The sequence below is a fragment of the Nocardioides marmotae genome (assembly GCF_013177455.1).
Taxonomy (GTDB): domain Bacteria; phylum Actinomycetota; class Actinomycetes; order Propionibacteriales; family Nocardioidaceae; genus Nocardioides; species Nocardioides marmotae.
The window spans coordinates 3964790-4190242 of record NZ_CP053660.1 but is presented as its reverse complement, the minus strand read 5'-3'; the positions used below and the strand labels follow the sequence as shown (position 1 = coordinate 4190242).

At 73.5% G+C, this 225453-nt stretch carries 209 protein-coding genes, 1 tRNA gene and 3 rRNA genes (2 of these 213 only partly in view); 116 read left to right on the top strand and 97 right to left on the bottom strand.

All coding sequences use genetic code 11. The features are described 5' to 3' along the window. Window positions 1-270, bottom strand: the 5' portion of a protein-coding gene (locus HPC71_RS19890; protein ID WP_154616574.1) for a DUF7674 family protein. Its footprint begins 129 nt before the window's first position; 270 of the gene's 399 nt are visible here — the first part of the coding sequence; the start codon lies at window positions 268-270; its stop codon lies off the left edge, out of view. A gap of 226 nt (window positions 271-496) precedes the next feature. Here HPC71_RS19890 and hisC point away from each other — a divergent pair, with 226 nt between their 5' ends. The 5 genes from hisC to HPC71_RS19865 all read left to right on the top strand — a co-directional run bounded on the left by hisC (window position 497) and on the right by HPC71_RS19865 (window position 6021). Then, on the top strand, window positions 497-1567 hold the full coding sequence (gene hisC, locus HPC71_RS19885; RefSeq protein WP_171897098.1) for a histidinol-phosphate transaminase: 1071 nt from the start codon (window positions 497-499) through the stop codon (window positions 1565-1567). 115 nt (window positions 1568-1682) lie between these two features. Next, the gene (locus HPC71_RS19880) at window positions 1683-3368 is read left to right on the top strand and encodes a ribonuclease J (protein WP_171897097.1); all 1686 of its coding nucleotides are present in this window, start codon (window positions 1683-1685) and stop codon (window positions 3366-3368) included. Window positions 3369-3443: 75 nt separating this feature from the next. Further along, window positions 3444-4460 carry a glutathione S-transferase family protein gene (locus HPC71_RS19875; RefSeq protein ID WP_154616575.1) on the top strand — a complete coding sequence of 339 codons (1017 nt, stop codon included), beginning with the start codon at window positions 3444-3446 and terminating at the stop codon, window positions 4458-4460. Between the two features lie 28 nt (window positions 4461-4488). Continuing rightward, window positions 4489-5427 carry a cation diffusion facilitator family transporter gene (locus HPC71_RS19870; protein ID WP_253943812.1) on the top strand — a complete coding sequence of 313 codons (939 nt, stop codon included), beginning with the start codon at window positions 4489-4491 and terminating at the stop codon, window positions 5425-5427. A 75-nt stretch (window positions 5428-5502) separates the two neighbouring features. Then, window positions 5503-6021: a DUF1360 domain-containing protein gene (locus tag HPC71_RS19865; protein ID WP_154612501.1), complete on the top strand. Its 519-nt coding sequence runs from the start codon at window positions 5503-5505 to the stop codon at window positions 6019-6021. Window positions 6022-6051: 30 nt separating this feature from the next. Here HPC71_RS19865 and HPC71_RS19860 read toward each other — a convergent pair whose 3' ends face one another. Then, window positions 6052-6522: an SRPBCC family protein gene (locus tag HPC71_RS19860; RefSeq protein ID WP_230084543.1), complete on the bottom strand. Its 471-nt coding sequence runs from the start codon at window positions 6520-6522 to the stop codon at window positions 6052-6054. Window positions 6523-6709: 187 nt separating this feature from the next. On the opposite strand from HPC71_RS19860, the gene pdhA reads away from it, so the two are divergent. The 4 genes from pdhA (at window position 6710) to HPC71_RS19840 (ending at window position 11800) form a co-directional block, all read left to right on the top strand. Continuing rightward, window positions 6710-7915 carry a pyruvate dehydrogenase (acetyl-transferring) E1 component subunit alpha gene (pdhA, locus tag HPC71_RS19855; RefSeq protein WP_171897096.1) on the top strand — a complete coding sequence of 402 codons (1206 nt, stop codon included), beginning with the start codon at window positions 6710-6712 and terminating at the stop codon, window positions 7913-7915. A gap of 1 nt (window position 7916) precedes the next feature. Further along, on the top strand, window positions 7917-8921 hold the full coding sequence (locus HPC71_RS19850; protein WP_154616577.1) for an alpha-ketoacid dehydrogenase subunit beta: 1005 nt from the start codon (window positions 7917-7919) through the stop codon (window positions 8919-8921). Window positions 8922-8930: 9 nt separating this feature from the next. Further along, window positions 8931-10397: a dihydrolipoamide acetyltransferase family protein gene (locus HPC71_RS19845; RefSeq protein ID WP_154616578.1), complete on the top strand. Its 1467-nt coding sequence runs from the start codon at window positions 8931-8933 to the stop codon at window positions 10395-10397. 95 nt (window positions 10398-10492) lie between these two features. Then, window positions 10493-11800, top strand: coding sequence for a serine/threonine-protein kinase (locus HPC71_RS19840; protein WP_154616579.1), 1308 nt, complete (start codon window positions 10493-10495; stop codon window positions 11798-11800). Here HPC71_RS19840 and HPC71_RS19835 read toward each other — a convergent pair. The 3 genes from HPC71_RS19835 to HPC71_RS19825 all read right to left on the bottom strand — a co-directional run bounded on the left by HPC71_RS19835 (window position 11797) and on the right by HPC71_RS19825 (window position 15477). Continuing rightward, window positions 11797-13299, bottom strand: a complete 1503-nt coding sequence (locus tag HPC71_RS19835) for a carboxyl transferase domain-containing protein (RefSeq protein ID WP_154612505.1) — start codon at window positions 13297-13299, stop codon at window positions 11797-11799. The genes HPC71_RS19840 and HPC71_RS19835 overlap by 4 nt on opposite strands. 88 nt (window positions 13300-13387) lie before the next feature. After that, on the bottom strand, window positions 13388-14902 hold the full coding sequence (locus tag HPC71_RS19830) for a M1 family metallopeptidase (protein WP_154616580.1): 1515 nt from the start codon (window positions 14900-14902) through the stop codon (window positions 13388-13390). Further along, window positions 14899-15477, bottom strand: coding sequence for an RNA polymerase sigma factor (locus tag HPC71_RS19825; protein WP_154612507.1), 579 nt, complete (start codon window positions 15475-15477; stop codon window positions 14899-14901). Before HPC71_RS19825 ends, HPC71_RS19830 begins: the two co-directional genes overlap by 4 nt. A 40-nt stretch (window positions 15478-15517) precedes the next feature. Between HPC71_RS19825 and HPC71_RS19820 the strand changes: the two genes are divergently transcribed. Continuing rightward, window positions 15518-17035 (top strand): serine/threonine-protein kinase, encoded by a 1518-nt coding sequence (locus HPC71_RS19820; RefSeq protein ID WP_216656484.1) that lies wholly within the window; start codon window positions 15518-15520, stop codon window positions 17033-17035. Window positions 17036-17141: 106 nt separating this feature from the next. On the opposite strand, the gene HPC71_RS19815 is transcribed toward HPC71_RS19820, so the two are convergent. Continuing rightward, a complete protein-coding gene (locus tag HPC71_RS19815; protein WP_154612509.1) occupies window positions 17142-17795 on the bottom strand; it encodes a hypothetical protein in 654 nt (217 codons plus the stop codon). Window positions 17796-17841: 46 nt separating this feature from the next. Between HPC71_RS19815 and HPC71_RS19810 the strand changes: the two genes are divergently transcribed. Further along, on the top strand, window positions 17842-19368 hold the full coding sequence (locus HPC71_RS19810; RefSeq protein WP_154612510.1) for an amidohydrolase: 1527 nt from the start codon (window positions 17842-17844) through the stop codon (window positions 19366-19368). Window positions 19369-19436: 68 nt separating this feature from the next. Here the strand turns inward: HPC71_RS19810 and HPC71_RS19805 are convergent, their stop codons facing one another. From HPC71_RS19805 to HPC71_RS19795, 3 genes are all read right to left on the bottom strand, one after another. Further along, window positions 19437-20429, bottom strand: coding sequence for an SGNH/GDSL hydrolase family protein (locus tag HPC71_RS19805; protein WP_171897095.1), 993 nt, complete (start codon window positions 20427-20429; stop codon window positions 19437-19439). A 280-nt stretch (window positions 20430-20709) separates the two neighbouring features. Further along, entirely contained in the window at window positions 20710-21351 is a 642-nt protein-coding gene (locus HPC71_RS19800) for a fasciclin domain-containing protein (protein ID WP_154612512.1), read from the bottom strand. Between the two features lie 95 nt (window positions 21352-21446). Next, window positions 21447-22643, bottom strand: coding sequence for a PucR family transcriptional regulator (locus tag HPC71_RS19795; RefSeq protein WP_253943811.1), 1197 nt, complete (start codon window positions 22641-22643; stop codon window positions 21447-21449). Window positions 22644-22744: 101 nt separating this feature from the next. On the opposite strand from HPC71_RS19795, the gene HPC71_RS19790 reads away from it, so the two are divergent. Both HPC71_RS19790 and HPC71_RS19785 read left to right on the top strand, forming a co-directional pair. Beyond that, window positions 22745-23875, top strand: coding sequence for a ferredoxin reductase (locus HPC71_RS19790; RefSeq protein ID WP_154612513.1), 1131 nt, complete (start codon window positions 22745-22747; stop codon window positions 23873-23875). Window positions 23876-23916: 41 nt separating this feature from the next. Beyond that, on the top strand, window positions 23917-25173 hold the full coding sequence (locus HPC71_RS19785) for a fatty acid desaturase family protein (protein ID WP_154612514.1): 1257 nt from the start codon (window positions 23917-23919) through the stop codon (window positions 25171-25173). Here HPC71_RS19785 and HPC71_RS19780 read toward each other — a convergent pair. The 4 genes from HPC71_RS19780 to HPC71_RS19765 form a co-directional block, all read right to left on the bottom strand. Then, complete coding sequence (locus tag HPC71_RS19780) at window positions 25134-26402, bottom strand: MFS transporter (RefSeq protein WP_171897094.1); 1269 nt, start codon at window positions 26400-26402, stop codon at window positions 25134-25136. The genes HPC71_RS19785 and HPC71_RS19780 overlap by 40 nt on opposite strands. A gap of 115 nt (window positions 26403-26517) precedes the next feature. Beyond that, window positions 26518-27534, bottom strand: a complete 1017-nt coding sequence (locus HPC71_RS19775; RefSeq protein WP_253943810.1) for a LacI family DNA-binding transcriptional regulator — start codon at window positions 27532-27534, stop codon at window positions 26518-26520. Window positions 27535-27544: 10 nt separating this feature from the next. Further along, window positions 27545-28702: an MFS transporter gene (locus tag HPC71_RS19770; protein ID WP_171897093.1), complete on the bottom strand. Its 1158-nt coding sequence runs from the start codon at window positions 28700-28702 to the stop codon at window positions 27545-27547. Further along, window positions 28699-29601: an ABC transporter substrate-binding protein gene (locus tag HPC71_RS19765; RefSeq protein WP_154612516.1), complete on the bottom strand. Its 903-nt coding sequence runs from the start codon at window positions 29599-29601 to the stop codon at window positions 28699-28701. Before HPC71_RS19765 ends, HPC71_RS19770 begins: the two co-directional genes overlap by 4 nt. A 141-nt stretch (window positions 29602-29742) precedes the next feature. Between HPC71_RS19765 and HPC71_RS19760 the strand changes: the two genes are divergently transcribed. The 4 genes from HPC71_RS19760 (at window position 29743) to HPC71_RS19745 (ending at window position 34603) form a co-directional block, all read left to right on the top strand. Next, a complete protein-coding gene (locus HPC71_RS19760) occupies window positions 29743-30891 on the top strand; it encodes an alpha/beta hydrolase family protein (RefSeq protein ID WP_154612517.1) in 1149 nt (382 codons plus the stop codon). Next, a complete protein-coding gene (locus HPC71_RS19755; RefSeq protein WP_154612518.1) occupies window positions 30888-31838 on the top strand; it encodes an NAD(P)-dependent oxidoreductase in 951 nt (316 codons plus the stop codon). The genes HPC71_RS19760 and HPC71_RS19755 overlap by 4 nt, the downstream gene beginning before the upstream one ends. Next, window positions 31835-33073 (top strand): M24 family metallopeptidase, encoded by a 1239-nt coding sequence (locus HPC71_RS19750; protein WP_154612519.1) that lies wholly within the window; start codon window positions 31835-31837, stop codon window positions 33071-33073. Before HPC71_RS19755 ends, HPC71_RS19750 begins: the two co-directional genes overlap by 4 nt. A gap of 69 nt (window positions 33074-33142) precedes the next feature. Further along, window positions 33143-34603: an NAD-dependent succinate-semialdehyde dehydrogenase gene (locus HPC71_RS19745; RefSeq protein ID WP_154612520.1), complete on the top strand. Its 1461-nt coding sequence runs from the start codon at window positions 33143-33145 to the stop codon at window positions 34601-34603. Between the two features lie 12 nt (window positions 34604-34615). Here HPC71_RS19745 and HPC71_RS19740 read toward each other — a convergent pair whose 3' ends face one another. From HPC71_RS19740 to HPC71_RS19705, 8 genes are read right to left on the bottom strand one after another with little or no spacing between them, the layout of a single operon-like run. After that, a complete protein-coding gene (locus tag HPC71_RS19740) occupies window positions 34616-35296 on the bottom strand; it encodes a fumarylacetoacetate hydrolase family protein (protein ID WP_154612521.1) in 681 nt (226 codons plus the stop codon). Next, a complete protein-coding gene (locus HPC71_RS19735) occupies window positions 35293-35778 on the bottom strand; it encodes a cupin domain-containing protein (RefSeq protein ID WP_154612522.1) in 486 nt (161 codons plus the stop codon). Before HPC71_RS19735 ends, HPC71_RS19740 begins: the two co-directional genes overlap by 4 nt. Beyond that, the gene (locus HPC71_RS19730) at window positions 35775-36674 is read right to left on the bottom strand and encodes an NAD(P)-dependent oxidoreductase (RefSeq protein ID WP_154612523.1); all 900 of its coding nucleotides are present in this window, start codon (window positions 36672-36674) and stop codon (window positions 35775-35777) included. The genes HPC71_RS19735 and HPC71_RS19730 overlap by 4 nt, the downstream gene beginning before the upstream one ends. Then, window positions 36671-36838 (bottom strand): hypothetical protein, encoded by a 168-nt coding sequence (locus tag HPC71_RS19725; protein ID WP_187810973.1) that lies wholly within the window; start codon window positions 36836-36838, stop codon window positions 36671-36673. Before HPC71_RS19725 ends, HPC71_RS19730 begins: the two co-directional genes overlap by 4 nt. Window positions 36839-36851: 13 nt before the next feature. Further along, window positions 36852-38888 carry a xanthine dehydrogenase family protein molybdopterin-binding subunit gene (locus HPC71_RS19720; RefSeq protein WP_171897092.1) on the bottom strand — a complete coding sequence of 679 codons (2037 nt, stop codon included), beginning with the start codon at window positions 38886-38888 and terminating at the stop codon, window positions 36852-36854. Then, window positions 38885-39337, bottom strand: coding sequence for a (2Fe-2S)-binding protein (locus HPC71_RS19715; protein WP_154612524.1), 453 nt, complete (start codon window positions 39335-39337; stop codon window positions 38885-38887). Before HPC71_RS19715 ends, HPC71_RS19720 begins: the two co-directional genes overlap by 4 nt. Continuing rightward, window positions 39337-39978 (bottom strand): GntR family transcriptional regulator, encoded by a 642-nt coding sequence (locus HPC71_RS19710; RefSeq protein ID WP_154612525.1) that lies wholly within the window; start codon window positions 39976-39978, stop codon window positions 39337-39339. Before HPC71_RS19710 ends, HPC71_RS19715 begins: the two co-directional genes overlap by 1 nt. Next, on the bottom strand, window positions 39975-40493 hold the full coding sequence (locus HPC71_RS19705) for a VOC family protein (RefSeq protein WP_154612526.1): 519 nt from the start codon (window positions 40491-40493) through the stop codon (window positions 39975-39977). The genes HPC71_RS19710 and HPC71_RS19705 overlap by 4 nt, the downstream gene beginning before the upstream one ends. Before the next feature lie 143 nt (window positions 40494-40636). Here HPC71_RS19705 and HPC71_RS19700 point away from each other — a divergent pair, with 143 nt between their 5' ends. The 3 genes from HPC71_RS19700 to HPC71_RS19690 all read left to right on the top strand — a co-directional run bounded on the left by HPC71_RS19700 (window position 40637) and on the right by HPC71_RS19690 (window position 45559). Next, window positions 40637-42817 (top strand): alpha-ketoacid dehydrogenase subunit alpha/beta, encoded by a 2181-nt coding sequence (locus tag HPC71_RS19700; RefSeq protein WP_154612527.1) that lies wholly within the window; start codon window positions 40637-40639, stop codon window positions 42815-42817. A 1-nt stretch (window position 42818) separates the two neighbouring features. After that, a complete protein-coding gene (locus HPC71_RS19695) occupies window positions 42819-44132 on the top strand; it encodes a dihydrolipoamide acetyltransferase family protein (RefSeq protein ID WP_171897091.1) in 1314 nt (437 codons plus the stop codon). Between the two features lie 62 nt (window positions 44133-44194). Then, entirely contained in the window at window positions 44195-45559 is a 1365-nt protein-coding gene (locus tag HPC71_RS19690; protein WP_171897090.1) for an amidohydrolase family protein, read from the top strand. 32 nt (window positions 45560-45591) lie between these two features. On the opposite strand, the gene HPC71_RS19685 is transcribed toward HPC71_RS19690, so the two are convergent. After that, complete coding sequence (locus HPC71_RS19685) at window positions 45592-47145, bottom strand: phytoene desaturase family protein (protein WP_154612529.1); 1554 nt, start codon at window positions 47143-47145, stop codon at window positions 45592-45594. Window positions 47146-47342: 197 nt separating this feature from the next. Between HPC71_RS19685 and HPC71_RS19680 the strand changes: the two genes are divergently transcribed. Genes HPC71_RS19680 through HPC71_RS19665 form a run of 4 tightly spaced genes read left to right on the top strand, consistent with a single transcriptional unit; the run spans window position 47343 to window position 52130 of the window. After that, a complete protein-coding gene (locus tag HPC71_RS19680) occupies window positions 47343-48575 on the top strand; it encodes an amino acid ABC transporter substrate-binding protein (RefSeq protein WP_154612530.1) in 1233 nt (410 codons plus the stop codon). After that, complete coding sequence (locus HPC71_RS19675) at window positions 48575-49459, top strand: branched-chain amino acid ABC transporter permease (protein WP_154612531.1); 885 nt, start codon at window positions 48575-48577, stop codon at window positions 49457-49459. Before HPC71_RS19680 ends, HPC71_RS19675 begins: the two co-directional genes overlap by 1 nt. Next, window positions 49456-51318, top strand: coding sequence for a branched-chain amino acid ABC transporter ATP-binding protein/permease (locus HPC71_RS19670; protein WP_154616581.1), 1863 nt, complete (start codon window positions 49456-49458; stop codon window positions 51316-51318). The genes HPC71_RS19675 and HPC71_RS19670 overlap by 4 nt, the downstream gene beginning before the upstream one ends. Beyond that, on the top strand, window positions 51315-52130 hold the full coding sequence (locus tag HPC71_RS19665; RefSeq protein WP_216656482.1) for an ABC transporter ATP-binding protein: 816 nt from the start codon (window positions 51315-51317) through the stop codon (window positions 52128-52130). The genes HPC71_RS19670 and HPC71_RS19665 overlap by 4 nt, the downstream gene beginning before the upstream one ends. Here HPC71_RS19665 and HPC71_RS19660 read toward each other — a convergent pair. Next, window positions 52118-52879, bottom strand: a complete 762-nt coding sequence (locus HPC71_RS19660; protein WP_154612533.1) for a Type 1 glutamine amidotransferase-like domain-containing protein — start codon at window positions 52877-52879, stop codon at window positions 52118-52120. The two genes, HPC71_RS19665 and HPC71_RS19660, sit on opposite strands and share 13 nt — an antisense overlap. A 12-nt stretch (window positions 52880-52891) precedes the next feature. Further along, entirely contained in the window at window positions 52892-54172 is a 1281-nt protein-coding gene (locus HPC71_RS19655; protein ID WP_154616582.1) for an endo-1,4-beta-xylanase, read from the bottom strand. A gap of 118 nt (window positions 54173-54290) precedes the next feature. Here HPC71_RS19655 and HPC71_RS19650 point away from each other — a divergent pair, with 118 nt between their 5' ends. The 7 genes from HPC71_RS19650 to HPC71_RS19620 are packed head-to-tail and all read left to right on the top strand — an operon-like array spanning window position 54291 to window position 62284. Further along, complete coding sequence (locus HPC71_RS19650; protein ID WP_154616583.1) at window positions 54291-55586, top strand: ABC transporter substrate-binding protein; 1296 nt, start codon at window positions 54291-54293, stop codon at window positions 55584-55586. Between the two features lie 7 nt (window positions 55587-55593). Then, window positions 55594-56580, top strand: coding sequence for a carbohydrate ABC transporter permease (locus HPC71_RS19645; RefSeq protein WP_253943809.1), 987 nt, complete (start codon window positions 55594-55596; stop codon window positions 56578-56580). Between the two features lie 10 nt (window positions 56581-56590). Next, window positions 56591-57502: a carbohydrate ABC transporter permease gene (locus tag HPC71_RS19640; protein WP_154616584.1), complete on the top strand. Its 912-nt coding sequence runs from the start codon at window positions 56591-56593 to the stop codon at window positions 57500-57502. 11 nt (window positions 57503-57513) lie between these two features. Further along, entirely contained in the window at window positions 57514-58557 is a 1044-nt protein-coding gene (locus HPC71_RS19635; RefSeq protein WP_253943808.1) for a LacI family DNA-binding transcriptional regulator, read from the top strand. Between the two features lie 21 nt (window positions 58558-58578). After that, window positions 58579-60882, top strand: a complete 2304-nt coding sequence (locus tag HPC71_RS19630) for a beta-glucosidase (RefSeq protein WP_253943807.1) — start codon at window positions 58579-58581, stop codon at window positions 60880-60882. Between the two features lie 14 nt (window positions 60883-60896). Continuing rightward, window positions 60897-61886 carry an acetylxylan esterase gene (locus HPC71_RS19625; RefSeq protein ID WP_171897089.1) on the top strand — a complete coding sequence of 330 codons (990 nt, stop codon included), beginning with the start codon at window positions 60897-60899 and terminating at the stop codon, window positions 61884-61886. Continuing rightward, on the top strand, window positions 61883-62284 hold the full coding sequence (locus tag HPC71_RS19620; protein ID WP_171897088.1) for a hypothetical protein: 402 nt from the start codon (window positions 61883-61885) through the stop codon (window positions 62282-62284). Before HPC71_RS19625 ends, HPC71_RS19620 begins: the two co-directional genes overlap by 4 nt. On the opposite strand, the gene HPC71_RS19615 is transcribed toward HPC71_RS19620, so the two are convergent. The 4 genes from HPC71_RS19615 to pgm form a co-directional block, all read right to left on the bottom strand. Further along, on the bottom strand, window positions 62245-62985 hold the full coding sequence (locus HPC71_RS19615) for an alpha/beta fold hydrolase (protein WP_154616586.1): 741 nt from the start codon (window positions 62983-62985) through the stop codon (window positions 62245-62247). The two genes, HPC71_RS19620 and HPC71_RS19615, sit on opposite strands and share 40 nt — an antisense overlap. Window positions 62986-63039: 54 nt before the next feature. After that, on the bottom strand, window positions 63040-64377 hold the full coding sequence (locus tag HPC71_RS19610) for an HNH endonuclease signature motif containing protein (protein WP_154616587.1): 1338 nt from the start codon (window positions 64375-64377) through the stop codon (window positions 63040-63042). Between the two features lie 280 nt (window positions 64378-64657). Continuing rightward, entirely contained in the window at window positions 64658-65059 is a 402-nt protein-coding gene (locus HPC71_RS19605; protein WP_154612541.1) for a VOC family protein, read from the bottom strand. A 70-nt stretch (window positions 65060-65129) separates the two neighbouring features. Beyond that, a complete protein-coding gene (gene pgm, locus HPC71_RS19600; protein ID WP_171897087.1) occupies window positions 65130-66782 on the bottom strand; it encodes a phosphoglucomutase (alpha-D-glucose-1,6-bisphosphate-dependent) in 1653 nt (550 codons plus the stop codon). Window positions 66783-66988: 206 nt separating this feature from the next. Between pgm and HPC71_RS19595 the strand changes: the two genes are divergently transcribed. Both HPC71_RS19595 and HPC71_RS19590 read left to right on the top strand, forming a co-directional pair. Then, window positions 66989-67783, top strand: a complete 795-nt coding sequence (locus HPC71_RS19595; RefSeq protein WP_154616588.1) for a crotonase/enoyl-CoA hydratase family protein — start codon at window positions 66989-66991, stop codon at window positions 67781-67783. A gap of 32 nt (window positions 67784-67815) precedes the next feature. Further along, a complete protein-coding gene (locus tag HPC71_RS19590) occupies window positions 67816-69450 on the top strand; it encodes a hypothetical protein (RefSeq protein WP_154616589.1) in 1635 nt (544 codons plus the stop codon). Here the strand turns inward: HPC71_RS19590 and HPC71_RS19585 are convergent. The 8 genes from HPC71_RS19585 to HPC71_RS19550 form a co-directional block, all read right to left on the bottom strand. Beyond that, complete coding sequence (locus HPC71_RS19585; protein ID WP_154616590.1) at window positions 69447-70205, bottom strand: hypothetical protein; 759 nt, start codon at window positions 70203-70205, stop codon at window positions 69447-69449. The two genes, HPC71_RS19590 and HPC71_RS19585, sit on opposite strands and share 4 nt — an antisense overlap. A gap of 69 nt (window positions 70206-70274) precedes the next feature. Continuing rightward, window positions 70275-71207, bottom strand: a complete 933-nt coding sequence (locus HPC71_RS19580) for an oxidoreductase (protein WP_171897086.1) — start codon at window positions 71205-71207, stop codon at window positions 70275-70277. After that, window positions 71204-72025 (bottom strand): maleylpyruvate isomerase family mycothiol-dependent enzyme, encoded by an 822-nt coding sequence (locus tag HPC71_RS19575; RefSeq protein WP_171897085.1) that lies wholly within the window; start codon window positions 72023-72025, stop codon window positions 71204-71206. Before HPC71_RS19575 ends, HPC71_RS19580 begins: the two co-directional genes overlap by 4 nt. A 61-nt stretch (window positions 72026-72086) precedes the next feature. Then, entirely contained in the window at window positions 72087-73847 is a 1761-nt protein-coding gene (locus HPC71_RS19570) for a GAF domain-containing SpoIIE family protein phosphatase (RefSeq protein ID WP_154612546.1), read from the bottom strand. Window positions 73848-73922: 75 nt separating this feature from the next. Continuing rightward, window positions 73923-74651 carry an ABC transporter permease gene (locus tag HPC71_RS19565; RefSeq protein WP_154616592.1) on the bottom strand — a complete coding sequence of 243 codons (729 nt, stop codon included), beginning with the start codon at window positions 74649-74651 and terminating at the stop codon, window positions 73923-73925. Then, entirely contained in the window at window positions 74648-75562 is a 915-nt protein-coding gene (locus tag HPC71_RS19560) for an ABC transporter ATP-binding protein (protein ID WP_154616593.1), read from the bottom strand. Before HPC71_RS19560 ends, HPC71_RS19565 begins: the two co-directional genes overlap by 4 nt. A gap of 1 nt (window position 75563) precedes the next feature. Further along, window positions 75564-76481 carry an ABC transporter permease gene (locus HPC71_RS19555; protein ID WP_171897084.1) on the bottom strand — a complete coding sequence of 306 codons (918 nt, stop codon included), beginning with the start codon at window positions 76479-76481 and terminating at the stop codon, window positions 75564-75566. Continuing rightward, the gene (locus tag HPC71_RS19550; protein ID WP_253943806.1) at window positions 76465-77397 is read right to left on the bottom strand and encodes an ABC transporter ATP-binding protein; all 933 of its coding nucleotides are present in this window, start codon (window positions 77395-77397) and stop codon (window positions 76465-76467) included. Before HPC71_RS19550 ends, HPC71_RS19555 begins: the two co-directional genes overlap by 17 nt. Before the next feature lie 117 nt (window positions 77398-77514). On the opposite strand from HPC71_RS19550, the gene HPC71_RS19545 reads away from it, so the two are divergent. Beyond that, window positions 77515-79275 carry an NHL domain-containing thioredoxin family protein gene (locus HPC71_RS19545; RefSeq protein ID WP_154616595.1) on the top strand — a complete coding sequence of 587 codons (1761 nt, stop codon included), beginning with the start codon at window positions 77515-77517 and terminating at the stop codon, window positions 79273-79275. A 22-nt stretch (window positions 79276-79297) separates the two neighbouring features. On the opposite strand, the gene HPC71_RS19540 is transcribed toward HPC71_RS19545, so the two are convergent. Continuing rightward, on the bottom strand, window positions 79298-79903 hold the full coding sequence (locus HPC71_RS19540) for a LysE/ArgO family amino acid transporter (RefSeq protein WP_171897083.1): 606 nt from the start codon (window positions 79901-79903) through the stop codon (window positions 79298-79300). Between the two features lie 80 nt (window positions 79904-79983). On the opposite strand from HPC71_RS19540, the gene HPC71_RS19535 reads away from it, so the two are divergent. After that, on the top strand, window positions 79984-80859 hold the full coding sequence (locus HPC71_RS19535; RefSeq protein ID WP_154616596.1) for a LysR family transcriptional regulator ArgP: 876 nt from the start codon (window positions 79984-79986) through the stop codon (window positions 80857-80859). 91 nt (window positions 80860-80950) lie between these two features. Here HPC71_RS19535 and HPC71_RS19530 read toward each other — a convergent pair whose 3' ends face one another. Next, complete coding sequence (locus tag HPC71_RS19530) at window positions 80951-82822, bottom strand: acyl-CoA dehydrogenase (protein WP_171897082.1); 1872 nt, start codon at window positions 82820-82822, stop codon at window positions 80951-80953. A gap of 243 nt (window positions 82823-83065) precedes the next feature. Here HPC71_RS19530 and HPC71_RS19525 point away from each other — a divergent pair, with 243 nt between their 5' ends. The 3 genes from HPC71_RS19525 to HPC71_RS19515 all read left to right on the top strand — a co-directional run bounded on the left by HPC71_RS19525 (window position 83066) and on the right by HPC71_RS19515 (window position 85021). Further along, window positions 83066-83974, top strand: a complete 909-nt coding sequence (locus HPC71_RS19525) for a sulfite exporter TauE/SafE family protein (protein WP_154612551.1) — start codon at window positions 83066-83068, stop codon at window positions 83972-83974. 80 nt (window positions 83975-84054) lie between these two features. Beyond that, complete coding sequence (locus HPC71_RS19520; protein WP_154612552.1) at window positions 84055-84513, top strand: RrF2 family transcriptional regulator; 459 nt, start codon at window positions 84055-84057, stop codon at window positions 84511-84513. Between the two features lie 58 nt (window positions 84514-84571). Beyond that, a complete protein-coding gene (locus tag HPC71_RS19515; protein ID WP_171897081.1) occupies window positions 84572-85021 on the top strand; it encodes a nuclear transport factor 2 family protein in 450 nt (149 codons plus the stop codon). Between the two features lie 31 nt (window positions 85022-85052). Here the strand turns inward: HPC71_RS19515 and HPC71_RS19510 are convergent, their stop codons facing one another. From HPC71_RS19510 to HPC71_RS19490, 5 genes are all read right to left on the bottom strand, one after another. Beyond that, window positions 85053-85697, bottom strand: a complete 645-nt coding sequence (locus HPC71_RS19510; RefSeq protein WP_171897080.1) for a DUF2461 domain-containing protein — start codon at window positions 85695-85697, stop codon at window positions 85053-85055. Window positions 85698-85726: 29 nt separating this feature from the next. Further along, the gene (locus HPC71_RS19505) at window positions 85727-86773 is read right to left on the bottom strand and encodes a hypothetical protein (RefSeq protein WP_154616597.1); all 1047 of its coding nucleotides are present in this window, start codon (window positions 86771-86773) and stop codon (window positions 85727-85729) included. Between the two features lies 1 nt (window position 86774). Further along, window positions 86775-87785 carry a C39 family peptidase gene (locus HPC71_RS19500; protein WP_154616598.1) on the bottom strand — a complete coding sequence of 337 codons (1011 nt, stop codon included), beginning with the start codon at window positions 87783-87785 and terminating at the stop codon, window positions 86775-86777. Between the two features lie 541 nt (window positions 87786-88326). Further along, window positions 88327-88402, bottom strand: a tRNA-Gly gene (locus HPC71_RS19495). A 34-nt stretch (window positions 88403-88436) separates the two neighbouring features. Next, on the bottom strand, window positions 88437-89234 hold the full coding sequence (locus tag HPC71_RS19490) for an SGNH/GDSL hydrolase family protein (RefSeq protein WP_154616599.1): 798 nt from the start codon (window positions 89232-89234) through the stop codon (window positions 88437-88439). A gap of 71 nt (window positions 89235-89305) precedes the next feature. On the opposite strand from HPC71_RS19490, the gene dcd reads away from it, so the two are divergent. Both dcd and HPC71_RS19480 read left to right on the top strand, forming a co-directional pair. After that, window positions 89306-89881, top strand: coding sequence for a dCTP deaminase (gene dcd / locus HPC71_RS19485; RefSeq protein WP_171897079.1), 576 nt, complete (start codon window positions 89306-89308; stop codon window positions 89879-89881). Window positions 89882-89945: 64 nt separating this feature from the next. Continuing rightward, on the top strand, window positions 89946-90887 hold the full coding sequence (locus HPC71_RS19480; protein ID WP_154616600.1) for a siderophore-interacting protein: 942 nt from the start codon (window positions 89946-89948) through the stop codon (window positions 90885-90887). A 27-nt stretch (window positions 90888-90914) separates the two neighbouring features. On the opposite strand, the gene HPC71_RS19475 is transcribed toward HPC71_RS19480, so the two are convergent. Genes HPC71_RS19475 through HPC71_RS19465 form a run of 3 tightly spaced genes read right to left on the bottom strand, consistent with a single transcriptional unit; the run spans window position 90915 to window position 92499 of the window. Beyond that, entirely contained in the window at window positions 90915-91064 is a 150-nt protein-coding gene (locus HPC71_RS19475; protein ID WP_154612558.1) for a hypothetical protein, read from the bottom strand. 39 nt (window positions 91065-91103) lie between these two features. After that, window positions 91104-91943, bottom strand: coding sequence for a DUF4097 family beta strand repeat-containing protein (locus HPC71_RS19470; protein ID WP_154616601.1), 840 nt, complete (start codon window positions 91941-91943; stop codon window positions 91104-91106). Window positions 91944-91947: 4 nt separating this feature from the next. Further along, window positions 91948-92499 carry a toxin-antitoxin system HicB family antitoxin gene (locus HPC71_RS19465; protein WP_154616602.1) on the bottom strand — a complete coding sequence of 184 codons (552 nt, stop codon included), beginning with the start codon at window positions 92497-92499 and terminating at the stop codon, window positions 91948-91950. 161 nt (window positions 92500-92660) lie between these two features. Here HPC71_RS19465 and HPC71_RS19460 point away from each other — a divergent pair, with 161 nt between their 5' ends. Together HPC71_RS19460 and HPC71_RS19455 are read left to right on the top strand one after the other, a co-directional pair. Continuing rightward, a complete protein-coding gene (locus HPC71_RS19460; protein ID WP_154612561.1) occupies window positions 92661-94409 on the top strand; it encodes a sodium:solute symporter family protein in 1749 nt (582 codons plus the stop codon). 20 nt (window positions 94410-94429) lie between these two features. Next, complete coding sequence (locus tag HPC71_RS19455; RefSeq protein WP_171897078.1) at window positions 94430-94705, top strand: hypothetical protein; 276 nt, start codon at window positions 94430-94432, stop codon at window positions 94703-94705. A 22-nt stretch (window positions 94706-94727) separates the two neighbouring features. Here the strand turns inward: HPC71_RS19455 and HPC71_RS19450 are convergent, their stop codons facing one another. The 7 genes from HPC71_RS19450 to HPC71_RS19420 all read right to left on the bottom strand — a co-directional run bounded on the left by HPC71_RS19450 (window position 94728) and on the right by HPC71_RS19420 (window position 106857). Continuing rightward, window positions 94728-96200, bottom strand: a complete 1473-nt coding sequence (locus HPC71_RS19450) for an MFS transporter (RefSeq protein WP_230084571.1) — start codon at window positions 96198-96200, stop codon at window positions 94728-94730. Window positions 96201-96438: 238 nt separating this feature from the next. Further along, on the bottom strand, window positions 96439-99975 hold the full coding sequence (locus tag HPC71_RS19445; protein ID WP_154616603.1) for a heterodisulfide reductase-related iron-sulfur binding cluster: 3537 nt from the start codon (window positions 99973-99975) through the stop codon (window positions 96439-96441). Window positions 99976-100163: 188 nt separating this feature from the next. Beyond that, a complete protein-coding gene (locus tag HPC71_RS19440) occupies window positions 100164-102596 on the bottom strand; it encodes a hypothetical protein (protein WP_154612563.1) in 2433 nt (810 codons plus the stop codon). A gap of 25 nt (window positions 102597-102621) precedes the next feature. Next, window positions 102622-103608 (bottom strand): DMT family transporter, encoded by a 987-nt coding sequence (locus tag HPC71_RS19435; protein WP_154612564.1) that lies wholly within the window; start codon window positions 103606-103608, stop codon window positions 102622-102624. 50 nt (window positions 103609-103658) lie between these two features. Next, window positions 103659-104156 (bottom strand): hypothetical protein, encoded by a 498-nt coding sequence (locus HPC71_RS19430; RefSeq protein ID WP_154616604.1) that lies wholly within the window; start codon window positions 104154-104156, stop codon window positions 103659-103661. A gap of 96 nt (window positions 104157-104252) precedes the next feature. Then, the gene (locus tag HPC71_RS19425; RefSeq protein ID WP_253943805.1) at window positions 104253-105443 is read right to left on the bottom strand and encodes an MFS transporter; all 1191 of its coding nucleotides are present in this window, start codon (window positions 105441-105443) and stop codon (window positions 104253-104255) included. 160 nt (window positions 105444-105603) lie between these two features. After that, the gene (locus HPC71_RS19420) at window positions 105604-106857 is read right to left on the bottom strand and encodes a choice-of-anchor P family protein (protein WP_154612566.1); all 1254 of its coding nucleotides are present in this window, start codon (window positions 106855-106857) and stop codon (window positions 105604-105606) included. Window positions 106858-107059: 202 nt separating this feature from the next. On the opposite strand from HPC71_RS19420, the gene malQ reads away from it, so the two are divergent. The 3 genes from malQ to HPC71_RS19405 are packed head-to-tail and all read left to right on the top strand — an operon-like array spanning window position 107060 to window position 110188. Continuing rightward, window positions 107060-108910: a 4-alpha-glucanotransferase gene (gene malQ, locus HPC71_RS19415; RefSeq protein WP_171897076.1), complete on the top strand. Its 1851-nt coding sequence runs from the start codon at window positions 107060-107062 to the stop codon at window positions 108908-108910. Window positions 108911-108914: 4 nt separating this feature from the next. Next, window positions 108915-109937 carry a M48 family metallopeptidase gene (locus HPC71_RS19410; RefSeq protein WP_171897075.1) on the top strand — a complete coding sequence of 341 codons (1023 nt, stop codon included), beginning with the start codon at window positions 108915-108917 and terminating at the stop codon, window positions 109935-109937. Next, entirely contained in the window at window positions 109934-110188 is a 255-nt protein-coding gene (locus HPC71_RS19405; RefSeq protein WP_171897074.1) for a peptide methionine sulfoxide reductase, read from the top strand. The genes HPC71_RS19410 and HPC71_RS19405 overlap by 4 nt, the downstream gene beginning before the upstream one ends. Window positions 110189-110288: 100 nt before the next feature. Here HPC71_RS19405 and HPC71_RS19400 read toward each other — a convergent pair whose 3' ends face one another. The 7 genes from HPC71_RS19400 to HPC71_RS19370 form a co-directional block, all read right to left on the bottom strand. After that, a complete protein-coding gene (locus tag HPC71_RS19400; RefSeq protein WP_154616605.1) occupies window positions 110289-111158 on the bottom strand; it encodes an HpcH/HpaI aldolase/citrate lyase family protein in 870 nt (289 codons plus the stop codon). 1 nt (window position 111159) lies between these two features. Beyond that, complete coding sequence (locus HPC71_RS19395; RefSeq protein WP_154616606.1) at window positions 111160-112278, bottom strand: HpcH/HpaI aldolase/citrate lyase family protein; 1119 nt, start codon at window positions 112276-112278, stop codon at window positions 111160-111162. 200 nt (window positions 112279-112478) lie between these two features. Then, on the bottom strand, window positions 112479-113051 hold the full coding sequence (locus tag HPC71_RS19390; protein ID WP_154616607.1) for a DnaJ family domain-containing protein: 573 nt from the start codon (window positions 113049-113051) through the stop codon (window positions 112479-112481). A 50-nt stretch (window positions 113052-113101) separates the two neighbouring features. After that, complete coding sequence (locus HPC71_RS19385; RefSeq protein ID WP_154616608.1) at window positions 113102-113455, bottom strand: hypothetical protein; 354 nt, start codon at window positions 113453-113455, stop codon at window positions 113102-113104. 47 nt (window positions 113456-113502) lie between these two features. Continuing rightward, window positions 113503-114957: an MFS transporter gene (locus tag HPC71_RS19380; protein ID WP_154616609.1), complete on the bottom strand. Its 1455-nt coding sequence runs from the start codon at window positions 114955-114957 to the stop codon at window positions 113503-113505. 10 nt (window positions 114958-114967) lie between these two features. Next, window positions 114968-116308, bottom strand: a complete 1341-nt coding sequence (locus HPC71_RS19375) for a M20/M25/M40 family metallo-hydrolase (RefSeq protein ID WP_171897073.1) — start codon at window positions 116306-116308, stop codon at window positions 114968-114970. A 69-nt stretch (window positions 116309-116377) separates the two neighbouring features. Further along, window positions 116378-117010 (bottom strand): nitroreductase family protein, encoded by a 633-nt coding sequence (locus HPC71_RS19370; protein WP_154616610.1) that lies wholly within the window; start codon window positions 117008-117010, stop codon window positions 116378-116380. 128 nt (window positions 117011-117138) lie between these two features. On the opposite strand from HPC71_RS19370, the gene HPC71_RS19365 reads away from it, so the two are divergent. The 10 genes from HPC71_RS19365 (at window position 117139) to HPC71_RS19320 (ending at window position 127454) form a co-directional block, all read left to right on the top strand. Continuing rightward, window positions 117139-117333: a hypothetical protein gene (locus HPC71_RS19365; protein ID WP_154616611.1), complete on the top strand. Its 195-nt coding sequence runs from the start codon at window positions 117139-117141 to the stop codon at window positions 117331-117333. Between the two features lie 2 nt (window positions 117334-117335). Beyond that, window positions 117336-118493, top strand: a complete 1158-nt coding sequence (locus tag HPC71_RS19360; RefSeq protein WP_230084545.1) for a cupin domain-containing protein — start codon at window positions 117336-117338, stop codon at window positions 118491-118493. Continuing rightward, the gene (locus tag HPC71_RS21200) at window positions 118490-119416 is read left to right on the top strand and encodes a ferredoxin family protein (protein ID WP_171897072.1); all 927 of its coding nucleotides are present in this window, start codon (window positions 118490-118492) and stop codon (window positions 119414-119416) included. The genes HPC71_RS19360 and HPC71_RS21200 overlap by 4 nt, the downstream gene beginning before the upstream one ends. Then, entirely contained in the window at window positions 119413-120471 is a 1059-nt protein-coding gene (locus HPC71_RS19350) for a glycosyltransferase family protein (RefSeq protein ID WP_154616613.1), read from the top strand. Before HPC71_RS21200 ends, HPC71_RS19350 begins: the two co-directional genes overlap by 4 nt. After that, on the top strand, window positions 120468-121769 hold the full coding sequence (locus HPC71_RS19345; protein ID WP_171897071.1) for a glycosyltransferase: 1302 nt from the start codon (window positions 120468-120470) through the stop codon (window positions 121767-121769). Before HPC71_RS19350 ends, HPC71_RS19345 begins: the two co-directional genes overlap by 4 nt. Before the next feature lie 50 nt (window positions 121770-121819). Continuing rightward, window positions 121820-123007, top strand: a complete 1188-nt coding sequence (locus HPC71_RS19340) for an oxygenase MpaB family protein (RefSeq protein WP_216656479.1) — start codon at window positions 121820-121822, stop codon at window positions 123005-123007. A 90-nt stretch (window positions 123008-123097) separates the two neighbouring features. Then, entirely contained in the window at window positions 123098-124486 is a 1389-nt protein-coding gene (locus tag HPC71_RS19335; protein ID WP_154616615.1) for a flavin-containing monooxygenase, read from the top strand. Next, the gene (locus HPC71_RS19330) at window positions 124483-125091 is read left to right on the top strand and encodes a TetR/AcrR family transcriptional regulator (RefSeq protein WP_154616616.1); all 609 of its coding nucleotides are present in this window, start codon (window positions 124483-124485) and stop codon (window positions 125089-125091) included. The genes HPC71_RS19335 and HPC71_RS19330 overlap by 4 nt, the downstream gene beginning before the upstream one ends. Continuing rightward, the gene (locus HPC71_RS19325) at window positions 125088-126023 is read left to right on the top strand and encodes an alpha/beta hydrolase (RefSeq protein WP_154612578.1); all 936 of its coding nucleotides are present in this window, start codon (window positions 125088-125090) and stop codon (window positions 126021-126023) included. Before HPC71_RS19330 ends, HPC71_RS19325 begins: the two co-directional genes overlap by 4 nt. Window positions 126024-126152: 129 nt before the next feature. Beyond that, window positions 126153-127454 (top strand): MFS transporter, encoded by a 1302-nt coding sequence (locus tag HPC71_RS19320; protein WP_154612579.1) that lies wholly within the window; start codon window positions 126153-126155, stop codon window positions 127452-127454. 182 nt (window positions 127455-127636) lie between these two features. On the opposite strand, the gene HPC71_RS19315 is transcribed toward HPC71_RS19320, so the two are convergent. The 7 genes from HPC71_RS19315 to HPC71_RS19285 all read right to left on the bottom strand — a co-directional run bounded on the left by HPC71_RS19315 (window position 127637) and on the right by HPC71_RS19285 (window position 133900). Beyond that, entirely contained in the window at window positions 127637-128758 is a 1122-nt protein-coding gene (locus HPC71_RS19315) for a hypothetical protein (protein WP_154616617.1), read from the bottom strand. Window positions 128759-128769: 11 nt separating this feature from the next. Next, window positions 128770-129222, bottom strand: a complete 453-nt coding sequence (locus HPC71_RS19310) for a hypothetical protein (RefSeq protein ID WP_154616618.1) — start codon at window positions 129220-129222, stop codon at window positions 128770-128772. A 31-nt stretch (window positions 129223-129253) separates the two neighbouring features. Next, entirely contained in the window at window positions 129254-129709 is a 456-nt protein-coding gene (locus HPC71_RS19305; protein WP_154612582.1) for a hypothetical protein, read from the bottom strand. 97 nt (window positions 129710-129806) lie between these two features. Continuing rightward, on the bottom strand, window positions 129807-130991 hold the full coding sequence (locus HPC71_RS19300) for a sulfotransferase family protein (RefSeq protein WP_230084546.1): 1185 nt from the start codon (window positions 130989-130991) through the stop codon (window positions 129807-129809). After that, window positions 130988-131833: an SDR family oxidoreductase gene (locus tag HPC71_RS19295; protein ID WP_216656476.1), complete on the bottom strand. Its 846-nt coding sequence runs from the start codon at window positions 131831-131833 to the stop codon at window positions 130988-130990. The genes HPC71_RS19300 and HPC71_RS19295 overlap by 4 nt, the downstream gene beginning before the upstream one ends. A 2-nt stretch (window positions 131834-131835) precedes the next feature. Continuing rightward, on the bottom strand, window positions 131836-132996 hold the full coding sequence (locus HPC71_RS19290; protein WP_171897070.1) for a hypothetical protein: 1161 nt from the start codon (window positions 132994-132996) through the stop codon (window positions 131836-131838). A gap of 4 nt (window positions 132997-133000) precedes the next feature. After that, window positions 133001-133900 carry a TIGR03619 family F420-dependent LLM class oxidoreductase gene (locus tag HPC71_RS19285; protein ID WP_154616619.1) on the bottom strand — a complete coding sequence of 300 codons (900 nt, stop codon included), beginning with the start codon at window positions 133898-133900 and terminating at the stop codon, window positions 133001-133003. 46 nt (window positions 133901-133946) lie between these two features. On the opposite strand from HPC71_RS19285, the gene HPC71_RS19280 reads away from it, so the two are divergent. From HPC71_RS19280 to HPC71_RS19270, 3 genes are read left to right on the top strand one after another with little or no spacing between them, the layout of a single operon-like run. Further along, window positions 133947-134369, top strand: a complete 423-nt coding sequence (locus HPC71_RS19280) for a nuclear transport factor 2 family protein (protein WP_171897069.1) — start codon at window positions 133947-133949, stop codon at window positions 134367-134369. Between the two features lie 31 nt (window positions 134370-134400). Further along, a complete protein-coding gene (locus tag HPC71_RS19275; protein ID WP_154616621.1) occupies window positions 134401-134892 on the top strand; it encodes a nitroreductase family deazaflavin-dependent oxidoreductase in 492 nt (163 codons plus the stop codon). Window positions 134893-134950: 58 nt separating this feature from the next. Then, window positions 134951-135556 (top strand): hypothetical protein, encoded by a 606-nt coding sequence (locus HPC71_RS19270; RefSeq protein WP_154612586.1) that lies wholly within the window; start codon window positions 134951-134953, stop codon window positions 135554-135556. Here HPC71_RS19270 and HPC71_RS19265 read toward each other — a convergent pair. Beyond that, window positions 135543-136529, bottom strand: coding sequence for a DMT family transporter (locus HPC71_RS19265; RefSeq protein WP_216656474.1), 987 nt, complete (start codon window positions 136527-136529; stop codon window positions 135543-135545). The genes HPC71_RS19270 and HPC71_RS19265 overlap by 14 nt on opposite strands. A 39-nt stretch (window positions 136530-136568) precedes the next feature. Here HPC71_RS19265 and HPC71_RS19260 point away from each other — a divergent pair, with 39 nt between their 5' ends. Next, complete coding sequence (locus tag HPC71_RS19260) at window positions 136569-137069, top strand: MarR family winged helix-turn-helix transcriptional regulator (RefSeq protein WP_257866245.1); 501 nt, start codon at window positions 136569-136571, stop codon at window positions 137067-137069. A 10-nt stretch (window positions 137070-137079) separates the two neighbouring features. Next, window positions 137080-137631: a universal stress protein gene (locus tag HPC71_RS19255; protein WP_154616623.1), complete on the top strand. Its 552-nt coding sequence runs from the start codon at window positions 137080-137082 to the stop codon at window positions 137629-137631. A 40-nt stretch (window positions 137632-137671) separates the two neighbouring features. On the opposite strand, the gene HPC71_RS19250 is transcribed toward HPC71_RS19255, so the two are convergent. Then, entirely contained in the window at window positions 137672-138517 is an 846-nt protein-coding gene (locus HPC71_RS19250; RefSeq protein ID WP_154616624.1) for an aldo/keto reductase, read from the bottom strand. A 65-nt stretch (window positions 138518-138582) separates the two neighbouring features. Between HPC71_RS19250 and HPC71_RS19245 the strand changes: the two genes are divergently transcribed. Next, window positions 138583-139032, top strand: a complete 450-nt coding sequence (locus tag HPC71_RS19245) for an NUDIX hydrolase (RefSeq protein WP_216656472.1) — start codon at window positions 138583-138585, stop codon at window positions 139030-139032. Window positions 139033-139227: 195 nt separating this feature from the next. Here the strand turns inward: HPC71_RS19245 and HPC71_RS19240 are convergent, their stop codons facing one another. Further along, window positions 139228-140193, bottom strand: coding sequence for a type IV toxin-antitoxin system AbiEi family antitoxin domain-containing protein (locus HPC71_RS19240; RefSeq protein ID WP_154616625.1), 966 nt, complete (start codon window positions 140191-140193; stop codon window positions 139228-139230). Window positions 140194-140379: 186 nt separating this feature from the next. On the opposite strand from HPC71_RS19240, the gene HPC71_RS19235 reads away from it, so the two are divergent. Continuing rightward, window positions 140380-141741: a CapA family protein gene (locus HPC71_RS19235; RefSeq protein WP_154616626.1), complete on the top strand. Its 1362-nt coding sequence runs from the start codon at window positions 140380-140382 to the stop codon at window positions 141739-141741. On the opposite strand, the gene HPC71_RS19230 is transcribed toward HPC71_RS19235, so the two are convergent. Then, complete coding sequence (locus HPC71_RS19230; protein WP_154616627.1) at window positions 141725-142708, bottom strand: M28 family metallopeptidase; 984 nt, start codon at window positions 142706-142708, stop codon at window positions 141725-141727. The two genes, HPC71_RS19235 and HPC71_RS19230, sit on opposite strands and share 17 nt — an antisense overlap. 295 nt (window positions 142709-143003) lie before the next feature. Between HPC71_RS19230 and dnaK the strand changes: the two genes are divergently transcribed. The 4 genes from dnaK to HPC71_RS19210 are packed head-to-tail and all read left to right on the top strand — an operon-like array spanning window position 143004 to window position 147172. Next, complete coding sequence (gene dnaK / locus HPC71_RS19225; RefSeq protein ID WP_154616628.1) at window positions 143004-144854, top strand: molecular chaperone DnaK; 1851 nt, start codon at window positions 143004-143006, stop codon at window positions 144852-144854. After that, window positions 144851-145504 (top strand): nucleotide exchange factor GrpE, encoded by a 654-nt coding sequence (gene grpE / locus HPC71_RS19220; protein WP_253943803.1) that lies wholly within the window; start codon window positions 144851-144853, stop codon window positions 145502-145504. Before dnaK ends, grpE begins: the two co-directional genes overlap by 4 nt. A 43-nt stretch (window positions 145505-145547) precedes the next feature. Then, window positions 145548-146732, top strand: a complete 1185-nt coding sequence (gene dnaJ, locus HPC71_RS19215) for a molecular chaperone DnaJ (protein ID WP_171897068.1) — start codon at window positions 145548-145550, stop codon at window positions 146730-146732. A gap of 2 nt (window positions 146733-146734) precedes the next feature. After that, window positions 146735-147172, top strand: coding sequence for a heat shock protein transcriptional repressor HspR (locus HPC71_RS19210; protein ID WP_154612594.1), 438 nt, complete (start codon window positions 146735-146737; stop codon window positions 147170-147172). Between the two features lie 24 nt (window positions 147173-147196). Here the strand turns inward: HPC71_RS19210 and HPC71_RS19205 are convergent, their stop codons facing one another. From HPC71_RS19205 to HPC71_RS19195, 3 genes are read right to left on the bottom strand one after another with little or no spacing between them, the layout of a single operon-like run. Further along, window positions 147197-148705 (bottom strand): ATP-binding response regulator, encoded by a 1509-nt coding sequence (locus HPC71_RS19205; RefSeq protein WP_154616629.1) that lies wholly within the window; start codon window positions 148703-148705, stop codon window positions 147197-147199. After that, window positions 148702-149343: a hypothetical protein gene (locus tag HPC71_RS19200; protein WP_154612596.1), complete on the bottom strand. Its 642-nt coding sequence runs from the start codon at window positions 149341-149343 to the stop codon at window positions 148702-148704. Before HPC71_RS19200 ends, HPC71_RS19205 begins: the two co-directional genes overlap by 4 nt. Further along, window positions 149340-150125: a hypothetical protein gene (locus HPC71_RS19195; protein WP_154616630.1), complete on the bottom strand. Its 786-nt coding sequence runs from the start codon at window positions 150123-150125 to the stop codon at window positions 149340-149342. Before HPC71_RS19195 ends, HPC71_RS19200 begins: the two co-directional genes overlap by 4 nt. Before the next feature lie 290 nt (window positions 150126-150415). Here HPC71_RS19195 and clpB point away from each other — a divergent pair, with 290 nt between their 5' ends. From clpB to HPC71_RS19180, 3 genes are read left to right on the top strand one after another with little or no spacing between them, the layout of a single operon-like run. Then, a complete protein-coding gene (clpB, locus tag HPC71_RS19190) occupies window positions 150416-153004 on the top strand; it encodes an ATP-dependent chaperone ClpB (RefSeq protein ID WP_154612598.1) in 2589 nt (862 codons plus the stop codon). 17 nt (window positions 153005-153021) lie between these two features. Then, window positions 153022-154152: a hypothetical protein gene (locus HPC71_RS19185; protein ID WP_154616631.1), complete on the top strand. Its 1131-nt coding sequence runs from the start codon at window positions 153022-153024 to the stop codon at window positions 154150-154152. Window positions 154153-154192: 40 nt separating this feature from the next. After that, on the top strand, window positions 154193-154984 hold the full coding sequence (locus tag HPC71_RS19180) for a DUF4064 domain-containing protein (protein WP_154616632.1): 792 nt from the start codon (window positions 154193-154195) through the stop codon (window positions 154982-154984). Window positions 154985-155004: 20 nt separating this feature from the next. Here HPC71_RS19180 and HPC71_RS19175 read toward each other — a convergent pair whose 3' ends face one another. Beyond that, complete coding sequence (locus HPC71_RS19175; RefSeq protein ID WP_284438245.1) at window positions 155005-156207, bottom strand: pyridoxal phosphate-dependent aminotransferase; 1203 nt, start codon at window positions 156205-156207, stop codon at window positions 155005-155007. A gap of 45 nt (window positions 156208-156252) precedes the next feature. Here HPC71_RS19175 and pyrE point away from each other — a divergent pair, with 45 nt between their 5' ends. After that, on the top strand, window positions 156253-156834 hold the full coding sequence (gene pyrE, locus HPC71_RS19170) for an orotate phosphoribosyltransferase (protein WP_154616633.1): 582 nt from the start codon (window positions 156253-156255) through the stop codon (window positions 156832-156834). Then, window positions 156831-157517, top strand: coding sequence for a DedA family protein (locus HPC71_RS19165; protein WP_253943801.1), 687 nt, complete (start codon window positions 156831-156833; stop codon window positions 157515-157517). The genes pyrE and HPC71_RS19165 overlap by 4 nt, the downstream gene beginning before the upstream one ends. A gap of 163 nt (window positions 157518-157680) precedes the next feature. Here the strand turns inward: HPC71_RS19165 and HPC71_RS19160 are convergent, their stop codons facing one another. Continuing rightward, window positions 157681-158442, bottom strand: a complete 762-nt coding sequence (locus tag HPC71_RS19160) for a DedA family protein (protein WP_253943800.1) — start codon at window positions 158440-158442, stop codon at window positions 157681-157683. A gap of 93 nt (window positions 158443-158535) precedes the next feature. Here HPC71_RS19160 and HPC71_RS19155 point away from each other — a divergent pair, with 93 nt between their 5' ends. Next, on the top strand, window positions 158536-159183 hold the full coding sequence (locus HPC71_RS19155) for a TrmH family RNA methyltransferase (protein ID WP_154612740.1): 648 nt from the start codon (window positions 158536-158538) through the stop codon (window positions 159181-159183). Window positions 159184-159252: 69 nt separating this feature from the next. Continuing rightward, the gene (locus HPC71_RS19150) at window positions 159253-159831 is read left to right on the top strand and encodes a dienelactone hydrolase family protein (RefSeq protein WP_154612602.1); all 579 of its coding nucleotides are present in this window, start codon (window positions 159253-159255) and stop codon (window positions 159829-159831) included. Between the two features lie 23 nt (window positions 159832-159854). On the opposite strand, the gene HPC71_RS19145 is transcribed toward HPC71_RS19150, so the two are convergent. Then, complete coding sequence (locus HPC71_RS19145; RefSeq protein ID WP_253943799.1) at window positions 159855-160346, bottom strand: SLOG cluster 4 domain-containing protein; 492 nt, start codon at window positions 160344-160346, stop codon at window positions 159855-159857. Window positions 160347-160354: 8 nt separating this feature from the next. After that, complete coding sequence (locus HPC71_RS19140; protein ID WP_154612603.1) at window positions 160355-160849, bottom strand: DUF2867 domain-containing protein; 495 nt, start codon at window positions 160847-160849, stop codon at window positions 160355-160357. Between the two features lie 83 nt (window positions 160850-160932). Here HPC71_RS19140 and fbaA point away from each other — a divergent pair, with 83 nt between their 5' ends. Then, the gene (fbaA, locus tag HPC71_RS19135; protein ID WP_171897067.1) at window positions 160933-161964 is read left to right on the top strand and encodes a class II fructose-bisphosphate aldolase; all 1032 of its coding nucleotides are present in this window, start codon (window positions 160933-160935) and stop codon (window positions 161962-161964) included. 258 nt (window positions 161965-162222) lie between these two features. Here the strand turns inward: fbaA and HPC71_RS19130 are convergent, their stop codons facing one another. Next, window positions 162223-163737 carry a DHA2 family efflux MFS transporter permease subunit gene (locus tag HPC71_RS19130; protein WP_257866246.1) on the bottom strand — a complete coding sequence of 505 codons (1515 nt, stop codon included), beginning with the start codon at window positions 163735-163737 and terminating at the stop codon, window positions 162223-162225. A gap of 37 nt (window positions 163738-163774) precedes the next feature. Here HPC71_RS19130 and HPC71_RS19125 point away from each other — a divergent pair, with 37 nt between their 5' ends. Then, window positions 163775-164197: a DUF3151 domain-containing protein gene (locus HPC71_RS19125; RefSeq protein WP_154612606.1), complete on the top strand. Its 423-nt coding sequence runs from the start codon at window positions 163775-163777 to the stop codon at window positions 164195-164197. Here the strand turns inward: HPC71_RS19125 and HPC71_RS19120 are convergent. Next, window positions 164170-165090: a LysR substrate-binding domain-containing protein gene (locus tag HPC71_RS19120; RefSeq protein WP_154612607.1), complete on the bottom strand. Its 921-nt coding sequence runs from the start codon at window positions 165088-165090 to the stop codon at window positions 164170-164172. The genes HPC71_RS19125 and HPC71_RS19120 overlap by 28 nt on opposite strands. Before the next feature lie 101 nt (window positions 165091-165191). On the opposite strand from HPC71_RS19120, the gene HPC71_RS19115 reads away from it, so the two are divergent. Next, window positions 165192-166184 carry a YeiH family protein gene (locus tag HPC71_RS19115; protein ID WP_154616635.1) on the top strand — a complete coding sequence of 331 codons (993 nt, stop codon included), beginning with the start codon at window positions 165192-165194 and terminating at the stop codon, window positions 166182-166184. A 74-nt stretch (window positions 166185-166258) separates the two neighbouring features. On the opposite strand, the gene lysS is transcribed toward HPC71_RS19115, so the two are convergent. Further along, the gene (lysS, locus tag HPC71_RS19110; RefSeq protein WP_216656471.1) at window positions 166259-167983 is read right to left on the bottom strand and encodes a lysine--tRNA ligase; all 1725 of its coding nucleotides are present in this window, start codon (window positions 167981-167983) and stop codon (window positions 166259-166261) included. 298 nt (window positions 167984-168281) lie between these two features. Here lysS and HPC71_RS19105 point away from each other — a divergent pair, with 298 nt between their 5' ends. Next, on the top strand, window positions 168282-169274 hold the full coding sequence (locus HPC71_RS19105; RefSeq protein ID WP_154612610.1) for a helix-turn-helix domain-containing protein: 993 nt from the start codon (window positions 168282-168284) through the stop codon (window positions 169272-169274). A gap of 45 nt (window positions 169275-169319) precedes the next feature. Here HPC71_RS19105 and HPC71_RS19100 read toward each other — a convergent pair whose 3' ends face one another. Beyond that, on the bottom strand, window positions 169320-170231 hold the full coding sequence (locus tag HPC71_RS19100) for a diacylglycerol/lipid kinase family protein (RefSeq protein WP_154612611.1): 912 nt from the start codon (window positions 170229-170231) through the stop codon (window positions 169320-169322). A gap of 195 nt (window positions 170232-170426) precedes the next feature. On the opposite strand from HPC71_RS19100, the gene HPC71_RS19095 reads away from it, so the two are divergent. The 5 genes from HPC71_RS19095 (at window position 170427) to HPC71_RS19075 (ending at window position 176228) form a co-directional block, all read left to right on the top strand. Then, window positions 170427-171710 carry an adenylosuccinate synthase gene (locus tag HPC71_RS19095; protein ID WP_154612612.1) on the top strand — a complete coding sequence of 428 codons (1284 nt, stop codon included), beginning with the start codon at window positions 170427-170429 and terminating at the stop codon, window positions 171708-171710. After that, window positions 171707-173002: a phosphoribosylamine--glycine ligase gene (gene purD / locus HPC71_RS19090; RefSeq protein WP_216656469.1), complete on the top strand. Its 1296-nt coding sequence runs from the start codon at window positions 171707-171709 to the stop codon at window positions 173000-173002. Before HPC71_RS19095 ends, purD begins: the two co-directional genes overlap by 4 nt. A gap of 38 nt (window positions 173003-173040) precedes the next feature. Further along, window positions 173041-174459 (top strand): adenylosuccinate lyase, encoded by a 1419-nt coding sequence (purB, locus tag HPC71_RS19085; protein WP_171897066.1) that lies wholly within the window; start codon window positions 173041-173043, stop codon window positions 174457-174459. 95 nt (window positions 174460-174554) lie between these two features. Then, window positions 174555-175172, top strand: coding sequence for an RNA polymerase sigma factor (locus tag HPC71_RS19080; RefSeq protein WP_154616637.1), 618 nt, complete (start codon window positions 174555-174557; stop codon window positions 175170-175172). After that, window positions 175173-176228: a hypothetical protein gene (locus HPC71_RS19075; RefSeq protein ID WP_154616638.1), complete on the top strand. Its 1056-nt coding sequence runs from the start codon at window positions 175173-175175 to the stop codon at window positions 176226-176228. 87 nt (window positions 176229-176315) lie between these two features. Here HPC71_RS19075 and HPC71_RS19070 read toward each other — a convergent pair whose 3' ends face one another. Then, the gene (locus HPC71_RS19070; RefSeq protein WP_154612615.1) at window positions 176316-176753 is read right to left on the bottom strand and encodes an Hsp20/alpha crystallin family protein; all 438 of its coding nucleotides are present in this window, start codon (window positions 176751-176753) and stop codon (window positions 176316-176318) included. A gap of 124 nt (window positions 176754-176877) precedes the next feature. Here HPC71_RS19070 and HPC71_RS19065 point away from each other — a divergent pair, with 124 nt between their 5' ends. Next, window positions 176878-177198 carry a MerR family transcriptional regulator gene (locus HPC71_RS19065; protein WP_253943798.1) on the top strand — a complete coding sequence of 107 codons (321 nt, stop codon included), beginning with the start codon at window positions 176878-176880 and terminating at the stop codon, window positions 177196-177198. 7 nt (window positions 177199-177205) lie between these two features. Continuing rightward, window positions 177206-177685, top strand: a complete 480-nt coding sequence (locus HPC71_RS19060) for a thioredoxin family protein (protein WP_154616639.1) — start codon at window positions 177206-177208, stop codon at window positions 177683-177685. Between the two features lie 8 nt (window positions 177686-177693). Here HPC71_RS19060 and HPC71_RS19055 read toward each other — a convergent pair whose 3' ends face one another. Both HPC71_RS19055 and HPC71_RS19050 read right to left on the bottom strand, forming a co-directional pair. Next, window positions 177694-178305: a carboxymuconolactone decarboxylase family protein gene (locus tag HPC71_RS19055; protein WP_216656468.1), complete on the bottom strand. Its 612-nt coding sequence runs from the start codon at window positions 178303-178305 to the stop codon at window positions 177694-177696. Window positions 178306-178318: 13 nt separating this feature from the next. Further along, window positions 178319-179761, bottom strand: coding sequence for an MFS transporter (locus tag HPC71_RS19050; protein ID WP_253943797.1), 1443 nt, complete (start codon window positions 179759-179761; stop codon window positions 178319-178321). An 87-nt stretch (window positions 179762-179848) separates the two neighbouring features. Between HPC71_RS19050 and HPC71_RS19045 the strand changes: the two genes are divergently transcribed. Then, on the top strand, window positions 179849-180445 hold the full coding sequence (locus tag HPC71_RS19045) for an antibiotic biosynthesis monooxygenase (protein WP_154612617.1): 597 nt from the start codon (window positions 179849-179851) through the stop codon (window positions 180443-180445). A gap of 12 nt (window positions 180446-180457) precedes the next feature. On the opposite strand, the gene HPC71_RS19040 is transcribed toward HPC71_RS19045, so the two are convergent. Further along, window positions 180458-181072, bottom strand: a complete 615-nt coding sequence (locus tag HPC71_RS19040) for a hypothetical protein (RefSeq protein WP_154616640.1) — start codon at window positions 181070-181072, stop codon at window positions 180458-180460. A gap of 33 nt (window positions 181073-181105) precedes the next feature. Between HPC71_RS19040 and HPC71_RS19035 the strand changes: the two genes are divergently transcribed. The 4 genes from HPC71_RS19035 to HPC71_RS19020 are packed head-to-tail and all read left to right on the top strand — an operon-like array spanning window position 181106 to window position 184229. Beyond that, window positions 181106-182002: a phosphoribosylaminoimidazolesuccinocarboxamide synthase gene (locus HPC71_RS19035; RefSeq protein ID WP_171897064.1), complete on the top strand. Its 897-nt coding sequence runs from the start codon at window positions 181106-181108 to the stop codon at window positions 182000-182002. A gap of 22 nt (window positions 182003-182024) precedes the next feature. Then, on the top strand, window positions 182025-182480 hold the full coding sequence (locus HPC71_RS19030) for an SRPBCC family protein (RefSeq protein WP_154616641.1): 456 nt from the start codon (window positions 182025-182027) through the stop codon (window positions 182478-182480). A gap of 19 nt (window positions 182481-182499) precedes the next feature. Continuing rightward, window positions 182500-184080, top strand: coding sequence for a long-chain-fatty-acid--CoA ligase (locus tag HPC71_RS19025; RefSeq protein WP_154616642.1), 1581 nt, complete (start codon window positions 182500-182502; stop codon window positions 184078-184080). After that, on the top strand, window positions 184080-184229 hold the full coding sequence (locus HPC71_RS19020; protein ID WP_154612621.1) for a hypothetical protein: 150 nt from the start codon (window positions 184080-184082) through the stop codon (window positions 184227-184229). Before HPC71_RS19025 ends, HPC71_RS19020 begins: the two co-directional genes overlap by 1 nt. 51 nt (window positions 184230-184280) lie before the next feature. On the opposite strand, the gene HPC71_RS19015 is transcribed toward HPC71_RS19020, so the two are convergent. Further along, window positions 184281-184805 (bottom strand): YflT domain-containing protein, encoded by a 525-nt coding sequence (locus HPC71_RS19015; RefSeq protein ID WP_154612622.1) that lies wholly within the window; start codon window positions 184803-184805, stop codon window positions 184281-184283. 36 nt (window positions 184806-184841) lie between these two features. Between HPC71_RS19015 and purS the strand changes: the two genes are divergently transcribed. From purS to HPC71_RS19000, 3 genes are read left to right on the top strand one after another with little or no spacing between them, the layout of a single operon-like run. Further along, window positions 184842-185093: a phosphoribosylformylglycinamidine synthase subunit PurS gene (gene purS / locus HPC71_RS19010; RefSeq protein ID WP_154612623.1), complete on the top strand. Its 252-nt coding sequence runs from the start codon at window positions 184842-184844 to the stop codon at window positions 185091-185093. Then, the gene (gene purQ, locus HPC71_RS19005) at window positions 185090-185764 is read left to right on the top strand and encodes a phosphoribosylformylglycinamidine synthase subunit PurQ (RefSeq protein ID WP_154616643.1); all 675 of its coding nucleotides are present in this window, start codon (window positions 185090-185092) and stop codon (window positions 185762-185764) included. Before purS ends, purQ begins: the two co-directional genes overlap by 4 nt. Continuing rightward, window positions 185761-186231 carry a DUF3817 domain-containing protein gene (locus tag HPC71_RS19000; RefSeq protein WP_253943795.1) on the top strand — a complete coding sequence of 157 codons (471 nt, stop codon included), beginning with the start codon at window positions 185761-185763 and terminating at the stop codon, window positions 186229-186231. The genes purQ and HPC71_RS19000 overlap by 4 nt, the downstream gene beginning before the upstream one ends. Before the next feature lie 122 nt (window positions 186232-186353). Here HPC71_RS19000 and HPC71_RS18995 read toward each other — a convergent pair whose 3' ends face one another. Then, window positions 186354-187772: a glycoside hydrolase domain-containing protein gene (locus tag HPC71_RS18995; protein ID WP_154616644.1), complete on the bottom strand. Its 1419-nt coding sequence runs from the start codon at window positions 187770-187772 to the stop codon at window positions 186354-186356. A gap of 150 nt (window positions 187773-187922) precedes the next feature. On the opposite strand from HPC71_RS18995, the gene purL reads away from it, so the two are divergent. The 6 genes from purL to HPC71_RS18965 all read left to right on the top strand — a co-directional run bounded on the left by purL (window position 187923) and on the right by HPC71_RS18965 (window position 194119). Continuing rightward, entirely contained in the window at window positions 187923-190163 is a 2241-nt protein-coding gene (purL, locus tag HPC71_RS18990; protein ID WP_171897063.1) for a phosphoribosylformylglycinamidine synthase subunit PurL, read from the top strand. Next, complete coding sequence (arfB, locus tag HPC71_RS18985) at window positions 190156-190581, top strand: alternative ribosome rescue aminoacyl-tRNA hydrolase ArfB (RefSeq protein ID WP_171897062.1); 426 nt, start codon at window positions 190156-190158, stop codon at window positions 190579-190581. The genes purL and arfB overlap by 8 nt, the downstream gene beginning before the upstream one ends. A gap of 104 nt (window positions 190582-190685) precedes the next feature. Next, window positions 190686-191426 carry an alpha/beta hydrolase family protein gene (locus HPC71_RS18980; protein WP_253943794.1) on the top strand — a complete coding sequence of 247 codons (741 nt, stop codon included), beginning with the start codon at window positions 190686-190688 and terminating at the stop codon, window positions 191424-191426. Between the two features lie 213 nt (window positions 191427-191639). Beyond that, window positions 191640-192062 carry an SDR family NAD(P)-dependent oxidoreductase gene (locus tag HPC71_RS18975; protein ID WP_171897060.1) on the top strand — a complete coding sequence of 141 codons (423 nt, stop codon included), beginning with the start codon at window positions 191640-191642 and terminating at the stop codon, window positions 192060-192062. Window positions 192063-192361: 299 nt separating this feature from the next. Continuing rightward, a complete protein-coding gene (locus tag HPC71_RS18970) occupies window positions 192362-192742 on the top strand; it encodes a sterol carrier family protein (protein ID WP_171897059.1) in 381 nt (126 codons plus the stop codon). A 15-nt stretch (window positions 192743-192757) separates the two neighbouring features. Continuing rightward, the gene (locus tag HPC71_RS18965) at window positions 192758-194119 is read left to right on the top strand and encodes a dipeptidase (RefSeq protein WP_154616645.1); all 1362 of its coding nucleotides are present in this window, start codon (window positions 192758-192760) and stop codon (window positions 194117-194119) included. A gap of 269 nt (window positions 194120-194388) precedes the next feature. Here HPC71_RS18965 and HPC71_RS18960 read toward each other — a convergent pair whose 3' ends face one another. Together HPC71_RS18960 and HPC71_RS18955 are read right to left on the bottom strand one after the other, a co-directional pair. After that, complete coding sequence (locus HPC71_RS18960) at window positions 194389-195396, bottom strand: alpha/beta hydrolase family protein (protein ID WP_154616646.1); 1008 nt, start codon at window positions 195394-195396, stop codon at window positions 194389-194391. 7 nt (window positions 195397-195403) lie between these two features. Next, complete coding sequence (locus HPC71_RS18955; RefSeq protein WP_154616647.1) at window positions 195404-197191, bottom strand: sensor histidine kinase; 1788 nt, start codon at window positions 197189-197191, stop codon at window positions 195404-195406. Between the two features lie 135 nt (window positions 197192-197326). On the opposite strand from HPC71_RS18955, the gene purF reads away from it, so the two are divergent. The 3 genes from purF (at window position 197327) to HPC71_RS18940 (ending at window position 200353) form a co-directional block, all read left to right on the top strand. Then, on the top strand, window positions 197327-198880 hold the full coding sequence (gene purF, locus HPC71_RS18950) for an amidophosphoribosyltransferase (RefSeq protein WP_171897058.1): 1554 nt from the start codon (window positions 197327-197329) through the stop codon (window positions 198878-198880). 11 nt (window positions 198881-198891) lie between these two features. Further along, the gene (gene purM, locus HPC71_RS18945; protein ID WP_171897057.1) at window positions 198892-199977 is read left to right on the top strand and encodes a phosphoribosylformylglycinamidine cyclo-ligase; all 1086 of its coding nucleotides are present in this window, start codon (window positions 198892-198894) and stop codon (window positions 199975-199977) included. Window positions 199978-200167: 190 nt separating this feature from the next. Next, the gene (locus HPC71_RS18940) at window positions 200168-200353 is read left to right on the top strand and encodes a DUF3073 domain-containing protein (protein ID WP_154612630.1); all 186 of its coding nucleotides are present in this window, start codon (window positions 200168-200170) and stop codon (window positions 200351-200353) included. 49 nt (window positions 200354-200402) lie between these two features. Here HPC71_RS18940 and HPC71_RS18935 read toward each other — a convergent pair whose 3' ends face one another. Together HPC71_RS18935 and HPC71_RS18930 are read right to left on the bottom strand one after the other, a co-directional pair. Then, window positions 200403-201533: a Glu/Leu/Phe/Val family dehydrogenase gene (locus HPC71_RS18935; RefSeq protein WP_154616648.1), complete on the bottom strand. Its 1131-nt coding sequence runs from the start codon at window positions 201531-201533 to the stop codon at window positions 200403-200405. Window positions 201534-201626: 93 nt separating this feature from the next. Then, window positions 201627-202625 (bottom strand): serine/threonine-protein kinase, encoded by a 999-nt coding sequence (locus HPC71_RS18930; RefSeq protein ID WP_154616649.1) that lies wholly within the window; start codon window positions 202623-202625, stop codon window positions 201627-201629. A 19-nt stretch (window positions 202626-202644) separates the two neighbouring features. On the opposite strand from HPC71_RS18930, the gene HPC71_RS18925 reads away from it, so the two are divergent. After that, window positions 202645-203199 (top strand): RNA polymerase sigma factor, encoded by a 555-nt coding sequence (locus tag HPC71_RS18925; RefSeq protein ID WP_253943793.1) that lies wholly within the window; start codon window positions 202645-202647, stop codon window positions 203197-203199. Here HPC71_RS18925 and HPC71_RS18920 read toward each other — a convergent pair. The 3 genes from HPC71_RS18920 to HPC71_RS18910 all read right to left on the bottom strand — a co-directional run bounded on the left by HPC71_RS18920 (window position 203189) and on the right by HPC71_RS18910 (window position 208103). After that, complete coding sequence (locus tag HPC71_RS18920; RefSeq protein ID WP_253943791.1) at window positions 203189-204535, bottom strand: hypothetical protein; 1347 nt, start codon at window positions 204533-204535, stop codon at window positions 203189-203191. The two genes, HPC71_RS18925 and HPC71_RS18920, sit on opposite strands and share 11 nt — an antisense overlap. After that, window positions 204535-207798, bottom strand: coding sequence for a response regulator (locus HPC71_RS18915; protein WP_154616650.1), 3264 nt, complete (start codon window positions 207796-207798; stop codon window positions 204535-204537). The genes HPC71_RS18920 and HPC71_RS18915 overlap by 1 nt, the downstream gene beginning before the upstream one ends. Before the next feature lie 101 nt (window positions 207799-207899). Then, window positions 207900-208103 carry a hypothetical protein gene (locus HPC71_RS18910; RefSeq protein WP_171897056.1) on the bottom strand — a complete coding sequence of 68 codons (204 nt, stop codon included), beginning with the start codon at window positions 208101-208103 and terminating at the stop codon, window positions 207900-207902. A gap of 180 nt (window positions 208104-208283) precedes the next feature. Here HPC71_RS18910 and HPC71_RS18905 point away from each other — a divergent pair, with 180 nt between their 5' ends. Together HPC71_RS18905 and HPC71_RS18900 are read left to right on the top strand one after the other, a co-directional pair. Continuing rightward, complete coding sequence (locus HPC71_RS18905; protein WP_154616651.1) at window positions 208284-210185, top strand: PAS domain S-box protein; 1902 nt, start codon at window positions 208284-208286, stop codon at window positions 210183-210185. 92 nt (window positions 210186-210277) lie between these two features. Continuing rightward, window positions 210278-210430 carry a hypothetical protein gene (locus HPC71_RS18900; protein ID WP_154616652.1) on the top strand — a complete coding sequence of 51 codons (153 nt, stop codon included), beginning with the start codon at window positions 210278-210280 and terminating at the stop codon, window positions 210428-210430. Window positions 210431-210501: 71 nt separating this feature from the next. On the opposite strand, the gene HPC71_RS18895 is transcribed toward HPC71_RS18900, so the two are convergent. After that, window positions 210502-211404: a DUF2382 domain-containing protein gene (locus tag HPC71_RS18895; protein ID WP_154616653.1), complete on the bottom strand. Its 903-nt coding sequence runs from the start codon at window positions 211402-211404 to the stop codon at window positions 210502-210504. Between the two features lie 170 nt (window positions 211405-211574). Here HPC71_RS18895 and HPC71_RS18890 point away from each other — a divergent pair, with 170 nt between their 5' ends. From HPC71_RS18890 to HPC71_RS18860, 7 genes are all read left to right on the top strand, one after another. After that, window positions 211575-213284 carry a DUF885 domain-containing protein gene (locus tag HPC71_RS18890; protein ID WP_171897055.1) on the top strand — a complete coding sequence of 570 codons (1710 nt, stop codon included), beginning with the start codon at window positions 211575-211577 and terminating at the stop codon, window positions 213282-213284. Window positions 213285-213347: 63 nt separating this feature from the next. Next, window positions 213348-213746: a hypothetical protein gene (locus HPC71_RS18885; RefSeq protein WP_154616655.1), complete on the top strand. Its 399-nt coding sequence runs from the start codon at window positions 213348-213350 to the stop codon at window positions 213744-213746. 69 nt (window positions 213747-213815) lie between these two features. Beyond that, a complete protein-coding gene (locus HPC71_RS18880; RefSeq protein WP_171897054.1) occupies window positions 213816-214139 on the top strand; it encodes an STAS domain-containing protein in 324 nt (107 codons plus the stop codon). Window positions 214140-214610: 471 nt separating this feature from the next. Next, window positions 214611-216125 (top strand): 16S ribosomal RNA (locus tag HPC71_RS18875). Window positions 216126-216498: 373 nt separating this feature from the next. Then, window positions 216499-219626, top strand: a 23S ribosomal RNA gene (locus tag HPC71_RS18870). Window positions 219627-219770: 144 nt separating this feature from the next. Then, window positions 219771-219887: ribosomal RNA gene (gene rrf, locus HPC71_RS18865) — 5S ribosomal RNA — on the top strand. Together the 16S, 23S and 5S rRNA genes form the textbook arrangement of a ribosomal RNA operon. A gap of 145 nt (window positions 219888-220032) precedes the next feature. Further along, window positions 220033-220587, top strand: a complete 555-nt coding sequence (locus HPC71_RS18860) for a glycosyl-4,4'-diaponeurosporenoate acyltransferase CrtO family protein (RefSeq protein WP_171897053.1) — start codon at window positions 220033-220035, stop codon at window positions 220585-220587. Window positions 220588-220660: 73 nt separating this feature from the next. Here the strand turns inward: HPC71_RS18860 and HPC71_RS18855 are convergent, their stop codons facing one another. Then, window positions 220661-221452: a MerR family transcriptional regulator gene (locus HPC71_RS18855; protein WP_171897052.1), complete on the bottom strand. Its 792-nt coding sequence runs from the start codon at window positions 221450-221452 to the stop codon at window positions 220661-220663. A gap of 52 nt (window positions 221453-221504) precedes the next feature. On the opposite strand from HPC71_RS18855, the gene HPC71_RS18850 reads away from it, so the two are divergent. From HPC71_RS18850 to HPC71_RS18830, 5 genes are all read left to right on the top strand, one after another. Then, window positions 221505-223349, top strand: coding sequence for a hypothetical protein (locus HPC71_RS18850; protein ID WP_154615214.1), 1845 nt, complete (start codon window positions 221505-221507; stop codon window positions 223347-223349). Beyond that, entirely contained in the window at window positions 223346-223501 is a 156-nt protein-coding gene (locus HPC71_RS18845) for a hypothetical protein (protein ID WP_154615215.1), read from the top strand. The genes HPC71_RS18850 and HPC71_RS18845 overlap by 4 nt, the downstream gene beginning before the upstream one ends. Before the next feature lie 55 nt (window positions 223502-223556). After that, complete coding sequence (locus tag HPC71_RS18840) at window positions 223557-223988, top strand: ATP-binding protein (RefSeq protein ID WP_154615216.1); 432 nt, start codon at window positions 223557-223559, stop codon at window positions 223986-223988. Between the two features lie 73 nt (window positions 223989-224061). Then, window positions 224062-224583, top strand: coding sequence for a DUF5709 domain-containing protein (locus HPC71_RS18835; RefSeq protein ID WP_223124244.1), 522 nt, complete (start codon window positions 224062-224064; stop codon window positions 224581-224583). Between the two features lie 166 nt (window positions 224584-224749). After that, window positions 224750-225453 carry the 5' portion of a GMC family oxidoreductase gene (locus HPC71_RS18830; RefSeq protein ID WP_171897051.1) on the top strand. Its footprint extends 895 nt past the window's final position, so 704 of the gene's 1599 nt are visible here — the first part of the coding sequence; it begins with the start codon at window positions 224750-224752; its stop codon lies off the right edge, out of view.

The window sequence follows — 225453 nt, the reverse complement described above, 5'->3', positions numbered from 1 at the left end:
GACGGACTCGAGGAAACCGGTGGCCACGGCGGTGCTCATCGACTCCGACCCGTGGGCCAGGTGGTGCTCGACCGTTCCGAAGACGCGGCTCGCGACGTCGGGAGACATGCGGGGCAGGCACGTCGCCACCGCGCGGCCGACAAGGCCCAGCCACAGCACCGGGATCTCCAGGTCTGGTGCGGTGTCCTCGCCCTGCGCCCGCAGCGCGTCCCCGACCTCGGGTGCCGCTTCCAGGACGGCGTCGATGAAGGCCTGGTACTCGTCGCTCATGTCGTCACCGTCCTGCGAGCGCGTCGCGCATGTCGCGGATGACGTTCTCCGCGGCGGCCCGGTCACCGGTCGACGTCCCTGATCGCGTCCCGCATTGCCGCGTGGGCCATGGTGATCGACATCGGCCGCTCCTCGGATCCGGTCTGATCGTTGTCCCGATGACGGGCGTGGGGATCCTCGCCGCGTCCGGCCGCGCGCGCTCAAACCTGCGCCTAGCCTGTGCGGCGTGAGCAGCCCGCAGCCCCGCCCGAACGTCGCCGACATCCCGCCGTACGTCGCCGGGAAGCCGCCGGCGGTCCGGCCGGGGATGGTCTCCTACAAGCTCTCCAGCAACGAGAACCCCTACCCGCCGCTGCCCGGCGTCGTCGAGGCCGTGCAGCAGGCCGTGGGGCAGATGAACCGCTACCCCGACATGGGGTCGACCGCGCTCTACGCCAAGCTCGCCGAGACCTTCGAGGTGCCGGCCGACCACCTCTCGGTGGCGACCGGGTCGGTGGGGCTGATCTACCAGCTCGTCCAGGCCTTCTGCGACCCCGGGGACGAGGTCGTCTTCGCGTGGCGCTCCTTCGAGGCCTACCCGATCGCGGTCACCGCGGCGGCCGCGACCTCGGTGCGGGTCCCGCTGCTCCCCGACGGCCGGCACGACCTCGACGCCATGGCCGCGGCGGTCACCGACCGCACCAAGGTGGTGCTGGTCTGCACGCCGAACAACCCGACCGGGCCGGCGATCACGCAGGCCGAGCTGGACGCGTTCCTCGCCCAGGTGCCCGGCCACGTGCTGGTCGTCGTCGACGAGGCCTACCTGGAGTTCGTGCGCACCGACGACCCGGTCGACGGGATCGCGACGTACCGCCGCCACGACAACGTCGTCCTCACCCGCACCTTCTCCAAGGCCTACGGCCTCGCGGGCTTCCGCGTGGGGTACGCCGTCGCGCCGGCCCCGATCGCGGCGGCGCTGCGGGCGGTCTCCCTGCCGTTCGGCGTCTCGACGGTCGCCCAGGTCGCGGCGATCGCGAGCCTGGAGCGACGCGCCGAGCTGCTCGAGCGGGTCGAGGCGCTCGTCGCGGAGCGGACCCGCGTCGTCGAGGGCCTGCGCGAGCGCGGCTGGGACGTGCCCGACGCGCAGGGCAACTTCGTCTGGTTCGGGCTGGGGGAGCGCACGGCCGACTTCGCGCTGGCCGCCGACGAGCTCGGCATCGTGGTCCGGCCCTTCGCCGGGGAGGGCGCGCGGGTCTCGATCGGCGAGCCGGAGGCCAACGACCGGCTGCTCGACCTGGCCACGAGGTTCCCGCGGTGAGCCGGTCCGGCCGGTCCCGGAGAGGCGTGCGACACGCCGAGGCCCGATCCGGGGCACCTGGTGAGACCATGGGGCCCGCTGCCCGCACGACCCGCGACCCGAACGGAACCACCACGTGAGCCACCCGCACCCCGAGCTCCAGAAGCCGCCCCGCCTCCCCCGCAACGGCCTCCGCGTCGTCGGACTCGGTGGACTCGGCGAGATCGGCCGCAACATGACCGTCTTCGAGCACCGCGGGAAGCTGCTGGTCGTCGACTGCGGCGTGTTGTTCCCCGAGGAGCACCAGCCGGGCATCGACGTCATCCTCCCGGACTTCAGCTGGATCCGGGACCGCCTCGACTCCGTGGTCGGCCTGGTGCTCACCCACGGCCACGAGGACCACATCGGCGGCGTGCCGTACCTCCTGCGCGAGCGGGCCGACATCCCGGTCATCGGGTCGCGGCTGACGCTGGCGCTGATCCGGGAGAAGCTCAAGGAGCACCGGATCACCCCGGTCCTGCACGAGGTCGCCGAGGGCGACCGCAAGGAGTACGACGGCTTCGACCTGGAGTTCCTCGCGGTCAACCACTCCATCCCTGACGGGCTCGCGGTCGCCATCCGCACCGCGGCCGGCACGGTGCTGCACACCGGCGACTTCAAGATGGACCAGTTCCCGCTGGACCGCCGGATCACCGACCTGCGCGGCTTCGCCCGGCTCGGCGAGGAGGGGGTCGACCTCTTCCTCACCGACTCCACCAACGCCGAGGTCCCGGGCTTCACGATGTCCGAGCGCGACCTCGCGCCGGCGATCGAGCAGGTCTTCCGCACCGCCCCGCGCCGGATCATCGTCTCCAGCTTCGCCAGCCACGTGCACCGCATCCAGCAGGTCCTCGACACCGCCCACGCGCACGGCCGCAAGGTGGCCTTCGTGGGCCGCTCGATGGTCCGCAACATGGGTGTCGCGCAGGACCTGGGCTACCTCAAGGTCCCGCAGGGCCTGATCGTGCCGCTGGACCAGCTCGAGCGGCTCCCGGCCAACAAGGCGACGCTGGTGTGCACCGGCTCCCAGGGCGAGCCGATGGCCGCGCTGGCCCGGATGGCCAACCGCGACCACAAGATCCGCGTCGGCGAGGGCGACACGATCCTCATGGCCAGCTCCGCGGTCCCCGGCAACGAGAACGCCATCTCCGGGCTGATCAACAACCTCAGCCGCTGGGGCGCGCAGGTCGTGCACAAGGGCAACGCCAAGGTGCACGTCTCGGGCCACGCCAGCGCCGGCGAGCTCGTCTACTGCTACAACATCGTCAAGCCGCGCAACGTGATGCCGGTGCACGGCGAGTGGCGCCACCTCAAGGCCAACGCCGACCTCGCGATCGCCACCGGCGTGCCCGCGGACCACGTGGTCATCGCCGAGGACGGCGTCGTCGTCGACCTCGTCGAGGGCCAGGCCAGCATCGTCGGCAAGGTCCGCTCCGGCAACGTGTACGTCGACGCCCAGACCGTCGGCGGCGCCACCGAGGCCACCCTCAAGGACCGCCGCACGCTGGCCGAGGAGGGCGTGGTCACCGTCCTGGCGATCGTCGACGCCGACACCGGCAAGCTGGCCGACCCGCCGGACTTCCTCGTCCGCGGCTTCGTGCACGAGCCGAACGCCTTCGACCCGGCCGTCCAGGTCATCGAGAAGACGCTCGCCCGCGCGGCCTCCGAGGGGATCGGCGACCCCCAGCAGCTCGAGCAGCTGCTGAGCCGCGAGATCGGGCGCTGGGCGCACCGCGCGTTCCGCCGCAGCCCGCTGATCATCCCGCTGGTCATCGACGCCTGAGCGCGCGCGGGCCGGGGCAGGTCGCCCCGGCCCCGCGCGGCGCCGGGTGGTTGAGTCTTCACCTACGCTGGGGGGATGGCTCCCCAGGCGACGGACAGCGACAAGCCGACGTACACCGAGAAGGGCAAGGCCTTCGACCGGGACATGTCCTACATCCCGGACCGGATCACCCGGGTCGTCGACGGCGCCCCGCGCCGCCCCGAGCACGGGCCGGTCGAGGGTGAGCTGTGGCCGGTCGAGCCGGGCCGCTACCGCCTGGTCGCGGCCAAGGCCTGCCCGTGGGCGAACCGCGCGATCATCGTGCGCCGGCTGCTCGGCCTCGAGGACGTCATCTCCCTCGGGATGCCCGGGCCCACCCACGACAAGCGCAGCTGGACCTTCGACCTCGACCCCGACGGCAAGGACCCGGTGCTCGGGATCGAGCGGCTGCAGGACGCCTACGTCGCGCGCTACCCGGACTACCCCAAGGGGATCACCGTGCCGGCGATCGTCGAGGTCGCCTCCGGCAAGGTCGTCACGAACGACTTCCCGTGGATCACCCACGACCTGTCCTTCGAGTGGCGCGACCACCACCGTCCCGGCGCCCCGGACCTGTGGCCCGACGAGGTCCGCGAAGAGATGGAGGCGGTGATGAAGCGGATCTTCACCGAGGTCAACAACGGCGTCTACCGCTGCGGCTTCGCCGGCTCCCAGGAGGCCTACGACGACGCCTACGACCGGCTCGGGACCGCGATGGACTGGCTCGAGGAGCGCCTCGCCGACCGCCGCTTCCTCATGGGCGAGGTCGTCACCGAGGCCGACATCCGGCTGTTCACCACCCTGGTGCGCTTCGACGCGGTCTACCACGGCCACTTCAAGTGCAACCGGAACAAGCTGAGCGAGATGCCGGTGCTGTGGGCCTACGCCCGCGACCTGTTCCAGATGCCCGGCTTCGGCGAGACCATCGACTTCGACCAGATCAAGGCGCACTACTACGTCGTCCACACCGACATCAACCCCACCGGCATCGTGCCGAAGGGGCCCGACCCGGACGTCTGGCTGACCCCGCACGGTCGCGAGGCGCTCGGCGGGGAGCCGATCCGCCCCTGGTGACGGGCCGCCCCCAGGCAGGATGGGGGGCGTGGGACACGGACACGGGCACGGCCACGGGCACGGGCACGCCGCCGGCCGCGCGGAGGACCGGCGGCGGCTGAAGGTCGTCCTCGCGATCACCGCGACCGTGCTGGTCGTCGAGCTGGTCGGCGCCTGGCTGACCGGGTCCCTGGCGCTGCTGGCCGACGCCGGGCACATGGCCACCGACGCGGCGGCGGTGGTGCTCGCGCTCGCGGCGTCGTACGTCGCCTCCCGCGGCGGCGGCCCGCGCTCGACGTTCGGCCTGCACCGCGCGGAGATCCTCGCGGCCCTGGTCAACGCGCTGGTGCTGCTCGGCGTGTGCGTCTACCTGGCCTACGCCGGCGTCGCCCGGCTGCTCGACGGCGGCGACTCCCACCTCGAGGCCGGCCCGATGATCGGCTTCGCCGCCGTCGGCCTGGTCGCGAACCTCGTCGCCGTGGTGGTCCTGCGCGGCTCGACGAGCGGCTCGCTCAACATGCGCGGGGCGACCAACGAGGTGCTCGCCGACACCCTCGGGTCGGTGCTGGCGCTCGCCGCGGGCGTGGTCGCGTGGACGACCGGCTTCGACCGGGCCGACCCGATCGCCTCGCTGCTCATCGCCGTGCTCATCGCGCCGCGGTCGTGGGTGCTGCTGCGCGACAGCGTGGCGGTGCTCCTGGAGCTCGCCCCGGCCGGGCTCGACCTCGACGACGTGCGCCACCACCTCTCCCACGTGTCCGGGGTCGTCGACGTGCACGACCTGCACGCCTGGACGATCACCAGCGGCATCGCCAGCCTCTCGGCCCACGTGACCGTCACCGACGAGGCGCTGGCCGCCCGCGGCGTCGGGCCGGTGCTCGACGACCTCGGGGCCTGCCTGGCCGAGCACTTCGGGGTGCGGCACGCGACGTTCCAGGTCGAGCCGGTCTCCCACGGCGCGCACGAGGACCTCGGCGAGGTCCACTGACCACGGCCGGCGCAGCAGCCGGCCTCACCCGGACGGGCGCGTCTGGGACGCGGCCCGCCGGGTCATCGGGTGGCCATGACCTCCGCGCACACCCATGCCCACCCGGTCGGCCGCCTCGTCGACGGCTACGACCCGGACGGCGAGGTCGAGCTCGAGGGGTACGCCGGCAGCCTGACGACGTACGGCCTGGTCCTCGCCGGCATCGCCGCGGCGGGCTCGGCGTCGGGCCACCACCTCGCCGAGCGCTACGACCTCGCCGACATCGCGCTCGGCGGCCTGGCGGTGCACAAGTTCACCCGGCTGGTGTCGCGGTCCTCGGTGGCGGCGCCGGTGCGGGCGCCGTTCACCCGGTTCGAGGGGGCCGCCGGCTCCGGGGAGCACGTGGAGAGCGCGCGGGAGGACGACGGCCGGCTGCGCGCCACGATCGGGAAGCTGATCACCTGCCCGTTCTGCCTCGGCGTGTGGGTCGGCACCGCCTACATCGCGGGCCTCAACCTCGCGCCGCGGCCCACCCGGGCCTGGGCGGCGCTGTTCGCGGTCACCGCGCTCTCCGACACCCTCCAGCACGCCTACTCGCGGCTGCGCGGCGACTGACCCGGCCCCTGACCGGCCGGGGGAGCCTGCTCAGCGGCCGGCGTCGTCCTCGGCGGCGGCCTTGAGCTTGGGCAGCGTGCCCTCGATGCCGCGGCGGTTCTTCTCCGGGATCCCGAGGCGGCGCAGCGCGGCCCGCCCGAGGCCGGGGTAGTACGTCGCGTCCCAGGTCTCGGTGACCCGGGTGCCCGGGGTGCCGGCCAGGTCGACCGGCTCGAGCTCGTAGCGCCAGCGGTGCGGGCCGAGGTGCTTCCAGGCGATGAGCCGGCCCTCCTCGAACTCCACGACCTTGTTGCGGATGCGGTAGGGCGCGCCCATCTTCATGCTCATCCCGAACGTCGAGCCCAGGCTGAGCCGCTCGGGCCCGGAGATCGACCCGCGCACGGTGCCGGAGCCGTCGATCCGGGGGTGCTGGCGCGGGTCGGCGAGGATCGCGAAGACCGCCTCGGGCGGTGCGGCGATCAGCTCGGTGGCGGAGACGCGCATGTCGGTGTCGTCGCTCATGGCCCGAACCTAGCGGGGCCGCCCCAGCCGGGTGGTTGGCGTGCGCGCGGGAGGCGCCGGTACGTTGTGCCCACCACGACTGTGGTCCCGGTCACAAGGCGCACCACCCCCGCGCCCGCCGGCCGGGGACCCTCGCCACCCGGCGACCGGGGATCCCGGGTGCCGGTGACCACGAAGGAGCGCGCCCGTGAGCCACACGTCCGGATTCGGCCCCGACCTCGCGGAGGTCTTCGGCCCCTCGCAACGAGACGGCGGGCCCGAGCTCGTCCAGCTGCTGACCCCCGAGGGCGAGCGGGTCCACGACCTCCCTCCCGAGTTCGAGCAGTTCGACCTGGACTTCTCCGCCGAGCAGCTGCGCGGGTTCTACCGCGACATGGTGCTGACCCGGCGGATCGACACCGAGGCCACCGCCCTCCAGCGCCACGGCGAGCTCGGCATCTGGGCCCAGCTGCTCGGCCAGGAGGCCGCGCAGATCGGCGCCGGCCGGGCGCTGCGCGACCAGGACCACGTCTTCCCGACCTACCGCGAGCACGGCGTCGCCTGGTGCCGCGGCCTGGACCCGCTGCGCCTGCTCGGCCTCTTCCGCGGTGTCGACCAGGGCTCGTGGGACCCCGAGGAGTTCCACTTCGGGCTCTACACGATCGTCATCGGCGCCCAGACCCTGCACGCCACCGGCTACGCGATGGGCATGCAGCGCGACGGCGTCGTCGGCACCGGCGACCCCGACCGGGACGCCGCGGTCCTCGCGCACTTCGGCGACGGCGCCTCCAGCCAGGGCGACGTGAACGAGGCGTTCATCTTCGCGGCGTCGTACAACGCCCCGGTCGTCTTCTTCTGCCAGAACAACCAGTGGGCCATCTCCGAGCCGATCGAGCGCCAGACGCGGATCCCGCTCTACCAGCGCGCGCTCGGGTTCGGCTTCCCCGGCGTGCGGGTCGACGGCAACGACGTGCTGGCGACGTACGCCGTGACCCAGGCGGCGCTGCAGCGGGCCCGGGAGGGCCAGGGCCCGACGCTGGTGGAGGCCTACACCTACCGGATGGGTGCCCACACGACCACCGACGACCCGACCCGCTACCGGCTCTCCGACGACCTGGAGCACTGGAAGCTCAAGGACCCGATCGCGCGGCTGGAGGTCTACCTCAAGCGCAACGGCCTGGCCGAGGGGTCTTTCTTCGGCGACCTCGCCGAGGAGGCCGACCAGCTCGGCGCGACGCTGCGCGAGGGCTGCAAGGCGATGCCCGACCCGCGGGCGCTGAGCATCTTCGACCACGTCTACGCCGAGATGACCGAGGAGCTCGCCGCCCAGCGCGACGGCTTCGCGGCCTACGCCGCCCAGTTCGACCACAACCAGTTCGACAACCAGTTCGACGCAGCGCACGGGGAGGCCTGAGATGACCGACACCCACACCGGCACCGGCACCCAGAAGGTCACCCTGGCGAAGGCCCTGAACATGGGCCTGCGCGCCGCGATGGAGGACGACGAGAAGGTCCTGGTCATGGGCGAGGACGTCGGCAAGCTCGGCGGCGTCTTCCGGATCACCGACGGCCTGCAGAAGGACTTCGGCGAGGACCGGGTCATCGACTCCCCGCTGGCGGAGTCCGGCATCGTCGGCACCGCGGTCGGCCTCGCGCTGCGCGGCTACCGGCCCGTGGTCGAGATCCAGTTCGACGGGTTCGTCTACCCCGCCTACGACCAGATCGTCTGCCAGGTCGCGAAGATGCACTTCCGCAGCCAGGGCCGCTCGCGGATGCCGATGGTCATCCGGATCCCGTTCGGCGGCGGCATCGGTGCGGTCGAGCACCACAGCGAGTCGCCCGAGGCGCAGTTCGCGCACACGCCGGGCCTCAAGGTGGTCGCCTGCTCCAACCCCGTCGACGGCTACTGGATGCTCCAGCAGGCCATCGCCTGCGACGACCCGGTGGTCTTCCTCGAGCCCAAGCGGCAGTACCACGCCGACAAGGCCGACCTCGACGTCGCGCTCACGCCCGACCCGCTGTTCTCCTCGCGGCTGGTGCGCCGCGGCACCGACGTCACGGTGCTCGCCTACGGCCCGACGGTGAAGACCGCGCTCAAGGCCGCCGAGGCCGCCTCGAACGAGGGCCGCTCGCTGGAGGTCATCGACCTGCGCACGCTCTCCCCGCTCGACATGGGCCCGGTGTACGAGTCGGTGCGCCGCACCGGCCGCGCGGTGGTGTGCCACGAGGCGCACGTCAACCTCGGCATGGGCGCGGAGCTCGCCGCCCGGATCACCGAGGAGTGCTTCTACTCCCTCGAGGCGCCGGTGCTGCGGGTGGGCGGGTTCGACACGCCGTACCCGCCCTCGCGCATCGAGGAGGACTTCCTGCCCGACCTCGACCGCGTCCTCGACGCCGTCGACCGCTCGCTCGCGATCTGAGGAGGACGCATGCCCGAGTACCTCCTGCCCGACGTCGGCGAGGGCCTGATCGAGGCCGAGATCGTCTCCTGGAAGGTCAAGGTCGGCGACACCGTCGACATCAACGACGTGGTGGTCGAGATCGAGACCGCCAAGTCCCTGGTCGAGCTGCCCTCGCCGTACGCCGGCACGGTCAGCGCCCTGCTCGTGGCCGAGGGGGAGACCGTCGCGGTCGGCACGCCGATCATCGCGATCGGCGCCCCCGGCGAGGCGCCCGCGCCCGCCCCCGCCGCGCCGATGGGCGGGGACATGGTCATCGACCTGTCCAACCCCGCGGCCAGCGGCGGCGGGGAGGGCGAGTCGCTGGTCGGCCGGAACAAGGCCGAGCGCGGCCCGATGCGCCGGCCCCGCAAGGGCTCGGCCTCGCCGTCGACCGAGGCGGCCGCGGCGACCCAGATGCAGGTGCAGGGCGCGTTCGCGCCCGGGGGCGCCCGGTCCGAGCCGGTCGTGGAGGCCGACGAGCCGGCCGTGCCGGCCACGACGGCCCCGCCGCTGCCGGTGCGCGAGCAGGTGCTGGCCAAGCCGCCGGTGCGCCGGCTCGCCAAGGACCTCGGGGTCGACCTGGCCTCGGTGACCCCCACCGGGCCGCACGGCACGGTCACCCGGGCCGACGTGGAGCAGGCCGCGAGCGGCGCCGCCGTGATCAAGCCCGTGGTCGAGCCGGAGCCCGCGGTCGCGATGCCGGCGGCGTACGCCGACCTCGGCCGGCCGGGCGTGCACCCGATGGCCGGCGCCCGCGAGACCCGCGAGCCGGTCAAGGGCGTGCGCCGGGCGATGGCGCAGGCGATGACGCAGTCGGCGTTCACCAGCCCGCACGTCACCGAGTGGGTGACCGTCGACGTGACCGCGACGATGCGCCTCGTCGAGCGCCTCCGGTCCTCCCGCGACCTGCGGGGGGTCAAGGTCAGCCCGCTGCTCGTGCTCGCCCGCGCCGCGATGCTGGCCATGCGGCGTACGCCGGAGATCAACTCCTGGTGGGACGAGGCCGCCCAGGAGGTCGTGCTCAAGGGCTACGTCAACCTCGGCATCGCCGCGGCCACCCCGCGCGGGCTGGTCGTGCCGAACATCAAGGACGCCGACGCGATGTCGCTGGTCGAGCTCGCCGGCGCGCTCGAGGAGCTCACCGACACCGCCCGCCAGGGCCGGACGCAGCCGGCGGAGATGAGCGGGGGGACGTTCACGATCACCAACGTGGGCGTCTTCGGCATCGACGCGGGCACGCCGATCATCAACCCCGGCGAGTCGGCGATCCTCTGCTTCGGCGCGATCGCGAAGCGGCCCTGGGTCGATGAGGAGACCGGCGAGATCGTCGCGCGCGACGTGACGACGCTGGCGCTCTCCTTCGACCACCGCCACATCGACGGGGAGAAGGGCTCGCGGTTCCTCGCCGACGTGGCCTCGATCCTGCGCGACCCGGCGAACGCGCTGCTGTTCTGACCCGCCCACCCGCCTCGTGATGCCCAGCGTGCGCCGGAGCGCACGCTGGGCATCACGCTGGCATCACGAGGGGGGCTACGGGGTAAGCGGAACCCGTGACCAAGGACGCGGAGGACGGGGGCTACCCCGAGGTCGGCGAGCGGCTCGGGCCGTACATGCTCGGCGCCCGGATCGGCTCGGGCGGGATGGGCTGGGTCTACGAGGCGCTCGACACCCGGCTGCACCGGCAGGTCGCGGTCAAGGTGATCGCGCCGCAGCTCGCGGGGGACGCGGGCTTCCGCGACCGGTTCGTGCGCGAGGCGCAGGCCCAGGCGTCCCTGGACTCCCCGCACGTGGTCCACGTCTACGACCACGGCGAGGTCGACGGCCGGCTCTACCTGGTCACCCAGCACATCCCCGACGGCGACCTGGCCGACGCGCTGCGCACCCACGGCGCGCCACCGCTGGAGGCGGCCGTCGACATCGTCGCCCAGGTCGCGGCGGGGCTCGCCGACGTCCACGCGGCCGGCTTCGTGCACCGCGACGTCAAGCCCTCCAACGTGCTGCTGCGCCGGCGCGAGGACGGCGTCACCGCCTACCTCGGCGACTTCGGCATCGTCCGCGAGGCCGACGCCGACCACACCGCGACCGCCGCCGGCACGGCCGGCACCCCGGACTTCATGGCCCCCGAGCTGCACACCGGCGCCAAGGCGAGCGCGCGCACCGACGTCTACTCCCTCGGCTGCCTGCTGTGGACCACGCTCACCGGGTCCCCGCCGTACTCCGGCGCCTCGGAGTGGGAGCTGGTGACCGCCCACCGCGAGCAGCCCGTGCCGCGGCTGCCCGGCGAGGGTCCCCTGGTCGAGGGGGTGAACCGGGTGCTGGCCACGGCGATGGCCAAGGACCCGGCCCAGCGGTACGCCGACGCGAGGCCGCTGCGCGAGGACCTGCGCGACCTGCTGCGGCTGCCGGCCGGCGGCCCGGTCGTGCCGGTCGACGCCGTCGACCCGCCCGCGGCCGCACCGCTGCCGCCCCCGCCGCACGCCCGGCGCCGGCTGGTCGCGCTGGTGGCCGCGATCCTCGTGCTCGCCGTGGTCGGCGTCGTGGCCTGGGCCCTGACCTGGGGCGAGGAGGACGACGAGGCGACCGGCGGTGCCCCGTCGCTGGACCGCGGACGGGCCGTCGCGAGCGTCGCCGCGGCGTTCGAGGAGCAGCTCGGGGAGGCCGCCGCCCGGTCGGGGATCGCGGTCTGCATGGCCGAGCACTGGGTCGACGGGACCGGCCTGTCCCAGCTGCGCGCCGACGGGTTCCTCACCGAGGACTCGACCTTCGTCGACCGGCCCTCCGCGGAGATGACCGACCAGATGCGCGCCGCCGTCGCCGCCGCGCTCACCGCCTGCGTCGGCGCCGCGGGCGACGGCTAGACGTAGCGGCGGGCGCGGTCCTCGGGGCTCCCGGGGCCGGACTCGAGCAGCGCCGCGAGCTCCTGCTCGAGCACGGCGCCGACCCGCCGGCAGAACGCCTCGGCCTCGTCGGCGGCGTCGGGCCGCTCCGCGACCACCCGGTCGACGATGCCGAGCCGGTGCAGGTCGAGGGCGCGCACCTGCTGCTTGCGGGCCATCTCCGGCGCGTGGTCGAGGTCGCGGTGCACGATCGCGCTCGCCCCCTCCGGCGGCAGCGGGGAGAGCCAGGCGTGCTGGGCGGCCAGCACCCGGTCGGCCGGCAGCAGCGCGAGCGCGCCGCCGCCGTTGCCCTCGCCGAGCATCAGGCACAGGGTCGGGGCGTCGAGGGTGACCAGGTCGGCCAGGCAGCGGGCGATCTCGCCGGCCAGGCCGCCGTTCTCGGCGTCGGCGGACAGCGCGGCGCCGCGGGTGTCGATCGCGGTCACCAGCGGCAGGCCGAGCTCGGAGGCGAGCCGCATGCCGCGGCGGGCCTCCCGCAGCGCCCCGGGCCCCAGCGGCTGCTCGGCGGTCTGCCCGCGGCGGTCCTGGCCGAGGAAGACGCACGGCGCCTCGCCGAACCGGACCAGCCCGATGAACATCCCCGGGTCCTGCTCGCCCTGGCCGGTGCCGTTGAGCGGGACGACGTCGCTGGCGGCGTACCGCAGCAGGCGGCGCACGCCGGGGCGGTCCGGGCGCCGGGAGCGGGTGACCGCGTCCCACGTCTCGACCTCGGGCGCGGAGCCCGGCTCGTCGTACGTCGCGTCCGCGTCGAGCGGGGTCGTCGTGAAGCCGTGGCGCGGGGAGAGGATGACGGTCAGCGCGCGGTCGAGGATCTCGGCGATGTCCTCGGGGGCGACGACGGCGTCGATGATGCCGTGGGCGTGGAGGTTCTCCGCGGTCTGCACGCCCTCGGGGAACGGCTTGCCGTAGAGCGCCTCGTAGACCCGCGGGCCGAGGAAGCCGAGCAGCGCGCCCGGCTCGCCGACCGTCACGTGCCCGAGCGAGCCCCACGAGGCCATGACCCCGCCGGTGGTGGGGTGGCGCAGGTAGACCAGGTAGGGCAGCTCGGCGGCCTTGTGCGCGGCGACCGCCTGGCTGATCCGCACCATCTGCACGAACGCCGGCGTGCCCTCCTGCATGCGGGTGCCGCCGCTGACCGGCGCCGCGAGCAGCGGCAGCCCCTCGGCCGTGGCGCGCTCGATGCCGGCGACGATGCGGTCCGCGCTGGCCCGCCCGATCGAGCCGGCGAGGAACCCGAACTCACCGACGATGACCGCGACGCGTCGCCCGCGCATCAGCCCCTCGCCGGTCAGCACCGACTCATCGACGCCGCTCTTCTCCTCGGCTCGCGCCAGCTCGGCGGCGTACTCCTCGGTGATCCCGGCCCGCTCGGGGCGGGTGTCCCAGGAGACCCACGAGCCCTCGTCGAGCACCAGGTCGATCAGCGTGGCAGCGTTCGGTCGAGCGTTCGGTCGGCCCATGCTGCGAACCTAACGGCTCGCGCCCGGCCTGCCGCCAGCGACCGTTGACGAAGCGGCCGGGGCGCGTGGGCAACCCCTGCCGAAGCCGCTAGGAGCGGGCCGGGGTGGTGGCGCCCATCAGCCACCGGTCGAAGAACGCCGAGAGCTCCAGCCCGGTCTCCGCCTCGACCCAGGCGAGGTACTCCTCGCGGTCGGCGGTGCCGTTGTCCCGCGAGGCCGGCCACGCGCGCACGAGCGCCCAGAAGTCCGCGTCGCTCCCCGACCGGGCCGCGAGCCGTCGGCGCAGCTCGTGCCACATGAGCATGGGGCCGTAGTAGATGTTCGACTCCCCGAAGGTCGCCGGGTCGTAGTCGCCCGGCGGGCCCGCCGTCGCCCGCTCCTCCGCCTCGCGCACGGCGTACTCCTCGAGCACCGTCTCGAGGTCGCCGCCGTCCTGCTCGACCTGCCAGAGGATCTGGAGGTACATCGCCATGCCCTCGTTCATCCACACGTCGCGCCAGTCCTCCGGCGTGACCTGGTTGCCGTACCAGTGGTGGGCCAGCTCGTGGACGATCACCGCGGCCGAGAGCGTGTAGTCGCTGATCCCGAGGGTGATCATGGTCTGGGTCTCCATGCCGCTGAGCGACTCCACGAGCACCGCGCCGGCGGTGTCGTAGGGGTAGGGGCCCAGCCGCTCCTCGAGCCACGCCAGCTCGCGGGCCATCGTCGTCGCGCCGGAGCCGAGCCGCGGCTGGTCGCGCGGCACCCACCACGTCACCGGCACGCCGCTCGCCGAGGTCGCCTCGGCGCTGGTGTAGTCGCCGGTGGCCAGGGTGACCAGGTAGGAGGCGGCCGGCTCGGCCAGGTGCCACCGGGTGACCGTGCGGCCCTCGCGCTCCTCGCGGGAGACCAGCTCCCCGTTGCTGATGCCGGTCCACGGGCTCGGCACGCTGACCGTGACGTCGTAGAGCGCCTTGTCGGAGGGGTGGTCGTTGACGGCGTACCAGGTGTAGGCGCCGTAGGGCTCCTGCATCGTCCAGGTCCAGCCGTCGGCGGTGGTCGTCCACCCGGTCGTGCTGAAGTCGCCGCGGGTGGTCGGTGCCGCGGCCGGCCGCGGGGTGCCGGAGTAGGAGACGACCACCTCGTAGCGCTCGTCGGCCACGACGTCCTGGCGCAGGTAGAGGTCCTTGCCGGCGTGGCGGAAGTCGACCTTCTCGCCGTCGACGCTCACCGAGCGCACGGTCAGCGCGGGGGAGAGGTCGAGCTGGACGGTGTCGTCGTCCGCGGTGGCGCGCAGCAGGACCCGCTCGAGCCCGTCGAGGACGCGGGTCTCGGGGTCCCAGTCGAGGGAGAGGTCGTAGTGCAGCGCGTCGACGCCGGGGTCGCCGACGTCGGGGTAGACCGAGTCCTCCCGCGGCTCGTTGACGGCCTCCTCGAGCGCGTCGGGCGCGGGCTGCTCGGTGGGGGCGGGGTGGGCGACCGGCGCGCGGGTCGCCGCCGCGGCCGAGGGGGCCGGGTCCGGCGGAGGCGGCTCGGTGTCGGTGTCGGTGCAGCCGGCGAGCGGCAGCAGCGCGAGGGCGAGCAGGGCCGGGACCAGCCGGGCGGGACGCCTGGTGCGGGTCACGCGTCACCGCGCAGCAGCGGCCGGACCAGCTTGCGGCCGTGGTGGATCTGCGCCTTGACGGTGCCGGTCGGCGCGCCGAGCAGCGCGGCGATCTCCTCGTAGGGCAGCCCGTAGACGTCGCGCAGCAGCAGCGGCTCGACCATCTGCGGGTGCTCGCGCTCGAGGGTCTCCATCGCCTCGAGCAGGTCGAGCCGGGTGCCGGCGATGACCGAGGTGGTGCGCGGGTCGGGCCGCTCGGCGGGCAGCACGTCGCTGGCGAAGGCCTGGTTCTTCAGCCGGCGGTACGTCGACCGGGCGCTGTTGAGCGCCACGACGTGCAGCCACGTGGTGAACCGGCCGCGGCCGCCCCACGACCCGATCTTGCCGGCGACGTTCAGCAGGGCCTCCTGGCAGGCGTCCTCGGCGTCGGCGGAGTGCGGCAGCACCCCGCGGCAGACGCTGAGCGCCCGTGGGCGGACCGCCGCGAGCAGGTCCTCCAACGCGTCGCGGTCGCCGGCCTGCGCGCGCCGCGCGAGGTCGTCGATCTCGTCGGCGGTCGGTGCCTGCGCGTCCTCGCTGCCCGGGCTCGTCGTCATGTCGGATGTCCTCCCCTGTGGGCTGCAACATAATGCCGGGGTGTCTTCCCCCACGCGTCTCGGTCGCTACGTCGTGCGCCGGCGTCTCGGCTCGGGCGGGTTCGCGACGGTGTGGCTGGCCTACGACGAGCAGCTCGACAGCCCGGTCGCGATCAAGGTGCTGGCCGACAACTGGACCGAGGACGCGCACGTCCGCGGCCGGTTCGTCGAGGAGGGCCGCTACCTGCGGCGGGTGGAGTCGCCCCACGTCGTCGGTGTCTACGACGCCGGCGAGCTCGACGACGGCCGGCCCTACCTGGTCATGGCCTACGCCGACCAGGGCACGCTCGCCGACCGGCTCGAGGCAGACGCGGCTGCCGGTGCCGAGGTCGGCCCCGAGGTCGGCCCCGAGGTCGGCCCCGCCGGGCTCACGCTGCCCCAGGCGGTGGAGGTGCTGCGCCAGGTGGGCGCCGGGCTGACCGCGCTGCACGGCCGCGGCATCCTGCACCGCGACGTCAAGCCCGCGAACGTGCTCTTCCGCACCGTCGAGGGCACGGTCCGCGCGATGCTCGGCGACCTCGGGCTCGGCAAGGCGCTCGACATGTCCTCGCGGCTGACGATGGTCGCGGGCACGCCGACCTTCGTGGCGCCCGAGCAGGCGCAGGCCGAGCCGCTGGACGCGCGCGCGGACCAGTACTCCCTCGGGGCGCTGGCCTACCTGCTGCTGTCCGGCCGGGCGCCGTACACCCACACCACGCTGGGCGCGGCCGCCGCCCCGGCCCCGCCGCCGCCGCTCTCGACCCCCGAGCGGCCCTTCCCGGACGCCACCGACGCGGTCGTCCGGCGCGCGCTGGCCGTGGACCGCGAGGACCGGTTCCCCGACGTGGCGTCCTTCGTCGAGGCGCTGGAGGCGACGCTCGACTGCGACGCGACCGCGCCGGCGCCGTGGCTGCCGGTCGACCCCGGCCCGACCCGGCCGGAGCCGCGGCCGACCCCCGCGTCCGCGCCCGCGCCCGCGTCCGCGCCCGCGCCGCTCCCCGCCCCGGCGGTGCGGGGCCGGTGGCTCCTCGCCTGCGGGCTCGCGGTGGCCGCGCTCGTGGCGGGCGGCATGGGCGGCTACCTGTGGCAGCAGGAGCGCGACGCGGAGGTCCGGCTCAGCGACGAGCAGGGCAGCCTGAGCGTGGCCGTGCCGCGCGACTGGGAGCGGGCCGTGGCGGTCGCCGGCTGGACGCCGCCGAACGGTGACGACGCGACGTACCCCGCCCTCTCGGCCGGCACCGTCGAGGGCTGGACCGAGCCGGGCACGAGCGCCGAGGGCGTCTTCCTCGGGCTGCTGCCGGGCACCGAGCTGCCCACGACGCTGCCGCGGCACCCGGAGTGTGCGGAGGCGCAGGAGCCGGTCACCCAGACCGCGGGCGACCCCTCGCGGACCGTCGTGCACACCGGCTGCCCCGGCGGCGTCGTGGTCGAGCGGGTGGTGCAGGTCGCGGGCAACCGGCTGCTGTGGGTGCAGGTGCGCAGCCTCGCCCGCGCCACCGCCAACCGGGTGCTCGACAGCGTGGAGACCCACGGCATCTGAGATCCGCCGAAGTGGCACTCCTGCAGGGTCGAGGTGGCACTCCTGCACGGTCGAAGTGGCACTCCTGCAGGGTCGAGGTGGCACTCCTGCAGGGTCGAGGTGGCAGTCAGGACGTGGCGGCGCGCCGGACGATCCGCTCGACGAGGTCGGCCATGCCGAGCAGGTCGCGCTCGCGGCCCACGACCGCGACGGTGGCGTAGGCCGTGCGGCCGTCGAAGGAGAGGAACCGCTCCATCGCCACCCGCCGGTGGTCGTCGGTCACGTACGTCGCGGTGAACCCGTCCTCGTCCTGGGTCTCGATGACGAGCTCCTGGACGTCGGAGGCGCCGGAGAGGGCGGAGAGGCGCTCGCGCAGGGCGGCCTCGCGGGTCTGGAAGCCGGTGACGAGCCGGACGCGCAGGAAGTAGGCGTTCTTGTCCGGCTGCCCGGGCGGGAACCACTTCCACTCGCCGAGCAGCGAGTCGCTGCGCCGCCACCCGGCGGGCACCGGCAGCCGCAGCCCGAACGGCGGGATCCCGACCTGCGCCCGCTGGAGCCGGACCCCCGTCTTCAGCCCGGGGGTGTCCGGGTCGGCCTTGACCGGTAGCGGCGGGTCGACGGGGTACGACGGCGAGACGGCCGGCAGCGGCACCGCGCTCGCGACCGTCCGCGGCTCCTCCTCGAGCGCGCCGGCCAGCACCGCGCCGCCGGCGACCCCGAGCACCGCGGCGCACGCGACCACGGCCGCGAGGACCGTGCCCCCGGGTCGTCGCCTGCTCATGGCGCCCGAGGGTAGACGGCATCGGGCCCGGGGTTACGTTCTGCGCATGACGAGCCTGCTGCTCCGCAACGCCCGCCGGGTGCCCCTGCGCGCCGGTGACCTCGCCGATCAAGGGGCTGATCGAGCGGCCGACCCGGTCGACGTGCTCGTCGAGGACGGCACCGTCACCGCGGTCGGCCCCGGGCTCCACCGCCCCGAGGGGGTCGAGGAGATCGACGCCGCCGGGCGCTGGCTGACGCCGGGCCTGTGGGACCAGCACGTGCACATGGGCCAGTGGACGCTGAGCTCCCAGCGGCTCGACCTGAGCGGCGCCCGCACGCCCGAGGACGTCACCAGCTTGGTCGCCGCGCGGGTCGCCGAGCAGCCCGGTGCGCCGGTCATCGGCTGGGGCCACCGCTCCGGCACGTGGGACCGGGAGGTCACCGTCTCCGAGCTCGACGCGGTCTCCGGCCAGACCCCCGTGGTGCTCATCAGCGGCGACGGCCACCACGCCTGGCTCAACACGACCGCGCTGCTGCGGCTCGCGATGCCGGTGCGCGACTCGGTGGTCCGCGAGACCGAGTGGTTCGCGGCCTACCCCCGCCTCGTCACCCTCGTCGGCAACGACGGCACCTCGCCGGCCGCCTACCGCCGCTCGCTGGAGACCGCGGCCGCGCTCGGCGTGGTCGGCATCGTCGACTACGAGTTCGGTCGCGGGCCGCTGGACTGGGTCGAGCGGTGGAACGAGGGCGCCGGCCTGCTCCACGTGCGGGCCGCGTCGTACGTCGAGACCTTCGACGAGGTCCTCGACGCCGGCCTGCGCACCGGCGACCCGCTGCCCGGCGGCGGCCCGCGGCTGACGATGGGCTCGCTGAAGATCATCAGCGACGGGTCGCTCAACACCCGCACCGCGTGGTGCTGCGAGCCGTACGGCGACGCCCACCGCCTGGAGTACCCCGCCGGCCAGCCCAACCTCTCCGGCGCCGAGCTGCGCGAGCACCTCGCCCGCGCCCGGGCGGCCGGCGTCGAGGTCGCCACCCACGCGATCGGCGACGCCGCGGTGGCCGAGGCGCTGGCGTCGTACGCCGACACCAGCGCGCGGGGCTCGATCGAGCACGCGCAGATGGTCGGCCGCGACGACGTACGCCGGATGGCCGAGCTCGGGATCCGCGCCAGTGTGCAGCCGGCGCACCTCCTCGACGACCGCGACCTCACCGAGAAGATCTGGGGCGATCGGTCGGCCCGGTGCTTCGCGTTCCGCTGGATGCTCGACGACGGCGTGGAGCTCGCCCTCGGCTCCGACGCCCCGGTCTCGCCGCTCGACCCGTGGCTGGCGATCGCCGCGGCGGTCCACCGCAGCGCCGACGACCGCGACCCGTGGCACGCCGAGCAGGCGCTCACCGCCCAGGAGGCGCTCGCCGCCTCCGTCGACGGCCAGCCCACCGTCGGCGTCGGCTCCCGCGGCGACCTCGTCCTCCTCGACGCCGACCCGCTGGCCGAGCACCCCACCACCGCCGAGGCCGGCGCCGCGCTGCGCTCGATGCCGGTCGCCCTCACCGTCGTCGACGGCGCCGTCGTCCACTGGGGGCTCTGACGCCTCGGCTCGGCCCTGTAGGAGTGCCACCTCGACCCTGCAGGAGTGCCACCTCGACGGGGTGGGGGTCAGCGGTCGGCGAGCTGCTCGAGGACGAGCCCGGCGACGGCCTCCTGCCCGACCTTGAGCGGGTGGTAGGCCAGTGCGGTGGCGGCGCTGGTGACGCGGCCGTTGATCCAGGGGTCCTCGGAGCAGACGTCGTGGCCGTCGCTGGCGGCGTAGGTGTCGACGTAGGCCACGTCGGCGCGCTTCGCGGCGCGCTCCTGGACGTCGGCGAGCAGCTCGGCCATCGTCGCCGCGAACGGGACGTCGCCGGTGGCGAGTGGCAGCAGGTCCGGGCAGGTCGCGTCGCCGGGCACGATCTCGGGGTAGCCGACGACCACCACCTCGGCGCGCGGCGCCCGCTGGCGCACCCCCTCGACGACGGCGACGAGCCGCTCGCCGACGGTGCGGATGTTCTTCCGCAGCTCGGCGACGCCCTCGGCCCCGAGCTCGGAGCGGCACGGCGCGCCGTCGGGGTCGCGCTGGGCGGCCTGCACGCAGGAGCCGGTGAGGAGGCTGTAGATGTCGAAGTCGTTGCCGCCGATCCCGATGGTCACCAGCCGGGTGTCCGGGCCGAGCGCGTCGAACTGCGGCGGCACGACGCCGCCCTGGAGCACCCGCTGGGCGCCGACGAGGGCGCTGGTGTCGGCGCCGGTGCAGCTGACGTCGGTGAGCTCGGCGCCGAGGGCCTCGGCGACCTGGGCGGGGTAGTTCTGCGCCGAGCGCAGGCACTGCTGGTCGGCGGTCGGCCCGGCGAGCGGGGCGGCGGTGAAGGAGTCGCCGATCGCGACGTACGTCGGGTAGCGGCCGGGCTCGGGGGTGGACGCCGGGTCGGGGCCGTCGGACCCCGGCAGGGTCGCGGACGGGCTGACCGCCCGGGCGTCGGGCTCGTCGCGGGTGCCGGGGTCATCGGCGGAGCAGCCGGTGAGCAGGGAGCCGGCCAGGACGCCCGCCAGCAGGGACGTCAGCAGGATGGTCGGGGCGGTCCGCCTGCGGCGGGCCGTCGTCGGGAGGTTCACAGCATCTCCTGCAACGCGTCGGCCACCGCCTGCTCGCAGCCGGCGGAGGGGTGGAGCTCGAGCGCTGCTTGGTCGTCGGTGTGCTGCCCGGTGACCCAGGGGCCCTCCGAGCAGATGTCGTGTCCCTCGCTCAGTGCCCGGTCGCCGGGGGAAGTCCACGCCCGCGTGCGGACAAGCTACGGGCGGGACGGACGCTCGCGTCCGCCCCGCCCGCGGGAGGTGACCCGGTCAGGCCCGGTCGGGCCGGGTCAGGCCGAGTCAGGCCGGATCCGGCCGGCCCTCAGAGGTCGACCGGCCGCAGGACGCGGTCGATGGCGTGGGCGACCTGCTTGTTGCCCTTGTTGATGTCGAGCACGACGACGCGCGGGTTGCGGTCGTCCTTGTCGGCGTCGAGGAGCGTGACCTTGCCCTTGATGACGTGGACCTTGATCGAGCCGCCCTGGGCGGTCGCGACCTTCTGGCCCTCGGCGGCGAGGACCTTGTCGGAGGTCAGCGTCTTGCCCGCCACGACGTGGTAGAGCAGCACGGTCTCGATGGTGTCGACGCCGAGCTTGGCGACCTGCTTGAGCGTCTTGGCCTCGGTCTTCGGGGCGAAGCCCTTGAGGTCCTGGACCAGCAGCTGGAAGGCGCGGTCGGTCGGGACGAAGGCGGTGGCCCGCTTGTTGCCCTGGGTCAGCAGGCCGACCGGGCTGTCCGGCTTGGCGCCGAGAACGGCGAGCACGGCGGCCTCGGTGAGGTCGAAGTCGCTCCAGTTCTTGTCCAGCTTCGTGCCGTCGGCGCCGAGGACGGCGGCCAGGCTCTTGTTGCCGGCCTTCGCGGCGGGCTCGGCGGGCTCGGCGGCCTGGGCGGGCGCGACGGCGCCGGCGAGGACGGTCGAGGCGGCCAGGGCGGTGACGGCGGCGGTGGCGATGCGGTGCTTCATGGTTCTCCCTCTCCTGGTGGTCAGATCCTGGTGATCGAACGGAACTGCGAGAGGCGTTCGATCCCGGATGGCCGCCGGATTGGATGAATCTTGGATCAGTGATCGGGTACCTCATGGGGTTCCGCGACCCCGAGCGCGAGGGTGAGGCCGAGCACCGTGCGCGGGTCCTCGAGCCGGTCGCCGTACAGCTCGCGCAGCTGGCCGAGGCGGTAGCGCACGGTCTGGGGGTGGACGAACAGGTCGGCGGCGACGTCCTCGCGGCGCCCCTGGTGCAGCAGCCAGGAGCGCAGCGTCTCGGTGAGCTTCTCCGCGGCCGCGGGGCGCAGGTCCGCCAGCGGCGCCAGCGCCTGGGAGCGCAGGTCGGCGAGGGCCTCGGGGTCGGCGGTGAGCACGAGCGCGGGCAGGTGCTCCTCGGTGTCGCCCTCGAGACCGAGCGCGTGCGCGCGGCGGGCCCGGGCGTACGACGTCCGCGCCTCCAGCCACGGACGGGCCGGCCCGGCCACCGCCCCGCGGCCGCGCAGCGAGTGCAGCAGCGCCGACCGGCTGCGCCCATGGGCGTCGGGCACGAGCAGCACGCCGAGCTCGTCCATCCCGGCGAGGTCGCCGGCCTCGAGGGTCGCCGCCGGCACCACGCCGAGCACCGGGCGGGCCTGGGAGCGCGGCACCAGCACGGCGGTCAGCGTGGTCGGCGGCGTCCAGTCCGCGCGCTCGGCGGCCTCGAGCACGACCTCCTCGGCCGAGCCGTCCAGCAGGGCCCGCGCGAGCCGCTCCAGCTGCCGGGCGCGCACGCGGCCGGTGCTGGCCAGCTCGTCCTCGTGCCCGGCGACGCTCGCGGCGGAGAGCTCGTCGATGTAGGCGAAGACCAGCTCGGCGAAGGCCGCCAGGGTGCTCCCGTCGACGCCGGCGTCGACCGCGCGGCCGGCCATCTCGCGCCAGGAGACGCGGGCGCCGATCCGGTACGCCGCGAGCAGGGCGTCGGTGGTCCGCTGGCTGCGCGCCTCGCCGCGGCCGAGCTGGTAGGCCCCCTCCATCGCCGGCGCGGGGGTCCGCAGGGCGACGCCGCGGCGGCCGGACGCGAGGGTGAGGAAGCCGCCGAGGGCGAGCTGCACGGCGTTGCGGATGGTCTCGCCCATCGAGCCCTCGAAGGCGGCGACGTAGCTGGGTACCTCCTCGACGATCGCCCGCACGACGTTCTCGGCGACGGCCGGCAGGTCCTCGCGCATGGCGGCGACGACCTCCGGCAGGAGGTGCAGGGCGGGGGTGGGGAGCTGGCGGGGTTCGCGGCGTACCACCGGGCCTCCTCCTAGATAGTTGTCACCTGCGAACAACGAAGTACATGCGGTTCACGTCACTCGGACAGGACTTTAGCCCTCGTATCTAGGAGAGTGGGTGCATGAGCATCACTGCCGACCCGACCGTCCCCGTCCGTGGGCGATCGCTCCGTGGTGTCCTGCGCCGGGTCGCGGAGTCCGCGGTCACCCCGCTGGAGCTCGACGACGTCCTCGACGTCTTCCACCCGCTGCGCGCGGGCGCCGAGCTGCGCGGCCGGATCGTCCAGGTCCTGCCCGAGACGCCCGAGTCCGCCACGATCGTGCTCAAGCCCGGTCGCGACTGGGCCGGTCACGTGCCGGGCCAGTACGTCCGCGTCGGGGTCGACGTGGAGGGCGTGCGCCTGTGGCGCACCTACTCCCTGACCCACGGCCCGCGCCCCGACGGCTGCATCAGCATCACCGTCAAGGCGATCCCGGGCGGCGTGGTGAGCAACCACCTCGTCCACCGCGCGCGCAAGGGGCAGATGCTCCAGCTGGCCCAGGCCGAGGGCGAGTTCGTCCTGCCGCAGCCGCTCCCGGCCAAGCTGCTGCTCGTCACCGGCGGCTCCGGCATCACCCCGGTCATCGGCATGCTGCGCAACCTGCACTCCAAGGCCACCGCGCCCGCCACCGACATCGTCCTGGTGCACGTCAACGCCAGCGAGGGCTCGGCGATCTTCCGCGCCGAGCTCCGGGCGCTCGCCGCCGCCGAGCGGATCCGGCTCGTCGAGCGCTTCGACGACCAGCACGGCCTGCTCGACGTCGCCGTGCTCGCCGACCTCGTGCCCGACCTGGACGAGCGGCTCACCTACGCCTGCGGCCCGGCCGGCCTCCTCGACGCGCTCGAGGAGCACCACACCGCCCGCGGCCTGGAGCTGACCACCGAGCGGTTCCGGCCGGTGCTGGTCGAGGCCGGCGACGGCGAGGGCGGCGGCACCGTCACCCTGACCGGCGCGGCCGGCTCCGGCGCGACCCTCGAGGTCGACGGCGCCACCCCGATCCTCGACGCCGCCGAGCAGGCCGGCGTCCTCATGCCGAGCGGGTGCCGGATGGGCATCTGCATGGCCTGCGTCCTGCCGATGCGCGAGGGCGCCGTGCGCGACCTGCGCAACGGCGCGATCACCGTCGCCGTCCCCGGCGAGACCGGCCCCCAGGGCGTGCCCATCCAGACCTGTGTCAGCACCGCCGCCGGCGCGTGCTCGATCGACCACTGACCAGCGCTCCGACGACCGCACCGACCGAAGGAGATCTCCTCATGACCGCGATCACCCGCAAGCCCGAGAACCCCACGGCCCACCTCACGCCGGAGGACATCGAGCAGCTCGGCGCCGAGCTCGACGCGATCCGCCAGGAGGTCATCGACAGCCGCGGCGACCGCGACGCGGCGTACATCCGTCGGATCGTCGACGTCCAGCGCAAGCTCGAGCTCGGCTCCCGCGCCGTCCTGCTCGTCAGCGTGCTGCCCCCGGCGTGGATCGCCGGCACGATCGGCCTCTCGGTCGCCAAGATCCTCGAGAACATGGAGATCGGGCACAACGTCATGCACGGCCAGTGGGACTGGATGCGTGACCCGAAGATCCACTCCACCACCTGGGAGTGGGACAACGCCTCGACCGCGGAGGGCTGGAAGCACTCGCACAACGAGGTCCACCACACCTACACGAACATCGTGGGCAAGGACAACGACCTCGGCTGGGGCATCATGCGCATGGACGAGGACCAGCGCTGGCACCCGATGTACCTCGCGCAGCCGCTGCTGAACTTCGTCAACGCCTGCTTCTTCGAGTACGGCATCGCGGCCTACGACCTCGAGCTCGGCAAGAACCTGCGCATCCCCAAGGAGAAGCGCAGCGAGACGTTCAAGAAGAACGCCAAGAACACGTTGCGCAAGATCCGCAAGCAGGCCACCAAGGACTACGTGGTCAACCCGGCGCTGGCGATCCCCACCGGCTCCTTCGTGCCGACCCTCGCGGCCAACTTCGTCGCCAACCTGGTGCGCAACCTGTGGTCGCACTCGGTGATCATGTGCGGTCACTTCCCCGAGGGCGTGGAGACCTTCGAGAAGGCCGCGCTGCCGGAGAAGGAGACGCGCGGTGAGTGGTACCTGCGCCAGATGCTCGGCTCGGCCAACATCTCCGGCTCCAAGGCCATGCACCTGATGACCGGCAACCTCTCCCACCAGATCGAGCACCACCTCTTCCCCGACCTGCCCTCGAACCGCTACGCCGAGGTCGCGCCGAAGGTCAAGGCGCTGTTCGACAAGTACGAGCTCAACTACCACGAGGCGCCCTTCCCGCAGCAGGTCGCCAGCGCCTGGCACAAGGTCGTCCGGCTCTCGCTGCCGAACGGCTGGCTGGCCACCACCACGCCGACCAACGCCCCGCAGCAGCTCGCACTGCTGTGGAAGATGGCGACCGGCGACCGCCGGACCCGCCGCGCCGCGCAGGCCCGGCTCGACCAGCTCGCCCGTCGTCAGAGCGGCGAGCGCACCGAGGTCGCCGCCGCGGCCTGATCCCGCTCCTGCTCGGTCACCAGGGCCGTCTGCACCGCACGGTGCAGGCGGCCCTGCTGCGTGGTCATCAGCACGACGGCGAGCACGCTCGCGCCGACCGTGACGCCGAAGGCCGCGGTCGCCCCGTCGGCGTCGGCGAGCCGGCCCGCGAGGCTGGAGCCGAGCGCGTAGCCCAGCCCGGTCGCGCTGGCCAGCGTCGTCATCGCCGCGCCGACGCGGGCGGGCGGGACGACCCGCTCGGCGAGGGAGAAGATCCCGATCATGTAGGGCGCCACCGCGCAGCCGAGCACCAGCACGGTCGCGGTCGCCCCGAGCAGGGAGTCGACGAGCAGCAGCGGCAGGGAGAGCACGAGCAGCGCCGAGGCGGCGACCAGCGAGCGGCGCTCGTGCCCGATGCGCGCGGGGAGGTACGCCGTCGCGATGCCCGCCACCGCGCTGCCGACGCCCAGCGTGGCGTGGACCAGGCCGGCCGCGCCGGGTCGCCCGGCGTCGTTCGCGAGCACGGTCGCGCCGGTCTGGGTGGCGCCGAAGAGCATGCCGATCGAGACCTGCGCCAGCGCGAGCACGACGAAGACCGCGGTGACCAGCCGCCCGGTCGGCAGCGGCACCGAGCCGCGGCGGGTGAGTGCGGCGGAGGGGTCGAGGGCGAAGGCCGTGCCGAAGACCGCCAGCAGCCCGGCCGCGACCAGCAGCGCGCCGCCGGGGGAGACCAGGGCGACGGTGAGGCCGACGAGGGCCGGGCCGATGGCGAAGGACGCCTCGTCGGCCGCGCCCTCGTAGGAGAACGCCGCGTCGACGAGTCGCCGCTGCAGCGGCCCCGTCCCGCGGGTGAGCGGGCGCCAGCGGACCCGCGCGAGCGGGCCGACCTGCGGCAGCACCAGCCCGGTCAGCGCCGCGGTGAGCACGACCAGCGCGTCGGCCGCCCCGGCCTGCACGACGGCGACGAGCGCGGCCAGGCCGACGGCGCCGGCGAGGGACTGGGCCAGGACGACCGGCCGTTGGCCGGTGCGGTCGGCCACTGCGCCGGCGACCGGGGCCCCGGCGGCGTTGGCGACCGCGAGCGCGCCGGCGCTCAGGCCGCCGAGGCCGTAGCTGCCGGTGGCGGTGGAGACGAGCAGGAGGGTGCCGAGCTGGCTCATGGCCAGGGGGAGTCGGCCGAGGAACGCCACGACGACGTAGGCGGGGCCGGCGATCTCGAGGAGTCGACGGTAGGAGGCGAGGGGGGTCACGCTGCAGGGGCCTTTCGGGTACGGCGGATCGGCGCGCGCCGTACCCACCTCCGAGAACGCGCAGAACCCTGTGCGGCGCAGATTCTACGACCGCTCCGCGGCGCTCCCGGAATCCTCAGGAGGGCGCTGCGGTGGACCCTCGGACCACCAGGGTCAGCGGGAGCTGGACCGAGCGGGCCGGCCGAGCCGGCTCGGCGATGGCGTCGAGGAGCAGCCGCGCCGCCTCCGCGCCGATCAGCTGGTGGGGGACCGCCACCGTGGTGAGCGGTGGACGGAGCTTGTCCAGGAACGGCATGTCGTTGAAGCCGACGACGCTGAGATCGGTCGGGCAGTCGAACCCGCGCTCGGTGGACACGTCGTAGCACCCGAGGGCGATCAGGTCGTTGCCCGCGACCACGGCCGTGAAGTCCGCGCCGCGGTCGAGCAGGGTGCGCAGGGCGCCGGCACCGGCGTCCTCGGTCCAGGAGTCGCAGCCGATGACCAGAGCGGGGTCGTCGTCGAGGCCGCGGTCGCGGATCGCGCTGCGGAACGCCCGGGCCCGCACCAGTCCGGTCGAGGTGCTCAGGGGACCGGCGAGGTGGGCGATGCGCCGGTGTCCGAGGGCCGCGAGGTGGTCGACGGCGAGCTCGATGCCCGTGGCGTCGTCCGGGGTGATCGAGGGGACGTCGACCCCGTCGGGCCGCCGATTGACCATCACCATCGGCACCCCCTCGCGGTGCAGCTGGGCGAGCAGTGGGTGGTCGAGCCGCGCGGTCGCCACGATCAGGCCCTCGACCTGCCGCGAGCGCAGGGACTCGATCTGCTGGCGCTCGCGGTTCGGGTCGTTGTCGGTGTTGACGATCAGGCCGCTGTAGCCCGCCGGCTCCAGCACGTCCTCGATGCCCCGCACGATGGGAGGGAAGAGGGGGTTCGTCAGGTCGGGGATGACCAGCCCGACCGTGCCGGACTTGGCGGTCTTCAGGCTCCGGGCGATCGGGTTGGGCCGGTAGCCCAGCGACTCCGCGACCTTGATCACCCGCCGCGCCGTGTCGGCGTTGACCAGCCCGCGGGTCCCGGGGTTCAACGCGCGGGAGGCCGTGGCCGGATGAACGCCCGCCGCCTCGGCCACGTCCCGGAGCGTCGGGGTCTGCACAGGGGGCATCCTAGGCCGCTGCGACGGGGGTCCGGTGCCAGCGGTGTCGTTGCCACCCGGCCGCCAGCCCCAGGGGGATGGCGAGGGTGGCGTAGGCCGCGTAGATCAGCGAGTAGCGCCCGGCGTCCGCGAGGCCCCCGACCACGACGGCGGCGAGGGCGTTGCCGACGAACAGCGACCCGGCGAAGAACGAGATGACCGTTGCGCGCGCTGCGGGGAGCAGCTCGGTAGCCCAGGTCTGCAAGGAGGAGTGCATCGAGGTCCACGCCAAGCCCAGCAGGAGGGCCACCGCGATGGCCATCGGCGGCTCCTGGGAGACCGCCAGCAGGCCACACCCCAGGACCGCTGCGCTGGCGCCCAGCGCGATCAGGCGCGAAGGGTGCCAGGTGGCGGCCAGCCGGCCCACGAGGCGCGCTCCGAGGAAGACCGCGATGCCGTAGACCGCGGTGACCGCGCCGGCGACGGCTGCGGTGGCGCCGGCGTTCTCGACCGCGGGCGGGAGCAGAGTGAGCCCGCCGAGCAGCACGGCACCCTCCACGAAGGCGAAGAGCAGGACCAGGAGGGCCACGGGCGAGCGCGCCAGCGTCCCGACCGCCTCGCGGGCCGAGCCCGGGCGCATGGTCGCGTCGGGCTCGGGCAGCCGGTGCAGCGTCCAGGCGAGCGCGACGGAGGCGGTGCCGGTGATCAGGAACGCCACCCGCCACGAGGCCAGGTCGGCGAGCAGGCCTGCCCCCAGCGATGCCAGGGCGGTGCCGGTGGCCACGCCGACCATCAGCCCGGCGATGGCCCGCTGCCGCTCCGCGATCGCGACCGTGTCGCCGACATAGATCAGCGTCGAGGGGTACGCCGCCCCGAAGAAGCCGCCCGCCAGCCCGCGGGCGACGGCGAGCGAGAGCGGCGACCACGCGCCCGCGGACATCAGGGCGAGCAGCCCCGCGACCAGGAGGGTCAGCCGCATCGTGCGCACGCGGCCGAGACGGTCGGAGACCATCCCCCAGAACGGCTGGCACAGCCCGTAGACGAGGAAGTAGGCCCCGGCTGCCTGGACCACCTCGCTCAGGGGGGCGTCCAGGTCGTGCGCGATCGCCACCAGCATCGGCGGCATGGCGAACCGGTCCAGCGTGCTCACGAAGGTCGTGGCCTGCAGTCGTCGGAGCTGGTTGCTCACCCGTGCACCAGGCCGGAGTCCGGGTCGAGGGCGCGATCCAGCACGTCGCCACCCTCCGGGGCGGGGCTGGGCAGGTAGGTGGTGCGCAGCCGCACCAGCGTCTCGAGCGCCCCGCGGTCGACGACCCCCTCCCGCACCAGGCCGCCGCGGGGGTCGCGCAGGCCGTCGACGTACCGCTGGGCTAGCTCGTCGTCGAGGGCGAGGCGACGGGCGGCCGACGCCGCTGCCTGCGGCCCGAGGCCGCCGTCGAGGATCTCCCCGGCCGTCGCGACCAGGGCGGTAGCCAGGTCCTCCGCGACGTCGATGCGCTCGGTCCCAGCCACCGCGAGCACCGTCCCGAGGTACGGCGAGAGATGGTCGGCCACCGCGGCCAGGCGCACGCAGCCCTGCTGCTCGGCGACCAGCTCGTTGCCCGCGTTCAGCATCGTGGCGGTGCACTCCCCGGCCAGCAGGGCCTCCAGGCGTCGGGGCGTGGATCCGAGCGTGACCAGGTCGTACTGCTCACGGGTCAGGCCGAGCGACTCCGCGAGAGCGTAGAGCGCCAGCGCGAACCCGGAGGTGGCGACGTCGACGCCGACCGGTGCGCGAACAAGGTCGGCCGGGGTGGTGCCGGGGAGTGCGTAGAGGCCGAGCCCCAGTCCGCGGTCGATCGCGGCGAGGATCCGCACGTCGGCGAGCTCGCCGAGCGGGTTGCCGGGGTCGAACCGGTAGGCCAGGACGTTGTCGGGGCTGGTCAGCGCGGCGTCGAGGTCGCCGGCCAGGAGCGAGCGGAACTGGGCGGGAGAGGAGGTGACGGCCACCTCCGAGACGTCGAGGTCGCGCTCGGCGAGGGCGCCGGTGGCGCGGGCGACCTCGAGCAGGACTGACGGCGTGAAGGAGCCGACCACGATGCGTCTCACGGGCCGCACGGTAGCCGATTGTGCAGTCGATTGCAGCACGCTTCGCTCGAAGATCGGCGCCGCTTGACACCGGTAGGTGGAACAACAATGCTGCAGTCGTTTGCAGTAGTTGTCGCGTGATGGGACGAGGCCGGAGGAATCATGGACGAGCTGGTCGCCTCTGCGGTGTCCCACTGGGGTCCCAGGTTCACGGTCAACGGGGTCACCGTCGCCGACTTCGAGCGGGTCACGGCCGAGCTCGAGCACTGGGCTGACTGGTGTGCGGCGTGGGTAGGTGCGGGGGCCGAGCACGAGGCGTTGGGTCGCGCCGCCCTGGCCGAGGGGCGGTCGCGCTCGGCCGGCGAGCACCTGGCTCAGGCCGCGGTCTACCACCACTTCGCCAAGTTCGTCTTCGTCGAGGACCTCGACCAGATGCGGGCCGCACATGCTCGCGCGGTGGCGTGCCTCGACGCCGCGCTGCCACACCTGGACCCGCCGGGGCGCCGCGTCGAGGTGCCGTTCGAGGGGAGCCGGCTGGTGGCGATCCTCCGAGTGCCGGCGGGGGCCGGCCCGCATGCCGTGGTCGTGCTGGTGCCGGGGCTGGACTCGACCAAGGAGGAGCTGCGCTCCACGGAGGAGACGTTCCTGGTCCGTGGCCTGGCGACGTTCACCCTCGACGGCCCAGGCCAGGGGGAGGCGGAGTACGACCTGCCGATCCGGGGGGACTGGGCGCCGGTCGCCGAGGCCCTGTGGGACGTGCTCGGTGGTCTCCCCGAGGTCGATCGCTCCCGACTCGGGCTCTGGGGGGTGAGCCTGGGGGGGTACTACGCGCCGCGGGTCGCCGCCGCCCTCGGCGATCGGGCCTCGGCGTGCGTCTCGCTGGCCGGCCCGTTCAACTTCGGGGAGTGCTGGGAGCGGCTGCCGCGACTGACGCGCGACACGTTCCGGGTGCGCTCGGCGTCGGGAACCGACGAGGAGGCGCGCCGGGTGGCGCTCACGCTGACCATGGCCGACGCCGCCGCCGACCTGGTCGCCCCCCTGTTGATCGTCTTCGGCCGCCAGGACCGGCTGATCCCGTGGCAGGACGCCCTGCGCCTGCGCGACGCCGTATCCGGCCCGGTCGAGCTGCTGATGCTCGAGGACGGCAACCACGGCTGCGCGAACGTCGCGCCCTGGCACCGTCCGCGCACCGCCGACTGGCTGGCCGCCCGGCTCGCCGCCCCCTCCGCAGAGACCTCAGCCGGCAGCGTCGCTGTCAGCTCCCCAGACAGTGCCCTCCTCACCTCCCCGAACCAGAAGGCAGGCTCATGACCGACACTTCCGTCCCGCAGCCCGGCACCCTCACCATCGGCTGGATCGGCGCCGGCCGGATGGGGGCTGCGATGGCCAGCCGCCTGGCCACGGCGGGCGAGGACGTCACCGTCTGGAACCGGACGCGGGCGAAGGCCGAGGCGCTGACCGAGGTGGGTTGCCGGGTCGCCGACACGATCGCGGACCTGCGTGGTCGCGATGTCGTCTTCACGATGGTCTCGACCCCGGCCGACCTCGAGCAGGTGCTGGTCGGTGAGGGCGGACTGCTGGCCGACGCGAGCGACGTGCCGAAGGTCGTCGTCGACTGCTCGACCGTCTCGAGTGAGTCCTCGGCCGCGATGCGCGCCGCCTGCGCCGAGCGAGGGGTCGACTTCCTCGCAGCGCCGGTCAGCGGCAACGGCAAGGTCGTGCGGTCGGGTGGCCTCAGCCTCGTCGTCTCGGGGCCGGAGGAGACCTGGGAGCGGATCGAGCCGCTGCTCGCCCACCTCGGCAAGGGCGCGACGTACGTCGGCGAGGGCGAGCTCGCCCGGCTGGCCAAGATCTGCCACAACGTGATGCTCGGCGTGGTGACCCAGAACCTGGCCGAGATCACGGTGCTGGCGGAGAAGGGCGGCATCCCGCGCGCGGCGTTCCTGGCGTTCCTCAACGACTCGGTGATGGGCTCGGTCTTCACCCGGTACAAGTCCCCGGCCTTCGTCAACCTCGACTTCACCCCGACCTTCACCCCCGTGCTGCTCCGCAAGGACTTCGACCTCGGGTTCGCCGCCGCCCACGACCTCGACGTGCCCATGCCGGTCGCTGCGGCCGCCGCCGCCGCGGTCCAGGCCAGCGTGAGCAGCGGCCGGGTCGAGGAGGACTTCGCGATCCTGCTCGAGATGCAGGCGCAGAGCTCGGGCATCACGTTGAAGCCCGAGGACGTGGCGGTCGACGACGGGCTCGGTGGATGAGCGCGCCTCTGCCCGCACCGGGACACATGGGGGTCGACTACGAGGAGAGGGTCGACTTCGACCGACTGCGCCGCTACCGGCTCGGCCGCGCGCAGGCCGCGCTGGAGGGCAGCGAGTGCGGTGCGTTCCTGCTCTTCGACTTCTACAACATCCGCTACACGACCCAGACCTGGATCGGCGGCGCCCTCGGCGACAAGATGATCCGCTACGCCCTGCTGGCCCGCGGCAAGGAGCCGGTGCTGTGGGACTTCGGGTCCGCGGTGAAGCACCACAAGAGGTACAGCCGGTGGGTCCCGGAGAAGAACTACCGCGCGGGCTTCCTCGGCTTCCGCGGCGCCGTCGCGCCCTCCGTTGGGCTGATGAGCGACGCGGTCGCCGAGATCAAGTCGCTGCTGGTCGAGGCGGGAGTGGCGGACCTGCCGGTCGGCATGGACATCGTCGAGCCGCCGTTCCTCTTCGAGATGCAGCGCCAGGGCCTGCGGGTCGTCGACGCCCAGCAGCTGATGCTCGATGCCCGCTGCATCAAGAGCCAGGACGAGATCATCCTGCTCAACCAGGCAGCGGCGATGGTCGACGGCGTCTACCAGGACATCGTCGAGGTCCTCAAGCCCGGCATCCGGGAGAACCAGATCGTCGCGCTGGCCAACCAGCGTCTCTACGAGATGGGCTCGGACCAGGTCGAGGCCGTCAACGCGATCTCCGGGGAGCGGTGCAACCCCCACCCCCACAACTTCACCGACCGGCTGATCCGCCCGGGTGACCAGGCGTTCTTCGACATCATCCACTCCTTCAACGGCTACCGGACCTGCTACTACCGCACCTTCGCGGTCGGCAGCTCGACCCCGGCCCAGCGCGACGCCTACGCGCGGGCGCGGGAGTGGATGGACCGCGGCATCGACGGCATCAAGGCCGGGGTCGGTACCGACGAGGTCGCGGCGCTGCTGCCGGCCGCCGAGGACTTCGGGTTCGACAGCGAGATGGAGGCGTTCGGGCTCCAGTTCGCCCATGGCCTGGGCCTGGGCCTCCACGAGCGACCGATCATCTCCCGGCTGAACTCGATGAAGGAGCCGGTCGAGCTCCAGGTCGGGATGGTCTTCGCCCTGGAGACCTACTGCCCGGCCTCCGACGGCGTCTCCGCGGCGCGGATCGAGGAGGAGATCGTCATCACCGAGGACGGACCGAAGGTCCTCACCCTCTTCCCTGCCCAGGAGCTCGTCGTCGCCAATCCGTACTAGCCGTCCGGCCGGGCGGCGCGGCTGCGCCCGCAGCCCACCGGCCCGGCTCGGTCCCAGAAAGGCACTCCCATGGCTGACTTCTCCCTCGACCAGATCTCCGACCTGCCCCTCGACCTCTACATCGGCGGCAAGGTCGTGCCCGCCTCCGACGGCGGTCGCTTCGACGTGCTCGACCCGGCGACCGGCGCGGTGCTCACCTCCGTCGCCGACGGCACCGTCGAGGACGCGATGGCGGCGGTCGACGCGGCCGACGCGGCGGCTGCCGACTGGGCGGCGACGGCGCCGCGCGAGCGGGCAGAGATCCTGCGGCGGGCCTTCGACCTGATGACTGAACGGCGCGAGGAGGTCGCTCACCTGATCTCACTGGAGAACGGCAAGGCGCTGCCCGACGCACGTGGGGAGACCGCCTACGCGGCGGAGTTCTTCCGCTGGTACGCCGAGGAGGCGGTCCGCGGGTCCGGCTCGGTGATGACCGCACCGTCGGGGGCCAACAAGATCGTGGTGCTGCGGCAGCCGGTCGGCATCTGCGTGCTGGTCACCCCCTGGAACTTCCCGGCCGCGATGGCGACCCGCAAGATCGGCCCGGCGCTCGCCGCCGGCTGCACGGTCATCCTCAAGCCGGCCTCGGACACCCCGCTCACGGCGCTGCTGATGGCCAGGATCCTCGAGGACGCCGGCGTCCCGGCCGGCGTCGTCAACGTGCTCCCCGCGCGCCGGTCCGGCGCGGTCGTCTCGGCCATGCTGCACGACCCGCGGGTGCGCAAGCTGTCGTTCACCGGCTCCACCGAGGTCGGCCGGGTGCTGCTGCGCGAGGCCGCCGACCAGGTCGTGAACTGTTCCATGGAGCTCGGCGGCAACGCCCCGTTCCTCGTCCTGGACGACGCCGACCTCGACGCCGCGGTCGAGGGCGCGATGATCGCCAAGATGCGCAACGCGGGCGAGGCCTGCACCGCCGCGAACCGCTTCTACGTCCACGAGGCGGTCGCTGGGGAGTTCGGCCGCCGCCTGGCAGAGCAGATGTCCTCGATGCGCGTCGGTCCCGGCACCCGCGACGACACCGAGGTCGGCCCGCTCGTCAACGAGGAGTCGGCCGCGAAGGTCGACCAGCTCGTCCAGGGCGCGGTCGCCGCCGGCGCCCGCGTGGTCGTGGGCGGCCGGCGCCCGGACCGGGAGGGCTTCTACTACGAGCCGACCGTGCTGCTCGACGTACCGCTCGGCGCTGAGATCCTCGGCGAGGAGATCTTCGGCCCCGTCGCCCCGGTCATCACCTTCACCGACGAGGACGAGGCGGTCCGGATGGCCAACGACACCGAGTACGGCCTGGTCTCCTACATCTACACCCGCGACCTGGCCCGCGGCCTGCGCCTCAGCGAGCGCCTCGACTCCGGCATGGTCGGCCTCAACCGGGGCCTGGTCTCCGATCCCGCCGCCCCCTTCGGCGGCACCAAGCAGTCCGGCATCGGGCGCGAGGGCGGGCACGAGGGGATGCTCGACTACCTGGAGTCCAAGTACGTCGCCGTCAGCTGGTGAGGCGCTGAGGCATCAGCGGAGCGTGACCTGGACCGCGCCGAGGGCGCCCGCGTCGGCGACCCACCGGCCGGCCGCGGCGGGGAGCGGCGCCACGACAGATCCGGTGATGACGACGTCGCCGGCCACCAGCGCGGCCCCACAGGCGCCGAGGGTGCCGGCCATCGAGGCCAGCACGGCGCCGAGCTCGCCGGTGAGGGCCTCGGGGTCGGCGGTGGCCGACACCTCCTCGCCGTCGCGCCGGACGGAGAACGACAGCGGCGAGGGTCGCTCGGGGAGCACCGGACCGAGCAGCACGTGCCGGTGGAAGATGTTGTCGGCCAGGACCTGCCCGAGGTCGTGGGGAGGGAACGAGACGTCGGCGAGCTCGATCGCGACCGACCAGCCGCCGACGGAGGCCAGCGCCTCCTCGGGCGAGGCGCCGGGGCCGAGGTCGGCAGCGAGGTGAGCGGCGACCTCGGCCTCGAGCACCGGCTTCGCCCACCTCGAGACCTCGACCAGGGCACCGGAGGCCACCTGGCGGTCGCGGGTCAGGAAGCCGACGAGGGGACGATCGGTGCCCCAGGACGCGAGTGCCGCAGGGGCGCCGAAGCCCGCCTTCCAGCCGAGCGCCCCGGCACCCCGGGCGAGCGCCCGGTCCCGGGCCGCCAGCATCCGCGCCGTGCCCTGGGCGATGCGCGGGTCCAGCGCGCTCATTCCGGGTCGGCGAACGACTCGTCCGGACCGGGCAGGCCGTAGCCGGCCGCCTCGAGCGAGCCGGCACCGCTCCAGCCCCAGATCAGCAGCACGTCCTCCTCGCCGGTGTTGACGAACCCGTGGTAGTTGCCGCGGGGGGTGAAGATGACGTCCCCGGCCTGGGAGGGCTCGCGTCCGTGGTTGGTGTGGATCTCGCCCCGGCCCGACATGACCACGAGGAACTCGTCGGCGTCGGGGTGCAGGTGCCGGTCGTGCCGGGCGCCCGGCGGGAGCACCGTGCGGCCGACGGTCAGGCCGTCGGAACCGCCGCGCTCGGAGTTGATGAGGTACTGCACCTGCATGTCGACCCACCCCTCGTCCTCGCGCAGGTCCTGCTCGAGCGGGACGTCGTCGATCGTGGTGCGGAACACCGGCCTCGCGGGCTGCTGGGACTGCTGGGACTGCTGGGACTGTTCGGGCTGCTGGGGCACGGTGTCGCTCATCGGATCACTCCTGCTGCTCGGCGGTAGACGTCAGCGACGCTGACGAGGAAGTCACGATCGGCGAGGTCGCTGCTGCGTGCCGCGCTGAGCATCTCGCTCGCCGCCGAGCAGGTCGGCACCATCGCGCCGAGCCTGCGGGCGAGCTCCTGGGCGAGGACGAGGTCCTTCTGCTGGAGCTCCACATCGGCGTACACCTCGTCGTCGTCGACCAGCAGCGGAGCCCGGTAGCCGATCACCGGCGAGGCGATCACGCTCTTCAACGCGGCGTCGACGACGGCGGCCCGGTCGACACCGGCCTTCTCCACGAGCGTCACGGCCTCCGCGAACGCGGTCACCGAGACCACCAGCGAGAGGTTGATGGCGACCTTGGTGAGGATCGCGTGCCCGTTGGGGCCGATGTAGGTGACCTTGGGGCCGATCGCGTGCAGCAGCTGCTCGACGTGGTCGTACGCCGCCCGGTCGCCGCCGACCATCACCGACATCTGGCCGGCGGCGAGCGTGGCGGGGCTGCCGGACACCGGGGTGTCGAGGTAGAACGCGCCGGTCGAGGCGACGGCCTCGCCGAGGGCCACGCTGGTGTCGGGGGCGATCGTGCTCAGGTCGGCCCACACCGACCCCGGTCGCAGACCGGCGATCAGGCCGTCCTCGCCGTGGGCGTTGGCCTCGATCGCGGCGGTGTTGGTCAGCATCGTGAAGACCACGTCGCACTGCTCGGCCACCTCGCGCGGGGTGTCGGCCCATCCCATGCCGGCGGCCAGCAGGTCCTCGGCCTTGGCCTTGGTCCGGTTCCAACCGGTGAGGCAGTGGCCGGCGTCCATGATCCGTCGGGCGATCCCGCTGCCCATCGCGCCGAGCCCCACGAAGCCGACCCGCTCGATCCTCCGCATCGCGCTCATCGCCCGCCCCCGCCCCCGCGGGTGAAGGTCGTGAAGACCTCGGGGCAGTGCGCGCGGACCGTCGAGGACTCCGGGCGCGGGGTGCCCTCCCGCGCGCCGCGCTCCATCTCGGCGCGCATCTCGGCGTCCATCGCCTCCATCGGCACGTAGCTGATGCGTGGCATCGGGTTCTCTCCTCTACTCCGGGGTCTGCTCCTGGCGTTCCGAGGCCTCGATGGCCCGGATGATCGAGTCGGCGTCGAGCGGCAGGTCCCGCACGCGTACGCCGATGGCCCGGTGGACCGCGTTGGCGATCGCCGCCGCAGTCGGTCCCTGGGCGGCCTCCCCCGCGCCGAGCGAGGGCTCGTCGGAGTCGACGAGGTGGACGTCGACGGGCGGTGCCTCGCTGAAGGTGAGGATCGGGTAGCGCTCCCAGTCCGTCGTGGTGATCCGGCGCCGGTCGAAGCGGACCCGCTCCTTGGTGGTCCAGCTGACCGACTGCGTCGCGCCGCCCTCGAGCTGGTTGCGGGCGCCGTCGGGGTTGACGACCAGCCCGATGTCGGCGACGACCGTGAGGCGCCGTACCTCCACCGCGGAGATGGCGGTGACCTCGGCGACCACGGCGCAGTAGGCGCCCGTGTCCTTGTAGCGCGCGAAGCCGAGGCCGCGCCCGGCGGCCTCGGGGAGCGGCTCGGTCCAGCCCGCGAGCCGGGCGGCCTCGGCGACGACGTGGCGGGCCCGCTCGTCGGAGAGATGTTCGAGCCGGAAGTCGACCGGGTCGGCGCCGGCCGCGAGCGCCAGCTCGTCCATGAAGCTCTCGATGGCGAAGACGTTGAGGTAGGCGCCGAGCGCGCGCATCGCCGAGGTCCGGAACGGACTGTCCATGCGCCGGTGACCGGTCACCCGGCGCGGGCCGACGTCGTAGAGGGGCACCGCGTTGCGGGTGGTGCCGCCGCCGGAAGCCAGGGGCGGATCGGTGGGCTGGGGCAGGTCGATGGGCGTCGCGAGGTGGGCCGCGGCCAGCAGCCCGGGAGCGCCGCGGTAGCCGGGGCGCGAGGAGTGGCCGAGGCCGACCACGTCGTAGGACCAGCCGGTGATCCGCCCCTCGACCAGTCCGGCGGACACCGTCGCGGCCATCGCCGGGGACAGGGGCGCCCAGCAGAGCTCGTCGGGCCGCGTCCACCGCGCCTGGACGGGACGCCCCGGCACCGCCCGCGCCAGCAGGACCGCGTCGAAGGCCGCGTCGTCGGCGGCGTTGTGGCCGTAGCAGCCGGCGTTCTCGGCGTGCTCGACCTCGATCGCCGCCGGGTCGAGCGCCAGTGCTCCGGCGATGGCGAGGCGCAGCAGGTGGATGCCCTGGCTGTGGCTCCACACGCGCACCCGCGCGGAGTCCCAGAGCGCCATCCCCACGCTCGGGGCGATGGAGGCGTGCGCCAGCAGCGGCTTGGAGTACGACGCCGTCACGGTGCCCGGGGCCGGGGACTCCTCGAGCACCTCGATCGCCTCGTGCGGACCGGCGCGCAGCCACTCGACCATCCCGGACTCCTCGGGCAGCGAGTCGACCTCCGCCCAGCTGCAGTCGCGGGCCAGCTGCTCGAGTGCCCGGTCCACATCGGCCTCACGCTCGCCGACGACGCCGACGAACGACCCGTCGCGGACCAGCGCGACGCCGGGTGCCTGCCAGTCGGGGGCGAGCGACACCAGCCGGGCCCCGGGCGACGGCGGCCGCAGCACCCGCCCGTGCAGCAGGCCCTCGGGGCGCAGGTCGGCCAGGAAGCGCGGCCGGCCGAGCACCTTGTCCGGCAGGTCGAGCCGAGGCACGTCCAGCCCCACCGCCGTGGGCCGCACCGGCCCGGCGGTCGGCGCGGTGCAGAGATCGGTGTCGGGGTCCAGGGCGGCGATCCGGCCGACGTACCCCTCCTCGGCCGGGTCGGCCATCGCCCGGACCACGGCCCCGACGTGGCGCAGCGCCGCGCCGGCCTGCAGCACCGACAGGCTCCCCGCGGTCAGGCCCTCGTCGGGGCCGTGGGCGGTGTCAGCGGGGACCATCCGGATGCCGGCGACCGGCAGCGCGAGCGCATCGGCCGCGACCTGCGCGAGCGCGGTGAGGATCCCCTGGCCCAGCTCGACCTTCCCGACGTGCACCTCGACGCCCGGCCCGTCGGCGGTGTCGGCGACGCTCAGCCAGGTCCCGAGCCGGGGGTTGTCCACGACGTGCGGTGGCAGCGCGCTCACGCCGGCTCCCGCGCGGCGAGCACGGCCTCGATGATGCGCCGCTGCGCCCCGCACCGGCACAGGTTGCGGTCGAGCGCCTCGGCGACCCGGTCGGCATCGGCCGCGGGCTCGTCGCGCAGCAGCACGGCCGCGCGCACCACGATGCCGGAGATGCAGAATCCGCACTGCGCGGCCTGCCGGTCGAGGATCGCCTGCTGTACCGGGTGCGGCCGGCCGTCGCGGGAGAGGCCCTCCACGGTGGTGATCGAGCGGTCGGCCACCTGCCACATCGGCGTCTGGCAGGACGGCACCACGGTGCCGTCGACCTCCACGAAGCACGCCCCGCACAGCCCTTGCCCGCAGCCGAAGCGGGTGCCGACCAGCCCGAGCTCGTCGCGGAGCGCGGTGAGCAGCGAGGTCTCGTGGTCGCCGGCGAGCGTGGCGGGGGCCCCGTTGAGGGTGAGATCCATCAGTCGAAGACCTCCGGGTGGCGCGCGAGCGCGTTGCGGGTGCGGCGGATGTGCCCCTCGAGGTACCGCTCGGCGTCGGAGGGGTCGCGGCGTACCACCGCGTCGAGGATCAGCCGGTGCTCGGCGTTGACGACCCACATCCGGCCGTGCCCGCCGAGCGCGACGTAGGCGCGGCGGTAGTGCTGGGTGGAGTTCCAGAGCCGGGTGACGTTCTGGTTCAGCGGCTCGATCGAGCACCCGCTGTAGGTGAGCATGTGGAACTCGCGGTCCAGGTCGAGGAACTTCTCCAGGTCGTCGTTGTCCTCGATCCGTTGCTGCACCTCCTCGAGCCGCTCGTGGTCGAGCGCGGTGAGCTGCGGAAGGCTCTCGACGAGGGCCAGCGGCTCCAGCCGCTCCCGCATCCGGTAGATCACGTCGACCTCGTGCTGGGTCAGCCGCGGCACGCGCGCACCTTTGTGCGGCTCGTGCTCGGTCAGGCCTTCGGCCTCCAGCATGCGCAGCGCCTCGCGCACCGGCAGCCGGCTCGCCCCGAGCCGCGCCGCCACCTCCTCCTGGCGGAGACGGTCACCCGGCAAGAGGTCGCCGCCGAGGATCGCCTCGCGGAGGTAGGCCGCCACCCGGCTGCTGCTCACGTCAGTCATGCCGACCATCCTGACGGCCCAGGACGCTCGCGGTCCCAGCGCTTGCCCTCGGGATAGGAGACCAGCTCGAACTGCATCCCCCACGGGCTCAGGAAGTAGATCCACCGGTTGCCCTCCGCCGGCCCCGTGCTGGCCGTGGGGCCGGCCAGCACGTGCACGCCGCTCGCCCGGAGATGGTCGATCGCGGCGTCGAGGTCCTCGACGTAGAGGGCGACGTGGTGACCACCGATGTCGCTGTTGCGCGGAACCCCCTCGCGCTGGTCCGGTGCGGCGTAGTGGAAGACCTCGAAGACCGCCTGGTCCCCGCAGCGGAACCACCGGTTCTCCACCATCTCGGCGCGCGGGTGCACGTTGAGGTGGGTCAGCATCCAGTCGTCGTCCTCCTCGCGCCGGAAGGGGCCGAGCGAGTAGAGGTACTCGCAGCCGAGCACGTCGACGAGGAAGTCCTGGGCCTCGTCGAGATCGGGCACGGTGAAGCCGACGTGGTCCATCCGGCGGAGGCCGGGCATCGGCATGGAGAGCCCCTTTCGGATCCGATCACCTGTGGGGCGCAGCAAAGCACGACGGAATGTGTGGCGTCCACCACACCGTACTCTAGATTTCGGATCCAATCCTGTGTCAAGGTCGGCTGACCGAAGGACCTCGCCGAGGAGCACCCATGCCCGAGCACCGCCCTCTCGCCCCCGCGTCGCCCTGGGTCGAGGTCGTCGCCACCGAGTCCGACTGGGACGCGGCCGACCCGGACCTGCTGCGGTCGATCTACGCCCAGCTGGTCTGGATCCGCACCTTCGAGCAGTACGTCCTCGACCTGGCCAGCGGGGGCCTCATCCACGGCCCGGCGCACTCGAGCATCGGCCAGGAGGGTGGCGCGGTGGGCTCCGTGCTCGCCCTCTCCAGCGAGGACTCCGTCAACGGTTCGCACCGCGGCCACCACCAGTTCCTGGCCAAGGCGCTGCACCATGTCGAGCCGAAGGGCCTCGACCCGCTGGAGCCGCCGGCCGACGCGGTCCGCGAGGTGCTGCTGAAGACCCTCGCGGAGATCTGCGGCCTGGACCGCGGGTGGAGCCACGGCAGGGGCGGCTCGATGCACCTGCAGTGGAAGGACGCCGGAGCGATGGGCACCAACGCCATCGTCGGTGGTGGCGTCCCGCAGGCGGCCGGCTTCGCCTGGTCCCACCGGTACTCCGGCAGCGACGCCGTCGCGGTCACCTACTTCGGGGACGGCGCGATCAACATCGGCTCGACGCTGGAGACGATGAACATCGCGGCCGCCTGGTCGCTGCCGGTCTGCTTCTTCATCGAGAACAACCAGTACGCCGTCTCCACCTCCGTCCACGAGTCGACAGCCGAACCGCGGCTCTCGGCGCGCGGCCTCGGATTCAACATCGCCAGCTGGAAGGTCGACGGCATGGACCCCCTCGCGGTCCACCTCGCCATGACCGAGGCCGTCGAGCACATGCGCCGCGGCCGGGGGCCGAGCGTCGTCGAGGTCGACACCTACCGCTTCTTCCACCAGAACGGCGCCTTCGCCGGCAGCGCATTCGGCTACCGGAGCAAGGAGGAGGAGCGCTCCTGGCGCGCCCGCGACCCGCTCCTGCAGACCGCTGCACAGCTGCAGCGGCGCGGCATCATGTCCGCCGAGGAGACCGCGCAGGCGGTCGCCACCGCCAAGGCCGTCATGGAGGAGATCGGGAGCGTGCTCGTCGAGCCGCTCCCCGGCGGCAAGCCCGGCGAGCGCCGGATCAAGCCGGCCGAGTGGCCCGACCCGGACTGGGTCGACGTCGGCGTACGCGGCGACCTCTCCGAGCTCTCCTCCGTCCGGGTCGTCCAGCCGGACGGCCACGCCGTCCCCGTGCAGGAGACCACGTTCATCGAGTCGGTCGCCGCCGTCATGGGGCGCCGCATGGAGACCGACCCCGGTGTCGTCGTGATGGGCGAGGACGTCCACCGGCTCAACGGCGGCACCAACGGCGCGACCCGCGGCCTCTCCGACCGCTTCCCCGGCCGCATCCTCGGCACCCCGATCAGCGAGAACGCCTTCGCAGGCCTGGCCGGCGGCATCGCGCTCGACGGTCGCTGCACGCCCGTGGTCGAGTTCATGTACGCCGACTTCATGTGGGTCGCCGCCGACCAGCTGTTCAACCAGATCGGCAAGGCCCGGCACATGTACGGCGGGGAGTCCGGTGTGCCGTTGGTCCTGCGCAGCAAGGTGGCCATGGGCACCGGCTACGGCTCGCAGCACTCCATGGACCCCGCCGGTGTCTTCGCGACCAACCCGGGCTGGCGCATCGTCGCGCCGTCCACCCCCTACGACTACGTCGGGCTGATGAATGCCGCGCTCGCCTGCCAGGACCCCGTGGTCGTGCTCGAGCACGTCGACCTCTACCGCTCCTCGGGCCCCGGTCCGATCGACGACCTCGACTACGTGCTGCCCGTGGGCAAGGCGGTCGTGCGCCGCCCCGGGAACGACGTCACGGTGCTCACCTACCTCGGGATGGTGGCGTTCGTGCTCGAGGCGGTCGAGGAGTTCGGCCAGGTCGATGCCGAGGTGATCGACCTGCGCTGGCTGGACCGCGCGAGCATCGACTGGGACCTCATCGAGGAGTCGCTGACCAGGACCAACCAGGTCCTGATCGCGGAGCAGGGCGCGGTCGGCACGTCGTACGGCGGATGGCTCGCCGATGAGATCCACCGCCGGTTCTTCGACCTGCTCGACGCACCGGTCCGCAGGGTCACCGGCGCCGAGGCGTCGCCCAGCATCAGCAGGGTGCTCGAGCGCGCGGCCATCGCCCAGAAGGACGAGGTCATCGCCGAGCTCGCCGAGATCGCGAGGTACTGACGTGCCCACCCTGCTGCGCATGCCCGAGGTCGCCGCCAATGCGACCGAGGCGGTCCTCGCCGACTGGCTCGTGGCTGAGAACGCCGAGTTCGCCGCTTCCGACGCGATCGCCACGGTCGAGACCGAGAAGGCGATCGTCGACGTCGAGGCCGACGACGCAGGCGTCGTGCTCAGGCGGCTGGTCGAGCCCGGCTCCCAGGTGGAGGTGGGCGCCCCGATCGCGGTCCTCGGGACGCCGGGGGAGTCGGTCGACGACCTCGACGCAGCGCTCGTCGCGCTCGGCGTCGCGGTGACCGCTCCGGTCGGTCCTGAGCGCGGGGACCTGGCCGACGCCTCGCCCGACCCTGCGGCCGACACGGCTGCTCAGGACCCCCTCGACGCCCCCGTCGACGCCCCGGTCGACCCTGAGTCGGGGGCGCCGCTCCAGGAGGAGGCACCGGCCCCCGTGCGGTCGAACGGCCGGGTCTTCACCAGCCCGCTCGCCCGCAAGATCGCGAAGGAAGGCGGCCTCCTCGTCGAGGACATCACCGGAACCGGGCCACGCGGACGCATCCTGCGCCGCGACGTCGAAGCGGCGCTGGCAGCGGCCCCGTCCCAGTCCGCCGCCCCCGCGCCGACCCCCGCGCCGACCCCCGCGCCGACCCCCGCCGAGATCCCCCACACCCGGCTGCGCCGCGCCGTTGCCGCCCGGCTCACCGAGAGCAAGCAGACCGCGCCCCACTTCTACCTCCGCACGACGGTGCGCGCCGATGCGCTCGTCGCGCTACGCGCCGAGATCAACGACGGCGACGTGCGGGTCTCGCTCAACGACATGGTCGTCAAGGGGGTCGCCGCGGCGCACCGCGCCGTCCCCGAGATGAACGTCGTGTGGACCCCGGACGCGGTCCGCACCTTCGACACCGTCGACATCGCGGTGGCGGTCGCCACCGACCGCGGACTGATGACGCCGGTGGTCCGCGACGTCACCTCGCTGACGGTCGGTGCGGTGGCCGAGAGGGTCCGCGACCTGGCCGGTCGCGCTCGGGACGGCAGCCTCAAGCAGGACGAGCTCGAGGGCGGAACGATCAGCGTCACCAACCTCGGCATGTACGGCGTCGAGGAGTTCGCCGCCATCATCAACCCGCCGCACGCCGCGATCCTGGCGGTCGGTGCGGTCCGCGACGAACCCGTCGTGGAGGACGGGTTGGTCGTCCCCGGCAAGCTGATGACGCTCACGCTCTCGGTCGACCACCGCCCCGTCGACGGCGTCGTCGCCGCCCGCTGGCTGGCCGCGCTGACGCAGCTGCTCGAGCGCCCGTTCCGCTTGCTCACCTGACTCCGGCGCCGCCGGCGCCGCGAAGTGTCTGGAGAGAACAGATGGAGCTGAGCAGAAGAACGGTGCTGGGCGGTGCGGCCGCGAGCGGCGCCCTGGGTGCGGCGGCCTCGCCCGCCGCCTCGAAGCCGGGGGCGTCGCGCCACCGGGAGTTCGTCGTCACCGGCGCCCACGTGGTGTCGATGGATCCCAGGGTCGGTGACCTCCCGGACGGGGACATCCACGTCCGCAACGGCCGGATCGTGAAGGTCGGCCACCGGCTCCGCGTCCGGGCGCCCCAGATGGACGGGCGCGGCATGATCGCGATGCCCGGCCTCGTCGACACCCACTGGCACCTGTGGACCACGCTCTTCCGCGCGATGTCCAGCAGCTCGCCGGAGACGGCGTACTTCGCGCTCAACATCGCCAACGGCGTGCGCGCCCTGCCCGAAGACCTCTACCACGGTGCCCGGCTCGCGCTGGTCGAGGCGCTCAACACCGGCATCACCACCGTCCACGACTGGTCGCACAACCTGCGCTCGCCGGCGCACGCCGACGCCAACCTGCGCGCACACCGGGAGATCGGCCTGCGGGGTCGCTTCTCCTACGGGACCCCCCAGGGTCACCCCGCGACCTCGCTCGTCGACCTCGACGACATCGCCCGGGTCAAGCGGGAGTGGTTCGACGGCGGCAAGGTCCCGCTCCTCCACCTGGGTCTGGCCGGGCGGCCGCCGGGGCTGGTCGGCGAGGCGGTCTTCCGTCCGGAGTACGACGCCGCGCGAGGTCTCGGCATCCCGGTCAGCTACCACGCGAACTCCACGCGTGCCCACGGCCAGATCGGCATGATCAGGCAGCTGGCCGAGCAGGACATGCTGACGCCGGACACCCAGCTGATCCACGCGCTCTACACGACCGAGGCCGAGCGCGCCGCGGTCCGGGAGAGCGGGGCGTCGGTGAGCATCAGCCCGTGGTCGGAGCTGCTGATCGGGTACGGCGTGACGCCGGTCGGCGAGATGGAGGCCAGCGGCATGCTGATGTCGCTGTCGGTCGACACCCTCTCGCTGGTCGGGTCCGGCGACCTGTGGTCGGTGCTCCGACTCGCGACCGGGCTCTACCGCGGCCTCGCCGAGCAGGAGCTCGCCGTCGGCACCCGGCGGATCCTGCAGATGGCGACGATCGACGCCGCCACGAGCCTCGGTCTCGGCGACGTCGTCGGTTCGCTCACGCCCGGCAAGCGAGCCGACCTCGTGCTCGTCCGCAAGCACGACGTGGGGACGGCGCCGGTCACCGATGTCTCCAACACCCTCGCGCTGGCCACCGGCGCGGAGAACGTCGACACCGTGATCGTCGACGGCCGCCTCCGCAAGCGCCGCGGCGTCCTCGTCGACATCGACGAGGACCGCGTGGTCCGGGGCGCCGAGCGCGCGCTCGCCGCCCTGCTCGCCCGCTGACCGGTCGGCGGGCGGACGGTGATGGGTCCGGATCAGGTCGGGCCCATCACCGTCCCGGGGTCCAGGGCCAGTGCCGTGAGCACCGCGCGGGCCGCGTTGCGGCCCGGTCGCCCGGAGACCGATCCGCCGGGGTGCACGCAGGCGCCGGTCAGGAAGAGCCCGGGCACGTCGGTGTCGTAGCGGGGCCAGCCGGAGACCACCTCGCCGTCGAGGACGAACTCACCGCCGTGGCAGGAGCCGCCGACGTTCTGGGGGTTGTGCGCGGCGACGTCGGGCGGTGACTCGGTGCGGACCGAGAGGATGTCCGCCGGCGCAAGCCCGGTGCAGTGCCGCCGCACCAGGTCGACCAGGCGCGCGCCGTACTCGTCCTTCTCCTGCGACCACGAGCGACCGCCGGCGAGGGAGTACGGCGCGATGGTGAGGATCTTGAAGGTGCCGCCGCCGCTGGCGGGACGGCGGGAGGGGTCCACCGTGGTCTGGTTCACCGCCAGGAGCCAGGGGTCTTCGGCGTCCCACTCGCCCGCGGCGAACCGGTCCAGGTGGGCGACGATCCCCCCGGTCGTGCCCAGCCCGGCCGCCGCGCTCGTGATGCCGGAGGGCCCGAACCGCAGGTCGTCGCGGAGGGCCGCGTGCACGGCGAGCACGCTCAGCCCCGGTCGCCAGCTGTCCCGGGCCCGGTCCAGGTCGCCGGTCGGTGCCCGGCCCTCGAGCATCCCCGAGAGTCCCCGGAGGTGCCCGCCGGTCACCACTGCCCGGCTCGCCCGGACCGTGGCGCCGCTCGCGAGGCGGACACCCGTCGCGCGGTCCCCGTCGGTGAGGACGCCGACCACGGGCGTCCCGCAGACGACGCGGCCACCGCGCCCGGTGATGACGCGGACCAGGGCGTCGGGCAGTGCCTGGCTCCCCCCGACCGGGGTGGTCCAGCCGGCATCGAGCCGCCCGGCCGCCAGCGACGAGGGCAGGAACCCGGTGCCCGGGCGTCGGGGGTCCTGGATCGTGGCCATGGCCAGCCAGAGCATGAAGGAGCGGGTCACCGGGTGGGAGAAGGTCTCGTGGACCACCTCCCACCCGCTACGCCGCCGCAGGGCCCGGTAGCTCCGGGTCGTCTCGTCGTCGGGCTGGGGCAGGCCCGAGCTCCAGCGCCCGTGCGCGGCGGCGAGCCCGCCCCGCCAGGCGCCGATCATCTGCTCGAAGGCGCGGGCGTCCGCGGATGACCATCGCGCCAGCTCGGCCGCCGTCGCGGACAGGTCCCGGTGCATCACCAGCAGCTCGCCGTCGGCCTGCGGGAGGACGACGGCCGGGTCGGTCGCGACGTACTCCAGTCCGTGGTCGGAGAGGAGGCCGAGCTCGTCGTCGCGGATCAGGGGGTTGTTCTGGATGAGCACGTGGGCGCTGCTGCACGAGTCGTGGGCGAAGCCGGGGAGCGTGAGCTCCTCGGTGCGGGTGTTGCCGCCGACCGCCTCTTCTGCCTCCAGCACGAGGACGTCCAGGCCCGCCCGGGCCAGGTAAGCCGCGGCGACGAGCGAGTTGTGGCCCGCGCCGACGACCACGACCTCGGCGGGCTCCGGGCGGGGGTCGGATGACATGGGGGGAGCGTGGCACCAGGCACAACCGATTGCAACGGCTGGACCCTTTCGGCGGGGTCCTGCGATCCGCCCCCCGCCCGGTCGCGGCAGGGATCGGGGACCGTTCCCGCCAAGTCCTTGACAGAGTGTGGCGTGGTTCACAACACTGCAATGGCCGCAATCGATTGCGGCAACCGTGGCAGCACCGAGGAGGAAATATGTCCCACGCTCTGCACCGCCGGGGCCTGACGGCCCTGGTCCTGGCAGGTGTCCTGGCGTCCGGGCTGGCCGCCTGCGGCGGCGACGACTCCGCCAGTGGCGGGTCCGACGACCCGATCTCCATCGGTACCTCGCTCCCGCTCACCGGCGAGTTCTCCCAGCCGGGCCAGGCGGCCGAGCAGGGATACCGGATCTGGGCGCAGACGGTCAACGACAACGGGGGCCTGCTGGGACGCGACGTCGAGCTCGTCGTCAAGGACGACGCGTCGAACCAGAACACGATCGTCGCCGACTACAACGCGCTGATCGGGCAGGACAAGGTGGACCTCCTCCTCGGCACCTTCTCCTCGCTGCTCAACCTGCCGGCCTCCGCCGTCGCGGAGAAGAACCAGATGATCTACATCGAGCCGGCGGGCGGGTCGCCGGAGATCTTCAGCCGAGGGTTCGAGTACCTCTTCTTCGCCCAGCAGGCGACCGCCGACCGTCAAGGCCTGGTCTTCGCCGAGTGGGTGGCGAACCTGCCTGAGGACCAACGTCCGAAGACCGCGGCGTACCCGACCCTCGACGACCCCTTCGCCGCACCTGTCGTCGAGGGTGCCCGCTCGGCGCTGGAGGAGGCCGGCGTCGAGACGGTCTACGAGGAGACCTACGCGATCGACACACGGAACTTCGACACCATCGTCAGCGCCATGAAGAACGCCGATCCCGACCTGGTCTTCCACGGTGCGCAGTTCGAGGACGGCGTCGGGATGACCCGCTCCATGCTCAAGGCGGGGTTCGCACCCGAGATGTTCTTCCAGACCAACGCCCCGTCGTTCGGCGAGCAGTACGCCGACGGAGTCGGGCCGGACAACACCGAGGGCGTGTTCTACGCGGTGAGCCACCACCCCGACGCCGACACCCCCGGCAACGCCGACTTCGTCAAGGCCTACGAGGCCGAGTACGGAGGCCTCCCGCCCGAGGACGCCGCCGACGCCTATGCCGCAGGCCAGGTGCTCCAGACTGCGGTCGAGGCGGTCGGCAGCATCGACGACCAGGGCGCGATCGCCGATTGGCTGCGCGAGAACGAGGTCGACACCATCCTCGGCCCACTGTCGTGGGACGAGACCGGTGCGCCCCAGGGTGAGTTCCTGATCGGGCAGTGGCAGGACGGCGAGGCACAGATCGTGCTGCCGGAGGAGGCCTCCACCGCGAAGATCACCGCCACCTGGACCCCGGGCGGCGCCGGCTGATGACCGAGCTGCTCCAGACCCTCCTCCTCGGGTTGCTGCTGGGCGGCGTCTACGCCCTGGCGGCGAGCGGGCTGACTCTGATCTTCGGTGTCATGCGGGTGATCAACATCGCCCACGGTGCCTTCCTCATCCTGGGTGCCTTCGTCGCCTACTGGCTGTGGGACTCCTTCGGCATCGATCCCCTCCTGGCCACCCTGCTCACCACCCCGATCGTGTTCGTGATCGGCTGGCTGACCTACAAGGTGGCGGTCTCGCCGGTCCGTACTGCTCCGATGGCCTCCACCGTCCTGCTGACCTTCGGCCTCGCGCTGGTGGTGGAGGGGGCGATGGGGGAGATCTGGGGCAACAGCTCGACCGCGATCCGCCCGTCGTACGGCGACGAGTCGTTCCGGTTCGCCGGACTGTTCCTGCCGAAGGCCCAGGTGTACGGCGGCGTCATCGCCGTCGTGGTCCTCGTCCTGCTGTGGATCGTGCTGACCAAGACCTGGCTCGGGCGCGCGATCCGCGCTGCCGCGAGCAACCCGGCCTCCGCCGAGCTGGTCGGCATCAAGGTCGCCTCGGTGGCGGCCCTGGTCTTCGCCCTCGGGATCGCGGCCGCGGGTGCCGGCGGGGCGATCACCGGTGTGCTCTACCCCTTCGTGCCCGGCTCGCACTACCAGTGGATCGCCCGCCTGCTGGCGATCGTGGTCCTGGGTGGCCTGGGCAGCCTCAACGGCGCCGTGCTCGGCGCCTTGATGTTCGGGATCGCCGAGACCATGACGGCGGCGTACGTGTCGCCCGCCTGGGCGACCGCAGTCCCCTACGCCATCGTTTTCGCCGTGCTGCTGATCCGGCCCCAGGGCCTCCTCGGCGCCAAGCTCCGAGAGGATGCGGTCGCCGCATGAGCTCCCCCACCGCCCCCGTGGACGTCCCGCGGAGCCCGTGGTCCCGGATCCAGCCGATCTGGGTCGGCCGGGTCGTCGCGTTGGCCGCGGGCGTGCTGCTGGTGGTCTTCCCGCTGGTCAGCGACGACCTCTACTACGAGAACATGATCATCCTGTCCCTGGTCTTCGCGATCGGTGCCAGCGGGCTCAGCATCATCTCCGGTTTCGCCGGCTACATCTCTCTGGGCCAGGGCGCGTTCATCGGTCTGGGTGGCTACACGATCGGCGTCCTGGCGACCAAGCTCCCCGACACCAACGTGTGGCTGTGGGTTCCGGTCGCCGGCGGGGTCGCTGCGCTCGTCGCCCTGGTGCTGGGCCTGGTCTCGCTGCGCTCGCGGGGGCCGTCGTTCGTGATCATCACGGTCGCGTTCCTCTTCCTCGTGCAGGTGATCGCGGTCAACTGGGTCTCCCTGACCAACGGCACGGCGGGGCTGACCTTGCCGCTGCCGACCTGGGACCGCGACATCGCCAACCTGCCCTTCCACTACACGCTCCTCGGCCTGTTGGGCCTCCAGCTGCTGATGACGTGGTGGATCCGGCGGACCAAGCTCGGGATGGGCCTGATCGCCATCCGCGAGGACGAGACCAAGGCCGCGACGATCGGCATCAACCTGCCGACCCAGAAGATCATCGCGTTCATGGCCAGCGCCCTGGTCGTGGGGATGGCCGGTGCCGTCTACGGCTACTACCTGACCTTCATCGACCCGCGGGGCATGTTCAGCATCCTGCTCAGCGTGCAGCTGGTGCTCTCGATGCTGATCGGCGGCAAGGCCACCCTCTGGGGCCCGGTGCTCGGCGCGTTCCTCATCGAGTGGCTCAACGAGACCGCCAACAACGACTGGGGCGGCGGCAACATCCGGCTGTTCCTCTTCGGGGGACTGCTGGTCGTGGTGGTGATCTTCCTGCCCAAGGGCATCCTGCCCGCCATCGAGTCCGGCCTGGCCTGGGCCCGGACCCGGGGCAGGGCCGGCCTCGTCGGCGCCCGCATCGGCTCCGGCGGCAGCCTCGCCTCGATCACCGACCGGGTGCAGGTCGTCGACCGTGCCGAGATCCCTGATCGGCCGGTCCTGGAGGTCAAGAACCTGGTCAAGCACTTCGGTGGCGTCAAGGCGGTCGACGGTGCCTCGTTCGTCGTACCGGAGGGGTCGATCACGGGACTGATCGGACCGAACGGGTCGGGCAAGACGACGATCTTCAACCTCATCGACGACACCGTGCACGCCGACTCCGGAGAGATCTGGCTCGACGGCCAGCGCATCGACGGCCGGCCGTCCTGGGACCGGGCGCACCGCGGGCTCGGCCGGACCTTCCAGATCACCCGCCTGTTCCGCGAGATGACGGTGCTCGAGAACGTCGTCGCCGTGCAGCGCACCTTCTCCGTCGCCCAGCTCGGCCGGGTCGCGGTGAGCGGCGCCGAGGCGCGAGCCGCCGACGAGCTGCTGGAGTACGTCGGGATGCGAGCGTTCCGGGACCAGAAGGCCCACGCTCTCTCCTACGGCCAGCAGAAGCTGGTCGAGCTCGCCCAGATCCTGATGCTCGACCCCAAGGTGGTCCTGCTCGACGAGCCCGCCGGTGGCATCAACCCGGCGCTCATCGAGCGGATGGGCGAGATGATCCGCGAGCTCAACTCCTACGGCAAGACGTTCTTGCTGGTCGAGCACAACATGCCGTTCGTGCTCGGCCTGTGCGACCCGATCCACGTGCTGGCCCGCGGGAGGACGATGACGTCCGGCACGCCGGACGAGATCCAGCGCGACCCGGCCGTCATCGACGCATACCTGGGCGACGACTTCGTCCTCGAGGGGAAGGTGGAGGCATGAGCGAGCCCATGCTCACGATGCGGGGGGTCGTGGCCGGCTACGGCGGCGGCGACGTTCTCCAGGGGGTCGACATCACCGTCCCGACCGGCTCGGTGGCGTGCATCGTGGGCCCGAACGGCGCCGGCAAGTCGACGGTGCTCAAGACGGTCAGCGGCCTGCTGAGCCCTCGCCTGGGTGAGGTGCACCTGCAGGGCCGGCCCATCCAGCGGGCTTCGGCGTCCCAGATCCTCGAGCTCGGCATCTCCCAGGTGCCTCAGTCGAACGCGCTCTTCCCCACCATGACGGTGCGGGAGAACGTCCTCCTGGGCGCTTACATCATCCGGCGCAGGAGTGCGCTGGTGAAGGAGCGCTACGACCAGGTGGCCGCGTTGTTCCCGCTGGTGGCAGACCGCTGCAACGACAGCGCGGGCAACCTCTCCGGAGGTCAGCGACGGATGGTGGAGTTCGCCCGCTCGCTGATGCTCGACCCCCAGCTGCTGCTCCTGGACGAGCCGTCCCTCGGGCTGGACCCCAAGGCGTTGCAGGCGCTGTACGCCTCGGTCATGGTCCTGCGCGACAGCGGGAAGACGATCCTGATCGTCGAGCAGAACGTGCGGTTCGGGATGAAGATGGCGACCGACGGGATCGTGATGGAGTCCGGCAAGGTCATCACCCAGCGCGAGGCCGGCGCGATCCTCTCCGACCCGCACCTGGCCCAGATGTACTTCGGCGGCACGGTCGCGCCCGTCGCGGGCGAGGTGGTGCCGGACGTGCCGGTGGTCAGCGGTCCGAACGGGAGGCCGCCGGGGCCCAGCGACCCTCAGCCGAGGTAGCGCACCTCGACCGGCGACTCGGCGACGTCGGGGGCCTCCAGGGCGTCCTCGACGTCCAGCGCGTCGCCGGAGAGGTGGACCCGGTAGGCCCGCGCCTCGGGGCGGGAGGAGACCGCCTCGGCCAGCGCGCCGTCGCGGAAGACCAGCGCGCAGCCGTCGTCGGCGGCGTACCCGGACGGCAGCCGGCGGGTGCCGACGAGGTCGAGGTAGGTGGGGCGCCGGTCGGTCTCGCCGTCGTAGTGGGGGCACGACGAGCCGGGCAGCAGCCCGAGCCCGTCGGGGAGCGGGGCGAGCGGGCCGAAGGAGTCGGTGACCGACGCCTCGAACCAGCAGTTCATCCCGGCGCTGATGCCCGCGAGCACCACGCCGTCCTCGGCCGCCTCGCGCAGGATCGTGTCGAGGCCGTGCAGCCGCCACAGGGCCAGCAGGTTCGCGGTCGAGCCGCCGCCGACGTACACGACGTCCTGGGAGAGCACGAAGGAGCGCAGGTCCCCCGCGGGCAGCCCGGGGATCTCGTCGTAGCGGAACAGCTGGAGCGTGCTGGTCTCCGCCCGGCCGGCGAACGCCTCGCGGAACCGGTCCTGGTAGTCGACGGAGTCCCCGCTGGCCGTCGGCACGAAGCACACCCGCGGCAGGCCGCCCGCCCCGCGCCGCCGGGTCGCCAGCGAGAGCAGGTGGTCGTCGAGCAGCGGGTTGTCGGGCTCCATCGAGAAGCCGCCGCCGCCCATGGCCATGATCGTGGTCGTCATGCCGCGATGGTGTCAGCCGAGGACGACCTCCGCCGTCGACGCACCGGCCGGGAGGGTGAGGTCGGCTGTGGCGCCGCCGGCCGAGACGGCGTACGTCCCCGCCCAGCCGGACACCTCGACCCGCCCCGCCTCGTCGGTGCGCAGCGTGGTCGGCGCGAGCCACCACTCCTCGCGCAGCAGCGAGTGCAGCGCGTCGTACGCCGGCTTGGGGCTGCCGTCGGCGCGGACCAGGCCGGCGGGGGCGCCGAGCCAGGCGCCCCGGTCGGTGATCCCCCAGTACGTCACCGACGCGACCGCGGGGTGGGCCAGCAGCGTCCGGTAGTGCGCGACGACCTCCTCGGCCTGGCGCTCCTCGCCGGCGGGCGTCGAGGGCCAGGAGTCGACCACGTGGTCGTTGAGGTCCTCGACGTCGGGCGGCATCAGGTCGCCGGAGAGCAGCGTGGTCTCGGTCAGGTGCAGCGGCAGCCCGTGCCGGGCGAACCGGTCGAGCACCTCGAGCGTCCGCTCCTCGCCCCACCAGCCCTGGTGCATGTGGCTCTGCAGGCCGATCGCGTCGACCGGCACCCCCGCGGCGAGGACCTCCTCGACGAGCCGGTCGTAGGCGGGGGACATGTCGAAGTCGTTGAGCACGTACGTCGCCGTCGGGTCGCCGGCCCGGGCCTCCTCGAAGGCCAGCCGCACGGTCTCCACCCGGCCGAGCCGGCGGCACAGCCGGGTGATCGCGTTCTCCTGCTCCTCGTTGGCGAAGACCGGCATGATCACCGCCTCGTTGATCGCGTCCCAGGTGCCGACCAGGCCGGCGAGGTCGGTGGTCTCGCGGCGCACCCGCGCGCGGACCGTCGCCTCGAGCTCGTCGTCGGGGAGCCCGCGCAGCCAGTCGGGGGCCAGGGTGTGCCACACGAGCGGGTGGCCCTTGACCGCGACGTCGCGGTCGCCGAACCAGCGGGCCGCGGCGCGCAGCCGCTCGGTGTCGGTCCGCCCGGGCTCGGGCTCGAAGCCGGCCCAGTAGAAGGGCAGGGTCGCGACCTCGAAGAGGTCGAGCCAGAGCCCGGCCAGGTCCTCGGCGCCCGCGAGCCCGGCGCCGCCGAAGACGTCCGCGCCGCCGCCGGGCGCCTCGGTCGGGAGCCCCGCCTCGGCCGCCGCGAGGGGGACGAGGTCGAAGCCGATGCAGCCCAGGGCGACGGCGTGCCGCCGCTGCTCGACGACGACCTCGGCGAGGTCCAGCGGGGTCCCGTCGGCGCGACGGACCGTCACCGACGCGGTGCCGCGACGGTGCTCGTAGGCATCGGTCATGGCCGCTGACCGTAGTCGTGGAAAACGTTATCGACAACGATTGACAAGCCGGTCGGACCGGTGTCAGTGTCCTGTGACCCACATCACTGAGGGGTGGGGCCTGACAAGAGGGGTTTCCATGGCGAAGAGGACACGGAGCGCGGCGCTGGCCGTGCTGTGCGTGGGCGTGCTAGCGGCCGCCGGCGCGTGCGGGAGCGACGACGAGTCGTCGTCCGGCGGGGACGCCAACACCATCACCTGGTGGCACAACTCGAACAACGAGCCCGGCAAGGGCTTCTACGAGCAGGTCGCGAAGGACTTCGAGGCGGACAACCCGGGCGTCGACGTCCAGGTGACCGCCATGGCGCACCAGGACATGGTCGACAAGCTCGCCGCGGGCTTCCAGAGCGGTGACATCCCCGACGTCTACATGGAGCGCGGCGGCGGCGAGCTCGCCGACCACGTGGAGGCCGGGCTGACCCGCGACCTCTCCTCGGACGCCTCCGAGGAGATCGCCGAGATCGCCGAGGGCACGCTGGCCGGCTGGCAGGTCGACGGCAAGACCTACGCGATCCCGTTCTCCGTCGGCGTCGACGGGTTCTGGTACAACAAGGAGCTCTTCGAGCAGGCCGGGGTGGAGGCAGTGCCGGAGACGATGGCGGAGCTGATGGACGTCATCGACCAGCTCAAGGCCGCCGACATCACCCCGATCTCCGTGGGCGCCGGGGACAAGTGGCCGGCCGCCCACTACTGGTACTTCGCCGGCGTCCGCACCTGCTCCCAGGACACGCTCAACTCCTCGATGGAGAGCATGGACTTCTCCGACCCGTGCTTCGTCCAGGCCGGTGAGGTCGTCGAGGACGTCGTCGCGGCCGAGCCGTTCAACCCCGGCTTCCTCACCACGCCCGGCCAGGAGGGCGCGAGCTCGGCCTCCGGCCTGCTCGCGACCGGCAAGGTCGCCATGGAGCTCCAGGGCCACTGGGAGCCCGGCGTCATGCAGGGCCTCACCGACGACGGCAAGGGGCTCGGCGAGAAGACCGGCTGGTTCCCCTTCCCGCAGGTCGAGGGCGGGGCCGGCGACCCGGCCGGACAGCTCGGCGGCGGCGACGCGTGGGCGGTCGCGGAGACCGCGCCCGATGTCGCCGTCGACTTCGTGAAGTACCTCTTCTCCGACGAGGTGCAGCAGGGCTTCGCCGAGAACGACATGGGCCTGCCGACCAACCCGGACGCGATCGACTCGCTCTCGGACCCGGCGCTCAAGGACCTGATCCAGGTCCGCGACGAGGCGGCGTACGTCCAGCTGTTCTTCGACACGCTGTTCGGCGCGTCGGTGGGCGGCGCGATGAACGACGCGATCGCGTTGCAGTTCGCCGGCCAGGCCGACGCCCAGGACGTCGTCGACGCCACCCAGCAGGCCGCCGACCAGGAGAAGTGAGCAGCTCGTGACCTCGACCGGTGCCGCCGTCGCGGCCACCCCGGCAGCGGCGCCGACCGAGGGCGACGGCGCCCGGCACCCCTCGGTGCCGGGCGCCCCTCCGGGCAGCTCGCGGTGGCGGCAACGGCTCGAGATCGCCCTGTTCGTCACACCCGCGCTGGTCCTGATGGCGACGTTCGTCGTCTGGCCGGTGATCTCGGCGGTGCGGATGTCGTTCTTCCGCTGGAAGGGCTTCGGCCCGATGGACGACTTCGTGGGCCTGCGCAACTACGAGCAGGTGCTCACCGACAGCGTCTTCAAGGACGCCGTCGTGCACAACCTGACGATCGTCGGGCTCTCCATCGCGGTGCAGCTGCCGCTCGGCCTGCTCCTCGCGGTGCTGCTCAACCGCCGCATCCGCGGGCGCGGGCTGCTCCGCACCATCGTCTTCGTGCCCTACGTGCTGGCCGAGGTGATCGCCGGCGTCGTGTGGTTCCAGCTCCTCCAGCCGCGCAGCGGCCTGGTGGAGTCGATCCTCACGACGATCGGCATCACCCCGCCCGAGCAGGGGTTCCTCGGCACCCCGGACCTGGCGCTGTGGACCGTCTTCGTGGTGCTGACCTGGAAGTACCTCGGCCTGGCCGTGCTGCTCTTCCTCGCCGGCCTCCAGGGCGTGCCCGACGAGCTCTACGAGGCCGCCCAGCTCGACGGCGCCAGCTGGTGGCAGACCCAGGTCCGGGTCGCGCTGCCCCTGCTCGGCCCGACCATCCGCACCTGGGCGTTCTTGTCGATGATCGGCTCGCTCCAGCTCTTCGACATGGTGTGGATCCTGACCGGCGGCGGCCCCGCCAACGCCACGACCACGATGGCGACCTACCTGGTCAGCCAGGGCACCCAGCGCGGCAACTACGGCATCGCCGGCGCCGCCTCGGTCGTGCTCTTCGTCGTGGCGTTCGTGATGGCGCTGCTCTACCAGGTGCTCGTGCTGCGGCGCGACACCGCCGACCAGCGATGAGAGGCCGACGATGACGACGCTCCAGGAGCTGCCCCCCGTCGCCGACGAGCCCGAGCCGCGCTCCTCGCACGGCCCGGGCGGCGCCCGGGGCCGGCGCGGCCGGTCCTTCGGCGGCGGCGGTCCGCTGGTCTACCTGCTCGCCCTCGCCGTGGTGGCGCTGACGCTGGGCCCGGTGCTCTACGGCGCGCTCGGCGGCTTCCGCAGCAACGAGCAGCTCATCCGCGACCCCGCCGGCCTGCCCGACCCGTGGGTGACCGACAACTACGAGCGGGTCGTGTCGAACCCCGACTTCTGGGGCTACGCGCTGAACTCGACGGTGATCGCCCTGATCACCACCGTGCTCGCCGTGATCGCCGGGGTGATGGCGGCCTACCCGCTGGCGCGCTACCAGTTCAAGCTCCGCGAGCCGCTGTTCATGGTCTTCGTGCTCGGCCTGCTCTTCCCGGTGGCCGTCGCGATCATCCCGCTGTTCATCCTCATCACCCGCGACCTCGAGCTCGGCAACACCTGGTGGGGCGTGGCGCTGCCGCAGGCGGCGTTCGCGCTGCCCACGACCGTGGTGATCCTGCGGCCCTTCCTCATGGCGCTGCCGCGGGAGCTGGAGGAGGCGGCGTTCATCGACGGCGCCTCCCGGATCGGGGTGTTCCGCCACATCGCGCTGCCCCTGGTCGTGCCCGGCCTCGTGACCGTCGGCGTGCTGGCGTTCGTGACGTCGTGGAACGCCTACCTGCTTCCGCTCCTGCTGCTCCAGGACGACATGCGTACGCTGCCCCTCGGCGTGGCGGACTACTCCACGCAGTACTCCGCCGACACCGCCGGCGTCCTGGCGTTCACGACGATCGCCATGATCCCCGCTCTGGTGCTCTTCCTGGCGATGCAGCGGCGGATCGTCAGCGGCCTGCAGGGCGCGGTGAAGGGATGAGGGGCACCGAGGTGGACGTGGAGCAGCAGCCCGGGACGACGAGCGCGTCCGGCGGCCGCGTGACGATGCAGCAGGTCGCGGCCGAGGCGGGGGTGTCGGTCTCGACGGTCTCGAAGGTGCTCAACGGCCGGTACGGCGTCTCCCCGGCGACCTCCCAGCACGTCATGGGGGTGATCACCCGCCTGGGCTACGAGGCGAGCCTGGTCGCGCGGAGCCTGCGCAACCGGCGTACCAACGTCATCGGCGTCCTCGTCGCGGACTTCGAGCCGTTCAGCACCGAGGTGCTCAAGGGCGCCGCCGACGCGATCCGCGACTCGGGCTTCGAGCTGGTCGCCTACTCCGCCGGCGGCCGTGTCGACGAGCACGTCGGCTGGGAGCGGCGCTACCTCTCCCGGGTGATGGGCACCCTCGTCGACGGCGCGGTGCTGGTCACCCCGACCGTGACCGACGTGCAGTACGACGGGCCCGTGGTCGCCGTCGACCCGCACACCGGCCGCTCGAGCCTGCCCACCGTGGCCGGGGACAACCTCCAGGGCGCGCGCCTCGGCGTCGACCACCTCATCGGCCTGGGCCACACCCGGATCGGGATGGTCACCGGCCGCCCCGACCTGGTCTCGGCCCAGTTGCGCGAGCGCGGCTTCCGCGAGGCGCACGCCGCCGCAGGGCTGGACGTCGACGAGTCGCTCCTGGCGCTCGGCGCGTTCGAGACCGAGCAGGCCCGCGTCGCCGCCCACCGGCTGCTCGCGCTGCCCGAGCCGCCGACCGCGGTCTTCGCCGCCAACGACCTCTCCGCGCTGGCCGTCCTCGAGGTCGCCCGGGAGCGCGGCCTCGACGTGCCCGGCGACCTGTCGGTGATCGGCTTCGACAACGTGCCCGAGTCCGCGCTGTCCGACCCGCCGCTCACGACCGTCGAGCAGCCGATCCGCCGGATGGGCCACGACGCGGTCGCGCTGCTGCTCGGGCTGCTGGACGGCGCCCCGGTCGCCGACACCCAGCTCACCCTCCCCACCACGCTGGTCACCCGCCGCTCCACCGCGGCGCCCCGACCCGCCTGATCCCCCGAACGGAGCGGTCGCGTGACCGACCCCTGGCAGGACACCACCCTCCCCGTCGACGTCCGCGTGGGCGACCTCGTCGCCCGGATGACGCTGGCCGAGAAGGTCGCTCAGCTCTCCAGCATCTGGGGCGTCGACCCCGACGTCGGCGACATGGCGCCGATGCTGCGCGAGGCGCTGGCGGCCGGGCAACGCTTCGAGGACCTCGTCCGCGACGGCCTCGGGCAGCTGACCCGCCCCTTCGGCACCGACCCGGTCGAGCCCGCCGCCGGGCTGCGCGCGCTCGCCGAGCGCCAGCGCCAGGTCGTGGCGGCCAACCGGTTCGGCATCCCCGCCCAGGTGCACGAGGAGTGCCTCACCGGGCTCGCCGCCTGGCAGGCCACCGCCTACCCCAACCCGCTGTGCTGGGCCGCGACCTTCGACCCCGACCTCGTGGAGCGGATGGCGGCGCGGATCGGCACCACCATGCGCGGCCTCGGCGTCCACCAGGGCCTCGCGCCCGTGCTCGACGTCGTCCGCGACCTGCGCTGGGGGCGGGTCGAGGAGACGATGGGCGAGGACCCCTTCCTCGTCGGGCTCCTCGGCAGCGCCTACGTCCGCGGCCTGGAGAGCACCGGCGTGGTCGCCACCCTCAAGCACTTCGCCGGCTACTCCGCCTCCCGCGCCGCGCGCAACCACGCGCCCGTCGCGCTCGGGCCGCGCGAGCTCGCCGACGTGATCCTGCCGCCGTTCGAGATGGCGCTGCGCGCCGGCGCCCGCTCGGTGATGAACTCCTACACCGACACCGACGGCGTCCCCGCCGCCGCCGACCGCGCGCTGCTCACCACCCTGCTGCGCGACACCTACGGCTTCGAGGGCACCGTCGTCGCCGACTACTTCTCCATCGCCTTCCTCGAGTCGCTGCACCACGTCGCCGAGGACCTCGAGGAGGCCGCCCGGCTCGCGCTCGAGGCCGGCATCGACGTCGAGCTGCCCTCGATCAACGCGTACGGCGGGCCGCTGCTCGCCGCGGTCGCCGCCGGGCTGGTCGACGAGAAGCTCGTCGACCGGGCCCTGCTCCGCGTGCTGCGCCAGAAGTGCGAGCTCGGCCTGCTCGACCCGGGCTGGGCCCCGGCGGAGGCCGGCACCGGCTCCGACCCGATCCTCGACCTCGACCCGCCGGAGGCCCGGGCGCTCGCGCTCGAGGTGGCCCGCCGCTCGGTCGTGCTGCTGGCGAACGAGGGCGGCGCGCTGCCCCTCGCGCCCGGCGCCCGGCTCGCGGTCGTCGGCCCCCGCGCCGACACCCCCGAGGCGATGCTCGGCTGCTACTCCTTCCCGATGCACGTGCTGGTCCACCACCCCGGCACCGAGCCCGGGCTGGAGATCCGCACCGTCCGCGAGGCGCTCGCCGAGACCTTCGAGGTCACCTCCGCGCTCGGCTGCCCGGTGCTCGGCGGGTCCGACGCCGACATCACCGAGGCCGTCGCGGTCGCCACCGACGCCGACGTGTGCGTCGTCGTGCTCGGCGACCGGGCCGGCCTGTTCGGCAACGGCACCTCCGGCGAGGGCTGCGACGTCGCCGACCTGCGGCTGCCCGGCCGCCAGGAGGAGCTGCTCGAGGCGCTGCTGGCCACCGGCACCCCGGTCGTCGCGGTGCTCCTCGTCGGTCGCCCCTACGACCTCACCCGCCAGGTCGACCGGCTCGCCGCGCTGGTGTGCGGGTTCTTCCCGGGTGAGGAGGGCGCGACCGCCGTCGCCGACGTGCTCGCGGGCCGGGTCGCCCCGACCGGCCGGCTCCCGGTCTCCTTCCCCGGCCCCGGCTCGACCCAGCCGTCGACGTACCTCGCCTCGACGCTGGGGCAGCGCAGCGAGGTCAGCTCGGTCGACCCGACCCCCCTGTTCGCCTTCGGGCACGGACTGTCCTACGCCGCCGCGACCTGGGGGGACGCGGCGGCGTCGGGCTCGACGTGGGCCACCGACGGGACCTGCGAGCTGGTGGTGCCGCTGGTCGGCCACCCCGAGCAGGCGACGTCGGAGGTCGTGCAGGTCTACCTCCACGACCGCGCCTCCTCGGTGGTGCGGCCCGTGCAGCAGCTGATCGCCGCGGCGCGGGTCGACCTGGCGGCCGGGGAGCGGACGGAGGTGCGCTTCGAGCTGCACGCCGACCTGACCTCGTTCACCGGCCGGGACCTGGTGCGGCTGGTCGAGCCGGGGGCCGTCGAGCTGCGGGTGGGTGCCTCGAGCGCCGACATCCGCTCGGTCGTGGAGCTGCGGCTCACCGGCTCGGTGCGCGAGGTCGGCCACGACCGGGTGCTCGAGCCGGCCGTCACCGTCGTCCGCGGCTGAGCGGCGCTGCTGCGGTGGAGACCGACTGGCCGCTCGAGCAGCTGCGGGCCTACCGGCCCCACCTGCTCGAGCCGGCCGGGCTCGACGGCTTCTGGGCCGAGACCCTCGCCCCGCAGCGGGCGCGCGGTCCGCACGCGACGTACGAGCTCGTCGATGCGGGGCTGGTGGCCGTGGAGACCCACGCGGTCGAGCTGGCGGGCCACGACGACCACCCGGTGCACGCCTGGCTGCACCTGCCGCCCGCGCCGCTGCGCGGGCCCGGTCCGCTGCCGGGGGTGGTGCAGTACCAGGGCTACAACGGCGGCCGCGGCCTCCCGCACGAGCACGTGCTGTGGGCGCTCGCCGGCTACGCCCACCTCGTCGTCGACACCCGCGGGCAGGGCAGCGGCTGGAGCGTCGGCGCGACGGGCGACCCGGCCGGGGCGGGCGCGGCGCAGCCGGGGTTCCTGACGCGCGGCATCGAGGACCCCCGCGGCTACTACTACCGCCGGGCGTACGCCGACGCCGTCGCCGCCCTCGACGTGCTGCGCGCGCATCCGCTCGTCGACCCCGACCGGGTCGTCGTCGCCGGCGCCAGCCAGGGCGGCGCGCTCGCGACCGCCGTCGCCGCGCTGGCGCCCGGCTCGGTCGCGGCGGCGCTCGTCGACGTGCCGTTCCTCGCCGACGTACGACGGGCGGTGGCGGTCGCGCAGACCGACCCCTACCTCGAGCTGGTCCGCTACCTCGGCGCCCACCGCGACCGCGTGGAGACCGCCTTCGCCACGCTCGCGCACGTCGACGGCGCGGTGCTCGCGCGGCGGGCGACCGCGCCCGCCCTGTTCTCGGTGGCGCTGCGCGACCGCACCTGCCCGCCGTCGACGGTGTTCGCCGCCTTCCACGCCTGGGCGGGCCCGGCCGAGATCGAGGTCTACCCGTTCAACGACCACGAGGGCGGCGGCCCGCACCACGTCCGGAGGCAGGTGGCGTGGCTGCGGTCGACGCTGGGGGCCAGACTGGAGCAGTGAGGTTCACCGAGCACGAGCTGACCGCTGCCCTGACCGGAGCCGCGAAGATGGTCTTCGCCGCCCAGGACAAGGACGTACGCCGCGGCCGCCGCGACGTCGACGAGGCGTGGCAGGCGCTGACCACCCTGCAGCGCTTCCGCCTGCTCGACGCGCTCGGCGACCAGGTGCTCCCCGTGCTCGTCGGGTTGCCCGACGTCGACGTGGAGCCCGGCACCCGCCCGACCTACACCGACGAGGAGGTCACCCGCGTCGTGGAGGAGAAGCTCGGCGGGGGCGTGGCCGGCCGGGTCCGTCGGGCGCTCGTCGTCAAGGGGCGCGTCGCCCTCGTCCAGGCCGCCCTCGCCGCCCTCCCGCCCCGTCAGGACCCCGACGCGTTGATCGTGCCCGACCACCTCTGAGCAAGGTCGACGCACGCGGCCGAGCACGTCGCTCGCCACAGCCCGGGATCGGTCGCCCAGAAGTCGTGTACGACGTCCGGGACGGTCTCGAAGGTTGCCTGGGGGACCAGCTCGGCCAGCTGCTGGAGTGGCCACCTGGGGCGGATGTCCCGTCCCGCCGCGATGAACCGCATCGGCACCGGGCTGTCGGCCAGCTCCCGCCACAGGCGAGGCTGGTGGATCCACCCCTTGAAGGAGTCCATCAGCGAGTCATTGATGTCAGGCACGTGGTCGATCTCGATCGGGGTCTCCGCCGCGGCGCCGGCCTCGTACGCGGCCGACCACTCCCGATCGCGGTGCAGTCCGTGACCCGCGATGCCGACGACTCCTGCCACCCGGTCAGGGTGCTCAAGTGCGTAGCGCACGGCGAGGTCGGATCCCCAGGAGTGCCCCAGCACGATCCACGACTCGGCACCGATGGAGCGACGCACGACCTCCAGGTCCTCGATGGCCCGCGCCATGTCGTGCGGTCCGCCACCGGAGCGACCGACGCCGCGCGGATCCGGGAACCAGGATCGACACCCGTCCGGCGCGAGAGCGGCGTCCGCGAGGTAGTGCACGCACCCCGGACCGCCTGAGAGCACGACGACGTCGGGGCCCTGGCCACAACCGGCCACGTGGAGGTCGACACCGTCATCAGTCGTGGCGAGGAGCTGGTCCATGGCGTCATCCTCGTCGCACCACGCGCTCGACACGAGGGGTCGGCGGCCTGGGCCTCACGGTGCGGTGATCTCGACGGTGCCGGTGGGGCCGCGGAGGTACTGCCGGCCGTGGGGGTCGGTCCAGAGGTGGACGCCGGGGTCGGTGACGGGGTCGAGGGGTCGGTATCGCCATCGTGCGTGGGTCTTGAGCCGGTGGTGCCGCCGACACAGGGGAGCCAGGTTGTGGGTGCAGGTCGCGCCGCCGGCGCCGTGGGGGGTGATGTGGTCGCAGTCGCAGGCTGCTGCGGGGCGGGTGCACCAGGGGAAGACGCAGTGGGGTTCGCGGTGGGCGACCTGGTCGCGGAGCCGGTCGGGGATCTCGTACTGCTCGACGTGGGTGTGGTCGTTGAGGTCGAGGACGGGCTGGACGACGAGGTGGGTGTCGGTGCGGCCGCACCAGGAGCGGATGACCTGTTCGAGCTCGGGTCGGGCGGCGGTCTGGTTGCGGCCGACGGGGTCCAGGCCCCAGAGGGCGGCGTCGGTGAGGTGGAGGTGGAGCACGGTCCGGGTGCCCGGCCGCGCCGGTCGCTCGCCGTTGAGGAGGGCGTCGGCGGCGGCGGGGTCGGCGAGGACGCCGACGGCCATGGAGCGGCGGACGTCGAGGGACTCCCCGTGTCTGGGTTGTCCTGCGGTGCCGAGGATGGCGGCGATGCGGCTGATGGTGGCGTCGACGTCGTGGAGGTCCTTCCAGTCCCCGCGGACGACGAGCTCGGCGATGCCGGTGTGGTTGAGGGTGCGTTCGTCGAGCCGGACGTAGCGTGCGTCGAGGGCGGCGAGCTGGGCGAGCTCGCGTTCCTCGGCGTGGAGGCGCAGCATCGCCTCGTCGACGACGCGGTCGAGGCGGACGATGCCGATGGAGCCGGCCACGGGCGCGACGTGGTCGTCGACGTAGGTGGCGACGTCGTTGTCGTGGCCGAGGACGGCTTGGGCGATGCGACGTGCTCGCCAGGCGGTGACGTGGCCGGCGAGGGTGCGGGCCCAGGTCTTGGGCATCCGGTGGCGCAGCACGAGCGCGTCCCTGATGAGCGCCTGCCCGGCTTCGGTGGACATCCGGTTCGCGGCGGCGAACGCCGCGGGTGCGTCCCAGCGCACCGGGGGGATCCCGGCGAGCTCCGCGCACTCGACCTCGGACTCGGGAGCCGGGTCCGCGGTCGTCCCCGGCACGCTCCAGGCCTCCTGGCCCGGGAGGACCGGGTGCGCGTGCGCCCACTCCACCGCCAGCGAGAGCAGCTCGACCTCGGCGGCGTCCGCAGCCGTCCGTGCCGCACGCACCCGGTCCAGCAACGCGGCAGGTGTCACCGCGTCGTCGGCCGCGGGGAGCGCGGCCGGTGCGAGGACGGCGGGTCGAGTCATGTCCAAAGTATATTCGAACAACTATGCGAACGGAAGGGTCTTCGCGCAGGTTGTGGATCGCGCCGAAGCCTCTAGTCGGACCAGGGTGCGCCGACCGCAGCGGAGGACGCTGCGTGGGCAGCCAGCGGCCACCAGTGGCGATCACCTAGCTCCGCTTCGGCCTCAGTCGCGTCGAGCCACCTCCCGGGCGCGCCCAGGTGCGCGGGCAGGGGGCAGTGCCAGACCATGAAGTACGCGTGCGGTGCCGGCCACGGCCGCCGAGGCGGGCGTCCAGCGAGCCTCAGGCGGTCGGCTCGCCCGGGGGGTGCTCGCCGAGGCAGAACAGGTTGCCCTCAGGGTCGGCGAGGGTCGTCCACCGGACCCACGGCACCTCGTCGAGCACGTCCCACCGGTGCTCTGCACCCGCGGCCAGGAGCCGCTCCACCTCCGCTGCGCGGCTGCCCCACGGCACGGTGAGGTCGAGGTGGAGGGTGCTGCCGGACTCGTCGGTGCGCGGCATGAACATCATCCCGAAGCCGCCGGGCGTCGCGGGCAGGATCACCAGCCCGGGCATCGGCGACGTGGACGGCGCGCCGAGCACCGTGGACCAGAAGGCGGCCAGGCCCTCGGGGTCGTGGGCGGCGACATTCACGGCGCCGAGGCTGACGGTTGCGGGTGCGTTGGTCCCAGCTGTGGTCTCCATGTCCGCACGCTAGGCGCCACCGCCGACGGCCGACAGGTCCGATGGCAGCATTCCCGGCGATGCGAGCCGCTCAGCCCAGCGCGGCGGTGACGAGCGCCTGCGCCTCCTGCTGGACCTGGGCGAGGTGGTCGGGGCCGCGGAAGGACTCGGCGTACACCTTGTAGACGTCCTCGGTGCCGGAGGGCCGCGCGGCGAACCACGCCGAGGAGGTGGTCACCTTCAGCCCGCCGATCGGCGCACCGTTGCCGGGGGCCTCGGTGAGGGTGGCGGTGATCGGCTCGCCGGCGAGCTCGGTGGCGGTGACGTCCGCGGCCGAGAGCCGGGCGAGCGCCGCCTTCTGCTCGCGGGTGGCCGGGGCGTCGATGCGGGCGTACGCCGGCTCGCCGTGCTCGGCGACGAGGTCGGCGTAGTGCTCGGAGGGCGAGCGGCCGGTGCGGGCGAGGATCTCGGACGCGAGCAGCGCGAGGATGATGCCGTCCTTGTCGGTGGTCCAGGTGGTGCCGTCCATCCGCAGGAACGACGCGCCGGCCGACTCCTCGCCGCCGAAGCCGAACGAGCCGTCGACCAGCCCCGGCACGAACCACTTGAACCCGACCGGCACCTCCACCATCGGCCGGCCCAGCGACGCCGCGACCCGGTCGATCATCGAGGAGGAGACCAGCGTCTTGCCGATCCGCGCGCCCTCGGGCCAGCCGGGCCGGGCGCCGCCGAAGAGGTGGCCGATGGCGACGGCGAGGAAGTGGTTGGGGTTCATCAGGCCCGCGTCGGGGGTGACGATCCCGTGCCGGTCGGCGTCGGCGTCGTTGCCGGTGGCGATGTCGTAGTCCGCGCGCCGCTCGATCAGCGAGGCCATCGCGTGCGGGGAGGAGCAGTCCATCCGGATCTTGCCGTCCCAGTCGAGCGTCATGAACCGCCACGTGGGGTCGACGAGCGGGTTCACGACCGTGAGGTCGAGGCCGTGCCGGTCGGCGATCTCCGACCAGTACGCCACGGACGCCCCGCCCAGCGGGTCGGCGCCGATCCGCACGCCGGCCCGACGGATCGCCTCGATGTCGACCACCGAGGGCAGGTCGTCGACGTAGGTGCCGAGGAAGTCGTAGGAGCCGGCCGCGGCGCGCGCCCGCGCGAACGGCACGCGGCGTACGTCGCCGAGCCCGCCGGCGATCAGCTCGTTGGCCCGCGCGGCGATCGCGGAGGTCGCCTCGCTCCCGGCGGGGCCGCCGTGGGGCGGGTTGTACTTGAACCCGCCGTCGCTGGGCGGGTTGTGCGAGGGGGTGACCACGATGCCGTCGGCGAGCCCGGCGCCGGCCCCACCGGTCGACCCGCGGCCGCCGTTGGCGCGCAGGATCGCGTGGGAGACCGCGGGCGTGGGGGTGTACCCGTCGCGGGAGTCGACGAGCACTGTCACGTCGTTGGCGACGAGCACCTCCAGCGCCGAGGCCCACGCCGGCTCGGAGAGCGCGTGGGTGTCGCGGCCGAGGAACAGCGGCCCGTCGTACCCCTGCTCGCGCCGGTGGTCGCAGATCGCCTGGGTGGTGGCGAGGATGTGGGTCTCGTTGAACGACGTGGACAGCGACGTGCCGCGGTGCCCGCTGGTGCCGAAGGCGACCTGCTGGGCGACGTCGTCGGGGTCGGGCACGCCGGTGTAGTAGGCGGTGACGAGGTGCGCCACGTCGACGAGGTCACGAGGGTCCGCGGGCTGTCCCGCGCGCTGGTCGGCCACGCCGACATCATTGCCCACCCGGCCGCTGCGGCAACCCGACCGGCGGATCCGGTGGACGGGCCCCGGAAAAGCGTCACGGCCGCCGGAGCTCCTCGCACGTGGGGGGACGACGAGGGGGACCAGCGACCGTGACACGCACAATCTAGCCGTACGTCGCCCGGTCGGCCACCTCCGGGTTCGGCGAGCCTCCTCCCTAGGATCAGCCCATGACCGTGACGTGCACCGTCGAGGACGGCATCGCCCAGGTGCGGCTGGCCCGTCCGGAGAAGCTCAACGCGCTGACCCTCCCGATCCTGGCCGAGCTGGCGGCGACCGCCCACCGGCTGCGGCGCGACCGCTCGGTGCGTGCGGTGGTGATCGCCGGCGAGGGCGACGCCTTCTGCGCGGGCCTGGACTTCGCGCACGTGCTGCGCCAGCCGGCCCGGATCGTGCCGGCGTTCCTGCCGGTGCCCTGGCGCGGCACGAACACCTTCCAGGAGGCCTGCTGGGCCTGGCGCCGGCTGCCGGTCCCGGTGGTCGCGGCCGTGCATGGGCACTGCCTCGGCGGGGGCCTGCAGATCGCGCTCGCGGCGGACTTCCGCATCGCCGCACCCGACTCGCGCTGGTCGGTGCTCGAGGGCAAGTGGGGGATCATCCCGGACATGAGCGGCATCCGGTCGCTGAGCGAGCTGGTCGGCCCGGACACCGCCAAGCTGCTGACGATGACCGCCGACGTGATCGACGGCGAGGAGGCCCACGACCTCGGGCTGGTCACCGAGCTCGCGGCGGACCCGGTGGCGGAGGCGACCGCGCTCGCGCGCCGGCTGGCCACCCGCTCGCCGGACCAGCTGGCCGCGGCCAAGCGGCTGCTGGAGGGCGCGACGACCCGCAGCGCGCGTCGTACCTTCGCCCTCGAGCGGCTCGAGCAGGCCCAGCTGCTGTTCTTCCGCAACACAGCCAAGGCGCGCGCGGCGGCGTTCAAGGGCGCGAGCGCGACCTTCGGCCCGCGCGTCCGGCCCTGAGGCGCCGCCGCCGGCCCCTAGGGTCGGCGTCCGTGAAGGGCGTGGGGTCCGGCCTGAGGTTCCAGCGCACGCTGGCCCTCCTCGCCGTCGCGCTGCTCGCCTGGGCGCTCGGCCCGCTCGTCGTGCTGCTCGCGTCGGCCGCCCTCGCGGTGCCGCGCGTGCGCCGTTGGCTGCGCCCGACCTGGCGGGTCGTGGCCGGCTGGGCGGCCGCCGCGGTCGCGGTCGTCGGCATCGTGGTCGTCGTGCCCGACGGGTGGTTGCCGGTCCCTCCCGGCACGGGCGCGCTGGTGACGCCGGGCTACACCGGCCGGCCGTTCGCCGCCCAGCCCGTCGACCTCGAGGTCCCGCAGAACCCCTTCCTCGCCCCCAACGGCGTCAGCTCGATGCACCACGACGCCTGGGCCACCGACGCCACCGTCCACCCCGGCCCGCTCGGGGAGTCCCCGAGCGTGACGACCGCCTGGTACGGCCTCGAGGAGTGCGCCACGCTGGCCTTCGACAGCCACGAGCGGCTGGTCGCGCTCTGCGGGGACCTCCGCGGACCGCGGCTGCACGTCATCGACCCCGAGTCGATGCGCCCGCTGGTCAGCAAGGACCTGCCGGACCGCCCCGACGTCGAGGGCAAGCAGCCGTGGGAGAACCTCTGCGCGGGCGCCTACTTCTACCTCGACGCCGAGGACCGCGCGGTGCTGGCCACCACCGACCGCCGGGTGCTCGTCGTCGGCACCTCCGACGCCGACGGTGACCCCGACCTGACCACCGAGGCGACCTACGACCTGTCCGAGCAGCTGCCCGCCGACGACTGCCTGATCGCGGTGCTGCCGGACTGGCAGGGCCGGATCTGGTACGTCAGCCAGGACGGCCGCACCGGCTTCGTCGCGCCCGGCAGCGGCGAGGTGACCGTGCTCGAGCTCGGCGAGGAGGTCGCCAACTCCTTCGCGACCGACCGCGACGGAGCGGTGTACGTCGTCACCACCCACGCGCTCTACCGCCTCGAGGTCTCCCCGGCCGGCCTGCCGCGGGTGCGGTGGCGCACGCCGTACGACCGGGGCTCGCGGCTCAAGGTCGGCCAGGTCTCCCAGGGCAGCGGCACCACGCCGACCCTGCTCCCCGGCGGCGTCGTCGCGATCACCGACAACGCCGGCCCGCGGATGCACGTCCAGCTCTACGGCACCCGCCGCGGCGAGCTGATCTGCCAGGAGCCGGTCTTCGGCGACGACGCCAGCGCGACCGACAACTCCCTGGTCTCGGTGGGCACCGGCGTCGTGGTGGAGAACAACGCCGGCTACTCCGGCCCCTGGCGGACCCTGCTCGGGCGGTCCACCCCCGGCGGCTTCGCCCGCGTCGACCTGGTCACCGGCGAGGACGGCGAGCGCGACTGCGAGACCGTGTGGACCTCCGAGGTCTCCGCCCCGACGTCGGTCGCGAAGCTCTCCCTGGCCACCGGGCTGCTCTACGCCTACGAGAAGCGCAGCAGCCGGTGGGGCGCCGCCGCGTGGTACCTCGTCGCGATCGACGTCCGCACCGGGCGCACCGCCTACCGCGTCCGCACCGGCCTGGGCCTGCTGCTCAACAACCACTACGCCGCGGTCACCCTCGCCCCCGACGGCTCCGCGTACGTCGCCACGCTGGCCGGCATGGTCCGCGTCCGCGACCGCCGGGACTAGTCCCGCGGCTCGGCCTGCGGCTCGGCCTGCGGCTCGGCCTGCTCCCGGCCGGCCTGCTCCTGCTCGGCCTGCTGGGCGCGCTCCTGGTCGGCCCGCTCCTGCTCCTCGCGGGCCTGCTGGTCGCGCTTGCGGCGGCGGTTGACCTCGCCGCGGGCCAGCACGAAGGCCAGCGCGACCGGCCAGACGTAGCCGAGGACGTCGGCCACCCGCCGGACCCAGGCGGGCACCTCGAGGTCGACGTGCGGGATCGGGAGGTCGATGTCGGGCCAGGGGATCGAGGGCAGGTCGATGTCGGGCCAGGGGATCGACGGCAGGTCGATGTCGGGCCACGGGATGTCGATGTCGGGCAGGAACCGGGAGAGCAGCCCCAGCAGGATCGGCACCGCGATGATCGCGACGGCGATGCCGGCCTGCCGGGCGGCGTACCGGTTCGGGTGGGCGAGCATGCGCGCCTCGTGCAGCGCCGCGGGCGAGCCCTCCGCGGGCACCAGGTCGGTGCCGCCGACGCCGATGATCGCCGCGGCGACGTCGCCGTGCAGGGTGGCGCGGCGCGGGGTCCCGAGCGTGCTGAACTTCAGCTTGACGGCGCCGAGGTCGGGATGGTCGTCGCCGGAGTCGAGCTCCGGGCCGTCCTCCACGGTCTGCTTCTCGGCCACGAGCTCGCCGTCGACGTACCAGCGCAGCCGCCGGCGGACCGAGCCCTCGGCCTCCACCCGGTGGTGGCGGCCCTCGACGGTGCGCTCCCAGACCTGCATGGCTCCCACGCTAGGGCGGGCGCGGACCCGGGCGCATCGGACGCCGGTCGCGGACCCCCAGACCTTGGTCTAGGGGTAGCGGACCCCGGTCACGTCCTCGCTGATCTCCCACAGCCGCCGCTGGGCGACCTCGTCGTGGGAGAGCCGGTTGCTGGAGACGACGCGGGGCGGGCCGGAGACCTCCTGCGGCCCGCCGGGCCCGCAGTACGTCGCGCCGGGCAGGTCGGCGGTCGCCGCCATCAGCGTCGGCTGGGCGCCGGCGGCGGCCGACTGGGAGACCGCCCGGATCGCGGCGTCGAGGATGGAGGCGATGCCGCCGGAGGAGCGGCCGTACTGGCCGTTGGCGGCCAGGTGGGTGCCGGCGAAGCCCGGGTGCGCAGCGAGCGCCTTGACCGGCAGCTCGGCGCGGCGCAGCCGCCGGTCGAGCTCGTAGGTGAACAGCAGGTTCGCCAGCTTGGTCTGCCCGTAGGTGGGCCAGCGGGCGTAGCGGCCCTGCTGGACCCGCGGGTCCCCGAGCGGGGCGCTGCGGGCGACCCGGTGGAATTGCGAGCTGACCGCGACCACGCGGCCGTCCCGGCTCGCGACCAGCTGCGGCAGCAGCAGGCCGGTCAGCAGGAACGGCCCGAAGTGGTTGGTCGCCATCTGGAGCTCGAGGCCGTCGGCGGTGCGGGAGTACGGCGTGCCCATCACCCCGGCGTTGTTGACCAGCAGGTCGATCGGGCCGAGGCCGGCCGCCTCGGCCGCGCCGCGGCGCACCGACCCGAGGTCGGCGAGGTCGATGACGAGGGTCTCCAGCTGCGCGTGCGGGACCTCGCGGCGGATCTCCTGCTCGGTGGCGTCGAGCTTGGCCTGCGTCCGCCCGGCGAGGACCACGCGCGCCCCGCGGCGGGCCAGCTCGAGGGAGGTGTGGTGGCCCAGGCCGCCGACGCTGGTGCCGGTGACGAGCGCGGTGCGGCCGGCCTGGTCGGGGATGTCGGCCAGGACCCAGCGGTCGGCGCTCACGGGGTCGTCGCCATCTGCGCGAGCACCTGCTGGGCCAGGGCCCGGTCGCCCTCGACCACGACCGACGCGGCGGCCTCGGGGCGCCGCCCGCCGGCGAGCACCACGAAGGTCTCGCGGTCCATCCGCAGGGTCGCCGTCGGCTCGGCGGGGGCCGCGGGGAGCCGCTCGCCGCGGCCCTGCTCGGTGACGGTGAACGCGATCGGCGCGCTGCCGTCGACCGCGACCAGCAGGGTCGTGCCGGCGGGCGCGCCGACCCGCTTGGCGAGCACGAAGCCCATGGCCTCCAGCAGGTAGTCGGCCACGTGCTGCGCCGCCGGGCTGTCCATGCCGCCGGGGCGGCCGACCGCTCGGCGTACGTCCTGCTCGTGCATCCACACGTCCAGCGGCCGGTTGCGCAGCAGCGTCTCCCAGCTCCACGGCACGCCGGCGAAGATCCGCTCGGGCTTCGCCGCGGCATCGGTCGGCGGGTCGGCCAGCAGGGCGGTGTGCCGCGCGGTGGCCGCCGCGCGGATCTCGATGATCAGCTCGTCGGGGGTGGCGGTACGCCGGTTGGCCGGGCCGATCTCGGTGTAGTGGCCGAGCATCGACCGCACGTGGGCGGGCGCCGGGTCGCCGATCTCGGCGTGCTCCTCCTCGCCGGTGGCCAGCACCCGCTCCAGGTGGGCCACGTGGGCGACGACCGCCCGGACGTCCCAGCCCTCGAGGTCGGTCGGCCGCGACCAGTCCTCCTCGGGCAGCTGCTCCAGCAGCGCGGTGAGGTCGTCGACCGCCCGCCACCAGACCTCGACGTAGCCCGCCAGCCGTTCCTGATCGCTCACGGTGCGGAAGCCTACTGACCGGTCAACATGCCGGCCGGGGACGACCAGAGTGCGGGTGCGGCTACTCCTCGCCGAAGCGGACGGCGAGCACGGCGACGTCGTCGGAGGCGTGGGCGGCGTCGAGGTCGTGGAGGACCCGGTCGAGGAAGTCGCCGGCCGGGCGGTGCACGTGCCGGGCGGCGGAGGCGGCCAGCCGGTCCATCCCCTCGCGGAGGTCCTCGCCGCGGCGCTCGATGAGCCCGTCGGTGTAGAGCAGCAGCGTGGAGCCGGGGTCGACGGGGGAGCGGTGGTCGCCGCGCGGGGCGCCGGGGGAGACGCCGAGCAGCAGGTCGGGGGTGCCCTCCAGCCAGCGGGTCGAGCCGTCGGCCTCGACGACCAGCGGCGGCGGGTGGCCCGCGTTGGTCCAGCGCACGACCCGGCGGCCCTCGGCGTCCTGCTCGAGGCGGGCGTAGACGAGGGTGGCCATCGCGTCGACGTCGAGCTCGCGCAGGGCGCGGTCGAGCCGGGCGACGTTGCCCGAGGGGGCGTCGTCGACGGCCCAGGCGAGGGCGCGCAGCATGGTCCGCAGCTGCCCCATGACGGCGGCCGCGGCGATGTCGTGGCCCACGACGTCGCCGATCATCAGCGCGGTCACCCCGTCGGGCATGACGACCGCGTCGTACCAGTCGCCGCCCACCTGGTGCCGCTGCGCCGAGGGGCGGTAGCGCGCCGCGAGCTGGAGGTCGTCGGGCTGGGGCAGCCGCGGCAGCATCGCGCTCTGCAGCGTCATCAGCGCCTCGATCCGGTCCTGGTGCAGCCGGCCACGGACCACCGCCTGCGCGGCGTACGCCGCCATCGCGCGGTACGTCGCCAGGTCGGCGTCGCCGAGCTCGCGCGGCTCGTCCCAGACCAGCACGAGCGTGCCGATCCGCCGCCGCTGCACGACCAGCGGCAGGAACAACCGGCCCTCGCCGACCTGGGCGTCGTTCGCGAGCTCGGGCCAGCGCTCGTTCTGCGCGCGGACCGAGGGGAAGAACAGCGGCTCGCCCAGGCTCAGCGCCAGGCCGACCGGGTTGCTGTCGTCGACCCGCAGCGCGGCGTGGCGCGCGGCGGACTCCCACGTCGAGCGGGCCGAGGCCGGCTCGACGTAGCGCAGCACCTCCGGCGAGGACGCCGGCCCGGCCGTGGGGAGGTCGGCGGTGGCCGCGTCGCGGTCGTGGTGCAGCCACAGCCCGGCGCGCAGGCAGTCCAGCTGCTCCAGCGAGACCTGCTCGACGGCGGCGGCGACCTCCGCGAGGGTCTGGGTGCGGGAGAGGCCCTCGCTGAGGGCGAGGAGCACCCGGCTGCGGCGGGCGAGGTCCTGGGCGTCGCGCTGCCCGGCGACCGCCTGTGCGCGGAGGCCGCGCTCGGCGAGCTCGCTGGAGCAGGCGGCGGCGAGGTCGGCGAGGCTGTCGAGCTCGTCCTGCCGCCACGGGTGCGGCTTGTCGTCGATGGCGCACAGCGAGCCCACCACCGTGCCGGTGTGGTCGGTGATCGGCCACCCGGCGTACGCGACGACGCCGAGGTCGGGGATGGCGAGGTTGTCGCGGACCCGGTCGTAGAGCCGGGCGTCGGCCACGACCAGCGGGGCCTGGTCGGCGACGACGTACTGGCAGAAGGAGTGCGACAGCGGCGTCTCGCGGGTGGACTGGTAGGGCGGGGGGAGCCCGACGGCCCCGGGGAAGACCTGCCGGTCCTGCTCGACCAGCGACACGAGCGCGACCGGCACCCGGAGGGCGCGCCGCACCATCCGTGCGTAGCGGTCGAAGGACGTGTCGGCGTCCGTCGAGCTCGTCGTCGTCATCCGTCCCCTCCCCCGCGCGAACCCGACGACCGTGAGCCTACTGACCGTCGGGGAGGATGACGGCCATGCGCGCGGCTACTCGTCGCCGGTCAGGTTGAAGGCGCGCAGCCGGCGCCCGGTCAGCCAGGCGCCGAGCGCGATGACCACCACCGAGGCGACCACGGCGTACCAGATCGACAGGTCGTCGACCAGGTGCACGCCGGCGATCGTGTCGACGATCTCGCCGGCCCAGCGGGTGATGCTGAGCCAGCGCACACCGTCGAGCAGGCCGCCCAGCAGCCCCTCCCAGCCGAGCAGGTAGATCAGCCCGATGACGATGGCGTGCCGGGTCATCACCGACAGCAGGGCGAACAGCGAGCAGTACGCGAGGCCGGCGACCAGGCCGGCGACGAGGAAGCCCAGCGCCAGCGACGGCTCGGAGCCGAGCAGCACCAGTCCCGCCACCAGCAGCGGGACGGCGGCGAAGACCACGACGCAGGCTGCCGCGACCGCGAGCTTGCTGGCCACGATCGTGTAGCGCGAGATCGGCTTGGCCAGCAAGTAGGAGATCGAGCCGTCGTCGATCTCGGGGGCGAGCAGCCCGCTGGTCGCCAGCAGTGCGACCAGCGGCACGGTCACGGCCAGGCCGAAGGCGTAGAGGGTGTTCTCGGCGGCGCCCGGGTCGGCGCCGACCAGGGCCCGCACCAGCACGGCGAGGCCGATCAGGCTCAGCGGCAGCACGAACAGCAGGGCCCCGCGCCAGCGCCCGAACACGCTGCGCACGCCGAGCCGCACGATCGTCGGGGACAGGACCTGGCCGCTCATGAGGACACCAGGTAGCCGAACACGCTCTCGAGCGACTCGTCGGTCGGGGTCACCTCGAAGAGCCGGATGCCGTGCTCGCGCGCCAGGCGCGGCAGCACCTCGCTGAACCGCCCGAAGTCCGCGGCCTCCAGCTCGATCCCGCCCTCCGTGCGCAGCCGGGCGCCACGCACCGACGGGTCCTGCAGCAGCGCCGCCGCCAGGGCCCGGTCGTCGCCGGTGCGCAGCACGAACCGGTTGGGCCGGTCGGTCATCAGCCGGCGGATCGCGCCGAAGTCGCCGGAGGCGGCGTGCCGCCCGGCCACCACCACCTCGATCTGGCGGGCCACCTGCTCGACCTCCTCCAGGATGTGAGAGCTGAACAGCACCGTGCGCCCCTCGGCGCCCATCGTGCGCAGCAGCTCCATCAGGTGGATGCGCTGGCGCGGGTCCATGCCGTTGAACGGCTCGTCGAGCAGCAGCACCGCCGGGTCGTGGACCAGCGCGGACGCCATCTTGATCCGCTGCCGCATGCCCTTGGAGTACGTCGAGATCGAGCGGTCCTGGGCGTCGGTGAGCTCGATCATCGCGATCGCCCGCTGGGCGGCCGCACCGGGGTCGGGCAGGCCGTGCAGCTCGGCGTTCGCGACCACGAACTGGCGCCCGGTCAGGTAGTCGAACAGCGCCTCGCGCTCGGGGACCAGCCCGATCTTGCGGTAGACCTGCTCGTTGCGCCACAACGGCTCTCCGTCGAGGGTGACCGTGCCCGCGGAGGGAGCCAGGAACCCCGACATCAGCGCGATCAGCGTGGACTTGCCGGCGCCGTTGGGGCCGAGCAGGCCGGTGACGCCGGGGCCGATGCTCATCGAGACGTCGTTGACCGCGACGACGTTGCGGTACCACCGGGAGACGTGGTCGATCACGATCGTGCTCATCTCAGTCGACCCTCCGGTAGCGGACCAGCAGCGCGACGATCGAGCCCAGCACGACGGCGAGGACGCCGAGCAGGTAGAGGAGCCCCATCGCGGTGCCCTCGGGCGGCGTCGCGGTGGCGGCGGGGGAGTCGAAGAGGAACACCTGCACCCCGTTGACGAGCGTGTACGGCGAGAACAGCCCGGCGATCCGCCCGACCGTGTCGTGGTCGGTCGAGGCGGCGACGCCCTGCACGGTCGAGACCAGCGTGAAGCTCACCAGCAGCACCACGATCACCGCGGTCACCGCGAGTCCGCGGCGTACCGTCAGGGCGGCCACGACGGCGGCGAGGCCGGCCAGGCAGGCGGCGAGCAGCGCGGCGCCCACCAGCCCGCCCAGGAACCGGCCGGTCTCCCGGGTCAGCGGCAGGTCGGCGAGGACCCCGCCGACGTACATCAGCAGCAGCGGCGCGCCGATCAGCACGAAGGTCGCCACGGTCAGGGAGGCCAGCCGCACCAGCACGTAGGTGCGTCGCCGCATCGGCCGGGCCAGGTAGAGGGTGATCGTGCGGAAGCGCAGGTCGCGCGAGATCAGCGCGGGCGCCTGGGAGGCCACGAACACCGAGATCAGCAGCTGGGTGGTGATCGGGTAGGTGGAGTAGGCGACGAGCTGCTCGTCGAGGCCGAGCAGGTCGCGGGCCTGCACCAGCACGCCGACCAGGATCAGCGCCGGCAGCAGCATCAGCCCGAGCAGCAGCATCGGCAGCACCTTCGAGCGCCCGGAGCGGCCCAGGCCGTAGGTGTGCCGCAGGCCGCTGAGGAAGAACGCCCGGGCCACCGCCGGCTCGCCGAGCCGGGGGCCGGTGTAGCGCCGGTAGCCGAGGTCGTGGATGACACCGGTGCCGGCGGGCGGCCTGGCGGGGCGCTCAGACGGGCTGGACACTGCCGGCACCCCCGTCGCGGAAGACGTCCTCGATGCGGTGGTGGCGCTCCTGCATCCGCACCAGGCCGAGGCCGAGGTCGACGGTCAGGTCGCGGACCACGTCGCGGGTGTGCTCGTCGCGCACGTCCACCTCGACCAAGCGCCCCTCGGCCGGCCGCGCCACCAGGCCGGCGTCGAGCAGGGCCTGCCCGAGCAGCCGGTCGGCGTCGTGGCGGCCCTGCACCTCGACGAGCAGGCTGCCGGTGGCGTGCAGGAACTCGGAGGTCGCCGAGGAGCGCAGCAGTCGACCGGCGTCGAGGACGACGATGTGGTCGCTGACCCGCTCCAGCTCGCCGAGCAGGTGGGATGTCACCAGGACCGAGATGCCGAACTCGGCGCCGATCCGGCGTACCAGCGCGAGCATGTCGTCGCGCGCCGAGGGGTCCAGGCCGTTGGTCGGCTCGTCGAGCAGCACCAGCCGGGGGTCGTGCACGAGAGCCTGGGCGAGCTTGGCGCGCTGCTTCATGCCGGTGGAGTAGCCGCCGATCGGGCGGTAGCGCTCCTCGGCGAGACCCACGTGGCGCAGCACGTCGGAGGCACGCTCGCGAGCCGCCGGGTAGGGCAGCCCGGACATCTGGCCCAGGTGCACCACCAGGTCGCTGGCGGAGACGTCGGCGGGCAGGCAGTCGTGCTCGGGCATGTAGCCGACCAGGGACCGGATCGCCGCGCCCTCGGTGGCCACGTCGTGGCCGAGCACCCGGGCGCTGCCGTCGGTCGCCGGCAGCAGGCCCAGCAGGATCTTGATCAGCGTGGACTTCCCGGCGCCGTTCGCCCCCACCAGCCCGGTGACCCCCTCCCCGACGCGCACGTCGAGGTGGTCGAGGGCCGTGACGCGCGGGTAGCGCTTGGTGAGCCCCGCGGTCTCGATGACTGCCACGTGCGCCACGGTAGCCCCCGGGCGTCCGACCTGATCCGCCGATCGGGCGGCGCTCATGCGCGGTGAGGGAGCGACGGTGTTTTTCAACAGGGCCGGGGGCGCGGGGACACTGGACACATGAACAGGACCGCCCGCGTGCGTGCTCCCGAGCTGGTCGGTCGCGGTTGGCTCAACACCGACGGGCCGCTGCGGCTCGCGGACCTCCGCGGCCGGTTCGTGCTCCTCGATTTCTGGACGTTCTGCTGCATCAACTGCCTCCACGTCCTCGACGAGCTCAAGCCGGTGGAGGCCGAGCACGCCGAGGAGCTCGTCGTGATCGGCGTGCACTCCCCGAAGTTCGTGCACGAGGCCGACCCGGACGCCCTGCGCGCCGCCGTCGAGCGCTACTCGGTGACCCACCCGGTCCTCGACGACCCCGAGCTGGTGACCTGGCAGGCCTACACCGCCCGCGCCTGGCCGACGCTGGTCCTGGTCGACCCCGAGGGCTACGTCGTGGGGCAGTACGCCGGCGAGGGCCACGCCCACGCGATCGACGCGCTCCTGGACCAGCTGGTCGCCGAGCACCGCGCGAAGGGCACCCTCCAGCCCGGCGACTCGCCGTACGTCCCGCCCGTCGTCGAGCCCACCGACCTGCGCTTCCCGGCCTCGGCCGTGCCGCTGCCCGACGGCCGGGTGCTCGTCGCCGACGCCGGCCACGACGAGGTGGTCGAGCTGGCCGCGGACGGCGCGGTGCTGCGCCGGTTCGGCGGCTTCCGCGAGCCCAACGGCCTGTGCCTGCTGCCCGCCGACGTCGCCGCCGAGGTCGGGTACGACGCCGTCGTGGCCGACACGGTCGGCCACCGGCTCCACGGGCTCGACACGACCTCCGGCGAGGTCCGCGTGCTCGCGGGCGACGGCCGCCAGTGGATGCAGGGCGACGGCACCGACCGCCTCTCCAGCCCCTGGGACGTCGCCTGGTGGCGCGACCGGGTCTGGGTGGCGATGGCGGGCATCCACCAGCTGTGGACCCTCGACCCGCGCACCGGCGCGGTGGAGGTCGCGGGCGGCACCGCCAACGAGGGGCTGCTCGACGGCCCGCTCGCCGAGGCGTGGTTCGCCCAGACCTCCCGGCTCGCGCCCGCGGGCGAGCGCCTCTGGCTGGCCGACAGCGAGACCTCCGCGGTGCGGTGGGTCGAGGAGGGGCCGGCCGGCCTCGAGGTGCGCACCGCCGTCGGCACCGGCCTGTTCGACTTCGGCTTCCGCGACGGTCCGGCCGACCAGGCGCTGCTCCAGCACCCGCTCGGCGTGACGGTCCTCCCCGACGGCTCGGTCGCGGTCTGCGACACCTACAACGGCGCGGTCCGCCGCCTGGACCCCGTCGCCGGCGAGGTCACCACGCTGGCCGGCGGGCTGGCCGAGCCCAGCGCCGCCCACGTCGACGGGAGCGACCTGGTCGTCGTCGAGTCCGGCGCGCACCGGCTCACCCGGGTGCCGCTCGGCGGCGCCGGCACGCGCACCGACGGCTTCGCGCACTCCACCCAGCGGCCGGTCACCGAGGTGCCGGCCACCCTCGAGCTGGTCGTCTCCTTCACCCCGCCGCCGGGGCAGAAGGTCGACGACCGGTTCGGCCCGCCCGCCCAGCTGCTCGTCGAGGCGACCCCGCCGCAGCTGGTCCGCGAGGGCGGCGGCCGCGGCACCGAGCTGACCCGCACGATCGTGCTCGACCCCCACGTCGGCGAGGGCGTGCTGCACGTCGCCGCCCGGGCGGCGTCCTGCGACGCGGGCGGCGGGGAGGGCGCCGCGTGCCACATGCACCAGCAGGACTGGGGCGTGCCGGTGCGCCTCGCCGAGGGCGCCGACGCCCGGCTCGTCCTCCCGCTCGGCGGCGTCGAGGGGTAGCCCCGCTCGGGTCCTCGGGAGCTCAGCCGCCCAGGGCCAGCCGCGCCGCGATCGCGAGCATCGTGACGCCGATGAGCACGTCGAGCACCTGCCAGGCGCGGGCGCTGGCGAGGAACCGCGCGAGCAGCCGGGCGCCGTACCCCAGGCCGGAGAACCACACCACGCTGGCCAGGCACGCGCCCGCCGCGAACCACCACCGCCCGCCGGACCCGTGGGTGGCCGCGACCGAGCCCAGCAGGAGCACGGTGTCGAGGTAGACGTGCGGGTTGAGCCAGGTCAGCGCGAGCGCCCGCAGCGCCGCCGACCGGCGGGAGAGGCGCGGGCCGCCGGTGGCCGCCAGCGCGTCCGGCCGGCGCGCGCGGAGCAGCGAGGAGACGCCGTACCAGCACAGGAAGGCCACGCCCAGCCACCGCACCACCTCGATCGCCCACGGCGCGCGCTCGACGAGGGTGCCGATGCCCGCGACCCCGGCGAGGATCAGCACGAGGTCGGAGACCGCGCAGATCGCGACGACCAGGGCGACGTGATCACGGGCCAGGCCCTGCCGCAGGACGAAGGCGTTCTGCGCGCCGATGGCGACGATGAGGGCGAGGCCGGTCGCGGTCCCGGTCAGCAGGTGGTCGAGCACGGGCCCGACGCTAGGCGCGCAGCGCCCATCAGGCCAGCGAATGTTCCTCACGAACCTGTAGCAGTGCTTAAGTGGGTGGCATGCACCTCGATCCCGGCTGGCTCGCCGCCCTGACCGCGATCGCCGACCACGGCACGTTCGACGCGGCGGCCCGTCACCTGCACCTCACGCCCAGCGCGGTCAGCCAGCGGATCCGGGCGCTGGAGTCCGAGGTCGGGCAGGTCGTCGTACGACGCACGGTGCCGGCCGAGCCGACGGCCGCCGGCGAGGCGCTGCTCCGGCTCGCCCGCCAGACCACCCACCTGCACGAGGAGGCGCTGCGCGAGCTCGGCGGCGACGAGGCCGGCGTGCCGCAGCTGCCGGTCGCGGTCAACGCCGACTCGCTGGCCACCTGGTTCCACGACGTCCTGGCCGCCGTCGCCGAGCGCGGGGGCGCCGCCCTCCGGCTGCACGTGCTCGACCAGGCCTGGTCGGCGGACCTGCTGCGCGCCGGCACCGTCCTGGCCGCGGTCACCAGCGACCCGGTGGCGGTCCAGGGCTGCTCGGTCGAGCCGCTCGGCACCCTGCGGTACGCCGCCGCCGCGGCGCCGGCGCTGGTCGAGCGGCACCGGCGGGGCCGGGGCGTGGACTGGGCCCGGATGCCGGTCGTGGTCTTCGACGACAAGGACGCCCTCCAGCACGAGCTGCTCGCCGGGCGCGGGCTCGGCCTCCCGCCGGTGGTGCACCGGGTCCCGACCTCGGCGGACTTCCTCGAGGCGGTCCGCCTCGGGCTGGGCTGGGGCGCGCTGCCCGAGCCGCAGCTGGGCCCCGAGGAGCGGGCGGGCCACCTGGTCCGGCTCGACCGGCGCCACCACCTCGACGTGCCCCTGCACTGGCAGCGCTGGCGGCTCCGCTCGGCGCTGCTGGACACGCTCTCCGACGACGTGCGCCGGGCCGCGCGGCGCGCCCTGCGCTGAGGGGCCGTGCGCTGAGAGCCCGGGGACGACGACGCCCCCGGACCCGAGCGGGTCCGGGGGCGTCGTACGTCGTACGAGCCTCAGGCGGTGATCAGAACGCCGACTCGTCGAGGTCCATCAGCGAGAGGTCGGTCGCCTCGGCGATCGCCCGCTCCGCGCTGATGCGGGGGAGGTTGGTGGCCGCGAAGAACTGCGCCGCGGCGACCTTGCCCTCGTAGAACGCCTGGTCCTTGCCCGGGTCGCCGCCGAGCTTCTCCAGCGCCACCTCGGCCTGGCGCAGCAGCAGCCACGCGCAGACGACGTCGCCGAGCGCCATCAGCAGGCGGGTGGTGTTCAGCCCGACCTTGTAGATGTTGCGCAGCTCCTCCTGCGCCGACATCAGGTCGTTGATCAGGTGGCCGACCATCGCGTTGGCGTCGTCGAGCGCCGTGGCGAGCAGCTGGCGCTCGTTCTTCAGGCGGCCGTTGCCGGCCTCGCTCTCGATGAACGCCGTGATCTCGCCGGCGATGTGGCCCAGCGCGCGGCCCTGGTCCTTGACGATCTTGCGGAAGAAGAAGTCCTGGCCCTGGATCGCGGTGGTGCCCTCGTAGAGGGTGTCGATCTTCGCGTCGCGGACGTACTGCTCGATCGGGTACTCCTGGAGGAAGCCCGAGCCGCCGAAGGTCTGCAGCGACTCGGTGCCCAGCAGGACCCACGACCGCTCCGAGCCGTAGCCCTTGACGATCGGGAGCAGCAGGTCGTTGACCGCCTCGGCGAGCTTGGTCTCCTCGCTGTCCATCTGCCCGTTGTGCTGGGCGAGCTGGACCTTGTCCTGCCAGCTGGCGGTGTAGAGCACCAGCGAGCGCATCGCCTCGGCGAAGGACTTCTGCACCATCAGCGAGCGGCGGACGTCGGGGTGGTGGGTGATCGTCACCCGCGGCGCGGTCTTGTCCGACGCCTGGGTGAGGTCGGCGCCCTGGACGCGGGTCTTGGCGTAGTCCAGCGCGTTCAGGTAGCCGGTCGACAGGGTGGCGATCGCCTTGGTGCCGACGAGCATGCGGGCGTTCTCGATGACCTGGAACATCTGCGCGATGCCGTCGTGGACCTCGCCGAGCAGCCAGCCGCGGGCCGGCTCGCCGCCACCGACGGAGGCGTCACCGAAGGTGACCTCGCAGGTGTTGGAGACCTTGATGCCCATCTTGTGCTCGACGTTGGTGACGTAGACGCCGTTGCGCTCACCGGTCAGCTCGCCGGTCTCCACGTCGAAGTGGTACTTCGGCACGAGGAAGAGCGAGAGGCCCTTGGTGCCGGGGCCGCCGGCGCCCTCGACGCCGACCGGGCGGGCCAGCGTGAGGTGCATGATGTTCTCGCTCATGTCGTGCTCGCCCGAGGTGATGAAGCGCTTGACGCCCTCGATGTTCCAGGTGCCGTCCTCGTTCGCGGTGGCCTTGGCCCGGCCGGCGCCGACGTCGGAGCCCGCGTCGGGCTCGGTCAGCACCATGGTCGCGCCCCACTGGCGGTCGATCATGTGGGAGGCGATCTTCTTGTCGCGGTCGTTGCCGTTGCGGTGGACGATCTCGGCGAACGCCGGCCCGGCGGCGTACATCCACACCGGGGCGTTCGCGCCGAGCACCATCTCGCCGATCGCCCAGACCAGGCTGGAGGGGGCGGGGGTGCCGCCGAGGTCCTCGCTGATCTGGAGACGCCAGTACTCGGAGTCCATCCAGGCCTGGTAGCTCTTCTGGAAGGACTCCGGCACCGGGGCGGTGTGCGTGGCCGGGTCGAAGACCGGCGGGTTGCGGTCGCTGTCCTCGAAGGACGCGGCCAGGTCCTCGCGGGCGAGGCGGTCGACCTCGGCGAGGATCGAGCGGGCCGTCTCGGAGTCAACCTCGGCGAACGGGCCGGTGCCGAGGACCTCGTCGCGGCCCAGCACCTCGAAGAGGTTGAACTCGATGTCGCGGAGGTTGCTCTTGTAGTGGCTCACTGCTCCACCTTCGTCTCGTGATGTGTCCGGGGGCTGCCAGCACGCAGGTACTACTGGTCAGTAACTTCCATGGTAGGGGTGCCCCCTCCGGCCAGGCAAGCGGCCGCCCGGGCGGCCGGTCGGATCTTCGCCACACCCGTACGTCGGTAAAGTCGACAGAAACACCCGAGATACGTGTTACGGTACTTCTAGTCATGTCCGCTCGGTGGTGGTGCAACCACCGAGAGAACACCAGGGGAAACCATGCGCAAGCTCATCGTCCTGGGGGTCGTCGGCCTCCTCGCTCAGCTCATCGACGGATCGTTGGGCATGGCGTACGGCGTCACGTCGTCCACGCTCCTGCTGGCCGCCGGCATCGCGCCGGCCGCGGCCTCGGCGGCCGTCCACTTCTCCGAGATCGGCACCTCGCTGGTCTCGGGCGTCTCCCACCACAAGATGGGCAACGTCGACTGGCGCACCGTCTCGATCCTGGCGGTGCCCGGCTTCGTGGGCGCCTTCGCCGGCGCGACGTTCCTCTCCAACCTCAACGGTGACACCGCCAAGCCCTGGGTCGCGGCGATCCTGCTCGGCCTCGGCGTCTACGTCATCTGGCGCTTCCTGGTGCTCGGCGGCCGCCGGCCCACGTTCAAGTCCCGCCCCTCGGCGAAGATGCTCGCCCCCATGGGCCTCGCCGGCGGCGCGCTCGACGCGATCGGCGGCGGCGGCTGGGGCCCGGTCGGCACGACGACGCTGCTCTCCTCGGGCCGCCTGGAGCCGCGCAAGGTCGTCGGCTCGATCGACACCTCGGAGTTCGTGGTCGCCGTCGGCGGCTCGCTCGGCTTCATCCTGGCCCTCGGGTCGCAGGGCATCCTCTGGTCCTACGCCCTCGCGCTGCTCGCCGGCGGCGTGATCGCCGCCCCGATCGCCGCCTGGCTGGTCCGCAAGCTCGCCGCCCGCGTCCTCGGCGTCGCGGCCGGTGGCCTGATCGTCCTCACCAACTCCCGGACCATCGCCGACGCCCTCGGCGCCTCGGGCACGACCGTCGCGGTCATCGCCGGCGTCCTCTTCGTCGCCTGGGTCAGCGGCATCGTCTGGGCGGTCAAGCAGGAGCGCCGCGCGCGTGCCCTCGAGGCCGCGGGCGAGGTCGAGCCGGAGCTCTCCCCGGCCTCCTGAGGCGGCCGATCGGGTCGCGCGGGGGTCGGTGGGCCGGACGAGTCGAGTGACTGGATCGACTTCTCTGCCAGACTGACCCCATGCGCGTCTCCGCCAAGTCCGACTACGCCCTGCGTGCGCTGATCGAGATGGCCTCCCGCGCGGACGGCAAGGCGGTGAGCGCCGAGGAGCTGGGCCGGCTGCAGGAGATCCCGCACGGCTTCCTCCAGGCGATCCTCGCCGACCTCCGCCGCGCCGGCGTCGTCATCTCCCAGCGCGGCCAGTCCGGCGGCTGGCGGATGGGCCGCCCGGCCAGCGAGGTCTCGGTCGCCGACGTGATCCGCGCCGTCGACGGCCCGCTCGTCTCGGTCTACGGGCTGCGCCCGGAGGCGGTGACGTACAACGAGTCGGCCGAGGTCCTCCAGCACGTCTGGATCGCCGCGCGCCGGTCGCTGCGCGACGTCTTCGAGCAGACCTCGATCCAGGCGCTCGCGGACGGCAAGCTGCCCAAGGCGGTCACCTCCCGCACCGCCGACGAGGACGCCTGGCAGCCGCACTAGCCAGGAAGACAGGCACAGGCAGCTAGAACGTGTTCTCGTTCCGGCCTACGATGCGCGGGTGATCACCTCCGACGCCGTCGTCTGGAACGCCCCGGACGACCCGCACCCGGCCCGCGCCGCCTCGCAGCGCTCCTACTCCGCGGTCGCCAAGGGCGACCTCGCCGAGTGGCTGACCGTGTACGCCGAGGACGCCGTCCTCGAGGACCCGGTCGGGCCCTCGATGTTCGACCCCGAGGGGCGCGGCCACCACGGGCACGCGGGGATCGCGGCGTTCTGGGAGAAGGCGATCGCCCCGATCGACACCTTCGAGTTCACCATCGAGCAGTCGATGGCCAACGGCGACACCTGCGCGAACGTCGGGCGGATCCGGACGTCCTTCGCCGACGGCAGCCACACCACGACCGAGCTGGTCATGGTCTACGTCGTGGACGAGGACGGGCGGGTCGCCTCGATGAAGGCCTACTGGGAGCCGGAGCGGACGATGGCGAGCTTCACGCCCGCCGGCTGAGGGCGGTCGGCCGAGGGGGGTCGGCCCCCGGTCACACCGTGGTGTGCCGGGCGACCCACTCCACGAGCGGGCGCAGCGCGCGCCAGTCCTCCCGGACGACGTCGACCAGCTCCGGGGTGTGGATGACCGGCTCGAAGCCGATCACGTGCCCCAGGCTCAGCGACCGGTGGCGCAGCAGGTCGATGCGCGGGTGGTCGACGTCGAACCCCCGCGGCGAGGTCTTGAGCCGGTCGCCGCCGCGCTCCCAGCCGGCCGCCTCCAGGCCGCGGACGATCTCCTCGAGCTCGGGGCCGAGCTGGTCGTGGTCGACGGCACCGCGGTACGCCGCGAGGCGGCCCGGGCTCGCCTCGTAGAAGCCGCCGCCGGTGCGCACCCCGCGCGGGGAGACCTCGACGTACCACCCGGTCGACTCCGCGGCCCGGACGAACGCGCCCTGGTGGGTCTTGAACGGCGTCTTGTCCTTGGCGAAGCGCACGTCGCGGTAGGGCCGGAACACCTTCGCCGCGCCGAACTCCGGCTCGAGGGCCGCGCAGAGCGCCTCGACCGGCGCACGCACCTGGGTGAGGTAGGTGTCCTTGTGCTTCTCCCAGAACGACCGCGTGTTGTCGACCTCGAGGTCGTCGTAGAAGTCGAGCGCGGCGACGGGGATGCCCGCGAACGGCGGAGTCTCGGTCACCGCTCCACCCTAGGCAGCCCGGCCCCGGGTCACCCGACGGGGGCGGAGACCTGCTCGTCGCCGCCCTCGGTCAGGGCGGTCACGGTGATCCGCGAGCCGCCGCAGCGGGGAGCGGCGAGGAACGCCGGTCCGCCGTCGGTCTCGTACGCCGTCGACGCGCCCTCCTCCGGCGTCCAGCGGACCAGCGTGGCCGGGTCGCCGTCGCGGAGCGGGTCGCGCGCGAACCAGGCCGCGCCGCCGCACGCGACGAGCGTCCCCGAGGTGCCCGTCCCGAGGTCGACGACCTCCCCGCCCGGGGCGCGGGCGGCGAAGCGGGCGGTCTCGACCTGGTTCTCCCTCGGCACCACCGACCAGACCTGCGAGCCGTCGTCGAGGACCAGGGCGTCCCAGCCCCGGCAGTCGGTGACGTCCTCGAACGGGAGGAGGTCCGAGCCGTCCGCCGTCCCGACCGTGCGGCACGAGGGCCGGCCGTCGTCGAAGGTCATCAGCGCGGTCCCGGAGGCCGTGACCCGCGCGCCGTTGAAGCCGTGCCGGTCCGGCGCGCACCAGCCGAGGGAGGAGGAACGGGTGGCCAGGTCGACCTCGGCCAGGCAGTAGCCGCCGTCGTCGGAGACGGTCGCGTGGGCCAGCCGGCCGGCCCCCATCGCCCAGGTGCCGCCGGAGGTCGTCGGGACCTCGCTGCGCCCGTCGATGGTCCAGGTCTCCCCGGTGGCCAGCTCGGTCACCTCCGCCCGGGCCGGTCGGGTCTCCTGGCGGTCCGCGACGACCACGACGGCCCAGTCGTCGTCGAGCAGCCCGTCGCTCACCCGCTCGCGGGCGGAGACCCCGGTGCCGGTCGTGCCGTCCGGGCCGGACAGGGTCGCGCCGTCGCCGTCCGCGCCGACGGTCAGCGTCCACCGGCCGTTGGTGGTCACCGTGTCGTCCACGCCGCCGGCCACGGGCTCCCAGGCCAGCGGCGCCGGTGCGGTGGTCAGGTCGCTCGGCTCGGTGCCGTCGGAGGAGTCGGAGCAGCCGGCGAGGAGCAGGCAGGCGGCGAGGCCGGCCACGGCGGCGTACCGCCGGGCGCTGGGGCGCACCTCAGACCCCGATGTTGTGCTGGTGGTGGGCCTTGTTGGCGCGGAAGCTCTTGTAGGCGTTGCGCCACTGGACCCGCTGGACGAACGGCTCGGAGGGGTCGAACCGCTGCTGGTTCCACGGCTCGAAGAAGCTGATCGCGCTCGGGCGGTCGCCGCGCTTGCTGTAGCCGCGACCGACCTGGAAGTGCCCGGAGGCGTCGTCGTCGAGGTAGGGGAAGTACTTCGTGTGCAGCACCGGGTGGAGCACGACAGGCGCGCGGTAGTCGGCGAGGTGGCGCATCTGCAGCAGCATCCACTTGTTGAAGGAGTAGCCGGAGATGTCGAGCACGATGTAGGGCCCGGCGTGTGCCTTGCGGTCCCAGCCCGTGTGGTCGTTGACCACGCGGACCATGTCCCAGATCGAGGTGCCGGCGGTGGTGGTCCGCAGCTTGCGCGCCCAGTGCGCCTGGCCCCGGTCCTTGCCCTTCCAGCCCCAGGTGATCATCTGCATCGCGCCGGGGCCGCACCAGTAGGTCCGGGTCTGCTCGGCGACCTGCTCGGTGTCGAGGACCACCCGTCGCTCGGGGTAGTCGCGCTGGCGCTTCCGGGCGGCGACGGCGGTGGTGGTCCGCGCCTCGGGGTGGTCGTCGAGGAACCCCGCCGGGAGGGGGACGCCCTCGACCTGGTGGCGCAGCAGCCAGACCTTCGCGACGGAGCGCGCGGCCATCGTGAGCTCCTCCCGCTCCCGACGTGCCCGCTCGGCGGGGGAGAGACGCGCGGCACGCACCAGCGCTGCGGCCGGATCGAGGTCACCGGTCGACTCGACCGACTGGCGGCGGGCCGTCGCGGCCCGTGCCGTGGCCGCGACCCGGGCCCGGACCTCCGCCTCGGTCGCGGTGGTCCAGCCGGCGCCCAGGCAGTAGCGCTGCCCGTCCAGGTCTGCGCACCGCACCAGGTCGGCGGCGAGCGCGCCCGGCGCCCGGCGGGCCGCCAGGGGATCCGGCCGGCCGAGCTCCCGGCCGGCGGCGACCACGCGGTCGATCTCGGCCGCGAGCTCGGGGGTGACCGGCCCGTGCCCGCAGTCGCGGACACCGCGACCGGTGTCCGGTCGCCGGTCGGGGCCAGCGCGCCGTCGGGCCCGTCGCCGTCCCGCGGGACGAACGGTGCCGCGGCGAGCAGGAGGGCGAGGGCGCCGAGCCCGGCCGTGCGGGCGCGGGGCACGCGGCGGCGTGGTGATCGGGCGGGCCGGCGGAAGGGCTGGGGGGCAGGTGCGGGGGAGGGCATGCGGGTGCTCCGTCATCGCGGCGGGGAAGGACCGGACGGCTCACTGTTCCCACGCGTCACTGGTCTAGTCAAGTGCCCCATGGGCCCCATGAGTCACATGGGCCCCATAAGTCACAGGATGACGAGACTCGAGCTCGCGACATCGACGTCGGGGGGAGCGTCGCGCTCGTGAGCGCGGCCGAGAGGGCCTCGGGAAGGACTGGAGCGGATGACGAGACTCGAGCTCGCGACATCGACGTCGGGGGGAGCGTCGCGCTCGTGAGCGCGGCCGAGAGGGCCTCGGGAGGAAGTGGAGCGGATGACGAGACTCGAACTCGCGACATCGACCTTGGGAAGGTCGCGCTCTACCAACTGAGCTACATCCGCATGCCGGTGACCCGACGCCGTGGAGTCTAGGGGATCACTCGCCGCCGGGGGACACGACCCGGCCGATGGCCGGGAATCGCGGCTCGATGCTGTCGCCCGACGAGCGGCCGGTGAGGCGCCGCTGGATCCAGGGGGCGAGGTACCCCCGGGTCCACGCGGCGTCCGCGCGGAGCCTCTCGCGGCGGCTGAGGACCGGCAGGTCGGGGAGCGGGAGCGGCTGGAGGTCGTGCGGCACGCCGAGGGTGTCGAGGACCATGATCGCGGTGAGCTGGTGGCCGGCGGGGCCCAGGTGCATCCGGTCGACGTCCCACAGGCGCGGGTCGTTGGCCGTCACGCCCTCGGGCAGGCGGGAGGCCACGCGCCAGGAGTCGGCGATGGTGGCGCCGTGCCGGTCGGCGATGGCGCGGACGTGCTCGTTGTAGAGCGCGAACCGCCCGCGGATGGGGGCGTAGATCCCGCCGCTGCCGGGGTCGAAGGCGGTGAAGAGCACGATCCTGGCGCCGGACGCGGCAAGCCGGGCGACGCCGGCGTCGTACTCGGTGGCGAGGGCGTCGAGGTCGACCTTGGGGCGCACGATGTCGTTGGCGCCGGCGTAGACGGTGACCAGGTCCGGCTCGAGGGCGAGCGCGGGCTCGACCTGCTCGGCGAGGATCGCGCGGAGCTTGCGGCCGCGGATGGCGAGGTTGGCGTACCCGAAGTCGGGGTCCTTCGTCGCGAGCACCTCCGCGACCCGGTCGGCCCACCCCCGCAGGCCGTTGGGACGGGTGGGGTCGGGGTCGCCGACCCCCTCGGTGAAGGAGTCGCCGATCGCGACGTACCGCGAGAACGCCATGGGCGCCATTGTCCGCCCCGGGACGTCCCGAGGGGCGGGCGGGGCCGCCGCGGGCCGGTAGGTTGGCGCCCGTGCTGCTCTCCGATCGCGACATCCGTGCCGAGCTCGACGCCGGTCGGATCGCGCTGGACCCCTGGGACCCCGCCATGCTCCAGCCGTCGTCGGTCGACGTGCGGCTGGACCGGTTCTTCCGGGTCTTCGAGAACCACCGCTACCCGCACATCGACCCGGCCGCGGACCAGTCGGACCTGACCCGGATGGTCGAGCCGGACGGCGACGAGGCGTTCATCCTGCACCCGGGGGAGTTCGTGCTCGGCTCGACCTACGAGGTCGTCACGCTGCCCGACGACATCGCCGCGCGGGTCGAGGGCAAGTCCAGCCTGGGCCGGCTGGGCCTGCTGACCCACGCGACCGCCGGCTTCGTCGACCCGGGCTTCTCCGGGCACGTCACGCTGGAGCTGGCCAACGTCGCGACCCTGCCGATCAAGCTCTACCCGGGCATGAAGATCGGGCAGTTCTGCTTCTTCCGGCTGACCTCGCCCTCCGAGCACCCCTACGGCTCGGAGAAGTACGGCTCGCGCTACCAGGGCCAGCGCGGTCCGACGCCGTCGCGCTCCTTCCAGTCCTTCCACCGCACGCCGATCTGAGGCCAGGGCGCGGGGCCGCGTGTAAGGTGAGCCTAAGTTAGGTCACCCTCACGATCGGACCCCGATGACCACGCTCAGCTCCCCCGCCCTCCCGCTCCTGCTGGAGGAGGTCGAGGTCGTCTCGGTGCGGCGGCTCTCGCCGAGCTTCGTGCGCGTGGAGCTCGGGTCGCCCGCGCTGGCGGAGTTCGGCGTCGACCAGCCGCTCTACGACCAGCGGATCAAGCTGATCTTCCCGCCGGCCGGCGCTGCGCCGGAGTCGGTCGCCGGGGCCGACGAGGGGTGGATGCAGGCCTGGTTCGCGCGCCCCGCCGAGGAGCGCGGCCACATGCGGACCTACACGATCCGCGACGTCCGCGGGGAGGGCGCCGACACCCGCCTGGTCGTCGACATGGTCCTGCACGAGGCCGACGGGCACTCCGGCCCGGGCTCGTCGTGGGCGGCGTCCGCGGCCGTCGGTGACCGGATCGTGCTGATGTGCCCGCGGCGGGGGATGTCCTTCGGCGGCATCGAGTTCGTGCCCGGCTCGGCGAGCCGGGTCGTCATCGCCGGCGACGAGACCGCCGTGCCGGCGGCCTGCGCGACGCTCGCGCTGCTGCCGAACGACGCGCAGGGGGCGGTGTTCCTCGAGGTCCCGTACGCCGCCGACGTGCAGACCGTGCAGCACCCCGAGGGCGTCACGATCACCTGGCTGCCCCGCGAGGGCGCCGAGCTCGGCTCGCTGCTCCAGCCCGCGGTCCTCGAGCACCTCGGCGCGCCGGTCGCGGTCGAGGAGGTCACCGACGAGGAGGTCGACCCGGACCTCTGGGAGACCCCGATGTACTCCTCCTCCGGCGAGATCGAGGCGCCGCTCGAGGCGACCACCACCGACGGCGTCTACGCCTGGATCGCCGGCGAGTCCAAGGTGGTCACCACCCTGCGGCGGGCGCTGGTCAACGAGCTTGGCATGGACCGCCGCCAGGTGTCGTTCATGGGGTACTGGCGCCGCGGCGTCGCCATGAAGGGCTGACCCCCCGCCGAGGGACCCGGGAACCGGTCAGCCGTCGAGGCGGTCGGCGAACCGCCGCAGGCCCTGGGCGACCTGGTGCCGGCGCGAGGCCCGCACCCGCGGGGTGGAGGCGCGCGCGACGCGCTCGGTGATCTGGTGGTGCGCCTCGCGCTCGATGAGGGCGTGCTGGTCGTTCATGGCTGCTCCTGAGGTCTGGGGGGCTGGGGGGTGGTCGGGTCAGGCCGGGGTGAGGACGACGTCCCCGCTGACCGTGCGGGCGCGCAGCTCGACGTGGTCCTGGCCCTCGGCGGGGGCGCCGGTGCTCGGCAGCTCGGAGCGGACCGTGCCCGAGACGGTGCTGATGTCGGTCCACACCGGGGTGCCCGGGCGGATGCCGACGCGGACGTCGCCGGAGGCGCCCTTGGCGGTCACCCGCCCGCGGGTCGCTGCGCCGATCCGCAGGTCGCCGCTGCCGGTGGCCAGAGTGACGTCGGTGCGGGCCTCGGTGACGTCGAGGTCGCCGGAGCCGGTCTTCACCGCGACCGGGCCGTCGTTGCTGGCGACGGTGACCGTGCCGGACCCGGTGGAGACGGCGACGGCGGCGCCAACGTGCCCGAGGCGTACGTCGCCGGACCCGCTCTTGACCCGCAGCTCGCCGGCCGCCTCCGCCACCTCGATCCGGCCCGAGCCGGTCTCGACGGTGGCGGGTGCGCCGAGCTCCTCGACGCGTACGTCGCCGGAGCCGGTGCGCAGCTGGCAGCGACCGGCCCGGCCGTCGAGGACGACGTCGGCGCTGCCGGTCCGGGCGACGACCCGGGTCCCGAGCGGGACCTCGACCTCGACGACCAGCGACCGGTCCCCGGTCAGGAAGCCGGCCCGGCGGCGGGGCGCGACGACCGAGACCTGCTCGGGGCCCAGCTCGAGCGCCACGTCCTGGGCGTCGTGGCCGGTGATCCGCACGGCCGTGTGGTCGGTGTCGGTCGCGGTGACGTGCACCCGGCCGTCGCCGACCTCGACGTAGAGGTCGACCGGCCCGGGGGCGGGGTGGCGGTGCTCGATGACGGGTCGTTCGCTCATGGGACTAGAGCCACCCGTTCATCCGGCGGTTGCCGCGGCGGCCGAGCGGGTCGCCGCCGCCGAGGAAGGGGATGCTGGAGAGGTCGATGTCGACGCTGATCGCGCCCTCGCGGGTCGCGGCGCGGACGACGCCGACCAGCCAGGTGTTGAGGGACTGCCCCGAGCGGGCCGCGAGCTCCTCGGCGCGCGCCTTGACCGATTCGGGCAGCCGCAGCGTGATCCGCGCGACCGAGTCGTCCTCGGCCTCGCCCTCCGCGCCCGGCGGCGGGGGAGCGGCCGGGGGCGCGGGGGCCGCGGGCGGGGCGGGCGGGGTCGGGGCGGCGTCGACGACGAAGTCCAGGTCGCGGCCGTTGAGCCGCACGTCGACGCTCCCGGCCGGCATCTCCGCGGTGATCTCGGCGGCCGCCTGGGAGACGGCCTCCATCAGCGCGAGCCGGGCGGCGGGGTCGATGGCGAACGTCAGCCGCTCGGCGGCCTGGCGGGCCTCCGGGCCGGCCGCCTCGGCGGCCGCGAGCAGGTCGCGGCGCAAGGCTTCGACGTACGGCGTGATGTCCATGCGCACCACCGTGACATCACCGTGACGTCATGTCAAGAGGGGTCTGGCGTCACACGTGGCAGCAGTTTGTCGTCGCCGGCTTCCGGGCATCGGGCGACGCGGCCCTGCTCCGGAACCCGGGGTGCGACCGCTCCCCGCACCGCCGTCACGAAAGGCCCACCATGGCCACCTGGGCTCCGACCGTCCTCGCGAGCGACACCCTCATCGATGCAGGTCCCGTGGACTACCTGATCGTCGGTCTCTACTTCGCCGTCGTGCTCGGTATCGGCGTGATGGCCCGCCGGCAGGTGTCGGACTCCGTCGACTTCTTTCTGTCCGGGCGCTCGCTGCCCGCCTGGGTCACCGGCCTGGCGTTCATCGCCGCCAACCTCGGCGCCGTCGAGATCATGGGCATGTCCGCCTCCGGTGCGGAGTTCGGGCTGCCGACCGTGCACTACTTCTGGGTCGGCGCGATCCCGGCGATGCTCTTCCTCGGCGTCGTGATGATGCCCTTCTACTACGGCTCCAAGGTCCGCTCGGTGCCGGAGTTCATGTTCCGCCGGTTCGGCACCGGCGCGCACCTGGTCAACTCGATCTCCTTCGCGATCGCCCAGCTGCTGATCGCCGGCATCAACCTCTACCTGCTCGGCACAATCATCCAGGCGCTCCTGGGCTGGCCGCTGTTCGTCGCGCTGATCGTCGCCGCGGTCGTCGTGCTCTCCTACATCACCCTCGGCGGGCTGAGCGCCGCGATCTACAACGAGGTGCTGCAGTTCTTCGTCATCGTCGCGGCGCTGCTCCCGCTGACCCTGATCGGCCTGGACCGGGTCGGGGGCTGGGGCGGGCTGAAGGACCAGATCACCGACGCCGCCGCCGACAACCCCGACACCGTGCCCGCCGCCCAGCAGCTCAACTCCTGGCCCGGCAACGCGCTGACCGGCTTCGACTCCGACCTGCTCTCGGTCATCGGCATCGTCTTCGGCCTCGGCTTCGTGCTGTCCTTCGGCTACTGGACGACCAACTTCGTCGAGGTCCAGCGCGCGATGGCCACCGACTCGATCTCCTCGGCGCGCAAGACGCCGATCATCGGCGCGTTCCCGAAGATGTTCATCCCGTTCATCACGATCCTGCCCGGCATGATCGCCGCCGTCCTCGTCTCGGAGATCGCGCAGACCAAGGCCGGCGAGGAGGTCTCCGGCGGCACCGGCGGCACGGTGACGTACAACGACTCCTTGCTCTACCTGATGCGCGACCTGTTGCCCAACGGCCTGCTCGGCGTCGCGATCGCCGGTCTGCTCGCGGCGTTCATGGCCGGCATGGCGGCCAACATCTCGGCGTTCAACACCGTCTTCAGCTACGACCTCTGGCAGCGGTACGCCGTCAAGGACCGCGACGACGACTACTACCTGACCGTCGGCCGGCTGGCGACGCTCGGCGCGACCATCGTTGCCGTCGGCACGGCCTACCTCGCCACGAACTTCTCGAACATCATGGACTACCTCCAGACGCTGTTCGGGTTCTTCAACGCCCCGCTGTTCGCGACGTTCATCCTCGGCATGTTCTGGAAGCGGATGACCGCGACCGCCGGCTGGGTGGGCCTGGTCTCCGGCACGCTCTCCGCGGTGCTGGTGGCGTTCCTGAGCGAGGACGCGTTCGGCTCGCTGAGCCTCGGCGTGATCCCCGTGGGCGGGCAGGGCGCGGCGTTCCTCGCGGCCGGCGCGGCCTTCGTCGTCGACATCGTGCTGAGCGTCCTCGTCTCGCTGGTGACCAAGCCCAAGCCGGTCGAGGAGCTCAGGGGCCTGGTCTACTCCGAGACCCCCCGCGAGGACCTCGTGGACGCCGACGAGGCGTCGTACCCGTGGTACCGCCGCACCCTCCCCCTCGCCGGCGTCGCGCTCGCGATGGTCGTCGTCCTCAACCTCCTCTTCTAGAGCCTCCCGAAGGAGTCCCCGTGTCCACACCCGCCACGGCCTCGCGCCGTCGCCACCGCGCCGGCGCGTTCGACATCCGCAACATCATCGGCGGCCTGCTGACCGTCTACGGCGTGATCCTCACGCTGATGGGTCTCTTCGGTGACGCCGAGACCGAGAAGACCGGCGGCACGAACGCCAACCTCTGGGCCGGCCTCGGGATGCTGGTCGTCGGCATCGCCTTCGTGGTCTGGGCCCTGCTCCGGCCGACCTACGTTCCCGACGCGGGGGCCGAGGAGTCCGCGCGGGAGGAGTGAGACGCCCCTGGGGCCCCGGGGCTCAGTGCTGCTGCTGGGTGATGTCCAGCCCGCGGGGGGCCGTGGCCCACACGACGACGGCCATGACCACCATGGCCACGCCGCCGGCCAAGCAGGTCTCGACCAGGGCATCGGTGAACGCCGCCCCCGCCCGCTCGGCCAGCCCTGGGACACCCAGCGTGGTCGCGGCGCCCAGCGAGTCCGCCGCGGCGCGTGCGGCGTCGGCGGGCAGGCCCTCGGCGAGGAGCGCCTCGACCCGCAGGCGGTCGCGGTAGACGACCGAGGCGAGGCTGCCCAGGGCGGCGACGCCGAGCACGCTGCCGAGGTCGTACGCCGTCTCCTCGATCGCCGCGGCGCTGCCCGCCTTGTCCGCGGGGGTGCCGGCCATGATCATCGCTGAGCCGATCGCCAGGGACCCGGCGCCCGCGCCCACCAGCGTCATCGCCGCCGCGACCGTCCCGTAGCCGAGGTCCCCGGGCGCCAGCGGCACGAGCAGCGCGCCCAGGCCCGCCGCGGCGAGGCCGCCCGCGAGGACCGTCCGGGCGCCCACGAGCCGGGCCAGCGGTGAGGCGAGCAGGGAGGCGGCCAGCCCGCCGCCGGCGAGCGGCAGCAGCCGGACCCCCGCCGCGAGCGGGGAGTGCCCCTCGACCAGCTGGAGCCACTGGGCGAGCAGCAGCAGGATCGCCGCCATCGCGAACATCGCGCTCAGCGCCGCGACCACCCCCGCCGCGAACGGCCGCCGCCGGAAGAGCCGCACGTCGAGCAGCGGGTCGGGCCGGCGCAGGCAGCGCCGGACGAAGACCGCCAGCGCCGCGACCGCGGCGACCAGCACACCCAGGCCGAGCGGGTCGGTGAGCGACTCCTCCTCCGCGACCCGCTTGATCGCCCACACCAGGCCGACCATCCCCGCGATCGACAGCGCGATCGCCGGGACGTCCCAGGGCGAGGCGTGGGTGGCGCGCGCCTCGGGGAGGATCGTCGCGCCGGCCACGACGGCGATGGCCATGAGCGGCACGTTGACGAGGAACGCCGCGTGCCAGCTGAAGTGCTCGAGCAGCGCGCCGCCGGCGATCGGCCCGATGGCGGCGCCGAGCGCGGAGACGCCCGCCCACACGCCCAGGGCGGTGGCCCGCTCGGCGGGGTCGGTGAAGACCGACCGGAGCAGCGAGAGCGTCGTCGGCATGATCATCGCGCCGCCGGCGCCGAGCAGCGAGCGCGCGGCGACGACCTCCCAGGGGGAGTCGGTCACCACGACCAGCGCCGAGGCAGCGCCGAACACCACGAACCCGAGCAGCAGCAGCCGCTTGCGCCCCCACCTGTCCGCGAGCGCCGACATCGAGATCAGCAGGCCCGCCAGGACGAGGGAGTAGCTGTCGACGATCCACAGCTGCTCGGTCGCCGAGGGGCGTACGTCGGCGGCCAGCTCGGGCAGCGCGACGTTGAGGATGGTCAGGTCCATCGTGACCACGAGCAGGCTGGCCGACAGCACAGCCAGCGAGGCCCAGCGGCGGGCCGTCGAGACCTCGACGGTCGCGTCGGCGGGGGTCGTGCCGGTGGTCCCGGCGGTCCCGGCGGCGTTGCCGGTCGTGGGGGCGTTCACCCGTGGGCCTCCTCGGCGATCGGCAGGTGAGCCTAGCGGTGGGTGGTACGACGACGGGGTCGTGTGCCCCGGTCCGCGCCGCAGCGCTTCCTGGAGCACACGACCCCGTCATCGGATCGTGCGGTGCCTCGGCTCAGAGGTCGAAGAGCGACCCGCCCTCGGAGATCTCCACGTCGGTCCGCGGCTGGTTCGCCGCGCCGTTCGAGGACGCCTTCGGCTTCTCCGGCTCCGCGGCCGGCTCCTCGGGCTCGGGCTCGGGCTCGGGCGCCGGCGTCGGGTCGTCGCTCGCGATCGCCGTGGCGGCCGCGCTGACCTGCTCGCCGCTCGGCGCGTCGGCCGGGGTGGCCCCGGTGGTCGACTCCGTGCTCGACTCCGTGGCGGCCGTCTCGGTGGTCGCCTCGGCCGCCGGGGCGGCGGGGCGCTCGGGACGCTTCTCCGGCTGGGCGACGGCCTCGGGGGCGGCGATGTCGAACAGCGAGCCACCCTCCGGGATCGACGCGGCCGGGGTCGCGGCCGTGCGGGCGGGTGCCTCCGCGGCCGGGGCGGCGGTCTCGGTCTCGACGACCTCCTCGGCCTCGGTGTCCGCCGACTCCGGGGTGGCCGAGGCCTCGACGACCTCGTCCTCGGGCTCGGGCTGGGCCGGGGCGGCCTTCGGTGCCGGCGCGGCCGGGGCCTCGATGTCGAACAGCGAGCCACCCGAGGACAGGTCCACCTCGGCGGCCGGCTCCGCCGCCGGGGCGGGCTCGGCCTTGGTCTCGGCCTTCGGCTCCTCGGCCTGGGGCTTCTCGGCCTGGGGCTCCTCGGCCTGGGGCTCCTCGGTCTTCGGCTCCTCCGCCTTCGGAGCGGCCGGGGCCGGCTCCTCGGCAGCGATGTCGAAGAGCGAGCCGCCGGAGCCGAGGTCGGCCACCGGTGCGGCCGGCTTCGCCTCGGCCTTCGGCTCGGTCTTCGGCTCCGCCGGGGCCTCGGTCTTCGCCTCGGGCTCCGCCTTCGGCTCGGTCTTGGCCTCGGCCGGGGCGGGCTCGTCGCCGCCACCGAGGTCGAAGAGCGACCCGCCGGAGCCGAGGTCGGTCTCCTGGGCGGCCGGCTTCGACTCGGTCTTCGCAGCAGCCGGAGCCTCGGTCTTCGGCTCGGTCTTCGCGGGCTCCTCCTCGGCGGCGCTGTCGCCACCGAGGTCGAACAGCGAGGACCCGGCGCCGGCGGAGGAGGCCGCCTTCGCCTCCTGGGCGGGGGTGGCCTCGGTCGAGGCGGAGTCGGCCTGGTCGCCGTCGGCGGCGTCGTCGGCGGGGGTGTCGAACAGCGAGGAGCCGCCCGACGCCTTCGCCAGCGGGCCGGCGTCGGCGGTCTCGGTCACGACGTCGTCGGAGGCCTGGGTGTCGTCACCCTGCTCCGGCTCGGCCTTGACGTCCTCCGACGGGGCGGCCTTGGCCGACGGCGTACCGCCGCCGGGCTTGACCTTCGTGGCGACCTCGCCCTTGACCGAGGCGAGCAGCATCTGCGCGACGTCGAGGACCTCGACCTCCTCGCGGGCCTCGCCCTTGGACTGCTGGGCGGTCAGGCCGTCGGAGAGCATCACGCGGCAGAACGGGCAGCCGACCGCGATCTGGTCGGCGCCGGTGCCGACGGCCTCCTTGGTGCGGTTGACGTTGATCCGCTCGCCGGTGTTCTCCTCCATCCACATGCGCGCGCCGCCGGCGCCGCAGCAGAAGGCGCGCTCGGAGTTGCGCTCCATCTCGACGTACTCGGCGCCGGGCAGGACCTGGAGCAGCTCGCGCGGCGGGCTGTAGACGCCGTTGTGGCGACCGATGTAGCAGGGGTCGTGGTAGGTGATCGAGCGCTTGTGGGCGCCCTCGCCGTTCGCGACCGGCGTCAGCTTGCCCTCGCGGACCAGGCGGTTCAGCAGCTGGGTGTGGTGGACCACCTCCAGCTCGATGCCGAACTCCTTGTACTCGTTCTTGAGGGTGTTGAAGCAGTGGGCGCAGGTGGTGACGGCCTTCTTGACCTTGTACTCCTGGAACGTCTCCACGTTCTGCTGGGCCAGGCCCTGGAAGACGAACTCGTTGCCGGCGCGGCGGGCCGGGTCGCCGGTGCAGGTCTCGCCGTTGCCCAGGACGCCGAAGGAGACGCCGGCCATGTCGAGCAGCTCGGCGACGGCGCGGGTGGTCTTCTTCTGGCGGTCCTCGTAGGCGCCGGCGCAGCCGACCCAGAACAGCCAGTCGACCTCGTCGAGGGACTCGATGTCCTCACCGACGACCTTGACCTCGAAGTCGAGGCCCTTGGCCCAGTCCAGTCGCGCGTTCGGCGACATGTTCCAGGGGTTGCCCTTGTTCTCCAGGCCCTTGAACAGGCCGTTGAGCTCGGCGGGGAAGTTCGACTCGACGAGCACCTGGTAGCGGCGCATGTCGACGATGTGGTCGACGTGCTCGATGTCGACCGGGCACTGCTGGACGCAGGCGCCGCAGCTCGTGCAGTTCCACAGCACCTCGGAGTCGATGACCGCGGCGCCGCTGTCGGGCATGTAGAACCAGTCGTCGCCGGTGTCGCCGACCAGCGGGCGGGCGGCCTCGCGGGCGAGGACCTCGTCCTTCTCCAGCAGGGCGGTGGCGGCCTCGCTGCCCTCGCCGCCGGCCTGGGAGTACGGCGCCTTGGCGTAGGTGTGGTCGCGCAGGGCGGTGATCAGCAGCTTGGGCGACAGCGGCTTCTCGGTGTTCCACGCGGGGCACTGCGACTGGCAGCGGCCGCACTCGGTGCACGTGGTGAAGTCGAGGATGTTCTTCCAGCTGAAGTCCTCGACCTTGCCGACGCCGAGGGTCGCGTCCTCGTCGAGGTCGTCGATGTCGTCGAGGCTGACCCGCTCGCCGTTGTTGGTGAGCGGCTTGACCGCGCCGAGCGCGGTGCGGCCCGAGGCCTCGCGCTTGAAGAAGATGTTGAAGAAGACCGTGAACCGGTGCCACGCGACGCCCATGTCGATGTTCAGCGAGATCGTGATCATCCAGGTGAAGGAGATCAGGATCTTCAGCATCGCGACGAGGTAGATGAGGTTCTCGATCGTGCCGACCGACAGGCCGGAGAAGGCCTGGCCGAGCCACGCCGTGAACGGGAAGTGCATCAGCGAGGCGTGGCTGGAGCCCTCCTGGTCGAGCAGGGCGTACTCCAGGCCGCGCAGCACCGTGATGCAGAGGCCGACGCCCAGGATGACGCTCTCCACGAAGTAGCCCTGCCACATCCGCGAGCCCCAGAACCGGCCCTTGACGCCGCGGGTGCGCTCCTTGGGGCGGGTCGCGCGGTAGGCGATGAAGCCGATGATCGCCACCAGCATGACGACGGTGAAGAACTCCGAGACCCACTCGTAGAGGAAGAACGTGCCGATCAGAGGCAGCGTGAAGTGGGCGTCGAAGAGCTGGCCGAAGGCGGTGAGCAGGGTGAAGAAGAGCAGTCCGAAGCCCACGAAGATGAACCAGTGGGCAACGCCCACCACCTTCCACTGGAGCATCCGGGTGTGGCCCAGCGTCTCCTTGATGACCGCCCATGCCCGCTGGACCGGCTGGTCGGTGCGGTTCATCGCGGGTTGCCCGACACGGATGACGCGGAGCATGTTCCTGACCGCGCGGGCGAACAGGGCTATGCCGACCGCCGCGATGGCGAGTGACACGACGATGGCGAAGATCTGCATGCTGCTCCTCGTAGTGGTGCCAGCCCGCTGGGCGCGGACGCGTCCGCGAGCCTAGGTGCCTCGCCCGGGGACGTCACCGCCGCCGAGCAGTGACATCCATCCTACCTGCCGGTAACTTGACGAACCGTCCCGGCGCGGTGCCGGGACGGTTCGTCGGAGGTGCCTGCCCAGGTCGGGTCGAGGCCAGGTCAGAGGCGGCGGATGCCGGTGACCTTGCCGCCGCGGGTGAAGTCCACCCGGACCATGACCTTGCCCGTGCCGGGGGCCTTGGCGCAGAAGCGGTAGGTCCGGCCCAGGCGCTGGTAGGGCTGGCCGACCTTGCCGATCACCGACCGGGTGGTCATGCCGGGGCGGATCATCTGGCGCACCAGCGACCAGCGCTGGCGCAGCCCGGGGTTGCGGCAGGAGTCGGGCCGGGCGCCGTACGCCCGCTCCCACGTCTGCAGGTAGGCCTCCGCGCCGCGCGCCATGTCGTCGACGATGGCCGCGCCGTCCTTGCCGGCGACCTTGCGCAGGTCCTCGATCCAGTCGGGGTAGAGGCCGTACTGCGCGACGCCGTCGACGTTGATGTCGTAGACCCGCTGGCCGGCGCGCTGCTTCTTGACCGTCACCCCGCCCAGGCCGCGGAAGGGGTAGGTCACCTTGTTGCGCACGTCCGCGCCCCGGGGAGCGCCCTGGGCGCCGAGGCCGTTGATGTCGGCGCCGAAGCCCAGACCCCAGTAGTAGCGCTGGTCGGCCCAGCCGACGTGGCGGCGCCACTTCTCCACGAAGCCGGTGGAGTCACCGGCGTACGGCGCGACGAAGCCGCCCGCCCGGTAGATCCGCGGGTAGGTGTCGGGGGTCGACCAGGAGTGGCTGGAGAGCACGCCGGGGTAGCGCATCTCCTCGATCTGGTCCATCGCCTGGCGGCGGGCCTTGACGCTCATGTGGTCGGGGTCGAAGAGGATCTTGCGCTTGGCCAGCTCGCCGATCGTGTGCTCGCCCAGCGTGGTCAGGCCGCGGTTGTTGCAGTGGTCCGGCGGCGGGTAGAGCGGCAGCGGCATGGTCGGCAGCCCGAGCGAGGCGATCGCCCCGAACAGCGCGTCCTGGACCCCGGCGGTGATGTCGGGGACCGCCACCTGGTTGTTGTCGTGCGACTCCCCGTCGGCCGGCTCGCAGTGCCGCATGTCCCAGAACGTGCCGGTCTCCAGGAAGTTGGCCAGGTTGACGACCGGGCCGACCGCGCCGGAGTCACCGGCGACGCCGGACAGGGCGTTGTCGAACTTGTTGACCAGCTCCATCTGGCGCACGCCCATCCGGTGCACCTCGGCGATCTGCCGGTCGATGTCCGCGGCGTTGCAGGCGGGGATGCCGAGCTTCATCGTGCAGCCGAACGGCACCGAGGTCTCGATGCCCATGACCACCGCCATCTTCCCGGCGTTGATCACCTTCCGGGCCTGCCACGGGTTCTTCACGATCCGGTAGAAGCCCTTGCCGGGCCCGCCGAACTGGGCGTCGATGTAGTCCTGGAAGGCATACATCTGCTTGGCCTGGAGGCGCACGGAGTCCATGTCGTCACAGGAGTTCCGCTTGAGCGGGTAGAGCTGGCAGAGCTGGTTGTTCTCGACCAGCAGGTTGACGAAGAGCCGCTGGCCGCCGCGCCAGGCGCGCTCCATCCAGCGGTAGTAGGTGCCCTCGTGGGTCAGCGAGTTCGGCGCCGGCCAGTCCTTGAAGGTCGGCCAGCCCACCGGGTCGTGGCTGGGCGTGCCGCTGAGCACGGACTCCAGCACGCCGCCGTACCCGCCGGTGACGGTGTGGTCGGTGCAGTCGACGAGCGCGTACGGCGCGCCGTACTCGTGCCAGGGCCGGCCGCAGTGCGCCTGGCCGCCGAGGAACTCGAAGGCCATCCCGTGGGTGTGGGCGTCGACGTAGCCCCGCACCTCCTGGAACGGCGTCACGCCCGCGTGCGGGCCGCCGGCGATGTCGATCTGGGACTCCGGGTAGGCGGTGCAGCCGGTGGTGCGGGTGAGCGCGAAGCTCGAGGCCGAGCCGATGCGCAGCGTGCCGGTGTCGTTGCGGAAGGTGAACCGCTTGCCGTTCTTGGACGCGGTCCACACGGTCCTCGCCGAGGGGCTCGCGGCGCTCTCGCCGCCGGCGACCACGAAGGTGCGGTCGGCGGCGTAGAGGAGGTACTTCCCGAGTGCGGTGGGCTTGAAGAAGATCGGCCGGCCGGCCAGCGCGTAGCAGCCGTTGGCCATCGCGTAGCGGTCCTGGGGCCGCTGGCGGCGCGGCTGGACCGCGGCGACGCTCCGCAGCTCGGGGTCGGGCAGCGCCCGCTCGGCGGCGACGTACGACGCCGCGGACCGCGCCTGCTCGGCGGTGGTCGGGTCGGCGGTGTCGGCGCCGGAGCCGACCGCGCGCGAGATCGCGTTCTTCGCCTCGTCCATCGCGACCTTGGTGGCCGTCGCGTCGGAGAACTGCTGCTCCAGCGAGCCGCCGCGCAGGCCGGCCGCGCCCGGCAGGACGAACGCCCCGGCGAGGAGCCCGGCGGCGGTCAGGCCGGCGACGGCGAGCCGGCCGGTGGCTCCGAGCCGCCGACGTCGTGGTGCGGTGCCGTCCGGCGGCGTCTCGCGTGCGGGCATGCGTGCTCCCCTGTGGTTCGGCCCTCTACGGGCGGTGCAGACCCGGAACCCTGTCGGGTTCCGCTCGCGGGGTCAACGGTCCGCCGGCGTCGGGGCTACGGCGTCCCAGGCCACCGACCGCCGCGAGGATGAGCACGGTGCCGACGATCCCGGGGGTGCCGACGCGCTCGTCGAGGACGACGGCGGCGACCAGGGCCGCCGTCACCGGCTCGAGCAGCGTCGCCACGACCGCCGCGCTGCCGTCGGTGGTGCGCAGGCCGGCGTAGAGCAGTCCGTAGGCCAGCGCCATCGTCAGCACGCCGAGGTAGAGCAGCACCGCCACGGGGACCGGCTCCGCGGTCGTCACCACCCCGCCGGTCGCCGCGTCCAGCGCGAGGAACGGCAGCAGGGCCAGCGCGCCGACCGTCGTGGTCGCGGTCGTCAGCGCCAGCGGCCCGGTCGACCGGGCGAGCGGCTCGCCCAGCGCGGTCGCCAGGGCGTACGCCGCGCCCGAGGCGACGGCCAGCGCGACGCCGAGGGCCGGCTGCGGGCCCGTCGAGCTCGCGCCGTGGCCGGCGCCGAGGCTCACCAGGACCAGGCCGGTCAGGGCCGCGAGGAGGACCAGCACGCGGCCCGCGCCCGGCGGGCGCCGGTGGCGCACCGCGTCGGCGAGGGTCAGCAGGACCGGCGCGAGCCCAAGGCTCACCACCGTCGCGACGGTCACCCCGGCCGAGACGACCGCCCCGAAGTACAGCCCCTGGTAGGCGGCCGTCCCGCAGCCGACCACCACGACGCGGCCGGGCCGCTCGCGCAGCAGCCGCCCGAGCGCCGGGCCGGCGCGGAGCACCACCAGGGCCCCCAGCAGCACCACCGCGGCGATCGCCATCCGCCAGGCGCTGATCGTCGGCACCGACATCGGCACGTGCTCGCGCACGACCTGGACGCCGAGCCCGCCGGTGCCCCACAGGACGCCGGCCAGCGAGATCTGGACCAGCCCGAGCCGCGCGCCGTGGACCCGCGGCACCTGACCCATGGCGCGAGCCTAGGGGCGGTGCCGGCTACCGGCGCGCGCGTCCCGGCAGGTCAGGCGTCGCGACGGTGCGAGCCCGCGGGGGGCTCGGTGCCGGGCTCGGTGCCGGGCTCGGCGGCGTGGGTCGGCTGGTGCGTCGGCTCCTGGGCCGCCTGGTGCGTCGGGGCCTCGGGGCCGGCGGTCGTCGGCGCCTGCGGGGTGTAGTCGGCGGAGCGGTGGTCGACGTCGGGGTCGAGCCGGTCGGCCTGGCGCAGCACGTCCTCCTGGCGGGCCTGCTCCTGGGCGAGCCCGGTGTGCGCCTCCTGGGCGCGCAGCTGGGCGCGCTCGGCCTCGGCGCGGGCCAGCTCGGCGCGGGCCTCGGCCTCGCGGGCGTCGACCTCGGCCTGGGAGAGCCCGGAGGTCTGGGTGACGGCCTGCTGGCGCAGCTGCTGGGCCTCGAGGCGCTGCTGGGCCTCGCGCTTGTGCTTCTTCTTGCGAGCCGCGGTGAGGAGGGCGGCGGCGATCAGCACCACCACGACCACGGCGACGACGATCCAGATCCAGGTGTCCATGGCGGGACTGGTACCCGGCGGGGGCATCGGTCACCCGCGCCGGCCGTGGGTGGGGCTGTGGGTAGAGCTGTGGGTAGAGCTGCGGGTGGGGCCGGCTCAGGCCAGCTCGCGCTCCTCGGCGACCGGCACGAGCGGGGCGGCGAGGAGGGGGAGGAGCGCGGCGGCGCCGAACGCCACGGCGTACCCCCAGGTCGCGACGACGGCGCCGGCGACGGGCGGGACGGCGGAGGCGGTGAGGTACTGCGCGGTGTTCTGCACGCCGAGGGCGCGGCCGCTCCACGACGGGCCGGAGCGCTCCGCGACGGCGGTGAAGGCCAGACCGTTGTCGGCGACGGTGATGACGGTGGCGATGACGGCCAGCGGCACGGCGACCGCGGCGTCGAGGCCGGCGGCGACCCCGAGCAGGCCCATCGAGACCCCGGCCGCGACCGCGACCCAGCGCAGCGGGCGCATCCGGGCGCCGACGACGTCGGAGAGCCAGCCGGCCGCGATCCGGCCGAGCGCGCCGAGGACCTGCGCGCCGGCGACGAGCCCGCCGGCGGCGGCCGCGGACCAGTCGCGCTCCTGGACCAGCCAGGCGAAGGCGAAGGTCCACACGAGGAACTGCGGCACCACGAGCAGGACCGAGACGCCGTGGATCCGCGCGAGGTAGGAGTCGGTGCGGTACGGGTTCGCCGCGCGCTCGGCGCGCGGGTCGGGTCGCGGCGGGTCGACGACGACCGCGGCGACGACGAGGGCGGCGAGGGCCGCGGCGACCGCCGGGACCCACAGGGCCGCGGCGATCCCTTGCCGCTCGGCGACGACGGCGATGGAGACCGCGGCGATCCCGACGCCGACCGGCTGGGCCATCTGCCGGACGCCCATCGCCAGCCCGCGCCGCTCGGGCGGGAACCACCCGACCACGACGCGGCCGCTGGCCGAGCCGGTGCTCGCCGCCGCGGCGCCGGCCAGCAGCAGGGCGAGCGTGAGCAGGACGGTGCTGTCGGCGAGGGTGGCCAGGGCACCGACCAGCGCGGTGGCGCCGAGGCCGGTGAGCAGCACGAAGCGCTCGCCGCGGCGGTCGACCACCAGGCCCCACAGCACGAGGGTGAGCATCACGCCCACGGTCGGCGCGGCCGCGACCACGCCGGCCTCGGGCAGCGAGAGCCCGACCTGGTCGTGCAGCGCGGGGATGAGGAAGGCCGGGCCGTGGATCATCACCGAGGCCGCGCCCTGGGCCAGGGTGCTCGCGGCGAGCATCGCCCAGCGGCGCGCCGTGCCGATCGTCGTACCTCCCGAGAATGCCACGGCGCCCAGTCAACGCCCGCGGCGGCGGCGCAGGAGCGGCGGTCCCGCGATGTGGCCTGTGAGGAACCAGCCACCCGGAGACGACGCCGGAGACGACGCCGGAGACGACGACGGGGCCGTGCGCCCGCAGGCGCACGACCCCGTCGGGGTGGAGCGGGTGCTACTTCTTCTTGGCGCCCGAGGGCCGGATCTCCATCCGGGCGTTGCCGAGGTCCACCGTGGCGCCGGTGCCGTCGAGCAGGGTGAGCCGCAGGGCGGTCACCTTGATGCCGAGCCGGGTCTTCTCCACGATCCCGGCCTCCAGGCGCAGCAGGCCCGGGATCTCCAGCGCCTGGCCGATCGGCGGGATCGCCTGGGCCTGGCCGTTGACCACGATCTCGCCGATCGTCGTGCCGTTGGCGTTGCGCTTGATCCGGCCGTCGCGGAAGCGGGTGACGTTGGCGCGGGCCTTGACCGCGTTGATCTCGAGCGGGCCGAGCTTGATGCCGGCGACGGTCGACTCGGTCCAGCCGGTCGCCTTCTTCTGGTCCTGCTTGCCCATCTGGCGGTTGCGGACCGCGCCGACGACGATCTGGCCGGCCAGGTCGAGACCGGCGACGGCCTTCTCGCGGACCTTGCCGTTGGTGCCCTGGCAGGGCATGTAGGACAGCGGCAGCGGGCCGGAGCGGATGTTCTCGTCCAGCGCGTCGATCTGGGTGCCGTGGGCCTGGCCGCGGAAGCGACCGGACTTCACGCCGCGGTTCATCTTCGCCGCGGAGTGGGCGATGCGGACGACGGTGTCGGTGGGGTGGAGGACGACCTTGATCGCGTTGCCCGCGGCGTACGCGCCCTGCTTGTTGGCATAGCCGTTCTGGTCGCCGAGGTGGACCGTGGCCACGCCGGGGATGGTGATCGGGACGTTGGGCGCCGGGATCGGGAAGGTCTGGTTGCCGGCCCGGATGCCGAGCAGCGTGGTCTCGACCGACTGGTGGAAGCCGTCCTTGTCGTGCCAGACGGTCGCCTTGGAGCTGACGCCGCGCAGGACGAGCGGGCCGAGCTTGACCCGGGCCACGTCGTGCTGGGAGACGACGCTCGTGCGGCCCAGCTTCTTGTTGGTGAAGGTGTTGACGCGGGTGCGGACCCCCTCCACCTCGCCGAGGCCGGGCAGGGAGACGGCGGCGAGGTCGTTCTTCCGCGAGAGTCCCGCCTTGTTGGTGCAGCCGATGGTCTGGTACGCCGTCGTGCCGGACTGGAGCGGGACCGCCCCGCCCTGCACGCGGGTGCCGTAGCCGGTCGCCTTCATGGCGAACTCGGTCTTGACCTTGGCGGCCGGGGCTCGGTCGACGGGCTCGGCCTGGGCCGAGCCCGGGACCGTGAGGACCGCCGAGGCGACCATCAGGGCGGTTGCCGCCCCGATGGGAAGGATCCGACGCATAACTAGGACTCCTGGGTAGGTGGACACACCCCCCGTGCGTCCACTGCGTGCTCTCTGGTTGTTGCTCCGTCCCCGACATCATGTCGGACCAAACGCTGAGCGGCATGCGTATCCGCAGGTCGGACGCCTGGTGGGACGAGCCGGGCCGAGGGTCGGGTCGAGGCGGGGGTGGAGGGCCGCGGTCCGGGGCACCGTGCCCGTCGTGAGCACGAGCACCGATGCCTGGGGCATCCAGCAGGACTGGGTGGACGCCGACGACCAGCCGCAGCGCGCGAGCGACGCGACCGTCGCGACGCTGCGGGAGGTGATCGGCGAGCCGCCGCCCGACCTCGAGGAGCGGGCGCCCGTGGTGACCCGGCCCGGACGGTCGACCGGGATCCGGTCGACGGTCACCTGCGAGGACGGCTCGACCCGCGAGCTCGACGACGTCGTGCCCGAGGACTTCCCGCTCGGCTACCACCGGCTCGCCGACGGCCGCCGCCTGATCGTCTCCCCGGGCCGCTGCCACGTGCCGCAGGAGCAGGCGTGGGGCTGGACGGTCCAGCTGTACGCCGCGCGGTCGCGCCGCAGCTGGGGCATCGGCGACCTGCGCGACCTGCGGACGCTGCGGGAATGGACCGAGCAGCTCGGCGGCGGGTTCCTGCTGGTCAACCCGCTGCACGCGGTCGCGCCGACCGTGCCGCAGGAGACCAGCCCCTACCTGCCGGCGACCCGGCGGTTCCGCAACCCGCTCTACCTCGCCGTCGAGGATGTCCCGGGCGTCGAGGACGCCGACCTCGAGCGGCACGACGCGGAGCTGGCCACGCTGCGCGCCGCCGGGCTGGTCGAGCGCGACGGGGCCTGGACGCTCAAGCGGTCGGTGCTCCGCGCGGTCTTCGACCGCTCGCCCGAGGACCCCTCCTTCGCCGCGTGGCGGGCCGCGGCCGGGCCGGCCGTCGAGGGCTGGGCGACCTGGTGCGCGCTGGCCGAGGAGCACGGGCCCGACCGGCTCGCCTGGCCCGAGGCGGTGCGCCGGCAGGACGCCGGCGGTGTGGCGGCGTACGTCCGCGAGCACGCCGAGGACATCGGGTTCCACGTCTGGCTGCAGTGGCTGCTCGACGGCCAGCTGCGGGCTGCGACCGGCTCCACGACGGTCCTGCAGGACCTGCCGATCGGCGTCTCGGGCAGCGGCGCGGACGCCTGGGCGTGGGACGACGTGCTCGCCACCGGCGTCACGGTCGGCGCGCCGCCGGACATGCTGAACTCCGTCGGCCAGGACTGGGGCTCCCCGCCGCTCGTCCCGTGGCGGCTGCGCGCGGCCGACTACGAGCCGTTCGTCGAGTCGATCCGCGGCACCATCGCCGGCGCCGGCGGGCTGCGCATCGACCACGTCATGGGCCTCTTCCGCCTGTGGTGGATCCCCGCGGACGCCGGCCCGCAGGAGGGCGCCTACGTCCGCTACCCGGCCGATGACCTGCTCGACATCGTCGCCCTGGAGTCGCACCGCGCCGGCGCGGTCGTCGTCGGGGAGGACCTCGGCACCGTCGAGCCCGGGGTGCGCGAGGCGCTGGCCGAGCGCGGGATCCTCTCCTACAAGGTGCTGTGGTTCGAGGACGAGCCGCCGGCCCGGTGGCCGGAGGGTGCGCTCGCGGCGGTCACCACCCACGACCTGCCGACCGTCGCCGGGCTGTGGACCGGCTCGGACGTCGTGGACCAGCTCGCCGCCACCGACATGGCCGAGGACGACGTCCGCTCCGGGCGCGAGGACCTCCTCGAGCGGCTGCGCCGCGACGGGCTGGCCGCGGACGCCCCGGTCGAGGACGCGGTCGTCGAGGCCTACCGCCAGCTCGGCACCGCCCCGTCGCTGCTGCTCTCGGTCGCCCTCGAGGACGCCGTCGCCGAGGAGCGCCGGCCCAACGTGCCGGGCACCACCGAGCGCGACAACTGGCGGCTGCCCCTCGGCGTACCCCTCGAGGACCTGGGCGACCACCCCGGCGTCGCGCGGCTGCTCGCCGCGATGCGGGGCGAGGCGCCCGAAGCCGCCTCGGACCGGGGGAGGTCCGTGGGAGGGTGACGCGGTGACGACGCAGCCCGCGCGCCAGCGCACCATCCTCCGCGACATCTCCTCCCGCGCCTGGGAGCACCCCGCCGACCGCGGGGCGCTGGTCGCGCTGCGCAAGCTCAAGGGGTTCGACGCCGTGCTCAAGGCGGTCTCCGGGCTGTTCAACGAGCGCGCGGTCCGGCTGGTCTACCTCGGTTCGGCCGTGCGCGCCGACGAGCGCCAGTTCGCCACCCTGCACCGGCTGCTCGGGGAGGTCGCGGAGACCCTCGACGCGCCCGACCTGCCGCAGCTGCCCGAGCTGTACGTCGTCGCCGACCCGGTCCCGGGAGCCCAGACCCTCGGCATCAACGAGCCGTTCATCGTGCTCACCTCCGGGCTGGTCGACCTGCTCGACACCGAGGAGCTGCGCTTCGTCATCGGCCACGAGCTCGGCCACGCGATCAGCGGGCACGCGGTCTACCAGACCCTGCTCCAGCGGCTGATCCAGCTGGCCGGGGCCACCGCGTTCATCCCGATCGGCGGGCTCGGCGTGCGGGCGATCGTCGCTGCGCTGCACGAGTGGTCGCGCAAGTCCGAGCTGTCGGCCGACCGCGCCGGGCTGCTCGCCACGCAGGACCCCGCCACGGCGTCCCGCGTGCACATGAAGCTCGCCAGCGGCGGCCGGGTCGAGGACCTCGACCCGACCGCGTTCCACGCCCAGGGGCGGGAGTACCTCGAGGCCGGCGACCTGCGCGACTCGGTCCTCAAGCTGCTGCTCATCGAGAACCAGACCCACCCCTTCGCCGTGGTCCGCGCAGCCGAGCTGCGCCGCTGGGTCGACTCGGGGGCCTACACCCGCGTCCTCGCCGGCGACCGACCCTCCCGCTCCGAGGACGCCGCTGCGACCGTCTCCGACGCCGCCCGCGACGCCGCCCGCAGCTACTCCGAGACGTTCGCGCAGAGCCAGGACGCCGTCGGCCGGCTCGCCCACGACCTCGCCGGCTTCCTCGGCACCGCCAAGGGCTGGTTCGACGACACCTTCCGCAGCCGGGGCGCGTGAGCGCACCCGACCTCCCGGCGCTCTTCGACCGGCTCCCCGAGGGCTGGTCGGAGGTCACCTGGGCCGGCCGGTCCTACGGCGTGACCCGGGTGGTCCGGCTCGGCGGCCGCCAGCAGAGCGTGTACGCCGAGGAGCTCGGCGGCCCCCACGTCGTCAGCGCGAACCTCTACCTCACCACCGCCGGCCCGCTCCTCAAGCCCTGCGAGATGCCCGCCGACGTGGTGCTGGCGTTCCTGGTGGGGTGGGAGTGACGCGGTGCGTCCCACCTTTTGGTGGTACGCAACCGCTTCCGGGTCAAAATATTGGCCCAGAAGCGGTCGCATCCCACCTATAGGTGGGACGCGTCCGCCTTCACCCCAGCGCGCGGATCGCCTCGTGGATGGCGAGCGTGCGGCGGGCGGAGTCGACGTGCAGGTTCTCCACCATCCGGCCCTTGTAGGTGACGACGCCGGAGCCGGCGCCGTCCTCCCAGGCCTGGATCAGGCCGCGGGCGTCGTCGACGGCCTGCTCGGAGGGGGCGAAGGCGGTGTTGGCGCCGTCGACCTGGCCGGGGTGGATGAGGGTCTTGCCGTCGAAGCCCATCTCGCGGCCCTGGCGGCACTCGGCGAGGAAGCCGTCGGTGTCCTTGACGTCGTTGTAGACGCCGTCGAGCACCGCGATGCCGGCGGCGCGGGCGGCGAGCAGGGCGGTGTGCAGCGACGGGAGGATCGGGGCTCGGCCGGGGACGTGCTCGGCGTACAGCTCCTTGACCAGGTCGTTGGTGCCGATGACGAAGGCGGTCAGCCGCTCGCTCGCGCGGGCGATGCTCAGCGCGTCGAGGACGGCGACGGGGGTCTCGATCATCGCCCAGAGCTTGGTGTGGTCCGGCGCGCCGGCCTTCTCGAGCGCGTCGACGAGCTGGTGGACCTCCGCGGCGCTGTTGACCTTGGGGACGACGACCGCGTCCGGGCCGGCCTGGGCGATCGCGGCCAGGTCGGCGTCGTGCCACCGGGTGCCGATGCCGTTGGCGCGGATGGTGACGGTGCGCCGGCCGTACTCGCCGCTGGCCGCCGCGGCGCACGCGGACTCGCGGGCGGCCTCCTTGGCGTCGGGGGCGACGGCGTCCTCGAGGTCGAGGATCAGCGCGTCGCAGGCGATCGACTTGGCCTTCTCCAGCGCCCGCTCGTTGGAGCTGGGCATGTAGAGGACGCTGCGCAGCGGGGTGAAGGTGGGCTCGGTCATCTCAGGCCTCGCTCTCGTCGGCGTCGGCGCCGATCGCGTCGTACTGCTTCTTCAGCTCCGGGTCGACGGCCGCGAGCTGCTCGGCGAGCTCGACCATCACCAGGCACTGCTTGAGGGAGGCGTCGTCCTCCATCTTCCCGTCGAGCATCACCGCGCCGGTGCCGTCGCCCATCGCGGCGACGACGCGGCGGGCGTGCGCGACGTCCTCGACGCTGGGGCTGAAGACCCGGTTGGCGATCGCGACCTGCTTGGGGTGCAGGCTCCACGTGCCGACGCAGCCGAGGAGGAAGGCGTTGCGGAACTGGTCCTCGCACGCCGTGGTGTCGGCGATGTCGCCGAACGGGCCGTAGTAGGGGTAGATCCCGTGCATCGCGCACGCGTCGACCATGCGGGCGATCGTGTAGTGCCACAGGTCCTGCTGGTACGTCGCCCGGCTGGCCTCGAGGTTGGCCACGCCGCCGAGGCGCGGCGGGTCCTCGCGGACGAGGTAGCCGGGGTGGCCGCCGCCGACGCGGGTGGTCTTCATCCGGCGGTCCGCCGCGAGGTCGGCCGGGCCGAGGGAGAGGCCCTGCATGCGGGGGCTCGCGCCGCAGATCTCCTCGACGTTGGCCACGCCGCGGGCGGTCTCGAGGATCGCGTGGACGAGGATCGGCTTGTCGAGTCCGGCCTTCGCCTCGAGCTGGGCGAGCAGCCGGTCGACGTAGTGGATGTCCTCGGCGCCCTGCACCTTCGGCACCATGATCACGTCGAGCTTGTCGCCGATCGCCGGCACCAGCGTGGTCAGGTCGTCGAGCGCCCACGGGCTGTCGAGAGAATTGATCCGCGTCCACAGCTGGGTCGGACCGCTGCGTCCACCGAGGTTGGCGGTGCTCGTCGCGATCTCGACCAGGCCCTCGCGGGCGGCGACCTTGTTGTCGGCCTTGATCGCGTCCTCGAGGTTGCCGAGCAGCACGTCAACGGTGCCGATCATGTCGGGCACCTTCGCGGCCATCTTCGGGTTGCTCGGGTCGAAGAAGTGGATCGCCCGGCTCGGGCGGGCCGGGATCTCCCGCAACGGCGTCGGCGCTCCGACGGCGAGGGGACGGAAGAAGTCCTTGGGGCTGCGGCTCGCGGCGGTCATGGGGCGGAACGTAGCAGCGGGCGGTTACCCGTCGGTATGACGGATCTGACAGGTTTGCTCCGCGGTCACGACCAACGATCGGGAGCCGCTGCGGACGTTTCATCGGCCGGCCGTGAGAACTCCCGGTGGGACGCTGAAACTTCATCGGCCACCCGACAGTTTCATCGGCCGGCCGATGAACCTGACGGCGCCGCGACAGATCAGCCCCGGCGCCGCTGCCACCAGCGCCGCCTCGGCGCGGGGCGAGCGGCGGCGAGGGCGGCGCGCTGGGCGTCGAGCCGGGCGGTACGCCGCTCGCGCCAGGCATCGAGGGCGGCGTCGACGTCGCGGGGCATGGTGACCAGCGGCGGGCCGGGGCTCAGCGAGTACCGGGCGCGGATGACGCGCTCGTTGAAGTCCTCGAGCTCGCGGCGCACGTCGCCCTCGAAGGCGAGGGTGTCGAGCCGGTCGTCGAGCTCGGCGTCCTCCTTGCGCAGCGCCACGCTCGGCGGGAGGACGGCGATCTGCTCGCGCTCGACCAGCCGCTTGATCCACCAGTCGGGGTAGTGCTCGGTGCCGAGGTCGGCGATCGGCTTGCCGGCGCCGGGGAGGTCGTCGAACTCGCCCTTGGCCATCGCCACGCGGACCTGCTGGTCGACCCAGGAGGCCTGGTTCGCGATCCGGGCGTGCGCCGCGGACTCGCCGCTGCGCTTGCGGCGCTCGGCCTCGTCCTCGGCCTGCGAGTGCTCGCTGGACCGGGCGGTGTCGCGGGGCTGCTCGGGGCTGTCGCTCATCGGGTCCTCCGCCTCCGAGTCTAGGAAGCGCCCGAAAGGCCCGCCGGCCCTCACCAGGGCACGAGGAACGACGCGGCGCCGGCCGCGACGGCGGCGAGCACGCCCGCGCCCGCGCCGGCCAGGGCCAGCGCGGCGGCGGGCCGCCGGCGAACGAGCAGCGCCAGCAGGGCGAGCGCGAGGGCCAGGCCCATCGGCACGGCGAGGAGGAACGCGAAGAAGACGCCGATCCCCGCGGTCGAGCTCTCGGAGCGCCCCGCGTCCTGGGCCCAGACCCAGGCGAGGGTCAGCCCGGCGGCGGAGAGCAGGAGGTCGGTGGTGACGAGGACCCGGAGCACCCAGCTCGCGGGCCGGGCCGCCGGGGACGGGGAGGTGGAGGGGGAGGTGGAGGTGCGCGAGGAGGTCATCCCCCCAGGCTCGCGACGTACGCCGCCGGGGGCATGAGCCCGCGGGCTCAGCCGACGACCACCGGCTGCTCGGCGTCGGCCGCGCGGGCCGGCATCCGCAGCAGCACGAGCGCGGCGAGCACGGCGGCGACCGCGCAGATCGACCACACGGTGAGGTAGCCGCTGAGCGGAGCGGCGCCCTCGGCGGGCCCGTCGAGGGAGCCGGTGGAGGCCAGCGCGATCGCGAAGACCGAGGAGGCGAGCGCGCCGCCGACGGTCTTGGTCGCGTTGGTCATGCCGGTGGCGAACCCGGTCCGCTCGGGTGGCGCGGCCGCCGCGGCGGCGGCCGGCAGCGCGGCGACGAGGGCGCCGGAGCCGAGCCCGATGACGGCCATGTTGGTCAGCGCCTGGCCGGTGGTGTCGTGCAGCGGCAGCCACAGCGCGTAGCCCAGGCCGACCAGCAGCGCGGAGCAGACCAGCGCGTTGCGGGCGCCGAGCAGCCGGGAGGTGAGCGGCAGGGTGAACGCGCCGATCGCCATGAAGACGACGTACACGCCGATCAGGGTGGAGACGAACGACGCGCTCGCGCCGAGGCCGTAGCCGGCGACGTCGGGGTCGGTCCGGGCGAAGGTGGAGAGCGGGATCTGCGCGCCGAGCACCGACATGCCGAAGAGGAACGCGGTCAGCTGCACCGGCCACTGGCCCGGCGAGCGGAGCAGGCGGACGTCGACGATCGGGTCGGGGCGGGCGTCCTCGTGCCGGACGAACGGCACGAGCGTCGCGACCCCGGCGAGCACGAGGACCCAGGCGAGCAGGCTCGTCGGCCCCTCGAGCCGGATGACGACGAGGCCGGCCATCACGAGCCCGAGGGCGGTGGTGACGAGCGCGAGACCGCCCCAGTCGAAGCCGCCGGTCGCCTCGCCCGGCACGTCCTCGACGCCGAACCACACCACGACCAGGCACAGGGTCACCGCGATCGCCGGCAGCACGAGCAGGACCCTCATCGAGGTGGCCTCGACCAGCGCGCCGGAGGTCAGCGCGCCGACGATGACGGCCAGCTCGAGCGCGCCGACGAGGACGGCGGCGGCCCGGCGGGTCAGCAGCCCCTGGCGGCCGGTGCCGGCGGTGCGCCGGTGGATGATCGCGACCTCGAGCGGCAGCCACACGACGTACGCGCCCTGGAGGGCCCACCCGATGAGGAACGTCGTGAAGCCCGGCGCGAAGGCCAGCACCCACGAGCCGAGCGCGGTGACCGCGGTCGAGACGAGCAGCACCTTCTTGTGGCCGACCAGGTCCCCGAGGCGGGCGAGCGGCGGCACCACGAGCGCGGAGACGACCAGCTGCGCGGCCTCGAACCAGTTGACGTCGGCGTCGCTGATCCCGAGGTGGTCGGCGATGTCGCTGAAGATCGGCGTGTAGTAGCCCTGGAGGATCCCGCTGGCCAGCTCCACGACGACGAGGAAGCCGACGATCGTGGCCAGGCCGCGGACCCGCGGGTCGGAGGCGAGGGTGGGTGCGCTCATGCGGGGCCTCTCATGCGGGGAGCCTCTCGATCAGGCGGCGGTACCAGCGCACGCCGTCCAGGAACGCCTCGACGCCGAGGTGCTCGTCGTAGGAGTGGATCGACTCGCGCTGGGCCTTGGTCATCCGGAACGGCGCGAAGCGGTAGACCCGGTCGCAGATGCGGGTGAAGAAGCGCGAGTCGGTGGCGGCCATCATCACGTACGGCGCCGGGACGGCGTCGGGGAACAGCTCGGCGATCGTGGTCTCGACCAGCCCGAACGCCTCGTCGCGCGGGGAGATCGGGCTCGGCTCGTTCTGCTCCACGACGTCGATGTGGACCTCGTCGTCGGCGACGACCTTGCGCACGTGCTCGAGCACCCCGGCGACGGTGTCGCCGACCATGATCCGGATGTTCACCCCGGCCTTCGCGGTCGCGGCGACCACGTTGAGCGCGGGGCTGCCCGACAGCGTGGTGACCGCGAACGTCGTGCGGGTCATCGCCGCGGGCTCCGGCCCCGCCGCGACGAGCGCGCGGCTGAGCACCGGCCCGAGCCGGCCGGCGTTGGCCATCAGCGCGCGCAGCGGGAGCGGAGCGTGCGGGGCCAGCCGGCGGAACAGCTCGATCGTCGGCTCCGGCGTGCTCGCCGGCATCGGGGAGCGGTCGATCCGGGTGATCGCGCGGGCGATCCGCGCGGTCGGGCCCATCCGCGCCGGGGTCGAGGCGTGCCCGCCGCGGCCCTCGACGCGCAGCTCCAGCGAGGTCACGCCCTTCTCGGTCACCCCGACCACCCCGACGGGGGCGGCCACGCCCGGGAACGCCTCGCTCGCGACCGCGCCGCCCTCGTCCAGGACGAACCACGGCCGTACGCCGCGGCGTACCAGCTCCTCGACCGCGAGCGGCGCCGCGTCGCCGGAGACCTCCTCGTCGCAGCCGAAGGAGAGCCAGACGTCCTGCGCGGGCACGAAGCCGTCCTCGAGCAGCGTCTCGACCGCCTCGCAGATGCCGGCGACGCAGCCCTTGTCGTCGAGCGTGCCGCGGCCCCAGATGCTCCCGTCGACGACGTCGCCGGAGAACGGCGGGTGCTGCCAGGTGCCCTCGACCGGGACCACGTCGAGGTGGGCCATCAGCACGACCGGCCGCTCGGCGCTGCGGCCCGGCCAGCGGAACAGCAGGGCGTGCGTGGGGATCCGGGTCAGCTCGAGCCGCTCGTGCAGCAGCGGGAACTGGCGCTCCAGCTCGGCCAGCAGCCGGTCGAAGGCCGCGGTGTCGACCAGCGAGGCGTCCCGGTGGCTCACCGTCGGGATCCGCACCAGCGCCTGCAGCTTCTCCACCGCGCGGCGCTCGTCGCGCGCGCCCTCCCCTGGCGTCACCGGCGGGACGCTACTCCTCGGCGGCCGTCCCGGGGGCTGGATCGGGGGCGGGATCGACGGCTGGGTCCCTCAGCGCTCGCCCTGCCACCGTCCGCGGTGCACGACCTCGTCCGCGGGCCGCCGCGGCCGGCGCGCCGGCGAGCCCTGGTTGCCGGTGTCGGGGAGGCGGTGGCCGACGGTGATCGCGCCGATCGGGTCGAACTGCGGCGGGATGCCGAAGGCCTCCTTCAGGCCGGGGTACGCCGCCGGCGGGACGCCGAAGAAGCAGGCGCCGAGCCCCTCGTCGACAGCCGTCTGGAGCACGAGCAGCGCGGCCATCGCGGTGTCCATGTGCCAGTACGGCACCGCCCACCGCGACTCCTCCTCCTGCGTCGCGGGGTCGGCCCAGCCCTTGTCGGGCTCGGCGTAGCGCCCCAGGTAGGCCGCCTTGCTGCTGCACGGGACGATCACCACCGGGGCGGTCGTCATCCCCGCCAGCCACCGGTCCGGGGCGGCCAGCCGCTCCGGCCCCGCGGTCGCCTCCCAGTAGCGGCGCACGTCCGCGGGCTCCTCGAGCACCAGGAATCCCCAGCCCTGGGTGAAGCCCGCGCTCGGCGCGCGGGTGGCGTTGTCGAGCAGGCGGGCCACCACCGCCGGGTCGACCGGCCGGTCGTCGTACCGGCGGACCATGCGGCGGCGGCGGACGACCTCCTGGAACTCCATGGCCCGCAGTATGGGCGTCGTGTGCGGGGCCTGCGGGCGGGGTATCGGCCAGACGTCCGGACCCGCCACTGCCGCCCCTGGAGGCCGCCATGACCAGCACCCCCGAAGAGCCCCTGTCCGATGAGGACATGACCACCGTCCCCGCCGGCGACCCCACGATGGGCCTCGCGGAGTCCGGTGACGCCGACGGCGACGCGACCGACAGCACCGACGGGGACGCCGGCGACGCCGACGGCACGGACTCCGACGGCACCGACTCGGACGGCACCGACTCGGACGGCACCGACTCGGACGGCACCGACTCCGACGGCACCGACGCCTGACCTTGGACGATCGCACCCCCGTCGGGGGCCCGCACCCGGCGCTCGACCTGCTCAGCGGTGACGCCCGGACCTTCCTCGAGAAGGTCTGGGCGTCCCGGGTGCACCTGCACCGCACCGCGCCGGCCGACCTCGTCGGCCTGCTCTCCCTCGACGACGCCGACCACCTGCTGACCTCGACCGCGATCCGCACCCCCTCGGTGCGGCTGGCGCAGGACGGCGCGGTGCTCGCGGAGTCGTCGTACACCCGCTCCGCCACCCTGGCCGGCAAGCAGCTGACCGGCCTGGTCGACGGGCGCCGGGCGCTGGCGGCCTTCGCCGACGGCGCGACCGTCGTCCTCCAGGGCCTGCACCGCTACCACCCGCCGCTGACCCGGCTGGTCGCCGAGCTCGAGCTCGAGCTGGGCCACCCGTGCCAGGCCAACGCCTACCTCACCCCGCCCGGCTCGCAGGGCTTCGCGGTCCACGCCGACCGCCACGACGTCTTCGTCTTCCAGACCGCCGGCACCAAGCAGTGGGAGGTCCACGGCCCGGACGGGCCCGAGGAGGTCCTGCTCGAGCCAGGCCTCTCGATGTACCTGCCCACCGGCACGCCCCACGCGGCTCGCGCGCAGGACACCGTCTCCCTGCACGTCACCATCGGCATCAACCAGCTCACCTGGCGCGGCCTGGTCCGCCGCACCCTCGAGCCGCTGCTCGCCGAGGTCCCCGACGACCACCTGCCGGCCGGCTGGCTCGACGACCGGGGGCCGGTGGCGACCGGCCTCGCCGACCGGCTCGAGGCGCTCGCCGCCCGGGTGCGGGAGGCCGACGCCGAGGCCGCCGCGGAGCGGGAGGTACGCCGCTTCCTCTCTACCCGCCCACCGCGCCTGCCCGGCGGCCTGCACGACGTGCTCCGCGTCGGCTCGCTCACCGACGAGACCCCGCTCCGGCGCCGTGCCGGCCACCCCTGCGTGCTCGTCCCGGGCGCGGAGGGCCGCGTCGAGGTGCTGCTCGGCGACCGGGTGCTCGACGTCCCGGCCCGGGTGGCCCCCGCGATCGAGGAGGTCCGCGCCCGGGGCGAGCTCCGCCCGGCCGACCTCGCCGAGCACCTCGACCCGCAGTCGCGCCTGGTCCTGTGCCGGCGCCTGGTCCGGGAAGGGTTGCTCGAGGTCCTTCCGTGACCACCGCGCCGTTCCGCTGCAGCGCGGCGAGCGTCGAGCGCGGCGAGGCACCAGCGGGGACGGCCTCGACCGTCCGCGCCTTCCTGCTCATCGAGCACCCCGGGCCGTGGGGCGTCGAGGCGCTGCGCGACGCCCGGCTCCCCGACGGGCTCGGCCCGCGGATCGCCGCGGCGGCGGCCGCCGCCCGGGTCCGGCCGCTGCTCGTGCGCCGCCCGGCCCGCACCCGTGGCGAGGGCTCCGCCGCCGGGCTGCGCGTGATCGCCGCCTCCTGCCTGCCCGGCGGCACGCGCCTGGAGTCGGGCGTGCTCGACGACCCGCACCAGGTGCTCGACCTCGACCTCGTCTCGCTGCGGGCCGGCGGCAGCAGCGGCCTGGACCCCCACGACGGCACCGTGCTCGCGGTCTGCACCCACGGCCGCCACGACGCCTGCTGCGCCGAGCTCGGCCGCCCGGTCGCGGCCGCGCTCGCCGCCGCCCACCCCGAGGAGACCTGGGAGGTCTCCCACATCGGCGGCGACCGGTACGCCGGCAACCTGCTCCTCCTGCCCGACGGCCTCTACTACGGCCGGCTCGACCCCGACGCCGCGATCGCCGTCGCCGCCGCGACCGCCCGCGGCCACGTCGAGCTCGACCACCTGCGCGGCCGCACGGCGTACCCCATGGCGGTGCAGGCCGCCGAGGTCGCGCTGCGCCGCGCGCTGGGGGAGACCCGGCGCGACGCCGTCCGCTGGACCGGCCGATCCGTCGAGGGTCCGGCGACGAACCCGGTGACGACAGCCGTCTTCGCGGTCGCCGGGGAGTCCTGGTCGGTGCGGGTGCGCACCCTCGCGGGGCCGCCGGCCCGCCTCACCTGCCGGGCGTCGCGGGACGATCCGACGCCCCGGCACGAGGTCGAGGCGGTGGCCCGGGAGGACGCCGGATGAGCACGCTGCAGGAGCCGCCGCTGCAGGTGGTGGCCGGGCCCCGCACCCACGGCGTCGTGGAGTACGCCGCGCAGCTGGCGCGGGCGCTCGGTGCGCCGTCGCTGGTGGGGCCCGCGGAGGTGCTCGACGGCCCGGTGCCCGACGGTCCCGCCCACCTGCACTTCACCGAGCGGCTCCTCGGCCCGACCCCGGCGGTCGCGGTGCGGCGGGCCGTCGGCCTGTGCACCCGGGTGCCGACGACGGTGACCCTCCACGACGTGCCCCAGCCGTGGGCCGGCGAGGAGCGGGCGCGCGCCTACGCCGAGGTCGTCCGCGCCTGCGCCGGCTGGGCGGTCAGCAGCCACCACGAGGCCGACCTCGTGCTGCGCGCCCTGGCCCGGGTCGGCGCCGACCGCGACGTCCCGCCCGGGGTCGTCGTGCACCTGCCGGTCGTGCCCGTGCAGCCGCGCCCGACCCGGGGGGAGGGGCCGGACCGGGACGGCCCGGCGACGCTCGCCGCGCTCGGCTTCGTCTACCCCGACAAGGGCCACCGCGAGCTGCTCCAGGCGGCGACCGAGCTGCGCGCCCGGGGCCACGAGGTCGACGTGGCCTGCCTCGGCTCCCCGGTCGAGGGGCACGCCGACCTGCTCGCCGAGCTGCACCGGCGGGCCCGGGCCGGCGGGGTCGGGCTGACCGTCACCGGCTGGCTGCCCGACGACGAGCTGGTCGCCGCGATGGCCCGCGCCGACGTACCCGTCAGCGGGCACCGTCACCTCTCCGCCTCCGCCTCGGTCAACCGGTGGCTCGCCGTGGGCCGGCGCCCGCTGCTGCTCGACGGGCCGTACGCCCGGGAGGTCGACGCGCTGCGCCCCGGCGCCCACGTGCTCCACGACGACGCCGGGCTGGTCCCCGCGATCGAGCGCGCCCTCGCCGACCCCGCCTCGACGTGGCTGCCCGAGGGCGCGGTGCCCGGCCCCGACCTTGACGCCAGCGCCCGCCAGTACGCCGCGTGGTGGGCCTCGGTCCACCGCGCCGTCCCGGACCCGGTCCCGCCGGTGTTCGTCCCGTTCCCGTGAGCCGGCCGCCCTCCGGCGCCACCGTGCCGGGCAACCGCTGGGACCTCGCCGGGCCCCGCACCGGGCCGCCGCCCACGGTGACGGTGGTCGTCACCCACTACGAGCAGCCGCGCGAGCTGGCCCGGACCCTGCACGCCCTGGGCCGGCAGACCCACCCGGCCGACCGGCTCGAGGTGGTCGTCGCCGACGACGGCTCGGCGACGGCGCCGACCGTGCCGGACGGCGTGCGGCTGGTCCGCCAGGCCGACGAGGGGTTCCGCGCCGCCGCCGCGCGCAACCTCGGCGCCGCGGCCGGCACCGGGGAGGTGCTGGTCTTCCTCGACGCCGACACCACGCCCGAGCCGGGGTACGTCGCCGCGATCAGCCGGCTGCCGCACCTGCTGCCCGAGGCGCTCGTCGTCGGTCGGCGGCGCCACGCCGACCTCGTCGCCGTGCCGGTCGACGCCCCGGTCGAGGACGCCGGCCCGGCCCACGAGCTGTCGTCGCCGGCGTGGCTGGTCGAGGGCTACCGGCGCACCCGCGACCTGGTCGAGGCCGACGACACCTCCTACCGCTTCGTGCTCTCCGCGGTCGCCGCCTGCAGCCGCTGGCTGCACACGCACATCGGCGGCTTCGACGAGACCTTCGCGGCCTACGGCGGGGAGGACTGGGAGTGGGCCGCCCGGGCCTGGCGGCACGGCGCGCTCCTCGCGCACGAGCCCGCCGCCGTCGCCTGGCACGACGGCCCCGACTTCGCCGCCCGGGACTCCGCGGCCGACCGGGCGCGCGCGCTCGCCGAGACCCTCGCCATCGCCCGCCGGGTGCCCGCGCCGGGCGCCGCCCCCCGCGGGCTGCTGGTCGGGCCGCGCGACCCGCTCGTCACGATCGCCGACGGCCTCGACCCGACCGGGCTGCTCGTCGCGCTCGACAGCCTCCTCGCCGCCCTCCCCACCGCCCACGTCCAGGCCCCCGCGTACGTCGCCGGGCTGCTCGCCGGTGACCCGCGGGTCGCCGCCGGGCCGCCACCGGGCACCCCCGCCTGGCACCTCCACCTCGAGCGGCCGGTCCGCGGCTCCGCCGAGGCGTGGCGGGCCGTCGTCGCCCGGCTCGCCGGCCCGGACGCGCCGGGCCTCCTGCGGCTGACCGGGGCCGACGGGGCGCCGCTGGTGACGGCGCGCACGCTGCGCGGCGTACGGCGCCAGGAGCGGTGGGGGCGCACCGACCTCTTCGCGGAACGCGCCGAGCCCGCGGCCGGGCTCGGCCTGGCGGCGGTGCGGCCGGGGACCACGCTCGAGGCCCATCTCGGCGGCTGGGGCTGAGCCGACCCTGGCCGCGCGACCCCTCGCGCCCCTAGGGTCGGGGAATGGTCGTGAGCGCCGCTCCCTCCCGTTTCGCCGCCGACCGCGCCTGGTCCGCGCGCGCCGCCGCCCCGCTGCGGTGGACCGCCGGCCCGGGCGCGCGACCCGGCCCGGCAGAGGTCGACGCGCTGCGTCGCGGCCTCCTGCGCCGCGACGAGGTCGCCGCCGCGCTGGTGCGGGCGGTCCGGGAGGACCGGACGGTCTCCATGCGCGAGGTGCACGCCGCGCTGGCCGCCGGCGGGGCCGGCCCGGACGCACCCGCACCCCTGCGGGACTTCTTCGCCGCCGTCGCGCAGCGCCCGGACTGGGTCGACGACGACCTGCTGGCCCGGGGCGCCGAGGCGTGCCGCACCTTCGGCCACGACGCGGGCCTGGTGCTCACCCACGGGTCGCTGCTCGGTGGCTACCGCACCGCCGCCGCGCTCGAGCCGCTCGCGCGCACCGGCCGGCTGACCGGCGAGGAGACCCTGCGCCGGATCGGGGAGACGACCGCCTGGTGGCGCGCGGTCACCGCCCCCGCCGGCCTCGAGCCGGGCGCGGAGGGCCACCGGCTCGCGCTGCACGTGCGGGTGATGCACGGCTTCGTCAACCACCACCTCGAGCAGGACCCCACCTGGGAGTGGGACCTGCGCGGCGTGCCGATCAACCAGTACGACCAGGCCAGCACGCTCGGCGTCTTCTCCACCAGCTTCCTGCTGCACCTGCGCCTGCTCGGCGTCCGCGTCCCGCGCCGCGACGCCGCCGCGGTCATGCACCTGTGGTCCTACGTGGGCTGGCTGATGGGCGTGGACGAGGAGTGGCTGCCCCGCACCGAGCGCCGCGGGCGCCGGCTGCTCTACCACTTCCTCTCCCACGACCCGCCGCCCGACGAGAACAGCCGCACCCTCGCGGCCGCGCTCATCGACATGGTCGACCTGGCGCCGTACGGCCCGCTGCGCCGCCGCTGGGAGCGCGAGCGCGCCCTCTCGGTCAGCACCTGGCTCCTCGGCCCGGCGGCCATGCGCGACCTCGGCCTGCCCGTCCGGGCGCCTTGGTACGGCGTGTGGCGGGTCGCTGCCAACCTCGGCTGGACCCAGGTGGTCGGCCGGCTCCCCGGCGGGCGCCTGCGGCTGCTCGTCCGCGCCGACCGGCACCACCGGCGCCAGGAGCGCGCCTGGCACGGCGAGGCCGCCCCGGGGATCGGCGCGATCCCCGCCTGAGCCCCGCCCGAGCCCCTGCCCGAGCGCCGCCCGAGCGCCGCCACAGCCTGGCTGTTGACGCGCGTCAAGAACAGGTTCTAGTTTCGCGGCATGCGAGCACCCACCACCGCCGTCATCGGCGCGGGCATCAGCGGACTGACCGTGACCAAGATGCTCGCCGACTACGGCGTGCCGGGCACGACGTTCGAGAGCTCGGACCGGGTCGGGGGCAACTGGGCCTTCGGCAACCCCAACGGCCACAGCAGCGCCTACCGCTCGCTGCACATCGACACCTCGAAGTACCAGCTGTCCTTCAAGGACTTCCCGATGCCGGAGCACTACCCGGACTTCCCGCACCACACCGACATCAAGGCCTACCTCGACTCCTACGCCGACGCCTTCGGGCTGCGCGAGCGCATCGAGTTCGAGAACGGCGTGGTCCACGCCGACCGGCTGCCCGACGGCGGCTGGGAGCTGCAGACCCAGCGCGGGGAGACCCGGCGCTTCGACCTCCTCGTCGTCGCCAACGGCCACCACTGGGACCCGCGGACCGCGGACTTCCCCGGCGAGTTCACCGGGGAGTCGATCCACTCCCACCACTACGTCGACCCGTGGACGCCGCTGCACCTGATGGACAAGCGGATCCTCGTCGTCGGGCTCGGCAACAGCGCCGCGGACATCACCGTGGAGCTCTCCCAGCGGGTGCTGCGCAACCAGGTCACGCTCTCCACCCGCAGCAGCGCGTGGATCGTCCCGAAGCTGATGTACGGCAAGCCGGCGGACATGAACTACCGGACCTACCCCCAGCTGCCGCTGTCCTGGCAGCGCAAGGTCGCCCAGTGGGGCCAGCGGTTCACCGGCTCCGACCCGCGCAACTACGGCCTGCCCGCGCCCAACCACAAGTTCTTCGAGGCCCACCCCACGCAGTCCACCGAGCTGCCGCTGCGGCTGAAGTCCGGCGACGTCACCGCCCGCGGCAACGTCGCCCGGCTCGACGGCAGCACGGTCCACTTCGAGGACGGCGCGTCCGCGGAGTTCGACGTGATCGTCTACGCCACCGGCTACAACCTCACCTTCCCCTTCTTCGACCCCGCCTTCATCAGTGCACCGGGCAACCGGATCGACCTGTACAAGCGGATCCTCAAGCCGGGCCTCGACGACCTGCTCTTCGCCGGCTTCGCCCAGGCCACCCCCACGCTGTTCCCGTTCGTGGAGAGCCAGGCCCGGCTGATCGCGGCGTACGCCGTCGGGGAGTACGCCCCGCCGCCGGTCGAGCAGATGCAGGAGGTCATCCGCGCCGACGACGCGCTCTACATGGGCCACATGCTCGACCGGCCCCGCCACACCCACCAGCTCGACTACTTCGTCTACGAGCACCAGATGCGGACCAAGGAGCTGCCCGAGGGCCGCGAGCGGGCCCGCCGCGCCGGCGCGCCCGCCCTCGCCGGCCGCAGCGCGGCCGTGCCCGAGCCGACCGCACCCGAGCCGACCGTCCTGTGAGCCCGGCCGCCACCCGGGGCGACCAGCGCCGGGCCGCGCTGCTCGAGGCCCTCGACCAGGCGCTGCGCAAGGCCGGGCCGCACGCCCGGCTCGAGGACATCAACGTCGCGGACCTCTCGCGGCGCGCCGGGGTCACCCGCTCGGCGTTCTACTTCTACTTCGACAACAAGGCCGCCGCCGTCGCCGCCCTCATGGACGAGATGGAGGACGACGCCTGGGACGCCGCCGGCCTGCTCGGCGGCGACGGCGCGATGAGCGAGCGGATCGCCACCGCGATCCGCAGCGTCGTCGAGGGCTGGCGGCGGCGTACCCACGTCCACCGCGCCATGCTCGAGGCCCGCGCCACCAGCCCCGCGGTGCGCGAGAGGTGGGAGCAGCGGATCGCCGCCTTCGTCGAGGTCGTCGCCGCGCTGGTGGAGTCCGAGCGGGCCGCCGGTCGCGCCCCCGCCGGACCCCCGGCCACGGCGCTGGCCACCGCCCTGCTCGACCTCAACGACCGCACCCTCGAGCGGCTCGTCCGCGCCGCCGACACGACCGGCGAGGACCACATCGACGCCGTCGTGCACCTCTGGACCAGCGCCATCTACGGGAGGACCACCCCATGACCAGCCAGCAGCCGCCCGCCACCGCCCCGGAGGCCACCCCGGGCACCCGGCGCGACGTCGCCTTCGCCTCCGCCGGCGTCGAGCTCTCCGCCTGGCACTTCCCGGCCGCGACCGACGACCTGGCCGGCCCCGCGGGGCGCCCGGTCGTGGTGATGGCCCACGGCCTGGCCGGCACCAAGGACTCCGGCCTCGAGCCGTACGCCCGCGGGCTGGCCGCCGCCGGCCTCGACGTGCTCGCCTTCGACTACCGCGGCTTCGGCACCTCCGGGGGCGCTCCGCGTCAGACGGTCTCGATGGCCGGGCAGGTCGCGGACTACCGCGCCGCGGCGATGGCGGCCAAGCGCCTCGACGGGGTCGACCCGGACCGGCTCGTGCTGTGGGGGGTCTCCCTGGCCGGTGGGCACGTGCTCAGCGTCGGCGCCGGCCGCGAGGACGTCGCCGCGGTGGTCGCGCTGGCCCCGCTCGTCGACGGGCTGGCCGCCGGCCGGCTCGCGATGCGCCACCACAAGCCCTCGGCGATGCTCCGCTCGACCGTCGAGGGCGTGCGCAGCCGGGTCGCCGGCCCCCGGACGATGCCGGTCGTGGCGCGGCCCGGCGAGCTCGGCGCGCTCACGCTCGACGGCTGCTACGAGGACTACCTGGCCATCGCCGGACCGAGCTGGCGCAACGAGATCGACGCCGCCGTCGGCCTCGAGCTCGGCGGGCACCGCCCGGCCAAGCACGCCGCCGACCTGCGCTGCCCGCTGCTGGTGCAGATCGCCGACCACGACCGCAGTGCCCCGCCGCACGCCGCGCTGAAGGCGGCCTTCGCCGGCCGCGGCGAGGTGCGGCACTACCCGTGCGACCACTTCGACGTCTACGCCGGCCGGGACTGGTTCGAGCCGGCGCTGGCCCACCAGGTGCACTTCCTGCGCCGGCACCTCGCGCCCTAGCCGGACACCCCTGGGCGGACACCCCAGCCGGACCCCCGGCCGGACCCCCAGCCGGACCCCCAGCCGGACCCCCAGCCGGTTGGCGCCCGCGCCGGGCGGGGTGCGACCATCCCACCTCGTGATCGACGCATGACCTGGACCGCCCGGCTCCGCGCCACCCTGCTCGGCCTGCGGATGGACACCACCCCGTTGCGGGAGTCCCGCGACTTCCGGCTGCTCTTCTGGGCCGGCTCGGTCTTCTACCTCGGCGGGATGATCACCTACGTCGCGGTGCCCTTCCAGGTCTACTCGCTGACCGGGTCGAACTTCGCCGTCGGCGCGATCGGCCTGGTCGAGCTGGCGCCGCTCGTGGTCTTCGGGCTGTACGGCGGCGCGCTGGCCGACCACGTCGACCGGCGCAAGCTGCTCATCTGGACCGGCGTCGCCCAGGCGTTCTTCACCGGCGTGCTCGCGGTCAACGCGTTCCGCGACGAGCCCGACGTGTGGGTCGTCTTCGTGGTGGCCGTCTTCCTCGTCTCCTGCTCCGCGCTCCAGCGGCCCTCCCGCGAGGCGCTGCTCCCGCGGACCGTGCGCCACGACCAGCTGATGGCCGCCAACGCGCTGGGCAGCTTCGGCATCCAGATCGGCGTGCTGCTCGGCCCGGCCATCGGCGGCGTGCTCATCGCGACCGTCGGTATCGGTTGGTGCTTCCTCATCGACGTGGTCGGCCTGGCCATCGCGACGCTGCTCTACGTGCGGATGCGGTCCTACGCCCACCGCGCCGAGACCACCCCGCCGAGCCTGGAGGGCATCCGCCAGGGCGTGCGCTACGCCCTCTCCCGGCGCGACCTGCTCGGCACGTACCTCGTCGACATCGCCGCGATGTTGCTCGCGCTGCCGGTCGTGCTGTTCCCGGCCCTGGTCGAGGAGGTCTTCGAGAACCCCGAGCTGCTCGGCGGGCTCTACATCGCCCAGACGCTCGGCGCGATGCTCGCCACCGCCACCAGCGGCTGGACGAGCCGGGTGCACCACCACGGCCGGGCGATCGTCGTGGCCGCCGCGGCGTACGGCGCCTGCGTGGCGCTCGCCGGCCTGATGCCGTCCTTCTGGCTGGTCCTGCTCTTCCTCGGCCTGTCCGGCTGCGCGGACATGATCTCCGGGATCTTCCGCGCGACCGTGTGGAGCCAGACCATCCCCGAGGCGATGCGCGGGCGGCTGGCCGGCATCGAGATGCTGTCCTACTCCCTCGGCCCGCTCGGCGGGCAGGTGCGCGCCGGCGTGACCGCCGACCTGTGGTCGGTGCGCGGCGCGATCACCAGCGGCGGCGTCGCCTGCGTCGCCGGCGTGGCGCTGACCGCCACCTGGCTGCGGGACTTCTGGTCCTACGACGACCGCACCGACGAGTACGCCGTCGCCGAGCGCGCGGCCCGAGCCGCCACCGGCGACGCCTGAGCCCTCGGCGGCCGTCAGCGGAGCTGGTCGGTGGGCGGGCCGGGGCGTCGGTTCATCAAGGTATGCAGGGAAACCATCGGCCGGTTCGGCGTCGGTTCGGCTGCATACCTTGATGGAGCCACACTCCCCACGGTGAGCTCACACGGGGGAGTGGCGGTTCGGCTGCATACCTTGATGAACCGTCAGCGCGGACCCGGGATCGGCCAGGCGTAGGCGTCCGGGACCGGCTCGAACTCGGGGCCGGCGGACAATGGGGCGGCCTCGAACGTCGGCCCCAGCTGCCCGACCAGCTGGGCCCCGTGCTGACCGTGCTGCCCGTGCTGGGCCGCTGACTGGGCGGCCTGGTTGGCGGCCTCGATCTCGTCGTTGCGCTGCTGCAGCTGCGCCAGCTGCTCGCGCGTCTCGACCAGCTGCTGCTCGCCGGCGGCGAGCTCGGCCGCGAGGGCTTCCTGGGCGGCCGGGTCGGTGGCCTGGGACAGCTGCGCCTGCAGCTGCTCGAGGCGGGCCTCGGCGTCGCGGACCTGCTGGCCCAGCAGCAGCTCGCCCCGGACGTCCGGCGTCTCGTGGAGGGTGGCCTGCGGGGTGCCGACGAGCTCGGCGTGGGCGCTGCCGACCCCGGCGCCGGCCGGCTCCCAGGACTTCCCGCCGCCCGAGCCGGGTCCGGACGGCCCCGCACCCGCCGGCTCCCAGGACTTCCCGCCCCCGCCGTGAGCGCTGCCGCCACCACCGGACGCACCACCACCGGATCCCGATCCCGATCCACCCCCGGAACCGCCGGTGCCGGGCACCGGCAGGGGCTGGGCCGGGTCGAGGCCGGGTGGTCGCCGGAGCTGCTCGGGAGTGATCGTGGAGAGGGCGTCGATGAGCGCCTGGGAGAGGGTGAGCTCGCGCTCGCGGAGCCGGTTGACGGTGCCGACGGCGTCGTTCCAGGCGAGGACCTGCCCCTCGGTGGGGTCGGCGGGCAGGACGATGTCGCGGTAGAGGCTGCTCTGCAGGCCGCGGGCGAGGGCTGTCTGCCAGGCCTGCTCCATCGCCTGCTCCACCTCCTCGATGCCGTCGGCGAACCGGCGGAGGGCGGTCTCGGCGGTGTCGGCGTCGTCGGAGAGCCGCCGACCCGCACCGGAGACGACCTCGCAGGCGCTGGACAGGGCGAGGGCGATCTCGCCGGACGCCGCGGCGGAGGCGAAGTGGCGGGACCGCTCGCGGCCGTGGTCCTCGGCGCGGTCGGCGCGCCGGCGCACCTTGCGCAGGTCGTCCGCGGTGTCGCGGCAGGAGGCCGGGTCGGCGGCGACCACGGTGCTCATCGACATGGTCATCAGCGGTCCTTCTGTCCGGGCCCGCTGCCGCCGGCGCCTGCGTCGTGGCCGGCGGCGTCGTGGTCGGGGGTGAGGTTCTCGGGGAGATTGAGGACGTCGTGGAAGGGGAGGTTGAGCACATGGCTCGGCGCGTCGTCGCTGCGAGGAGGCAAGGTGGGCAGCTGCGGCGCGTCCGCGGCACCACCCGGTTGCGCATTCTCGAGGTGGTAGCGGGTGACCTGGAACCTGTCGACGGTGTCCACCTCGTCGCGCACCTCGACGACGACGTCGGCGAGGGTGGTGAGCTGTTCGCCGAGGTCTCTGGCGCGCGTCTCGAGCAGCTGCAGGGCCGCGCCGGAGTCGACGCCGGTCGTGGGAAGCGCGACGGTGGTCGACGACAGCCGCTCGCCGCGCTCGTAGAGGGTGGCGGCCGTCCTGGTGAGGTCGTTGGCTTCGAGTCTCATCTCGCCCATGGGCGGCACTCTTCCCGGGTGAGAGACCTGCTTAAACCGCGGACATCAGCGCCCCCGGCTCGACGCTCGCCGCGGCGTCCTCGAGCACCTCGCAGAGGTCGGCGTAGTCCTCCAGGGCGACCGTGCCGGTCAGGGTCAGCCCCCAGGCGCCGACCTGCCAGGACCACTGCTCGGTGAGCAGCTCGACGCCCACGCCGCGGTGGGCGAAGCGCTGGTAGAGCACCTCGCGGCCCTCGAGGTCCAGCTGCTCGGTGTCCTCCAGGGCGAAGGAGTCGAGCAGCCGCGCGAGGTCGGCGACGGCCGCGGCGCGCCAGCCGGCGAGGTCGCCCCGCAGGCGGTCGGGCAGCTCGGCGCGCCGCAGCACCAGCTCGGGGGCGACGCCCGAGCCGAGGGCCGGGCCGCCCCGCGCCGCGACGAGCACGTCGGGCGCCGGGTCGGGGTGGTGGTGCCAGCCGGGCGGGAGGGTGAGGAGCGGGGTCGAGGTCATGGGCGCCACGCTGCCCGCGGTCGGTCCGGCGACGTACGGCGTCGAGGCCCGGCTGTGGGCGACGGCGCGCGAGCGGTCCCGGTGGACGGGGAGCGGGCTACCGGTCGAAGGCGGCGCGCACGTCGGCCTCGGTGAGCCCGTAGTCCTCGATGGCGTAGCGGTGGGAGGGCTTGGCCGCGCCCTGCTTGGACTCGCGGTCGATCTCCGCCATCGCCGCCTGCGCCTCGGGGGTGAAGTCCAGGCCGAAGCGCTCATAGACCGACCGGGCCGTGCCGAGCGGGTCGGCGAGCAGGCCGGCGAAGGCGACGTCGACGAACTGCGCCTGGTCATAGCGCGGCCGGGCGTCGTGGAAGGCGTGGAAGGCGCGCGCCCACAGGTCGAGCTGGGTGCGGCCGATGGTCTCCCCGACGTACGTCGTGGAGTGCCCGGCCGTGGTCTCGGCCGACAGCGAGCACGACGAGGCGATGCACACGACCGGGTCGCGGTGGGTGTAGACGACCAGTGCGTCGGGATAGACCGCCATCAGCGCGTCGAGCGCGGTCAGGTGCGAGGGGTTCTTGAGCACCCAGCGCTTGTCGGGGTCGTTGAGCCCGACGAGCTGGAGGTTCTGCCGGTGCCGGGCGTAGGCGTCGGTCCAGTCCTGCTCGGCCAGCCACGCGGAGTAGCGCGGCAGGTTGGCGAGGGACTCATACGAGCTGGACTTGCCGGTCTGGCGCAGCAGCCGCCAGCACTCCTCGACGGTGGTGGCGTCCATGTAGTGGATCCCCCTGTACTCCGGGCTCTCCACGTGGTGGGCGGCGAAGGCCTGCTGCATCGCGCCGAAGATCGGGTCGGCCTCCCAGGTCTCGCGGGGCGGGCGCGGCTGGGGGTACTGCGTCAGCCACATCTCCAGGCCCTGCGCGGCCGGGTCGGCGTGCAGCAGGCGGTGCAGCGCGGTGGTGCCGGTGCGCGGCAGGCCCAGCACGAAGACCGGCCGCTCGATCGGCACGGCGGCGTGCTCGGGGCGGGCGGTGAACTGGGCCTGGGTGAGCAGCCGGCCGACCAGCGCGCTCTTGACCTCCGAGCGCTGGAAGTAGTTGCCGCGCGGGGTCAGCCCGGCCTCGGGGGAGGCGAGGTCGTCGACGAGCACCCGCAGCCCCTCCTCGTGGGCGGTGCCGCCGAGGTCGGAGAGGCCGGTCGTGCGGACGGCGGCCGCGAGGATGTCGTCGTAGGAGCCCACGTCGGGCCGCTCGCGGGTCATCACGTTGTGCCCGCCGGTCCCGGGATCGGGGGCGCTGCTCATCGGTGGAACTCCCCGCAGTCGACGTTGAGCACCTGGCCGGTGACCGCGGAGCAGAGGTCGGTGGCCAGCACCAGCGCGGCCCGGGCGACCTCGGCGGGGCTCGCGAGCCGCTTGAGGTCCGTGGGTGCGGCCTTCTCGGCGTACACCTCGTCGTGGGTGCGGCCGGACTCCGACGCGATCCAGTCGAAGTAGCCCTTGTTGACGTCCTCGTAGATGTAGGACGGCGCGACGCTGTTGAGCCGGATCCCGCGCGGGCCGAGCTCGGTGGCCAGGGAGGAGGAGAGGTGCTCCAGCGCGCCCTTGGACAGCTTGTAGCCGGCGAACTCCTCCTGGGACTGGTAGAGCACGCAGGAGTTGACCATCAGCACCGAGCCGCGGGTCGCGGCGAGCGCGTCGGCGAAGAGCGCGGTCAGCCGCAGCGGGGCGAAGACGTTGGTCTCGTTCGCGGCGCGCAGCCCGTCGAGGTCGAGGGTGGTGAGCGGGTCCATCGGCGGGATGGCGAAGGCGTTGTTGACCAGGCAGTCGACGCGCCCGAACTCCGCCAGCGCCTGCTCGACCAGCGCGACGCGGGAGGCCTCGTCGGTGATGTCGGTGGGTACGACGAGGGCCCGGCGCCCGTGCGCGCGGACCGTCTCGGCCATCTTCTCCAGCCGGCGCTCGGTGCGGCTCGCGAGCACCAGGTCGGCGCCCATCCGCGCCGCCTCCGCGCCGAGGGCGCGGCCGAGCCCGGGGCCGACGCCGGAGAGGACGAGCACCTTGCCCTCCAGCAGCGGGAGCGGGCGGTAGCGGGCCTCGACCTCGGCGTCGGTCTCGAGGTGGGCGGTGGCGGTCTGGGGCGGCACGGTCAGCTCAGCATCCTTCGGGCGACGGAGCGCTGCCGGGCGGCGATCCGCGCGGCGTACTCCTCGGGGGTGACGGGGGAGTGGTGCGGGAGGAGGTCGCGCACGGAGTCGAACGGCACCACCTCGACGCTCGGGCCGTCCTCGGGGCCGAGGTCGCGCTCGAGGCGCTGCCAGCGCAGCATCATCGAGCCGGTGCGGTGGCCGGTGGTCTCCAGCCAGTTGGCGATGCTCCCCCCAGGTACAGACGGAGGCCGCTCGGAGACCACGAAGCGCATCATCCCGTCGGGGTCGGTGACCGCCTGGGCCTTGGTGAGCGAGGTCTGGTGGGTCTCGTAGTCGGTCGAGACGTACCAGTCCGAGCCGATCTGGACCGCCTGGTAGGCGCAGTCGGTGCACTCGGGCACGGTGATGACCAGCGCCTGGTCCTCGCCGAGCTCGTAGTGGCCGATCGAGGAGCGCTGCGAGGCGAGCCCGCCGGGCGTGGTCTGCGGCGGGGTGAGGGTGTTGACCGGCTGCTGGTACTGGAAGAAGTGCGGGAAGGCGAACCAGGTCTGGATCGAGCCGACGAGCGAGCGGGCGGCGACCTCGTAGCGCTTGGCGAGCCGGGCCTCGGTCAGCGGCGCCGCCGGGCGCCCCATCGTGTCGGGCCGCTCGATCCACAGCACCCCGCGCTCCTCGGTGTCCCAGTCGTTGAAGACCTCGCGGACGATGAGGGTCGTGGCGCCGGGCTCGGCGGTGTAGCGGAACTCGAAGGTGCCGTCGTCGGCGATGTCGAGCTCGCGGTCGTCGAAGGCTGCGCAACTACGGGGCGCCTGCCCGGGACCGTAGGTCCCCGCCATGACCTGGAAGGACAGGTCGGCGGTCGTCCCGCGGCGCCCGCGCACGACGTACTCCACGCCCTCGCGGAGGAAGGCGTTGAAGTAGAGGGCGTCGGGGTTGTCCAGGCCCTGCCGGGAGAACTGGTGGGTCGGGTTGACGAACAGCGGGCGCTCGAGGTCGTAGTCGAACGCGGTCTGCATCGCCATCCGGATCCGCCCGGCGAGGTACTCGTAGCCCTCGAGCCGGTCCTGCTCGGTGCGGATGAACGGCGCGTTCGCGATCAGCTCCTCGGCCTCGGCGATGGCGTCCCGGAGCGGCTTGGTCAGGTCCAGCGAGCTGCTCACCGGGTCACCCCTCGACCTTCGCGATGACGTTCTCGGCGTACTGCTCGAGGTGGGCGATCTTCTTCTCCAGCGGCTCGGTGTCGGGCCCGACGACGTAGGGGACGCGGAAGCCGACGATGCAGTCGGTGACGCCCTTGTCGGCCAGGCGCTTGATCCCGTCGGGGTCGTAGGCGTCGTAGGAGATGACGTGGACCTCGAAGTCCTCGCGGGTGTCGCCCTCCTCGCGGCGGATCTCCGCGAGCCGGGCGAGCAGGCGGTCGAGCTCCTCGCCGTCGCCGCCGGCGTGCATCCAGCCGTCGCCCTTGCGCACCGCGCGGCGCAGCGCGGCGTCGGCGTGGCCGCCGACGAGCAGCGGCAGCCGGGCGGTGGGAGCGGGGGTCTGCTTGAGGGAGGCGACCTCGTAGAACTCACCGGAGTAGGAGAAGTACTCCTGCCCGCCGTCGGGGTCCTGGGGGCGGGTGAGGCCGCGGACGATGTCGATGCACTCGTCCATCCGCTTGCCGCGCCGCTCCCACGGCACGCCGAGCGCGGCGAAGTCCTCGGGCCACGGCGAGATGCCGACGCCGAGGCCGAGCCGGTTGCCGGACAGGGCGGCCAGCGAGGAGGCCTGCTTGGCCACGAGCACCGGCGGGCGCACCGGCAGCTTGAGCACGAACGGCGTCAGCCGCAGCGTGCTGGTCACCGCGAACAGGTGCGCGCAGAGCACCATCGCCTCGATGAACTCCTTGCCGTCGAGGAACTCCCGGTCGCCGGTGTCGGTGTAGGGGTACGTCGAGTCCGACTCCTCGGGGTAGATGAGGCTGTCGGCGACGGTCATGCTCGTGTAGCCCGCCGCCTCGGCGGCCTGCGCGAGCGGCGCGTAGTAGTCCGCCCGGGTCATCGCCTCGGCGTAGGTGAATCGCATGCGCCGAACAGTAGAACGTGTTCCAGTTCTGTGCCAGGGTTCCGGCGTGGACCTTCAGGAGCTCAGCGACCGCACGGAGATCGCCGCCGTGCTCACCCGCTACACCCGCGCCATCGACACCGGCGAGTTCGACCGGCTCGAGACGGTCTTCACCCCGGACGCGCAGATCGACTACACCGAGTCCGGCGGCATCGCGGGCGGCTACGCCGAGGTCGCGCCCTGGCTGGCCGAGGTGCTGCCGGCGTTCTTCCCCCGGCGCATGCACACGCTCGGTCAGGTGGCGATCGAGCTGGCCGGCGACGAGGCCGAGGTGGCGGCGTACTTCCACAACCCGATGCCGGTGACCGGCGAGGACGGCGCCGAGCGGGTCGTGGAGTTCGGCGGGATCTACCACCACCGGATGGTCCGCACCCCCGACGGGTGGCGCAGCCGGGAGCTGCGCGAGGAGATCGTCTGGAAGCGGACCTGAGGGCGGCCCGGTGACCACTAGGGTCCGGGCCATGGGTCTCCCCGACGAGAAGCCGGCCGGTCTCGACTCCCCCGTGGTCCCGAAGGTGCTCAAGCGCGTCGCGAAGGTCCAGGTGGCGGCGTTCCGCGCCACCAACGGCCGCGTCGGCAGCACGTGGCGCATCGGCGCCGGGTGGCGCAAGCCGGTGCCGACGCTGCTGCTCGACCACGTCGGGCGGAAGTCCGGCACCCGGTTCACCACGCCGCTGCTCTACCTCGAGGACGGCGCGGACCTGGTGATCGTCGCCTCCCAGGGCGGGCTGCCGAAGCACCCGCAGTGGTACCGCAACCTGCTCGCCCACCCCGACACCCAGGTGGCGCTCAAGGGCGAGCGGGTGCGCCCGGTGCGGGCGCGCGTCGCGGACCCCGAGGAGCGGGCGGCGCTGTGGCCGCGGCTCGTCGAGCTGTACGCCGACTTCGACCGCTACCAGCGCTGGACCGACCGGGAGATCCCGGTCGTGGTGCTCGAGCCGCGCCGGGGCTGAGGGCCGCCCGCCGGGGCTGGCGCTTGGCTGCGTTGGGTCCGTCCCTGACAATGGGCGCGTGCCCCCCGACCAGCCCTCCGGCCCGCCCACCGACAAGCTCGGTGACCAGCGCCCCGACCGCCCCGTGCTCTCGGGCCTGATCGCGCTGGTCGGCGTCGGGCTGGTGGTCGGCCTCGTTCTCGGCGGCGTCGCGCTCGGCGCGGTGAGCGTGCTCGGCCTCGGCGGCGACGACGGCGGCTCCGGTCGCTCCTCGGACCAGCAGGCGTTCTACCTGCCCAAGCCCCAGCCGACCGACGAGCCCGACGGGCCGCTCATCACCCTGGCGCCCGAGCCGGGCGGTGACGGGTCCGCGTCGGCTGAGCCCTCGGAGTCCGCCACCACGGAGGCGGCCGAGGACGAGATCTCGCTCTCGGCCGGCCAGGCCAGCGTCACGCCGATGCAGCAGATCGACCTCACCGGCGTCTACACCGGCGGCGAGGGCGCGATCCTCCAGGTCCAGCGCTTCGCCGACGGCACGTGGGTCGACTTCCCGGTCACCGCCTCGGTCAGCAACGAGATGTTCTCCACCTACATCCAGACCGGCCAGCTCGGTGAGAACAAGTTCCGCGTCGTCGACACCAGCACCGGCCTGGAGTCCAACGAGGTCACCGTCACGATCGGCTGAGCGCCGGCTCCCGGAGGCGCTCCGGCTGCGCGGTGCGGTCCGGCTGCGCGGTGCGGTCCGGCTGCGCGTGGTGGGCGGGCCGGCCGGCCACGGGGACGGGGCGCGCCCGCCGGGTCGAGCGCTGCTGGCTCGCGGTCACGCCGCCCAGCACGCCGCCGAGCACGAGCGCGACGGCGAGGCCCTGGAGCGGCCCGAACGCCTCGCCGGCGACCAGCGCGCCGAGCGCGGTCCCGACGACGGGATTGAGCAGGCCGACGAGCGCGGTGGCGCCGGCCGACATCCGGGTCAGGCCGCGGAACCAGCACACGTAGGCCAGGGCCGTCCCGACGCCGCCCAGCCAGAGGTACCCGAGGGCCGCCGGGGCGTCGATCGCCGGCGGCGCGCCCTCGACGAGCAGTGCCACGGGGACCAGCAGCAGCCCGCCCGCGACCAGCTGCCAGGAGACCAGGGTCAGCATGTCGACCGGGGCACGCCAGCGCTTGGTCAGGACCAGGCCGGTCGCGGCGACGGCCACCGAGGCGACCCCGGCCGCGAGCCCGAGCGCGTCCAACCCGCCCGGGGAGCCGAGCACCAGCAGCCCGACGCCGCCCAGCCCGACCAGGGCCGCCACGACGGCGCGCCCGGGGGCGCGCTCGCCGAGCGCGACGTACGCCAGGGCCATCACGGCGAGGGGGAGCGTGGCCTGGAGGGTCGCGGCGAGGCCGCCGGGGAGCCGGTAGGCGGCGAGGAAGAGCAGCGGGAAGAACAGCCCGATGTTGCACAGGCCGAGCACGCCGGCCTTCCACCACCACGCGCCGCGGGGCAGCCGGCGGGCGAACGCCAGGAGCAGCAGGCCTGCGGGCAGGGCGCGGACCACCGCGCTGAACAGTGGTCGGTCCGGCGGGAGCAGCGCCTCGGTCGTCAGGTAGGTGGTGCCCCACGCGATGGGTGCGACGGCGGTGAGGGCGACGGTGCGAGCCGAGATACTTTCCACGGAAGACAAAGTATCTTCCAAGTGAGATATCGTCGAATCGTGACTGCCCCGGACTTCGTCGGCCACGTCCTCGACCAGTGGCACGACGAGCGGCCCGACCTCGACGTCAGCCCCGTCGGGGTCATCGCTCGGCTGCACCGCCTCGCCGCCCGGCTGACCGAGGAGCTGGTCGCGGTCTACGCCGAGCACGGCCTGGGGGAGGGGGAGTTCGACGTGCTCGCGGCGCTGCGCCGCGCCGGCACGCCGTACGAGCTGACGCCCGGCGTGCTCGCCGCCTCGACGATGGTCAGCTCCGGTGCGGTCACCAAGCGCGTCGACCGCTGCGTGCAGCAGGGCTGGGTCACCCGCCGCGTCGACGAGCGCGACGGTCGCGGCCGCGTCGTGGCGCTGACCGCGGAGGGTCGGGCGCTGATCGACCGGGCGTTCGGCGACCACATCGCCAACGAGCACCGCCTGCTCGCCGGGCTCTCCGCGGGGCAGCGCGAGGAGCTCGCCGCGCTGTTGGAGCACTGGGGTCGGGCGCTGGAAGCCGCCGACTAGGGTTCTGGTCATGAGCGAGACCGCGCAGACCCCCGTCACCGGCACCCGCATCGTCGTCGGCAACGACGGCTCGCAGCCCGCGCTGCACGCGCTGGAGTGGGCGCTGGACCACGCCCGCAAGGTCGGCGGATCGGTCACCGTGCTGCGGGCCTGGACGCTGGCGACCGCGCCGCGGCCCAAGACCCAGACCTTCGGCTACGTCCCGCCGCGCGCGGACTTCGAGGAAGCCGTGCTCGAGGACCTGCGCGCCGACACCGCGGCCGCCGTCGCCTCCCACGGCCAGGGCGTCGACGTCCGCTACGAGGCGTACGCCGGCCCCGCCGGCAGCGCCCTGCTCGACGCCTCCGAGCACGCCGACCTCGTCGTGGTCTCCTCGCGCGGCCGGGGCGGCTTCCGCGGCCTGGCGCTCGGCTCGACCTCCGACCAGCTCGTGCGGCACGCCTCCTGCCCGGTCGTCGTCGTGCGCGGCGCGCGGACCAACGAGACCGATCGCACCCGCACCCTCGACGTCGCCGTGCCGACCGCGGAGGACCGGCCCGCCGAGGACCGACCCGCCGAGTGAGCGGGCCGGCCCTGGCGGCCGTGCTTGCGTCGGGGACAGGTCAGGACGGCACGTAGTCGAACGTGTCCGGGTCCGGGCCGGTGCGGCCGGCCGCACCGCGGTCCAGCGCGCTGATCTCGGCGACCTCCTCGACGGTGAGGGAGAAGTCGAAGATGTCGAAGTTCTCCCGGATCCGCTGCTCGGTGACCGACTTGGGGAAGACGATGTCGCCGCGCTCGACGTGCCAGCGCAGGGTCACCTGGGCGGGCGTCTTGCCGTACGTCGCCGCGATCCGGCCGATCACCTCGTCGTCGAGCACCGCACCCTGCGCGATCGGCGACCAGGCCTCGACCTCGACGCCGTGACGGATCGAGGCGGCGCGGGCGTCCTCGTTGCAGAAGTAGGGGTGGACCTCGATCTGGTTCACCGCCGGGACCACGCCGGTCTCCTCGACGATCCGGTCGAGGTGGGCGGGCTGGAAGTTCGAGACGCCGACGGCGCGGGCGCGGCCCTGCTCGACGAACTCGGTCAACGTGCGCCAGGTCGAGACGTAGTCGCCGTCGTACAGCGTCGGCAGCGGCCAGTGGATGAGGAACAGGTCGATGGTGTCCACGCCGAGCTTGGCCAGCGTCTCGTCGAAGGCGCGCCGGGCGTCGTCGGGTCGGTGGAACCCGTTGTTGAGCTTGCTGGTGATCCACAGCTCCTCGCGCGGGATGCCGGAGGCCTTGACCGCCTCGCCGACGCCCGCCTCGTTGCGGTACATCTGAGCGGTGTCGACGTGCCGGTAGCCGATCTCCAGCGCCGTGCCGACCGCGCGGGCGGTCTCCTCCGGCGGGACCTGGTAGGTGCCGAACCCGAGCTGCGGGATCGTGGTCTGGTTGTTGAGGGTGATCGTCGGGACGCTCATGCCTCCCGACAAGACCAGCCGCCTCCAAATCCTTCCCCGACGCGCCGACGGGAGAGGATGGTCACGTGAACGCTCCCGAGCCGGTCCCGTACACCGCCTACGACACCCGCCTGGCGTCGTACGCCGTGATCACCGACGACGAGGGCCGGATCCTGCTCGCGCTGTGGAACGAGTCGCCCGACGGCGGCCGGTGGACGCTTCCCGGCGGCGGTGTCGACCTCGAGGAGACGGCCGAGCAGGGCGCGGTCCGCGAGGTGCGCGAGGAGACCGGGTACGACGTCCGGCTCGACCGGCTGCTCACCGTCGACAGCTACGTCATCCCCGCCTCCCGCCGCCACATCGAGACCGACCGGCCGATGAAGGCGGTGCGGGTGCTCTTCGCCGCCACGATCACCGGCGGCGAGCTCACCGCCGAGATCGGCGGCAGCACCGACGAGGCCCGCTGGTTCACCCCCGCCGAGGCCGCCCGCCTCCCGCACGTCTCCCTCGTCGACCTCGCCCTCGACCTCCTCTGACCCTCCCCCGCCCGCCGAGGTGGGACTCCTGCAGGGTCGAGGTGGGACTCGTGCGGGGTCGAGGTGGGAGTCCTGCAGGGTCGAGGTGGGACTCGTGCAGGGTCGAGGTGGCGCTCGTGCAGGGTCGAGGTGGGAGTCCTGCAGGGTCGAGGTGGGAGTCCTGCAGGGTCGAGGTGGCAGTCGTGCAGGGCCGGGTCAGGCCGGACGTCGCCGGCGGTACGCCGGGTGCTGCTCGCCGCGGGCGTGCCGACGCCGGTGCGGGCGCTGCCGCTCGGCGATCGCGTCGCGCAGCTCGGTGAGCCACCGCTCGGACGCCGGGTGGGCCAGGTCGGCCCGGCGCACCACGATGACGATCCAGCCGTCGGCCCGGAGCGCGGCCCGGCGGCGCTCGTCGGCGGCCCGGTCGGCGGCCGAGGAGTGGTGCTCCTCGCCGTCGTACTCCACCGCGACCTTGAGCCCGCGGTAGCCGAGGTCCAGGCGCACCAGCCCGTAGCCGTCCACCCAGACCTCGACCTGGGGCGTCGGGGCGGGCAGGCCCTCGTCGAGGATCACGCAGCGGGTCCACGACTCGGGCATCGACTCCGCGAGGTCGGTGGAGAGCGGGATGAGCTGGCGCAGCTGGGTGACGCCGCGGCGGCGGGCATAGCGCGGCAGCATCCGGACGAGGTCGGCCTCGCTGAGGTCGAAGCGTCGGCGGAAGGCGTCGAGCACGGCCAGTGCCGTGCGGCGACCGCGCAGGGTCGCCAGGTCGCACGCGGTGCGAGCCGGGCTCGTGACGAGCACCCCGCCCTCGAGCACGGAGATGTCCGCGTCGCAGAGGGCCCGCTTGCCGGCGTACGTCCCCTCCCGGCGGGTCCGGTCGTGGCCGCCGTACGAGACGACCTCGAGCGGCGGCACCGTGCCGACCTCGTCGGGGTCGAACGCGTCGATGCCGTGCAGCCACGCGGCGGACCGGTCGCACACCACCACGTGCGCCGGCAGCACGAGGGCGGCCGCCGCCGCCCGCAGCCGGACGGAGTCGGGGACGTCCGCGCGGCAGTAGACGTGGTGCAGCACCTTGCGCACCTCGCCGGTGGCGACGAGCCGGTCGAGCACGCCGCGGCCGACGCCGCAGCGCGCGAGCTCGTCGCGGGTGAAGGGTCCATCGGGCAGTCGGCTCATGGGTGAGGTCTGCCCGTACTCGGCCCGGCCGGACCCACCGCGTCCGCAGCCTGTGGATGACGCTGCAGGAGTGCCACCTCGATGCTGCAGGAGTGCCACTTCGACCCTGCACGGGTCCCACTTCGACCCTGCACGGGTGCCACTTCGACCCTGCACGGGTCCCACTTCGGCGGCTAGCGTGGCGGGATGAGGCGGTGGGGGGCGGGGCTCGTGGTGTTGGGGCTGCTGCTGGCCGGGTGCACCGACGAGACCTCCGAGCCGCGGCCGGCCGCCGACCCGGGCCCGCGGGCGAGCACGAGCCCGAGCGATGGTCTCAGCCCCAGCCCCAGCCCCAGCCCGAGCGCCGGGCCGGACGCGGAGCTGGTCGTGGTCGGCCACGCGACTGAGCCGCAGCCGCGCCTGTCGAGCCGTACGACGGCGCGGCTGGTGTCCGGCGAGGTGACCCGGTGGCGCGGCCGGCGGGTGGTGGCGACCGGCCCCGTCGAGCGCCGGCTGCGGGCGGTCGAGCGCGGCCCCGGCACGCTGGCGGTCGTGCCGGTGGACGACGTCGGCCCGACGGTCACCGTGGCGCGGGTGGGCGGCCGCGACCCGGTCCGCGACGACCCGCGGGCGATCGACCTGACGGTGGTCGGCGACGTGATGCTGGTCCGCGGGGTGCCGGACCCGTGGGGTGCGCTCGCCCCGACGGCCGGCCGGCTCCGCGCCGCCGACGTCACGGTCGGCAACCTGGAGAGCACGCTGAGCCTCGACGGCGCGCCGACCCAGGGCGGTGACTCGTTCGGGTCGACGCCGGCCCTGCTGGGGCCGCTCCGGCGCGCCGGGTTCGACGCGTTGTCGCTGGCCAACAACCACGCCGGCGACTTCGGGGTGGGCGCGCTGCTCGACACGGTCCGCACGCTGCGGGCCAGCCCGATCGAGGCGTTCGGGGCCGGGCGGGACCGCAGGGCGGCCAGCCGGCCGGCGTACCTCGGGCGGGGCGGGGTGCGTTTCGCCTTCGTCGGCTTCAACGCCATCGGCGAGACGCCGCAGGCCACGCCGACGCAGCCCGGCGCGCTCAGCGTGCGGATGCCGCCGCGGACCGGCCCGCTCGTGGAGGCCGACCTGCGCCACGTCGAGCGCACGATCGCCCGCGCGGCGGCCGAGGCCGACGTGGTGGTCGCGCTGCCGCACTGGGGCACGCAGTACACCCACCGCCCCGAGCCGGTCCAGCGCGCCGTCGCCCGCCGGCTCGTCTCCGCCGGCGCCGACCTCGTCGTCGGCGGCCACCCGCACTGGGTGCAGGGCGTGGACGTGGTCGACGGCGTGCCGGTGCTGCACTCGCTGGGCAACTTCGTCTTCGACATGGACTTCATGGAGCAGACGCTGGAGGGGGTCGTGCTCGAGGCGACCTTCTGGGGCGGCGACCTCAAGGCCGTCCGCTTGGTGCCCTACGCGATGGACCCGACCACGTTCGCCCCGCGGTTCGTCCGCGGCGAGCGCGCGGCCGGCATCCTGGCCGACGTGTGGTCCACGAGCACCGGTCCGTACGCCGTCAGCGGAGCCAGCTGACCACGGTCCGCGCCGTGCGGCCCAGCTGGTCGCGGGAGACGACGGCCGGCACATCGGTGGCGCGGTGGTACGCCGCGTAGGACGTGCTGCCCAGGCGCGCCCCGGGCAGGCCCGCCCGCACGAAGGACCAGTGGTCGCTGGAGCGCTGCTCGAGGTCGCTCACCGCCGGCACGCCGGCCCGCTCGGCCGCCGCGAGCAGCTGCCGCTGCACCTGGTCGCCGTCCCCCGCGCTCCCCACCGGCAGCACCGACCCGACGCCGACCCGGTCGAGGGAGACCATGCCGTTCAAGCTGCCCCGCTCGGCGGTCGACAACCCGGCGACGTACGCGCGTGAGCCGTAGTGGTGGTCGTCGTCGCTCGGACCCCGCGGCTCCTCGGAGCCGAACGCGACCAGCACCACCGGCAGGCGGGAGCGCCGCCCCGCCAGCGCCTCGGCGACCGCGAGCAGGACGCCGACGCCCGAGGCGTTGTCCTCCGCGCCCGGCGCCTGCGGGACGGTGTCGAGGTGGGCGCCGACGAGCAGCCACGGCCGCCCGGGCCGGACGTCGCCCCGGGTCGCGATGACGTTGGTCGAGGGGCCGCCGCGGACCGGGATCCCCCACGAGATGCCCGCCGGCGTCGGGAACCGCTGCTGCTCCACCGACCAGCCGAGCTCGCGGAAGCGGCCCGCCACCCACCGGGCGGCACGCCGGTACGCCGCCGACGTCCCCGGCCGCGGGCCGACCGTGCCCGCGAGGTGCTCCACCGCGGCGACCGCCGTCGCGACGCGCACGTCGTCGGGGGAGACCCGACGCACCGGCTCGGCCGGCGGGGCAGGCGGGGTCGGCGCGTCCGAGGTGGGGGAGGGCGCGGCCGAGGTGCGGGACCGCTCGGCGCCCGGGGCCGGGTCGGGGGTCGGCGCGGACTCGCTGCACGCACCGGTGAGGCAGGCGAGGGCCGCGACCGAGGCGATCGTGATCCGGCGCACGTCCCCGATGGTGCCCTACCCAGGCCCCGAAGCAGAGGAGGGACGAGTGGTGCGCACCACATCCGGCGGCCGGGAACAACCCCGCCCCACCCTCCGTTGTGCCCAGTGAGCAAAGTTGAGTTTGACGGACTCAAGGGGTCTGTCACACTCGGACTCGCACCGCGGGCGCCCCGGCGCTCCCGGTCCCCGACATCCCCGCCGGCAATCCCGGCGGGCACCCAGCAAGACCCAGCAAGATCCCCAGCACCACCACAGGCACCACACCCAGCACCACACTCAAGCGGAGGTTGCACCCATGGCACGTGCGGTCGGCATCGACCTCGGCACGACGAACAGCGTCGTGTCGGTCCTGGAGGGCGGCGAGCCCACCGTCATCACGAACGCGGAAGGCGCCCGCACCACCCCCTCGGTCGTCGCGTTCTCCAAGTCCGGCGAGGTCCTCGTCGGTGAGGTCGCCAAGCGGCAGGCCGTCACCAACGTCGACCGGACCATCCGCTCGGTCAAGCGCCACATGGGCACCGACTGGAAGGTCAAGATCGACGACAAGGAGTTCACGCCGCAGCAGATCAGCGCGTTCGTGCTCCAGAAGCTCAAGCGCGACGCGGAGGCCTACCTCGGCGAGCCGGTGACCGACGCGGTCATCACCGTGCCGGCGTACTTCTCCGACGCCCAGCGCCAGGCCACCAAGGAGGCCGGCGAGATCGCGGGCCTCAACGTCCAGCGCATCGTCAACGAGCCGACCGCGGCCGCGCTGGCCTACGGCCTGGACAAGGGCGACGACCAGCTGATCCTCGTCTTCGACCTCGGTGGCGGCACCTTCGACGTCTCGCTGCTGGAGATCGGCGAGGGCGTCGTGGAGGTCAAGGCGACCTCCGGTGACAACCACCTCGGTGGTGACGACTGGGACTCCCGCGTCGTCGAGTGGATGGTCACCAAGTTCAAGAACGCCAACGGTGTCGACCTCGCCGCCGACAAGATCGCCAAGCAGCGCCTCCAGGAGGCCGCGGAGAAGGCGAAGATCGAGCTGTCCTCCTCCTCGGAGACCACGATCCACCTGCCCTACATCACCCACGGCGAGTCCGGCCCGCTGCACTTCGAGGAGAAGCTGACGCGCAGCGAGTTCCAGAAGCTCACCGCCGACCTGCTCGAGCGCACCAAGAAGCCCTTCCAGCAGGTCCTCAAGGACGGCGGCGTCAGCGTCTCCGCGATCGACCACGTGGTCCTCGTCGGCGGCTCGACCCGCATGCCGGCCGTGACCGACGTCGTCAAGGACCTGCTCGGCGGCAAGGAGCCCAACAAGGGCGTCAACCCCGACGAGGTCGTGGCGCTCGGCGCCGCGCTCCAGGCCGGCGTCCTCAAGGGCGAGGTCAAGGACGTCCTGCTGCTCGACGTCACCCCGCTCTCCCTCGGCATCGAGACCAAGGGCGGCGTGATGACCACGCTGATCGAGCGCAACACCACGATCCCGACCAAGCGCTCGGAGATCTTCACGACCGCCGACGACAACCAGCCCTCGGTCGAGATCAAGGTCGCCCAGGGCGAGCGCCAGATGTGGTCGCAGAACCAGCCGCTCGGCAACTTCGAGCTGACCGGCCTCCCGCCGGCCCCCCGCGGCGTGCCGAAGATCGAGGTCACCTTCGACATCGACGCCAACGGCATCGTCCACGTCACCGCGAAGGACCAGGCCTCCGGCAAGGAGCAGTCGATGACGATCTCCGGCGGCTCGGCGCTGTCGAAGGACGACATCGACCGGATGGTCCGCGAGGCCGAGCAGTACGCCGAGGAGGACGCCAAGCGTCGCGCCGCGGTCGAGGCCCGCAACCAGGCCGACCAGCTCGTCTACACGACCGAGAAGTTCCTCGCCGACAACGGCGAGAAGATCCCGGACGAGGTCAAGACCGAGGTCCAGGCCGACGTCGACGCGCTCAAGGCGACGCTGGAGAACACCGAGGCCTCCTCGGAGGAGATCCAGGCCGGCGTCACCAAGCTCGGTGAGTCGAGCCAGAAGATGGGTGCGGCGATGTACGCCGCGGCCGAGGCCGACGCCTCCGCCGCGGGCGGCAACGCCGGTGCGACCGGCGAGGCCGACGACGACATCGTCGACGCCGAGGTGGTCGACGAGGGCACCGAGGGCGAGGCCAAGTGAGCGGCGCCCAGCAGCCCGAGGACATCAATGGCCCGCCGATGACCGACGACCCGGTCGACCCGGTCACCGGCGACGCGGCCGGCCACGTGGACGAGGCGGGGGTCGCCGAGACCCCCGCCGCGCCCGGGCCCGACCTCGCCCCCGAGGACGTCGCGGGCGAGCCGGGCGCCGAGGGCTCGGCCCCCGACCCGGCGCAGGACGAGCTCACCCTCACCCGGATGGAGCTCGCCGAGCGGACCTCCGACCTGCAGCGACTGCAGGCCGAGTTCGTCAACTACAAGCGCCGCGTCGAGCGGGACCGCGACCTGATCCGGGAGAACGCGACGTACGCCGCGCTCACGCCGATCATCGAGGTCCTCGACACCATCGACCGGGCGCGGGAGTCGGCGCAGCACCAGGGCCAGGAGCTCGAGGCCGGGTTCAAGGCCGTCGCCGAGCAGCTCGAGCGGACCGTCGAGCGGCTGGGGCTGACCAAGTTCGGCACCGCGGGCGACGCGTTCGACCCGAGCCTGCACGAGGCGCTCAGCCACCTCGGCGAGGACCCGGAGGTCGAGGTGACCACCTGCAAGGTGATCGCCAAGGCGGGCTACCGGATCGGCGACCGCGTGGTGCGCGCGGCGCAGGTCCTGGTCGCGGACCCGCCCCAGTAGACGAACGCAGCAGGAGACACGTGACGAAGGGAGGGAGGTGCGCGTGAGCACCGACGACGGTTTCCGGGCCGACTGGGCCCAGAAGGACTTCTACGCCGAGCTCGGCCTGAAGAAGGACGCCACGGCCGACGAGATCAAGAAGGCCTACCGGCGGCTCGCGCGCGCCAACCACCCCGACTCCAACCCCGGCGACACCGCCAAGCACGAGAAGTTCAAGGCGGTGGCCGAGGCGTACGACGTCGTCGGAGACCCCGAGAAGCGCAAGAAGTACGACGAGATGCGCTCCCTCTACGCCTCCGGCGGCTTCCGTGGCGGCGGGGGCGGCTTCGGCGGTGGTGGCGCGGGCGGCATCAACCTCGAGGACCTGCTCCGCGACCGCGCCGGCGGTGGCGGCGGCTTCGGGGACATGTTCGGGGACATCTTCGGGGGTGGCGGCGGCTTCGGGCGGCGCACCCAGCAGGCCCGCCGGCCCACCAAGGGCGCCGACGTCGAGACGACGGCGACGATCGGCTTCACCGACGCGATCGAGGGCGTGACCGTCTCCCTGCGGCTCTCCTCCGACGCGCCCTGCCCCACCTGCTCGGGCACCGGCGGCAAGCCCGGCACCAAGCCCCACGTGTGCCCCGAGTGCGAGGGCGCGGGGTACGTCGTGTCCTCGGCCGGCGGCGCGTTCGCCATCAACGAGACCTGCCCGCGCTGCGGCGGCCGGCAGCTCATCTACGACGAGCCGTGCCCCACCTGCCACGGCAGCGGCCGCGGCACCTCGGCGCGCACCATCCAGGCCCGGATCCCCGCGGGGGTCAAGGACGGCCAGCGGATCCGCCTGCGCGGCAAGGGCGCGGCAGGGGAGAACGGCGGCCCGGCCGGCGACCTCTACGTCACCGTCAAGGTCTCCCCGCACCGGATCTTCGGCCGCAAGGACGCCAACCTCACCCTCGAGGTGCCGATCTCCTTCGACGAGGCCGCGCTCGGGGCCGAGGTGAAGATCCCGACGCTCGGGGGCGCCCCGGTCACCCTCCGGATCCCCGCCGGCACGCCCACCGGCCGCACGTTCCGCGTGCGCGGCAAGGGCGCGCCCAAGGCCGACGGGTCCAAGGGCGACCTGCTCGCCACCGTCGAGGTCCAGGTCCCGGCGGTGCTGGACGCGCGGACCCGAGAGGCGGTCGAGGCCTACCGCGAGGCGATGGCGGGCAAGCCGCTGCGGGCCGGGCTGTTCGAGGGGAGCTGAGGATGACGGCGTCGACGACCCCGCCGTTCGTCCCGGGCCCGGACGCCGCCGTCTACGTCATCAGCGTCGCCGCCGAGCTCACCGGGCTGCACCCCCAGACGCTGCGCACCTACGAGCGCCTCGGCCTGATCACGCCGGGGCGCACCGTCGGCGGCGGCCGGCGCTACTCCCACCGCGACATCGAGCGGCTGCGCGAGATCGCCGACCTGACCTCGGCCGGCATCGGCATCGAGGGCGTGCGCCGGATCATGGAGCTGCAGAACCAGGTCGACGCGCTGCGCGCCCGCAACGAGGAGCTCCGAGACGAGCTCGACGCCACCCGCGAGGCGCTGCGCCAGGCGGTCACCACGCGACGTACCGAGGTCGTGGCGAACAAGCTGCCCGTGCTCCGCTCGCCCGACCCCACCGCCGCGATCGTCGTCTGGCGCCGCAGCCGCTGACCCGCCGCTGACCCGTGCCCGGCCTCAGCAGGCGCGCAGGCTGATGGTGAAGACCGACCCGCCGTAGGGTCCCGGCGCGTACGACGCCCGCCCGCTCTGCGCCTCGGCGAGGGTCCGCACGACGTAGAGGCCCAGGCCGGTGCCGGTCGCGACGGTGCCGTGGGCGCGGCTGAACTCGCCGAACAGCGAGGCGCGGAACTCCTCGGGCACCCCCTCGCCGGCGTCCACGACGTCGATGGAGACCAGGTCGCCGTCGGGGCGCACGTGCACGGTGTACGGCGCGGCGCCGTACTTCTGGGCGTTGCCCAGCAGGTTGGTGAGCATCTGCTCGAACCGCAGCGGGTCGGCGCGCACGAGCCGCTCGTCCTCGACGCGGAGCGTGACGTCGTAGCGGTCGGCCACGACCGACTCGATGGCGGAGCGCGGGTCGACGGTCTGCAGGTCGATGCGGAGCGTGCCGCGCTGGATCTGCGCGGCGGTCAGCAGGTCGGCGGTGATGCTGTCGAGCATCCGCGCCTGGCGGGCCACGGAGGTCATCAGCCGGTCGCGCTGCTCGGCGTCGAGGTCGGCGCCGGCCCAGCCGATGGTCTCGGCGATGCCGCAGATGACGGCGACCGGGCCGCGGATCTCGTGCGCGGTCGTGGCGATCGCCCGGCGCAGCAGCCCGACGTCGTCGGAGGCCGAGTCGAGGTAGACCAGCACCGACCAGCCGGTGCGGCGCAGGGTGGCGCGGGCCGCGCCGCCGGGCAGGACGATCTCGAAGGAGGCGTCGCCGTCGAGCCGGTGGAAGGCGACCGGGCCGGCCAGCTGCGGGGCCACGAGCGAGAGCGGGGTGCCGGGCGCGCACCGCTCGACGAGCAGGCGCTGCGCGACGGTGTTGGCGTAGACGACGCGGAACAGCGGCTCGTCGGCCAGCTCGAGCACGCCGTACGGCGCCATGCCGAGCGCCTCCCAGGACGAGACGTGCGCGCCGATCGGCGGCTGGGTCGGCTCGCTGGTGTCCGGGGCGTGCACGGTGGGCCGGGGGGAGGTCTCCTCCTCGACGGTGAGCGTGTCGCCCGCGTCGTCGGTCATCTGGTCGGGCTCCTCCGGGGCGGTGCTCGGCGGCTCGGGGACCACCGAGAGGGGGCGGGGCGCGCGGACCGGTCCTCCGGCCGTGACGGCACGGACGTAGTCGAGGATCGAGGTGAGCGAGGCGCCCTTCTGCACGTAGCCGTCCGCGCCGGCGGCCATCGCGCGGGCCGACATCTGGGTCGCGCCGAAGCCGGAGAGCACCACGATCCTGGCCTGCGGGGCGAGGCGCCGGATCGAGGGCAGCGCCTCGAGGCCGTCCATGACGGGCATGGACAGGTCGAGCAGGACCACGTCGGGCCGGGTCTCGCGGACCGCCTCGATGCCGGCGCGGCCGTCGCCGGCCTCGGCGACCACCTCGAAGCCGCCCCGGTCCAGGGCCATGCGCAGCAGCTCGCGCAGGTCAGCGGTGTCGTCGATGATGACGACGCGGCTGGGCTCGATGCGGGGTGCGGTGCTCATGTGGGCGGCCTCTCGGTGGGGGTGCCTTCCGTGGTGGCCGCGGTCGCGGCGGTCGCGGCGGCCGGGGCGATGACGTCGGCCGGCGCGCTGCGGGTCATGCCCACGGTGAAGTGCTCGCTGCCGAGCAGGTCGGTGATGATCCGGCTGGCGGATTCGATGGAGGTCTCCAGCGCCCGGTTCGCCTTGGCGGGGTCGTCGAGGTCGAGCGCCATCTTCGCCACGACCATGCCCTGCAGGACGGTGTCGTTGAGCTCGAGTGCCTGCTGCTCGCGGCGGCGGAGGTCCTCGAAGAGCTGGGCGCCCTGCATGAGGGAGGAGTAGGTGCGGCGCAGCGACCAGTACCAGACGCCGACCAGGGCGCCGAAGATGTCGGAGATCGCCAGCGGCCATCCCCACGCGGTGCGCATCGCGTAGCCCGCGGCCAGGTCGTAGCCGAGCTCGGGCATCAGCATGTGCACCGAGTGGGCGCCGTGGTGGACCGCGCAGGAGAGGAAGATCGCCGCGGTGGCCGCCCCGAGCGGGTTGGACCGCAGCTGGTGGCTGCGCCACAGCGGCACGATGATCGCGACGCTGATCAGCAGGTAGGCGACCATGATCACGGTGTTGCACACCAGGCCGACGACCCAGGACTCGATCATGCCGCCACTCCGCTCGTCGACGTCAGGGCCAGGACCAGGGCGGACCCGAGGAGGAACCATCGGGCCGCGGGCTGCCACTCCCGCCACGCGGCCGCCGCGGCCGGGCGGGTCGCGGTGGCTCCGCGGGCGAGCAGTCGGGCGCACGCCGCGACGAGGACCAGCTGCCACCCGACGGCGAGCAGGTCCCAGGCGCCGACCGGCTCGGGCTCCCCGAGGCCGGGGACGCCCGGCAGGCCGGTGGTGCGCGAGGCCAGCCACACCGCCACCAGCCCGGCGTTGCCGAGCAGCGCGGCGCGGACCGACCCGACCGACGGACCCTGGAGGGCGTGCGCGGCCCAGGCCAGCTGGGCCAGCCCGCACGCGAGGAAGAACGCGCCCAGCAGCGGCTGGGCCGCGAGGTGGGCCGCGCCGACGGCCGCGTGCACGCCCGCGGCGGCCAGCGCGGCGACCAGCGCGAGCGGGGCGGTGAGGCGGGCGTCGTACGACGGAGCCGGGCGGGGGCGCCGGGCCGCGGCGCCGGCGAGGAAGAACGGCGTGGCGGTGGGTACGCCGCTGGGCGCGCCGGCCGCCAGCCGCTGCCGGACCTCGTGGACCCGTCGCTCGTGCTCGTCCCGCGGCGTCGCGGGCGCCGGGTTGAGCCGCGGTGCGAGCCCCGGCGCGAGCCGGTCGAGCGCCGAGGGCAGCACGAGCGCCACCATCCCGGCGGTCCCGCCGAGGACGATGGTCCAGTGCACGCCGTGCGCGAGCAGGCTCGCGCCGCTCGCGGCCGTCCAGGCCGTCATGTGTCCCTCCCCCGCCCCCGCCGCGGCGAGGACTCCCGCGGCGAGGCTAGGTCGACGGACCGGGGACGTCGGGTCGTTCGTGGGAAATCGGGCGGCAACTGCCCGGCCGGACTAGGCAGGAGGCGGGGACCCCGGCCGATCGGCCACCCCCGGTCGCGACCTTCGACCCTGGACGGGCCCCCGGCGCCACCTGCGGGAACTGAAGGAAGTTGAGCGGAACAGACTCAACTTCTGGCGCGTTGGTACCGATGACGACCACACTGGTCCCCCGCACGCAACAGGAGACGCCCATGAGCCAGTTCGGCGCCGAGAAGTTCACCACCCGCAGTCGCGAGGCCATCGAGGCTGCCCAGCTCTCCGCCACGACCGCCGGCAACAGCCACACCGAGCCGATCCACCTCCTGGTGGCCCTGCTCCTCCAGGAGGGCGGCACGGCCGCCAACCTGGTCGCCAAGGCCGGGGTCGACGTGGCCGGCCTGGTCCGTGTCGCCGCCGCCGAGCGCGACCGGTTGCCGAAGGCGTCGGGCGCGACGGTGCAGCAGCCCACCGCCTCGGCCGCGCTGACCCGCGTGCTCGCCAGCGCGCTCGACCTCGCGTCCTCGATGAAGGACGACTACGTCGCCAGCGAGCACCTGCTGATCGCGCTGGCCACCGTCGAGAGCAGCGCCCGCACCGTGCTGACCGACGCCGGACTGACCGCCGAGGGGATGCGCGAGTCGCTGACCGCCGTCCGCGGCAACCGCCGGGTGACCAGCGAGGACGCCGAGTCGACCTACGAGGCGCTCGAGAAGTACTCCGTCGACCTGACCTTGGCCGCCGAGGAGGGCCGGCTCGACCCGGTCATCGGCCGCGACGCCGAGATCCGCCGGGTGGTCCAGGTGCTCTCCCGGCGCACCAAGAACAACCCGGTCCTCATCGGCGAGCCCGGCGTCGGCAAGACCGCCGTCGTCGAGGGGCTCGCCCAGCGGGTCGTCGCCGGGGACGTGCCCGACTCCCTCAAGGGCCGGCGCGTGCTGAGCCTGGACCTCGCCGCGATGGTGGCCGGCGCGAAGTACCGCGGTGAGTTCGAGGAGCGGCTCAAGGCGGTCCTGGAGGAGATCAAGGACGCCGGCGGCCAGATCATCACCTTCATCGACGAGCTGCACACCGTCGTCGGGGCCGGCGCCGGCGGCGACTCCGCGATGGACGCGGGCAACATGCTCAAGCCGATGCTCGCGCGCGGTGAGCTGCACATGATCGGCGCGACCACGCTCGATGAGTACCGCGAGCGGATCGAGAAGGACCCCGCGCTGGAGCGCCGCTTCCAGCAGGTCTTCGTCGGCGAGCCGAGCGTCGAGGACACCGTCCAGATCCTGCGCGGCATCCAGGAGAAGTACGAGGCCCACCACGGCGTGCGGATCACCGACGCCGCCCTGGTCGCCGCCGCGACCCTGAGCGACCGCTACATCCCGGGCCGCCAGCTGCCCGACAAGGCCATCGACCTGATCGATGAGGCCGCGAGCCGGCTGCGGATGGAGATCGAGTCCTCCCCGGAGGAGATCGACGAGCTGCGCCGCCGCGTCGAGCGGCTGAAGATGGAGGAGTTCGCGCTGGAGAAGGAGAGCGACGAGGCCTCCGTCGACCGGCTCGAGCGGCTGCGCGCCGACCTCGCCGACCGCGAGGAGGAGCTGCGCGCGCTCGAGGCCCGCTGGGAGACCGAGAAGCAGTCCCTCGAGGGCGAGGGCGAGCTGCGCCGCCGGCTCGACCAGCTGCGGATCGAGGCCGAACGGCTCCAGCGCGAGGGCGACCTCGGCAAGGCCAGCGAGATCCTCTACGGCCGCATCCCCGAGCTCGAGGCGCAGATCGAGACCGCCTCCACGACGTCCACGTCCACCCTCGAGCCGCTGGTGGGCGAGGAGGTCGGCGCCGAGCAGGTGGCCGAGGTCGTCGAGGCCTGGACCGGCATCCCGACCGGCCGGATGCTCGAGGGCGAGACCGCCAAGCTGCTGCGGATGGAGGAGGTCATCGGCGAGCGGCTGATCGGGCAGCGCGAGGCCGTGACCGCGGTCAGCGACGCCGTACGCCGCTCGCGGGCCGGCATCGCCGACCCCAACCGGCCGACCGGATCCTTCCTCTTCCTCGGCCCCACCGGCACCGGCAAGACCGAGCTGGCCAAGGCGCTGGCCGACTTCCTCTTCGACGACGAGCGGGCGATCGTCCGCATCGACATGAGCGAGTACTCCGAGAAGCACTCGGTCTCCCGGCTGGTCGGTGCGCCTCCGGGCTACGTCGGCTACGACGAGGGCGGCCAGCTCACCGAGGCGGTCCGCCGCCGGCCGTACTCCGTCGTCCTGCTCGACGAGGTGGAGAAGGCGCACCCGGAGGTCTTCGACATCCTGCTCCAGGTCCTCGACGACGGCCGGCTGACCGACGGCCAGGGCCGCACGGTCGACTTCCGCAACACCATCCTCATCCTGACCAGCAACCTCGGCTCGACCTACCTGGTCGACCCGACGCTGGAGCCGGAGAAGAAGAAGGAGTCGGTGATGGCGGTGGTCCGGTCCTCCTTCAAGCCCGAGTTCCTCAACCGGCTCGACGAGATCGTCACCTTCGACGCGCTCTCGCTGGCCGACCTGACCAAGATCGTCGACCTCCAGCTCGCGCTGCTCGAGCAGCGGCTGGCGGTGCGGCGCATCACGATCCACGTCAGCGACGCCGCCAGGACCTGGCTCGCCGAGAAGGGCTGGGACCCGGCGTACGGCGCCCGGCCGCTGCGCCGGCTCATCCAGTCGGCCATCGGCGATCCGCTCGCCCGGATGCTCATCGCGGGCGAGGTCACCGACGGCGGCTCGGTCTCGGTCGACCTCGGCGAGGAGGGTCTGGCGCTGCGGGCCGACTGACCTGGGAGACTGGCGCCATGAGTGATCAGCCCGTCCGTCCCCGCCAGGCGACCATGTCGGCCTGGATGATCATGGGCGGCTCGCTGTTCGTGGTGCTCTCGGTCTTCGAGCGGGTCTCGGGGCTCACCAGCCTCGAGACCCGCGAGGGCGTCGAGGAGTTCCTCGCGGTCCCGCCCGGCGACGGCCTGGGGCTGGAGACCGGCGAGGTCCTCGACGTCCTCCGGGTGCTGTCGATGACCGCCGGCGCCTGCGCCGCAGCGATGGCCGTGCTCGGCTTCTACGTCCTCCAGCGCTCCCGCAGCTCCCGGGTGGCGCTCTCGCTGCTGGCCGTGCCGCTCTTCGTGACCGGCATGGCCGTCGGCGGGTTCGTCTCCTCGGTCGTGGCCGCGGCGGTGGTCGTGCTGTGGATGCAGCCGACCCGCTCCTGGTTCGACGGGACCGAGCCGCCCGCCCGCCCCGAGCGCCCCGAGCGGGGCGGCCGTCCCGAGCGGGCCGACCGGGCCGAGCCGGCCGAGCGGGTCGACCGCAATCTCGACCGCGCCGCGGACGCCCCGGCCCAGCGGCCCGCGGCCGAGCCGCGCGCCTGGCAGGGGTTCGGCACCTCCGCCGCCGGGCAGCCGGCCCAGCAGCCCGGCCAGCAGCCCGGCCAGCACTACCAGCATCAGGGCCAGCCGTGGCCGCCGGCCGGGCCGCCCGCCGCGCAGGACCGCGCCCGTCCCCCAGGCGTGGTCTGGGCCTGCGTGCTCACCTGGGTGGGCACCGGTCTGGCCGCGCTCGGGATGGGCATGGCGGTCCTGGCGGTGCTCGCCGCGCCGGAGTTCGTGACCGAGCAGGTGCGCCGCAGCGGAGACCTCCAGCAGGGCGACCTGTCGAGCTCGGCGATCCGCGACGCGGTCCTGGTGACCGGGATCCTGGTGATCGTCTGGTCGGTGCTGGCCGCCGTCGCGGCGGCCTTCGCGTGGCGCGGCGCCCCCTGGGCCCGGATCGTCCTCGTGGTCTCCGCCTCCCTCGCCTCGGTGCTGTGCCTGGCCAGCGTGCTGCTGGGCGACCCGCTCGCGCTCGCGCCGCTCGCCATCTGCGTGGCCGCGCTCCTCCTGCTCGCGCGCCCCGAGGCGCGCCGGTGGTTCGCCACCGCGCCCCGACGCTGACGCCGCGGGTTCTGCGGGGAGTTCTGGGAGACTGGTGGGCATGAGCAGCCCCTACGGATCGCCCCCGCCGGACGAGGACCCCTACGGTCAGCGACCCGCGGACCAGTCGGACCCCGCGCAGCAGCCCTCCGCCCCGGACCAGGCCCCGAACCCCTACGGCCCGAACTCCTCCGGCCAGAACCCCTACGGCCAGGACTCCTACGGCCAGTCGCCCGCCGGGCAGCAGCCGGCCCCGGGCCAGGCGCCGTACGGCCAGGCCCCCTACGGCCAGCCGCCCGCCGGCCAGCAGCCGTACGGCCAGCCCTACGGCGCGGCGTACGGCACCGCCCCCCGCGACCCCGACGAGCGCCCCGGCACCGTGACCGCGGCCGCGGTCATCACCTTGATCACGGCCGGCCTCTCGGCCCTGCTCTACGGGCTGGTCGCGGTGGCGCTGATCGTCGCGCGCGACTCCCTCGCCGATGACCTGCGACGCACGATCGAGGACGACCCGGCCTTCGACGGCACCAACATGCCGACCGGCGACGAGCTCACCGGGTTCCTCATCGTCATCATGATCGTGCTGTGCCTCTGGTCGGTGATCGCGTGCGTGCTCGCGGTGCTCGCGATGCGCCGCTCGAACGTCGCCCGCATCCTGCTCGTCATCAGCGCTGCCATCACCGCGCTGTTCAGCCTGGTCGGCATCGTCTCGGTCGTCTCGGCGGTGCCGCTGATCGCCTCGATCGCGGTGATCGTGCTGCTCTTCGTCGGCGGCGCCGGCGACTGGTTCGCCCGCCGCGGGCAGCAGCAGCAGGAGCAGCTGCCCCCCGGCACCTCCCAGCCCTGGGGCTGATCTCCCGAGATCAGGCCGGATCAGGCCCCGAGGTCGGCCTCGCGCAACCGCGCGAGGCCGTCCTCGATCACCGAGGCGTCCTTGCAGAACGCCCACCGCACCAGGTGCCGGCCCGCCTCGACGTCGTCGTGGAAGGCCACCGCCGGGATCGCCACCACCCCGGCCCGCTCGGGGAGCGCGAGGCAGAAGGCCCGCCCGTCCTCCCAGCCGTACGCCGCCACGTCGGCGATCGCGAAGTAGGTGCCCTCCGGCACCCGCACGTCCATCCCCACCTCGGCCAGCCCCGCGCAGAGCAGGTCCCGCCGCTCGCGCAGGTCGCGGGCCAGCTCCAGCGGCCACTCCGCCTCCTCGTCGAGCGCCCGGGCGACCGCCGGCTGCAGCGGCGCGCCGGAGGTGAACGTCAGCCACTGCTTGGCGCCCAGCAGCGCGCCCACGAGCTCGCGCGGGCCGGTGGCCCAGCCGACCTTCCAGCCGGTCAGCGACCAGGACTTGCCGACGCTGGAGAGGGTCAGGGTGCGCTCGCGCATGCCGGGCAGGGTGGCCAGCGGCACGTGCTCGTGGCCGAAGGTGAGGTGCTCGTAGACCTCGTCGGTGACGACGACCAGGTCGTGCTCGACGGCCACCTCCGCGACCGCGGCGAGCTCCGCGCGGGTCAGCACCGTCCCGGTCGGGTTGTGCGGGGAGTTCAGCAGGATCAGCTTCGTGCGCGGGCCGACCGCGGCGCGGAGCTCGTCGGGGTCGAGGCGGAAGTCCGGCGCGCGGAGCGTGACCGGGCGGCGTACCCCTCCGGCCATCTGGATCATCGCGGTGTAGGAGTCGTAGTAGGGCTCGAGCACCACCACCTCATCGCCCGGGTCGACCAGGCCGAGGAGCGCCGCGGCGATCCCCTCGGTGGCGCCGGTGGTGACCACGACCTCGGTGTCGGGGTCGAGCTCGAGGCCGTAGTGGCGCTGCTGGTGGCGGGCGACGGCCTGCCGCAGTGCGGGGACGCCGGGGCCCGGGGCGTACTGGTTGTGCCCCTCGCGCAGCGCGGCCACCGCCGCCTCGCGCACCGAGGCGGGGCCGTCGGCGTCGGGGAAGCCCTGGCCGAGGTTGACCGACCCGGTCCGCAGCGCGAGCGCCGACATCTCGGTGAAGATCGTCGGCGGGATGCCGTGCAGGCGGGCGGCCGTGCGGGCGGCCGTGCGGGCGGCCGTGCGGGCGGCCGTGCGGGGAGTCACCACGCCGGCCAGGGTACGCAGCCCGAGCCTGTGGGGGCGTGCGCGACAATGGCGGCCGTGACCACGACCGACGACTCGCTCGCCGCCGACATCGACGCCTGCTGCCGCCTGACCGGGACCTTCACGCTCCGGTCCGGGCAGGTGGCCCCGGAGTACTTCGACAAGTACCTCTTCGAGGCCGACCCGATCCTGCTCCAGCGGGTGGCCCGGGAGATGGTGCAGCTGCTCCCGCACGACACCGAGCTGGTGGGCGGGCTCGAGCTCGGCGGGGTGCCGCTGGCGACGTCGGTGAGCGGGATGACCGGCACGCCGGCGCTGTTCGTGCGCAAGAAGGCCAAGGAGTACGGCACCTGCAAGCTCGCCGAGGGGCCCGCCGTCGCGGGCCGCCGGGTGACGCTGATCGAGGACGTCATCACCACCGGCGGGGCCGTCCGCGACGCCACGCTCGCGCTGCGCGAGGCCGGCGCCCTGGTCGAGGTCGTCGTCTGCGCGATCGACCGCAGCCCGGCGGGGGAGCAGCCGCTCGCCGACCTCGGGCTGGAGATCCGCGCGGTGCTGACCAAGGCCGACCTCGACGCCGCCCGCGCCGCGGCCACCGCCACCGCCACCGACGCCGCCGGTACCGCGTGACCGCCGCCGCCGTCCTGACCAGCGCGGTCCTGGCCGCGTCCTCCTCCGGGGACTCCCAGGACCTCGACGGGGTCGCCGGCTGGGCCGTGGACCTGATGGAGCGGCTCGGCGCGCCCGGCGCCGGGCTGGCCATCGCGCTGGAGAACCTCTTCCCGCCGCTGCCCAGCGAGCTGATCCTGCCCCTGGCCGGCTTCACCGCCAGCCGGGGCAGCTTCACCCTCGCCGAGGCGATCGGCTGGACCACCGCCGGCTCGGTGGTCGGCGCGATGCTGCTCTACGTGCTCGGCGTGCTCATCGGCCGCCGGCGGATCTACTGGGTCTGGGAGCGTCTCCCGCTGGTCAAGGTCGAGGACCTGGAGAAGACCGAGGCGTGGTTCGGCCGGCACGGTCGCAAGGCGGTGTTCTTCGGCCGGATGATCCCGATCTTCCGCAGCCTGATCTCGGTGCCCGCCGGGCTGGAGCGGATGCCGTTCGGCCAGTTCCTGCTGCTCACCCTCGCCGGCTCGGCGATCTGGAACACCGTCTTCGTGCTGGCCGGCTACTGGCTCGGCGAGCAGTGGCACCGCGTCGAGGAGTACGTCGGCGTCTTCCAATGGATCGTCATCGGCACCGTCCTCGCCGCCGTCTGCTGGTGGCTGGTCGTCCGCGTCCGCGCCATCCGCCACGAGCGCCGCTCCACCTGACCCCGCCGGCGTCCCGGCGCCTCCCGTTCCGCGCCGTCCTCGGGGTCGGCGCCGGCCATGTAACGCACAGTTCGCCGCTCTTGATGCACGCTGCAGCGTGCAGGAAGAGCGGCGAACGTTGCGTTACAGCGGCGAACGTTGCGTTACAACGCCGCCCCGAGGCTCAGGAGCCGTGCCGCGGCGGGACGGAGGCGCCGGTGATGTCGCGGTCGGGGCGGCCGTCGTGGTCGTTGTCGTCGGCGAGCGGGCTGTCGGTGCGGCGGTGGCGCCACCACTCGTAGGCGATCGGCACGGCGGTGAAGGCGAGGATGACCAGGAAGATCAGGTCGATGTTGCTCTCCAGCCACGGGACGGTGTGGCCGAGGAAGTAGCCCAGGCAGGTGACCCCGATGACCCAGCAGATCCCGCCGACCAGGCTCCAGGTGTAGAAGCGCCGCCGCGGCATGCCGGTGATGCCGGCGACGACGGTGATGTAGGTCCGCACGAAGGCGACGAAGCGGCCGATGACCAGCGCCTTGTTGCCGTGCCGGTCGAAGAACACCTCGGTCTGGTCGAAGTACTTCTGCTTGAGCACCCGCCCGTCGCGATCGCGCAGCGATGGACCGATCCGTCGGCCGATCTCGTAGCCGGTGACGTTCCCCAGCCACGCGGCGAGCACCATCAGCACCATCGCGATGCCCAGCTCGACCAGCCGGGTGCCCGGGAACAGGTCGATCTGGCCGGTGGCGATGAAGATCCCCAGCGCGAAGAGCAGGCTGTCGCCGGGCAGGAACGGGAAGAACAGGCCGCACTCGACGAAGACGATGATCAGGCTGATCCAGAACAGCTCCGCCCCGAACTGGGAGAGGAGCCACTGCGGGTCCAGGAAGTCGAGGCCGAGCATCATCGGCGAGGGGAGGACGAGGCCTCCCACGAGCGCGCTCACCGTGCCAGCGTATCGGCCGGGTCACGGGCGCGGCCGGTCGCCCGCCTAGTCTTACGGCCCGTGGACGAGGACCGCCGGGCGCCGTACGACCCCATGCCGCACGGCCCGGTCGAGGTGGGCGTCGGCCCCTGGGAGGGTCCCTGGCCGACGGGGGAGCAGTACGACGCCGCGCTGCTGGCCGAGGGCGACCGCCGCAACGTCGTGGACCGGTACCGTTACTGGACGGTCGAGGCGATCGTGGCCGACCTCGACACCCGCCGCCACGACTTCCACGTGGCGATCGAGAACTGGCAGCACGACTTCAACATCGGCACCATCGTGCGCTCGGCGAACGCCTTCCTCGCCGCGGAGGTCCACATCGTCGGCAACCGGCGGTGGAACCGGCGCGGGGCGATGGTCACCGACCGCTACCAGCACGTGCGGCACCACCCGACGGTCGCCGACCTGGCGGCGTACCTCCGCGACCTGCCGGGCGGGCCGGTGCCGCTGCTGGGCATCGACAACCTGCCGGGCTCGGCGCACCTGGAGACGATGGAGGTGCCGCGGCGGGTCTGCTTCCTCTTCGGGCAGGAGGGGCCCGGGCTGAGCGAGGGCGCGCGGGCGGCGTGCGACGGGACCTTCTCGATCGCGCAGTTCGGCTCGACCCGCTCGATCAACGCCAGCGCCGCCGCCGCGATCGCGATGCACTCCTGGGTGCGCGCCCACGCCGACCTCTCCGACGAGAGCGCCTGGCGCGGCTGAGCGCTCGGCTCTCGACCTGCCCCCGCCCGACCCTCGACCGATGTCGGTGGTCGGGTCCACCATGGGTGGATGGCCGACCTCGTCCTCTTCCACCACGCCCTGGGTCTCACCGACGGCGTCCGCGCGTTCGCGGACCGGATCCGGGCCGCGGGGCACACCGTGGAGACCCCCGACCTCTTCGACGGCGCGCGCTTCGAGACCATCGAGGCGGGCGTCGCCCACGCGCAGGAGGTCGGCTTCGCCACCGTCCTCGACCGCGCCCGCGCGGCCGTCGACGGGCTGCCCGAGGGCCTGGTCTACGCCGGGTTCTCCCTCGGCGTGCTGCCGGCCCAGCAGCTCGCGCAGACCCGTCCCGGCGCGCGCGGGGCGGTGCTGATGGAGTCGTTCGTGCCGCCGTCGGAGTTCGGCAGCTGGCCCGCGGGCGTCCCCGCCCAGGTGCACGGGATGGACGCCGACCCGTTCTTCGCCCAGGAGGGCGACCTCGACGCCGCGCGGGAGTTCGCCGGCTCCGGGGTGGCCGAGGTGGAGCTGTTCACCTACCCCGGCGACGTGCACCTCTTCGCCGACAGCGGGCTGCCGGGCTACGACCAGGACGCCGCCGGCCTGGTGGCCGACCGGGTCCTGGAGTTCCTCGACCGGCTGCACTGACCAGCTGCACTGACCAGCGAGCTTCACGCCCCGAGGGCACGCCCCAGTGCGGTCAGGGCCTCGGCGGGCGAGCCGACCACGGTGCCGACGTCGTCGGGCAGGTCCCAGGGGTCGAGCAGCACGAGCGGGACGCCGGTACGGCGGGCGAGCGCGATCTCGCTGAGCGTCCCCCAGCTGCCGCCGACCGCGACGACGGCGTCGGCCGCACGGACCAGCAACCCGTTGCGCAGCTCGCCGAGCCCGGTCGGCAGCAGGAACGTGTGCTCCGGTGACCCGGCAGCTCGATCGCGGCCCGGCAGCAGCCCGATCGCGGTGCCGCCGGCGTCCCGGGCGCCCGTGGCCGCGGCGCGCATCACGCCGTGCAGGCCGCCGGTCAGCACGACGGCGCCCGCCTCGGCGAGCAGCCGCCCGACCTCGGTCGCCGCGGCCAGCTGCCCCGCGGTGGCGCTGTCCGCGGGCCCGACGACGGCGACGTACCGGCCGTGCCCGGCTGCGTCCATCTCCGGGGCCGTCACCGCGTCCCTCACCGGTCCCGGAGCACGTCGTGCAGCAGGCGGCGGTGGACCAGCTCGGCGACGGTCTCCCGGGCGGGCAGGTCGACGAGGAGGTACGCCGCGCCGAGGAGCCCGTCGGGGTCGAGCCGCACCTGCTGCTCGATCCGGCAGGTGACGGCGCCGGTCGGCGTGACCGTCGTGGTCAGGGTGACCCGGCCCGGCGAGCGGACGTCGGCGACGAGGACCAGCCGGCGGGGGCCCGCCCCCGGGTCGTCCTGGACCTCCCAGACCCGCCAGAAGCCGGCCGTGTCGCCGCGGAGGAGCTCGGGCCGGTCCGGCACCGGCCAGCGGCGCCCGCCCCCGCCGGCCAGCCGGTCGATGAGCCCCCGGACGACGAGCGGTCCGGCGTCGACGTACCACCGCGGGCCTGCCAGGCCGCACGCGACGACGGCCCAGGCGTGCTGGGCGGGCAGCGGGACGGTGCTGGCGCGGCGGGTGGTGCGCAGCGAGGTGCGGCGGAGCATGACCCGCAGGTAGCCACTAGTCTGCGAGCAGAATCCTGGCCTCGCGCCTGTCCGAGTCCTGCCCGTCCATGGAGGAGCCCGCTGTGCCCATCGCGACCCCCGAGAAGTACGCCGAGATGCTCGACGCGGCCAAGCAGAACGCCTACGCGTTCCCGGCCATCAACGTGTCGTCCTCCCAGACGCTCAACGCCGCCCTCAAGGGCTTCGCCGACGCCGGTTCCGACGGCATCATCCAGGTCTCGACGGGTGGTGCCGAGTACCTCTCGGGCCCGTCGGTCAAGAACATGGTCAGCGGCTCCGTCGCCTTCGCGCAGTACGCCGCCGAGGTCGCCAAGAACTACCCGGTGAACATCGCGCTGCACACCGACCACTGCCCCAAGGACAAGCTCGACGGCTTCGTCCGCCCGCTGCTCGAGATCTCCCGCGAGCGGGTCCAGCGCGGCGAGGCGCCGCTCTTCCAGTCGCACATGTGGGACGGCTCCGCGGTGCCGCTGGAGGAGAACCTCACCATCGCCACCGAGCTGCTCGAGAAGTGCATCGAGGCCAAGATCATCCTCGAGATCGAGGTCGGTGTCGTCGGTGGCGAGGAGGACGGCGTCGCCCACGAGATCAACGACAAGCTCTACTCCACCCCGGCCGACGCGATCGCGACCGCCAAGGCGCTCGGGTACGGCGAGCGGGGCTACTACATGACCGCGCTGACCTTCGGCAACGTGCACGGCGTCTACAAGCCCGGCAACGTCAAGCTCCGCCCCGAGGTGCTCAAGGAGGCGCAGGAGGCGGTCGTCTCCGAGTTCGGCCTCGAGGCCGGCGCCAAGCCCTTCCACCTCGTCTTCCACGGCGGCTCGGGCTCCTCGGCCGAGGACATCGCCGCCGCCGTCGACTACGGCGTCGTGAAGATGAACATCGACACCGACACCCAGTACGCCTTCACCCGACCGGTCGCCGCGCACATGTTCACCAACTACGACGGCGTCCTCAAGGTCGACGGCGAGGTCGGCAACAAGAAGACCTACGACCCCCGCGCCTGGGGCAAGGCCGCCGAGGCCGGCATGGCCGCCCGCATCGTCGAGGCCTGCGAGCACCTGCGCTCCGCCGGCGCCACGCTCGGCTGACCTCACCACCTGTCCGCGTCGCGGCGGCGGTCCCCTTCTCGGGGCCGCCGCCGCTGTCGTTTCATCAAGGTATGCAGGGAAGCCGGCGGGCGGGCCGGCGTCGGTTCGCCTGCATACCTTGATGAACCGTCACTTCCCACGGTGAGCTCACCGAGGGGAGTGTCGGTTCGGCTGCATACCTTGATGAACCGACACCCCGGCCCGGCCCCGCCGAGCCCGAGCCCGAGCCCGAGCCCGAGCGCGGGGCGGAGCGGGGGCTCAGTCGGCCGCGGCAGCGGGGACCGGCGCGACCGAGCCGCCGCCGAAGCCGGCGTGCCCGGGCCGCTCGAAGCACAGCGCGGCGAGCAGGCCGACCACGAGGACGGCCGGCGGGAGGAGCAGGGAGGTGCCCATCGCGTCGCTGAAGGCCGCGGCGACCGGGGCAGGGAGCGCGCCGGCGGCCGAGGCGCCGGCCTCGCCCCCGCCGTACGGCGGCAGCCCCTCGGCCGCGAGCCGGGCGTCGATCAGCACGCCGATCGCGGCGGCCCCGAGGACCGCGCCGACCTGGCGGGTGGCGTTGTAGACGCCCGCCCCGGCGCCGGCCCGCTGCAGCGGGAGGTTGCGGGTGGCGGTCGCGGAGTTGGGCGCCCACACGAAGGCGTTGCCGATGCCGAGCAGCAGCATCGGCGGGACCAGCCACAGCACCGAGCCGTCGGGGCCCAGCAGCAGCGCCAGCCACACCAGCGAGACGATGATCGCGGCGAGCCCGGAGCCGGTCAGCAGCCGCGGGTGCACCCGGTCGGTCATCCCGCCGACGGGTCGCGCGAGGGCGATGGACATCACCGCCATCGGCACGAGCAGCAGCGCGGCGCGGGTGGGGCTGAGGCCGCGGACCACCTGCGCCCAGAGCATCAGCGGGATCGCCATCGCGGTGATCGCGAAGCCCATCGCGCTGATGGCGACGTTGGCCAGGGAGAAGTTGCGGTCGCGGAAGAGGCTGAGCGGCACGAGCGGCTCGGCGCGGTTGCGGGCCTGCCAGCCGACGAAGAGGGCCAGGAAGACGATGCCGCCGACGATCATCGACCAGACCAGGGCGCTCCACTCGAGCTGGTGGCCCTCCTGCACGCCGAAGACCAGCAGGAACATGCCGACGCCGCTGAGCGCCACGCCGAGCCAGTCGAAGCGGTGGCTGTTGGTCTGCAGGACCGGCACCAGCCGCAGGGCGAGCACGAACCCGACGATCCCGACCGGGACGTTGATGAAGAAGATCCACTCCCAGCCCAGCGCGTCGACCAGCACGCCGCCGAGGATCGGGCCGACGAGGGTGGCCACGCCCGCCGTCGCGCCCCACAGGCCCATCGCCTTGCCGCGCCGCTCGGCGGGGAAGATCCGGGTGATGATCGCCATCGTCTGCGGGGTGATCATCGCCGCGCCCAGGCCCTGGACCACGCGGGCGGCGACCAGGCCCTCGATCGACCCGGTCAGGCCGCACCACAGCGAGGCGAGGGTGAAGACGGTGAGCCCGATGAGGTACATCCGCCGGGGTCCGAACCGGTCGCCGAGCCGGCCGGTGATCAGCACCGGGACGGCGTACGCCAGCAGGTAGGCCGAGGTCACCCAGACCACCGCGTTCACGTCGGCCTGCAGGTCCTCGATGATCGCCGGGGTCGCGACCGAGACGATCGTGGAGTCCACGAGGATCATGAAGAAGCCCAGGCACAGGGCGAAGAGGGCCGGCCAGGGGTCCTTCTCCGGGGCGTCCGGCGCGGCGGTCGTGGATGCGGTCGAGGTCACGAGCTCAGTGAACACCGCCCCGTGGACAATGCTTCCCATGACCATCGGACGCGACCTGATGGCGGGCCCCCCGCCGACCCACCTCCCGGCCGACCCGGCCACCGACGCGCTGGCCGCCGGGGAGACGCCCGTCGACGTCGTACGCCGCAGCCCGGCGTCGCCGGTCGCCTGGGCCGCGCTCGCCGGGGAGGCGGTGGCGGCCGACGCGGACCCGGTCACCGTCTACGCCTACGCTCGCGTCGGCTACCACCGCAGCCTGGACCTGCTGCGCCGCAACGGCTGGAAGGGCCACGGCCCGGTCCCGTGGGAGCACGAGCCCAACCGCGGCTTCCTCACCTGCCTGGCCCTGCTCGCCAAGGCCGCGCGCGCGATCGGCGAGACCGACGAGTGGGAGCGGTGCCGCGACTTCCTGCGCGACTCCTCCCCGACGGCCTACGCCGAGCTCCTCGGCGACGCCTGACCCGACCGGGCCAGACGCAGCAACGCGGCGGCCGGGCCCTCCGGCCGCCGCGAGGGCAGCCAGACCGCCCGCAGCGCGCGGCTGAGGTCGAGGTCCGCGACGGGTACGTCGACCAGCTGGCCGGTCGCAAGCTCCGCGGCGACTGCGAGCTCGCTCAGCACCGCCGGCGCGCCGCCCTCGGCCGCCGCCGCCTTGACCGCCGCGGTGCTGGCCAGCTCCAGGCGCTGCTCGCCGAGCGCGTGGCCGGCCAGGTCGAGCGCGCGCACGAGCGTCTCGCGGGTGCCCGAGCCGGCCTCGCGCACCACCAGGTCGGAGGCGACCAGCTCCGCGGCCGTCACCGGCGTACGCCGCCGGGCCCACGGGTGCGTCGGCCCGACGACCACGAGCAGCCGGTCGCGGGCGACCGCGGTGGAGGCGACGGTCCGCGGCACCGTCGGTGACTCCACGAACCCCAGCGGAACGCGCCCCGAGACCACCCGCTCCAGCACGTGGTGGGAGTTGCCCACGTCCAGGCTGACGTGGAGGTCGGGGTGGTCGCGGCGGAACCGGGCCAGCCAGCGCGGTGCGAGGTGCTCGGCGACGGTGAGGCTGCTCGCGACCGTCAGGTGGGCCTGGCGCTGGGCCGCCAGCGAGCGGGCCCCGAGCACCACCCGGTCGACCGCGGTGAGCGCCTCGCGCGCCCACGCCACCACCACCTCGCCCTCGGTGGTCAGCCGGGAGCCGGCCGTGGTGCGGACGAGCAGGGTGAGGCCCAGCTGCCGCTCGAGCTTGGCCAGCACGCGGCTGGCGTTGGGCTGGGCCATCCCGACCTGACGGGCGGCGGCCCCGACCGACCCGGTCTCCGCGACCCGGACCAGCAGGTCGAGGCCGGTCAGGTCCAGCGGCGTGCTCATGCGTCCAGCGTATGAGTTGCCGACTGCTCATATCAAGAACGTATGAGTCCCCGCTCGATCGACGGCTACCGTGCGGCCCGTCCCGGCCGGAGGCTGGAGGCATGGTCGATCGACGTGTCCCCGGGCTGGCGCTGGCCGCTGCGGCCGGCGGCGCCGCCCTCGCCGTGCACGCGCTCGTGCCGGGTCTGGGCTCCACGCTCGTGGCGGTGCTGCTCGGGTTCGCCGCCGCGGCGTCGGGCCGGCTGCCGGAGGCCGTGCGCCCCGGGCTGGCGACGGCCTCGCGCACCGTCCTGCGCGTCGGGGTCGCGCTGCTCGGGCTCCAGCTGGTGCTCGCCGACGTCCTCGGTCTGGGCTGGCCGGTCGTCGCGGTCGTGGTCGGCGTCGTCGCGCTCGGCATCGCCGGCACCCTGCTCGCGGCCCGGCTGCTCGGCGTACCTCCCGAGCAGGGGCTCCTCGTCGCCTGCGGCTTCTCCATCTGCGGCGCGGCGGCGGTCGCGGCCCTCGACGGCGTGCGGCGCGGCCGTGCCGAGGACGTCGCCCGGGTCGTCGCCCTCGTCGTGGTCTGCGGCAGCGCCGCCATGCTCGCCGTGCCGCTGCTCGGCTCGGCGCTCGGGCTCTCGCCGGTGGCGGCGGGCGCCTGGGCCGGGGCCTCGGTGCACGAGGTCGGCCAGGTCGTCGTCGCCGGCGGCCTGCTCGGGAGCGCGGCGCTCCAGGTCGCGGTCGCGGTCAAGCTCGGCCGGGTGCTCCTCCTCGCGCCGGTCCTCGCGGTCGTCGCGGTGCGCGCCCGCCGAGAGACGGAGGCGGACACCGACACCGCCGCCGAGGGCGTACGCCGCCCGCCGCTCGTGCCCGGCTTCGTGCTCGCCTTCGTGGGGCTCGTGGCGCTGCGGACCCTCGTGCCGCTGCCGGACGTGGCGCTCGACGCGGCCGCGCAGGTCCAGTCCGCGGCGCTGGCCACCGCGATGTTCGCCCTCGGGTGCTCGCTCGACCCCGCCGCCCTGCGGCGGACCGGGCGCCGGCTGGTCGCCCTGGCCGCGGTCGCGACCGCGGTCGTCGCGCTGCTCGGGCTGCCCGCGGCCTACCTGGTCGGCTGAGCCCGGCGGCCATCGACCGCCGGCCGCCAGCCACCGGCCATCGACCGCCAGCTAACGACCGGGGGCCGAACCCCTCAGGCCGGCGGCGTGAGCAGGCGCCGGATCCGGTCCGAGCCGAGCGCGAGGAAGAGCGTGGGCAGTCGCGGGCCGCGCTCGGCGCCGACGAGGAGCTCGTAGAGCAGCCGGAAGAACGCCTTCTGGTCGGCCTTGACCTCGTCGGTCGGGGCGTCGTCGAGGGCGAGCCCGCGGGCCAGCTTCGGCACGCCGTAGACCAGGGCGGTGGTGTCGTCGACGTCGAGCTCGGCCGGCAGCCGGTCGAGCAGCTGGGCCAGCCAGCGCTGCTCGTCCTCGGAGAGGTTGGCGAGCCGCTCGGCGTCGGCCTCCTCGCGGACGGTGGTGCGGTCCTCGGCGGGCACGAACTCCGCGGTCCAGGTCATCGCCCGGCCCAGCCGGGGCTGGAGGTCCTCGACGGAGTCGTGGGCGTACCCGGCGCGGTCGACGATCCCGCTGATCAGCTCGGCGCTGCCGGCGGTCACGTCGGCGACGGAGGAGAGCAGCCGGAACGGCACGACGACCGGCGGGGTCGGCAGGGTGCCGGCGGCGGCGGTGGCCGAGGCGCGCTCGAAGGCGAGCACCTGGGCGTCGCGCTTGGCGGGGTCGGCGGCCTTGCGGCCCAGGGAGTCCCACTCGTCGTACAACCGGACGACCTCGGCGCCGAAGTCGATGTTGAAGGCCTGCTTGGGCTGCCGCCGGGCGTAGAGCCACCGCAGGATCGGGGCCTCGAGCACCTTCAGCGCGTCCGCGGCGGTCGGCACGCCGCCGGCGGAGGAGGACATCTTCTGCATGCCGGCGAAGCCGACGAAGGCGTAGGCGACGTAGGAGGGGGCGCGGAAGTCGAAGACGCGCTTCACCAGCTCCTTGCCGACGGTGTAGGAGGACCCGGGCGTGGAGTGGTCGAGGCCGCCGGGCTCGAAGTCGACGCCCTCGACCGACCAGCGCATCGGCCAGTCGACCTTCCAGACCAGCTTGCCCTCGTGCTGGGTCGCCACGTTGGTCACGCCGGTGAACCCGCACGAGGCGCAGGTGTAGGCCAGGTCGGTGGTCTCGTCGTCGTAGGCCGTCACGTCGACGGTGTCGCGACCGCACTCGCGGCAGTAGGGCTTGTAGGGGAACCGGGCGAGCGACCCGCTGCCGGCGGGCTCGTCGGCCTCGGCCACGGAGTCGGCGAGCGCCGCGGCCTCCTGGTCGTTCTCCGCGACCGGCTCGGCCTTCTTGGTGCGGTGCTTGGCGAGCACCTCCTCGATGGTGTCGCGGTGGCGGATCGCGTGCAGGACCTGCTCGGTGTAGGCGCCGGCGCGGTACCGCTCGGTCTGGGAGACCTCCTCCATCTCCACGCCCATCTCGGCGAGGGCGGCGCGCAGGGGCGCCTTGAAGTGCTCGGCCCACGACTCGTGGCACTCCCACGGGTCCGGCACGGCCGACAGCGGGCGGCCGATGTGCTCGGCCCAGGAGGCCGGGACCCCGGCCGGGACCTTGCGGAAGCGGTCGAAGTCGTCCCAGCTGTGCAGGTGGCGCACCCGGAGCCCGCGGCGGCGGATCTCCTCGGCGACCAGGTGCGGGGTGAGGAACTCCCGCAGGTTGCCCAGGTGGATCGGGCCGGAGGGGCTCGCGCCGGACGCGCAGGTGATCAGGCGGTCCTCGCCCTCCCCGATGCCCGCGTGCCGGATCGCGTCGTCGGCCGCACGGGTCACCCAGTCGGTGGGGTCGGCGCCCTGGTCGGACCGGTTGCCTCGGGCCACGGTTCGCTCCTGAACGTACGTCGGGTGGGGGCCGCCTCTGCTCGAGGGGCGGCCTGGGACGAGGACCCACGCTACCGCCGGGGGAGGAGGGCGCCGGAACCGTCCCCTGCGGCGGTCCCGACACCCTCCGGCACGCCGACCGGCCTCCGCGTCCCCCGACGCGGGCCGCGCCGGTCGCCGCCTCCCCCGAGTCCGGCGGCCGGCCCTGTCGACGTACGCGCCAAGCATGCCTGGCCGTTCCAGGCCAGTCCGGGCACGTGGCTGCCGGTGTCCGGAAGATGCCAACTACGGTGGCGCCATGGCCGGCCCGCGCGTACCCGCGACCCTGCTCGAGGCCCTGGGCCTCGGCGACGACGACGACCACTTCTACGAGCGGGTCCGCGCCCAGAGCGGCCGTGAGGTCGTCTCCGTGGCCGCCGCGCTGATGCGCACCCCCGCGGAGCTGCTGCGCGACCTCCAGCCGTTCATGGAGCACGGGATCGTGCGCGTCGAGGACGACCGGGTCTTCGTGGACAGCCCCACCGAGGCGGTGGTGCGGGTGCTGGCCGAGACCGCGGCGACCGCCGAGCGGGCGCACGCCCGGCTCACCGACCTCGCGGCCGCGGTGCCGTTGATGACCAGGCGCGGGCGCCCCCTCGGGGGCGGACCGGAGGGCGTGCGCCCGCTGGACGGCGAGGTGAGCGGCGGCGGCAGCCCCGTCGAGCTGCTCCGGTCGCTGGTCGAGCGCAGCACCGGCGAGGTCCGGTGGCTGCGGCCCGACCCCTTCCGCGGGCCGGCCGAGCCGGCGTACGCCGAGGTCGTCGCGAAGGCGGTCGCGCAGGGCCGGCGGTGCCGCGGGATCTATCCCGTCCGCACCCTCGCCGACGCCCGCGACGGCCTCGCCCACCGGGTGGCCATCGGGGAGGAGGTCCGGGTGCTGCCGCAGGTGCCGACCCGGATGCTCATCGTCGGCTCGACCCACGCCGTGGTCCCCGAGCCGCTGGGCACCGCCGACGACCCCCGCTCGCTGGTCCGCGAGCGCGGGCTGGTGCAGGCGCTGACCCTGTGGTTCGACTCGATGTGGCAGCGGGCCCTGCCCGTCCCCGAGCTCGAGCGCGCCGACGCCCGGCCCGATCTGCGGCGCTTCCTGCTCCAGCAGCTCGCCGCGGGCGCCCAGGACGAGCAGATCGCCCGCCGGCTGGGGGTCAGCCTGCGGACCGTGCGGCGCCGGGTCGCCGACCTGCTGGCCGAGCTCGGCGCCGACACCCGGTTCCAGGCCGGAGTGGAGGCCGCCCGCCGCGGCTGGCTCTAGCGGCCGACTCCGACTGCTGGTCCTGACGTCCGCTCCAGCGACTGCCTACGGCAGCACCAGGCAGTACGCCGCGGGCTCGACGCGCCACGTGCGCCGCCGCTCGGGCCCGTAGACCTCGCCGTCGGCCGAGCAGTAGAACTCCTCGCCGTCGATGGTGACCTGGCGGCCCCGCAGGTAGAGCACGTCGTCGCGCTCGTGGTGGGTGCCGCGGACCAGCGCGGCGAGGTAGCCGACGCGTTGCAGCGGGCCGACCGTGCGGGCGATCATCACGTCCATCAGCCCGTCGCGCGCGTCGGCCTCGGGGACCAGCTCGGTCCCGCCGCCGACGGACGAGCCGTTGCCGACCGCGATCATCAGGATCGGCTCGTCGTAGTCGACGACGACCTCGCCGTCGACCTCGACCCGCAGCCGCACGTAGGGCGGCTTGACCGAGGCGATCAGCGCGCCGATCGGGTAGCCGAGCTTGCCGAGGTTCACCCCGCCCACGCCCACCCGGTGCAACCGGTCCTTCCAGCGGTCCGCGCGCCGGCTGGCCTGCGCGCCCGCGCCGGCGTGGACGCTGTTGACCACGATCTCGCCGACCTCGTCGAGGATCAGGTCCATCTGACGGGGCCGGCCGTGCAGGACGACCCTCGCGGCCTCCTCGACGTCGAGGGGGATGTCGTTGCCGCGGGCGAAGTCGTTGCCCGTGCCGAGCGGCAGCAGTCCGAGGACCGCCTCGGACAGCTCGCGGCGGCGGTGGAGCGCGGCGACGACGGCGTGCATGCTGCCGTCGCCTCCCGCGACGACGATGCGGCGGGACCCCGCCCGGTGGAGCACCCCGTCGAGCTCGCCGGGGTCGGAGGTGGCGCACACCTCCACCGACGTCCGCTCGCGCAGGATCGCCAGCGCTCGCTCGAGCTGCAGCTCGTCGTCGGTGCCGGCGTCGCTGTTGGTGATCACCAGGAGTGGATCCATCGCCGCGACCCTAGCGTCGAGACCCCCGCGGCGTCCCCGAGGACGTCGAGGTCGCGCGCGTGCCCGCGCCGGGCCGCGGCCAGGAGGCCGACCTGCGGTCGTTCTTGGTAACGTGTCGTCGCAAGAGCCCCGGACAGCCTTGCTGCACCCGGGGCCTTTTCCATGGCGCGAGAGCCATCACGTGAGGAGTCACGCATGCCCGCGATCGTCGTGCTCGGAGCCCAGTGGGGGGACGAGGGCAAGGGCAAGGCCACCGACCTGCTGGCCACCACCGACCCCATCGACTACGTCGTCCGCACCAGCGGCGGCCACAACGCCGGCCACACCATCGTCATCAACGGCGAGAAGTACGCCACCCACCTGCTGCCCAGCGGCATCCTGACGCCGGGCGCCACCTCGGTCATCGCCAACGGCGTCGTCGTCTCGCCCGAGGCCCTCTTCCGGGAGCTCGACGGGCTCCTGGAGCGCGGGGTGGAGATCGGCGGGCTGGTCGTGAGCGCCAACGCCCACGTCATCGCCTCCTACCACTCCACGATCGACAAGGTCACCGAGCGCTTCCTCGGCAAGAACCAGATCGGCACCACCGGCCGCGGCATCGGCCCGGCCTACTCCGACAAGGTCAACCGCTACGGCGTCCGCATCGCCGACCTGTTCGACGAGAAGATCCTGCGGCAGAAGATCGAGGCCGCGCTCGACGTCCGCAACCACCTGCTGACCAAGATCTACAACCGTCGCGCCATCGAGGTCGACGCGGTGGTCGAGGAGCTGACGGCGTACGTCGACCGGTTGCGGCCGATGGTCGCCGACACCTCCCTGCTGCTCAACCAGGCGCTCGACCGCGGCCAGACGGTGCTCTTCGAGGGCGCCCAGGCCACGATGCTCGACGTCGACCACGGCACCTACCCGTTCGTGACCTCCTCCAGCCCGGTCGCGGGCGGGGTGTGCACGGGCGCCGGCATCGGCCCCACGCGCATCGACCGGGTCATCGGCGTCATCAAGGCCTACACGACCCGCGTCGGGGCCGGGCCGTTCCCCACCGAGCTCTTCGACGAGGACGGCGTGCAGCTCCAGAAGCTCGGCGGCGAGATCGGTGTCTCCACCGGCCGCACCCGCCGCTGCGGCTGGTACGACGCGGTCGTCGCCCGCTACTCCTCGCGGGTCAACGGGCTCACCGACTACTTCCTCACCAAGCTCGACATCCTCGGTGCCTGGGAGCGGATCCCGGTGTGTGTCGCCTACGAGATCGACGGCGTCCGGCACGAGGAGATGCCAATGACCCAGACCGAGTTCCACCACGCCACGCCGATCTATGAGTACTTCGACGGCTGGGGCACCGACATCTCCGGCTGCCGCTCCTTCGAGGAGCTGCCGGTCAACGCCCAGCGCTACGTCCAGGCGCTCGAGGAGCTGTCGGGCACCAAGATCTGGGCGGTCGGGGTGGGCCCGGGCCGCGAGCAGACGGTGGTCGTCAACCCGTGACGGCCCCCTCGAGCGGCCCCTCGAGCGTGCTGGTCGTCGGCACCGGCGGCCGGGAGCACGCGCTCGCGCTCGCCCTGTCGCGGGACCCCGCCGTGAGCGAGGTGCACGCCGCTCCGGGCAACCCCGGCATCGGCGCCGTCGCCACGCTGCACGACGTCGACCCGGGCGACCCGGCCGCCGTCGCCGCCCTGGCGAGCGGGCTGGGCGTCGACCTCGTCGTCGTCGGTCCGGAGGCCCCGCTCGTCGCGGGCGTCGCGGACGCGGTGACCGAGGCCGGGATCGCCTGCTTCGGTCCTTCGCGCGCGGCCGCGCGGCTCGAGGGGTCCAAGGCGTTCGCCAAGGAGGTCATGGCCGCGGCCGGCGTGCCGACCGCGCGGTCGCGGGTGTGCTCGACCCCCGCCGAGGTGGCCGAGGCCCTCGACGCCTTCGGGGCGCCGTACGTCGTCAAGGACGACGCGCTGGCCGCCGGCAAGGGCGTCGTGGTCACCACCGACCGCGCGGAGGCGCTCGCCCATGCCGCCACGTGCGGGACGGTCGTCGTCGAGGAGTTCCTCGACGGCCCGGAGGTCTCGCTGTTCGCGGTGTGCGACGGCGCCACCACCCGGGCGCTGCAGCCGGCCCAGGACTTCAAGCGGATCCACGACGGCGGCCGCGGGCCGAACACGGGCGGCATGGGGTCCTACTCGCCGCTCCCGTGGGCCCCGCCCGACCTCGCCGCGCTCGTCGTCGCCACCGTCGTGCAGCCGACCCTCGACGAGATGGCCCGTCGCGGGGCGCCCTTCCGCGGGTGCCTCTACGTCGGGCTCGCGCTGACCGCCGCCGGCCCGCGGGTCATCGAGTTCAACGTCCGCTTCGGCGACCCCGACGTCCAGCCGGTGCTCGCGCTGCTCGACTCCCCGCTCGGCGAGCTGCTCCTCGCCGCCGCGGAGGGTCGTCTCGACGAGGTCGCCCCGCCCCGCTTCCGCACCGGCGCGGCGGTCAGCGTCGTGCTCGCCTCGGCCGGCTACCCCGAGTCGTCCTCGAAGGGCGACGTCATCACCGGCGCCGACCGGGCCGCGGCCCGCGCCGACGTGGACGTGATCCACGCCGGCACCGCGCTCGACGGGGATGCCCTGGTCACGGCCGGCGGCCGCGTCCTCGCGGTCCGCGCGACCGGCGCCGACGTGGCGGCGGCCCGCGCCGCGGCGTACTCCGCCGCCGAGGAGATCTCCTTCCCCGGCATGCAGCGCCGCTCCGACATCGCCGCCGAGCCGCTCGGCGTCGTCGAGGGCGCCGCGGTCCTCGCGGACTGAGGCGACCCGGCCGTGGGCGCCGTGGGAGAATCCGCGGCGTGAGCGTCCCGAACGTCCTGGCCACGCGGTACGCCGCTCCCGACCTCGCCGGCATCTGGTCGCCGGAGCACAAGGTCGTCCTCGAGCGGCAGCTGTGGATCGCCGTCCTCAAGGCCCAGCGCGACCTGGGGATCGAGGTGCCCGACGGGGTCGTCGAGGCCTACGAGGCGGTCGTGGACCAGGTCGACCTCGCCTCGATCGCGGCCCGCGAGCGGGTGACCCGCCACGACGTGAAGGCGCGCATCGAGGAGTTCTGCGCGCTCGCCGGCCACGAGCACGTCCACAAGGGCATGACCTCGCGCGACCTGACCGAGAACGTCGAGCAGCTCCAGGTCCGCCAGTCGCTCCGCATCATCCGCGACCGCGCGGTCGCGACGCTCGCGCGGCTGGCCCGGCTCGCCGCCGAGCACGAGCTGACCGTGATGGCCGGGCGCAGCCACAACGTCGCGGCGCAGGCGACGACGCTGGGCAAGCGCTTCGCGACCGTCGCCGACGAGATGTTGGTGGCTCTCGACCGGGTCGAGGACCTGCTCGGCCGCTACCCGCTGCGCGGCATCAAGGGCCCGATGGGCACCGCCCAGGACATGCTCGACCTGCTCGACGGCGACGAGGCGCGGCTGGCCGAGCTCGAGCAGCGCGTCGCCGACCACCTCGGGTTCGACCGGGTGCTCACCAGCGTGGGTCAGGTCTACCCCCGCTCGCTGGACTTCGACGTGCTCTCCGCGCTCGTCCAGCTCGTGGCCGGCCCGTCGAACCTCGCGACGACGATCCGCCTGATGGCCGGCAACGAGCTGGTGACCGAGGGGTTCAAGGAGGGCCAGGTCGGCTCCTCGGCGATGCCGCACAAGATGAACAGCCGCTCCTGCGAGCGGGTCAACGGCCTCGCGGTCGTCACCCGCGGCTACCTCTCGATGATCGGCGAGCTCGCCGGCGACCAGTGGAACGAGGGCGACGTCTCCGACTCCGTCGTCCGCCGGGTCGCGCTGCCCGACGCGTTCTTCGCCGTCGACGGGCTCTTCCAGACCTTCCTCACCGTGCTCGACGAGTTCGGCGCGTTCCCGGCGGTCATCCAGCGCGAGCTCGACCGCTACCTGCCCTTCCTCGCCACCACCAAGGTGCTGATGGCCGCGGTCCGCAACGGTGTCGGCCGCGAGGCCGCGCACGAGGCGATCAAGGAGGCCGCGGTCGGCACGGCGCTCGACATGCGTCGCGGCCAGGCCGAGAACGACGTCTTCGCCCGGCTCGCCGCCGACCCGCGCCTCGGGCTCTCGGCCGACCAGCTGGCCTCGCTGGTCGCCGAGCCGATCACCTTCACCGGCGCCGCGGTCGCCCAGGTGCAGGAGGTCGTACGCCGGGTGGCGGCCGTGACCGAGCGGCACCCCGAGGCCGCGGCGTACGCCCCCGGCGCGATCCTCTAGACCCAGCCCTCTAGACCCAGCCCTCTAGACCCAGCGCTCTAGACCAGCACCGACCGGCGTGCAACGACCCCGGCGCTGCCGGACATGAGCCAGGCATGAGCCCGGGCAGTGGAGCAGGTGAGGGTGCGCACGAGGACGCGTTCCGGCGGTTGTACGCCGCGCACTTCGACGCCGTCCTCGGCTTCGCGCTGCGCCGGGTCGACCGCCCCGAGGATGCCGCCGACGTCGCCGCCGACACGTTCCTGGTCGCGTGGCGCCGGCTCGCGCACGCGCCGGCCGAGCCGGAGACGCGGCCGTGGCTGTACGGCGTGGCCCGCCGCGTCCTGGCCAACCACCGGCGGGGCGAGGGGCGCCGCAGCGCCCTGGGCGACCGGCTGCGCCGCGAGCTGGCGACCGTGGCGCCCGACCCCAGCACCGACGTGGTCCAGCGCACGGACGTCACCGCGGCCATGCGGCGGCTGAGCGGCCGCGACCAGGAGGTCCTCCAGCTGCACCTGTGGGAAGGGCTCGAGCCGCGGGAGATCGCCGAGGTGCTCGGGCTCACCACTGTCGTCGTGCGACCGCGGCTGTCGCGGGCGCGGGCCCGCCTGCGGGCGCTGCTCCCCGAGGGGCCGGAACGGCCGGGCAGGCCGGACCTGCCGGAAGCGCGCAACGGTCCGGCCTCGGCCGGACATCTCCCCAGCACACCCCAGCTCATCCGGAAGGAGCGGTAGATGGACCCCAAGATCAGCGACGACGCGGTCGGCCGACTGCCGATCACCTCCGGGCGGGCCGAGCTCCTGGAGGAGATCATGAGCACCCCCGTCACCGACCGCACGCCCGACCCCATGACCGACACCGGGGCCGCGCCGCCCCGCCGCACCGCCTGGCTGGTGCCCCTCGCCGCGGCCGCCGCCGTCGCGGTGGTCGCCACCGGGCCGCTGTGGTGGCCCTCCGGTGGCGAGCCGGCGGCCGCGCCCGGCGCGCCGGCGGCGCGGTCGGGGGCCGAGGCGCCGGCCGACGCCCCGGCGTACCGCGCCGTCCTGGACGTGCCCGGCTGGAGCGTCACCCACGTCTACGAGGAGGCGGACGGGAACGGCGGTGAGGTCTCCTACGAGCGCGGGCAGGCCTCCCTCGAGGTCAGCTGGCGGCCCGGTGCGCTCTACGAGGACTACGTCGAGGACCGCCGCCACATCGTCGACCCGCCCGCGGACGGCGACCCGGTGGAGCTGCTCGGCCGCACCGCCCAGCTGTGGCCCTACAGCGCTGACGACCACACCGTCATCCGTCCCGTCGAGGACGGCTTCACGCTGGAGGTCCGCGGCAGCGGGATGCCGCGCAGCGCGTTCGAGGACCTGCTCGGCGACCTGCGGTTCGTCGACGAGGCCGGGTTCGAGCAGGCGCTCCCCGACGAGTTCGTGACGGCGAGCGAGCGCGACGCGGTGGTCGAGGAGATGCTCGACGGGATCGCCGCGGCCAGCGGCCAGGAGCGCACGCCGGGCGAGGAGCAGCCGCCGATCACCTCCGACCAGGCCGACCGCTACCACCTGGGGGCCGACGTCGCCGGGAAGGTCGCCTGCGCCTGGCTGCAGGAGCTCCGCGACGCCCGGCGGGCCGGTGACCAGGGACGCGTCGAGGAGGCGGCCGCGGTGCTGGTGAGCTCGCGGCAGTGGCCGGTGCTCCTCGAGATGGAGCGCGAGGGCGACTACGCCGAGGTGATCTGGGACTACGCCGACCAGGTCGCGGCCGGGCGGGTGCCCGAGGGCTTCAAGGAAGGGCTCGGCTGCTGACCCGCCGACGCGCCATGCACGAGGGCCCGGACACCGTGGTGTCCGGGCCCTCGTGGTTCCGCGTGGGTGCGGGTGAGGCGGGGTGCCTCAGCCCTCGATCGCGGCCGGCTGCGCCTCGGGGGAGGTGGAGCCGATCTCGATCTTGCGCGGCTTGGCCTTCTCCGCGACGGGGACGACCAGCCGCAGCACGCCGGCGTCGTAGGACGCCTCGATGCGGTCGAGGTCGAGGTTGTCGCCGAGGACGAGCTGGCGGCTGAAGGAGCCGCGGGTGCGCTCGCTGGCCAGCATCTGCCAGTCGCCGTTGTTCGGCATCCGCTCGGCGCGGACGGTCAGCACGTTCCGCTCGACGTCGAGGTCGATGCTCTCGCGGGCGACGCCCGGCAGGTCGAACTCGATGACGAACCGGTCGCCCTCGCGCCAGGCGTCCATCGGCATGACGGCCGGGCGGTTGGTGGTGCCGGTGCCCAGCAGCTGCTGGGCCAGGCGGTCGAAGTCGCGGAACGGGTCGGTGGTGCGCAGCAACATGGGTTCTCCTCCTGGTCTCAGAGCTTGTCGACGGGCCGGTCGACGGGTCTGCGTCGCGGCCCGCCCTACCTATATCAACGGTTACAGGTTTCTTATATTCCACCGACGCGGGAGAATCAACCCCGTGAGTCCGGAACGAGAGCGGCACCGCGGCGTCTTCGCGATCTCCGTGGCGGCCGAGATGGTCTCCATGCAGATCCAGAACCTGCGGGTCTACGAGCGCCGCGGCCTCGTGGACCCCGACCGCACGCCCGGCGGCACCCGGCTCTACAGCCGGGCCGACATCGAGCGGCTGCACCGCATCCGCGAGCTGCTCGCCGAGGGGCTGAACCTCGCGGGCATCGCCCGGGTGCTCGCGCTGGAGGAGGAGGTACGCCGCCTGCGGGACGCGAACGCGCGGCTGCGCGCCCGCGCCGCGGAACAACCCGACGAGCCGCGCGGTTGAGCCGGCCATGACCACGGGACTGTGGGTGCTCGTCGGCGCCGTCGTGCTCGTCCTGGCCGTCGGCGGGTGGCGGGCGGTCGTCGACGGCCGCTTCGGGAGCAGGAGGGCGGCCGTGCCGCAGGAGCCCGGACGCCCCGAGGCCGGGCCGACCACGGGGCCGACCACGGGGCCGACCACCTGGGAGCAGGTCGCGGCCGCCGCGCCCGGCGTGGCCCCGGGGGAGCGCGCGACGCTCGTGCAGTTCTCGACCGCCTTCTGCGCCCCGTGCCGCGCGACCCGCCGCACGCTGACCGAGGTCGCCGAGCTGGTCCCCGGCGTGGTCCACATCGAGGTCGACGCCGAGCAGCACCTCGACGTGGTGCGCCGCCTCGACGTCCTGCGCACCCCGACCACCCTGGTGCTGGACGCGTCCGGCCGCGAGGTCAGCCGGGCGGCCGGCGCCCCGCGCAAGGAGCAGGTGCTCGGCGCGCTCGCCGCGGTGGACTGACCCGGGGTTCAGTCGCCCGGGGTGTCCGGCTCCTCGATCGGCCGGCCCCAGGTGACGGTGTCGAGCACCTCGGGCGGGGCCGCGTCGCGCAGGTGGGCGTCCGGCCGGGCGCCGAGCGCGCCGTTGACGCTGGAGAAGGCGACCCGGGTGGCGACGTACACCGTGGCGGCGACGATGTCGGCGTCGCTGAGCCCGACGGCCCGCAGGCGCTCGACGTCCTCGGGTGTCGTGCCCGCCGGGTCACGGGCGACGGCGCGGGCCCAGGCCGCCAGGGCGCGGTCCCGCTCCTCGAGCCCCTCGTCGGTGCCGGTGAGCACCGCGACCGGCACGGCCGGGTCGCCCGCCTCGTCGGCGAGGCGACCGCCCCAGGCGATCGAGCAGTAGCCGTCGCCCATCGCGCTGGAGAGCGCCGTGACCAGCACGCCGCGGTCGCGCATGGAGAGGCCGGCGGCGTCGGCGGCGGAGGTCACCAAGGTGACGTAGGCGCGGTGGACGTCGGGCTGGTGGGCCCACACGCGCGTGAGGTTCATGACGAAGCCGTGCTCGGCGCGGTCGGCGTCGAGGAGGGCGGCGACGGCCGGGTAGGGCTCGGGGTCGCGGACGAAGTTCTCGGAGGCCATGACCCATGACACCTCATTCGTGGCGGCGCGACCAGACCGCAGCGGCCAGCGCCGTGGAGAGCACGGCGAGGGAGACGAGCAGGGCGGCCCGCAGCGCGCCGCCGGCGCCGAACGGGCCGAGGGCGACGCCGTACGTCGTCATGAGCAGCGCCGCGCCCAGGGAGGACCCGATCCGCTGGCCGGTCTGCAGCGCGGCGCCGGCCGCGCCGCCCATCCGCGGCGGCACCTCGGCCAGGGTGAGGGTGAAGTTCGGGGAGATGACGCCGCCGCCACCGAGCCCGGCGAGGAGCAGGCAGGGCACCAGCGCCATCCAGATCGCCCCGTCGTCGAACTGCGGGGCCAGCCAGGCGGTCAGCGCGGTGCCGGTCATCATCGTCACGAGCGCGACGACGGTCAGGGTGCGGCCGGCGCGGGAGACCACCCGCCCGGCGAGCGGCGCGGTGACCGCGGCGCCGGCCGCGAACGGCGTGGTCAGCAGGCCGGCCATCAGCGGGGTGAGGCCGAGCTCGCGCTGCAGGTGCACCGAGAGCACCAGGAAGATGCCGGTGAACCCGGTGAAGTAGAGCGTGCCGATCGCCATCCCGGTGCTGTAGCCGGGGAGCGTGCGCAGCAGGCTCACGTCGAGCAGCGGCGGGCGGCCGGTACGCCGCAGCCGGGCCTCCCACCGGACGAAGCCCCAGCCGAAGGCGGGGGCGCCGAGGAGCAGCACCAGCGGCAGCAGCCTGCCGCTCTCCAGGCTCACCAGTGGGTAGAGCACGCAGAGCACGGCGCCGCCCAGCAGCAGGGCGCCCGGGACGTCGATCCAGGTGCCGCTCTCGTCCCGCCGGTCGCGGCCCGGGACGATCACCGCGATCGCGACCAGGGCGGCCAGCCCGATGGGGACGTTGACGAGGAAGAGCCAGCGCCAGCCGTCCTCCTCCCCGGCGACCGCGATGATCGCGCCGCCGAGCACCGGCCCGAGGGCCGAGGAGAGGGAGACGGTCAGCCCGAAGGCGCCGAACGCGCGGCCGCGCTCGGGGCCCCGGAAGAGCTGCTGGATCAGCCCGGAGTTCTGCGGGGTGAGCAGGCCGGCGGTCGCGCCCTGGGCCAGCCGGGCGGCGATGACGGTCTCGATGTTGGGCGCGAAGCCGACCGCCGCGCTGGAGAGGATGAACCCGGTCAGCCCGATGAGCATCAGCCGGCGCCGGCCGTAGGCGTCGCCGAGGCGGCCGCCCGCGACGAGGGTCAGGCCGAAGGCCAGGGCGTAGCCGGACACGACCCACTGGATCGTCCCGGTGGTCGTCGAGAGCCCGTCCTGCATCGAGGGGATCGCGACGTTGACGATGGTGACGTCGAGCAGGGACATGAACCCGACGACGAGGGTGACGCCGAGGATCCGCCAGCGCCGGGGGTCGGGGGTGTAGTCCCCGTCCTGCCCGTCCGGCACCTCCCGGGTGCCGGTCACCTCCTCGCTCACCGGGTCCCGTTGCCCCATCGGGGCGGGGCTCAGACGGGTCGGCGTCCCGGTTTGCGGCCGGCGCCGGCGTACGTCGACCATGCGCCCATGAGCCAGCCCGTCACCGTCTCGATCACCCGCACGCTCGATCCCGGCCACGACGCGGAGATGCTCAGCTGGCTGCAGGCCGGCACGACCCTGGCCCAGCAGTTCCCCGGCTTCCTCGGGGCCGGCTGGGTGCGGCCGGAGGCCGGGTCGGACACCTGGCACATGCTCTACCGCTTCGCCGACGACGAGGCGCTCCAGGCCTGGGAGCACTCGCCCCAGCGGCAGTGGTGGCGCTCCTCGGCGGTCGGCCTCGGGGTGGTCGAGGCCCGCCGGGAGCGGCGCACCGGCATCGAGGGCTGGTTCGACGACCCGGCCGCGCGCGACGTCGAGGACCTCCGCGCGGTCCCGGCCGCCCCGCCGCGCTGGAAGCAGGCCTCGGTGATCTTCCTGGTCTTCTACCCGCTGAGCGTGCTGGTCAACTGGCTGGCCGCGCCCGTCCTCGGCGACGTCTGGCTGCCGCTGCGCGTGCTCGTGGTGGTCCTGGTGATGACGCCGGTCATGACGTACGTCGCCCTGCCCTGGATGACCCGCCGCATGGAGTGGTGGCTGCACGGGCGGCCCGCGCCGTGGACCCGCGCCGCCCGCGCGGCGAGGTAGCCCGGGCCCGCCTCAGGCGCGGGCGGTGCCGCCCCAGTTGGCGAGCTTGGTGGCGACGGCGTGCAGGTCGGCGCGCCAGACGTCCTCCGGGCCGGGCGGCAGCACGGCGTCCCACTCCACGGCGTACGAGCCGAGCACGCCGGGCAGCCCCTCGGTCCGGGCGAAGAACCACTGGTGGAAGTGCGAGCCGCCGTCGCCCCAGCGGTTGACGTGGACGCGGCCGATGCCGTCGAGCGCGCTGACGATCCGCACCACGCGGTTGGTGATCCGGCCGAGCTCGGAGGCGAGGTCGTCGTCGAGGTCGCCCATGTCGAGGTGGTCGCGGGTGTGCAGCATCAGCACCAGCGGCAGGCCGGTCGGCGCCGCGGTGCGGGTCAGCACCCAGCGCTCGTCCTCCCAGACGACCCGCTCGGGGTCGAAGCCGGCGCAGGAGGAGCAGGGGCGGGCCGGGTCCTCGCCCTCGCGCAGCCGCTCGGGGGCGGGTGGGCGCACCGCGCGCGGGACGACCTGCCCGTCGCGCACCTCCCAGGGGAAGACGTCCCACTCGCCCAGGGGCGGCATCGGCAGCCGGGCGTCGGGGGCGTGCTGGAGGACGCGGGCGTGGACCTGCTCGGCGGACTCGGCCATGGCGACACTGTGCCACCGCACTAGCCTGGCCACGTGGCAGACGTCCAGATCCCCGCGGCCCCGACCATCGAGGGGGCGACCCACCTGCACTCGGGCAAGGTCCGCGACCTCTACGAGCTGACCGAGGGCCCGTACGCCGGGGCGCTGCTCATGGTCGCCAGCGACCGGATCTCGGCCTACGACTTCATCCTCGACGCCACGATCCCCGACAAGGGCGAGATCCTCACCCGGATGTCGCTGTGGTGGTTCGACCGGCTCGCCGACATCGTGCCCCACCACGTGCTGTCCACCGACGTGCCCGCGGCCGTCCGCGGCCGGGCGGTGGTCTGCGAGAAGCTGTCGATGTTCCCCGTCGAGTGCGTCGCGCGGGGCTACCTCACCGGGTCCGGCCTCAGCGACTACCGCGCCACCGGCTCGGTCTGCGGCAACCCGCTCCCCGAGGGCCTCATCGACGGCTCCCGGCTGCCCGAGCCGATCTTCACCCCCGCGACCAAGGCGGCCGTGGGGGAGCACGACGAGAACGTCGACCTCGCCGCGGTCGCCGAGGTCGTCGGGCCCGGCGGGGCCGCGCGGCTGCGCGACCTGACCCTGGAGGTCTACGCCCGCGCCGAGGCCATCGCCCGGGAGCAGGGGATCATCCTGGCCGACACCAAGCTGGAGTTCGGGGACCGCTCCGACGGGACCACGGTCCTCGGCGACGAGGTGCTCACGCCGGATTCCTCCCGCTTCTGGCCGCTCGCGCAGTGGCAGCCCGGCCGCGCCCAGCCGTCGTACGACAAGCAGGTCGTCCGCGACTGGCTCACCTCGCCGGAGTCCGGCTGGGACCGCGCCTCCGGCGAGGCGCCGCCCCCGCTGCCCGCGGAGGTCGTCGACCGCACCCGGGCGCGGTACGTCGAGGCCTACGAGCGGCTCACCGGCGAGCGGTGGTGACCGGGCCGATGACCGGGCAGCGATGAGCCGGACCGTCCTCTTCCCGGTGCCCCCGTCGGTGGTCCTCGACTACCTGGCGGACCCGGCCCACCGCGCGGAGTGGCAGTCCAGCCTCGCGCGGGTCGAGGACGTCGCCGGCCCGGTCGGCGTGGGCCAGACCTGGACCGACGTCACCGTGCCGGGCCTGCGCCCGCGGATGCGCACCACCGCGCTGGTGCCCGGCGAGCGGTGGTCCGAGACCGGCACCTGGCGCGGCCTCGAGGCCGACCTGACGTTGGAGGTGGCTCCCGCCCCGGGTGAGGCGAGCATCGTGTCGGCGCAGCTCGCGCTCCGCGGCCGCGGCCCGGTCGGGTTGCTCGCCCGGGCGCTGGAGGTGGTCGCGCCGGCCGCGGTCCGCTCCGACCTGCGGCGCGCCGCGCGGATCCTCAGGGAGCGGCCCCCGCCGGCTCCCGGGGTTGGTGACGGCCGAGTAGGTTGAGGCCGACCCGGACCGTCTGATGGAGGCCACCCAAGTGTCGACGTACAACCTCTCGTCCCTGCTGGAGAACAGCGCGCAGCAGTACGCCGACCGGGACGCGGTCGTCCTCGGCGAGACCCGGCTGACCTACGCCGCGGTCGACTCCTTCGCGAACATGGTCGCGAACCTGCTGGTCTCCCGCGGGATCCAGCCCGGCGACAAGGTCGCGCTGAGCTGCCCGAACCTGCCGTACTTCTCGGTCGTCTACTACGGCATCCTCAAGGCCGGCGCGACCGTCGTCCCGCTCAACGTGCTGCTCAAGGGCCGTGAGGTCGCCTACCACCTCCAGGACAGCGACGCGAAGGCGTACTTCTGCTTCCAGGGCACCCCGGACCTGCCGATGGCGACCGAGGGGTACGCCGGGTTCGGCGAGGCGCCGGACTGCGAGCACTTCTTCGTCATCACCGCCGACCTCGCCGCGCCGAGCCCCATCGAGGGCACCGAGACCATGGCGCAGGCGATGGGCGGCCAGCCGGCGGAGTTCACCTCGGTCGAGACCGACGAGGACGACACCGCGGTCATCCTCTACACCTCCGGCACCACCGGCCAGCCCAAGGGCGCCGAGCTGCGGCACCGCAACATGCGCGACAACGCGCTGCTCGGTGAGTCGCTCTTCGGCGCGGACGCGGGCAACCCGGACACCTACCTGTGCGTACTGCCGCTGTTCCACTCCTTCGGCCAGACCGTCATCCAGAACGGCGCGTTCGCCTACGGCGGCACGGTCGTGATGCTGCCGCGCTTCGAGGCGCAGGCCGCGCTCGGCCTGATGCTGCAGGAGAAGGTGACGTTCTTCGCCGGCGTCCCGACGATGTACTGGGGCCTGCTCGGCGCGCTCGAGGAGGGCGTCGACGTCGCCTCGATCGCCGCGAACCTCCGCGTCGCCGCCGCCGGCGGCTCCGCGCTGCCGGTCGAGGTGCACAAGGACTTCGAGAAGCGCTTCGGCGTGACGATCCTCGAGGGCTACGGCCTCTCCGAGACCTCCCCGGTCGCCTCGTTCTCGCCCCACGGCCAGCCGCCGCGCGTCGGCTCCATCGGCGTGCCGGTGCCCGGCGTCGAGATGATGCTGCTCAAGCCCGAGTCGTGGGAGCAGATCGACGGCGCCGGACCCGACGCGGTCGGCGAGATCGCGATCAAGGGCCACAACATCATGAAGGGCTACTACGACCGGCCCGAGGCGACCGCCGAGGCGATCCGGGACGGGTGGTTCCGCTCCGGTGACCTCGCGCGCAAGGACGAGGACGGCTGGTACTACATCGTCGACCGGTCCAAGGACATGATCATCCGCGGCGGCTTCAACGTGTACCCCCGCGAGATCGAGGAGGTCCTGATGACCCACCCCGACGTCTCGCTCGCCGCGGTCATCGGCGTCCCGCACGAGAGCCACGGCGAGGAGATCAAGGCGTTCGTCATCCTCAACGACGGCGCCACGGTCACCCCCGAGCAGATCGTCGGCTGGTCCAAGGAGCAGCTCGCGGCCTACAAGTACCCCCGCGTGGTCCAGGTCGTGGACTCCCTGCCGATGACCGCCACCGGCAAGATCCTCAAGCGGGAGCTCGCCTGATGCGGGCCCTGCTGATGGTGCTCGCCGGGTTCCTGATCATCTCCGGCGGGCTGTGGTGGATCGGCGGCGGCTCCGGCCTCGCCGGCCCCATCCTCACCGGGCTCGGCGTCGCGCTGGTCATCGTCGTGGTGCAGAACAGCCGGTCCTAGCCGGCTCCGCCCGCGGACGTCCCAGGGAGAACCGGCAGCCGCGCCCCAGGCTCAGGCGAACGGGTTCGGCAGCCCGCCGGGCAGCTCGGCGAGGAGCTGGCGCGCCTGGGCGGCGGACTTGTGCTCGACGAGCACCTCGTAGCGGGTGGCGACGATCTGGGTCACCGAGGAGAAGTCGCGACGACCGCGGGTCGCGGCGTAGCCGACGAGCGCCCAGATCACGCCGAACAGCGCACCGAAGAACACCGTCGAGAGCAGGATCGCGAGCAGGCTGCCCTCGACGAACAGGCTGAAGACCAGGCCGATGAACAGGCCGAACCAGGCGCCGGACAGCAGCCCGCCGAGGGCCACCTTCCCGGTGGTGAGCCGGCCGGTGATCCGTTCGACCCGCTTGAGGTCGGTGCCGACGATCATGCACTGCTCGACGGGGAACTTCCGGTCGGAGAGGAAGTCGACGGCCCGCTGCGCGGCCGCGTAGTCGTCGTACACGGCGAGTGACTGCGGGAAGGCGAGGCGGAGAGGTGACCCGCCCGGCCCGCCCGGCCCGCCCAGCGGCGTACCAGTGGGGATGCTCATAACCTCCACAGTGCCCGACGCACCTAGACTGGAGACATGCCCCGAGTCGTCGTCGACGTCATGCCCAAGCCCGAGATCCTCGACCCCCAGGGCAAGGCGGTCCTCGGCGCACTGCCCCGCCTCGGCTTCGCCGGGGTGAGCGACGTCCGCCAGGGCAAGCGCTTCGAGCTCGAGGTCGAGGGCGAGGTCACCGAGGCGGTGCTCGCCGACGTGCACCGCATGGCCGAGACGCTCCTGTCGAACCCCGTCATCGAGAGCTTCGCGGTGCGGGTGGAGCAGGACGCATGAAGGTCGGCGTCGTCACCTTCCCGGGCTCTCTCGACGACGTCGACGCCCAGCGCGCCGTCCGGCTCGGCGGCCACGAGGCCGTCGCGCTCTGGCACGGCGACCACGACCTGAGGGGCGTGGACGCGATCGTGCTGCCGGGCGGGTTCTCCTACGGCGACTACCTGCGCTGCGGCGCGATCTCCCGGTTCTCCCCGGTGATGACCGAGGTCGTCGAGGCCGCCGGGCGCGGCATGCCGGTGCTGGGCATCTGCAACGGGTTCCAGATCCTCTGCGAGTCCCACCTGCTGCCCGGCGCGCTCATCCGCAACCAGCGCCAGAAGTTCCTCTGCGTCGACCAGCGGTTGCGCATCGAGAGCACCCGCACCCCCTGGACCGCGGCGTACGCCGAGGGCCAGGAGGTCGTCATCGCGCTGAAGAACGGCGAGGGGTCCTTCGTCGCCGACGAGGAGACCCTCGACCGGCTCGAGGGCGAGGGCCAGGTCGTGGCCCGCTACCTGGGGGACAACCCGAACGGCTCGCTGCGCGACATCGCGGGCATCAGCAACGAGCGCGGGAACGTCGTCGGCCTGATGCCCCACCCCGAGCACTCGGTCGAGGAGCTGTGCGGCACCGGGACCGACGGGCTCGGGTTCTTCGCACTCGCCACCCTGGCCACGGAGGTATTCGCGTGATCTCCTCTCCGAACCGCCTCTTCCGCGCCGTCGCCACGGCCGAGGCCATCACCTGGGCCGGCCTGATCGGCGGCATGATCCTCAAGTACGGCACCGACACCACCGAGGTCGGCGTCCAGGTCTTCGGCCCGATCCACGGCGCGGTCTTCATCGCCTACTGCGTGACCACCGTCGTGGTCGCGATCGACCAGCGCTGGTCGACCGGCCGCCTGCTCGGGGGCCTGGCCTCCGCGGTGCCGCCGTTCCTGACCCTCTGGTTCGAGCGGTACGCCGGCAAGCACGGCCTGCTCGCGGACTCCTGGCGCCTGCGCTCGGCCTCGGCCTCGGCCTCGGCCTCCGCGCCGACCGGCCTCGAGCGCCCCGTCGGCTGGCTGCTCCGCAACCCCGCCCGCGGCCTCGTCACCGCTCTCGTGGCCGTCGTCGCGCTCTTCGGCATCGCGCTCGTCGCCGGCCCGCCGGTCGGCTGAGGTCTCCCGCCGCCGGATGTTTCATCGGCCGGCCGATGAAACTCCCGGTTGGCCGATGGAACTTCATCGTCCCGCCGACAGCTTTGTCGGCCGGCCGATGAATCTTCCCCGCGCCGCCGCCCTCAGCGGACGCCGGAGCGCAGCGCCGCCCACGACTCGGGGTTGACCACGCCGGAGACCGGCAGGCCGATCTTCTTCTGCCAGGCCCGGACGGCGGTGTCGGTGCGGGCGTCGAAGACCCCCGTGACGACGACCTTGGCCTTCGGGTCGGCCGCGTTGATCGCTCGCTGGACCCGGCGCACCTCCGAGCCGGCCGACCCGCGCTTGAGGACCGGCGAGGAGCCGACGGCGTGCAGGGACATCCAGTTCGCCTTGGTGAACCGGTCGCGGACCGGGAAGCCGCGGGCGGCCTGGAACGCGCGGATGCTGTCCAGGGTGCGGGCGTTGAGCGTGCCGGTGAGCGCGCCGGCGTACCGGTCCTGCTCCTTGAGCAGGCACTGGAGCGCCTTGACCTGGCGGGCGTCGGACGGCTTCTGGTTGCCGGTGGCCGGGCGGAGCGCGGCGTAGACCGGGTAGGAGACCCGTACGCCGCCGCAGCGCGACTCCGGTGCGGCGACCGAGCCGCGGCCGACGTCGAGGAAGTTGCTGTCGATGTTGATCTTCACGCCGCCCCAGTTCTCGACGTGGTCGCCGCGGTACTGCTTCACGCGGCCACCCGGGCGCCACCCGTCCTCGCGGATGTAGGACGTCGAGGTGTTCGCGACGCCGTCCCAGCGGGCGATCCAGATGGTGTCGGGCAGCGTGTAGGTGCCGGGCCGGTTCACCCGGGCGTCGTCGAGGTCCTTGATGCCCGAGCCGGCGCTGGAGTAGACGCCGGAGACCCAACCGAGGGCGTGCAGCTTCTCGGTCCAGGCGCCGACGAAGGCCAGCGCGGACTCGCGGCAGTGGGTGTTGCTGCTGTCGTAGCCCTCGAGGTCGTAGAACAGCGTGCTGCCGCGTGCCAGGCCGAGGGCCGTGACCGCGGCGACCGCCTTCTCGGCCTCGGCGAAGCCCTGCTGGCGGGCCTGGAAGTAGCGGCCGTTGTTCCCCGGCTTGGGGTTGATCTTCACGTCGTCGGCGTAGCGGGGGAACCGCGGGTGGCACGACGCCTGCGGGCCGAGGGTGATCGGCAGCAGCCGCCAGCCCTTCTTCAGCTGCTTGGTGACCCACGCCGGCGTGAGGTTCGGCTGGCTGCGGCAGGCCCGGGAGTCGCCGGAGATGTAGATGCCGACGGCCAGGAACGGCGAGTGCTTGAGCCAGCGGTTCATCTTCCACTGCTCCGGGGCCAGGCACTGGTCGAAGCCGTGGCCGGTGAAGTCGCCGGGCGTGACCGGGTTGGTGCTCTTCTTCACCACCGGCGCGGACGCCGTGCTCGCGGGCGCGGCGGCGCCGGCGGCCCCGGCGGGCGCGGTGGCGGGGCCCTCGGCCCCGGCGGCCTGCGGACCGAGCAGCAGGGCTCCGCCGAGGAGGGCGGACAGGACGGCGGTGGTACGGCGGCGCATGGGGGTGGTCACTCCAGACGTGGGGGAAGGCGAATCACCATAACCACAGCAGTCACACCAGTCACAGACGTTCGGATGAACTACCGACCTGTAGTTCTCGCGACCGCGGCCGCGGTCGGGACCGCGGCGTACCGCCGGTAGATTGACGCCGTGCTCGACACCGTGGCCGTAGCCGCCGAGGACCCTGCCCGCGACCAGCCCTGGGCCGACCTCGGCCTCAAGGCCGACGAGTACGAACGGATCCGCGAGATCCTCGGGCGTCGGCCGACCAGCTCGGAGCTGGCGATGTACTCGGTGATGTGGAGCGAGCACTGCTCCTACAAGTCCTCCAAGGTCCACCTCAAGCAGTTCTCCGAGCTGCCGCAGGAGACCCCGCTCGGCAAGACCCTGGCCGGCATCGGCGAGAACGCCGGCGTGATCGACATCGGGCAGGGCTACGCGGTCACCTTCAAGGTCGAGAGCCACAACCACCCGTCGTACGTCGAGCCCTACCAGGGCGCCGCGACCGGCGTCGGCGGCATCGTCCGCGACATCCTCGCGATGGGCGCGCGACCGGTCGCGGTCATGGACCCGCTGCGCTTCGGCCCGCTCGACGCCGACGACACCCACCGCGTGCTGCCCGGGATCGTGGCCGGCGTCGGCGGCTACGGCAACTGCCTGGGCCTGCCCAACATCGGCGGCGAGGCGGTCTTCGACGCGAGCTACCTCGGCAACCCGCTGGTCAACGCGCTGTGCGTCGGCGTGCTGCGCCACGAGGACCTGCACCTGGCCAAGGCGAGCGGCGTCGGCAACAAGGTCGTGCTGTACGGCGCGAAGACCGGCGGCGACGGCATCGGCGGGGTCTCGGTGCTCGCCTCGGAGACCTTCGACGCCGACGGCCCGGCGAAGCGGCCGGCGGTGCAGGTCGGCGACCCGTTCATGGAGAAGCTCCTCATCGAGTGCACGCTGGAGATCTTCGCCGCGGGCCTCGTCGCCGGCATCCAGGACCTCGGCGGCGCCGGGCTGTCCTGCGCCACCTCCGAGCTGGCCTCCGCCGGCGACGGCGGCATGCACGTCGACCTGGACCTGGTGCCGCTGCGCGACTCCACGCTCTCGCCCGAGGAGATCCTCATGAGCGAGTCCCAGGAGCGGATGATGGCCGTCGTCGAGCCCGGCGACGTCGAGGCGTTCCTCGCGATCTGCGCGAAGTGGGAGGTCGACGCCACCGTCATCGGCGAGGTCACCGACACCGGCCGGCTCCACGTCGACTGGCACGGCGAGCGCGTCGTCGACGTGCCGCCGCGCTCGGTCGCGCACGAGGGGCCGACGTACCACCGCCCCCTCGCCCGGCCCTCGTGGCAGGACGCGCTCCAGGCCGACCGCGCCGAGGACCTGCCGCGCCCCTCGACCGCCGAGGAGCTGCGCGAGACGGTGCTGCGCCTGGTCGCCAGCCCGAACCTGTGCGACAAGTCCTGGATCACCGACCAGTACGACCGCTACGTCCGCGGCAACACCGTCCTGGCCCAGCCCTCCGACAGCGGCATGGTCCGCGTCGACGAGGAGACCAACCTCGGCGTCGCGGTCTCCACCGACTGCAACGGCCGCTTCGCCAAGCTCGACCCGTACGCCGGCGCGCAGCTGGCCCTCGCGGAGTCCTACCGCAACGTGGCGACCGGCGGCGCCGTCCCGCTCGCGATCTCCGACTGCCTCAACTTCGGCTCGCCGGAGGACCCGGCGGTCATGTGGCAGTTCGCCGAGGCCTGCCGCGGCCTCAAGGACGGCTGTGCCGAGCTGGGCATCCCGGTCACGGGCGGCAACGTCAGCCTCTACAACCAGACCGGCGAGACCGCGATCCTGCCGACCCCGGTCGTCGCGGTGCTCGGCGTCGTCGACGACGTCACGAAGCGGACCCCGTCCGCGTGGTCGAGCGCCGGCGAGACCGTCTTCCTGCTCGGCGAGACCCGCGAGGAGCTGTCGGGCTCGGAGTGGGCCAACGTCGTGCACGGCCACCTCGGCGGCCTCCCGCCGCGGGTCGACCTGGCCGCGGAGAAGGCCCTCGCGCAGCTGCTGCACGAGGGCGTCGGGCTGCTCACCAGCGCCCACGACCTCGCCGACGGCGGGCTCGCCCAGAGCCTCGCCGAGGCCGCGATGCGGAACATGGTCGGCGTGCGCGTCACCGTCCCGGGCGACACCTTCGTCGGGCTGTTCTCGGAGTCGGCCGCCCGCGCGGTCGTCACCGTCGCGGCCGAGGACGCGGAGCGGTTGCGCGACCTCGCCGCGCGCCACGGCGTACCCCTCACCGAGCTGGGGACCACCGGCGGCGACGCGCTCGTCGTCGAGGGGGGCTTCGAGGTGCCGCTCCTCGAGCTGCGGTCGGCGTGGATGACCACGCTGCCGGCGGCTCTTGCCTGAGGACCTCGTCGTCACGGGGACGTGGACCGTCCCCGACGCCGAGCTGTCCGAACGGTTCTCCCGCTCCTCCGGGCCGGGCGGGCAGGGCGTGAACACCGCCGACTCGCGGGTGGAGCTGTCGTACGACGTCGCCGGCTCCTCCTCGGTGCCCGCGCACCTGCGCGACCGGGTGCTCGCGCGGCTCGCGGGCCGGCTGGTCGACGGGGTGCTGACCATCGCCGCGAGCGAGCACCGCACGCAGCTGGCCAATCGGCGGGCCGCGCGGGAACGAATGGCCTCCGTGCTCCGCGACGCCTGCGCCCCGCCCCCGCCGACCCGGCGGCCGACCCGGCCGACCCGCGGCTCGAAGGAGCGGCGGCTCTCGGCCAAGAAGCGGCGCGGGGAGACCAAGCGCGGGCGGCAGGGCCGGTTCGAGTGAGGGCGTCGCGGCGCGGGCTCCTGGGCGGTGTCGGGCTGGGTATCGGGTCGCTGGCCGGCTGCGGCGAGGATCCGCCGGCGACGACCACGAGGAGGAGCGAGGGCGTGACCGGAGCACCCGCGAAGCGACGCATCGAGTACGGCGACGACCCCGCCCAGCTCGGCGAGCTGCACCTGCCGGCCGGCGACCCGCGCGGCGTGGTGGTGGTCGTGCACGGCGGCTTCTGGCGTGCGCAGTACGACCTCTCCCTCGGCACCCCGCTCGCCGTCGACCTCGCGCGGCGCGGGTGGGCGGCGTGGAACATCGAGTACCGGCGGGTCGGCGCCGGCGGCGGCGCGCCCGAGACCTTCGACGACGTCGCCGCGGCGATCGACGCGCTGCGCGGGACCGACCTGGACCTCTCGACCGTCGTCGCTGTCGGCCACTCCGCCGGCGGTCACCTCGCGGCCTGGGCCGCCTCCCGGACCCGTGACGAGCGGTGGGCCGGCGGGGTCGAGCTGACCGGCGTCGTCTCCCAGGCCGGCGTGCTGGACCTGCGCCGCGCGGTGCGCGAGGGGGTCGGTGAGACGGCCGTGCCGGACCTGCTCGGGGTGAGCGCGCCGGCTGCCGTCGAAGCGGCCTACGACCCGCAGCAGCAGCTGCCCCTCGACGTACCTCTGTGGTGCGTGCACGGCCGTGAGGACGACATCGTCCCGATCAACCAGTCCGAGGAGTACGTCGCCGCCGCGACCGCGGCCGGCGCCACCGCCGAGCTGGTGGCTGTCGAGGGCGACCACTTCGTCGTCATCGACCCCGCCGGCGAGGCCTGGACCCGGACCGTCGCCATCCTCGACACCCTCGCCTGACCCCCGGACCTCGCCGAGTCGGCACTTCTCGCCCGCCGAGTACTCACTTCTGGCGGGCCGAGTGGGCACCTTCTGCGGGTCGAGTCAGCAGTTCTGGCGGGTGCCGTCCACAACTGCCGACTCGGCCGACCGGAACTGCCGATTCGGCCGTCCGGAACTGCCGACTCGGCTGGCGGGCGGGGGCGGCGCGGGCCGCCTGCCTAGCCTGGGGAGGTGCTGCTGCGCTGGAAGCTGGGAGTCGTGGTCGGGGGTGGGAGCGGCGCGGGCCACGAGGTCTGCCTGCGGCTGGCCCGGTCCGGCTGCGGGGTGCTCGTCATCGACCCGGACGCCGCAGCGGCGGAGGCGACCGCGGAGGAGGTACGACGCAGCCGGGTGTCGGGATGGAGCCTCCAGGCCGACCCTGCGGGGGAGCCGGGCGACGACCAGCTCGTCACGGGGCGGGCGCGCGACCTCGGCGGCGCCGACCTGATGGTGACCGTCGGGCTGACCGCGCCGGCCGCGCTCGACCTCGGGCGGGGTCTGGCCGAGGCCCCCGTGCTGGTGCCGGGGCCGCGCGACCTCGACCCGAGCCGCACGGCGTCGGCGGTGCTGACGATCCTCCGCGCCGCCGAGCCGGGCGCGGTCGTCGTGCTCTAGCGAGCGGTTCACCATCGCTCGCATCCCGCGCCTCGGGCCCGGGGCCGGGCTGGCAGTGCGCCGCCAGGTGCGGCGGTTCGCGGGGTCGTACGGCAGCTCGGGGACGAGCTCGACGGGGTGCCGCACCGCAGGCACGGCCGCCCGGTCCCCCAGTGCGACCGGTCCAGCCGACGCGCCGGCTGGTGGACGCTGTGCCTCTCCGGCACGCCGCCATCCGCCCGGGGCGGCCAAGCCCCCGCCCGGGACCGAGCCGCCGACCGACCACCAGCAACGTCGGCGGGCGGAACTATCCTCGGCGGGTGCCTGCCCGCCTGCGCCCCGCTGACCCCGCCGACGTCGCGGCCGCCCTCGCACGGGTCCGCGCGGACGAGGCCGGCACGGGTGAGAAGGGCGACCTGCGGCTGCTGGTCAAGCACTACCTCGCGCTGCTCGAGGCCCGGGCGCCCGGCCACTCGGTGGAGGTGCGGGTGCCGCCCTACGCGGCCGTCCAGGTCGTGCCGGGGGTCCGGCACACCCGCGGCACGCCGCCGGCGGTGGTCGAGACCGACGCCGCGACGATCATCGCGCTGGCCACCGGAGAGCTCACCTGGCACGAGGCCGAGCAGGCCGGGCGGGTCCGCGCGAGCGGGGAGCGGGCCGACCTGTCGCCGTACCTGCCGCTGCACCGTTCGGTGTCTTGACCTAGCGTTGAGGGCATGACGAACCGCCTCACCACCGACGAGCTGCGCACCAAGGTCGACGGCGTCCTGCCGCGTCTGAGGAAGGACCTGGAGGACCTCGTCCGCATCGAGTCGGTCAGCGCCGACCCCGCCCGCGCGGCCGAGGTGCAGCGCAGCGCCGAGGCGGTCGCCGACCTGTTCCGCGCCGAGGGCTTCCAGACCGTCGACATCGTCAGCGCAGAGGGCGGCGCGCCGGCGGTCATCGCGCACAAGGCCGGCCCGGAGGGCGCGCCGACGGTGCTGCTCTACGCCCACCACGACGTGCAGCCCGAGAACGACCACGCCGACTGGGACTCCCCGCCGTTCGAGCCCACCGAGCGCGACGGCCGGCTCTACGCGCGCGGCGCCGCCGACGACAAGGCCGGCATCGCCGCCCACCTCGGCGCGCTGCGCGTCTTCGGCGACGACCTGCCGGTGAGCGTCACGATGTTCATCGAGGGTGAGGAGGAGGTCGGCTCCGACTCGCTCCCCGCGCTGCTGCGCGAGCACCAGGAGCGGCTGCGCTCCGACGTCATCGTCATCGCCGACTCCGGCAACTGGGACATCGGCGAGCCCGCGCTCACCACCAGCCTCCGCGGTCTGGTCCGCGCCGACATCGAGGTCCGCACGCTCACCCACGCCGTCCACTCCGGCATGTGGGGCGGGCTCGTGCCCGACGCGCTCATCGCGCTCTCCCGCGTCATCGCCAGCCTCCACGACGACGCGGGCGACGTCGCCGTCGCGGGCCTGCACAGCGGGCCGGCTGCCGACGTGGACTACCCCGAGGAGCGGCTGCGCGCGGAGTCCGGCGCCATCCCCGGCGTGCAGTGGATCGGCAGCGGTTCGGTTGTCGAGCGGCTGTGGACCAAGCCCGCTCTGTCGATCACCGGCCTCGACGCGCCCAAGGTCGAGGGCGCCAGCAACACCCTCGTCCCGGCCGCGCGCGCCAAGATCAGCCTCCGCATCGCGCCGGGCGACACCACGGAGAACGCCGTCGCGCGCCTGCGCGAGCACGTCGAGGCGAACCTCCCGTGGGGCGCCGAGCTCACCTTCACCGTCGTCGACACCGGCGAGGCCACCCAGATCGACGCGACGGGCCCGGCGTACGACGCCGCCCGCGAGGCCTTCACCGAGGCCTGGGACGGCACCGCCCCGGTCGACATGGGCGTCGGCGGGTCGATCCCGTTCATCGCGGAGTTCCTCGAGGCGTTCCCGCAGGCCAGCGTGCTGGTGACCGGCGTCGAGGACCCCGACACCCGCGCGCACGGCGCGAACGAGGGCCTGCACCTCGCCGAGTTCGAGCGGGTCGTCCTCGCCGAGACCCTGCTCCTGGACCGCCTCGGCAACCTGGAGGCGTAGTCGCCCCACCCGTGCAGGGTCGAGGTGGCACCCGTGCAGGGTCGAAGTGGCACTCCTGCAGGGTCGAGGTGACCCGTGCAGGGTCGAGGTGGCACTCCTACAGGGTCGAAGAGGCACTCCTGCACGGCGCCAGCCTGCAGCACTGCCACCTCGGCGCTGCAGCACCGCCACTTCGAGCGTGCAGCACTCCCACCTCGACCGTGCAGCACTCCCACCTCGGCGGGGAGGGGTGTGCGTCGCCCAGTGCGGCTACTGGCAGCCTGGCCAGGTCATGGCTGCGGTCGCGCTGTGACGAGGGTGCGCTGAGGCTCGCCGCCGAGGTCGGTGCCGCCGGCCGGCTCGTCGACGTCCGGGCCGGGCAGCAGGTGCGCCGGCGGGAGGTGCCGGCGCAGGAACCCCTGGAGGTCCTCGGTGGGCACGGCGCCGACGAGCAGGTCGCCGTGGGGCAGGCCGCGCAGCATCGTGGTCGCGATCCGCGGGTTCGGGCCCCGGCGCACCAGCGTCGCGAACCGCCGGACCCGCTCGGGCGTCGCGATGTGGTCCAGGGTGCCGGTCCAGACGTGGATCGGGATCCCGCGGTAGAGCGAGCGCGGGTCGCGGGCGATCGCGGTCGGGTTCGCGCGGTCGCCGTGCCGGGCGTTGGAGAAGCCGCCGGGGAACGCCGCGTCGACCGGCACCCCCTGCCGCTGGAGCGCCACGAGGTCGGTGGCCGGCTGGAGCGCGGCGACGCAGGCCACCTCGCGGCGGTGGGTGCCGGCGTACGACAGCACCGCGGCGCCGCCCATGGAGCTGCCGATCAGCGCGACCCGGCCCGGGGCGCCGCCCGTGCGCCGGTGCGTCGCGATGACCGCGTCGATGGCCCGGTGGTTGCGCGGGTTTCCCCACAAGAAGCCGCCGAAGTCCGAGACGACGACCCGGTAGCCGCTCAGCGCGGTCGCGAGCAGGTGCGCGCGGATCGGGGCGGTGGAGCGGCGGCGCAGGATCGCCTGGGTGTCGCGGCCCATCCCGTGGTGGTAGACCACCAGCGGCAGCGGACCCAGCGCCTCCGCGGTCGGCTCCAGGGTCGCCACGAGCCCCTGGCCCGAGGAGCGCAGCCGCACCGAGACGCCCGGGGGCGGGTCGAGCGGCCCGATCGGACCCGGCGCCGCCTCCGGCGGGTACGACGCCGGCTCGTCGGGCTGCGCCGGGGTCGCGAGCGCCGAGGCGCCGGCCGCGAGGGAGCCCGCGGACAGCAGGCCGCCGGCGACGAGGGCGCGGCGGGACACCTGAGGCGTCACGCCGGCCTCATCCGCCGGTGGGGAAGGACGTGGCGGCGGGCAGGCGCACCCGGAACGTGCTGCCGCGGCCGAGCTCGGAGTCCAGCTCGATCCGGCCGCCGTGACGGGCCACGATCCGCGCGACGATGGCGAGCCCGAGACCCGTGCCGGGCTGCGCGACGGCGACCGGGTTGGTGGACCGGAAGAACTCGGTGAACAGCTTCTCCTGGTCCTCCGCGCTGATCCCGAACCCCTCGTCGCAGCACTCCACCACGACCTCCTCGCCGTCCTGGGCGAGCCGGAGGGCGACGCTGCGACCGGGGTCGGAGTACTTCACCGCATTGCTCACCAGGTTCGACAGCACCCGGTCCAGCTCGTCAGGGTCCCCGCTCGCGAGGACGGGGTACGCCGGCGCCTCGACGTGCACGCTGATCGACCGCTTCTGCGCGGCGACGCTGGTCAGGTCGATCACGTCGGCGGCGACGGCCCCCAGGTCGACGGGCTGGGGGATGACGGGGTTGCCCGGGTCGCCGACCTTGGACAGCAGCAGCAGGTCGTCGATGACCCGCACCATCCGCCGCGCCCCGCGGTCCATCGCCGAGAGGGCCTGCTCGACCGCGCCGTGGACGTCCTCGCCCTCGAGCATCTCCAGGTAGCCGACGATGGAGGTCAGCGGGTTCTTCAGCTCGTGGGCGAGCGTCGCGATCAGCTGCCCCTTGTACTGGTCGAGGGCCTGGAGCTCCTTGACCAGGCGGTGCTCGCGCTCGAAGGCGCGGACGTTGAGGATCGCCGTCCCGAGGTCGTGGCCGATGTCGAGCGCGGCGCTGGCCTCGGTGTCGGTCCACGACGCGCCGTGGTGGGACCGGGTGAGCACGAGGTTGCCCAGGCACTCGGGCCCGACGCCGATCGGCACGAACAGGATCGAGCCGACGTCGATGCTGTCGAGGAGGTCGACGATCTCCTCGCGCTCGGCGTCGCTGAGCCGGTCCCGCAGCAGCCCGCGGGCGACCACGACCGTCTCCTGGGCCTCCCACGCCTCACGGGCCGAGCGCTCCGCGATCCGGACGATGGCCTCGGGGAGCACGACCGTGGTGCCGTCGGTGGCGTGGATGGCGCCCGTGCCGAGCCCGTCCTCGTCGAAGGTCTGGATCCACATTCCCAGCGCCCGGAAGCCCTCGACCAGCGCTTCGCCGGACTCCTCGAGGATCCGGGAGAGCGTGCGCTGCCGGGAGGCGCGGCGCACGACCCGCCGGGCGGTGCCGGCCAGCCGGACCTGCTCCTCGAGCTCCTCGCGCTCCAGCGCGCGCAGCACCGCGCGGGAGGCCTGCGCGGCGTACCGCTCCAGCAGCCGGCGCCGGTCCGGGCCGGGGCGCCGGCCGTCGTCGGGGAGGTCGATGGAGACCAGGCCGCGCATCGCGCCGTCGGCGTCGAGCAGGGGCGCGGTCAGCATGTCGAGGGGGTGCCAGGCGTCGGGGGAGTCGACCGGTTCGAGGGTCGGCACCCAGCCCCAGGTCTCGACGTCGGAGCGCAGCCGCTCGTGGGGCACGAACTTCAGCAGGCCCCAGTCGTCGGCGACCTCGAGCTCGGTGGTGAGCAGGTGCAGGGGCGTGCGCCGCCCGACCAGCTCCCGGCGCGCCTGCGGGCTGCCGGCGACCGCGACCATCTCGAGGTGGTCGTCGCGCACGAGGCCGATGGCCGCCACGCCGAAGCCGGCGATGGCGGTGATGCCCTCGGCGATCAGCTGGAGCGACTCCTGCGCCTCGGGCGACAGGCCCGCCGCCCCCGGCGGGGTCGGTGCGATCGCGCGCGAGGACATCGGGCTCCAAGGTGAAGGACGGGGTGGCGGCAACCTTACGCAGCCCCGGTCACCGCCGTCCGCAGAACAGGATCGGGTCCTCGCAGGTCGGTCACGGTTCGGACCCTCCCGCCGGCCGCCGCTACGATCAGGGCCGTGCCCTACCTCAGCAGCAGTGGCAGCTCGCGCAAGGGCGGTGACGGTCGGCTCACGACCGCGCTCGACCCGCAGGAGGCCGGACCACAGGACGCCTGTGGGGTCTTCGGGGTGTGGGCGCCGGGGGAGGACGTCGCCAAGCTGACGTACTTCGGGCTCTACGCCCTGCAGCACCGCGGCCAGGAGTCGGCGGGCATCGCGGTCAGCAACGGCCGCCAGATCCTGGTCTACAAGGACATGGGGCTGGTCTCCCAGGTCTTCGACGAGACGACGCTGGAGTCGCTCAAGGGGCACGTGGCGATCGGTCACTGCCGCTACTCCACGACCGGCGCGAGCACGTGGGAGAACGCCCAGCCCACCTTCCGGCCCACCGCCGGCGGCTCGATCGCGCTGGGCCACAACGGCAACCTGATCAACACCCACGAGCTGCGCGGCATGGTCGACGACCTGCCCGGCCCCGACGACGAGCTCGACCTGCACACCCGCCCCGCCGGCGAGGCCACCAACGACACCAGCCTGGTCACCGCGCTGCTGGCCCACCACCCCGACAGCTCGCTGGAGCAGCGCGCGCTCGAGGTGCTGCCGACGCTGCGCGGGGCGTTCTGCTTCGTGTGGATGAACGAGGACACCCTGTACGCCGCCCGCGACCCGCAGGGCATCCGCCCGCTCGTCCTGGGCCGGCTCGACCGCGGCTGGGTCGTGGCCTCCGAGGACGCCGCGCTCGCCACCATCGGCGCCAGCGTGGTCCGCGAGGTCGAGCCCGGCGAGATGCTCGTCATCGACGCCCAGGGCCTGCGCTCGCACCGCTTCGCCGAGCCCGAGCGCAAGGGCTGCGTCTTCGAGTACGTCTACCTCGCCCGCCCCGACGCCACCATCGCCGGCCGCAACGTCCACGAGGCGCGCGTCGAGATGGGCCGCCGGCTGGCCCGCGAGTTCCCCGTCGACGCCGACCTGGTCATGCCGGTGCCGGAGTCGGGCACCCCGGCCGCCTCGGGCTACGCCCAGGAGAGCGGCATCCCCTTCGGCCAGGGCTTCGTGAAGAACGCCTACGTCGGGCGCACCTTCATCCAGCCCAGCCAGACCCTGCGCCAGCTCGGCATCCGGCTCAAGCTCAACGCCCTGGAGCACATGATCCGCGGCAAGCGGATCGTGGTCGTCGACGACTCGATCGTCCGCGGCAACACCCAGCGCGCGCAGGTGCGGATGCTGCGCGAGGCCGGCGCGCTCGAGGTGCACGTGCGCATCTCCAGCCCGCCGGTGAAGTGGCCGTGCTTCTACGGCATCGACTTCGCCACCCGCGCCGAGCTGATCGCCAACGGCCTCGACGGCGACGAGATCGCCGCCAGCGTCGGCGCCGACAGCCTCGGCTACATCTCCCTCGAGGGGATGATCGAGGCCACCGGCCAGCCGGCGTCCTCGCTGTGCCAGGCCTGCTTCACCGGCGAGTACCCCGTGGCGCTGCCCGACGAGTCGCTGCTCGGCAAGCACCTGCTCGAGGCCACCTTGACCTCCCCGACCATGGGCAAGGCGCTGCCCGTGCTCAACAACCCGTGAAGGACCGCCCGGTGACCGACGGCCAGAACGCCTACGCCCGCGCGGGCGTCGACATCGAGGCGGCAGACACCGCCATCGAGCTGATGAAGGGCTACGTCGCCCGGGCCAGCCGGCCCGAGGTGATCGGCGGCCTGGGGGGCTTCGCCGGCCTCTTCGACGCCAGCGCGCTGACCCGGTACGAGCGGCCGCTGCTGGCCACCTCCACCGACGGGGTCGGCACCAAGGTCGCCATCGCCCAGGCGATGGACGTCCACGACACGATCGGATTCGACCTGGTCGGCATGGTCGTCGACGACCTCGTCGTCTGCGGCGCCGAGCCGCTGTTCATGACCGACTACATCGCCACCGGCCGGGTCGTGCCCGAGCGGATCGCGGCGATCGTCAAGGGCATCGCCGAGGCCTGCCAGGTCGCCGGCTGCGCCCTCGTGGGCGGCGAGACCGCCGAGCACCCCGGCCTGCTCGCCCCCGACGAGTACGACGTCGCGGGCGCCGCCACCGGCGTCGTCGAGGCCGACCGGCTGCTCGGCCCGGGCCGGGTCCGCCCCTGCGACGTGGTGCTGGCGATGGCGGCCAGCGGCCTGCACTCCAACGGCTACTCGCTGGTCCGCCACGTGCTGCTCGGCTCCACCGACGACGGCGGCGCGGGCTGGTCCCTGGACCGCAACGTCCCCGAGCTCGGCCGCGCGCTCGGCGAGGAGCTGCTCACCCCCACCCGGATCTACGCCCGGGCCTGCCTCGAGCTCGCCGACCGCACCGACGTGCACGCGATGTCGCACGTCACCGGCGGCGGGCTGGCGGCGAACCTGGAGCGGGTGATGCCGGTCGAGCTCACCGCCTCCATCGACCGCCGCACCTGGGCGCCGCAGCCGGTCTTCGACCTGGTCCGCCGCGTCGGCGAGGTCTCCCAGGCCGACCTCGAGGCCACGCTGAACTGCGGCATCGGCATGGTCGCGCTGCTGCCCCCCGACGACGTCGACGAGGCGGTCCGCGTGCTCGACGCCCACGGCATCCGCGCCTGGCCCGCCGGCGAGGTCCGCGCGGTCGAGGGCGAGGCCGGTGGCAGCGTGCACCTCACCGGCCAGCACCCCGGCTGGTAGCCCGCTCGGACGCCGCTCGGACGCACTCCGGACGCCTCCGAGAGGCCTCCGGAGCGGCGCGAGGAGCGGTAGTTCGTACCCGGACGTGCGGGAACAACCGGGCAACAGGTAGCGTTGTCGTCACGGAGAATTTCTTAAGGACCGCCCGGGTGCCGCTGTGCCCCGGCCAAGTTGCGAGGGGGCTGACCCTATGGGGCGCGGCCGAGCGAAGGCTAAGCAGACGAAGGTCGCACGCGACCTGAAGTACCGGACTCACGAGACGGACTTCGGGAAGCTGGCGCAGGAGCTGCACGGCGGTGAGACCGCCCAGGAGACCGAGGTCGATCCTGAGATCCTCGAGAAGTGGGCCGATGTCGTGGAGCCCAGCCGCGACTGACCGCTAGACCCGGCCCCCGGCCCCTCCACGTGAGGGACCGAGGGCCGGTTCACGGTGTCCGCGGCTCCACCAGCACGCGGCCGAGCCAGAGGCCACGCAGCCGGCCGACGTCGCGCATGCGGCGCTCGGCGAGGCGGTCGGCGGCGACCGCGGGTGAGATCTCCTCGCTCGCGGCCGTCTCGAGGACGGCGCGGGTGGTGTCGTAGATGCCCGTGGCCCGCTGGTGCGCGCGCTCGAAGGAGAACCCGTCGAGCTCGTCGGCGACCTGGATCAGGCCACCGGCGTTGACGCAGTAGTCGGGCGCGTAGACGACGCCGCGGTCCAGCAGGGCCTTCTCCACACCGGGGTGGGCGAGCTGGTTGTTCGCGGCGCCGCAGACGATGCGGGCGGGGAGCACCTCGACGACCTCGTCGGTGATCGCGCGTCCCAGCGCGCAGGGGGCGTAGACGTCGAGCGGCTCGGCGAGCAGTGCGGCGGTCGACCCGACCGCGCGCACGGTGCCGGCACCGCGACCAGACCCGTGCTCGGCGAGCACCCGCTCGACGGCGGGGGCGTGGACGTCGGTGACGACCACGTGGGCGCCGTCCTCGACGAGGTGCCCGACCAGGTGCCGGCCGACCTTGCCGACGCCGGCGACGCCGACGGTGCGGCCGGCCAGCGACGTGCTGCCCCAGGCGTGCTCGGCGGCCGCGCGCATGCCCTGGAACACGCCGTACGCCGTGAGCACCGAGCTGTCGCCGGCGCCGCCGTGGGCGACGGTCCGGCCGGTGACGTAGGAGCTCTCGCGGGCGACGTGGTCCATGTCCTCGCTGAACGTGCCGACGTCGCAGGCCGTGTAGTACCGGCCGCCGAGGGACTGCACGAACCGGCCGTAGGCCCGCAGCAGCGCCTCGGTCTTCAGCGTCGCGGGGTCGCCGAGGATGACGGCCTTGCCGCCGCCGAGGTCCAGGCCGGCGAGCGCGGCCTTGTAGCTCATCCCGCGGGAGAGGTCGAGCACGTCGGAGACGGCGTCGGCGGTGGAGGCGTAGGGGTGGAACCGGGTCCCGCCCAGCGCCGGCCCCAGGGCGGTGGAGTGGATGGCCACGACGGCGCGGAGGCCGGTGGCGGGGTCGTTGCAGAAGACGACCTGCTCGTGCTCGGAGCCGAGCTCGAAGACATCGACGGTGGGGCTCGCTGACATGGGTGTGCCTGCTTCCTGTGCGGCCGCGAGGGTGTGCGGCGGTGCGGTGGTCGACCCGCAGGGGTGGCGCGGGTCACGCCCAGCCTAGGGTCGTCAGGTGAGCAGGCGCACGCCGGCGTACGCCGCCGCGAACGCGACGACGAGCACGAGCACGGCCAGCAGGCCGGTGGCCAGCCCGGTGACCAGACCGGTGACCACGGGGGAGCGGGCGGGCCGCCCCGCTGGGTGCGCGCTCGCGCTCGCGGGCGCCGGCGACCGGCGGGCCGGCAGTGGCGCGGTCGGGCCCGCCTCGAGCGCGTCGCGGAGCCCCGACACCAGCCCGGCGACGTCGTCGGGGCGGTGGTCGGGGTCGGGGTCCAGCGCGGAGAGCAGGACGTCGTCGACGGCCGGCGGGAGGTCGGCCAGCGTCGAGGGCGCGGCCGGCAGCCCGGCGCTCGCCAGCGCGCTGACCGAGCCGGTGCGGGCCAGCTCGCCGGTCAGCATCTGGTAGGCCACCGCCGCCAGCGCGTGCACGTCCGCGCGGCGGTCGACGCCGGTGCCGAGGGCCTGCTCGGGTGCCATGTACGCCGGCGTGCCGACCACCTGGGTCAGCCCGCTCGCGTGCAGCATCGCCTTGGCCACGCCGAGGTCGGCGACGAGCAGCCGCTCCCCGGCGCTGCCGGCGGTGCGCAGCAGCAGGTTCTGCGGCTTGACGTCGCGGTGCACCACCCCGAGGTCGTGGAGCACCCCGAGCCCGTCGGCGGCCTGCGCGACCAGGTCGAGCACCCGCCCCGGCGGCAGCGGGCGGCCCGGCTCGAGCTGGGTGGCCAGCGAGCCGAGGTCGGCGTAGGTCATCACGAAGTACGGCGTGCCGTCGGCCTCGCCGATGTCGTGCACGCGGACCACGTGGTCGCTGTCCGCGCGCCGCAGGATCCGGGCCTCCTCCAGGAAGCGCTCGCGGACGTCGAGCCGCTGCGCCCAGTTCTCCGCCAGCGCCTTGACCGCGACGTCGGAGTCGAGCTCGCCGTCGTGGTAGAGCCACACGGTCGAGAACCCGCCGACGCCGAGCCGGTCGACGCGCCGGAGGCGGCCGAGACGCTCGGGGAGGGGCATGGCCGTATCGTCCCAGAACGTGGAGGAGCCCACCCCCGACGACCTCGACGCGCTGGCGCTGCGAGCAGCGGCCGGCGACCGCGACGCGCTCGAGCAGCTGCTCGCGGCGGTCCAGCCGCGGGTGCGGCGCATCTGCGGGCGGATGCTGCTCTACCCCGAGGACGCCGAGGAGGCCGCCCAGGATGCGCTGCTGCTCGTGGCGACGCGGATCGGCTCGTTCGGGGGCCGCAGCCGGTTCACCACGTGGCTGCACGTGGTGGCCTCCAACAGCGCCCGGTCGACGTACCGCACCTTGAAGCGGCGCTCGGCCGAGCGCCCCACCGAGGAGCTGCCGGCCGTCGCGGACCCCCGCACGACCAGCGTCATCGCCGGGAGCCGGCTGGACCTGCTCGAGGCGCTCGAGGTCGTCGCGGCCGAGCATCCCGAGCTGGTCGAGCCGCTGGTGCTGCGCGACGTGCAGGAGCTGGACTACGCCGAGATCGCGCGGGTGCTCGACGTGCCCCTCGGCACGGTCAAGTCGCGCATCCACAACGCCCGCAACGCGGTCCGCCCGCTCCTCCGCGTCACCGACTGACCGACCCCGACCCCGATCCCTGGGCCGCGGCCCGCATCACGACGACGTCGCCGTGGGTGCCGTAGCCGGCGACCCGGCCGCCGGCGCGGGTGCCGTCGAAGGTCACCGCGAGCCAGCCGCCGCCCTCGTCCTCGCCGAGCGGCACGAGCGTGGGCCACGGGATGTTCGAGGGGTACGGCGCGTCGAGGCGCCCCGTGCGGCGCAGGGCCAGGTCGTGCACCGGCCAGGTGCGGTCGTGGCGGTCGCTGGCGAGCACCCGCCAGGCCCCGTCGAGGCGCAGCAGCGTGGTGCCCTCGCACTCGCGCGGCGCCGGGTCGGCGGCGAGCAGCCGCAGCCGGTCGAGGTCGGGCCCGCCCGCCAGCGCGGGGTGGAAGGCGAAGTAGCGGCTGGCGTTGACGAACCCCACCAGCCAGCCCTCGTCGGTGCGGACCAGGTGGGGGTCCCAGACCGCGACCGAGCGCAGGTCGCCGGTCGGCAGCGGCAGCTCGCGGGTGTCGAGCACGTGGGCGCCGTGCAGGACGTCCGCGGTGGTCTCGGCCAGCGTGACCCGGGTCCGGCGTCGACGGTCGAAGTCGCCCCACGTGCTGGTGGCGACCAGCCAGCGGCCGGCCCCGTGCGCGCTGTCGCCGCCCTCGTCGCGGACGAGGTGCGTCGCGTGGTCGCCGAGCACGCCGGGCCGGTCGGGGCGGCGGAAGAACAGGTCGGCGGTGTGCCGCAGGTCGAGGGTGGCCGGGTCCAGCGACCACACCGAGGTGTGGGCGGTGTCGAAGAAGCCCGGCCCGGCCGAGGTCGCGGTCAGGTGCACCCGCCCGTCGGGGCGGTACGCCGCACCGTCGGCCGTGGTGACCACCCGCAGGTCGCGCAGCCCGAGCTGGCCGAAGCCGCCGAGCTCGCCGCCGGTCGCGGTCACCGTGGCGAGCCAGGCCTCGTCGTGGACGTCCGGGCCGGGCCACCGCCGGCCGGTCGGCCCGGTCGGCCCGGACAGGTCGACGCGACAGCGGGCCACCCACGCCCCGGCCTCGCGGGTGAGCAGCGTGACGTGGGTGCCGGTCAGCGCCAGCCCCAGCCGCTCGACCGGGCCGGCGGCGCGGCCGTGCCGCCGCGAGCGGTGCCGCGTGGTCCGCCGCCCGGTGGTGACCTCGAGCCGGGCGTGGTCGTCGTACGTGCCGACCACGCGCAGCCCCGCGCCCTCGATCGTGAGCGGCGCCCCCGGGCTCCCCTCGACCGCGAGGTACGGCGCCACCGGACCCGGCAGTGACGGGTCGAAGGGCCGCACCAGCCGGATCGGGCGCTGCCGGTCGACGACCTCGAACCGCGGCCCGACCGTGGGCAGCACTAGCGCCCGACCGCGTCGCGCAGCGCGGCCAACGCCGCGGCCACCTCGCGGTCGAGGTCCTCCAGCAGCCCGGTCATGCCGGCGGTGCTGCCGCGCTCGGCGTGGTCCTCCATGCGCTGGCCGACCTCGGCGACCCGGGTCAGCCCGAGGTTGAGCGCGCTGCCCTTGACCAGGTGGGTCGCGGTGAAGGTCCGGTTGGCATCGCCGGAGCGGACCGCCTCGCGGATCGCCGCGACCTGCTCGTCGATGCGCCCGGTGAACGACCCGGCCGTGCGGACGAAGAAGCTCACCCCGTCCTTGCGCAGCTCATCGAGCATCCGCACCCGGGAGGGGTCGAGCACCGGCCCGGTCGGCCGCGAGCGGCCGGCCTCGTCGCCGGCCCGGTCGCCGGCCCGGTCGCCGGCTCCGTCGCCGGCCCGGTCGCCGGAGCCGTCGGCGCCGACGCAGCCGGTGGCCTGCGGCCCGGTCCAGCGGCGGAGCACCGCGTCGAGGTCGCCGGGGTCGACCGGCTTGGTGAGGAAGTCGTCCATGCCGGAGGCCAGGCAGCGCTCGCGCTCTCCCTCGAGGGCCGAGGCGGTCATCGCGATGATCGGCGTGCGGCGGCCCTCGGGCTCCCCGCGTCGGTAGGCGCGGGTGGTCCCGAAGCCGTCGAGCCGCGGCATCCGGCAGTCCATGAGGACGGCGGCGAACCCGTGGTCGCCGCGGAGCCGCTCCAGCGCCTCGACCCCGTCGGAGGCGACGTCGACGGCATAGCCCCGGCTCTCCAGGATCCCGGTGGCGACCAGCTGGTTGACCGGGTTGTCCTCGACGACCAGCACCCGCAGCCCGAGCTCGTCGGCCGGCGCGACCGGCTCGGCCGGCCGCTGGGCGTCTCGGTTCGCGGCGGGGCCGAGCAGCGAGGCGAGCAGCTCGCGCAGCTCGTCGTGGCGCACCGGCTTGGCGACGGTCGCCTCGAAGCCGGCGGCCCGCGCGTCGCCCGCCCCCACGGCCTGGTCGGAGGAGAGCAGCACGAGCCGCGGCTGGCGCACGGTGCTGTCCGCACGGAGCCGGCGGGCCAGGTCCAGGCCGTCCTCGCCGGGCATGAGCAGGTCGACCACCGCGACGTCGTACGCCTGTCCCTCGCGGGTGCTCGTCCGCAGCGCGAGCCGGGCCTCGTCCGCGGAGCAGACGGCGACGACGTCGAGACCCCATGCGCAGAGCTGCTCGGTGAGGACCCGCCGGTTCGTGGTGTTGTCGTCGACGACCAGCACGCGCCTCCCGGCGAGCACCGCTCCGGCGTCGGTCGCCCCCGCCTTGGTCGCCCCGCCGCCGGTCGTCCCGGCCGGCGCTGCGCCGCGGGCGAGGCGCGCGGTGAAGGTGAAGGTGCTGCCGACGCCCGGCTCGCTCTCGACGGTGATCTCCCCGCCGAGGGCGTGCACGAGCTGGCGACTGATCGCCAGGCCCAGGCCGGTGCCGCCGTGCCGCCGCGTGGTCGAGGGGTCGGCCTGGGTGAAGGCGTCGAAGAGCCGGGCCCGCCCTTCGGGGGCGATGCCGACGCCGGTGTCGCGCACCGTGACGCGCAGCACGACCGCGGTCGGCGTCTCGGTGACCGTCTCGGCGGTGACGACGACCTCGCCGCGGTCGGTGAACTTCACCGCGTTGGAGGTGAGGTTGGAGACGACCTGCCCCCAGCGCACGGCGTCGCCGCGCAGCACCGGCGGCAGGTCCGGCGCGCAGGCGACGACCAGCTCGAGGCCCTTGTCGTGGGCGGGTGCGGCCAGCACGCCGGCGGTCTGGTGGAGCACCGCGCGCGGGTCGAAGTCGGCCGTCTCCAGCTCGAGCTTGCCGGCCTCGATCTTGGAGAGGTCGAGGATGTCGTTGATGATCGCCATCAGTGTCTGGCCCGCGTCGCGGAGGCCGACGACGAGGCGCCGCTGCTGGTCGTCGAGACCGGTGCGGTCGAGCAGCTCGGTCAGGCCGATGACGCCGTTCATCGGGGTGCGGATCTCGTGGCTCATCGTGGCCAGGAACTCCGACTTCAGCCGGGACGCCCGCATCGCCTCGTCCCGTGCCTCGGCGAGCTCGGCGGCGTGCTGCTCCCGCTCGGCGACGACGCCGAGCTGGATGGCCGCCTGCCCGAGCAGGGCGCGCGTCGAGTCGTCCGGGGGGCCGTCGGCGGCGTACATCACGAGCACGCACGCGACCCGCCCGCGGGTGGTGACCGGGACCGCGACGATCCCGGCGGCCGGGGTGGGGCCCGGCGCGGCCCCGGCCGCGATCTCCCCGTCCGCGCGGGCCCGCTCGGCCAGGGCGACGACCTCCGGGGCGTCCAGGGGGACCGGGCCGTCGTAGGAGGCGAACGGCTCCAATCGGTCCCCGTCGGGCACGTGCACGCCGAGCGGCTCCCAGCCGCGGGTGTGGATCGACATGGCCCGGGCCGCCACGTCGACCGCCTCGACCAGGGTGCTCGCCTGGTTGGCGGCGTACGCCACCTCCTGCATCAGGCGCAGCCGGCGGCCGGCGTGGGCGAGCTCGGCGTCGGCCTCCCGGACGTCGGTGACGTCCTGGGCGGTGCCGCGCAGCAGGCGCCCGCCCGACGGCGTCTCGTCGGGGTGCCCGAGCCCGCGCATCCAGCGCTCGGTGCCGTCGGGGCGCACGATGCGCGCGTCAAAGGTGAAGGCCCCGCGGCCCTCGACGACCGCGCCGAGGGCGGTCGCGACGCTCTCCCGGTCATCGGGGTGGACCAGGCCCAGGAACGACGTCAGCGAGGGCACCCAGGTGGCGGGGTCGCGGCCCACGATGTGGAACATCTCCTGCGACCACTCGGCCACGTCCGACCGGGTGTCCCAGGTCCAGCTGCCGATCCGGGCGATCTCGTGGGCGTCGGCGAGCGCGTGCTCGTCCTGCCGCCACTCCTCGAACCGCTCCCGGGACCCGGCGTACGGCGTGACGCGCACGAGTCGGCGCCACCGCTCGCCGAGGTCGGTGGGGAGCGGCAGGGCGGAGGCCAGGGCGGGGACCGCGGTGCCGTCGGCGTGGGCGAGCAGCGTCTCGAGGTTCTCGACGGCCCCTGCCGCGGCGGGGGCCGCCTCGCCCGGCGGGACCACGAAGAGATCCGAGAGCGGCCGGCCGACCAGCTCGGCGGCGGTCCGACCGACCGCGGTGGCGACGGCGTCGTTGGCGAAGGTGATCGTTCCCGAGGCCCCGACGAAGCACAGGCCGTCCGGGGTCGTCTCGATCACGAACCGGAGCAGGTGCTCCGGCGGTCGCTCACCCACGGTCACGGGTACCACCTCCGGTGCTCATGATGGCCGCACGCGCCCCGTCACGCGGACGGACGCCGGAAGTCGCCGGAGCGAGCCCCGTCACCTGCCGTCAGCCGGCCTCACTGCGACGGCTCGGGGACCTCGCAGTCGACCTCGGGGTTGGCCCCGACGTAGTTCAGCGGACCCGCGCCGATGGTCAGGGCGGTGTCGCCGAGGCTGCTGCAGCTGACCTCGCGGTCGTCGCCGAAGTAGCCCCGCTGCCACGCCGCTGCGGCGCCGATCACCAGCCACAGCACCACCAGCAGTCCGATGAGTCCACGCACGGGAGGCTCCTTCCTCGACGGTTGCGACTCGGTACCCACGCCGGCCCCGGCCGATGTACCTGGATGTACCTGGCCGACGTACCTGGCCGATGTACCTGGGCCGATGTACCTGGGCCGATGTACCTGGGCCGATGTACCTGGCCGGCCGGCGCGGGGGTGGGGGTGCAGTAAGTTCCGCACATGCTCGAGAGCCCGACCATCGTCGTGGTCGACGACGCGCCCGAGGTCCGCCTGCTGGTCAAGACCCAGCTGCGCCTGTCCGGCCGTCTGGAGGTCGTCGGCGAGGGCGCCGACGGGTACGACGCCGTGGAGCTCGCCCGCGCGCACCGGCCGGCCCTGATGCTGCTCGACGTCTCCATGCCCGGCCGCGACGGGCTCGCCGCGCTGCCGCTCGTCCGCGACGCCTCGCCGACCACGCGGGTCGTGATGTTCAGCGGCTTCGACCAGGCCGGTCTCGCCGACCACACCCGCCGCCTCGGAGCGGCCGACTTCGTGGAGAAGTCGGTCCCGCTCGACGAGCTCGTCGACCGGTTGGTCGCGATCGCCGCGCCGACCGGCACCGAGGAGCCGCGGTGGACGGCCGGTGCCGGCGACGAGACCGGCGGCGGGCAGGGCCGGGGCGGGAACGAGCTCGAGCTCGACCCGGTGCTGGCCGAGCACCTCGAGCGGTTCCGCGAGGTCTTCGACGACGCCGCCATCGGCATGGCGACGATGACGCTCGACGGCCGGGTGGTGCGGGTCAACCGCCACCTCGTCGGGCTGCTCGGCGACGACGCCGACGCCCTGATCGGCACCTCCTACGCCGACCTGGCCACCGACCCCACGCCCGTGCTCGACGCGCTGCAGACCCTGCGCGACGGCGGCGGCGCGGTGCGGCTCGAGCACGGGCTGGCCGACGAGCCGGGACGGCGGTTCGCCGCCACCCTGTCCGCGGTGCTCGACGCCCAGGACCGGCCGCTGTACTTCCTGCTCCAGGCCCAGGACGTCACCGAGCAGCGGGCCGCCGAGGCCGAGCTGCACGAGACCGAGCAGCGCTTCCGCCTGCTCGTCGAGGCGGTGCAGGACTACGCGATCTTCATGCTCGACCCCGAGGGCAACGTCGCCAGCTGGAACGCCGGCGCCCAGCGGTTGAAGGGCTACACCGCCGAGGACATCGTCGGGCGGAACTTCCGGATCTTCTACCCCGGCGACAAGCAGGCCGAGCGGCACCCCGAGCACGAGCTGGCCATCGCCCGGCGCGAGGGGCGCTACGAGGAGGAGGGGTGGCGCCTGCGCAAGGACGGCACCCGCTTCTGGGCACACGTGACGATCACGGCCGTCCACGACGCCGACGGGGTGCTCGTCGGCTTCGCCAAGGTCACCCGCGACTCCACCGAGCGGCGGCGGATCCTCGAGCTCCAGCAGAAGGCCAACGAGCGGCTGCGCCGCTCGGCCGCCGAGCAGGCCGAGTTCCTCGCCGTCACCGCCCACGAGCTGCGCTCCCCGGTCGGCGTGCTGGCCGGGACGGCCGAGACCTTCGCCCGCCACCACGCCGAGCTCGACGACACCGAGCGCACCGAGCTGGCCGAGGGCATGCGCCGCACCGCCGACCAGCTGCGGCGGCTCCTCGACGACCTGCTCACCGCCTCCCGCGCCGACGCGCGCAGCCTGGGCCTCAAGGTCGGCCCGATCCGCGTCGAGGACCAGCTGCGCGGGGTCGTCACGTCGGTGCGCAGCAGCCACCCCGGCGCGCAGGTGCTCCTCGACGTCGAGGAAGGCCTGGTCGTCCTCGCCGACCCGGGCCGGCTCGCGCAGATGGTCGACAACCTGGTCGTCAACGGGCTCACCCACGGTCGCGCGCCGGTGGCGGTCGTGGCCCGCTCCGAGGGCGACGCGGTGGTGATCTCGGTGCGCGACTCCGGGCCGGGCGTGTCCGCCGACGTCCGCGGGCGGCTCTTCGAGCGGTTCGGCACGACGACCGGCGGCACCGGCCTGGGGCTCTACATCGTCCGGGCGCTCGCCCAGGCGCACGGCGGCGAGGCGACCTACCAGGTCGAGGACCAGAGCTTCGTCCTCCGGCTGCCCCGCGACCGGAGCGCCTGAACCACGAGCGGTCCTGAGCCTCCGCTCACATCGGCCGTGGGCTCGGCCACGTCCTGCCCCGGGACGGGTTCGGGCGTGCCTACCCTCGCGGCATGGCTCTCGTCCGCTGCACCTGCCTGACCAGCCTCGTCCCGGAGGCGGACGGCGGTCTGACGCTCCGCGTGGAGGTCGCCGACCCCGACTGCGGGTACGTCGTGCACCGGCTCCAGGCCGAGCTCTCCGAGCCCGCGACGCCGGCGGGCTGAGCCCGCGGCGTTTCCCCAGGCGGACGTCCGCACCCGGTCCGGGCGCGGGCGTCCGCGTGCAGGGGTCCGGGTCAGCTGCGGCGGTCGTCCACGTCGCCCTCGGCCTCGATGTGCTCCTTGCGCACGTCGCCGGTGACGGTCTCCTCCTCGGTGACCTTCTCCTTGCCCAGCCGCACCCGCTCGACCGGCTCGGCGGTCGTCTCGACGACCACGTGCTCCTCGAAGAGGACGACCTCGTGCTCCTCGTCGGAGATGTCCGGGCCATCGAGCGCCTGGTCGGCGTTGTCGGCGCTGACCGGCTCGCTCTCGATCACCGCGCGCTCCTTGGTGACCGGCACGGTGACGGTCTCGGTCTCGGTGGTGACGTACTTGCGCAGCCGCGCCCGGCCGCTCTCCTTGTTGCTGGTGCCGACGTCGAGGTGCTCCTCGGAGCGGGTCATCGCGCTGTCGGTGTCCGGCCCCGACGTGTCGTGCCCGGCCGGGGCCGTGCTCGAGGCCGAGGTCGTGTGCGTGCTCGAGTCGGTGCTCGAGTCGGTGCTGGTGTCCGAGGTCGTGCTCCGCGCCGCGTGCTTGCCGGACGAGGTGCCGGACGAGGTGCCGGACGAGGTGCCGGTGTCGTAGGACGAGCCCGCCTCGCCGTAGCTCCCTGCGACGCCCGCGGAGCCCATGCCGTAGTGGGAGTAGAGCCGGTCCTCCTCGGCCTGGTCGAGGTGGCTGCCGTCGAGGTCGACGTGGGGGGCGTCCTTGATCATGTCCTTGGTGTAGGGCAGCCGCAGCTCGGAGCCGGAGAGCTCGGCCTGGGCGACCGGCACGAAGGTCTCCTTGAGGCCGAAGAGGCCGGTGTGGACGGTGACGAACTCCGGTCGACCGGTCTGGTCGTCGAGGAAGAGCTGACCGACCTTCCCGATCTTCTGGCCGTCGGAGCCGTACGCCGTCGAACCGATGACGTCCTGGGCCTGGGTCTCGGTGATCATGGGGGAGGGGTTCCTTCCGGAGGGGATGGTTGTCCGTCTCCCGTCTCCCCTCGGGCGCGCGCCCATCCCCGGGCGGAGGACAAAGACGACAAGACCATCCCGCCGGATGGAGTCGTCGCACCCGGGCTATCCGGACCGGTCCCCCGACCGCGCCACCTAGGGTGCCTCCCGTGAGCGAGACCCCCCGCACCGACCGCACCGACCGCACCGACCGCCCCGTCGACGCCGCCTCCGACCGCTACGTCGAGGAGTACGCCGCCCTCGACCCGGTCGGCGCGACGTACCTCGGCGTCGCCGGGCACGAGCACCGGCTCACCGACCTCTCGCCGGCGGGGTACGACGCCCGCGAGGAGCTCACCCGCCGGGCCCTGGCCGAGGTCACCGCCGCGACGCCGACCGACGAGCGCGAGGCGGTGGCCCGCGACGCCTTCCGCGAGCGGCTCGGCCTCGAGGTCGACCGGTACGACGCCGGCGTGGTCCGCAGCGAGGTCTCGGTCATCGCCAGCGGCCTGCACGAGCTGCGCCAGGTCTTCGACCTCATGGACACCGGCAGCACCGAGGGCTGGGAGGCGGTCGACGCCCGGCTCGCCGCGGTCCCCGCCGCGCTCGAGGGCTTCCGGGTGACCCTCGCCGAGGAGGCCGCCCGCGGCCGGGTCTGCGCCACGCGGCAGTACGTCGAGGTGGCCGAGCAGGTGCGCGGGTGGACCGGCCGGCCCGGCACCGGCGGCGTGTTCGGCGAGCTGGTCGCCCGCAGCGGCCAGTCCGGCGCGCTGCAGGCCGGGCTGGAGCAGCACGCCGCGGCCGCGAGCCGCGCCCTCGCCGACACCGGGTTGTTCCTCGAGGACGAGATGGCCCCGCGCGGCCGGGAGCGCGACGCGGTCGGCCGCGAGGCGTACGCGTTGGCCTCGCGCGTCTTCCTCGGCGCCGAGGTCGACCTGGAGGCCACCTACCTGTGGGGCTGGGAGGAGCTGCACCGGATCACCCAGGACATGGCGCGCACCGCCGACCGGGTCCTGCCCGGCGCGACCGTCGACCAGGCCGTCGCCGCGCTCGAGGCCGACCCGGCGCGCACCATCCACGGCCGCGAGGCGTTCCGCGACTGGATGCAGGAGCTCGCCGACCGCACGGTCGCCGAGCTCGACGGCGTGCACTTCGACATCCCGGAGCCGGCCCGCCGCATCGAGTGCATGCTCGCGCCGACCAACGACGGCGGCATCTACTACACCGGCCCGTCGGAGGACTTCTCCCGCCCGGGCCGCATGTGGTGGTCGGTCCCCGACGGCATCGACGACTTCGCGCCGTGGAAGGAGGTCACCACCGTCTTCCACGAGGGCGTCCCGGGCCACCACCTCCAGGTCGCCCAGACCGCCTACCGCTCCGAGCTGCTCAACCGTTGGCAGCGGCTGATGTGCTGGGTCAGCGGCCACGGCGAGGGCTGGGCGCTGTACGCCGAGCGGCTGATGGACGACCTCGGCCACCTCGCGGACCCCGCCGACCGGCTCGGGATGCTCGACGCGCAGGGCTTCCGCGCCGCGAGGGTGGTCGTCGACATCGGCATGCACCTCGAGCTGGAGATCCCGCGGGACAACCCGTTCGGCTTCCACCCCGGGGAGCGGTGGACCCCGGACCTGGGCCTGGCGTTCATGCGGCAGCACTCGCGGATGGACGACCCGTCGCTCCGGTTCGAGGTGAAGCGGTACCTCGGCTGGCCCGGCCAGGCGCCGTCGTACAAGGTCGGCGAGCGGATCTGGCTGGAGGCCCGCGACGAGGCCCGGGCCCGCGGCGGGGCGGACTTCGACCTCAAGGCCTTCCACCGCGCGGCGCTCGACCTGGGTTCCCTCGGCCTCGACCCGCTCAAGGGCGCGCTCGCCCGTCTCTGACCGGCCCGGTCCCCACCCGACGGGGTGGGGCCCGGCCGAGCCGGGCCGGGCTAGCGTCGCGGCATGAGGCGCCCGCCCCACGAGAACGTGGCGACCGTGCTGGTCGATCCGGCGGTGCTGCCCGGGCTCGAGCTGGACCTGATGGCCCTCGACCTGTGGGTCTGGCCGCTGGCCACCGCCCCCACCGTCGAGGACGGCCCGCGCCTGGCGTTCCAGGTCCGCCGGCGGCTGATCGAGGCTCGACGCGGCGACTGGGACTGCGCCCGGGGGTGGACGCCGGTCTGGATCTCCTTCGGCCCCAGCTGGTACGACGGCGACGAGCCGCTCCCGCGGTCGGCGCACCGCACGCTGTGGGACGCCCTCGGCCGGCACGCCGAGCACGTCCGCCACACGGTCCGTCTCGGCGGGGTGCCCCGTCTGCCGGTCCGGCACGAGCGAGGCGCCCGACAGGACACTGCCTGACCTGACCTGACCTGACCGGTCGCCGGAAGGCCCGTGCACGTGCGGCCTCCCCCTCCTACGCTGCGGGACGTGGACGGACGCACGCTCGCCTTCAGGGCGCAGGGAGCCGTGCTGCGCGTGACCGGCAGCGTCGATGAGGACATCGTCGCGGTGCTCCAGGACCGGCTGGCCGACTTCGTCGCCACCCACCGCGGCCAGGTCGTCTGGGTCGATGTCGACGAGGTCGACTTCCTCCCCAGCGCGGGGATCGGCGCACTCGTCGCCGCGCAGGGGGCGGCCCAGCGCGCGGGCGGGCTGCTGACGCTCGTCGCCGCGGAGGGCACGCTCCCGGCCCGCGTCTTCGGCCTGATGGGCATCGACCACGACGCGACCGCGGCCGCTCCTCCCGCCTGAGCAGCGGGCCGGAGACGCCCGTACGACGGGCTCCGACCGGCAGGCACCACCCCGATTTGGCACATCCGCGGAGGGTCCTCTAATGTTTTCTCTGTCGCCAGGGAGCGGCGGGGAGCAAGGCCGGTCTGGCCGGGCTCCCGGCCCCGGGTAGACCGCCGCTCGTCCCAGACGGGCCACCAGCTCCGGATTATCCGGTAGCGATGTGGCTCTGATAGGAATGGGCACCAGCCTTCAGGGCAGCGAGAGATCGTGTCGCCTTGTGGTGCGTGTGATCCTTGAGAACTCAACAGTGTGTCATAGTCGACGAATTAGTTTGTTATGCCCCGTCGGCTGATCTGATTGCCTTTTGGTGGTTGGGTTGGTTGATGGTTTCTTTGACAATGATTCTGACAATGTAATTGTCAGTGTCGTCTGTCAGGGCATCTCTTTTTCTCAGCACTGGTCCTTGTGGTTGGTGTTGGGTGTTGTTTTTCAACGGAGAGTTTGATCCTGGCTCAGGACGAACGCTGGCGGCGTGCTTAACACATGCAAGTCGAGCGGTAAGGCCCTTTCGGGGGTACACGAGCGGCGAACGGGTGAGTAACACGTGAGTAATCTGCCCTCCACTTCGGGATAAGCCTCGGAAACGGGGTCTAATACCGGATACGACACAGTTTCGCATGAGATCTGTGTGGAAAGTTTTTCGGTGGGGGATGTGCTCGCGGCCTATCAGCTTGTTGGTGGGGTAATGGCCTACCAAGGCTTCGACGGGTAGCCGGCCTGAGAGGGTGACCGGCCACACTGGGACTGAGACACGGCCCAGACTCCTACGGGAGGCAGCAGTGGGGAATATTGGACAATGGGCGGAAGCCTGATCCAGCAACGCCGCGTGAGGGATGACGGCCTTCGGGTTGTAAACCTCTTTCAGCGGGGACGAAGCGAAAGTGACGGTACCCGCAGAAGAAGCACCGGCCAACTACGTGCCAGCAGCCGCGGTAATACGTAGGGTGCGAGCGTTGTCCGGAATTATTGGGCGTAAAGGGCTCGTAGGCGGTTTGTCGCGTCGGGAGTGAAAACACCGGGCTTAACTCGGTGCTTGCTTTCGATACGGGCAGACTAGAGGCATGCAGGGGAGAACGGAATTCCTGGTGTAGCGGTGAAATGCGCAGATATCAGGAGGAACACCGGTGGCGAAGGCGGTTCTCTGGGCATGTCCTGACGCTGAGGAGCGAAAGTGTGGGGAGCGAACAGGATTAGATACCCTGGTAGTCCACACCGTAAACGTTGGGCGCTAGGTGTGGGGCCTATTCCATGGGTTCCGTGCCGCAGCTAACGCATTAAGCGCCCCGCCTGGGGAGTACGGCCGCAAGGCTAAAACTCAAAGGAATTGACGGGGGCCCGCACAAGCGGCGGAGCATGCGGATTAATTCGATGCAACGCGAAGAACCTTACCTGGGTTTGACATACGCCGGAAAGCGCCAGAGATGGTGCCCCTTTTTGTCGGTGTACAGGTGGTGCATGGCTGTCGTCAGCTCGTGTCGTGAGATGTTGGGTTAAGTCCCGCAACGAGCGCAACCCTCGTCCTATGTTGCCAGCGGGTTATGCCGGGGACTCATAGGAGACTGCCGGGGTCAACTCGGAGGAAGGTGGGGATGACGTCAAGTCATCATGCCCCTTATGTCCAGGGCTTCACGCATGCTACAATGGCCGGTACAAAGGGCTGCGATGCCGCGAGGCGGAGCGAATCCCAAAAAGCCGGTCTCAGTTCGGATTGGGGTCTGCAACTCGACCCATGAAGTCGGAGTCGCTAGTAATCGCAGATCAGCAACGCTGCGGTGAATACGTTCCCGGGCCTTGTACACACCGCCCGTCACGTCACGAAAGTCGGCACCCGAAGCCGGTGGCCTAACCCCTTGTGGGAGGGAGCCGTCGAAGGTGGGGCTGGCGATTGGGACGAAGTCGTAACAAGGTAGCCGTACCGGAAGGTGCGGCTGGATCACCTCCTTTCTAAGGAGCACACATCCCGATCACCACCGAATGTGTGGTGACGATGGGGGTGTCTCACTAGTGGAATCGTCGATGATGCTGTGCCTGGTTGTGCCGGGTCCTCTCAGTACTGCTCGTGCTGGTGTTCAAGCTCCTTTGGGGGTTTGGGTGCTGACATCGGGTGTGGAACCTGGGGGTCTGGTGGAGCTGGGGATGGTTGACACACTGTTGGGCTCTGGGGGATCACTCCCTCAGTGCTGTTCCTCCGCAGACCCCCTCCGATTCTTTGGTCGGTGTGGTGGCTGGTGGTGGGGTTGTTGTTTGTGAACTGGATAGTGGACGCGAGCATCTTGTAAGAAACTTTTGTAGTTGTTGTCTTCGTTGAGTGTTTGTGAGACAAGCTATGAAGGGCACATGGTGGATGCCTTGGCATCAAGAGCCGATGAAGGACGTAGGAGCCTGCGATAAGCCCTGGGGAGTTGGCAACCGAGCGTTGATCCGGGGATGTCCGAATGGGGGAACCCAGCTGGAGTCATGTCCAGTTACCTGCACCTGAATATATAGGGTGTGTGGAGGGAACGCCGGGAAGTGAAACATCTCAGTACCGGCAGGAAGAGAAAACAAAAGTGATTCCGAGAGTAGTGGCGAGCGAAATCGGAAGAGGCTAAACCTTATGCGTGTGATACCCGGCAGGGGTTGCGCATGAGGGGTCGTGGGACTGTCTTGTTGATTCTGCCGGATCGACACAGAGTAAGAAAACGTTCGTGAAGTCGAAGTCTGTTGGAAAGCAGCGCCGTAGAGGGTGATAGCCCCGTATGCGTAAGCGTTCGTCTCTGGGACGGTATCCCAAGTAACACGGAACCCCTGAAATTCCGTGTGAATCTGGCGGGACCACCCGTTAAGCCTAAATACTCCTTGATGACCGATAGCGGACAAGTACCGTGAGGGAAAGGTGAAAAGTACCCTGGCGGGGAGTGAAATAGTACCTGAAACCGTGTGCCTACAATCCGTCAGAGCCCGGCTGCCCCTTGTGGGTGTTGGGGTGATGGCGTGCCTTTTGAAGAATGAGCCTGCGAGTTTGCGTTGTGTTGCGAGGTTAACCCGTGTGGGGAAGCCGTAGCGAAAGCGAGTCCTAATAGGGCGGTTGAGTAGCACGATCAAGACCCGAAGCGAAGTGATCTATCCATGGGCAGGTTGAAGCGCGGGTAAGACCGCGTGGAGGACCGAACCCACTTAGGTTGAAAACTGAGGGGATGACCTGTGGATAGGGGTGAAAGGCCAATCAAACTTCGTGATAGCTGGTTCTCCCGAAATGCATTTAGGTGCAGCGTCGCGTGTTTCTTGCCGGAGGTAGAGCACTGGATAGCCGATGGGCCCTACAAGGTTACTGACGTTAGCCAAACTCCGAATGCCGGTAAGTGAGAGCGCGGCAGTGAGACTGCGGGGGATAAGCTCCGTAGTCGAGAGGGAAACAGCCCAGACCATCAGCTAAGGCCCCTAAGCGGTGACTAAGTGGAAAAGGATGTGGAGTCGCATTGACAACCAGGAGGTTGGCTTGGAAGCAGCCACCCTTGAAAGAGTGCGTAATAGCTCACTGGTCAAGTGATTCCGCGCCGACAATGTAGCGGGGCTCAAGTCATCCGCCGAAGCTATGGCATTCACACAATAACTAAGCTCTTGTGGTTCAGGTGTGTGGATGGGTAGGGGAGCGTCGTGTCGGGAGTGAAGCTCCGGGGTGACCCAGGGGTGGATCCGACACGAGTGAGAATGCAGGCATGAGTAGCGAATCACGTGTGAGAAACACGTGCGCCGAATGATCAAGGGTTCCAGGGTCAAGCTAATCTGCCCTGGGTAAGTCGGGACCTAAGGCGAGGCCGACAGGCGTAGTCGATGGACAACGGGTTGATATTCCCGTACCGGCAAAGTAGCGCCCATGACGAACCTGGTGATGCTAACCACCCGAAACCACGTTTACTGAACCCTTCGGGGGGATGGGATGTGGCGGAGCGTGGGACCCGAGCTGGTAGTAGTCAAGCGATGGGGTGACGCAGGAAGGTAGTCCAACCACGGCGATGGTTGTCCGTGGCCAAGGATGTAGGACGTCGGGTAGGCAAATCCGTCCGGCTGTCTTTGATGACGAGTCTGAGATCTGATGGGGACCCGTATGGGGAAGTGGATGATCCTATGCTGTCGAGAAAAACCTCTAGCGAGCTATGCGCCGCCCGTACCCCAAACCGACTCAGGTGATCAGGTAGAGAATACCAAGGCGATCGAGCGAACCATGGTTAAGGAACTCGGCAAAATGCCCCCGTAACTTCGGGAGAAGGGGGGCCCGATCCGTCAACCACCTTGCGTGGGGAAGCGGAGGAGGCCGCAGAGACCAGGCCCAAGCGACTGTTTACTAAAAACACAGGTCCGTGCGAAGTTGTAAGACGATGTATACGGACTGACTCCTGCCCGGTGCTGGAAGGTTAAGGGGACCTGTTAGAGCCTTAGGGTCGAAGCGGAGAACTTAAGCCCCAGTAAACGGCGGTGGTAACTATAACCATCCTAAGGTAGCGAAATTCCTTGTCGGGTAAGTTCCGACCTGCACGAATGGAGTAACGACTTGGGCGCTGTCTCAACCGTGGACTCGGCGAAATTGCACTACGAGTAAAGATGCTCGTTACGCGCGGCAGGACGGAAAGACCCCGGGACCTTTACTATAGTTTGGTATTGGTGTTTGGTTCGGCTTGTGTAGGATAGGTGGGAGACTGTGAAGCATTCACGCCAGTGGGTGTGGAGTCATCGTTGAAATACCACTCTGGTCGTACTAGATGTCTAACCTAGGTCCGTAATCCGGATCAGGGACAGTGCCTGATGGGTAGTTTAACTGGGGCGGTTGCCTCCTAAAATGTAACGGAGGCGCTCAAAGGTTCCCTCAGCCTGGTTGGCAATCAGGTGGCGAGTGTAAGTGCACAAGGGAGCTTGACTGTGAGACAGACATGTCGAGCAGGGACGAAAGTCGGAACTAGTGATCCGGCCACGGCATGTGGAAGCGTGGTCGCTCAACGGATAAAAGGTACCCCGGGGATAACAGGCTGATCTTCCCCAAGAGTCCATATCGACGGGATGGTTTGGCACCTCGATGTCGGCTCGTCGCATCCTGGGGCTGGAGCAGGTCCCAAGGGTTGGGCTGTTCGCCCATTAAAGCGGCACGCGAGCTGGGTTTAGAACGTCGTGAGACAGTTCGGTCCCTATCCGCCGCGCGCGCAGGAAACTTGAGAAAGGCTGTCCCTAGTACGAGAGGACCGGGATGGACGAACCTCTGGTGTGCCAGTTGTCCCGCCAGGGGCACGGCTGGTTAGCTACGTTCGGAAGTGATAACCGCTGAATGCATCTAAGCGGGAAGCACGTTTCAAGATGAGGTTTCCCACCACGTTAAGTGGGTAAGGCCCCCAGCAGAACACTGGGTTGATAGGCCGGAGGTGTACAGCAGTAATGCCTAGCCGACCGGTACTAATAGGCCGAGGGCTTGTCCCACAACCACTCAACCAAGACAACAACTGTCCTTGCGAGTGCTCGCGTCCACATATATCCAGAACACGCCGATACTTGGCGCGCACCTGGACCCCCTCGGTACAGCGCTTGAGCGCTGTCGGGGCGGGCGGTGCGTGTCGCTAGAGTTACGGCGGCCATAGCGAAAGGGAAACACCCGGTCCCATCCCGAACCCGGAAGTTAAGCCTTTCAGCGCCGATGGTACTGCAACCGCGAGGTTGTGGGAGAGTAGGACGCCGCCGGACATACCATTAGCAAGCAGGGCCAACCCCATGTGGGTTGGCCCTGCTTCGCATTTACAAGGCTTTTCCACGCGGGCCTCGTCCGCTGCTCGCGTCCCGTGTGCTGACACCTTCAGCGCCGAGGCGAGAGGCGTCATATTCTCGGCAGATGTCTCGACCTCCCGTGTCAGCGCGTGTCGTGCTGGTCGCGTCGTCGACGACGGCACTCGCCGCCGGCGGTATGGCGGCGGCGTGGGTGTTCCTCGGCCGGTCGGGGTTCCCCTTCGCCCTCGTCACCCATCTCCTCCTCATGGCGTGGGTGTCGTCGATCGTCGGCCCGCAGGTACGGATGTCGGACCTCGATTGGTTCCGGGTCAGGCATGGGGAGCCGCGGCTCTACTCGGCACTCGGGGTTCGGCTGTTCGGGAAGCTGCTCGACGCCATCGGATGGAACCGGGTCATAGCCAGGGAACGTGGCTTCAGCGGCACGCGGGAGGGCCTGGAAGAGCTCGATCAGGACACCCGGCGCTCCGAAGTCGGCCACGGCATCTGCCTGGTCGTCACCGCGGCTGTGGCTCTCGGCATGCTGTCGACAGGGGCATGGCACGGCGCTGTGTGGCTGGTCGCCCTCGGACTGCTCGTGCACCTGTACCCGGCGCTGCTGCAGCGGCTCCTGCGCGCCCGCGTTCAAACCATCCTGGCCAGGCTCTCGAGAACCCCCTAGCCGGCCCCAGCGGTGAGCCGGCCGTTCGCCAGACGGCTACGCGACGAGAGCGAAGCCCGCCCAGCCCCCGCGGTCAGCCGTGCGGGCGCTCGCCGAGAACCCGCTCGACGCGGTGGACCATGGCGAGGCCGAAGGTGGCCTCCAGGGCCCGGGTCGCGAGCTGGCGCAGGTCGTCGAGGGCCTGCTCCACGTCGGGCCAGGCGACCGCGGGCTTGCCGGCGTCCACGAACGGCTGCCAGACCCGGTCGACGAACAGCTCGACGTACAGCTTGGCGACGCCGTCCGCGTGGCGGCGCAACCGCTCGAGCAGGTCCAGCGCGCCCGGGGCGTCGAGGCCCAGCAGTCGCATCGCCTCCTCGCCCGCCGCCAGGAGCGCGGGCGCGACGACCTCGACCCGCGGCTCCCCGTCGGGGGCGTCCGGTGCCTCGCGGACGAGCCCGAGCCGCAGGGCGGTCTCCAGCACGGCCGGGGCGGACTCCGCGTCGAGGCGGAAGCGGTCGACGAGGTCGGCGAGCGTGGTGGTCTCCGGCTCGGGTGCGGTGAACATGCCCCGCGCGTGCTCGGTGAAGGCCAGGAGCTGGCCGTCCGCGGTGGTGTCGCTGTCCAGCATCCGCGCGATCCCGTCGAGCTTGAGCCCTGCGGCCCGCAGCTGCTGGACGAGCCGGACCCGCTCGATGTGCTCGGGGCCGTAGTAGCCCGTGCGCCCGCGGAGGACCGGCGGGGGGAGGAGCCTGCGGGACTGGTAGTTGCGCAGCGAGCGGACCGAGACCCCGGTCCGACGCGCGAGCTCCTCGACGACGAAGGCCTCGTCGGCGCCGTGGCCCGTCGGATCGTCCGCCTCGAGGGGGGACGTGTGCTCGACCACGCTGCGATCGTATCCCTTGCGATGGTTACACCGAACAATGTTACATACTTCTATGCATCTCTCGAACCGGATCGCGGACGTCGTCGCCGCTGCCCCCACTGCGGTTGAGGACCGCCCCGCGGGCGCCGCTGCGCTCAGCGAGGTGGCGCTCGCCTCGGGTCTCGCTCTGGCGATGACCATCGCGCTCGGAGCCGTCGTGATCGCGCACCGCTCGGACCGGTTGCCGGCACTGACCCGGTTGATGGAGCGGATGGACCGTTCCCGCTTCTTCGGCACGGTCGCGCCGTGGGCGCAGGTGCCCCTGATGGTCGCGATGGTCTCGCTCATCACCGCGCTGCTCGGCATGTACTGGGACATCGCGCTGCACATCGGGCTCGGCCGCGACGAGGGGCCGCTGGCGAACCCGGCGCACTACCCGATCCTGTTCGGCCTCTTCGGCATCTCCGCGGCCGGCGTGCTCGCCTGCGCCCTCCCGCGCCAGGACGAGGTCGGTCCGTCCGGCGTGCGGCTGGCGCCCGGGTGGAACGCGCCCGCCGGCGGCGTGCTGCTCACCGGCGCCGGCACCTACGCGCTGCTCGGCTTCCCGCTGGACGACGTGTGGCACCGCATCTTCGGCCAGGACGTGACCCTGTGGGGGCCGACCCACCTGATGCTCATCGGCGGCGCCGGTCTCTCGCTCGTCGCGATGGCGGTCCTCTTCGAGGAGGGCCGCACCGCCACCGAGCGCACCGGCCGGCGGACCAGCCCGGTGGCGACGTACGTGCTCAAGGCGAGCCTGGTGGGCGGGCTGCTCATCGGGATGAGCGTCTTCCAGGCCGAGTTCGACTTCGGCGTCCCGCAGTTCCGGCTCGTGCTCCAGCCCTTCCTGATCGCGCTGGCCGCGGCGTTCAGCCTGGTGGTGGCGCGGCTGTGGATCGGGCGGGGCGCGGCGATCGCCGCGGTGCTGTTCTACCTCGTGGTCCGCGGCGGGGTCAGCGTCGTCGTCGGGCCGGGGCTGGGCGAGCTGTGGGCGGCCGTGCCGCTCTACCTCGCCGAGGCCGTCATCGTGGAGCTGGTCGCGCTGCGCCTGGCCCACCGGCCGATCGCGCTCGGTCTCACCAGCGGCGTGCTCATCGGCACCCTGGGGTACGCCGCCGAGCACGCCTGGACCCAGATCGCCTTCCCGCTCCCGTGGACCTCCGACATCCTCGTGGAGGGCGTCGCGATGGCGACCGTGGCCGGGGCGGCCGCGGGTCTGCTCGGCAGCCTGCTCGTCCTGGGCCTGCGCCGCAACCTCCCCGACGCGCTCCGCCCGCGGCTGCTCTTCGCGCTCGCCCTGGTGGCGATCGCGGCCTGCGCGACCAACGGCGTGATCGCCACCCACCCCGAGGACCTGCACGGCACGGTCGCGGTCTCCGACGCCGGCTCCGGCCAGGTCGAGCTGGAGGTCAGCTTCGACCGTGACCCGGTGGCCGGGGAGCCGGCCTGGCTGACCGTGACCGGTTGGCAGGGCGGTGCCGGCACCGACGGCCTGGCGATCGACCACCTCGAGGAGGGCCGCGACGGGGTGTGGCGCACGACCGCCCCGGTCCCGGCCGACGGGACGTGGAAGACGATGGTCCGGCTCCACGACGGGCGGGAGCTGACCGCGATGCCGGTCTACCTCCCCGAGGACGCCGCGCTCGGCGAGCCGGAGATCCCGGTCGAGGACGGCACCCGGCCCTTCGACGAGGAGAAGCTGCTGCTCCAGCGCGAGCTCTCCGACGACGTACCGGGGTGGCTGTGGCTGGCCGCGGGGTCGATCGTCCTGCTCTGCTCGATCGCCCTGGTGCTCGGTCTCGGGTGGGGCGTCAACCGGTATGCCCGCGCCTCCCGCCCCGACGTCGGTGCCACCACGACGCCGCGGGTGCCGGCGTGACGGCCGCCGGCCTGGCGCCACCGGTCGCGCTGCACATGGGTGCGCTCCACGGCGCGGAGGGCTTCCTCGTGCTGCTGCTCGCCCTCGGCCCGTTGCTCGTCGCCTTCGTGACGGTCTTCTACCTGCGGTGGCGCGGTGAGCAGGAGGTCTGAGGCCGGCCCCGGAGCCCCCCGTTTGGGCGAGCCGGGCTCGGCTCACCTGTGTGCCATGAGCGCCAGCGACCAGGAGCCCTGCACCCGGGTGCACCTCTGGCACGACCTGACTGCAGTGGCGGATGCCCGACGGGCCCTCGTGCGTGACCTCGAGGCCGGCGGCGTGGACCGGCGAGCCGTGGAGGACGCCGTCCTGGTCTTCTCCGAGCTGGCCAGCAACGCCGTCGAGCACGGCCGGCCCCAGGACTGCGGGCACGTCGAGGCCACCTGGTGCCTCCTCCCCGACCGCGCCCGGATCACGGTCGTCGGCGACGTCGACACCGATCTCGGCGAGGAGGTCCTCGAGCGGTTCAAGCCGGGGGACCCCTCGGAGTTCGCCGCCCGCGGCCGCGGGCTCGCGATCGTCGACCACGTCTGTGACCGGTGGGGCGTCGACCTCGCCGACGACGGCGTCCGGGTCACCGCCGAGCTCAGCCTCCGGTCCTGACCGGGCGCCGGGTCGGCCCCGTCTGTGAGGTGGGTCCGCCGATAGTGCGGGCCGGGGCGGGTACCGGGGCGGCATGAGCGAGAACGACTCCGACAACGCAGCCCTGGGCACCGACCCCGCCGTCGACAGCACCGAGGACGCGAGCGACAACGAGAGCTACCACGGCTACAGCGTCGATGACGAGACGCAGCCGCAGAGCTCGGGCGACAGCCTGGTCCAGGGGAACCCCGACATCAGTGACCCGCTCGACGAGGGCTACAGCCCCCCGGAGAAGTACTCCGTCGCCCAGGGCTACGGCAACACCCCGCTGGAGGAGGCGATGGGCGAGACCCTCGACCAGCGCCTCCAGCAGGAGGTGCCCGAGCCGGACCCGTACGAGCAGGCCGAGGTCGAGGCCGCCCGGGGCGAGCTGAACGACGACATCCGAGGGGGATCGGAGGTCGGCGACCAGCGCGCCGGCCGCCTGGTCGAGCCCGACGAGGGCGCGCACACCGACGTCGAGAAGGACATGATCGCCCAGGACGTCGGCATCGACGGGGCGGGCGCCGCTGCCGAGGAGGCCGCGGTCCACATCGTCGACGAGGACGAGATCTGAGCGCAGCCCGCTTCGCCTCGTGATGCCCAGCGTGCGCCCCGGCGCACGCCGGGCATCACGAGGGCAGGACGCGGACACCCCTTGGTGATCGCCGTCACCCGACCTAGTGTTCCTCGCACCCGTCGCGGCACTCCGCCGAGCCGACGGGGGAGCCGAGGAGGACGTCGTGCCGGATCGGGAAGTCTTCACCCACGTGGTGGTCGGGGCCGGCAGCGCCGGCGCGGTGGTCGCCGCCCGGCTGACCGAGGACCCGTCGGTCTCGGTCCTCCTCCTCGAGGCGGGCGGCCCCGCCGACGCCGACGAGGTGAGCATCCCGGCGGCGTTCGCGAACCTGTTCAAGACCCGGTGGGACTGGAACTACCAGACCACCGAGCAGAAGCAGCTGGAGAGCCGCCGCGCCTACTGGCCGCGGATGAAGGCGCTCGGCGGCTGCTCCTCGATGAACGCGATGATCTACATCCGCGGGAACCGGGCCGACTACGACACCTGGCGCGACGCCCACGGCGCCACCGGGTGGGGGTACGACGACGTGCTCCCGGCGTTCGTCCGGGCCGAGGGCAACACCCGGCTCGGCGGCCCGTTCCACGGGCAGGACGGCCCACTCCACGTCGAGGACCGCCGGTACACCCATCCGCTGACGACCGCGTGGGTGGAGTCGGCCGTGGCGGCCGGCTTCAAGCCCACCGACGACTTCAACGGCGCCGAGCAGGAGGGCGCCGGGCTCTACCAGGTCACCTGCCGCAAGGGCCGCCGCTGGTCGACCGCGAAGGCCTACCTCGAGCCGGCCGAGGGCCGCCCGAACCTCACGATCCGCACCGGCGCGCTCGTCGAGCGGGTCGTCGTCGAGGGCGGGCGGGCCGTGGGCGTGGC

What these genes read in the sequence shown, in the direction of transcription:
- HPC71_RS19470 (WP_154616601.1), bottom strand. Translation starts at nt 91,943, where the DNA reads ATGAGCGAACGACCCGTCATCGAGCACCGCCACCCCGCCCCCGGGCCG.
- HPC71_RS19560 (WP_154616593.1), bottom strand. Translation starts at nt 75,562, where the DNA reads ATGAGCACGATCGTGATCGACCACGTCTCCCGGTGGTACCGCAACGTC.
- pyrE (WP_154616633.1), top strand. Translation starts at nt 156,253, where the DNA reads ATGGCGGCCGTGACCACGACCGACGACTCGCTCGCCGCCGACATCGAC.
- HPC71_RS19395 (WP_154616606.1), bottom strand. Translation starts at nt 112,278, where the DNA reads ATGACCGCCGCGAGCCGCAGCCCCAAGGACTTCTTCCGTCCCCTCGCC.
- HPC71_RS19365 (WP_154616611.1), top strand. Translation starts at nt 117,139, where the DNA reads ATGACCACCGTCCCCGCCGGCGACCCCACGATGGGCCTCGCGGAGTCC.
- HPC71_RS19565 (WP_154616592.1), bottom strand. Translation starts at nt 74,651, where the DNA reads ATGAGCGGCCAGGTCCTGTCCCCGACGATCGTGCGGCTCGGCGTGCGC.
- HPC71_RS19750 (WP_154612519.1), top strand. Translation starts at nt 31,835, where the DNA reads ATGAGCGCGCCTCTGCCCGCACCGGGACACATGGGGGTCGACTACGAG.
- HPC71_RS19015 (WP_154612622.1), bottom strand. Translation starts at nt 184,805, where the DNA reads ATGAGCATCCCCACTGGTACGCCGCTGGGCGGGCCGGGCGGGCCGGGC.
- HPC71_RS19705 (WP_154612526.1), bottom strand. Translation starts at nt 40,493, where the DNA reads ATGCCGATGCCCGGCCTCCGCCGGATGGACCACGTCGGCTTCACCGTG.
- HPC71_RS19020 (WP_154612621.1), top strand. Translation starts at nt 184,080, where the DNA reads ATGCGGGCCCTGCTGATGGTGCTCGCCGGGTTCCTGATCATCTCCGGC.
- HPC71_RS19300 (WP_230084546.1), bottom strand. Translation starts at nt 130,991, where the DNA reads ATGAGCAGCGCCCCCGATCCCGGGACCGGCGGGCACAACGTGATGACC.
- HPC71_RS19825 (WP_154612507.1), bottom strand. Translation starts at nt 15,477, where the DNA reads ATGACGACGAGCCCGGGCAGCGAGGACGCGCAGGCACCGACCGCCGAC.
- HPC71_RS19570 (WP_154612546.1), bottom strand. Translation starts at nt 73,847, where the DNA reads ATGACGACGACGAGCTCGACGGACGCCGACACGTCCTTCGACCGCTAC.
- HPC71_RS19105 (WP_154612610.1), top strand. Translation starts at nt 168,282, where the DNA reads ATGGCCGGCCCGCGCGTACCCGCGACCCTGCTCGAGGCCCTGGGCCTC.
- HPC71_RS19210 (WP_154612594.1), top strand. Translation starts at nt 146,735, where the DNA reads ATGACGGCGTCGACGACCCCGCCGTTCGTCCCGGGCCCGGACGCCGCC.
- HPC71_RS19800 (WP_154612512.1), bottom strand. Translation starts at nt 21,351, where the DNA reads ATGAAGCACCGCATCGCCACCGCCGCCGTCACCGCCCTGGCCGCCTCG.
- HPC71_RS18935 (WP_154616648.1), bottom strand. Translation starts at nt 201,533, where the DNA reads ATGTCAGCGAGCCCCACCGTCGATGTCTTCGAGCTCGGCTCCGAGCAC.
- HPC71_RS19650 (WP_154616583.1), top strand. Translation starts at nt 54,291, where the DNA reads ATGGCGAAGAGGACACGGAGCGCGGCGCTGGCCGTGCTGTGCGTGGGC.
- HPC71_RS19350 (WP_154616613.1), top strand. Translation starts at nt 119,413, where the DNA reads ATGAGCACGCTGCAGGAGCCGCCGCTGCAGGTGGTGGCCGGGCCCCGC.
- HPC71_RS19390 (WP_154616607.1), bottom strand. Translation starts at nt 113,051, where the DNA reads ATGAGCGACAGCCCCGAGCAGCCCCGCGACACCGCCCGGTCCAGCGAG.
- HPC71_RS19200 (WP_154612596.1), bottom strand. Translation starts at nt 149,343, where the DNA reads ATGATCGAGTCCTGGGTCGTCGGCCTGGTGTGCAACACCGTGATCATG.
- HPC71_RS19275 (WP_154616621.1), top strand. Translation starts at nt 134,401, where the DNA reads ATGGGTCTCCCCGACGAGAAGCCGGCCGGTCTCGACTCCCCCGTGGTC.
- HPC71_RS19440 (WP_154612563.1), bottom strand. Translation starts at nt 102,596, where the DNA reads ATGCCCGCACGCGAGACGCCGCCGGACGGCACCGCACCACGACGTCGG.
- HPC71_RS19725 (WP_187810973.1), bottom strand. Translation starts at nt 36,838, where the DNA reads ATGCCACGCATCAGCTACGTGCCGATGGAGGCGATGGACGCCGAGATG.
- HPC71_RS19655 (WP_154616582.1), bottom strand. Translation starts at nt 54,172, where the DNA reads ATGACCGATGCCTACGAGCACCGTCGCGGCACCGCGTCGGTGACGGTC.
- HPC71_RS19025 (WP_154616642.1), top strand. Translation starts at nt 182,500, where the DNA reads ATGGAGGCCACCCAAGTGTCGACGTACAACCTCTCGTCCCTGCTGGAG.
- HPC71_RS18955 (WP_154616647.1), bottom strand. Translation starts at nt 197,191, where the DNA reads ATGTCCTCGCGCGCGATCGCACCGACCCCGCCGGGGGCGGCGGGCCTG.
- HPC71_RS18835 (WP_223124244.1), top strand. Translation starts at nt 224,062, where the DNA reads ATGAGCGAGAACGACTCCGACAACGCAGCCCTGGGCACCGACCCCGCC.
- HPC71_RS18885 (WP_154616655.1), top strand. Translation starts at nt 213,348, where the DNA reads ATGAGGCGCCCGCCCCACGAGAACGTGGCGACCGTGCTGGTCGATCCG.
- HPC71_RS19385 (WP_154616608.1), bottom strand. Translation starts at nt 113,455, where the DNA reads ATGACCTCCTCGCGCACCTCCACCTCCCCCTCCACCTCCCCGTCCCCG.
- HPC71_RS19525 (WP_154612551.1), top strand. Translation starts at nt 83,066, where the DNA reads ATGCGCAAGCTCATCGTCCTGGGGGTCGTCGGCCTCCTCGCTCAGCTC.
- HPC71_RS19325 (WP_154612578.1), top strand. Translation starts at nt 125,088, where the DNA reads ATGACCAGCCAGCAGCCGCCCGCCACCGCCCCGGAGGCCACCCCGGGC.
- HPC71_RS19430 (WP_154616604.1), bottom strand. Translation starts at nt 104,156, where the DNA reads ATGGACACCTGGATCTGGATCGTCGTCGCCGTGGTCGTGGTGGTGCTG.
- HPC71_RS19335 (WP_154616615.1), top strand. Translation starts at nt 123,098, where the DNA reads ATGCGAGCACCCACCACCGCCGTCATCGGCGCGGGCATCAGCGGACTG.
- HPC71_RS19790 (WP_154612513.1), top strand. Translation starts at nt 22,745, where the DNA reads ATGAGCATCACTGCCGACCCGACCGTCCCCGTCCGTGGGCGATCGCTC.
- HPC71_RS19040 (WP_154616640.1), bottom strand. Translation starts at nt 181,072, where the DNA reads ATGGCCGAGTCCGCCGAGCAGGTCCACGCCCGCGTCCTCCAGCACGCC.
- HPC71_RS19785 (WP_154612514.1), top strand. Translation starts at nt 23,917, where the DNA reads ATGACCGCGATCACCCGCAAGCCCGAGAACCCCACGGCCCACCTCACG.
- HPC71_RS18905 (WP_154616651.1), top strand. Translation starts at nt 208,284, where the DNA reads ATGCTCGAGAGCCCGACCATCGTCGTGGTCGACGACGCGCCCGAGGTC.
- HPC71_RS19125 (WP_154612606.1), top strand. Translation starts at nt 163,775, where the DNA reads ATGACCATCGGACGCGACCTGATGGCGGGCCCCCCGCCGACCCACCTC.
- HPC71_RS19475 (WP_154612558.1), bottom strand. Translation starts at nt 91,064, where the DNA reads ATGAACGACCAGCACGCCCTCATCGAGCGCGAGGCGCACCACCAGATC.
- HPC71_RS19735 (WP_154612522.1), bottom strand. Translation starts at nt 35,778, where the DNA reads ATGAGCGACACCGTGCCCCAGCAGCCCGAACAGTCCCAGCAGTCCCAG.
- HPC71_RS19045 (WP_154612617.1), top strand. Translation starts at nt 179,849, where the DNA reads ATGAGCCAGCCCGTCACCGTCTCGATCACCCGCACGCTCGATCCCGGC.
- HPC71_RS19255 (WP_154616623.1), top strand. Translation starts at nt 137,080, where the DNA reads ATGAGCGAGACCGCGCAGACCCCCGTCACCGGCACCCGCATCGTCGTC.
- HPC71_RS19115 (WP_154616635.1), top strand. Translation starts at nt 165,192, where the DNA reads ATGGTCGATCGACGTGTCCCCGGGCTGGCGCTGGCCGCTGCGGCCGGC.
- HPC71_RS19250 (WP_154616624.1), bottom strand. Translation starts at nt 138,517, where the DNA reads ATGAGCGTCCCGACGATCACCCTCAACAACCAGACCACGATCCCGCAG.
- HPC71_RS19235 (WP_154616626.1), top strand. Translation starts at nt 140,380, where the DNA reads ATGAGGCGGTGGGGGGCGGGGCTCGTGGTGTTGGGGCTGCTGCTGGCC.
- HPC71_RS18840 (WP_154615216.1), top strand. Translation starts at nt 223,557, where the DNA reads ATGAGCGCCAGCGACCAGGAGCCCTGCACCCGGGTGCACCTCTGGCAC.
- HPC71_RS18965 (WP_154616645.1), top strand. Translation starts at nt 192,758, where the DNA reads ATGACGAACCGCCTCACCACCGACGAGCTGCGCACCAAGGTCGACGGC.
- HPC71_RS18860 (WP_171897053.1), top strand. Translation starts at nt 220,033, where the DNA reads ATGTCTCGACCTCCCGTGTCAGCGCGTGTCGTGCTGGTCGCGTCGTCG.
- HPC71_RS19875 (WP_154616575.1), top strand. Translation starts at nt 3,444, where the DNA reads ATGGCTCCCCAGGCGACGGACAGCGACAAGCCGACGTACACCGAGAAG.
- HPC71_RS19075 (WP_154616638.1), top strand. Translation starts at nt 175,173, where the DNA reads ATGGACCCCAAGATCAGCGACGACGCGGTCGGCCGACTGCCGATCACC.
- HPC71_RS19490 (WP_154616599.1), bottom strand. Translation starts at nt 89,234, where the DNA reads ATGGCGTTCTCGCGGTACGTCGCGATCGGCGACTCCTTCACCGAGGGG.
- HPC71_RS19150 (WP_154612602.1), top strand. Translation starts at nt 159,253, where the DNA reads ATGGCCGACCTCGTCCTCTTCCACCACGCCCTGGGTCTCACCGACGGC.
- HPC71_RS19370 (WP_154616610.1), bottom strand. Translation starts at nt 117,010, where the DNA reads ATGGAGTTCCAGGAGGTCGTCCGCCGCCGCCGCATGGTCCGCCGGTAC.
- HPC71_RS19595 (WP_154616588.1), top strand. Translation starts at nt 66,989, where the DNA reads ATGACCGTGACGTGCACCGTCGAGGACGGCATCGCCCAGGTGCGGCTG.
- HPC71_RS19420 (WP_154612566.1), bottom strand. Translation starts at nt 106,857, where the DNA reads ATGCGTCGGATCCTTCCCATCGGGGCGGCAACCGCCCTGATGGTCGCC.
- HPC71_RS19715 (WP_154612524.1), bottom strand. Translation starts at nt 39,337, where the DNA reads ATGGATCTCACCCTCAACGGGGCCCCCGCCACGCTCGCCGGCGACCAC.
- HPC71_RS19435 (WP_154612564.1), bottom strand. Translation starts at nt 103,608, where the DNA reads ATGGGTCAGGTGCCGCGGGTCCACGGCGCGCGGCTCGGGCTGGTCCAG.
- HPC71_RS19180 (WP_154616632.1), top strand. Translation starts at nt 154,193, where the DNA reads ATGAGCAGCCCCTACGGATCGCCCCCGCCGGACGAGGACCCCTACGGT.
- HPC71_RS18930 (WP_154616649.1), bottom strand. Translation starts at nt 202,625, where the DNA reads ATGCCCCTCCCCGAGCGTCTCGGCCGCCTCCGGCGCGTCGACCGGCTC.
- HPC71_RS19030 (WP_154616641.1), top strand. Translation starts at nt 182,025, where the DNA reads ATGAGCCGGACCGTCCTCTTCCCGGTGCCCCCGTCGGTGGTCCTCGAC.
- HPC71_RS19605 (WP_154612541.1), bottom strand. Translation starts at nt 65,059, where the DNA reads ATGGAGACCACAGCTGGGACCAACGCACCCGCAACCGTCAGCCTCGGC.
- dnaK (WP_154616628.1), top strand. Translation starts at nt 143,004, where the DNA reads ATGGCACGTGCGGTCGGCATCGACCTCGGCACGACGAACAGCGTCGTG.
- HPC71_RS19205 (WP_154616629.1), bottom strand. Translation starts at nt 148,705, where the DNA reads ATGAGCACCGCACCCCGCATCGAGCCCAGCCGCGTCGTCATCATCGAC.
- HPC71_RS19845 (WP_154616578.1), top strand. Translation starts at nt 8,931, where the DNA reads ATGCCCGAGTACCTCCTGCCCGACGTCGGCGAGGGCCTGATCGAGGCC.
- HPC71_RS19755 (WP_154612518.1), top strand. Translation starts at nt 30,888, where the DNA reads ATGACCGACACTTCCGTCCCGCAGCCCGGCACCCTCACCATCGGCTGG.
- HPC71_RS19710 (WP_154612525.1), bottom strand. Translation starts at nt 39,978, where the DNA reads ATGACTGACGTGAGCAGCAGCCGGGTGGCGGCCTACCTCCGCGAGGCG.
- HPC71_RS19305 (WP_154612582.1), bottom strand. Translation starts at nt 129,709, where the DNA reads ATGACCTCGACCCCGCTCCTCACCCTCCCGCCCGGCTGGCACCACCAC.
- HPC71_RS19730 (WP_154612523.1), bottom strand. Translation starts at nt 36,674, where the DNA reads ATGAGCGCGATGCGGAGGATCGAGCGGGTCGGCTTCGTGGGGCTCGGC.
- HPC71_RS19465 (WP_154616602.1), bottom strand. Translation starts at nt 92,499, where the DNA reads ATGGACATCACGCCGTACGTCGAAGCCTTGCGCCGCGACCTGCTCGCG.
- HPC71_RS19760 (WP_154612517.1), top strand. Translation starts at nt 29,743, where the DNA reads ATGGACGAGCTGGTCGCCTCTGCGGTGTCCCACTGGGGTCCCAGGTTC.
- HPC71_RS19810 (WP_154612510.1), top strand. Translation starts at nt 17,842, where the DNA reads ATGACGAGCCTGCTGCTCCGCAACGCCCGCCGGGTGCCCCTGCGCGCC.
- HPC71_RS19520 (WP_154612552.1), top strand. Translation starts at nt 84,055, where the DNA reads ATGCGCGTCTCCGCCAAGTCCGACTACGCCCTGCGTGCGCTGATCGAG.
- HPC71_RS19185 (WP_154616631.1), top strand. Translation starts at nt 153,022, where the DNA reads ATGAGTGATCAGCCCGTCCGTCCCCGCCAGGCGACCATGTCGGCCTGG.
- HPC71_RS19380 (WP_154616609.1), bottom strand. Translation starts at nt 114,957, where the DNA reads ATGAGCGCACCCACCCTCGCCTCCGACCCGCGGGTCCGCGGCCTGGCC.
- HPC71_RS19460 (WP_154612561.1), top strand. Translation starts at nt 92,661, where the DNA reads ATGGCCACCTGGGCTCCGACCGTCCTCGCGAGCGACACCCTCATCGAT.
- HPC71_RS19055 (WP_216656468.1), bottom strand. Translation starts at nt 178,305, where the DNA reads ATGGCCTCCGAGAACTTCGTCCGCGACCCCGAGCCCTACCCGGCCGTC.
- HPC71_RS19060 (WP_154616639.1), top strand. Translation starts at nt 177,206, where the DNA reads ATGACCACGGGACTGTGGGTGCTCGTCGGCGCCGTCGTGCTCGTCCTG.
- HPC71_RS19070 (WP_154612615.1), bottom strand. Translation starts at nt 176,753, where the DNA reads ATGTTGCTGCGCACCACCGACCCGTTCCGCGACTTCGACCGCCTGGCC.
- HPC71_RS18995 (WP_154616644.1), bottom strand. Translation starts at nt 187,772, where the DNA reads ATGCGCCGCCGTACCACCGCCGTCCTGTCCGCCCTCCTCGGCGGAGCC.
- HPC71_RS19140 (WP_154612603.1), bottom strand. Translation starts at nt 160,849, where the DNA reads ATGCTCCGCCGCACCTCGCTGCGCACCACCCGCCGCGCCAGCACCGTC.
- HPC71_RS19310 (WP_154616618.1), bottom strand. Translation starts at nt 129,222, where the DNA reads ATGGGCGAGATGAGACTCGAAGCCAACGACCTCACCAGGACGGCCGCC.
- HPC71_RS19860 (WP_230084543.1), bottom strand. Translation starts at nt 6,522, where the DNA reads ATGAGCGACGACACCGACATGCGCGTCTCCGCCACCGAGCTGATCGCC.
- HPC71_RS19400 (WP_154616605.1), bottom strand. Translation starts at nt 111,158, where the DNA reads ATGACCGAGCCCACCTTCACCCCGCTGCGCAGCGTCCTCTACATGCCC.
- HPC71_RS19320 (WP_154612579.1), top strand. Translation starts at nt 126,153, where the DNA reads ATGACCTGGACCGCCCGGCTCCGCGCCACCCTGCTCGGCCTGCGGATG.
- HPC71_RS19685 (WP_154612529.1), bottom strand. Translation starts at nt 47,145, where the DNA reads ATGTCATCCGACCCCCGCCCGGAGCCCGCCGAGGTCGTGGTCGTCGGC.
- HPC71_RS19665 (WP_216656482.1), top strand. Translation starts at nt 51,315, where the DNA reads ATGAGCGAGCCCATGCTCACGATGCGGGGGGTCGTGGCCGGCTACGGC.
- HPC71_RS19240 (WP_154616625.1), bottom strand. Translation starts at nt 140,193, where the DNA reads ATGAGCCGACTGCCCGATGGACCCTTCACCCGCGACGAGCTCGCGCGC.
- HPC71_RS19850 (WP_154616577.1), top strand. Translation starts at nt 7,917, where the DNA reads ATGACCGACACCCACACCGGCACCGGCACCCAGAAGGTCACCCTGGCG.
- HPC71_RS19745 (WP_154612520.1), top strand. Translation starts at nt 33,143, where the DNA reads ATGGCTGACTTCTCCCTCGACCAGATCTCCGACCTGCCCCTCGACCTC.
- HPC71_RS19660 (WP_154612533.1), bottom strand. Translation starts at nt 52,879, where the DNA reads ATGACGACCACGATCATGGCCATGGGCGGCGGCGGCTTCTCGATGGAG.
- HPC71_RS19585 (WP_154616590.1), bottom strand. Translation starts at nt 70,205, where the DNA reads ATGCAGGTCTGGGAGCGCACCGTCGAGGGCCGCCACCACCGGGTGGAG.
- HPC71_RS19080 (WP_154616637.1), top strand. Translation starts at nt 174,555, where the DNA reads ATGAGCCCGGGCAGTGGAGCAGGTGAGGGTGCGCACGAGGACGCGTTC.
- HPC71_RS19675 (WP_154612531.1), top strand. Translation starts at nt 48,575, where the DNA reads ATGACCGAGCTGCTCCAGACCCTCCTCCTCGGGTTGCTGCTGGGCGGC.
- HPC71_RS19670 (WP_154616581.1), top strand. Translation starts at nt 49,456, where the DNA reads ATGAGCTCCCCCACCGCCCCCGTGGACGTCCCGCGGAGCCCGTGGTCC.
- HPC71_RS19815 (WP_154612509.1), bottom strand. Translation starts at nt 17,795, where the DNA reads ATGAGCAGGCGACGACCCGGGGGCACGGTCCTCGCGGCCGTGGTCGCG.
- purQ (WP_154616643.1), top strand. Translation starts at nt 185,090, where the DNA reads ATGAAGGTCGGCGTCGTCACCTTCCCGGGCTCTCTCGACGACGTCGAC.
- HPC71_RS19285 (WP_154616619.1), bottom strand. Translation starts at nt 133,900, where the DNA reads ATGCGATTCACCTACGCCGAGGCGATGACCCGGGCGGACTACTACGCG.
- HPC71_RS19120 (WP_154612607.1), bottom strand. Translation starts at nt 165,090, where the DNA reads ATGAGCACGCCGCTGGACCTGACCGGCCTCGACCTGCTGGTCCGGGTC.
- HPC71_RS18895 (WP_154616653.1), bottom strand. Translation starts at nt 211,404, where the DNA reads ATGATCACCGAGACCCAGGCCCAGGACGTCATCGGTTCGACGGCGTAC.
- HPC71_RS19545 (WP_154616595.1), top strand. Translation starts at nt 77,515, where the DNA reads ATGAACAGGACCGCCCGCGTGCGTGCTCCCGAGCTGGTCGGTCGCGGT.
- HPC71_RS19100 (WP_154612611.1), bottom strand. Translation starts at nt 170,231, where the DNA reads ATGGATCCACTCCTGGTGATCACCAACAGCGACGCCGGCACCGACGAC.
- HPC71_RS19610 (WP_154616587.1), bottom strand. Translation starts at nt 64,377, where the DNA reads ATGACTCGACCCGCCGTCCTCGCACCGGCCGCGCTCCCCGCGGCCGAC.
- HPC71_RS19195 (WP_154616630.1), bottom strand. Translation starts at nt 150,125, where the DNA reads ATGACGGCCTGGACGGCCGCGAGCGGCGCGAGCCTGCTCGCGCACGGC.
- HPC71_RS19700 (WP_154612527.1), top strand. Translation starts at nt 40,637, where the DNA reads ATGCCCGAGCACCGCCCTCTCGCCCCCGCGTCGCCCTGGGTCGAGGTC.
- HPC71_RS18900 (WP_154616652.1), top strand. Translation starts at nt 210,278, where the DNA reads ATGGCTCTCGTCCGCTGCACCTGCCTGACCAGCCTCGTCCCGGAGGCG.
- HPC71_RS19155 (WP_154612740.1), top strand. Translation starts at nt 158,536, where the DNA reads ATGCCGCACGGCCCGGTCGAGGTGGGCGTCGGCCCCTGGGAGGGTCCC.
- HPC71_RS19315 (WP_154616617.1), bottom strand. Translation starts at nt 128,758, where the DNA reads ATGAGCACCGTGGTCGCCGCCGACCCGGCCTCCTGCCGCGACACCGCG.
- HPC71_RS19615 (WP_154616586.1), bottom strand. Translation starts at nt 62,985, where the DNA reads ATGGACCAGCTCCTCGCCACGACTGATGACGGTGTCGACCTCCACGTG.
- HPC71_RS19640 (WP_154616584.1), top strand. Translation starts at nt 56,591, where the DNA reads ATGACGACGCTCCAGGAGCTGCCCCCCGTCGCCGACGAGCCCGAGCCG.
- HPC71_RS18850 (WP_154615214.1), top strand. Translation starts at nt 221,505, where the DNA reads ATGCATCTCTCGAACCGGATCGCGGACGTCGTCGCCGCTGCCCCCACT.
- HPC71_RS19835 (WP_154612505.1), bottom strand. Translation starts at nt 13,299, where the DNA reads ATGGGCCGACCGAACGCTCGACCGAACGCTGCCACGCTGATCGACCTG.
- HPC71_RS19865 (WP_154612501.1), top strand. Translation starts at nt 5,503, where the DNA reads ATGACCTCCGCGCACACCCATGCCCACCCGGTCGGCCGCCTCGTCGAC.
- HPC71_RS18940 (WP_154612630.1), top strand. Translation starts at nt 200,168, where the DNA reads ATGGGGCGCGGCCGAGCGAAGGCTAAGCAGACGAAGGTCGCACGCGAC.
- HPC71_RS19445 (WP_154616603.1), bottom strand. Translation starts at nt 99,975, where the DNA reads ATGCAGATCTTCGCCATCGTCGTGTCACTCGCCATCGCGGCGGTCGGC.
- purS (WP_154612623.1), top strand. Translation starts at nt 184,842, where the DNA reads ATGCCCCGAGTCGTCGTCGACGTCATGCCCAAGCCCGAGATCCTCGAC.
- HPC71_RS19480 (WP_154616600.1), top strand. Translation starts at nt 89,946, where the DNA reads ATGACCACGCTCAGCTCCCCCGCCCTCCCGCTCCTGCTGGAGGAGGTC.
- HPC71_RS19740 (WP_154612521.1), bottom strand. Translation starts at nt 35,296, where the DNA reads ATGAGCGCGCTGGACCCGCGCATCGCCCAGGGCACGGCGCGGATGCTG.
- HPC71_RS19535 (WP_154616596.1), top strand. Translation starts at nt 79,984, where the DNA reads ATGCACCTCGATCCCGGCTGGCTCGCCGCCCTGACCGCGATCGCCGAC.
- clpB (WP_154612598.1), top strand. Translation starts at nt 150,416, where the DNA reads ATGAGCCAGTTCGGCGCCGAGAAGTTCACCACCCGCAGTCGCGAGGCC.
- HPC71_RS19680 (WP_154612530.1), top strand. Translation starts at nt 47,343, where the DNA reads ATGTCCCACGCTCTGCACCGCCGGGGCCTGACGGCCCTGGTCCTGGCA.
- HPC71_RS19095 (WP_154612612.1), top strand. Translation starts at nt 170,427, where the DNA reads ATGCCCGCGATCGTCGTGCTCGGAGCCCAGTGGGGGGACGAGGGCAAG.